The sequence below is a fragment of the Pseudomonas sp. GW822-FHT07A10 genome (genome assembly GCF_058798795.1).
In genome coordinates this window covers 57672-287408 of sequence record NZ_JBXAKV010000008.1, presented here as the reverse complement: position 1 = coordinate 287408, position 229737 = coordinate 57672, and the positions used below count along the sequence as shown (strand labels likewise).

General features: G+C 58.7%; 213 protein-coding genes, 3 tRNA genes and 7 pseudogenes (2 of these 223 running past the window's edge). 90 read left to right on the top strand and 133 right to left on the bottom strand.

The annotated features are described in order from the left end of the window. From mdoH to hutC, 17 genes are all read right to left on the bottom strand, one after another. Positions 1-40: the beginning of a glucans biosynthesis glucosyltransferase MdoH gene (mdoH, locus tag AC1RL4_RS16120; RefSeq protein ID WP_019581833.1), read on the bottom strand. The gene continues 2531 nt to the left of window position 1, outside the view; 40 of the gene's 2571 nt are visible here — the first part of the coding sequence; the start codon lies at positions 38-40; the stop codon falls past the left edge of the window. Next, the gene (locus AC1RL4_RS16115) at positions 33-1838 is read right to left on the bottom strand and encodes a glucan biosynthesis protein G (protein WP_019581832.1); all 1806 of its coding nucleotides are present in this window, start codon (positions 1836-1838) and stop codon (positions 33-35) included. The genes mdoH and AC1RL4_RS16115 overlap by 8 nt, the downstream gene beginning before the upstream one ends. 321 nt (positions 1839-2159) lie before the next feature. After that, positions 2160-2597 (bottom strand): D-aminoacyl-tRNA deacylase, encoded by a 438-nt coding sequence (dtd, locus tag AC1RL4_RS16110; protein ID WP_018929172.1) that lies wholly within the window; start codon positions 2595-2597, stop codon positions 2160-2162. Continuing rightward, on the bottom strand, positions 2594-3565 hold the full coding sequence (gene pip, locus AC1RL4_RS16105; RefSeq protein ID WP_018929173.1) for a prolyl aminopeptidase: 972 nt from the start codon (positions 3563-3565) through the stop codon (positions 2594-2596). Before pip ends, dtd begins: the two co-directional genes overlap by 4 nt. Positions 3566-3693: 128 nt before the next feature. Continuing rightward, positions 3694-4614: an alpha/beta hydrolase gene (locus tag AC1RL4_RS16100; RefSeq protein WP_230173951.1), complete on the bottom strand. Its 921-nt coding sequence runs from the start codon at positions 4612-4614 to the stop codon at positions 3694-3696. Continuing rightward, positions 4614-5561, bottom strand: coding sequence for a choline ABC transporter substrate-binding protein (locus tag AC1RL4_RS16095; protein WP_019581830.1), 948 nt, complete (start codon positions 5559-5561; stop codon positions 4614-4616). The genes AC1RL4_RS16100 and AC1RL4_RS16095 overlap by 1 nt, the downstream gene beginning before the upstream one ends. Before the next feature lie 327 nt (positions 5562-5888). Continuing rightward, the gene (gene hutG, locus AC1RL4_RS16090; RefSeq protein WP_230173953.1) at positions 5889-6692 is read right to left on the bottom strand and encodes an N-formylglutamate deformylase; all 804 of its coding nucleotides are present in this window, start codon (positions 6690-6692) and stop codon (positions 5889-5891) included. 10 nt (positions 6693-6702) lie between these two features. Further along, positions 6703-7908 carry an imidazolonepropionase gene (hutI, locus tag AC1RL4_RS16085; RefSeq protein WP_230173955.1) on the bottom strand — a complete coding sequence of 402 codons (1206 nt, stop codon included), beginning with the start codon at positions 7906-7908 and terminating at the stop codon, positions 6703-6705. Between the two features lie 17 nt (positions 7909-7925). Continuing rightward, the gene (locus tag AC1RL4_RS16080; protein ID WP_019581828.1) at positions 7926-9335 is read right to left on the bottom strand and encodes an amino acid permease; all 1410 of its coding nucleotides are present in this window, start codon (positions 9333-9335) and stop codon (positions 7926-7928) included. 82 nt (positions 9336-9417) lie between these two features. Next, positions 9418-10956 carry a histidine ammonia-lyase gene (gene hutH / locus AC1RL4_RS16075; protein ID WP_019581827.1) on the bottom strand — a complete coding sequence of 513 codons (1539 nt, stop codon included), beginning with the start codon at positions 10954-10956 and terminating at the stop codon, positions 9418-9420. 113 nt (positions 10957-11069) lie between these two features. Continuing rightward, the gene (hutH, locus tag AC1RL4_RS16070; RefSeq protein ID WP_028939606.1) at positions 11070-12593 is read right to left on the bottom strand and encodes a histidine ammonia-lyase; all 1524 of its coding nucleotides are present in this window, start codon (positions 12591-12593) and stop codon (positions 11070-11072) included. Between the two features lie 163 nt (positions 12594-12756). Beyond that, on the bottom strand, positions 12757-13587 hold the full coding sequence (locus AC1RL4_RS16065) for a quaternary amine ABC transporter ATP-binding protein (RefSeq protein ID WP_018929181.1): 831 nt from the start codon (positions 13585-13587) through the stop codon (positions 12757-12759). Continuing rightward, a complete protein-coding gene (locus AC1RL4_RS16060; protein WP_018929182.1) occupies positions 13584-14435 on the bottom strand; it encodes an ABC transporter permease in 852 nt (283 codons plus the stop codon). The genes AC1RL4_RS16065 and AC1RL4_RS16060 overlap by 4 nt, the downstream gene beginning before the upstream one ends. A gap of 70 nt (positions 14436-14505) precedes the next feature. Further along, a complete protein-coding gene (locus AC1RL4_RS16055; RefSeq protein WP_018929183.1) occupies positions 14506-15474 on the bottom strand; it encodes an ABC transporter substrate-binding protein in 969 nt (322 codons plus the stop codon). Positions 15475-15644: 170 nt separating this feature from the next. Beyond that, positions 15645-17342 carry a urocanate hydratase gene (gene hutU, locus AC1RL4_RS16050; RefSeq protein ID WP_028939605.1) on the bottom strand — a complete coding sequence of 566 codons (1698 nt, stop codon included), beginning with the start codon at positions 17340-17342 and terminating at the stop codon, positions 15645-15647. A gap of 450 nt (positions 17343-17792) precedes the next feature. After that, positions 17793-18362 (bottom strand): HutD/Ves family protein, encoded by a 570-nt coding sequence (locus tag AC1RL4_RS16045; RefSeq protein ID WP_230173957.1) that lies wholly within the window; start codon positions 18360-18362, stop codon positions 17793-17795. A gap of 23 nt (positions 18363-18385) precedes the next feature. Next, positions 18386-19096: a histidine utilization transcriptional repressor HutC gene (gene hutC, locus AC1RL4_RS16040; protein ID WP_161793960.1), complete on the bottom strand. Its 711-nt coding sequence runs from the start codon at positions 19094-19096 to the stop codon at positions 18386-18388. A 146-nt stretch (positions 19097-19242) separates the two neighbouring features. Between hutC and AC1RL4_RS16035 the strand changes: the two genes are divergently transcribed. After that, a complete protein-coding gene (locus tag AC1RL4_RS16035) occupies positions 19243-20607 on the top strand; it encodes a formimidoylglutamate deiminase (protein WP_204123945.1) in 1365 nt (454 codons plus the stop codon). Between the two features lie 60 nt (positions 20608-20667). Here the strand turns inward: AC1RL4_RS16035 and AC1RL4_RS16030 are convergent, their stop codons facing one another. Both AC1RL4_RS16030 and bamE read right to left on the bottom strand, forming a co-directional pair. Then, positions 20668-21237 (bottom strand): lipocalin family protein, encoded by a 570-nt coding sequence (locus AC1RL4_RS16030; RefSeq protein WP_018929188.1) that lies wholly within the window; start codon positions 21235-21237, stop codon positions 20668-20670. Positions 21238-21270: 33 nt separating this feature from the next. Continuing rightward, on the bottom strand, positions 21271-21525 hold the full coding sequence (gene bamE, locus AC1RL4_RS16025) for an outer membrane protein assembly factor BamE domain-containing protein (protein ID WP_018929189.1): 255 nt from the start codon (positions 21523-21525) through the stop codon (positions 21271-21273). Between the two features lie 284 nt (positions 21526-21809). Between bamE and AC1RL4_RS16020 the strand changes: the two are divergent. From AC1RL4_RS16020 to AC1RL4_RS16005, 4 genes and pseudogenes are all read left to right on the top strand, one after another. Further along, positions 21810-22844: pseudogene (locus AC1RL4_RS16020) on the top strand (HAMP domain-containing protein); the annotation flags it as partial. Positions 22845-22937: 93 nt separating this feature from the next. Beyond that, positions 22938-23702, top strand: a complete 765-nt coding sequence (locus AC1RL4_RS16015; protein WP_370695245.1) for a methyl-accepting chemotaxis protein — start codon at positions 22938-22940, stop codon at positions 23700-23702. 148 nt (positions 23703-23850) lie between these two features. Further along, on the top strand, positions 23851-24123 hold the full coding sequence (locus AC1RL4_RS16010) for a type II toxin-antitoxin system Phd/YefM family antitoxin (protein ID WP_019581817.1): 273 nt from the start codon (positions 23851-23853) through the stop codon (positions 24121-24123). Further along, complete coding sequence (locus AC1RL4_RS16005; RefSeq protein ID WP_230173961.1) at positions 24120-24452, top strand: type II toxin-antitoxin system RelE/ParE family toxin; 333 nt, start codon at positions 24120-24122, stop codon at positions 24450-24452. The genes AC1RL4_RS16010 and AC1RL4_RS16005 overlap by 4 nt, the downstream gene beginning before the upstream one ends. Position 24453: 1 nt before the next feature. Here the strand turns inward: AC1RL4_RS16005 and AC1RL4_RS16000 are convergent, their stop codons facing one another. The 5 genes from AC1RL4_RS16000 to AC1RL4_RS15980 all read right to left on the bottom strand — a co-directional run bounded on the left by AC1RL4_RS16000 (position 24454) and on the right by AC1RL4_RS15980 (position 33910). After that, a complete protein-coding gene (locus AC1RL4_RS16000) occupies positions 24454-25056 on the bottom strand; it encodes a DUF924 family protein (protein ID WP_018929191.1) in 603 nt (200 codons plus the stop codon). 3 nt (positions 25057-25059) lie between these two features. After that, positions 25060-26070: a class 1 fructose-bisphosphatase gene (locus AC1RL4_RS15995; RefSeq protein ID WP_007933966.1), complete on the bottom strand. Its 1011-nt coding sequence runs from the start codon at positions 26068-26070 to the stop codon at positions 25060-25062. A gap of 244 nt (positions 26071-26314) precedes the next feature. Further along, positions 26315-27682 carry a DUF3999 domain-containing protein gene (locus AC1RL4_RS15990; protein WP_230173963.1) on the bottom strand — a complete coding sequence of 456 codons (1368 nt, stop codon included), beginning with the start codon at positions 27680-27682 and terminating at the stop codon, positions 26315-26317. Continuing rightward, the gene (locus AC1RL4_RS15985; RefSeq protein ID WP_230173965.1) at positions 27679-31266 is read right to left on the bottom strand and encodes a DUF2339 domain-containing protein; all 3588 of its coding nucleotides are present in this window, start codon (positions 31264-31266) and stop codon (positions 27679-27681) included. Before AC1RL4_RS15985 ends, AC1RL4_RS15990 begins: the two co-directional genes overlap by 4 nt. Before the next feature lie 193 nt (positions 31267-31459). Beyond that, positions 31460-33910, bottom strand: coding sequence for a glycogen/starch/alpha-glucan phosphorylase (locus AC1RL4_RS15980; RefSeq protein ID WP_019581812.1), 2451 nt, complete (start codon positions 33908-33910; stop codon positions 31460-31462). A 258-nt stretch (positions 33911-34168) separates the two neighbouring features. Between AC1RL4_RS15980 and AC1RL4_RS15975 the strand changes: the two genes are divergently transcribed. After that, on the top strand, positions 34169-34609 hold the full coding sequence (locus tag AC1RL4_RS15975; RefSeq protein ID WP_026286653.1) for a YkgJ family cysteine cluster protein: 441 nt from the start codon (positions 34169-34171) through the stop codon (positions 34607-34609). 227 nt (positions 34610-34836) lie between these two features. On the opposite strand, the gene typA is transcribed toward AC1RL4_RS15975, so the two are convergent. Further along, positions 34837-36657 carry a translational GTPase TypA gene (gene typA, locus AC1RL4_RS15970; RefSeq protein WP_008028025.1) on the bottom strand — a complete coding sequence of 607 codons (1821 nt, stop codon included), beginning with the start codon at positions 36655-36657 and terminating at the stop codon, positions 34837-34839. A gap of 139 nt (positions 36658-36796) precedes the next feature. Further along, complete coding sequence (thiI, locus tag AC1RL4_RS15965; protein WP_026286654.1) at positions 36797-38251, bottom strand: tRNA uracil 4-sulfurtransferase ThiI; 1455 nt, start codon at positions 38249-38251, stop codon at positions 36797-36799. Positions 38252-38579: 328 nt separating this feature from the next. On the opposite strand from thiI, the gene glnA reads away from it, so the two are divergent. From glnA to ntrC, 6 genes are all read left to right on the top strand, one after another. Then, positions 38580-39986 (top strand): glutamate--ammonia ligase, encoded by a 1407-nt coding sequence (glnA, locus tag AC1RL4_RS15960; protein WP_019581810.1) that lies wholly within the window; start codon positions 38580-38582, stop codon positions 39984-39986. A gap of 134 nt (positions 39987-40120) precedes the next feature. Next, positions 40121-40669 (top strand): chorismate mutase, encoded by a 549-nt coding sequence (locus AC1RL4_RS15955; RefSeq protein WP_230173976.1) that lies wholly within the window; start codon positions 40121-40123, stop codon positions 40667-40669. 101 nt (positions 40670-40770) lie between these two features. Next, positions 40771-41286 carry a DUF4124 domain-containing protein gene (locus AC1RL4_RS15950; protein ID WP_096481390.1) on the top strand — a complete coding sequence of 172 codons (516 nt, stop codon included), beginning with the start codon at positions 40771-40773 and terminating at the stop codon, positions 41284-41286. Further along, complete coding sequence (locus AC1RL4_RS15945; protein ID WP_032830985.1) at positions 41283-41903, top strand: DUF4124 domain-containing protein; 621 nt, start codon at positions 41283-41285, stop codon at positions 41901-41903. Before AC1RL4_RS15950 ends, AC1RL4_RS15945 begins: the two co-directional genes overlap by 4 nt. A gap of 495 nt (positions 41904-42398) precedes the next feature. Continuing rightward, the gene (gene glnL / locus AC1RL4_RS15940; RefSeq protein ID WP_018929201.1) at positions 42399-43484 is read left to right on the top strand and encodes a nitrogen regulation protein NR(II); all 1086 of its coding nucleotides are present in this window, start codon (positions 42399-42401) and stop codon (positions 43482-43484) included. Further along, positions 43481-44917, top strand: a complete 1437-nt coding sequence (gene ntrC / locus AC1RL4_RS15935; protein ID WP_018929202.1) for a nitrogen regulation protein NR(I) — start codon at positions 43481-43483, stop codon at positions 44915-44917. The genes glnL and ntrC overlap by 4 nt, the downstream gene beginning before the upstream one ends. Positions 44918-45466: 549 nt before the next feature. On the opposite strand, the gene AC1RL4_RS15930 is transcribed toward ntrC, so the two are convergent. Beyond that, positions 45467-45907, bottom strand: coding sequence for a hypothetical protein (locus tag AC1RL4_RS15930; RefSeq protein WP_018929203.1), 441 nt, complete (start codon positions 45905-45907; stop codon positions 45467-45469). Here AC1RL4_RS15930 and trmL point away from each other — a divergent pair. Continuing rightward, on the top strand, positions 45906-46361 hold the full coding sequence (trmL, locus tag AC1RL4_RS15925; RefSeq protein WP_007939438.1) for a tRNA (uridine(34)/cytosine(34)/5-carboxymethylaminomethyluridine(34)-2'-O)-methyltransferase TrmL: 456 nt from the start codon (positions 45906-45908) through the stop codon (positions 46359-46361). The two genes, AC1RL4_RS15930 and trmL, sit on opposite strands and share 2 nt — an antisense overlap. A gap of 86 nt (positions 46362-46447) precedes the next feature. Here trmL and secB read toward each other — a convergent pair whose 3' ends face one another. From secB to AC1RL4_RS15910, 3 genes are read right to left on the bottom strand one after another with little or no spacing between them, the layout of a single operon-like run. Then, complete coding sequence (gene secB, locus AC1RL4_RS15920; RefSeq protein ID WP_007939439.1) at positions 46448-46933, bottom strand: protein-export chaperone SecB; 486 nt, start codon at positions 46931-46933, stop codon at positions 46448-46450. Between the two features lie 56 nt (positions 46934-46989). Beyond that, a complete protein-coding gene (gene grxC / locus AC1RL4_RS15915; RefSeq protein WP_018929204.1) occupies positions 46990-47244 on the bottom strand; it encodes a glutaredoxin 3 in 255 nt (84 codons plus the stop codon). A 1-nt stretch (position 47245) separates the two neighbouring features. Then, a complete protein-coding gene (locus AC1RL4_RS15910; RefSeq protein WP_018929205.1) occupies positions 47246-47659 on the bottom strand; it encodes a rhodanese-like domain-containing protein in 414 nt (137 codons plus the stop codon). Positions 47660-47812: 153 nt separating this feature from the next. Here AC1RL4_RS15910 and gpmI point away from each other — a divergent pair, with 153 nt between their 5' ends. The 4 genes from gpmI (at position 47813) to AC1RL4_RS15890 (ending at position 52942) form a co-directional block, all read left to right on the top strand. Continuing rightward, positions 47813-49342 carry a 2,3-bisphosphoglycerate-independent phosphoglycerate mutase gene (gene gpmI, locus AC1RL4_RS15905; protein ID WP_019581806.1) on the top strand — a complete coding sequence of 510 codons (1530 nt, stop codon included), beginning with the start codon at positions 47813-47815 and terminating at the stop codon, positions 49340-49342. Between the two features lie 169 nt (positions 49343-49511). Continuing rightward, positions 49512-50804 (top strand): murein hydrolase activator EnvC family protein, encoded by a 1293-nt coding sequence (locus AC1RL4_RS15900; RefSeq protein ID WP_019581805.1) that lies wholly within the window; start codon positions 49512-49514, stop codon positions 50802-50804. Between the two features lie 34 nt (positions 50805-50838). Further along, a complete protein-coding gene (locus AC1RL4_RS15895; protein WP_028939599.1) occupies positions 50839-52158 on the top strand; it encodes a S41 family peptidase in 1320 nt (439 codons plus the stop codon). A gap of 1 nt (position 52159) precedes the next feature. Then, on the top strand, positions 52160-52942 hold the full coding sequence (locus tag AC1RL4_RS15890; RefSeq protein WP_019581803.1) for a divergent polysaccharide deacetylase family protein: 783 nt from the start codon (positions 52160-52162) through the stop codon (positions 52940-52942). A gap of 54 nt (positions 52943-52996) precedes the next feature. On the opposite strand, the gene AC1RL4_RS15885 is transcribed toward AC1RL4_RS15890, so the two are convergent. Further along, positions 52997-53752, bottom strand: coding sequence for a substrate-binding periplasmic protein (locus AC1RL4_RS15885; protein ID WP_019581802.1), 756 nt, complete (start codon positions 53750-53752; stop codon positions 52997-52999). A gap of 213 nt (positions 53753-53965) precedes the next feature. On the opposite strand from AC1RL4_RS15885, the gene AC1RL4_RS15880 reads away from it, so the two are divergent. Continuing rightward, on the top strand, positions 53966-55495 hold the full coding sequence (locus AC1RL4_RS15880; protein ID WP_230173978.1) for a trypsin-like serine peptidase: 1530 nt from the start codon (positions 53966-53968) through the stop codon (positions 55493-55495). A gap of 36 nt (positions 55496-55531) precedes the next feature. Here the strand turns inward: AC1RL4_RS15880 and hisF are convergent, their stop codons facing one another. The 6 genes from hisF to AC1RL4_RS15850 form a co-directional block, all read right to left on the bottom strand. After that, positions 55532-56302: an imidazole glycerol phosphate synthase subunit HisF gene (gene hisF / locus AC1RL4_RS15875; RefSeq protein ID WP_018929212.1), complete on the bottom strand. Its 771-nt coding sequence runs from the start codon at positions 56300-56302 to the stop codon at positions 55532-55534. A 9-nt stretch (positions 56303-56311) separates the two neighbouring features. Continuing rightward, positions 56312-57049, bottom strand: a complete 738-nt coding sequence (gene hisA / locus AC1RL4_RS15870; RefSeq protein WP_019581800.1) for a 1-(5-phosphoribosyl)-5-[(5-phosphoribosylamino)methylideneamino]imidazole-4-carboxamide isomerase — start codon at positions 57047-57049, stop codon at positions 56312-56314. 42 nt (positions 57050-57091) lie between these two features. Then, entirely contained in the window at positions 57092-57349 is a 258-nt protein-coding gene (locus AC1RL4_RS15865; RefSeq protein WP_018929213.1) for a DUF2164 domain-containing protein, read from the bottom strand. Next, on the bottom strand, positions 57350-57988 hold the full coding sequence (hisH, locus tag AC1RL4_RS15860; RefSeq protein WP_018929214.1) for an imidazole glycerol phosphate synthase subunit HisH: 639 nt from the start codon (positions 57986-57988) through the stop codon (positions 57350-57352). It lies immediately after the preceding gene. Then, positions 57988-58581 carry an imidazoleglycerol-phosphate dehydratase HisB gene (gene hisB, locus AC1RL4_RS15855; RefSeq protein ID WP_007939452.1) on the bottom strand — a complete coding sequence of 198 codons (594 nt, stop codon included), beginning with the start codon at positions 58579-58581 and terminating at the stop codon, positions 57988-57990. Before hisB ends, hisH begins: the two co-directional genes overlap by 1 nt. A 204-nt stretch (positions 58582-58785) precedes the next feature. Continuing rightward, positions 58786-60447, bottom strand: a complete 1662-nt coding sequence (locus AC1RL4_RS15850) for an OFA family MFS transporter (RefSeq protein WP_018929215.1) — start codon at positions 60445-60447, stop codon at positions 58786-58788. Positions 60448-60711: 264 nt separating this feature from the next. On the opposite strand from AC1RL4_RS15850, the gene AC1RL4_RS15845 reads away from it, so the two are divergent. The 5 genes from AC1RL4_RS15845 to AC1RL4_RS15825 all read left to right on the top strand — a co-directional run bounded on the left by AC1RL4_RS15845 (position 60712) and on the right by AC1RL4_RS15825 (position 64940). After that, positions 60712-61116, top strand: a complete 405-nt coding sequence (locus AC1RL4_RS15845) for an acetyl-CoA sensor PanZ family protein (RefSeq protein WP_019581799.1) — start codon at positions 60712-60714, stop codon at positions 61114-61116. 77 nt (positions 61117-61193) lie between these two features. Beyond that, on the top strand, positions 61194-63428 hold the full coding sequence (locus tag AC1RL4_RS15840) for an AsmA family protein (protein WP_019581798.1): 2235 nt from the start codon (positions 61194-61196) through the stop codon (positions 63426-63428). Beyond that, positions 63425-64492: an A/G-specific adenine glycosylase gene (gene mutY, locus AC1RL4_RS15835; protein WP_019581797.1), complete on the top strand. Its 1068-nt coding sequence runs from the start codon at positions 63425-63427 to the stop codon at positions 64490-64492. The genes AC1RL4_RS15840 and mutY overlap by 4 nt, the downstream gene beginning before the upstream one ends. Continuing rightward, entirely contained in the window at positions 64489-64761 is a 273-nt protein-coding gene (locus AC1RL4_RS15830) for an oxidative damage protection protein (RefSeq protein ID WP_019581796.1), read from the top strand. The genes mutY and AC1RL4_RS15830 overlap by 4 nt, the downstream gene beginning before the upstream one ends. A gap of 103 nt (positions 64762-64864) precedes the next feature. Further along, positions 64865-64940 (top strand) — tRNA-Phe (locus AC1RL4_RS15825). 84 nt (positions 64941-65024) lie between these two features. Here the strand turns inward: AC1RL4_RS15825 and AC1RL4_RS15820 are convergent. After that, on the bottom strand, positions 65025-65474 hold the full coding sequence (locus AC1RL4_RS15820) for a hypothetical protein (RefSeq protein WP_019581795.1): 450 nt from the start codon (positions 65472-65474) through the stop codon (positions 65025-65027). A 263-nt stretch (positions 65475-65737) separates the two neighbouring features. On the opposite strand from AC1RL4_RS15820, the gene AC1RL4_RS15815 reads away from it, so the two are divergent. The 4 genes from AC1RL4_RS15815 to AC1RL4_RS15800 all read left to right on the top strand — a co-directional run bounded on the left by AC1RL4_RS15815 (position 65738) and on the right by AC1RL4_RS15800 (position 68751). After that, a complete protein-coding gene (locus AC1RL4_RS15815; RefSeq protein ID WP_019581794.1) occupies positions 65738-66793 on the top strand; it encodes a PDDEXK nuclease domain-containing protein in 1056 nt (351 codons plus the stop codon). Between the two features lie 69 nt (positions 66794-66862). Then, on the top strand, positions 66863-67837 hold the full coding sequence (locus AC1RL4_RS15810; protein WP_096481422.1) for an alpha/beta hydrolase family protein: 975 nt from the start codon (positions 66863-66865) through the stop codon (positions 67835-67837). Positions 67838-67875: 38 nt separating this feature from the next. Next, the gene (locus tag AC1RL4_RS15805) at positions 67876-68292 is read left to right on the top strand and encodes a hypothetical protein (protein WP_019581792.1); all 417 of its coding nucleotides are present in this window, start codon (positions 67876-67878) and stop codon (positions 68290-68292) included. A 6-nt stretch (positions 68293-68298) separates the two neighbouring features. Beyond that, positions 68299-68751 carry a hypothetical protein gene (locus AC1RL4_RS15800; protein WP_019581791.1) on the top strand — a complete coding sequence of 151 codons (453 nt, stop codon included), beginning with the start codon at positions 68299-68301 and terminating at the stop codon, positions 68749-68751. 76 nt (positions 68752-68827) lie between these two features. On the opposite strand, the gene gabP is transcribed toward AC1RL4_RS15800, so the two are convergent. Together gabP and AC1RL4_RS15790 are read right to left on the bottom strand one after the other, a co-directional pair. Continuing rightward, positions 68828-70219 (bottom strand): GABA permease, encoded by a 1392-nt coding sequence (gene gabP, locus AC1RL4_RS15795; RefSeq protein ID WP_019581790.1) that lies wholly within the window; start codon positions 70217-70219, stop codon positions 68828-68830. 215 nt (positions 70220-70434) lie between these two features. After that, positions 70435-70656 (bottom strand): hypothetical protein, encoded by a 222-nt coding sequence (locus tag AC1RL4_RS15790; RefSeq protein WP_155954631.1) that lies wholly within the window; start codon positions 70654-70656, stop codon positions 70435-70437. Between the two features lie 116 nt (positions 70657-70772). On the opposite strand from AC1RL4_RS15790, the gene AC1RL4_RS15785 reads away from it, so the two are divergent. From AC1RL4_RS15785 to AC1RL4_RS15740, 10 genes and pseudogenes are all read left to right on the top strand, one after another. Then, a complete protein-coding gene (locus AC1RL4_RS15785) occupies positions 70773-71546 on the top strand; it encodes an ABC transporter ATP-binding protein (RefSeq protein WP_019581789.1) in 774 nt (257 codons plus the stop codon). A gap of 13 nt (positions 71547-71559) precedes the next feature. Then, entirely contained in the window at positions 71560-72306 is a 747-nt protein-coding gene (locus tag AC1RL4_RS15780) for an ABC transporter substrate-binding protein (protein WP_019581788.1), read from the top strand. A gap of 78 nt (positions 72307-72384) precedes the next feature. Further along, positions 72385-73080 carry an ABC transporter permease gene (locus tag AC1RL4_RS15775; RefSeq protein WP_019651467.1) on the top strand — a complete coding sequence of 232 codons (696 nt, stop codon included), beginning with the start codon at positions 72385-72387 and terminating at the stop codon, positions 73078-73080. Beyond that, positions 73077-73766 (top strand): ABC transporter permease, encoded by a 690-nt coding sequence (locus AC1RL4_RS15770; RefSeq protein ID WP_007897471.1) that lies wholly within the window; start codon positions 73077-73079, stop codon positions 73764-73766. Before AC1RL4_RS15775 ends, AC1RL4_RS15770 begins: the two co-directional genes overlap by 4 nt. Beyond that, a pseudogene (locus tag AC1RL4_RS15765) lies at positions 73747-74977 on the top strand (methyltransferase). Before AC1RL4_RS15770 ends, AC1RL4_RS15765 begins: the two are co-directional and overlap by 20 nt. A gap of 337 nt (positions 74978-75314) precedes the next feature. Continuing rightward, positions 75315-75479, top strand: a pseudogene (locus tag AC1RL4_RS15760) (FkbM family methyltransferase); the annotation flags it as partial. A 78-nt stretch (positions 75480-75557) separates the two neighbouring features. Next, positions 75558-75633, top strand: a tRNA-Thr gene (locus AC1RL4_RS15755). 164 nt (positions 75634-75797) lie between these two features. Further along, complete coding sequence (locus AC1RL4_RS15750; protein ID WP_493119683.1) at positions 75798-77126, top strand: tyrosine-type recombinase/integrase; 1329 nt, start codon at positions 75798-75800, stop codon at positions 77124-77126. Between the two features lie 904 nt (positions 77127-78030). Then, on the top strand, positions 78031-79008 hold the full coding sequence (locus AC1RL4_RS15745; RefSeq protein WP_493119681.1) for an integrase domain-containing protein: 978 nt from the start codon (positions 78031-78033) through the stop codon (positions 79006-79008). After that, a pseudogene (locus AC1RL4_RS15740) lies at positions 79005-79331 on the top strand (hypothetical protein). Before AC1RL4_RS15745 ends, AC1RL4_RS15740 begins: the two are co-directional and overlap by 4 nt. A gap of 6 nt (positions 79332-79337) precedes the next feature. Here AC1RL4_RS15740 and AC1RL4_RS15735 read toward each other — a convergent pair. From AC1RL4_RS15735 to AC1RL4_RS15720, 4 genes are read right to left on the bottom strand one after another with little or no spacing between them, the layout of a single operon-like run. After that, a complete protein-coding gene (locus AC1RL4_RS15735; protein ID WP_493119679.1) occupies positions 79338-81125 on the bottom strand; it encodes a DUF2326 domain-containing protein in 1788 nt (595 codons plus the stop codon). Beyond that, a complete protein-coding gene (locus tag AC1RL4_RS15730) occupies positions 81122-81352 on the bottom strand; it encodes an ABC-three component system middle component 8 (RefSeq protein WP_200866307.1) in 231 nt (76 codons plus the stop codon). The genes AC1RL4_RS15735 and AC1RL4_RS15730 overlap by 4 nt, the downstream gene beginning before the upstream one ends. Continuing rightward, positions 81345-82292, bottom strand: a complete 948-nt coding sequence (locus tag AC1RL4_RS15725) for an ABC-three component system protein (protein ID WP_493119677.1) — start codon at positions 82290-82292, stop codon at positions 81345-81347. The genes AC1RL4_RS15730 and AC1RL4_RS15725 overlap by 8 nt, the downstream gene beginning before the upstream one ends. A 28-nt stretch (positions 82293-82320) precedes the next feature. After that, positions 82321-84117, bottom strand: coding sequence for a hypothetical protein (locus AC1RL4_RS15720; RefSeq protein ID WP_493119675.1), 1797 nt, complete (start codon positions 84115-84117; stop codon positions 82321-82323). Between the two features lie 640 nt (positions 84118-84757). Here AC1RL4_RS15720 and AC1RL4_RS15715 point away from each other — a divergent pair. Continuing rightward, positions 84758-85771 carry an SIR2 family protein gene (locus tag AC1RL4_RS15715; RefSeq protein WP_493119673.1) on the top strand — a complete coding sequence of 338 codons (1014 nt, stop codon included), beginning with the start codon at positions 84758-84760 and terminating at the stop codon, positions 85769-85771. Between the two features lie 9 nt (positions 85772-85780). Beyond that, entirely contained in the window at positions 85781-87508 is a 1728-nt protein-coding gene (locus AC1RL4_RS15710; protein ID WP_493119671.1) for an ATP-binding protein, read from the top strand. A gap of 253 nt (positions 87509-87761) precedes the next feature. On the opposite strand, the gene AC1RL4_RS15705 is transcribed toward AC1RL4_RS15710, so the two are convergent. From AC1RL4_RS15705 to AC1RL4_RS15670, 8 genes are all read right to left on the bottom strand, one after another. Further along, on the bottom strand, positions 87762-88979 hold the full coding sequence (locus tag AC1RL4_RS15705; RefSeq protein WP_493119669.1) for an ankyrin repeat domain-containing protein: 1218 nt from the start codon (positions 88977-88979) through the stop codon (positions 87762-87764). A gap of 251 nt (positions 88980-89230) precedes the next feature. Next, positions 89231-89983 carry a hypothetical protein gene (locus tag AC1RL4_RS15700; protein ID WP_493119668.1) on the bottom strand — a complete coding sequence of 251 codons (753 nt, stop codon included), beginning with the start codon at positions 89981-89983 and terminating at the stop codon, positions 89231-89233. Positions 89984-90601: 618 nt separating this feature from the next. Then, positions 90602-91351: a hydroxypyruvate isomerase family protein gene (locus tag AC1RL4_RS15695; protein WP_096481706.1), complete on the bottom strand. Its 750-nt coding sequence runs from the start codon at positions 91349-91351 to the stop codon at positions 90602-90604. A 175-nt stretch (positions 91352-91526) separates the two neighbouring features. Continuing rightward, positions 91527-91883 (bottom strand): hypothetical protein, encoded by a 357-nt coding sequence (locus tag AC1RL4_RS15690; protein WP_225602989.1) that lies wholly within the window; start codon positions 91881-91883, stop codon positions 91527-91529. Continuing rightward, positions 91849-92247: a carboxymuconolactone decarboxylase family protein gene (locus AC1RL4_RS15685; protein ID WP_007939479.1), complete on the bottom strand. Its 399-nt coding sequence runs from the start codon at positions 92245-92247 to the stop codon at positions 91849-91851. Before AC1RL4_RS15685 ends, AC1RL4_RS15690 begins: the two co-directional genes overlap by 35 nt. Positions 92248-92561: 314 nt before the next feature. Further along, positions 92562-93272 carry an SDR family NAD(P)-dependent oxidoreductase gene (locus AC1RL4_RS15680; protein ID WP_018929278.1) on the bottom strand — a complete coding sequence of 237 codons (711 nt, stop codon included), beginning with the start codon at positions 93270-93272 and terminating at the stop codon, positions 92562-92564. Between the two features lie 43 nt (positions 93273-93315). Then, positions 93316-93972, bottom strand: a complete 657-nt coding sequence (locus AC1RL4_RS15675) for a DsbA family oxidoreductase (protein WP_028939590.1) — start codon at positions 93970-93972, stop codon at positions 93316-93318. Further along, a complete protein-coding gene (locus AC1RL4_RS15670; RefSeq protein ID WP_230173982.1) occupies positions 93969-94190 on the bottom strand; it encodes a tautomerase family protein in 222 nt (73 codons plus the stop codon). Before AC1RL4_RS15670 ends, AC1RL4_RS15675 begins: the two co-directional genes overlap by 4 nt. A 327-nt stretch (positions 94191-94517) precedes the next feature. Between AC1RL4_RS15670 and AC1RL4_RS15665 the strand changes: the two genes are divergently transcribed. The 3 genes from AC1RL4_RS15665 (at position 94518) to AC1RL4_RS15655 (ending at position 98592) form a co-directional block, all read left to right on the top strand. After that, positions 94518-95675, top strand: a complete 1158-nt coding sequence (locus AC1RL4_RS15665; protein ID WP_007939484.1) for an AAA family ATPase — start codon at positions 94518-94520, stop codon at positions 95673-95675. Positions 95676-96117: 442 nt separating this feature from the next. Further along, positions 96118-97866 carry an anti-phage dCTP deaminase gene (locus AC1RL4_RS15660; RefSeq protein ID WP_493119663.1) on the top strand — a complete coding sequence of 583 codons (1749 nt, stop codon included), beginning with the start codon at positions 96118-96120 and terminating at the stop codon, positions 97864-97866. Positions 97867-98310: 444 nt separating this feature from the next. Continuing rightward, positions 98311-98592, top strand: coding sequence for a DUF3077 domain-containing protein (locus AC1RL4_RS15655; protein ID WP_230173986.1), 282 nt, complete (start codon positions 98311-98313; stop codon positions 98590-98592). 75 nt (positions 98593-98667) lie between these two features. Here AC1RL4_RS15655 and AC1RL4_RS15650 read toward each other — a convergent pair whose 3' ends face one another. Both AC1RL4_RS15650 and AC1RL4_RS15645 read right to left on the bottom strand, forming a co-directional pair. Next, complete coding sequence (locus AC1RL4_RS15650) at positions 98668-99345, bottom strand: RES family NAD+ phosphorylase (RefSeq protein ID WP_230173988.1); 678 nt, start codon at positions 99343-99345, stop codon at positions 98668-98670. Next, the gene (locus AC1RL4_RS15645; RefSeq protein ID WP_007939490.1) at positions 99345-99755 is read right to left on the bottom strand and encodes an MbcA/ParS/Xre antitoxin family protein; all 411 of its coding nucleotides are present in this window, start codon (positions 99753-99755) and stop codon (positions 99345-99347) included. The genes AC1RL4_RS15650 and AC1RL4_RS15645 overlap by 1 nt, the downstream gene beginning before the upstream one ends. 632 nt (positions 99756-100387) lie before the next feature. Between AC1RL4_RS15645 and AC1RL4_RS15640 the strand changes: the two genes are divergently transcribed. Next, positions 100388-101314, top strand: a complete 927-nt coding sequence (locus AC1RL4_RS15640) for a LysR family transcriptional regulator (protein WP_026331893.1) — start codon at positions 100388-100390, stop codon at positions 101312-101314. Here the strand turns inward: AC1RL4_RS15640 and AC1RL4_RS15635 are convergent. The 11 genes from AC1RL4_RS15635 to AC1RL4_RS15585 all read right to left on the bottom strand — a co-directional run bounded on the left by AC1RL4_RS15635 (position 101231) and on the right by AC1RL4_RS15585 (position 112086). Beyond that, positions 101231-101548, bottom strand: coding sequence for an AzlD domain-containing protein (locus AC1RL4_RS15635; RefSeq protein ID WP_007939492.1), 318 nt, complete (start codon positions 101546-101548; stop codon positions 101231-101233). The genes AC1RL4_RS15640 and AC1RL4_RS15635 overlap by 84 nt on opposite strands. Beyond that, complete coding sequence (locus AC1RL4_RS15630) at positions 101527-102243, bottom strand: AzlC family ABC transporter permease (RefSeq protein ID WP_018929283.1); 717 nt, start codon at positions 102241-102243, stop codon at positions 101527-101529. The genes AC1RL4_RS15635 and AC1RL4_RS15630 overlap by 22 nt, the downstream gene beginning before the upstream one ends. Continuing rightward, positions 102240-102653: a GNAT family N-acetyltransferase gene (locus AC1RL4_RS15625; RefSeq protein ID WP_173861173.1), complete on the bottom strand. Its 414-nt coding sequence runs from the start codon at positions 102651-102653 to the stop codon at positions 102240-102242. The genes AC1RL4_RS15630 and AC1RL4_RS15625 overlap by 4 nt, the downstream gene beginning before the upstream one ends. Before the next feature lie 46 nt (positions 102654-102699). Further along, the gene (locus AC1RL4_RS15620; RefSeq protein ID WP_019581770.1) at positions 102700-103446 is read right to left on the bottom strand and encodes a 2OG-Fe dioxygenase family protein; all 747 of its coding nucleotides are present in this window, start codon (positions 103444-103446) and stop codon (positions 102700-102702) included. A gap of 242 nt (positions 103447-103688) precedes the next feature. Continuing rightward, a complete protein-coding gene (locus AC1RL4_RS15615; RefSeq protein WP_096481438.1) occupies positions 103689-104993 on the bottom strand; it encodes an OprD family porin in 1305 nt (434 codons plus the stop codon). Between the two features lie 237 nt (positions 104994-105230). Further along, positions 105231-105626, bottom strand: coding sequence for a nuclear transport factor 2 family protein (locus tag AC1RL4_RS15610; protein ID WP_019581768.1), 396 nt, complete (start codon positions 105624-105626; stop codon positions 105231-105233). Positions 105627-105643: 17 nt separating this feature from the next. Continuing rightward, the gene (locus AC1RL4_RS15605) at positions 105644-106315 is read right to left on the bottom strand and encodes a DsbA family protein (protein WP_028939586.1); all 672 of its coding nucleotides are present in this window, start codon (positions 106313-106315) and stop codon (positions 105644-105646) included. Between the two features lie 202 nt (positions 106316-106517). Continuing rightward, positions 106518-106730 carry a hypothetical protein gene (locus AC1RL4_RS15600; protein ID WP_018929289.1) on the bottom strand — a complete coding sequence of 71 codons (213 nt, stop codon included), beginning with the start codon at positions 106728-106730 and terminating at the stop codon, positions 106518-106520. A gap of 245 nt (positions 106731-106975) precedes the next feature. Then, positions 106976-108082 (bottom strand): agmatine deiminase, encoded by a 1107-nt coding sequence (gene aguA, locus AC1RL4_RS15595; protein WP_028939585.1) that lies wholly within the window; start codon positions 108080-108082, stop codon positions 106976-106978. 4 nt (positions 108083-108086) lie between these two features. Continuing rightward, a complete protein-coding gene (gene aguB, locus AC1RL4_RS15590; protein WP_019581765.1) occupies positions 108087-108965 on the bottom strand; it encodes an N-carbamoylputrescine amidase in 879 nt (292 codons plus the stop codon). Positions 108966-109173: 208 nt separating this feature from the next. Continuing rightward, positions 109174-112086, bottom strand: a complete 2913-nt coding sequence (locus AC1RL4_RS15585) for an aminotransferase (protein WP_230173990.1) — start codon at positions 112084-112086, stop codon at positions 109174-109176. Between the two features lie 181 nt (positions 112087-112267). Here AC1RL4_RS15585 and rfbC point away from each other — a divergent pair, with 181 nt between their 5' ends. From rfbC to AC1RL4_RS15565, 4 genes are all read left to right on the top strand, one after another. Further along, positions 112268-112813 carry a dTDP-4-dehydrorhamnose 3,5-epimerase gene (rfbC, locus tag AC1RL4_RS15580; protein ID WP_018929293.1) on the top strand — a complete coding sequence of 182 codons (546 nt, stop codon included), beginning with the start codon at positions 112268-112270 and terminating at the stop codon, positions 112811-112813. A gap of 106 nt (positions 112814-112919) precedes the next feature. Further along, positions 112920-114728, top strand: a complete 1809-nt coding sequence (locus AC1RL4_RS15575) for a sensor histidine kinase (RefSeq protein WP_096481444.1) — start codon at positions 112920-112922, stop codon at positions 114726-114728. Then, positions 114725-116119 (top strand): sigma-54-dependent transcriptional regulator, encoded by a 1395-nt coding sequence (locus tag AC1RL4_RS15570; RefSeq protein ID WP_018929295.1) that lies wholly within the window; start codon positions 114725-114727, stop codon positions 116117-116119. The genes AC1RL4_RS15575 and AC1RL4_RS15570 overlap by 4 nt, the downstream gene beginning before the upstream one ends. Positions 116120-116159: 40 nt before the next feature. Beyond that, positions 116160-116615: a thioesterase domain-containing protein gene (locus AC1RL4_RS15565; protein ID WP_096481446.1), complete on the top strand. Its 456-nt coding sequence runs from the start codon at positions 116160-116162 to the stop codon at positions 116613-116615. Positions 116616-116724: 109 nt separating this feature from the next. Here AC1RL4_RS15565 and cysQ read toward each other — a convergent pair whose 3' ends face one another. Both cysQ and nudE read right to left on the bottom strand, forming a co-directional pair. Continuing rightward, positions 116725-117552 carry a 3'(2'),5'-bisphosphate nucleotidase CysQ gene (cysQ, locus tag AC1RL4_RS15560; RefSeq protein WP_111453960.1) on the bottom strand — a complete coding sequence of 276 codons (828 nt, stop codon included), beginning with the start codon at positions 117550-117552 and terminating at the stop codon, positions 116725-116727. An 11-nt stretch (positions 117553-117563) separates the two neighbouring features. Beyond that, positions 117564-118130 carry an ADP compounds hydrolase NudE gene (gene nudE, locus AC1RL4_RS15555; RefSeq protein ID WP_111453961.1) on the bottom strand — a complete coding sequence of 189 codons (567 nt, stop codon included), beginning with the start codon at positions 118128-118130 and terminating at the stop codon, positions 117564-117566. 90 nt (positions 118131-118220) lie between these two features. On the opposite strand from nudE, the gene yrfG reads away from it, so the two are divergent. After that, a complete protein-coding gene (yrfG, locus tag AC1RL4_RS15550) occupies positions 118221-118883 on the top strand; it encodes a GMP/IMP nucleotidase (RefSeq protein WP_230173992.1) in 663 nt (220 codons plus the stop codon). Positions 118884-119050: 167 nt separating this feature from the next. Here yrfG and lysM read toward each other — a convergent pair whose 3' ends face one another. Next, a complete protein-coding gene (gene lysM, locus AC1RL4_RS15545; RefSeq protein WP_018929300.1) occupies positions 119051-119491 on the bottom strand; it encodes a peptidoglycan-binding protein LysM in 441 nt (146 codons plus the stop codon). Positions 119492-119628: 137 nt separating this feature from the next. On the opposite strand from lysM, the gene AC1RL4_RS15540 reads away from it, so the two are divergent. The 4 genes from AC1RL4_RS15540 to AC1RL4_RS15525 all read left to right on the top strand — a co-directional run bounded on the left by AC1RL4_RS15540 (position 119629) and on the right by AC1RL4_RS15525 (position 124522). Beyond that, positions 119629-120516, top strand: a complete 888-nt coding sequence (locus tag AC1RL4_RS15540) for a LysR family transcriptional regulator (RefSeq protein ID WP_019581758.1) — start codon at positions 119629-119631, stop codon at positions 120514-120516. Positions 120517-120610: 94 nt separating this feature from the next. Beyond that, complete coding sequence (gene fdhD / locus AC1RL4_RS15535; RefSeq protein WP_007939519.1) at positions 120611-121450, top strand: formate dehydrogenase accessory sulfurtransferase FdhD; 840 nt, start codon at positions 120611-120613, stop codon at positions 121448-121450. Then, a complete protein-coding gene (locus AC1RL4_RS15530) occupies positions 121447-123795 on the top strand; it encodes an FdhF/YdeP family oxidoreductase (protein WP_230173994.1) in 2349 nt (782 codons plus the stop codon). Before fdhD ends, AC1RL4_RS15530 begins: the two co-directional genes overlap by 4 nt. Positions 123796-124030: 235 nt before the next feature. Next, positions 124031-124522, top strand: a complete 492-nt coding sequence (locus AC1RL4_RS15525; RefSeq protein WP_019581756.1) for a glycine zipper domain-containing protein — start codon at positions 124031-124033, stop codon at positions 124520-124522. 67 nt (positions 124523-124589) lie between these two features. Here AC1RL4_RS15525 and AC1RL4_RS15520 read toward each other — a convergent pair whose 3' ends face one another. The 4 genes from AC1RL4_RS15520 to AC1RL4_RS15505 form a co-directional block, all read right to left on the bottom strand. Further along, positions 124590-125021: an acyl-CoA thioesterase gene (locus AC1RL4_RS15520; RefSeq protein WP_019581755.1), complete on the bottom strand. Its 432-nt coding sequence runs from the start codon at positions 125019-125021 to the stop codon at positions 124590-124592. A 103-nt stretch (positions 125022-125124) separates the two neighbouring features. Then, positions 125125-126351 (bottom strand): 3-hydroxyacyl-CoA dehydrogenase, encoded by a 1227-nt coding sequence (locus AC1RL4_RS15515; protein WP_230173995.1) that lies wholly within the window; start codon positions 126349-126351, stop codon positions 125125-125127. A 123-nt stretch (positions 126352-126474) separates the two neighbouring features. After that, positions 126475-128403: a RecQ family ATP-dependent DNA helicase gene (locus tag AC1RL4_RS15510; protein WP_489078776.1), complete on the bottom strand. Its 1929-nt coding sequence runs from the start codon at positions 128401-128403 to the stop codon at positions 126475-126477. 423 nt (positions 128404-128826) lie between these two features. Next, complete coding sequence (locus tag AC1RL4_RS15505) at positions 128827-129330, bottom strand: polysaccharide deacetylase (protein WP_096481452.1); 504 nt, start codon at positions 129328-129330, stop codon at positions 128827-128829. Positions 129331-129635: 305 nt separating this feature from the next. On the opposite strand from AC1RL4_RS15505, the gene AC1RL4_RS15500 reads away from it, so the two are divergent. From AC1RL4_RS15500 to AC1RL4_RS15480, 5 genes are all read left to right on the top strand, one after another. Continuing rightward, positions 129636-129920: a hypothetical protein gene (locus AC1RL4_RS15500; protein ID WP_019581750.1), complete on the top strand. Its 285-nt coding sequence runs from the start codon at positions 129636-129638 to the stop codon at positions 129918-129920. Positions 129921-130016: 96 nt separating this feature from the next. Beyond that, entirely contained in the window at positions 130017-131144 is a 1128-nt protein-coding gene (locus tag AC1RL4_RS15495) for a hypothetical protein (RefSeq protein WP_028939576.1), read from the top strand. Between the two features lie 346 nt (positions 131145-131490). Next, a complete protein-coding gene (locus AC1RL4_RS15490; RefSeq protein WP_019581748.1) occupies positions 131491-131787 on the top strand; it encodes a hypothetical protein in 297 nt (98 codons plus the stop codon). Positions 131788-131900: 113 nt separating this feature from the next. Further along, positions 131901-132134: a hypothetical protein gene (locus AC1RL4_RS15485; protein WP_019581747.1), complete on the top strand. Its 234-nt coding sequence runs from the start codon at positions 131901-131903 to the stop codon at positions 132132-132134. After that, on the top strand, positions 132131-132484 hold the full coding sequence (locus AC1RL4_RS15480; protein WP_493119649.1) for a DUF1493 family protein: 354 nt from the start codon (positions 132131-132133) through the stop codon (positions 132482-132484). The genes AC1RL4_RS15485 and AC1RL4_RS15480 overlap by 4 nt, the downstream gene beginning before the upstream one ends. A 147-nt stretch (positions 132485-132631) precedes the next feature. Here AC1RL4_RS15480 and AC1RL4_RS15475 read toward each other — a convergent pair whose 3' ends face one another. From AC1RL4_RS15475 to AC1RL4_RS15465, 3 genes are all read right to left on the bottom strand, one after another. Then, complete coding sequence (locus AC1RL4_RS15475; RefSeq protein ID WP_019581745.1) at positions 132632-134173, bottom strand: phosphoenolpyruvate carboxykinase; 1542 nt, start codon at positions 134171-134173, stop codon at positions 132632-132634. 179 nt (positions 134174-134352) lie between these two features. After that, a complete protein-coding gene (hslO, locus tag AC1RL4_RS15470; protein WP_018929315.1) occupies positions 134353-135255 on the bottom strand; it encodes an Hsp33 family molecular chaperone HslO in 903 nt (300 codons plus the stop codon). A gap of 238 nt (positions 135256-135493) precedes the next feature. After that, on the bottom strand, positions 135494-135904 hold the full coding sequence (locus tag AC1RL4_RS15465; protein ID WP_230173998.1) for an RNA-binding S4 domain-containing protein: 411 nt from the start codon (positions 135902-135904) through the stop codon (positions 135494-135496). A 213-nt stretch (positions 135905-136117) separates the two neighbouring features. On the opposite strand from AC1RL4_RS15465, the gene rimB reads away from it, so the two are divergent. Together rimB and rimK are read left to right on the top strand one after the other, a co-directional pair. After that, a complete protein-coding gene (rimB, locus tag AC1RL4_RS15460) occupies positions 136118-136597 on the top strand; it encodes a retropepsin-like aspartic endopeptidase RimB (protein ID WP_018929317.1) in 480 nt (159 codons plus the stop codon). Further along, the gene (rimK, locus tag AC1RL4_RS15455) at positions 136594-137499 is read left to right on the top strand and encodes a 30S ribosomal protein S6--L-glutamate ligase (RefSeq protein ID WP_018929318.1); all 906 of its coding nucleotides are present in this window, start codon (positions 136594-136596) and stop codon (positions 137497-137499) included. The genes rimB and rimK overlap by 4 nt, the downstream gene beginning before the upstream one ends. Before the next feature lie 180 nt (positions 137500-137679). On the opposite strand, the gene AC1RL4_RS15450 is transcribed toward rimK, so the two are convergent. Together AC1RL4_RS15450 and ompR are read right to left on the bottom strand one after the other, a co-directional pair. Continuing rightward, on the bottom strand, positions 137680-138993 hold the full coding sequence (locus tag AC1RL4_RS15450; protein WP_019581743.1) for an ATP-binding protein: 1314 nt from the start codon (positions 138991-138993) through the stop codon (positions 137680-137682). Positions 138994-139108: 115 nt separating this feature from the next. Beyond that, positions 139109-139849, bottom strand: a complete 741-nt coding sequence (gene ompR, locus AC1RL4_RS15445) for an osmolarity response regulator transcription factor OmpR (RefSeq protein ID WP_007939544.1) — start codon at positions 139847-139849, stop codon at positions 139109-139111. Positions 139850-140210: 361 nt separating this feature from the next. Between ompR and AC1RL4_RS15440 the strand changes: the two genes are divergently transcribed. The 7 genes from AC1RL4_RS15440 (at position 140211) to tauD (ending at position 148522) form a co-directional block, all read left to right on the top strand. After that, positions 140211-142535, top strand: a complete 2325-nt coding sequence (locus AC1RL4_RS15440; RefSeq protein ID WP_019581742.1) for a Tex family protein — start codon at positions 140211-140213, stop codon at positions 142533-142535. Further along, entirely contained in the window at positions 142535-142918 is a 384-nt protein-coding gene (locus AC1RL4_RS15435; protein ID WP_018929320.1) for a PaaI family thioesterase, read from the top strand. Before AC1RL4_RS15440 ends, AC1RL4_RS15435 begins: the two co-directional genes overlap by 1 nt. Before the next feature lie 214 nt (positions 142919-143132). Next, positions 143133-144716: a glutamate--cysteine ligase gene (gene gshA, locus AC1RL4_RS15430; protein ID WP_493119643.1), complete on the top strand. Its 1584-nt coding sequence runs from the start codon at positions 143133-143135 to the stop codon at positions 144714-144716. A gap of 290 nt (positions 144717-145006) precedes the next feature. After that, positions 145007-145984 (top strand): taurine ABC transporter substrate-binding protein, encoded by a 978-nt coding sequence (gene tauA, locus AC1RL4_RS15425; RefSeq protein ID WP_019581740.1) that lies wholly within the window; start codon positions 145007-145009, stop codon positions 145982-145984. A 16-nt stretch (positions 145985-146000) separates the two neighbouring features. Continuing rightward, a complete protein-coding gene (tauB, locus tag AC1RL4_RS15420; protein WP_019581739.1) occupies positions 146001-146795 on the top strand; it encodes a taurine ABC transporter ATP-binding subunit in 795 nt (264 codons plus the stop codon). Next, positions 146792-147640 (top strand): taurine ABC transporter permease TauC, encoded by an 849-nt coding sequence (gene tauC, locus AC1RL4_RS15415; RefSeq protein WP_019581738.1) that lies wholly within the window; start codon positions 146792-146794, stop codon positions 147638-147640. The genes tauB and tauC overlap by 4 nt, the downstream gene beginning before the upstream one ends. 39 nt (positions 147641-147679) lie before the next feature. Next, the gene (gene tauD, locus AC1RL4_RS15410; protein WP_019581737.1) at positions 147680-148522 is read left to right on the top strand and encodes a taurine dioxygenase; all 843 of its coding nucleotides are present in this window, start codon (positions 147680-147682) and stop codon (positions 148520-148522) included. A 51-nt stretch (positions 148523-148573) separates the two neighbouring features. Here tauD and mgrA read toward each other — a convergent pair whose 3' ends face one another. From mgrA to AC1RL4_RS15395, 3 genes are all read right to left on the bottom strand, one after another. Next, the gene (gene mgrA / locus AC1RL4_RS15405) at positions 148574-149611 is read right to left on the bottom strand and encodes an L-glyceraldehyde 3-phosphate reductase (RefSeq protein WP_019581736.1); all 1038 of its coding nucleotides are present in this window, start codon (positions 149609-149611) and stop codon (positions 148574-148576) included. Between the two features lie 167 nt (positions 149612-149778). Further along, complete coding sequence (locus AC1RL4_RS15400; protein ID WP_007903104.1) at positions 149779-150180, bottom strand: type II toxin-antitoxin system HicB family antitoxin; 402 nt, start codon at positions 150178-150180, stop codon at positions 149779-149781. An 87-nt stretch (positions 150181-150267) separates the two neighbouring features. Continuing rightward, positions 150268-151158: a LysR family transcriptional regulator gene (locus tag AC1RL4_RS15395; protein WP_028939568.1), complete on the bottom strand. Its 891-nt coding sequence runs from the start codon at positions 151156-151158 to the stop codon at positions 150268-150270. A 125-nt stretch (positions 151159-151283) separates the two neighbouring features. Between AC1RL4_RS15395 and AC1RL4_RS15390 the strand changes: the two genes are divergently transcribed. Both AC1RL4_RS15390 and AC1RL4_RS15385 read left to right on the top strand, forming a co-directional pair. Continuing rightward, entirely contained in the window at positions 151284-152024 is a 741-nt protein-coding gene (locus AC1RL4_RS15390) for an SDR family oxidoreductase (protein ID WP_028939567.1), read from the top strand. Positions 152025-152086: 62 nt separating this feature from the next. Continuing rightward, entirely contained in the window at positions 152087-152347 is a 261-nt protein-coding gene (locus AC1RL4_RS15385; RefSeq protein WP_028939566.1) for a hypothetical protein, read from the top strand. 14 nt (positions 152348-152361) lie between these two features. Here AC1RL4_RS15385 and betT read toward each other — a convergent pair whose 3' ends face one another. Then, on the bottom strand, positions 152362-154317 hold the full coding sequence (betT, locus tag AC1RL4_RS15380) for a choline transporter BetT (protein ID WP_018929331.1): 1956 nt from the start codon (positions 154315-154317) through the stop codon (positions 152362-152364). 424 nt (positions 154318-154741) lie between these two features. Beyond that, positions 154742-155668 carry a serine O-acetyltransferase EpsC gene (gene epsC, locus AC1RL4_RS15375; RefSeq protein WP_007939563.1) on the bottom strand — a complete coding sequence of 309 codons (927 nt, stop codon included), beginning with the start codon at positions 155666-155668 and terminating at the stop codon, positions 154742-154744. A gap of 190 nt (positions 155669-155858) precedes the next feature. On the opposite strand from epsC, the gene AC1RL4_RS15370 reads away from it, so the two are divergent. The 12 genes from AC1RL4_RS15370 to AC1RL4_RS15315 all read left to right on the top strand — a co-directional run bounded on the left by AC1RL4_RS15370 (position 155859) and on the right by AC1RL4_RS15315 (position 168176). Next, positions 155859-156851, top strand: coding sequence for a D-cysteine desulfhydrase (locus tag AC1RL4_RS15370; protein ID WP_019581731.1), 993 nt, complete (start codon positions 155859-155861; stop codon positions 156849-156851). Between the two features lie 339 nt (positions 156852-157190). Next, on the top strand, positions 157191-157985 hold the full coding sequence (tcyJ, locus tag AC1RL4_RS15365) for a cystine ABC transporter substrate-binding protein (RefSeq protein WP_019581730.1): 795 nt from the start codon (positions 157191-157193) through the stop codon (positions 157983-157985). Then, positions 157985-158650, top strand: a complete 666-nt coding sequence (tcyL, locus tag AC1RL4_RS15360) for a cystine ABC transporter permease (RefSeq protein ID WP_007939566.1) — start codon at positions 157985-157987, stop codon at positions 158648-158650. Before tcyJ ends, tcyL begins: the two co-directional genes overlap by 1 nt. Before the next feature lie 4 nt (positions 158651-158654). Beyond that, the gene (gene tcyN, locus AC1RL4_RS15355) at positions 158655-159404 is read left to right on the top strand and encodes an L-cystine ABC transporter ATP-binding protein TcyN (RefSeq protein WP_007939567.1); all 750 of its coding nucleotides are present in this window, start codon (positions 158655-158657) and stop codon (positions 159402-159404) included. A gap of 506 nt (positions 159405-159910) precedes the next feature. After that, entirely contained in the window at positions 159911-160675 is a 765-nt protein-coding gene (locus tag AC1RL4_RS15350) for a hypothetical protein (RefSeq protein WP_019581728.1), read from the top strand. Positions 160676-160929: 254 nt separating this feature from the next. Beyond that, positions 160930-162171 carry an SfnB family sulfur acquisition oxidoreductase gene (locus tag AC1RL4_RS15345; protein ID WP_019581727.1) on the top strand — a complete coding sequence of 414 codons (1242 nt, stop codon included), beginning with the start codon at positions 160930-160932 and terminating at the stop codon, positions 162169-162171. A gap of 23 nt (positions 162172-162194) precedes the next feature. Further along, entirely contained in the window at positions 162195-163388 is a 1194-nt protein-coding gene (locus AC1RL4_RS15340; RefSeq protein WP_096481464.1) for an SfnB family sulfur acquisition oxidoreductase, read from the top strand. Beyond that, complete coding sequence (locus tag AC1RL4_RS15335; RefSeq protein ID WP_230174002.1) at positions 163388-164740, top strand: LLM class flavin-dependent oxidoreductase; 1353 nt, start codon at positions 163388-163390, stop codon at positions 164738-164740. The genes AC1RL4_RS15340 and AC1RL4_RS15335 overlap by 1 nt, the downstream gene beginning before the upstream one ends. Positions 164741-164914: 174 nt before the next feature. Further along, positions 164915-165724 carry a MetQ/NlpA family ABC transporter substrate-binding protein gene (locus tag AC1RL4_RS15330; RefSeq protein WP_028939561.1) on the top strand — a complete coding sequence of 270 codons (810 nt, stop codon included), beginning with the start codon at positions 164915-164917 and terminating at the stop codon, positions 165722-165724. Positions 165725-165726: 2 nt separating this feature from the next. Continuing rightward, positions 165727-166848 (top strand): methionine ABC transporter ATP-binding protein, encoded by a 1122-nt coding sequence (locus tag AC1RL4_RS15325; RefSeq protein ID WP_230174004.1) that lies wholly within the window; start codon positions 165727-165729, stop codon positions 166846-166848. Continuing rightward, positions 166838-167482: a methionine ABC transporter permease gene (locus AC1RL4_RS15320; RefSeq protein WP_019581723.1), complete on the top strand. Its 645-nt coding sequence runs from the start codon at positions 166838-166840 to the stop codon at positions 167480-167482. Before AC1RL4_RS15325 ends, AC1RL4_RS15320 begins: the two co-directional genes overlap by 11 nt. Before the next feature lie 64 nt (positions 167483-167546). Continuing rightward, a complete protein-coding gene (locus tag AC1RL4_RS15315) occupies positions 167547-168176 on the top strand; it encodes a class I SAM-dependent methyltransferase (RefSeq protein WP_019581722.1) in 630 nt (209 codons plus the stop codon). Between the two features lie 3 nt (positions 168177-168179). Here AC1RL4_RS15315 and AC1RL4_RS15310 read toward each other — a convergent pair whose 3' ends face one another. Genes AC1RL4_RS15310 through AC1RL4_RS15300 form a run of 3 tightly spaced genes read right to left on the bottom strand, consistent with a single transcriptional unit; the run spans position 168180 to position 173397 of the window. Next, on the bottom strand, positions 168180-171233 hold the full coding sequence (locus AC1RL4_RS15310) for an efflux RND transporter permease subunit (protein ID WP_230174006.1): 3054 nt from the start codon (positions 171231-171233) through the stop codon (positions 168180-168182). Then, on the bottom strand, positions 171230-172297 hold the full coding sequence (locus tag AC1RL4_RS15305) for an efflux RND transporter periplasmic adaptor subunit (protein WP_230174008.1): 1068 nt from the start codon (positions 172295-172297) through the stop codon (positions 171230-171232). Before AC1RL4_RS15305 ends, AC1RL4_RS15310 begins: the two co-directional genes overlap by 4 nt. Further along, positions 172294-173397 carry an efflux RND transporter periplasmic adaptor subunit gene (locus AC1RL4_RS15300; protein WP_230174009.1) on the bottom strand — a complete coding sequence of 368 codons (1104 nt, stop codon included), beginning with the start codon at positions 173395-173397 and terminating at the stop codon, positions 172294-172296. The genes AC1RL4_RS15305 and AC1RL4_RS15300 overlap by 4 nt, the downstream gene beginning before the upstream one ends. A gap of 304 nt (positions 173398-173701) precedes the next feature. On the opposite strand from AC1RL4_RS15300, the gene AC1RL4_RS15295 reads away from it, so the two are divergent. Continuing rightward, positions 173702-174862: an AAA family ATPase gene (locus tag AC1RL4_RS15295; protein ID WP_230174011.1), complete on the top strand. Its 1161-nt coding sequence runs from the start codon at positions 173702-173704 to the stop codon at positions 174860-174862. Positions 174863-174937: 75 nt separating this feature from the next. Here AC1RL4_RS15295 and AC1RL4_RS15290 read toward each other — a convergent pair whose 3' ends face one another. The 8 genes from AC1RL4_RS15290 to AC1RL4_RS15255 all read right to left on the bottom strand — a co-directional run bounded on the left by AC1RL4_RS15290 (position 174938) and on the right by AC1RL4_RS15255 (position 182441). Then, entirely contained in the window at positions 174938-175819 is an 882-nt protein-coding gene (locus tag AC1RL4_RS15290; protein ID WP_086944175.1) for a transporter substrate-binding domain-containing protein, read from the bottom strand. Continuing rightward, positions 175816-176598 carry an amino acid ABC transporter ATP-binding protein gene (locus AC1RL4_RS15285; RefSeq protein ID WP_230174013.1) on the bottom strand — a complete coding sequence of 261 codons (783 nt, stop codon included), beginning with the start codon at positions 176596-176598 and terminating at the stop codon, positions 175816-175818. Before AC1RL4_RS15285 ends, AC1RL4_RS15290 begins: the two co-directional genes overlap by 4 nt. Then, complete coding sequence (locus AC1RL4_RS15280; protein ID WP_019581715.1) at positions 176595-177254, bottom strand: amino acid ABC transporter permease; 660 nt, start codon at positions 177252-177254, stop codon at positions 176595-176597. Before AC1RL4_RS15280 ends, AC1RL4_RS15285 begins: the two co-directional genes overlap by 4 nt. Next, the gene (locus tag AC1RL4_RS15275) at positions 177235-177900 is read right to left on the bottom strand and encodes an amino acid ABC transporter permease (RefSeq protein ID WP_230174014.1); all 666 of its coding nucleotides are present in this window, start codon (positions 177898-177900) and stop codon (positions 177235-177237) included. Before AC1RL4_RS15275 ends, AC1RL4_RS15280 begins: the two co-directional genes overlap by 20 nt. A 466-nt stretch (positions 177901-178366) precedes the next feature. Next, entirely contained in the window at positions 178367-179149 is a 783-nt protein-coding gene (locus AC1RL4_RS15270; protein ID WP_007941045.1) for a MetQ/NlpA family ABC transporter substrate-binding protein, read from the bottom strand. A 263-nt stretch (positions 179150-179412) separates the two neighbouring features. Beyond that, complete coding sequence (locus AC1RL4_RS15265; protein WP_230174016.1) at positions 179413-180345, bottom strand: sigma 54-interacting transcriptional regulator; 933 nt, start codon at positions 180343-180345, stop codon at positions 179413-179415. 62 nt (positions 180346-180407) lie between these two features. Further along, positions 180408-180989, bottom strand: coding sequence for an alpha/beta hydrolase (locus AC1RL4_RS15260; protein WP_064615794.1), 582 nt, complete (start codon positions 180987-180989; stop codon positions 180408-180410). Positions 180990-181367: 378 nt separating this feature from the next. Then, positions 181368-182441, bottom strand: coding sequence for a fatty acid desaturase (locus tag AC1RL4_RS15255; protein WP_230174018.1), 1074 nt, complete (start codon positions 182439-182441; stop codon positions 181368-181370). Between the two features lie 100 nt (positions 182442-182541). On the opposite strand from AC1RL4_RS15255, the gene AC1RL4_RS15250 reads away from it, so the two are divergent. Further along, on the top strand, positions 182542-183546 hold the full coding sequence (locus AC1RL4_RS15250; protein ID WP_019581709.1) for an AraC family transcriptional regulator: 1005 nt from the start codon (positions 182542-182544) through the stop codon (positions 183544-183546). Between the two features lie 70 nt (positions 183547-183616). Here the strand turns inward: AC1RL4_RS15250 and AC1RL4_RS15245 are convergent, their stop codons facing one another. Further along, on the bottom strand, positions 183617-183982 hold the full coding sequence (locus AC1RL4_RS15245; RefSeq protein ID WP_019581708.1) for a response regulator: 366 nt from the start codon (positions 183980-183982) through the stop codon (positions 183617-183619). 97 nt (positions 183983-184079) lie between these two features. Then, a complete protein-coding gene (locus tag AC1RL4_RS15240; protein ID WP_019581707.1) occupies positions 184080-184766 on the bottom strand; it encodes a Crp/Fnr family transcriptional regulator in 687 nt (228 codons plus the stop codon). Positions 184767-184850: 84 nt separating this feature from the next. On the opposite strand from AC1RL4_RS15240, the gene AC1RL4_RS15235 reads away from it, so the two are divergent. Then, positions 184851-185369 carry an Mpo1 family 2-hydroxy fatty acid dioxygenase gene (locus AC1RL4_RS15235; RefSeq protein ID WP_349747459.1) on the top strand — a complete coding sequence of 173 codons (519 nt, stop codon included), beginning with the start codon at positions 184851-184853 and terminating at the stop codon, positions 185367-185369. 43 nt (positions 185370-185412) lie between these two features. Here AC1RL4_RS15235 and AC1RL4_RS15230 read toward each other — a convergent pair whose 3' ends face one another. The 9 genes from AC1RL4_RS15230 to dibA form a co-directional block, all read right to left on the bottom strand. Beyond that, positions 185413-187623: a GMC family oxidoreductase gene (locus AC1RL4_RS15230; protein WP_230174028.1), complete on the bottom strand. Its 2211-nt coding sequence runs from the start codon at positions 187621-187623 to the stop codon at positions 185413-185415. After that, a complete protein-coding gene (locus AC1RL4_RS15225) occupies positions 187620-188132 on the bottom strand; it encodes a sorbitol dehydrogenase (RefSeq protein ID WP_493119630.1) in 513 nt (170 codons plus the stop codon). Before AC1RL4_RS15225 ends, AC1RL4_RS15230 begins: the two co-directional genes overlap by 4 nt. After that, the gene (locus tag AC1RL4_RS15220; RefSeq protein WP_230174036.1) at positions 188122-189492 is read right to left on the bottom strand and encodes a cytochrome C; all 1371 of its coding nucleotides are present in this window, start codon (positions 189490-189492) and stop codon (positions 188122-188124) included. The genes AC1RL4_RS15225 and AC1RL4_RS15220 overlap by 11 nt, the downstream gene beginning before the upstream one ends. Before the next feature lie 270 nt (positions 189493-189762). Further along, a complete protein-coding gene (locus tag AC1RL4_RS15215) occupies positions 189763-190752 on the bottom strand; it encodes a sulfate/molybdate ABC transporter ATP-binding protein (protein WP_028939547.1) in 990 nt (329 codons plus the stop codon). A gap of 3 nt (positions 190753-190755) precedes the next feature. Beyond that, positions 190756-191625 carry a sulfate ABC transporter permease subunit CysW gene (gene cysW, locus AC1RL4_RS15210; RefSeq protein WP_007941037.1) on the bottom strand — a complete coding sequence of 290 codons (870 nt, stop codon included), beginning with the start codon at positions 191623-191625 and terminating at the stop codon, positions 190756-190758. Positions 191626-191638: 13 nt separating this feature from the next. Next, positions 191639-192457 (bottom strand): sulfate ABC transporter permease subunit CysT, encoded by an 819-nt coding sequence (gene cysT / locus AC1RL4_RS15205; protein WP_018929362.1) that lies wholly within the window; start codon positions 192455-192457, stop codon positions 191639-191641. A 71-nt stretch (positions 192458-192528) separates the two neighbouring features. Then, positions 192529-193542, bottom strand: a complete 1014-nt coding sequence (locus AC1RL4_RS15200; protein ID WP_018929363.1) for a sulfate ABC transporter substrate-binding protein — start codon at positions 193540-193542, stop codon at positions 192529-192531. Between the two features lie 131 nt (positions 193543-193673). Continuing rightward, positions 193674-193856, bottom strand: a complete 183-nt coding sequence (oscA, locus tag AC1RL4_RS15195; protein ID WP_018929364.1) for a sulfur starvation response protein OscA — start codon at positions 193854-193856, stop codon at positions 193674-193676. 313 nt (positions 193857-194169) lie between these two features. After that, positions 194170-196089, bottom strand: a complete 1920-nt coding sequence (dibA, locus tag AC1RL4_RS15190; RefSeq protein WP_230174038.1) for a phosphodiesterase DibA — start codon at positions 196087-196089, stop codon at positions 194170-194172. Positions 196090-196237: 148 nt separating this feature from the next. Between dibA and desA the strand changes: the two genes are divergently transcribed. Beyond that, positions 196238-197422, top strand: coding sequence for a delta-9 fatty acid desaturase DesA (gene desA, locus AC1RL4_RS15185; protein ID WP_019581700.1), 1185 nt, complete (start codon positions 196238-196240; stop codon positions 197420-197422). Between the two features lie 144 nt (positions 197423-197566). Continuing rightward, entirely contained in the window at positions 197567-198556 is a 990-nt protein-coding gene (locus AC1RL4_RS15180; RefSeq protein WP_019581699.1) for a GGDEF domain-containing protein, read from the top strand. A gap of 55 nt (positions 198557-198611) precedes the next feature. On the opposite strand, the gene AC1RL4_RS15175 is transcribed toward AC1RL4_RS15180, so the two are convergent. The 3 genes from AC1RL4_RS15175 to gabD form a co-directional block, all read right to left on the bottom strand. Further along, positions 198612-199826, bottom strand: a complete 1215-nt coding sequence (locus AC1RL4_RS15175) for a response regulator (protein ID WP_028939544.1) — start codon at positions 199824-199826, stop codon at positions 198612-198614. Between the two features lie 136 nt (positions 199827-199962). Further along, the gene (gene gabT / locus AC1RL4_RS15170; RefSeq protein WP_019581697.1) at positions 199963-201240 is read right to left on the bottom strand and encodes a 4-aminobutyrate--2-oxoglutarate transaminase; all 1278 of its coding nucleotides are present in this window, start codon (positions 201238-201240) and stop codon (positions 199963-199965) included. A gap of 197 nt (positions 201241-201437) precedes the next feature. Further along, a complete protein-coding gene (gabD, locus tag AC1RL4_RS15165; RefSeq protein WP_008068633.1) occupies positions 201438-202880 on the bottom strand; it encodes an NADP-dependent succinate-semialdehyde dehydrogenase in 1443 nt (480 codons plus the stop codon). A gap of 349 nt (positions 202881-203229) precedes the next feature. Here gabD and AC1RL4_RS15160 point away from each other — a divergent pair. Next, positions 203230-203306: transfer RNA gene (locus AC1RL4_RS15160), tRNA-Arg, on the top strand. Between the two features lie 76 nt (positions 203307-203382). On the opposite strand, the gene AC1RL4_RS15155 is transcribed toward AC1RL4_RS15160, so the two are convergent. Further along, on the bottom strand, positions 203383-203691 hold the full coding sequence (locus tag AC1RL4_RS15155; RefSeq protein WP_081625773.1) for a type II toxin-antitoxin system RelE/ParE family toxin: 309 nt from the start codon (positions 203689-203691) through the stop codon (positions 203383-203385). After that, positions 203688-203987, bottom strand: a complete 300-nt coding sequence (locus tag AC1RL4_RS15150; protein WP_019581695.1) for a type II toxin-antitoxin system prevent-host-death family antitoxin — start codon at positions 203985-203987, stop codon at positions 203688-203690. Before AC1RL4_RS15150 ends, AC1RL4_RS15155 begins: the two co-directional genes overlap by 4 nt. A gap of 206 nt (positions 203988-204193) precedes the next feature. Here AC1RL4_RS15150 and AC1RL4_RS15145 point away from each other — a divergent pair. Beyond that, positions 204194-204385, top strand: a pseudogene (locus AC1RL4_RS15145) (DUF3077 domain-containing protein); the annotation flags it as partial. A gap of 141 nt (positions 204386-204526) precedes the next feature. Here the strand turns inward: AC1RL4_RS15145 and AC1RL4_RS15140 are convergent. The 7 genes and pseudogenes from AC1RL4_RS15140 to AC1RL4_RS15110 all read right to left on the bottom strand — a co-directional run. Then, positions 204527-204709, bottom strand: a pseudogene (locus tag AC1RL4_RS15140) (type II toxin-antitoxin system HicB family antitoxin); the annotation flags it as partial. Beyond that, positions 204706-204837 (bottom strand): annotated as a pseudogene (locus AC1RL4_RS15135) (type II toxin-antitoxin system HicA family toxin); the annotation flags it as partial. The pseudogenes AC1RL4_RS15135 and AC1RL4_RS15140, both read right to left, overlap by 4 nt. 129 nt (positions 204838-204966) lie before the next feature. Next, positions 204967-205236, bottom strand: a complete 270-nt coding sequence (locus AC1RL4_RS15130) for a hypothetical protein (protein ID WP_219731001.1) — start codon at positions 205234-205236, stop codon at positions 204967-204969. 20 nt (positions 205237-205256) lie between these two features. Next, a complete protein-coding gene (locus AC1RL4_RS15125) occupies positions 205257-205877 on the bottom strand; it encodes a hypothetical protein (protein ID WP_230174040.1) in 621 nt (206 codons plus the stop codon). Next, positions 205874-206455 carry an RNA polymerase sigma factor gene (locus AC1RL4_RS15120; RefSeq protein ID WP_230174042.1) on the bottom strand — a complete coding sequence of 194 codons (582 nt, stop codon included), beginning with the start codon at positions 206453-206455 and terminating at the stop codon, positions 205874-205876. The genes AC1RL4_RS15125 and AC1RL4_RS15120 overlap by 4 nt, the downstream gene beginning before the upstream one ends. A gap of 8 nt (positions 206456-206463) precedes the next feature. Continuing rightward, complete coding sequence (locus AC1RL4_RS15115; protein WP_230174044.1) at positions 206464-208197, bottom strand: vWA domain-containing protein; 1734 nt, start codon at positions 208195-208197, stop codon at positions 206464-206466. A gap of 87 nt (positions 208198-208284) precedes the next feature. Next, positions 208285-208845: a YbhB/YbcL family Raf kinase inhibitor-like protein gene (locus AC1RL4_RS15110; protein WP_019581688.1), complete on the bottom strand. Its 561-nt coding sequence runs from the start codon at positions 208843-208845 to the stop codon at positions 208285-208287. Between the two features lie 140 nt (positions 208846-208985). Between AC1RL4_RS15110 and AC1RL4_RS15105 the strand changes: the two genes are divergently transcribed. Next, positions 208986-210515 carry an FAD-dependent oxidoreductase gene (locus AC1RL4_RS15105; RefSeq protein WP_096481490.1) on the top strand — a complete coding sequence of 510 codons (1530 nt, stop codon included), beginning with the start codon at positions 208986-208988 and terminating at the stop codon, positions 210513-210515. A gap of 23 nt (positions 210516-210538) precedes the next feature. Here the strand turns inward: AC1RL4_RS15105 and pgaD are convergent, their stop codons facing one another. The 13 genes from pgaD to AC1RL4_RS15040 form a co-directional block, all read right to left on the bottom strand. Continuing rightward, on the bottom strand, positions 210539-211066 hold the full coding sequence (gene pgaD, locus AC1RL4_RS15100; RefSeq protein WP_019581686.1) for a poly-beta-1,6-N-acetyl-D-glucosamine biosynthesis protein PgaD: 528 nt from the start codon (positions 211064-211066) through the stop codon (positions 210539-210541). Further along, the gene (gene pgaC / locus AC1RL4_RS15095) at positions 211063-212418 is read right to left on the bottom strand and encodes a poly-beta-1,6-N-acetyl-D-glucosamine synthase (RefSeq protein ID WP_019581685.1); all 1356 of its coding nucleotides are present in this window, start codon (positions 212416-212418) and stop codon (positions 211063-211065) included. The genes pgaD and pgaC overlap by 4 nt, the downstream gene beginning before the upstream one ends. A gap of 1 nt (position 212419) precedes the next feature. Beyond that, positions 212420-214417 carry a poly-beta-1,6-N-acetyl-D-glucosamine N-deacetylase PgaB gene (gene pgaB, locus AC1RL4_RS15090; protein WP_230174046.1) on the bottom strand — a complete coding sequence of 666 codons (1998 nt, stop codon included), beginning with the start codon at positions 214415-214417 and terminating at the stop codon, positions 212420-212422. Between the two features lie 12 nt (positions 214418-214429). Beyond that, on the bottom strand, positions 214430-216910 hold the full coding sequence (gene pgaA, locus AC1RL4_RS15085; protein WP_230174054.1) for a poly-beta-1,6 N-acetyl-D-glucosamine export porin PgaA: 2481 nt from the start codon (positions 216908-216910) through the stop codon (positions 214430-214432). 250 nt (positions 216911-217160) lie between these two features. Then, positions 217161-218672, bottom strand: coding sequence for a YdgA family protein (locus AC1RL4_RS15080; protein WP_026331889.1), 1512 nt, complete (start codon positions 218670-218672; stop codon positions 217161-217163). 233 nt (positions 218673-218905) lie between these two features. Next, entirely contained in the window at positions 218906-219541 is a 636-nt protein-coding gene (locus AC1RL4_RS15075) for a hypothetical protein (RefSeq protein ID WP_019651562.1), read from the bottom strand. An 81-nt stretch (positions 219542-219622) separates the two neighbouring features. After that, positions 219623-221071: an efflux transporter outer membrane subunit gene (locus AC1RL4_RS15070; protein ID WP_230174056.1), complete on the bottom strand. Its 1449-nt coding sequence runs from the start codon at positions 221069-221071 to the stop codon at positions 219623-219625. Next, complete coding sequence (locus AC1RL4_RS15065) at positions 221068-221955, bottom strand: efflux RND transporter periplasmic adaptor subunit (RefSeq protein ID WP_018929384.1); 888 nt, start codon at positions 221953-221955, stop codon at positions 221068-221070. Before AC1RL4_RS15065 ends, AC1RL4_RS15070 begins: the two co-directional genes overlap by 4 nt. Next, a complete protein-coding gene (locus AC1RL4_RS15060) occupies positions 221952-222161 on the bottom strand; it encodes a DUF1656 domain-containing protein (protein ID WP_018929385.1) in 210 nt (69 codons plus the stop codon). Before AC1RL4_RS15060 ends, AC1RL4_RS15065 begins: the two co-directional genes overlap by 4 nt. Beyond that, positions 222158-224230, bottom strand: a complete 2073-nt coding sequence (locus tag AC1RL4_RS15055) for an FUSC family protein (protein WP_493119629.1) — start codon at positions 224228-224230, stop codon at positions 222158-222160. The genes AC1RL4_RS15060 and AC1RL4_RS15055 overlap by 4 nt, the downstream gene beginning before the upstream one ends. Beyond that, complete coding sequence (locus AC1RL4_RS15050) at positions 224227-224655, bottom strand: MarR family winged helix-turn-helix transcriptional regulator (protein WP_019581677.1); 429 nt, start codon at positions 224653-224655, stop codon at positions 224227-224229. Before AC1RL4_RS15050 ends, AC1RL4_RS15055 begins: the two co-directional genes overlap by 4 nt. A gap of 214 nt (positions 224656-224869) precedes the next feature. After that, on the bottom strand, positions 224870-225115 hold the full coding sequence (locus AC1RL4_RS15045) for a DUF2789 domain-containing protein (protein ID WP_007940999.1): 246 nt from the start codon (positions 225113-225115) through the stop codon (positions 224870-224872). A 135-nt stretch (positions 225116-225250) separates the two neighbouring features. Further along, the gene (locus tag AC1RL4_RS15040) at positions 225251-225718 is read right to left on the bottom strand and encodes an aminoacyl-tRNA deacylase (RefSeq protein ID WP_018929388.1); all 468 of its coding nucleotides are present in this window, start codon (positions 225716-225718) and stop codon (positions 225251-225253) included. A gap of 214 nt (positions 225719-225932) precedes the next feature. Here AC1RL4_RS15040 and AC1RL4_RS15035 point away from each other — a divergent pair, with 214 nt between their 5' ends. Then, complete coding sequence (locus AC1RL4_RS15035) at positions 225933-226466, top strand: NfeD family protein (RefSeq protein ID WP_230174067.1); 534 nt, start codon at positions 225933-225935, stop codon at positions 226464-226466. Positions 226467-226468: 2 nt separating this feature from the next. Beyond that, positions 226469-227227: a slipin family protein gene (locus AC1RL4_RS15030; protein ID WP_204123999.1), complete on the top strand. Its 759-nt coding sequence runs from the start codon at positions 226469-226471 to the stop codon at positions 227225-227227. On the opposite strand, the gene AC1RL4_RS15025 is transcribed toward AC1RL4_RS15030, so the two are convergent. The 4 genes in view from AC1RL4_RS15025 to AC1RL4_RS15010 are tightly spaced (each overlapping or abutting the next) and all read right to left on the bottom strand, a layout consistent with a single transcriptional unit that may run on beyond the window. Further along, positions 227216-228181: a sulfotransferase family protein gene (locus tag AC1RL4_RS15025; RefSeq protein ID WP_230174069.1), complete on the bottom strand. Its 966-nt coding sequence runs from the start codon at positions 228179-228181 to the stop codon at positions 227216-227218. The two genes, AC1RL4_RS15030 and AC1RL4_RS15025, sit on opposite strands and share 12 nt — an antisense overlap. Next, on the bottom strand, positions 228169-228954 hold the full coding sequence (locus AC1RL4_RS15020; protein WP_230174071.1) for an aspartyl/asparaginyl beta-hydroxylase domain-containing protein: 786 nt from the start codon (positions 228952-228954) through the stop codon (positions 228169-228171). The genes AC1RL4_RS15025 and AC1RL4_RS15020 overlap by 13 nt, the downstream gene beginning before the upstream one ends. Then, the gene (cysC, locus tag AC1RL4_RS15015) at positions 228951-229556 is read right to left on the bottom strand and encodes an adenylyl-sulfate kinase (protein WP_028939528.1); all 606 of its coding nucleotides are present in this window, start codon (positions 229554-229556) and stop codon (positions 228951-228953) included. Before cysC ends, AC1RL4_RS15020 begins: the two co-directional genes overlap by 4 nt. After that, positions 229540-229737: the 3' portion of a TolC family protein gene (locus tag AC1RL4_RS15010; RefSeq protein WP_028939527.1), read on the bottom strand. 1320 nt of this gene lie beyond the right edge of the window; only the last 198 of its 1518 coding nucleotides appear in the window; its start codon lies beyond the right edge, outside the window; it ends in the stop codon at positions 229540-229542. The genes cysC and AC1RL4_RS15010 overlap by 17 nt, the downstream gene beginning before the upstream one ends.

Sequence of the window (229737 nt, the reverse complement as noted above, 5' to 3'; positions counted from 1 at the left end):
ACTCGGCAAGCGTTTGTGGCTGTACTTGTGAATTACTCATCGGCGGGCAACTGATAGCTCCAGGTCTCGGTCAGGACTTGTTCAGTCGGTGCCGATTCCGGTGTGGCAGGGGCCGCTTCGGCAGCGACAGGCTGCTTGGCGTCTTTGTTGTCCTTGTCCTTGGTGTCCTTGACTTGCTGGGCTTGCGCTTCAGCTTGCTTGGCCTCCTTGTCCTTCTTCTCCTGCTGCTTGGCGGCGATCTTGTCGGCCTTGGCAACGGAAGAGCTGGACGCTGGCGCCGTGGTCTTGATCGTCTCGGCAGGCGTGATGGTCTTGACCAGTGCTGCACGCATTTCGGTGGACTTGTTCGGATCCTTGATCTTCATCCGCAGGGTCAGGCGCCAGCCCTTGGTTTCAGGGTTGTAACGGACGCTGTTCTCGACCAGTTCCGCGTTGTCGCCAACGCTCACCTGACTGCGCACTTCGGCATCTTCCGGCAAGTCTTGCAGGGACGGACCCTGGAAATCCACCAGGTAGGCCACGCTGCCGTCCGGCTGACGAATCAGGTTCGACTGCTTCACATCACCCGTGGAACGCAGGGTCTGTTGGACCCAGGCGCTGTCCGCCGAATGCAGGGCGGCTTCGTCGATGGTCCAGTGCATGCGATAGGCGACGTCCAGGGGCTGGCCAGGCTCTGGCAGTTTTTCCGGGCTCCAGAAAGCAACGATATTGTCGTTGGTTTCGTCAGCGGTAGGAATCTCCACCAGATCGACGGAGCCCTTGCCCCAATCGCCTTTCGGCTCGATCCAGGCGCTTGGGCGCTTGTCGTAGCGGTCATCGAGGTCTTCGTAGTGGCTGAAGTCACGACCACGCTGCAGCAAGCCGAAACCGCGCGGGTTCTCGATCGAGAAGTTGCTCACGGCCAGGTGTTTCGGGTTGTTCAATGGGCGCCAGATCCATTCGCCGTTGCCGGCATGGATCGACAGACCGCTGGAGTCGTGCAGTTCGCGACGGTAGTTCAGCACTTTCGACGGCTGGTTGGCGCCGAACAGGAACATGCTGGTCAGCGGCGCAACGCCAAGTTTGGTGACCTTGTCACGCAGGAACATCTTGGCCTTGACGTCGACGACCGTGTCGCTGCCCGGACGCAGGGTCAGGCGATAGGCACCGGTGGCGCGCGGCGAGTCCAGCAGGGCGAAGATCACCAGGTGCTTGTCGCCCGGCTTCGGCTGCTGAATCCAGAACTCGGTGAAACGCGGGAACTCTTCGCCGGACGGCAAGGCGGTATCGATGGCCATGCCGCGAGCGGACAGGCCATAGGTGTGGCCCTTGCCGACGACGCGGAAATAACTCGCGCCGAGCATGGTCATGATTTCGTCTTGCTTGTCGGCCTTGTTGATCGGGTAGAGCACACGGAAACCGGCATAACCCAGCTTCTCAGTGGCTTTAGGATCGAACTTCATATCGCCGAAATCGAAACGACTTGGGTCGTATTTGATCTCTTCGACGGCGTTGGCCGTGATTTCGTTGATTTTCACCGGCGTATCGAAGTGCATGCCCTGGTGATAGAACGACAGCTTGAATGGGGTTTTCTGGTTAGCCCACTCGGCTTTTTCGGTGAGGAAGCGAATTTTTTGATAATCCGCGAATTTCATCTCACGAAATTCATTCGGCAGGTTACTGCGCGGGGCTTCGTATTTTTGCCCGGCCAGCTCTTTTGCCTTGACCGATACGTCATCCAGATTGAATGCCCAAAGCTGGCCGGCGCTGAACAGGCAGAGCAGTGCAGAGCCCGCTACCAGAGCATTTCGAAACCGTTTGGCAGACAATTTTGGTGCATTACAGGGACTAACAATCACGAGCAACCCTCGCCGAAAACAGATCAAAAAACCAACGGCCAGTTAAAGTGCCAGCACGGTGTACGGTGGAAAAAAACCGACCCTGCGGACCACTCTTGCCAAGTTGGCGAGCATTGTTCCGACTCCCATGGGGCAAAATGATTCCCCAACAGGCCGCGGACAAGTCTCTACCTAAGTCAAAATGGACCAACGAACGCTGATCCCCGTAGCGCGCGATTATCTAGTAGGCCGCGTTACAACGCATCAGGGGGAAGCAAGTATTTATCGGGAAAAGCCTCTGTTTTCAGCCGAAATGCCCTTAAAAACATGTTTCAAGCGCTTTCACGTCTGTAACAGGAAGGTTACCGGGCCATCATTGACCAGGTGCACCTGCATATCCGCGCCGAATCTACCTGATGCCACAGTGCCATGCACCTGTTTCGCTTTGCCCAATAGATAGTCGAACAGCGCCTCGCCCAAGGCCGGAGGGGCTGCAGTCGAAAAACTCGGACGCAACCCGTTTTTGGTATCGGCGGCCAGGGTGAACTGCGAGACCAGCAACAACCCGCCGTCCACGTCAGCCAAGGACAGATTCATCTTGCCCTCGGCATCACTGAATACTCGATAGTTAAGCAGTTTATGCAGAAGTTTGTCGGCGCTGGCCTGCGTGTCGTCGGGTTCGACCGCCACCAGCACCAGCAACCCCTGATCTATCGCACCAACCACCTCTCCCGCGACCTCGACTCGCGCGCCGCGCACGCGTTGCAGCAGGGCCTTCATGCTTCGTCAGGCGACAGGTCGAGCAAGCGACGGGCCATCTGATCGGCGGCGCGTACCAATGCATCGGTGATCCCCGGTTCGGACGCCGCATGGCCGGCGTCGCGGATCACCTGCAATTCGCTGTTCGGCCAGGCTTGATGCAGTTCCCAGGCGTTGTCCAGCGGGCAGATCACGTCATAGCGACCATGGACGATGACGCCGGGCAAATGGGCGATCTTGCCCATGTCGCGGATCAGCTGGTTCGGCTCAAGGAAAGCGTTGTTGGTGAAGTAGTGGCATTCGATGCGGGCGATGGACAACGCACGCTGGGGTTCGGAGAATCGATCGACCACCAGCGGGTTCGGACGCAAGGTCGCGGTGCGGCCTTCCCAGATGGACCAGGCCTTGGCCGCGTGCATCTGGGCGATCTGGTCGTTGCCGACCAGGCGTTTGTGGAATGCCGTGAGCAAGTCGTCGCGTTCGTCCAGCGGGATCGGCGCGATGTAGTCCTGCCAGTAATCGGGGAACAGGCGACTGGCGCCACACTGGTAGAACCACTCGATTTCCTGGGGACGGCAGAGAAAAATCCCGCGCAGAATCAGACCGTGCACACGTTCCGGATGGGTTTGTGCGTAAGCCAGGGCCAGGGTCGACCCCCAGGAACCGCCGAACAGCACCCATTTGTCGATGCCCAAGTGCTTGCGAATCCGCTCGAGGTCGGCGACCAGATCCCAGGTGGTGTTGTTCTCAAGGCTGGCGTGGGGCGTGGAGCGACCGCAACCGCGCTGGTCGAAGGTGACGATGCGATACAGGTTCGGATCGAAATACCGGCGGCTCTGCGCATCACACCCGGCGCCAGGGCCGCCGTGAATGAACACTACCGGCAAACCTTCCGGTGAACCGCTTTCGTCGACATACAGCGTATGGGTTTTATCGACGGCCAGATCGTGCCGGGCGTGGGGTTTGATCTGCGGGTACAAAGTCTGCATTGCGCGCTCCGTAAGGGGTCGAGGTCATCCCTGTAGGGACTTCTATTATTCTGCCGTCCGGCATCATAAACCCGAATTACTTCAATGAGCATGCCCCTCGCAGCGTCAGCGTTTGTCAGCCCGTCTTCTCAGCCCGTCTTGTCTGCCAAATAGCCGAGCAGGGTTTCATAGAGTCGGTCGACCTCGGCAACCTGCCCCCGCGCCCGCAAACAACCGTGAACCAGCCCCTGACCGTAATAAAGCATTGCGCTCACGCCGGCGGCGTTGAGTCGCCCGGCGTAGAGCACGCCGTCATCGCGCAACGGGTCGAACTGCGCCACAGCGATCAGCGCCGGCGGCAGGCCGCTGAAGTCGTCGGCGAGCAAGGGCATCGCATAGGCCGTTGGCTGACGGATCCCCCCCAAGTACAGCGCGTGATAACAATCCAGATCGCTGCTACCCAGCAATGGCGCGTCGGCGCATTCACTGCGCGACGGCAATGGGTGATCACCGCCCAGCCCCGGATAAATCAGAACCTGTGCGCAAGGCCCCGGTTCGCCGGCATCGCGCAAGGCCAGACACAACGCAGCGGCAAGGTTGCCGCCAGCGCTGTCGCCGGCCACCAGCGTCCGCGCCGGGTCGAGTTGAAACGGCCCCGTGCGCAACGCACGCCAGACACTCAGGCAGTCATCGAACGCCGCTGGAAACGGATGCTCCGGCGCCAGCCGATAATCGACGGCGATCACCAACACACCGAGCACCGATGCCAGTTCGGCGCAGATGAAGTCGTGGGAATCCAGATCCCCTACCACCCAACCGCCTCCATGCAGATACACAATGCAGGGCCAACCGTTGGTCGGCGGCGGAACCGGTGGTTGCCAGGCGCGCACCGCGACTCCCGCCAACTCGAAATCGACCACCTCAAGCCCCGCGGGATGTGGCGGGGTAAACGCCCGGCACATCTCGCTGTAGGCCTGACGCATACCGGCGAGGCTGCTGTCAGTGCTGTTGAAGCTGAGGGTTTTCTCGACGAATGCCGACATCTGCGCAGAGATCGGATACGCGGCCATCAGGGTTTCAAACTGGCCTGAACGGTCGCCACGCCATCCTTGCCATCGAAACTGCTGACACCCGCCAGCCAGCGCTGAAGGTCTTCGGGATGATCACGCAGCCACTGTTTGGCGACATCCTGCGGCGTCTTGCGCTCCATGATCGGCACCATCAACTGGCTTTCCTGGGCAGCGGTGAAGGTCAGGTTTTCCAATAGACGGTTCACGTTCGGGCAACGCTCCGCATAGTCCGGCGCGGTCACGGTGGAAACGGTCGCCGCGCCTTCGTTCGGGCCATAGACGTCTTCGCTGCCGGTCAGGTAGGCGATGTTCATGTTGATGTTCATCGGATGCGGGGTCCAGCCGACGAACACCACGAACTCCTTGCGATTGACCGCCCGCTGCACGGCGGCGAGCATCCCGGCCTCACCGGACTCGATCAGCTTGAAGTCCTTCAAACCGAAGCGGTTGGTCTCGATCATGGTTTTGATGGTGGTGTTGGCACCGCTGCCCGGCTCGATGCCGTAGATTTTGCCGCCCAACTGATCCTTGAACCTGGCGATGTCAGCAAAGGTTTTCAGGCCGGCGGCAGCGACGTAATCAGGTACCGCGAGCGTTGCCTGGGCGTCGGCCAGGCTCGGTTTATCCATGACCTTCACTTGATTGGCAGCGACGAACGGGGCGATGTTCTTGTCCATCGCCGGTTTCCAGTAACCGAGGAAGATATCGAGGCGTTTGTCGCGGATGCCGGCGAAGATGATTTGCTGTACGGCGCTGGTTTGCTTGCTTTCATAGCCAAGGCCATTAAGCAGCACATCGGCCATGCCGCTGGTGGCAATGACGTCGGTCCAGTTGACCACGCCCATGCGCACGGTCTTGCAGGAAGCGGGGTCGTTGGCGAAAACGCTGGTGCTCAGAAGAGCAGTGCCGGTGAGGATTAACAGACAGCGGTTGAACAGTCGTTTCATCGGGAAGGCTCGCTCGGCAGCAGATTATTGTGGGCCCGGTGTCTTTGTGCACCGTGCCCACAACGTTACGCAGCGCCGAGTCGGCAAAAGTGACCTGTGGCGACCGTGTTTTGCACGGTGGCGACTGTCCTGATGCGTTACCAAGGCGAACACTAATCTGTGGCGAGGGAGCTTGCTCCCGCTGGGTTGCGAAGCAGCCCCCAAACCATTCAACCGAGCTTCATCAGATACGCCCGACCAACCGGGTTTACGACGGCTTCGCCGCCGAGCGGGACGGTGCGGCGATCCGACAAGCTCCCTCGCCACAAAGGCCCGTTCGCCACAGGGTTACGCGCTGTAATGCTTTTCGCCCCACGCCAACAACCCTTGCAGCAACTCCCTGAGCACCACCTGAGTCGGTTCCGCCAGATCCGGGCGATAACGGAACGGCTGGAACTCTTCCATATACGTGCACTGGCCCAACTCCAGTTGCACGGCATGAATGTTCTCGGCCGGATTGCCATAATGCCGGGTGACGTGACCGCCCTTGAAGCGACCGTTCAGCACATGGCTGTAATCGGTGTGCTTCGCGCAGATCGCTTCCAGCTGTGTGGCCAACTGTGGATCGCAGCTGGCGCCGTTGAAGGTGCCGAGGTTGAAGTCCGGCAGCTTGCCGTCGAACAGGTGCGGGATCACCGAGCGGATCGAGTGCGCGTCGAACAGCAGCGCGTAGCCGAACTCGGCTTTCAGCCGCGCCAGCTCTTCCTGCAAGGTGCGGTGGTACGGCGTCCAGATCTGCTCCAGATACGTCGCCCGCTCTGCAGCCGACGGCTCCAGCCCTTCGCGGAACAACGGCACGCCATCGAACAGCGTCGCTGGATACAGACCGGTAGTGGCGCCGACATATAAAGGCTTGTCGTCGGACGGCCGGTTCAGGTCGATGACAAACCGCGAGTACTCGGCCGCCAGGGTGCTGGCGCCCAGTTCGGCGGCGAATTCATAAAGCCTGGGGATATGCCAATCGGTGTCCGGCAGGCTTTTCGCGTCGGGGATCAACCCCGCTTCCACCGTCGGGGTCAGGCGCAGGCCGGCGTGGGGCATGCTGATCAGCAGCGGCACGCGGCCTTGTTTGAAGTTCAGAACCTTATCCACAACCGCTCTCCTACAGATTTGATTCAACGCCGTGACGCACGACGCGTTTTTCCAGGTCGCCGCCCAGCCAGTACGACAGGTCGGCCGGACGATCGATTTGCCAGGCGACGAAGTCTGCGACCTTGCCGGCTTCCAGCGAACCGTGGGTTTGGCCCATGCCCAACGCGGTGGCGGCATGAATAGTCGCGCCCGCCAGCGCCTCTTCCGGGGTCATGCGGAAGCAGGTGCAGGCCATGTTCAGCATCAAGCGCAACGACAACGCCGGCGAAGTGCCCGGGTTAAGGTCGCTGGCGATGGCGATTTTCACCCCGTGTTTGCGCAGGGCTTCCATCGGTGGCAATTGGGTTTCCCGCAGGAAGTAAAACGCGCCGGGCAGTAATACCGCGACGGTGCCGGACTTGGCCATGGCGATGGCGTCGTCTTCGGTCATGAATTCCAGATGATCGGCGGACAGTGCGTGGTAACGCGCCGCCAGGCTCGAACCGTGCAGCGATGACAATTGCTCGGCGTGCAGCTTCACCGGTAAGCCGAGGTTCTGCGCGGCGACGAACACCCGCTCGACCTGCTCTGGCGAAAACGCCAGGTATTCACAGAACGCGTCTACCGCATCCACCAGCCCTTCGGCTGCCAGGGCCGGGAGCATTTCGCTGCAGATGTGATCGATGTACGCGTCGGCGCGGTCGGTGTATTCCGGCGGCAAGGCGTGAGCCGCCAGGCATGTGCTGCGCACGCTGACGGGTAGCTCGGCGCCGAGACGGCGGATCACCCGCAGGATCTTGCGTTCGCTGGCCAGGTCCAGGCCGTAGCCGGATTTCATTTCGACGGTGGTCACGCCATCACGCATCAGGCTTTTCAGACGCTTGGCGGCGCTGGCGAACAGCTCATCTTCGCTGGCGGCGCGGGTGGCGCGCACGGTGCTGGCAATGCCGCCGCCGGCAGCGGCGATTTCCGCGTAGCTGACGCCTTGCAGGCGCTGCTCGAATTCGCCGCTGCGGTTGCCGCCGAACACTGTGTGGGTGTGGCAGTCGATCAGGCCCGGAGTGACCCAGGCCCCGCTCAAGTCATTGACGGCCGGGTACTCGCCGGCCAGCAGTTCGGCGCGTGGGCCGACCCACTCAATGTGCGCACCGGACGTCACGATGGCCGCATCCTCGATGATCGAGTAGACGCCTTGCGCCATGGTTGCGACGTGGCAGTGTTGCCAGAGCGTTTTCATCCTTGGCCTCCGTTAGGTTATCGATGAGAAAAAGAAGGTTCCTGTTCCACCGGCACCGCCTTGCCTGCCGCCGGTTTGACCCACGTCAGGTAGGCCAGCACCAGCAATGCAATCCAGACCACGCCAACGATCAACGCCGCCTGGGTGTCCGGGAAATAACCCAGCACGCCGAAGATGAACAGCATGAAGGCAATCGCCGCCATCGGCGCATAGGGCCAGAACGGCACCGGGAATTTCAATTGCGCGACCTGCTCGGCACTCATGGAGCGACGCATGGCCACCTGGGTGAACAGAATCATCAGCCAGACCCACACCGTGGCAAACGTCGCGATGGAGGCGATCAACAGAAACACGTTTTCCGGGATCAGGTAGTTCAGCAACACACCCAGCAGCAGAGCGCAACTCATCACCATCACCGTCAACCACGGCACGCCATTGCGCGACAAGCGAGCGAAGCCTTTCGGTGCGTGCCCTTGCTGAGCCAGGCCATACATCATGCGGCCCGCGCCGAAGATGTCACTGTTGATGGCCGACACCGCCGCCGAGATCACCACGATGTTGAGGATGGTCGCCGCCGAGCTGATCCCCAGGTTGTCGAAAATCTGCACGAACGGGCTGCCTTGGCTGCCGATCTGCTGCCACGGGAAGATCGACATCAGCACCAGCATCGTCAGCACGTAGAACAGCAGGATTCGCAACGGTACGGCATTGATCGCGCGAGGCAGCACATGCTGCGGGTCTTTGGCTTCACCGGCGGTAACGCCGATGATTTCAATACCGCCAAAGGCAAACATCACCACCGCAAACGAGGCGATCAAGCCGCCCACGCCATTGGGCATGAAGCCGCCCTGGGTCCAGAGATTGCTGATATCGGTCGCCTGGGCACCGGGCGCATTGCTGATGCCGAACAGCATGATGCCGAAACCGCCGAGGATCATCGCGACGATGGCCGCGACCTTGAGCAGCGACAACCAGAACTCCATTTCGCCGAAGACTTTGACGTTGCACAGGTTCAAGCCGCCGACCACCGAAACGATGCCCAGCACCCAGATCCAGCGGGAGACTTCCGGAAACCAGAAACCCATGTAAATGCCGAATGCGGTCACGTCGGCCATACCGACAATGACCATTTCAAATGCGTAGGTCCAACCGAGGATAAAGCCCGCCATTGGCCCCAGATAGGTGCTGGCGTACTGGCCGAAAGAACCGGCCACCGGGTTATGCACCGCCATCTCGCCAAGGGCGCGCATGACCATGAACACCGCCGCGCCACCGATCAGGTAAGCGAGCAGGACCGCGGGGCCGGCCATTTGAATGGCCGAGGCAGAACCGTAAAACAGCCCGGTGCCGATCGCCGACCCCAGTGCCATGAAGCGAATATGTCGGGCAGAGAGCCCGCGTTTCAAACCTTTTGCTGGCTGTTGCATTTCTCGTCCTTAATTATTCTTATTCGACGCTAAATGATCATTCCCACGCTCCGCGTGGGAATGATCATCAGAGAAGGAGCTATTACAGGCTAGGCAGCAACTTCGCCGTCACCAGGCCATTCAGGCAACGCGTCGCCAACAACTCACTGGCCGCATTGATGTCCGGCGCAAAGAAGCGGTCCTTCTCGTAGAACGGCACTTCAGCACGCAGAATGGCGCGGGCTTTTTCCAGTTTTGGCGAGGTTTTCAGACCGTCGCGCAGATCCAGACCCTGGGCCGCCGCCAACCATTCCACCGCAAGAATCCCGCGAGTGTTCTCGGCCATTTCCCACAGACGCTTGCCGGCAGCCGGCGCCATGGACACGTGGTCTTCCTGGTTGGCGGAAGTCGGCAGGCTGTCCACCGAATGCGGATGGGACAGCGCCTTGTTCTCGCTGGCCAGTGCCGCTGCCGTTACTTGAGCGATCATGAAGCCCGAGTTCACGCCGCCATTGGCCACCAGGAACGGCGGCAGTTGCGACATGTGCTTGTCCATCATCAGCGAGATGCGGCGTTCGCTCAGGGAACCGATTTCGGCAATGGCCAGAGCCATGTTGTCGGCAGCCATGGCTACCGGCTCGGCGTGGAAGTTACCGCCGGAGATCACGTCGCCTTCAGCGGCGAACACCAATGGGTTGTCCGATACGGCGTTGGCTTCGATGGCGAGCACTTCGGCGGCCTGACGGAACTGGGTCAGGCAGGCGCCCATGACTTGCGGCTGGCAGCGCAGGGAGTATGGGTCCTGGACCTTTTCGCAGTTCTCGTGCGAGTCGGACACTTCACTGCGCTCGCCCAGCAAATCGCGGTAAGCAGCAGCGGCGTCGATCTGGCCTTTCTGGCCGCGAGCGGCATGAATACGCGCGTCGAATGGCGAGCGCGAACCCAGTACCGCTTCGACCGTCAGGCCGCCAAGGGCCAGGGCGCCGGCGAACAGATCTTCGCCTTCGAACAGGCCACGCAGGGCGTAGGCGGTGGACACCTGAGTGCCGTTGAGCAGCGCCAGACCTTCTTTCGCTGCCAGGGTCAGCGGTGTCAGACCGGCGACTTTCAGCGCTTCGGTGGCGGGCAGCCATTCGCCTTTGTAGCGCGCCTTGCCTTCACCCAGCAGTACCAGCGACATGTGCGCCAACGGCGCCAAATCGCCGGAGGCACCAACCGAACCTTTCAGAGGAATATGCGGGTAAACCTCGGCATTGATCAGCGCGATCAGTGCGTCGATCACCTGACGACGAATGCCGGAGAAACCACGGCTCAGGCTGTTGACCTTGAGCACCATGACCAGTCGCACCAGGGCGTCGCTGATCGGCTCGCCGACACCGGCGGCATGGGACAGCACCAGCGAGCGCTGGAGGTTTTCCAGGTCTTCGCTGGCGATGCGGGTCGAGGCCAGCAGGCCGAAACCGGTGTTAATGCCATACGCGGTGCGGTTCTCGGCGAGGATCTGTTCCACGCAGGCAACGCTGGCTTCGATTTGCGCCGAAGCGCTTTCGTCGAGGGTGATTTTGACCGGTTGCTGATACACATCACGCAGTTGGGCAAGGCTCAGTTGGCCGGGAATCAAATTAAGCGCAGTCACATTCATTCTCCTTTTGAGAGCATTTTTATTAACTAACCAGACGCTCCGGAGATATCCGTTGTCCGTCGCTTCCCGCCTTTTGGAGGGGCCGCGCCTTGGCACGCTGGTGGTTGTGGAAATCAGTTGAGGTTCGGTACAGCCTTGTGCAGCAAAATCGGGTCTTTCAAAACAGCAGCGGCGCTGGCGATGTCCGGCGCCAGCCAGCGGTCCTGGTCGTAGGCCGGAATACGTTCGCGCAGCAGGCGCCACGCGGCATCGGTGCCGGCGCCGAAGCGTTGTTCTTTCAGGAATTCAAAAGCCTGAGCCGCCAACAGGTACTCGATGGCGAGGATCTGCGTGCAGTTTTCCAACGCGCGATGCAGCTTCAGCGCGGCGTTGGTGCCCATGCTCAGGTGGTCTTCCTGCAAGCCCGAAGTGACGTAGTTATCGAGCACCGCCGGTTGCGCCAACTGGCGGTTTTCCGCACACAGCGACGCGGCGACGTATTGCACGATCATCATCCCGGAATTCACGCCCGGATTGGCCACCAGAAAGGCCGGCAAACCGCTGACGTGCGGGTTGACCAAGCGGTCCAGGCGACGCTCGGCGATAGAGCCGATTTCGGCCATGGCAATGGCGAGCAAGTCAGCCGCCAAAGCAACTGATTGGCCGTGCGGATTGGCCTGGGACATGACGCGGAAATTGTCCGGCGTGCCCAGCAGCAACGGGTTGTCGGTCGCGGAGTTGAGCTCGGTTTCGATCTGTTTTCTGGCGTGCTCCAGCTGATCGCGGGCAGCGCCATGCACTTGCGGAATCGAGCGGATGCTTAATGCATCCTGAGTGCGAATGCCTTTGCTGTTGGCGATCACTTCACTGCCGTCGAGCAACGCTCGCAGATTGATACCCACCTGTTGCATGCCCGGATGCGGTTTGAGCGCAATGATCTCGGCATCGAACGCGGCAATCTGGCCGCGCTGGGCTTCGAAGCTCATGGCGCCGATCACATCGGCCCACTGCACCAGGTTCGTTGCATCGGCCAGGGCCAGGCAGCTGAGGCCGGTCATGCACGGTGTACCGTTGACCAGGCACAAACCATCTTTGGCACCCAGTTGAACCGGTTGCAGCCCTTCTTCGGCCAAGGCTTGTTGTGCAGAAACGATCTGCCCGCGATAGCTGACATTACCGACGCCCAGCAGCGCGATGCCGATGTGGGCCATGTGGGTCAGGTAACCGACCGACCCCTGGGACGGCACTTGCGGAGTGATGCCGCGATTGAGCAGCGCCAGCAACGCTTCGACCACCCGGCGGTGAATGCCGGATTTGCCATGGCTGTAGTTGTGGATCGCGGCGCAGAGAATCGCGCGAGTCTGCTCGTCGGACAGTGGAGCACCGACGCCGCAGGCATGGCTGAGCAAGGTGTTGCGCGACAGCTGGCTGAGTTGTTCGTCCTTGAGCGAGACGTTGCACAAGGCGCCCAGGCCGGTGTTGACGCCATAGGCGCGCTCGCCGCTGGCGACGATGCGCTGGACGATCGCCTGGGCATTCTCGATCCGCGTCCAGGTTTGGGCCGACAGCTCAAGCTGCGCGCCGTGGCGGGCGACCGCGACCACATCCTGCCAACGCAACGGGGCATCGGCGATAACGATTTTTTCAGCCTGGGACATCTAGAGCCTCATACACATTCTATTGATCAATGAAACCCTGTGGCGAGGGGGCTTGCCCCCGTTCGAGCGCGAAGCGGTCGCAGATTTTTTGGGGCTGCTCCGCAGCCCAACGGGGGCAAGCCCCCTCGCCACAATGGATCTCACCACTCGCCAATCATCAACCTCAAACCACCGCAGCCCGCCGCTGTACGAACCGGTCTACATACTCATCCGCCGGCGAATGCAGGATCTCTCGTGGCGTGCCGACCTGAATCAGCCGGCCATCCTTGAGGATCGCGATGCGGTTGCCGATGCGCACGGCCTCATCGAGGTCGTGGGTGATGAAGACGATGGTCTTGTGCAGGGTCTTTTGCAGTTCCAGCAACTGGTCCTGCATTTCGGCGCGGATCAGCGGGTCGAGGGCGCTGAAAGCTTCGTCCATCAGGATGATGTCAGTGTCCGCCGCCAGGGCGCGAGCCAGGCCCACACGCTGGCGCATACCGCCGGAAAGCTGATGCGGGTATTTGTTTTCGTAGCCCTTCAGGCCCACGGTGTTGATCCAGTGCAGCGCGCGCTCGGCGCACATCTGCTTGCTCTCGCCACGCACTTTCAGGCCGTAGGCGACGTTATCCAGCACGCTTTTGTGCGGCAGCAGGCCAAAGCTCTGGAACACCATGCTGATCTTGTGCCGGCGAAATTCGCGCAAGGCTTCCATGTCGTATTGCAGGATGTCCACGCCGTCCACCAGGATCGCGCCGCTGGTCGGGTCAATCAGGCGGTTGAAGTGACGCACCAGGGTCGACTTGCCGGAACCCGACAGGCCCATGATCACGAAGATCTCGCCGGTGCCGATGCTCAGCGACAGGTCATTCACGCCGACCACGCAACCGGTTTCGGCCAATACCTGGTCTTTGGTTTTGCCCTGGCTAATCATGGCCAGCGCATCCTTGGAACGGTTGCCGAAAATCTTGAAGACGTTTTTGACTTCGATCTTGCTGATGGCTGCGTTGCTCATTTGCTCACCTCATGCCGTGCACGACCGTACGCCTGTGTAATGCGGTCGATCACCACTGCCAGAATCACGATCGCCAGACCGGCCTCAAGACCACGTCCGACGTTGAGGGTCTGAATCCCCACCAATACGTCTTCACCCAAGCCACGGGCACCGATCATCGAGGCGATCACCACCATCGACAGGGCCATCATGGTGGTCTGATTGATCCCGGCCATGATGCTTGGCAGGGCCAGCGGCAGTTGCACGCCGAACAGTTGCTGCCAGCGGTTGGCACCGAAGGCGTTGATCGCTTCCATCACTTCACCGTCAACCTGGCGAATACCCAGATCGGTCAGGCGGATCAGCGGCGGCGCAGCGTAAATAACGGTAGCGAAAATCGCCGGGACCTTGCCCAGGCCGAACAGCATCAGCACCGGGATCAGGTACACGAAGCTCGGCATGGTTTGCATGATGTCCAGCAACGGCATCAACACCGAACGCAGGCGATTGCTGCGCGCAGAAAGAATGCCCAACGGAATGCCGATCAGCACCGAGATGACCGTCGCCACCATCATCAGCGCCAGGGTCTGCATCAGCTTGTCCCAGAGACCGACCGCGCCCACCAGGAACAGCAGGCCGACGATGACCGCCGTGGTCACGACTTTGCGGGTCGCGTGCCAGGCCACGCCCGCCACGATCGCCAGCATCAGCCACCAGGGCGCCGCACGCAGCAGCCCTTCAAGATTGACGATGGCCCACAGCAGGGTGTCAGAGATGCTGCGGAACACGTCGCCGTAGTTGGTGACCAGCGTATCGACCCAACCGTTGACCCAGTCGGCGATGGAAAAGGTAAAGCTTTCGGGAAACATAAGAGACTCTCAATCAAGGGGTTGCGATCAAGCATCCGACTGCCGTTGCCGACAGTCGGAGAGGCTCAACCTACAAGGCCGCGTCGATTTTCTTGGCTGCGTCTTCGCTCACCCACGCGTGCCAGACTTCAGGATGTTCCTTCAAGAAGATCTTGGCCAGTTTTGGCGACTCGATCCGCTCTTTGGCCATACGCCCCAGGTTCTGATTCAACAGGTCGATCGGCAGGTTGACCTTTTCCAGCACGGTCACCAGTTCCGGGGCCTGCTCGTGGAAAGTCTTGGAGAGGCCGACCTTGATGGTCACGCGCTTGTCGACACCCGGTTTTTCTTCCAGTTTGACCACGTCGATCTGGCCCATCAGCGGGGTTGGCGACCAGTAGTAGAACAGGATCGGCTCGCCACGCTTGTAGCTCGACAGTACCGCCGCATCCAGCGCCGGGCCGGTGCCTGGACGGAAGTTGGTGTAGCTGTTTTCCAGGCCGTAGCTTTTCAGCATTTCGCTGTTATCCAGCTCGCAGGTCCAGCCGGCCGGGCAGTTGTAGAAACGCCCTTTGGATGGCTCTTCGGCGTCCTTGAATACCGCGGAATATTTAGCCAGATCGGCAATGTTTTTCAGGTCCGGCGCCTTGGCTTCCAGTTTGCGCTTGGCGTCGCCTTCGATCACGTAGCGCGGCACGTACCAGCCTTCGACGGCACCCACCACCGGAGCGCCGACACCGACGACCTTGCCGGCCTTCTCGGCCTTGTTCCAGACTTCGCTGCGGCCGACCCACTCTTCGGCGAACACTTGGATGTCGTTGCTGCTCAGGGCGTTTTCCATGGTGATGGAGTTGCCCGGCAGGCTGTCGGTCTTGCAGTCGTAGCCTTTCTCCAACACGACTTGCAGCACGTCGGTCAGCAGCATGGCGCTTTCCCAGTTCAGGCCGGCGAATTTCACCGGTTTACCCGATTCGCACCAGCCAGCCGCCTGGGTAGCACCGGCACTGGCCAGCAGGCCCATGGAAAGCAAAGTGGTCAGCAGGGTCTTGTTCGATTTCATTGTGTGACGCTCCTAATCATGAGTTGGCTTACGGCAGTCAAGAGGCATCCAGCCCTGTCCACGTCCAATCAGGCCTGCGCTACGCGCGACCCGCCCCGCTTATTGTTGGGTCTGCAACATCGTGATCTCTGCAGGAGCTGCCGCGACAGCTCCTGCAGTGGTCTTTTCTCTTATTTGCCGGTGATCATCGGCAGGTTCAGCCCTTGTTCCTTGGCGCAGTCGATCGCGATCTGGTAACCCGCGTCGGCGTGACGCATGACACCGGTGGCCGGGTCGTTGTGCAGCACGCGAGCGATACGCTCGGCCGCTTCGTCAGTACCGTCGCAGACAATCACCATGCCGGAGTGCTGGGAAAAGCCCATGCCGACGCCGCCGCCGTGGTGCAGGGAAACCCAGGTCGCGCCGCTCGCGGTGTTCAGCAGAGCGTTGAGCAGTGGCCAGTCGGACACGGCGTCGGAACCGTCCTGCATCGATTCGGTTTCGCGGTTCGGGCTGGATACGGAACCGGAGTCCAGGTGGTCGCGACCGATCACGATTGGCGCGGACAATTCACCGCTACGGACCATTTCGTTGAACGCCAGACCGAGCTTGGCGCGCAGACCCAGGCCAACCCAGCAGATACGTGCCGGCAGACCCTGGAAGCTGATGCGCTCGCGAGCCATGTCCAGCCAGTTGTGCAGGTGGGCGTCGTCCGGGATCAGTTCTTTGACTTTAGCGTCGGTCTTGTAGATGTCCTGCGGATCACCCGACAGCGCAGCCCAACGGAACGGGCCGATGCCACGGCAGAACAGTGGACGGATGTAAGCCGGTACGAAACCCGGGAAGTCGAATGCGTTCTCCACGCCTTCTTCTTGCGCCATCTGACGGATGTTGTTGCCGTAGTCGAAGGTCGGAACCCCCATTTTCTGGAAGTCCAGCATCGCTTTAACGTGCACGGCCATCGATTGCTTGGCGGCTTTGACCACGGCAGCAGGTTCGGTCTTGGCGCGGGCGCGGTATTCGTCCCAGGTCCAGCCGGCCGGCAGGTAGCCGTTGAGCGGGTCGTGGGCGCTGGTCTGGTCGGTGACCATGTCCGGGCGCACGCCACGACGGACCAGTTCCGGGAGGATTTCCGCGGCGTTGCCCAGCAGGGCGATGGAGATCGCCTTGCCTTCGGCAGTGTATTTGGCGATACGGGCCAGGGCGTCGTCGAGGTCTTTGGCTTGCTCGTCGACGTAACGGCTTTTCAGACGGAAATCGATGCTGACCTGCTGGCATTCGATGTTCAGCGAGCAAGCGCCGGCCAGGGTTGCAGCCAGAGGCTGAGCGCCGCCCATGCCGCCGAGGCCTGCGGTCAGGACCCAACGACCTTTCAGATCATCGTTGTAATGCTGGCGACCGGCTTCGACGAAGGTTTCGTAGGTGCCTTGAACGATGCCCTGGCTGCCGATGTAGATCCAGCTGCCGGCGGTCATCTGGCCGTACATGGCCAGGCCTTTGGCGTCGAGTTCGTTGAAGTGCTCCCAGTTCGCCCAGTGGGGTACCAGGTTGGAGTTGGCGATCAGAACGCGTGGTGCGTTGCTGTGGGTCTTGAACACGCCGACCGGCTTGCCGGATTGCACCAGCAGGGTCTCGTCGTCGTTCAGGTTGGTCAGGCTTTCGACGATCTTGTCGTAGCATTCCCAGTTACGTGCCGCACGACCGATACCACCGTAAACCACCAGTTCTTTAGGGTTCTCGGCGACTTCCGGGTCGAGGTTGTTCATCAGCATGCGCAGCGGCGCTTCAGTCAGCCAGCTCTTGGCGGTCAGCTTGTTACCACGCGATGCGCGGATTTCAACGTCACGGTGCTTAGTAAAAGAAGCGGTCGTAGGTTTATTCTCAGTCACGAAAAGAACTCCTCAGCAATCAATCCAAACCAACCCAGGCAGTGGGCGAGCAAGCCGATGGGCATCAGTGCACATCAGCGAATCAGTGGACGATGGTTGAGTCTTCGTGACTCATACACATACGTCTTTACTTGTACATACAAGCATATGCAATCAAGCGGCCAACTTGTTGAATGAGCATCCAAGAAAATTTCTTACAGGGCTGGAAAGCGCCTGGATCAAGGGTTCTGGCGTAAGTGAAATTTTTCGCGGGGATTTATTCGGGGACGTGCTGGTTGTTACTTGAGCATGGTTTTGCGCCACGCTGGGGCGTTCGGTAACAAATTGGTGCGCGATGGGGAACGGATTTGCGAGGACGAAAAGCATCGCGGGCAAGCATCGCTCCCACAAGATTGTCATCGACCTTGTGGGAGCGAGGCTTGCCCGCGATAGAGGCGACTCGATATTGGATCAGCGTGCAGTCAGCTCAATGACGCAGCACGAACCATTGATGGCGACGTCCTGCAGACCGACGTTACCGTCCAGCTGCAGGCAATCATGGCGACTGAGTTGCGATGCTTTGTTACCGACCTTCACTTCAAGTGTTTCACTGACACTGAACACCAGCAGAGTCCCGGCTTCACTAAAAAACCGCTGCTTGCCTTCCAGCCACTGCAACCGCGCACTGTAACGATCCGGCGCATAAATCAGGTTGAAGTCGCGAATCGGTCCACCGAGCAACGCGCAGGACACATGACTTTCGCCACTGAAGGCAAACGGGTCCAGCGGTAACAACGCCCGCGTGTCCTGGCCATCGACGCGCAAGGTCATGCCCTCGCCTTGCAGTACGGTGATCACCCGCTCATAACCGGCAAAGGTGGAAAAACCGCCCGACTCGCCAATGTCGGCAATCGACAGGCGCCAGCCAAAACCATCAAGACCTACCCCCGTATCACGGGTGATTTCTTCAGTGCTGCCGCCGCCGTTCTTCCACGGCATGCGCGGGTAATCGGTTGCGCGTAAGACCTTCAACTGCCCCATTTATGTCTCTCTACTTATGGCTCTTATTTATGGAACCGCCCTTCCAGACGATGACGGGAACCGGGGTGGATCAAGCGGGCAGCGGTCACTGGCTGACGGCCGGACCAGGTGCGGCGACGAATCAGCAGGCACGGTTCGCCCTTTTCAATCTGTAGCAACTTGCACTCGGACGGCTCGGCGAGAATCGCTTCGACCACATGCTCGCCTTCGGTCAACGGCGCGACCTGATTCAGATAGGCGTAAGGCGTTTGCAGGGTGAAGTCTTGCTTGAGGTAGTCCGGCGCCACCAGCGCGTTGACGAAACGGTCTTCGATTTGCACCGGGATATCGTTCTCGAAATGCACGATCAGCGAGTGGAACACCTTCTGGCCTTCGCGCATGTCCAGGGCCAGGGCCCGCTCGGAACCGGCGGCCTCTTCTTCGAGGGTGATCACCTTGCACGTGTGACGATGGCCACGGGAGGCGATCTCGTCGGCGATGTTGTGCACTTCAAACAGCGCAGACTGACTTTTCGGCTCGGCGACGAACGTTCCGACGCCTTGCATACGCACCAACAGGCCGTCGGCAGTCATCTCGCGCAGGGCGCGGTTGATGGTCATGCGGCTGAAACCCAGCTGGTTGACCAGTTCGCTTTCCGACGGAACGCGGTAGTGCGGCGGCCAGTTTCCACTGTCGATTTGCTGGGTGATCATCTGTTTTACGCGGGCGTACAAGGGCGCCGGACTGTCGCCCATGTTCGCGGCCAACGGGGAGACTGCAGGCGGAGTCGGCACGGTTAATCCTTGTTCATTTGTTAGAGGTTGCTAGCTTGCCGGAGTTTACCGAGCAGGCAAACGTCTGTATATGTATATACAAATAACACACGATGGGGTGCTGAACCATGTCCGCCTTCTTTGCCGAACGCGCGCTGCTGCCTAGTGGATGGGCCAACAATGTACGTCTTGAAGTCAACGCCGATGGCGTGCTGACCCATATCCAGGCCGATTCCCACGCAGATGGCGCCGAACGGTTGAGCGGTCCGCTGCTGCCGGGAATGCCGAATTTACACTCCCACGCCTTCCAGCGGGCCATGGCAGGACTTGCGGAAGTGGCGGGTAATCCGAATGACAGTTTCTGGACCTGGCGCGATCTGATGTATCGGCTCGTCGGAAAAATCAGCCCGGACCAACTCGGCGTTATCGCCCGTCAGCTGTACATCGAAATGCTCAAGGCCGGTTACACATCGGTCGCTGAATTTCATTACGTCCATCACGACAATAATGGCCAGCCGTATGCGGACCCAGCCGAACTGGCACTGCGCATCAGCCAGGCGGCCAGCTCCGCCGGTATCGGTTTGACCTTGCTGCCGGTGCTCTACAGCCATTCCGGTTTTGGCGGCCAGACCCCGAACGAAGGCCAGCGCCGCTTTATCAACAGCACCGAAAACTACCTGAAGCTTCAGTCGCGTTTGCAGCCGATTCTGGCGCAGCAACCGGCGCAGTCGCTCGGTTTGTGTTTCCACTCGTTACGCGCGGTAACCCCACAGCAGATCAGCGAAGTGTTGGCGGCCAGCGACAAGCAGTGCCCGGTGCACATTCACATCGCCGAGCAGCAGAAGGAAGTCGACGACTGCCTGAGCTGGAGCGGTCGCCGTCCGCTGCAATGGCTGTACGAAAACACCGAGGTCGATCAACGCTGGTGCCTGGTCCACGCCACCCACGCCAACCCGGAAGAAGTCACGCTCATGGCCAAGAGCCGCGCCATCGCCGGCCTGTGCCTGACCACTGAAGCCAACCTCGGCGACGGGATTTTCCCGGCGGTGGACTTCCTGGCGCAGGGCGGGCGCATGGGTATCGGTTCCGACAGCCATGTGTCGTTGAGCGTGGTTGAAGAATTGCGCTGGCTGGAATACGGCCAGCGTCTGCGCGATCAGCGGCGTAATCGGTTGTATGGCGCGAATCAGCCGATGGTCGGCCGCACGCTGTACGACGCAGCGCTGGATGGCGGCGCCCAGGCGCTGGGGCAGCCGATCGGCGCCCTGGAAGTCGGCAAGCGCGCAGATTGGTTGGTGCTGGATGGCAACGATCCATACCTGGCGACAGCCAGTGGCGACGGGATTCTCAATCGTTGGCTGTTTGCCGGTGGCGATCGCCAGGTCCGGGATGTGCTGGTCAATGGCCAGTGGGTCGTGCGCGATGGGCGGCATGCCGACGAGGAAGAGAGTAACCGGGCATTCACCCAAGTCCTGCGCGATCTCTTGGGCTGACGCAAAAAAACTGTGGGAGCGAGCCTGCTCGCTCCCACAGTTTTTGCTCTTCGGTGACCGTTAGTTTGAGGTCTTGGCCATCTTGGCATCCGACGTACGCCAGATCAGTCGCGTCGTGTCATAGCCCTGCTGACGCGCCCTGCTCAGCAGTTCTTCACGCACTACGCCATTGACCGTCGGGGTCCGTGACAGCAGCCAGAGATGATGGCGGCTCGGGTCGCCGACAATCGCGGTCTTGTAGTCATCGCTGACGTACAACACCCAGTATTCTCCCTTCGACACACCGGGTATCAATCGCGAGAACCAGGTATCGAACTCGACCCACAGTTTGTCGGCCTTGCCGGGTACCTGTGGATAAGCCCTGCCCTTGGCCTCTTCCCATTGCCATTGCGAGGTCAGGCAGCGGTTCAGCACCGCCATCTCACCGTCAGGCTTGAGGCTGTAATGGGCTTCGGATTGCGCACAGTTACGCTGGAAATACACCGGCAGACGCGCCAATTCGTACCAGGTTCCCTGGTAACGCTTGAGGTTGACACTATTGACGGTCTTGGGCGCCAACGGATCTACGCCAGAAGAGGCGCAGCCGGCCAATACCAGGCCGGCAAAAAGAACGATCAGGAACCGCTTCATTATTTTTTTCTCCCGTGGGCGAAAAGCCCCGGTTTACTTCAGGCCTTGGCCCGAAAACATCAGCACTTTGTCACCGGCATACTGCACGCTGATAAAGCTGTTTTTGTCGCCCCAGGTGCAGCTGGACATGCCGAGTGCGCCCGAGCAGTCGGTGGGTTTGCCCAGCAAGGTTTCAACCTGGGCCTTGGGCATGCCGGTCGACAGCTTCGAATAATTTTCCTGATTGATCTTGCTGCACGCGGCCAACAGCACGCAGAACGAGAGCAAGGCGATAGAACGCAGCGACATGGTGTAACTCCTGGAGCGGAAGAGAGGTGGCATGTTGCCAACCAGAAGCTTAGAAGAGAAAACCCTAATCTGGTTCCCCGACCGTCCGCCTATTTATTAGGCCACTCGTCAGCCTTTTACCGATAAATCAGCCCCTTTCTCAGGTCATTGGGTATTTCGTCGGTTTTCGTCAATACCCGCCTAATCTTTGGCGCTGGCCAGTCGACATAAAAGCAGCGCCAAGCCCTCGACTGTGGCAAATTGACGCCCCTTTGCTGACCAGCCACTGCGCGGTAGATCATTTAATGACCAGAAACATGAAATTCAGCCACAAGATCTTGTTGGCAGCCGCTCTCGTGGTGGCCGTTGCATTCGCCTGTTTCATCCTGTTCAACGATTACCGCCAGCGTCAAACCCTGCGCAGCAGTACCGAGTCCTCGATGCAGGAACTCGGCAGCCTGACCACCAGTAACATCCAGACCTGGCTGGAAAGCCGCATCCAATTGCTGCAATCGCTGTCCCAGCAGATCGCCGTGGACGGCGGCGCCCCGGCCAATCTCAAACGCGCTATCGACCTGCCGGCCTATACCAGCAACTTCCAGCTGAGCTACTTCGGCGGCACCGATGGCGTGATGTTCTCGATCCCGGCCGGCAACCGCGCTGCGGACTACGACCCTCGCGCCCGTGGCTGGTACAAGGCAGCCAACAACGCGCAACAGACCATCGTCACTGAACCCTACATCGCGGCGTCGTCGGGCAAACTGGTGATCACCGTGGCCACGCCGGTGAAGTACCAGAGCCAGATGATTGGCGTCGCCGGCGCGGATATCGACCTGTCCAGCGTCAGCGCGATCATCAACTCGCTGAACTTCGGCGGTCATGGCCATGCGTTCATTGTCAGCGCCGACGGCAAGATCCTGATCCACCCGGACAGCAAACTGGTGCTCAAGAACCTGGCCGACGCCTACCCCAACGGCGCGCCGAAAGTCAGCCCGGGCCTGAAAGAAGTCGAACTGGACGGCAAAACCCAGTTCATCTCCTTCACCCACGTTAACGGTGTGCCGTCGGCGGACTGGTACGTGGCGTTGGTGCTGGATCAGGAAACCGCGTTCTCGATGCTCAGCGAATTCCGCACCTCGGCGATCATCGCCATGGTCATCGCCGTGGTGATCATCATCGCGCTACTGAGCATGTTGATCCGCGTACTGATGCAGCCTCTGCTGATCATGGGCCGCGCCATGCATGACATCGCCGAGGGCGAAGGCGACCTGACCAAACGCCTGACCATTCACGGCCAGGACGAATTCGGTGCTCTGGGCACCTCGTTCAACCGTTTCGTCGAGCGTATCCACACCTCGATCCGCGAAGTATCTTCGGCCACCGGCCAGGTCAACGAAGTTGCCCTGCGCGTAGTGGCGGCCTCGAACTCATCGATGTTCAACTCCGATCAACAGGCCTCACGCACCAGCAGCGTCGCGGCAGCGATCAACCAACTCGGTGCCGCCGCCCAGGAAATCGCCCAGAACGCCGCCCTCGCCTCGCAACATTCGAGCGACGCGCGCAGCCTGGCCGAAGAGGGTCAGCAGGTAGTGGATAAAACCATCGCCGCGATGCACCAGCTTTCGGCAAAAATCAGCGATTCGTGCGGCAACATCGAAACCCTGAACAGCAACACGGTGAACATCGGACAGATTCTGGAAGTGATCACCAGCATCTCGCAGCAAACCAACCTGCTGGCCCTCAACGCGGCCATCGAAGCGGCGCGCGCCGGTGAAGCCGGCCGTGGCTTCGCCGTGGTGGCCGACGAAGTACGCAACCTCGCCCACCGCACTCAGGATTCGGCGCAGCAAGTGCAGAAGATGATCGAGGAGCTGCAAGTTGGCGCCCGGGAAGCGGTCAGCACCATGACCGACAGCCAGCGCCAGAGCGAAAGCAGCGTCGGCATCGCCAACCAGGCCGGCGAACGCCTGGGCAGCGTGACGCAGCGCATCGGCGAGATCGACGGGATGAACCAGTCGGTGGCTACCGCGACCGAAGAACAGACCGCCGTGGTGGAATCGATCAATGTCGACATCACCGAGATCAACACGCTGAACCAGGAAGGCGTGGAGAACTTGCAGTCGACTTTGCGTGCCTGTGCTGATCTTGAGCAGCAAGCGGCGCGGTTGAAGCAATTGGTGGGGAGTTTCCGGATCTAGTGCTTTTGCCCGCGAAGGCGGTATCAGGCGCAATGATTGTCTGAAGCCTTGGGCTCATGCTCTACAAAAGAACGCCGGTCGGCAGAACCTGACGCAGGACTGAATTAAGACTAAACTCAGTCCTATTCAATCTGGCGAGGCTCACTCCATGAAGCTTTCATCTCAAATAAAACCGATCAGTTACCTGAAAAGCCACACTGCGGAAATCGTCAAAACAATCACAGAGAACCGTGAACCCTTGGTGATCACCCAAAATGGTGAAGCGAAGCTCGTGGTCATGGATGTGAAAAGCTTTGAAGAGCAAGAAGACACAATGGCTCTTTTGAAGCTCTTGGCGATGGGTAATCGGGAGATTGAAGAGGGCAAGTTTCGGGATGCTGAAGACGTCTTCGCGGATTTGGACAAGGCCGACCATCAATGAGTTTAAAGGTCGTCATTCTTCAATCCGCCGAAACAGACCTCAAAGAAATTCGTACTTATCTCACCAAACAGTTTTCTGCACAGACATGGCAAAACACCTACGCCAATCTAAAGGCAGCCATCCGCCATTTGGGAAGTCAGCCCTATGCAGGGCCAGTCCCGGAAGAGATCGAGAAGCTCAATCTCAGCCAATATCGACAAATTCTCTCAGCAATGAACCGGATCATTTATGAAGTGCGGGAGCAAACGGTTTACGTCCACATCATTGCCGATATGCGAAAAAACCTGCCGACACTGCTGATGAAACGACTGCTGCAAGGGAATCCGTGAGTCAGAACCGTGACCCCGGCCCACTCAAAAACTCCAGCTCCTCAGCCGTAGACTCACGCCCCAACACCGCATTGCGATGGGGAAACCGCCCAAATCGCGCAATGATCTTCTGATGCCGTTCGGCGTAATCCAGGTTGCTGGCAAACACCGCCCGATCCGCCTCGGGTTGCTGTTCAACCAGATCGAGAAACCGCGAAACCGCTTCGTTCTGCACCGCCAGGTTTTCGCAGTGCTCGAACACCAGATAGATAAAAACCCGCTGGATCGGTCGCAGTTGCCGATCGAAATCCGCGGCAATGCCTTGCGCCACCAGTGCCTGGGCCCTGACGTCGCCGGAAAAGGATTTGGGGGTGTCGCGAAAGATCATTCGCGGCAATTGATCGAGTAACAGCACCAGGGCCAGCCAACCTTCGGGGCGTTGCGCCCATTCGGTCAATCCGCCGGCCAGTGCCTGCTCGACCAGATCCCCGAAACGCATCCGCGCTTCGAGGTCCTGACTGTCACGCTTGCCGAACCATAACTTGCCCTTGTCAGCCGCTATTTCGTTGGGTGATTCGAAAGATCCAAACCACCATTCGAGTAACGGCTGCCAGGGCGCGGTCATGTTTTATTCCTTGTGGTAAGCCGTGACGCGGGCAACTTCTTCTTTCGAACCGAGGAACACCGCAACACGCTGGTGCAGGCCTTCCGGCTGGATGTCGAGGATGCGCTGGTGGCCGTCAGTGGATGCGCCACCCGCTTGCTCCACCAAGAACGACATCGGGTTGGCTTCGTACATCAGGCGCAGTTTGCCCGGCTTCGACGGCTCGCGGCTGTCGCGTGGGTACATGAACAGACCGCCGCGGGTCAGGATGCGGTGCACGTCAGCCACCATCGCGGCGACCCAACGCATGTTGTAGTTCTTCTTCAGCGGGCCTTCATCGCCAGCCAGCAATTCGTCGACGTAACGTTGTACCGGCGCTTCCCAGTGACGCTTGTTGGACGCGTTGATCGCGAATTCCTGCGTGGACTCCGGAATCGTGATGTCTTCATGGGTCAGTACGAAGCTGCCCATTTCACGATCCAGGGTGAAGCCTTTGACGCCATTGCCCAGGGTCAGCACCAGCATGGTCTGTGGACCGTAAATCGCGTAACCGGCGGCAACCTGCTGAGTGCCTGGCTGCAGGAAGGCCTTTTCGTTCAAAGGCTCGTTCTGGGTCAGGTATTCGTTCGGGCAACGCAGCACCGAGAAGATCGTACCGACCGGCGCGTTGATGTCGATGTTCGACGAACCGTCCAGCGGGTCGAACACCAGCAGGTACGCGCCTTTCGGGTATTTGCCCGGGATCTGGTAGGCATTGTCCATTTCTTCGGATGCCATACCGGCCAGGTGACCGCCCCATTCGTTGGCTTCGAGCAGGATGTCGTTGGACATCACATCAAGCTTCTTCTGCACTTCACCTTGGACGTTTTCAGTGCCCATGCTGCCCAAGACACCACCCAGGGCGCCTTTGGAGACGGCGTGGCTGATTTCCTTACAGGCACGCGCCACCACTTCGATCAGGAAACGCAGATCGGCAGGAGTGTTGTTGCTGCGGGTCTGCTCAATCAAATAGCGACTCAGGGTAACGCGGGACATGGACGGCTCCGGAGGAATGGGGGGCTAAAAACCCGCGCAGTTTAACGCGAGTCGGGGCGCATTTCCTCCTATCAGACGTGATACACCCAATAGAGTTCATGCGCGGGGTTGAGCGTAGTTGGAAATGGGCCGGGATTGGGCGCCAGTTTCGATATTTTTGGTGGCAGGAAGGACGTCTTCGCGGGCAAGCCTCGCCCCTGCAGGAGCGGCTTGCCCGCGATCTGGCGCGCAGCGCCAGCCATCCTCAGGATTTAGCAGCAGGCTTGCGCAGCAAACTGAATGCCATCCCCCCCAGAAACAGCACACTGAGCAGCAAAACCGCCCACAGCCCGATCTTTTTCCAGTTCGTGCCCAGCACCGTGGGCGCTGTCGCCACCGGGGTCACCACGGCCCCGCCGTCCACCGTCGCCTTGCCCAGCGTCGCCAGCTTCGCCGCGCTGTAATCGGGAATCAGCGTCGACAGCGGCAAGCTTGCAGCCTTCACCGTCGCACTTCCCAGCGCCAGCGTATAAGGCCCGGCACCGCGTGCCAGGAACACCAGTTGCGTGGAGCGCACGGCATACCGCACGGTGGGTGCTTCGGCGCCCAGGCCGCCGCCGCGCTCATCTACCGTCAGCTTCAATTGCTGCACGGTCTGTCCCGACAACTGCAATTCGTTCTGCACCACGTCTTGGCCATTCTGGGTCAGGCGATAGAGCAAACCGTTGGTCAGCGGTTGCCACGGCAGGCTGGTCTCCCGGCGCCCCGACAACGTTACCGGTGCCAGGCTGTTGGGCTGATTCAGCTCGATCTGCAAACGCTGGACGTTCAACCCCATCGGCAATTGCCAGATGTACTCACCGGCCTTCACGCTGCTGCCGGCCAGGGGTTGCGACCAGACCAACGGCAGCGGCAAGGTGCGAGGATTGGTGCTTTCCAGTTGCGCCGAGGTCAGCACTGGCGCCGACTGAGGCGAATTCCAAAGCAAACGCAGATAGCGCGCCGATTGCCCCGGCAGGCCGACTTCATGTTGCTCGACCCGTTCGTCAGCAAACGTCAGACGCGCCACCTGCCCTTCACCCCACGACTGCCAATGCTGCAAATCGTTGCTGGCCTCGATGCTGAAACGCTGGAAGCCGTCGCGTTCACTGGTCCAGTCGAGGATTAATTGCTGCAACGGCGCCTTGATGCCGCTGGCATCGAGTAACCAGCCGCGCAGTTCTTCTTCGCCCGCCTCCAACTGGCTGGACGGCTGCACTTCGATCAACGTGCCGTTGGTGTTCGATTGCACCCGTACGCTTGGCGTGCGTTCGCTGGCATCCGCCGAGTTGTACAACGGGAACCACTTTACGTCGGTCAGCGTGCGGTTTTCGCGGGTCTGCGCAGGCTCTCGGGCCAGAGCGTACGCCTGAGGCTCACCGGCGGCGTTGAACACACGCACATCGCTGAGATCGGTTTGCCGCGCGTTCAGTTGCACGCCCAAGGGCAATTCCAGGCGATACCACGGGCCCTCGCCGCTCACAGACAATGGCACCTGCGTGGCGAAATCCGCAGGTTTTTCCTGCGCGCCAGCCGACAGTGTCACACCCAGCACAACAGCAGCCCACCAGCCCAGGTTCAGCTTCTGACTCAAGATGACGCTCCTTCGGTTTCAGGGGCCGGTTTTTCAGCATCCGGCACGGCTTCGGCACGCTTGGGTGGCAACGGGGCGAAATAGCCCACCACCAACAGCAACACGCCAACGCCGATAAACGACACGATCCGCGCCAACCCGCCACGGTTACTCAATTCAACGAAGAACAGCTTGGCGACCACCAGCGCGATCAGCCCTGCGCCGATCAGCCAGACTTCACGGCGGTGACGCAGATGCCCACCGATCATCAGGCTCAGGGCCATCAGGGTCCAAACGATGGACAGGCCGGCCTGCACCAGCATCGATTCAAGCAGCAGATCCAGCGCGAACGGCACGCCACCCCAGTGGTGAGCCGCGCGCATCACCAGCGCGGTAAAGAAGGCGAACAGTGCAACACCGGCAATCACCTGCGTGGCGTTATCGGTGTAATCCTTGCGGATCGCCAGTTGCGTGACTGCGTTGCGGGACCAGACATAAACGCCGAACAGGGCGAACAACAGGCCCAGCTCCAGCGGGTTGATCAGCGGCACATAGGGCAATGGCTCGGCGGTGCCGTCGCTGGCGATGTTCGCCAGCCAGAACCAGCCGAGCATCAACACCGCCAACGGCGCAGCGGCATAGACCCGGTACTCGCGGGAATAAGCCGACACTGGCCATGGCCACGCACGCGGTGCGGCCATCAGCACCAGATACAGGCTCGGCAGAATCGCCCAACCCAGCCAACGCCAGGCGTTGTACTGCTCCGACAACAGCAGCAAGCCATAACGCAGCTCCAGGGCCAACACGCCGATCAATAGCCAGCAACCGAGCACATGGGCGGTGCTCAGGGCTTTTTCGGGCAACATTGGCGCTAGCCGCCGCAGCGAGGTGAAATGCACGACGAACACCGCGGCCCAAACCAGCCAGCCGAAGTTGGCGGCCGGGTGATAACGCGAATGCCAGGCCGCGAGCAACACCAGACCGGCGGCGGGAATCAGCAAGGTGCAGAGCAAGCCCAGCGACGACCACTTCAGGCGCAGCGCCAGCACCGCCCACAGCGCCACACTCACCGCCGCGACCGCCAGCAACAACGTCGCTTGCAGGTTCACAGGCGCAAAACGCAGCACTTCGCTGATCCACGCCAGTGCCCACCAACCCGTGCCCCACACCAGCAACACTTCGGACAAGCGCTGCAGGCTCAACACATCGAAAGCCGAAGCATGGTTGCCTAGCTGCAGACGCCAGGCCCCGACAAATGCCGCCAGCCCCAGCACCAGCGGCGTCCAGAACCCGCTATGCGCCAACGGTCGCAAGCCTTCGCTGAGCAGCGGCCCGAGCAGGTCCGGCCCGGCGAACAGGAACGCTACGCCGCCGATCACCTGCAACAGCAGACCAAAGACAAAACTCACCCGCTGCTTCAGGTACAGACTCAGCCAGATGATGAACAAACCACTGGCCGCCCACACCGCACTCGCGGTTTGCCACGGCAACACGAACAGCACAGCCAGGTTGATCAGCACCAGACCGGCCAATAGCACCACTGACAAGCCACGCAGCAAACGTACGTCACTGCGCACCATTTCGTCCCGGGCCGCCAACAACATGCCGGCGATCAGTGCCAGCCCGATCAAAGATGCGCTGAGCAAACCGCTCCAGCCGGCGCTGAACACCGCAGCCGAGTCTCCGCTCGCCCCTCGCAGCCGCACCAGGAACAACGCACCGCCAAGCAGTTGCACAGCAAACGCGCTGAACAGGAACGCCCGCGATTGCAGGCGCAGGCCGACGAACAGCGTCGCCAACCCGGCCAGCGCCCAACTGATCGCCGTGCCGTGAGTGAAGAAAAACAGCGGCGCCAGCAGATAGAGGAACGTCAGGCCCAGGCAGGCCAGCACCGGCAACCCCTGGCGTTCCCACGGCAACGCTTGTTCAGGCAACGCTTTGCGTAATTGGTAGAAGCTGAACAGCAGCGCCACGCCGAGCATCAACGCCCCCAGCGGCGCACCGTCGAGCAGGCTGCTCTCGCCGCTGCGCAATTCGCTGATAAAGGCCAACGCCGAGCCCAATTGCAACAGCAAGGCAAAGGCCCGCGCCAGCGGCCGTCGTTGACGCAGGCCGAGCCAGAAAATCCCCGCGCCTTCCACCGCCCAGGCTGCGGCAGTCCAACGCGCATCAAGCCCCAGAGGGATCGCCAGGCTGGCGAAGATCACCCCCAGCGCCAGACAGGTTTCGGCCAACAACAGTGCTCGACCACCCATCAGCAACCGGGCCAGGCTCATGTAAATAATGCCCAGGGCCAAGGCGCTGAAGGCCGCGGCAAATTCAAAGTGCTCCACCAGTGCGAACTGCAGACCGAAGCCCACCAACGGTGGCGCGAACAGCATCATGCCGTCGACGTAATCGCCCTTGTGCGCCGACCAGCGCAGCAGCGCTTCACGGCTGTCGTCCTCGGGCGCGTCGCTCATCTCCAGCAACTTGCGCCGGGTGAACAACAAACCGATGGCCAGGTACATCAGGAAGAACAGAATCAGGAACGGCTCGGTACTCCACAGCAACTCCGGTCTATAGGAGCGCAGACCCCAGGCAAAGCCGATGCCGAAGGTGCCGACAAACCCGATCAGGTTGAGCAGCCGCCAGGCCTTGAACCACGCGATGGCGAGGATGCCAGCGTTGAGCAGGGCGAAATAGCTGAACAACGCGACGTGATTGCCGGCGCCAGTGGAGGTCAGGATCGGCGCGGCGAAACCGCCCAACGCGGCAGCGGCGGCCAGGCCCAACGCATTTTGGGTAATGGCGAGAATCGCCGAGAACACCGTCACCACCACCAACAGACCCAATGCTGCCTTTGGATCAAGCAACGGATGCAGACGCATCGCGGCAAATACCGTCAGGTACAACACCGCGATCCCGGTGCCTTGCAGCATCAGCGCGTAGTTGCTGTTGCGCAGTCGCAGCCACCAGCCCAGCGCGAGCAGGCCCAAGGCCGCCGCCGCAACGCCGGCGTAACGCAACTCGATCGGCACTACCATGCCTTCTGTGGCATAGCGCAACAGGAAGGCCAGGCCGAGGAACAACAGCACCACACCGACCCGCAACACGGTATTGCCGCCGAACAGCCAGTTGCGTGCGCCGCTGATGGCGCGCTCGATGAAGTTCGGGCCGCGCGGCTCCACCGGTTGCTGCGGTTCGCGGGCGACCGGCTCGGGCTGCCAGACATCGGCGGGCAACGGACGACTGGTTTCGGCAGCGGCCACAGTGATGGGTTCGAATTCGGGGGGTAGCTCCCAGACCAGCTCCGGGGGTGCGACAGGGGCTTGCTCAAGAATGATTTCAGGCGACTCAGCAGGTTCGCTGACAACCGGTTCGCCTGGTTCAGGTGCCTTGGCACCCGACACCTCCAGCAACGCCAGTCGCTGCTCGACCGCATTCAGCGCAACCTGAGCCTGATCAAGCAAGCGTCGCTGCTCGGTCGATTGAGTACTCAAGCGGCCAATGCGAATGGCCTGGCCGAGACCCAGCCCGAGCAAAGCGCCCAACAGCGCCTCGCTGAACGACTCGTCAAGCATCCAGCCCAGCAGCAGCCCAATCAGCATGAACATCCATTGCATGGTCGATATCCCTAAGCGGCCCCGTGGCGGGGCTGATCCGTGCGATACAGCCTCTGGCTCAGTCTAGTGAGCAGGCACCCGGAATCCAGTGTGGGAGCGGCAGTGCGCCGCTCCCACACTGGGTCAGGTTGGTGCTTAGTATATCGATCAGGCCCAACGGACGTTGGGCCTTGCGCACATTTGTTGCTAAAAATTACTCCAAAGCCTTCCAGATATCCGTTGCGTACTCGCGAATGGTCCGGTCGGACGAGAACCAGCCCATCCGCGCAGTGTTCAATACCGCCGAGCGCCACCACTCTTTCGAGTCGTGCCAGTGAGCTTCGACCCGCATCTGCGCGTTCCAGTAAGAGTCGAAATCGGCGCAGACCAGGAAGCGGTCGTAGTCCACCAGCGAATCAATCAGCGCGGTATAACGGGACGGATCGTCCGGTGAGAACACCCCGCTGCGAATCGCTTGCAGCACGTCGTTGAGCCGATGGGAGGCGGCAATGTCCGGCGCTGCGTTGAATTCATGGTTACGCTTGCGCGCTTCCACTTGCTGGGCGCTGAGACCAAAAATAAACATGTGCTCGGCACCGATGCGCTCGCACATTTCCACGTTGGCCCCGTCCAGGGTACCGATGGTCAGCGCGCCGTTGAGGCCGAATTTCATGTTGCTGGTGCCCGAGGCTTCGAAGCCGGCAGTGGAAATCTGCTCCGACAAGTCCGCCGCCGGAATGATGCTCTCGGCCAGGCTGACGTTGTAGTTGGGCAGGAACACCACTTTGAGCAAACCGCGCACCGTCGGGTCGTTGTTGACCACCCGCGCGATGTCGTTGGTCAGCTTGATGATCAGCTTGGCCTGGTGATAACTGGCCGCCGCCTTGCCGGCGAAGATTTTCACCCGCGGCACCCAATCGATTTCCGGCTCGGCACGAATCGCCTGATACAGCGCAACGGTATGCATCAGGTTAAGCAACTGACGCTTGTATTCGTGGATCCGCTTGACCTGCACATCGAACATCGCCGCCGGATTGACCGCGATCCCCAGCCGCTCATGAATCAGATACGCCAGGGCTTTCTTGCTGTGCAGCCGCTGTTCGGCGAACTGCTTGCGAAATGCAGTCTTCTCGGCAAACGGCTCCAGCGCGAGCAAGTGCTCCTCGGGGTTGTCCAGCAGGCTCGGGCCGAGGGCGTCGACCAGCATGGAGGTGAGTTCGGGGTTGGCCTGATAGAGCCAGCGGCGGAAGGTAATGCCATTGGTCTTGTTGTTGATCCGGTCCGGGTAAAGCTTGTGCAGCTCGGAGAACACCGTGCTGCGCATCAGCTGCGTGTGCAGGCCGGACACGCCATTGACGCTGTGGGAACCCAGGAATGCCAGGTTACCCATGCGCACGCGGCGACCGTTGTCTTCTTCGATCAGCGAAATCGCACGCAGCACGTCGAAATCGTGAACACCTTTGGCTCGCAACGAGTCGATGTGCTGGGCGTTGATCAAGTAAATGATCTGCATGTGCCGGGGCAGCATCCGTTCCATCAGACTGACCGGCCAGGTTTCCAGCGCTTCCGGCAACAGCGTGTGGTTGGTGTACGACAGCGTGTCGACCGTGATCTGCCACGCCGCATCCCACGCCACGTCATAGACGTCGACCAACTGACGCATCAGTTCGGCCACGGCGATCGAGGGGTGAGTGTCGTTGAGTTGAATGGCCGCGTGATCGCCCAGGGTCAGCACCGAGGTGTGCATGTTGCGATGGCGACGCAACAAGTCCTGCAAGGACGCGGAGACGAAGAAATATTCCTGGCGCAGGCGCAACTCCTGGCCGGCCTCGTTGCTGTCCGCCGGGTAAAGCACGCGGGAGATACTTTCTGCCCAGGCCACTTCCGCGACCGCGCCCAAGTGGTCGCCCGCGTTGAAGCGCTCCAGATGCAATTCTTCCATAGCCCGGGCGCGCCACAGCCGCAGGGTGTTGACGCTTGCACCACGCCAACCGACCACCGGGGTGTCGTAGGCGATGGCCCGCACGGTTTCCGACGGGGACCAGACTTGCCTGGACTTGCCGGCTTCATCGGTCACGGTTTCGACACTGCCGCCGAAACCGATCGGGTAGGCCACCTCTGGCCGTTCGAACTCCCACGGGTTGCCGAAGTCCAGCCAGTGCTCGGTCTGCTCCTGCTGCCAGCCGTCGACGATGGCCTGGCGGAACAAACCGTGTTCATAACGAATACCATAACCATGGCCGGCGATGCCGAGGGTCGACATGCTTTCCATAAAGCATGCCGCCAGACGCCCGAGGCCACCGTTGCCCAGTGCCGCATCGGGCTCCAGCAGACGGATGCGTTCGATGTCGACGCCCAGTTCGGTCATGGCCTCGCGGGCCACATCGAGCAAGCCGAGGTTGCTCAGGCTGTCGTAGAGCAAGCGACCGATAAGAAATTCAAGGGAAAGGTAATAAACGCGCTTCTGGCCTTTGCGGTAGATCTGCCGGGTGTGGTCCATCCAGTGCTCGACCATGTGATCACGCGCCGCCAGGGCAATGGCTTCGAACCAGTCATGGTCGAAGGCGTGATCCGGGTCTTTACCCACCGCGTAAGTGAGCTTGGTCAAGACGGCGTCGCGGAATGCGGCCACCTCTGCTTCGCGAACAAGTGGTTCTTGAGTCATCGATAAGACCTCGAGCGAGCGTGAAGTTGTCTGAGCCTAGTCGGTCTGACAGACCATAGAGACTCTGGTTCGGCAGTTTTTCCTGTTAGTACGAGATAGATCGACATTACGTTGTCGTGTGCCAGAAACAATGCAGGGGCCGTGCCGGACACAGGACTATTTTGCGACAAGCAAAAAAATCTGGCGAAAGGTTGTTCAAAAATCCACCAGTCCCGGTATGATCGCGCGCCCTGATGCACACGCTGGTAACAACCGATGATGAAGCCCAACCTGATCGCCGCCGCGGAAATCGATCGCCTCGATACCTGGGCCAAGTACTCTGCCCCAATGTGCGGCTCGTGCATGTCCAGCTGCTGCACGCTGCCGGTCGAAGTCAAGATCAAGGATCTGATCCGTATCGGCATCGTCGACGAATTCGAACTGGGCGATCCACCCAAGAACATCGCCAAGCGCTTGCAGAAGGAAGGGATTGTCGAGCGCTACAACCAGAAGTCCGAGATCTTCACCCTCCAGCGCATGAGCAACAACGATTGCCTGTACCTGGATCGTAAAAGCCGTTTGTGCACTATTTATGATAAGCGCCCGGACACCTGCCGCAACCACCCGAAGATCGGACCGCGGCCAGGGTATTGCGCGTACAAGCCTAAAGAAGTGGTGCGCGAGACCAGCAGCTCCAGCCGCACCCTCGAAAAGTTTTAAAGCCGCCTCGATCCCCGTAGCAGCTGTCGAGCCCCAGCGAGGCTGCGTTCGGCAGCGCAGCAGTCGCAGGCCTGAAAACACGATTTATATGATGCACCGCAGCGTTTGATTTCACGACTGCTGCGCTGTCGAACACAGCCTCGCAAGCTCGGCAGCTGCTACAGCCAGACAAACAAAAACGCCCCCGGCCTTTCGACCGGGGGCGTTTTCATTCAGCCTGAGTTAACTCAGTTCTTGGCTTTCTTGGCAGCGCGGGTACGCTCGCCTTCGTCCAGGATCTTCTTACGCAGGCGGATCGACTTAGGTGTCACTTCGCACAGCTCGTCATCCTGGATGAATTCCAGGGCCTGTTCCAGAGTGAAGCGAACAGGTGGAACCAGAGCGATGGTTTCGTCTTTACCCGAAGCACGCATGTTGTCGAGCTTCTTGCCTTTGGTTGGGTTGACGCCCATGTCGTTGTCACGGCTGTTCAGACCAACGATCTGACCGTTGTAGATCTCTTGACCGTGTTCAACGAACAGCTTGCCACGCGCCTGCAGGGTTTCCAGGGAGTAGGTCAGCGCCTTGCCGGTTTCTACCGATACCAGAACACCGTTCTGACGACCGGACATGTCGCCGGACTTCATGGTGTCGTAGCGATCGAAGATCGAGGTCAGGATGCCAGCACCGTTGGTCAGGGTCAGGAACTGGTTACGGAAACCGATCAGACCGCGAGCAGGGATGTTGTACTCCAGACGAACACGGCCTTTGCCATCCGGCACCATGTTGGTCAGGTCGCCTTTACGCAGGCCCATCTCTTCCATGACCTTGCCCTGGGATTCTTCAGGGGTGTCGATGGTTACGTTTTCGAACGGTTCCTGCTTCACGCCGTCAACTTGACGGATGATCACTTCCGGACGACCAACGCCCATTTCGAAGCCTTCGCGACGCATGGTTTCGATCAGTACCGAGAGGTGCAGCTCACCACGGCCGGAAACCTTGAACTTGTCAGCCGAGTCGCCTTCTTCAACGCGCAGTGCAACGTTGTACAGCAGCTCTTTATCCAGACGTTCCTTGATGTTACGGGAAGTCACGAACTTGCCTTCTTTACCGCAGAAAGGCGAGTCGTTTACCTGGAAGGTCATGGAAACGGTTGGCTCGTCAACGGTCAGAGGCTTCATCGCCTCGACGTTGTCCGGCTGGCACAGGGTGTCGGAGATGAACAGCGAGTCCATACCGCTAACGCACACGATGTCACCGGCAAACGCTTCTTCAACGTCGATACGGTGCAGGCCGTGGTGACCCATCAGCTTCAGGATACGACCGTTACGCTTCTTGCCGTCGGCGCCAATGGCCACGACTGGAGTGTTCGGCTTGACGCTACCACGAGCGATACGGCCAACACCGATAACACCCAGGAAGCTGTTGTAGTCCAGTGCCGAGATTTGCATCTGGAACGGGCCTTCACGGTCAACTTTAGGAGCCGGTACGTTGTCGACGATCGACTGGTACAACGGGGTCATGTCTTCAGCCATGTCGGTGTGGTCCAGACCGGCGATGCCGTTCAGGGCCGAGGCGTAGACGACTTTGAAGTCCAGCTGTTCTTCGGTAGCACCCAGGTTGTCGAACAGGTCGAAGATCTGGTCCAGAACCCAGTCCGGACGCGCGCCTGGACGGTCAACCTTGTTGATGCACACGATTGGACGCAGGCCGGCTTCGAACGCCTTCTTGGTCACGAAACGGGTTTGCGGCATAGGGCCGTCTTGAGCGTCAACCAGCAGCAGAACGGAGTCGACCATCGACATTACGCGTTCAACTTCACCGCCGAAGTCGGCGTGGCCCGGGGTGTCCACGATGTTGATGTGGTAGCCGTTCCAGTTGATGGCGGTGTTTTTCGCCAGAATGGTAATACCGCGCTCTTTCTCCTGGTCGTTGGAGTCCATCACGCGCTCGTCGTTGAGCTCGTTGCGTTCCAGGGTGCCGGATTGACGCAAGAGTTTGTCTACCAGGGTGGTTTTACCATGGTCAACGTGGGCAATGATGGCGATGTTGCGTAGATTTTCGATCACTTGTGTATCTCGATCAGAGGATTCGGTGTGCTGACAAGTCTTGGCAGCGATTAACAGTAGCGTCCGGACAAGCCGTTACAGCTTGACGGTGGCATCGGGGGGCCGGTGACGCAGGCCACAGGCAAACAGCCCCGGGCACTTAGCTCGGTCGATAAACGCGCACATTGGCATGCCCCTCACTGAGCAAATGGTGGGCATGCAGGCGACTCATCACGCCTTTGTCGCAATACAGCAGGTACTGGCGAGTAGGGTCCAGTTCCTTGAAACGAGCGTTCAGTGCATAAAACGGCATCGTCTGTACCTCGATACCAGGAAGCTCCAGCGGGTCGTCTTCGGCGGCATCCGGGTGACGGATATCGATGATGATCTGGCCCGCCAGCGCTTCGCTGACTTCTTCAATCTGCAAATCCTGGCCCAATTCGTCGATCACGCGATCGATCGGCACCAGTTTGGCATTCTCGAGCGCGCGCTCAAGGACTGCCATGTCGAATTCTTTCTCTTCGTGCTCCACGCGGTAGCGCTTGGCCGCCGTCTTCGGATTGACCGAGATGACCCCGCAGTACTCCGGCATGTGCCGGGCGAAATCGGCGGTGCCGATCTCGTTGGCCGTGTCGATGATGTCCTGCTTGTGACTGGCGATCAGTGGACGCAAGACCAGCTTGTCGGTCACGCAGTCGATCACGGACAGGTTCGGCAACGTCTGGCTCGACACCTGGGAGATCGCCTCGCCAGTGACCAGCGCTTCGATGTGCAGTCGATCAGCAATTCGGGAAGCAGCGCGCAACATCATACGCTTCAAAACTACACCCATATGACTGTTATCGACTTTCCCGAGAATTTCTCCCAGAACTTCCTCGAACGGCACACTGACAAATAACACGCGTTGGGAGCTGCCGTACTTCTTCCAGATGAAGTGCGCGACTTCCATCACGCCCAGCTCATGGGCTCGTCCGCCCAGATTGAAGAAGCAGAAATGGCTCATCAGCCCGCGGCGCATGATCTGGTAGGCCGCAACGGTGGAATCGAAGCCGCCGGACATCAGTACAAGCGTCTGTTCCAGGGCCCCGAGCGGATAACCGCCGATGCCGTTGTGCTGGCTATGGATCACGAACAACCGTTGGTCGCGAACTTCGATACGGACTTCGATTTCGGGCTTTTTCAGGTCGATCCCGGCGGCACCACACTGACGGCGCAACTGGCTGCCGACATATTTCTCGATGTCTATCGAACTGAATGGGTGCTTGCCGGCTCGCTTGCAGCGCACCGAGAAAATCTTTCCGGCCAGCGCATCGCCGTAGTGCTGCTTGCACTTCTCGACGATGTCGTCGAAATCGCCCAGCGGGTACTCGTCGATCTGCAGAAAGTGCGCGATGCCCGGCGTGCAAGTCAGGCGCTCGCCCATCTCTTTCAGGACCTTGGGGTCGCTGACGCGGGTTTCCAGCTCGAGATTGTCCCACACACCGTTCACCACCACGGCCGGGTCCAGATCGCGGAGCACGGTACGGATGTTTTTGGCCAACTGGCGGATGAAACGCATCCGTACCGGGCGGCTCTTGATGGTGATCTCGGGGAAGACTTTTACGATTAGTTTCATGAAAACAGCGCGCGCAGGGCCAGCCGAAAAAGGGGGGCGCGGATTATAGCGGAAATTGCTCAAGGTTTAACCAGTTAATGTGCAGAAGGTTTTGCATGCACCAAAACGGGTCATTTATGGAATTCGACGCTACATTACAGGGCGATATTTTGCGCTTTATGGTGCGCCGCCCCCTTGCAAGCGTGATATTGGGGCAAAAAACCCATGATGAGGCACTGGCATGCAATTTGCTCCCTTGTGAGGCAGGTTGCCATGGCAGAGTATTCGCGCCGGCATCACCCACATTTAAGGGCATCCATTACAAGCCCTAAGCCACCCGGAGGACACTATGTCGAAGTCGGTTCAACTCATCAAAGATCATGACGTCAAGTGGATTGATCTGCGCTTCACGGACACCAAAGGCACTCAGCACCACGTGACCATGCCGGCTCGCGATGCGCTGGATGAAGCTTTCTTCGAAGAAGGCAAAATGTTCGACGGTTCCTCCATCGCTGGCTGGAAAGGCATCGAAGCTTCCGACATGATCCTGATGCCGGACGACACCACTGCCGTTCTCGACCCGTTCACCGAAGAGCCGACCCTGATCCTGGTTTGCGACGTGATCGAGCCTTCGACCATGCAAGGCTACGACCGTGACCCACGGGCGATCGCCAAGCGTGCCGAGGAATACCTGAAGTCGACCGGTATCGGCGACACCGTATTTGTGGGTCCAGAGCCTGAGTTCTTCATCTTCGACGAAGTGAAGTTCAAGTCCGACATCTCCGGCTCGATGTTCAAAATCTTCTCCGAACAAGGTTCGTGGATGTCCGACCAGGACGTGGAAGGCGGCAACAAAGGCCACCGTCCAGGCGTCAAAGGCGGCTACTTCCCGGTTCCGCCGTTCGACCACGACCACGAAATCCGTACCTCCATGTGCAACGCCATGGAAGAAATGGGCCTGGTCATCGAAGTTCACCACCACGAAGTGGCGACTGCCGGTCAGAACGAAATCGGCGTGAAGTTCAACACCCTGGTTGCCAAGGCTGACGAAGTTCAGACCCTGAAATACTGCGTACACAACGTAGCTGACGCATACGGCCGCACCGCGACCTTCATGCCTAAGCCGCTGTACGGCGACAACGGTTCGGGTATGCACGTTCACCTGTCCATCGCCAAAGATGGCAAGAACACCTTCGCTGGCGAAGGCTATGCCGGCCTGTCCGACACCGCTCTGTACTTCATCGGCGGCATCATCAAGCACGGTAAGGCTCTGAACGGCTTCACCAACCCGTCGACCAACTCCTACAAGCGTCTGGTCCCAGGTTTCGAAGCTCCAGTGATGCTGGCCTACTCGGCTCGCAACCGTTCCGCTTCGATCCGTATTCCTTACGTGTCCAGCCCTCGCGCTCGCCGTATCGAAGCCCGCTTCCCGGATCCAGCAGCCAACCCATACCTGGGCTTCGCTGCACTGTTGATGGCTGGCCTGGACGGCATCCAGAACAAGATCCACCCTGGCGATGCAGCTGACAAAAACCTGTACGACCTGCCGCCTGAAGAGGCGAAAGAGATCCCACAAGTTTGCGGCAGCCTGAAAGAAGCCCTGGAAGAGCTGGACAAAGGTCGTGCGTTCCTGACCAAAGGCGGCGTTTTCAGCGACGACTTCATCGACGCTTACATCGCTCTGAAAAGCGAAGAAGAAATCAAGGTTCGTACCTTCGTACACCCACTGGAATATGAGCTGTACTACAGCTGCTGATCCGGTAGCGCTGCACTACGCAGCGTGACAAAAGAGAGGCCTCCTTCGGGAGGCCTTTTTTGTGGGCGAACGTCTGTCATCGGATGCCCGGTTGCGTGCATCATGGCCTTCACCCGATAAAGTCGAGATCCTCCATGCGCCTACGCTCATCCCTTGCCTTGCTCACTGCCCTGCTGGCCAACAGCGCTTTTGCCAGCCCGGCACCTGCCGCCCTCGCCCCGCTACTAGGCACCATCGAGGAGCGCCTGGCGATTGCCGATCAAGTCGCGTTGAGCAAATGGGACAGCGGTAAACCCGTCGAGGACCGTCAGCGCGAGCGTGAGGTAATTGCTGGTGCCGTGGCCCTGGCACCTGCTTATAAATTGAGTAACGAAGCCGTCGAACAGTTCTTCTCGGCGCAGATCGAGGCCAACAAACTGGTGCAATACGCGCATTTGTCTGACTGGCATGCGCAAGGCAAGGCACCCGACGATCCTCGCCCCGACCTCGTCGGGCAGATCCGCCCGCAACTTGATCAGTTACAAAAACGCCTGCTGCAACAACTGGCCGATTTCAGCCCTTATCGCAACGACCCGCAGTGCCCATCCTGGCTGGCCAAAGCCAATAAAACCGGCACCCAAGTGTCTCTGCGCGAGCTCGCCAAGGTACGCGCCAGCGCTGAGTTGTGCAGCACCAGCCGCTGAGCCGGCCTGCCGACATGCGCTGATGTGCTCTATGCTCAGCGCTTAGTCGCCACGAACGGAACAGGGCCGGACACTTGCCCAACGGCCAATGGAAGCCTGCAATGCGCTCATTGTTGTTATGCCTGCTCGTACTGATCGCCCTGCCCGTCGCCGCGCAGATCTATAAGTACACCGACGCCAATGGCAACACCGCCTACAGCAATCAGCCGCCCGACGGCGTCAAAGCCCGGCCGGTCGAATTGCCACCGCTCAACAGCGTCGAGCGTCAGTCGCCCAGCGAACCCGTAGCACCTGCGCAAGCCAGTAGCCGTGACCAAGCGCACAGCGCCTATCAGGTGCTGGAGCTGAGCGGCCTGCCCACCGAAGAAGCCTTGCGCGCCAACAACGGCACGTTCACCGTCAGCGTATTGATCAATCCACGCCTGCAAGGCACTCATCGATTGAGGCTGTTACTGGACGGTCAACCCTACGGCCAGCCGAGCAACGTGCCGACCCTGCAACTGGTGAACATCGACCGTGGCGAACATAACCTTGCGGTTCAGGTGATCGACGGGCAAAACGTCGTGCAACAGAGCCCCACCGTGACGCTCACCGTGCAACGGGTGCATAAACCTTGAGGGCCTGGCTGTTGATCGCGTGCCTGGTCAGCCTGCCGGCGATGGCCGAGGTCTTCACCTATATCGACGCTCAGGGTAATCGGGTCTTCACCGATCAGCCGGGCGCCCGCAACGCCAAACGTGTGCCGTTGGCGACAAGCAATCGAATGTCAGCCAACCCGAGTGGCGCAGCGCCCATGACCGCTGCGAAAACAAACCCGACCAAGCCACTGTTTCATTACGACATGCTTCGGGTGCTGGTGCCGGAACCGGATGCCACGATCCGTAGCAGTGCCGGTGAATTGATCGTCAGCATTACCAGCGAACCCGGCCTGCAACGGGGCCATCGTTACCGTTTGCTGCTGGACGGCCAGCCCACTGCCGAGCCCGGCCCCAGCCCGGTGTTCGCCCTGAGCAATATCGACCGCGGCAGTCACAACCTGTCGGTGGAAATCCTCGACGAACAGGGCCACACCGTCGAACGCACCGCCAATCAACCGTTCCATATGCTGCGCATTTCCCTGGCGCAGAAACGCCAGGTCAAACCCTGCACCCTCACCGACTACGGCCAACGGCCGGAATGCCCCCTTAAAGACAAGCCTGAAGAAGAAAAAAGCGCCTTCTTGCCCTTCTTCTAACCTCGTTCAGGTTTGCGCACTATATTGGTGCAAACATCTGCACCATACCCACATCTCAACCCATTTTGGTTCGAAAGTACCCGAAAAAACTGGCAGAACGCCATGCAAACGAGCGTAAAACGCCCGTTTCAGGCTCTAAACGCTTCTTTTCGGAGCCTTGGTTTGGTTTTTGCATTTTCCTTATACCGGCGCGTTATTCATGCGCATGCCCTGCTCCAAAAGAGGGAGTAGGGCGTGCTCACCGTAAATGGCGATCGCGCAAAGCCCCACGAGACGCAAGACTAGGCATGAGGAGAGAAGTTTGGTTGCTCCAAATGAACGACGAATAACGACGGATTGCGTCTCGTGGGGCTTTGCCCTTCGGGTTGGCGCTGTGATCGCGCCATGCTGCGTTGTAGGACTTGAAAAGGGAACGCCATTCTCTGCGTCCTACGCCTTGCCTGGCGCGATCACAGCGCCAACGCGATTCGCCATTTACGGTGAGCACGCCCTACTATGACCATTAGCGACGCACTACACCGCTTGCTACTCGACAACCTCACCACCGCCACCATCCTGCTCGACGCCGAACTGCGCCTCGAGTACATGAACCCGGCGGCGGAAATGCTCCTGGCCATCAGCGGCCAGCGTAGCCATGGGCAGTTCATCAGTGAGTTGTTCACCGAATCCACCGAAGCGCTGAACTCCCTGCGCCAGGCAGTCGAGCAGGCACACCCGTTCACCAAGCGCGAAGCGATGCTCACCGCCCTCACCGGCCAGACCTTGACCGTCGACTACGCCGTGACGCCAATCTTGAGCAATGGCGACACGATGCTGCTGCTGGAGGTTCATCCTCGCGACCGCCTCCTGCGGATCACCAAGGAAGAGGCACAACTGTCGAAGCAGGAAACCAGCAAAATGCTGGTGCGTGGCCTCGCCCACGAGATCAAGAACCCTCTCGGTGGCATTCGTGGCGCGGCTCAGTTACTCGCCCGTGAGTTGCCGGAAGAAAGCCTGCGCGATTACACCAACGTCATCATTGAAGAGGCCGATCGCCTGCGCAATCTGGTGGATCGCATGCTCGGCTCTAACAAGCTGCCGTCGCTGGCCATGTGCAACGTCCACGAAGTGCTGGAGCGTGTGTGTCAGTTGGTGGAAGCCGAAAGTCAGGGCTGCATCACTTTGGTGCGCGACTACGACCCAAGCATTCCGGATGTCTTGATTGATCGCGAACAGATGATTCAAGCCGTGCTGAACATCGTGCGCAACGCGATGCAGGCCATCAGCAGCCAGAACGAGCTACGCCTTGGCCGCATCAGCTTGCGTACCCGCGCCATGCGCCAGTTCACCATCGGCCACGTGCGCCATCGCCTGGTGACCAAGATCGAAATCATCGACAACGGCCCGGGGATCCCCGCCGAGTTGCAGGAAACCATCTTCTTCCCCATGGTCAGCGGCCGCCCGGACGGTACCGGGCTGGGCCTGGCCATTACCCAGAACATTATCAGCCAGCACCAGGGCTTGATCGAATGTGACAGCCATCCAGGCCACACCACGTTCTCGATCTTTCTGCCACTGGAACAAGGAGCCACATCGACATGAGCCGTAGTGAAACCGTGTGGATCGTCGATGACGACCGTTCTATCCGTTGGGTCCTGGAAAAAGCCTTGCAACAGGAAGGCATGACCACCCAAAGCTTCGACAGCGCCGATGGCGTGATGAGCCGCCTGGCGCGCCAGCAGCCGGACGTGATCATCTCCGACATTCGCATGCCGGGTGCCAGCGGCCTGGACCTTCTGGCGCGGATTCGCGAACAACACCCACGGCTGCCAGTCATCATCATGACTGCCCACTCCGACCTGGACAGCGCTGTCGCGTCCTATCAGGGTGGCGCGTTCGAATACCTGCCCAAGCCGTTCGACGTCGACGAAGCCGTTTCCCTGGTCAAGCGCGCCAATCAACACGCTCAGGAACAACAAGGGCTGGAAGTCGTCCCGACGCTGACCCGCACCCCGGAAATCATCGGCGAAGCGCCGGCGATGCAAGAAGTGTTTCGCGCCATCGGGCGCTTGAGCCACTCCAACATCACCGTGCTGATCAACGGCGAATCCGGCACCGGTAAAGAGCTGGTGGCCCACGCCCTGCACCGTCACAGCCCACGGGCAGCCTCGCCGTTCATTGCGCTGAACATGGCGGCGATCCCCAAAGACCTGATGGAGTCCGAGCTGTTCGGCCACGAAAAAGGCGCGTTCACCGGCGCGGCCAACCTGCGTCGCGGACGTTTTGAACAGGCCGACGGCGGCACGCTGTTCCTCGATGAAATCGGCGACATGCCGGCGGACACCCAGACTCGTTTGCTGCGGGTACTGGCGGACGGCGAGTTTTACCGCGTCGGCGGTCATGTGCCGGTGAAGGTCGATGTACGCATCATCGCCGCGACTCACCAGAATCTGGAAACCCTGGTGCACGCCGGAAAATTCCGTGAGGACTTGTTCCACCGCCTCAACGTGATCCGCATCCACATTCCACGGCTGTCGGACCGTCGCGAAGACATCCCGACCCTGGCCAAGCACTTCCTCAGCCGCGCCGCGCAAGAACTGGCGGTGGAACCGAAACTGCTGAAAAGCGAAACCGAGGAATACCTGAAAAACCTGCCATGGCCAGGCAACGTGCGTCAGCTGGAGAACACCTGCCGCTGGATCACCGTGATGGCTTCAGGTCGCGAAGTGCACATCAGCGACCTGCCGCCGGAGCTGCTGAGCCTGCCGCAGGATTCAGCACCGGTGACCAATTGGGAGCAGGCGCTGCGCCAGTGGGCCGACCAGGCTTTGGCACGCGGCCAATCGAGCCTGCTCGACAGCGCCGTACCGGCCTTCGAGCGGATCATGATCGAAACCGCCCTCAAACACACCGCCGGCCGCCGCCGCGACGCCGCCGTGCTGCTGGGCTGGGGACGTAATACCTTGACGCGCAAGATCAAGGAATTGGGGATGAAGGTAGATGGTGGGGATGATGATGAAGGGGATGAGGGTTAACTAGCCGCCAGCTCCTCACTGAGTACCGGATCCAATCGCGGGCAAGTCCGCTCCCACAGGAATTTCGATGGTTTCACCGGCGCGTGAACACCATTGAACCTTGTGGGAGCGGGCTTGCCCGCGATGCTTTTGGGGCCACCGTGCACCGCAGCAATGCACCGTGAACCGCAATCGCGCACAACAACCCGTCCCAAATCCCGTGCTCACCTGCAGAAAAAACCATACCGAAAAAACACAAAAGCCCCGGAATACGGGGCTTTCAGCACTACTCAGCGACTTTTCGTTTCAACATATTAAAAACTGGCACGCCCCCTGCAATAGTCCAATCAGTGATTCGATTCACTACCCAGTTTCGGGGACCTTGGTACAGGCAGGCCGGGGATTCCCCTCTTTATACCGGGCTCATACCGCAACAGCGACGAGCCCACCCGTTTTGGGGTCCTTGGTACAGGCAGGCCGGGGATTCCCTCTTTACACCGGGCTCACGACGCATGCGCGAGCCCTCCCGTTTTGGGAACCTTGGTACAGGCAGGCCGGGGATTCCCTCTTTTATTGCTCTCGGAGATGGATCTCCAGCCGCCAGCGGTCATCGACCTTGCTACCGGCCCAGTCGCCTTGCAGGGGCCGGGCCGCCACCACCGTCAGCAACAATCCCCCATCACTCAATCGCGTTCGCCAGTTCACGTCTTTACCGTTGAGCTTGAGCTGACCTTTCTGTGCACGGCCTTCAGCCTCGAACAATAGCGCGACACTGCCGTCGACCAATTCGCCGTGGGTTTTGGGTTCGTTGTTGAACCACACCACCAGCCCATCATTGGTCACCTCGACCTGCTGCAAAACGCTGGGGTCAGGCGCAGTCAGACGACCGATCATCAGGCCCACCATCACTCCGACAATCGCCAGTGAACCCATCACCCGCAGGAATAGTTTCGAACGGGGATCGGCTTGCGGCGTAGAATGCTGCTCATCTTTACCTTCGGAGCCGTGCATGTTTCACGTCATCCTTTTCCAACCAGAAATTCCGCCGAATACCGGCAACGTTATCAGGCTGTGCGCCAACAGTGGCTGCCACCTGCATTTGATCGAACCGCTGGGCTTCGAGATGGACGACAAGCGCCTGCGCCGGGCGGGCCTCGATTACCATGAGTATGCCACCCTGCAACGCCACGCAGACCTCGCCAGCTGTCTGGAAAGCCTCGGCCACCCTCGGCTGTTCGCCTTTACCACCAAAGGTTCGCGACCGTTCCATGATGCCAGCTTCGCCGAGGGCGATGCCTTCCTGTTCGGTCCGGAAAGCCGTGGCTTGCCAGCCGAAGTGCTCGACGCCCTGCCCGGCGAACAACGCCTGCGCCTGCCCATGCGCGAAGGCTGTCGCAGCCTGAACCTGTCCAACACCGTGGCCATCGCGGTGTACGAAGCCTGGCGTCAGCTCGGGTTCAAGTAACCGCACGATCCGACGACAGGTTTCGTTTGCTCCATGAAAAAAGCGCCTTTGAAGGCGCTTTTTTCATGGAGCAAACGAAGCTTCTTTTACTGGACGGTCGGAGTTTCGCCAGCCGCCTGCATGCGTTGCAGCTCTTGTGCGTACAGCGCATCGAAGTTCACCGGGGCCAGCATCAGGGCCGGGAACGAACCGCGGGTCACCAGGCTATCCAGGGTTTCGCGAGCGTACGGGAACAGGATGTTCGGGCAGAACGCGCCCAGGGTGTGGCTCATCGAAGCCGCGTCCAGGTTCTTGATCAGGAAGATCCCGGCCTGTTGCACTTCAGCGATGAACGCCACTTCTTCACCGTTTTTCACGGTGACCGACAGGGTCAGTACGACTTCGTGGAAGTCGCCTTCCAGCGCCTTCTGACGGGTGTTCAGATCCAGACCGACGCTCGGTTCCCACTGCTGGCGGAAGATTGCCGGGCTTTTCGGGGCTTCGAAGGACAAGTCACGTACGTAGATGCGCTGCAAGGAGAATTGCGGTGCGTTTTCTTCTTCGCTAGCTGCAGTGTTCTGTTGGTCAGTCATCTCAGATCCTTTCTGATCTCGGGTCTTATAGGGTTAGCTATTTCTAAGTAACGCAGTCAGGCCTTGAGCATGGCGTCGAGCTTGCCGGCGCGCTCCAGGGCAAACAAATCATCACAGCCGCCAACGTGGGTGTTGCCGATCCAGATCTGCGGCACGGACGTACGCCCGGCCTTCTGAGCCATCGCGGCACGCACCTGCGGCTTGCCATCGACCTTGATCTCTTCGAAGGCCACGCCTTTGTTCTCGAGCAGGTACTTGGCTCGCGAGCAATAAGGGCAGTAATCGCTGGAATAGACGACGACGTTGTTCATATCACTTCACCAGTGGCAGATTGTCGGCTTTCCAGCTGGAAATACCGCCAGACAGCTTGGCAGCGGTGAAACCGGCTTTCACCAGTTCACGGGCATGAGTACCGGCGGTCTGGCCCATGGCGTCGACCAGGATAATGGTCTTGGCCTTGTGCTTTTCCAGTTCGCCGACGCGAGCGGTCAGTTTGTCCTGAGGAATGTTCAACGCGCCAACGATGTGACCGGCGGCGAAATCCTTGGTCGGACGAATGTCGACCACTACGCCTGCGTCCTTGTTGACCAGCCCGGTCAGTTCACCGGTGCTCAGGCTGCGGCCGCCGCCTTGCATCTGATAGGCCAATAGCAGGGCCGCCAGTACAACGAAGATACCCACGAGAATGTAGTGGTTGGTGGCGAATTGAATCAGGTGATCAACCATCGAAGGAGGTTCCAGGGCGTTAAAATGTCGGCCAGTATACACAGCCACTATGGTGGGCCAAACCCCGTCCGGCGGTGACGGCGCCGGAACTTAGCTTTAAACTCCTACTCCCTTTTCCATCGCCCTCTTTTAATTCAGCCACGAGTGGAATCCATGACTACCACGCCTAAACCTTTGGTCCTGATTATTCTCGACGGCTTCGGTCACAGTGAGAGCCCTGAATCCAACGCCATCTATGCGGCGAAGAAGCCCGTACTGGACCGTCTGTGGGCCACCGTGCCGAATGGCCTGATCTCGGGCAGCGGCATGGACGTCGGCTTGCCGGACGGCCAGATGGGCAACTCTGAAGTTGGCCACATGAACCTCGGCGCCGGCCGGGTGGTGTATCAGGACTTCACTCGCGTGACCAAAGCGATCCGCGATGGCGAGTTCTTCGAGAACCCGACCATCTGCGCCGCGGTGGATAAAGCCGTCGCTGCCGGCAAAGCCGTGCACTTCATGGGGCTGCTGTCCGATGGCGGCGTTCACAGCCACCAGGACCACCTGGTCGCCATGGCTGAGCTGGCCTTCAAGCGCGGCGCCGAAAAAATCTACCTGCACGCCTTCCTCGACGGCCGCGACACGCCGCCGAAAAGCGCCCAGTCGTCGATCGAGTTGCTGGACGCAACCTTCCAGGCCCTCGGCAAAGGCCGGATCGCCAGCATCATTGGCCGTTATTACGCCATGGACCGCGACAACCGTTGGGATCGCGTGTCCCAGGCCTACAACCTGATTGTCGATGGCGCGAGCGAATTCAACGCCGCCACCGCTCAGGAAGGCCTGCAAGCTGCGTACGAACGTGGCGAGAGCGACGAATTCGTCAAAGCCACCAGCATCGGTGAGCCGGTGAAGGTCGAAGACGGCGACGCCGTGGTCTTCATGAACTTCCGTGCCGACCGTGCCCGCGAACTGACCCGCGTGTTCGTCGAAGACGATTTCAAGGAATTCGAACGTGCTCGCCAGCCAAAACTGGCCGGTTTCGTCATGCTGACCCAATACGCCGCCAGCATCCCCGCGCCGTCGGCTTTCGCTGCGGGCAGCCTGGAAAACGTACTGGGCGATTACCTGGCGAAAAACGGCAAGACACAGCTGCGCATTGCCGAAACCGAGAAGTATGCCCACGTGACCTTCTTCTTCTCCGGCGGTCGCGAAGAACCGTTCCCGGGCGAAGAACGCATCCTGATCCCGTCGCCGAAAGTCGCCACCTATGACTTGCAGCCCGAGATGAGTGCCCCGGAAGTCACCGACCGCATCGTCGATGCCATTGAAAACCAGCGTTACGACGTGATCGTGGTCAACTACGCCAACGGCGACATGGTCGGTCACAGTGGTGTATTCGAGGCGGCGGTGAAAGCTGTGGAATGCCTGGACACCTGCGTCGGCCGTATCGTCACGGCGCTGGAAAAAGTCGGCGGCGAAGCCCTGATTACCGCCGACCATGGCAATGTCGAGCAAATGTCCGACGCCTCCACCGGCCAGGCCCACACCGCCCACACCACCGAGCCGGTGCCGTTCATCTATGTCGGCAAGCGTGACTTGAAGGTTCGCGAAGGTGGCGTGCTGGCCGACGTGGCACCGACCATGCTGAAGTTGCTGGGGCTTGAAAAGCCTGTGGAAATGACCGGGACTTCGATTCTGGTGTAATCGCGCCGCTCAAACGCCGCCAAACCCTGTGGGAGCAGGCTTACTCGCTCCCACATTGGTTTTGCGGTGTTTTTCTGTCCAGTTATCACACAGCCCCAATTGGGCATTTTTTTTGCTGCGCTTGGCGGGCATACTAGGCCCGTCCCTTTCCCTGGTGTCGCCCGCCTCTATGCTTCGCGTCCTGATAGCCCTCGCTCTGACATGCCTGCTCCAACCGGCCTTTGCCGACGAGCGCACGCAAACCCAACAACAGTTGGACGCCACGCGTCAGGACATTGCCGAGCTGAAAAAACTGCTGGGCAAGCTCCAGGAAGAAAAGTCCGGGGTGCAGAAAGACCTCAAAGGCACCGAAACCGAGATGGGCAAGCTCGAGAAGCAGGTCGAGGCGCTGCAAAAAGAGCTGAAGAAAAGCGAATCCGAGCTGCAGCGACTCGATGCCGAGAAAAAAAAACTCCAGAGCGCGCGCGTTGAACAGCAACGACTGATCGCCATCCAGGCCCGGGCGGCCTATCAGAATGGCCGCCAGGAGTACCTGAAACTGCTGCTCAACCAGCAGAACCCGGAAAAATTCGCCCGCACCCTCACCTATTACGACTACCTGAGCCAGGCCCGCCTGGAGCAGCTGAAGAATTTCAACGAAACCCTGCGCCAACTGGCCAATGTCGAAAAAGACATCTCCATGCAGCAAGCGCAATTGCTGGTGCAGAAAAGCAGCCTCGACAGCCAGCGCGACGAACTCGACAAAGTCCGCAAAGAGCGCCAGCAAGTTCTGGCCAAGCTCAATGACGACGTGAAGGCTCGAGACCAGAAACTGGCCGCCCGCGAGCAGGATCAGGCAGACCTGTCTAAAGTCCTTAAAACCATTGAAGAAACCCTGGCTCGTCAGGCCCGAGAGGCAGAAGAAGCGCGGCAAAAAGCGCTGATCGCCCAGCAGGAAGCCGAAAAAAAGCGGTTACGTGAGGCTCAGGCTGAAGCAGACGCCAGCGACGCCCCACGCAAACCCGCCAAATCGACGCCCGGTGCCCTGGTTTCAAGTTCAGGCGAGACCTTCGGCGGTCCTTTTGCTTCGACTCGCGGCAAACTTCCATGGCCGGTTGATGGTCGACTGCTGGCACGCTTCGGTGAAACCCGTGGCGACGACGCCCGCACCAAGTGGGACGGTGTGATGATCAGCGCCTCCGCCGGCAGCCAGGTGCATGCCGTGCACGGCGGTCGCGTGGTGTTTGCCGACTGGCTGCGTGGGGCCGGGCTGCTGGTGATTCTCGACCACGGCAACGGCTTTTTGAGTCTTTACGGTCACAACCAGACGCTGCTCAAGTCTGCGGGTGACGTGGTAAAAGCCGGTGAGTCCATCTCCACTGTCGGTAACAGTGGCGGGCAGGACACACCAGCGCTGTATTTCGCTATTCGTCAGCAGGGTCACCCGAGTGACCCGGCGCAATGGTGCCGCGCGCAAGGATAGGCGTTGAGTCACCTACATTAGGAGTTCGTTCGACATGCTGCATTTGTCCCGCCTTACCTCGCTGGCTCTGACGATCGCCCTGGTGATCGGCGCGCCTCTGGCGTTTGCCGCTCAACCGGCCCCGGCGGTCGCGCCTGCCGGCACTGCTGCGACCACCAAGGCGCCATTGCCGCTGGACGAGTTGCGCACCTTTGCCGAAGTCATGGACCGGATCAAGGCAGCCTATGTAGAACCGGTTGACGACAAGACCCTGCTGGAAAACGCCATCAAAGGCATGCTCAGCAACCTCGACCCGCACTCCGCCTACCTGGGCCCGGAAGACTTCACTGAATTGCAGGAAAGCACCAGCGGCGAATTTGGCGGCCTGGGCATCGAAGTCGGCGCGGAAGACGGTTTCATCAAAGTGGTTTCGCCTATCGATGACACCCCGGCCTCCAAGGCTGGCATCCAGGCCGGCGACTTCATCGTCAAGATCAACGGCCAGCCGACTCGCGGCCAGAGCATGACCGAAGCCGTGGACAAGATGCGCGGCAAGATCGGCCAGAAGATCACCCTGACCCTGGTCCGCGACGGCGGCACTCCGTTCGACGTGACCCTGGTCCGCGCCACCATCCAGGTGAAAAGCGTCAAGAGCCAGCTGCTGGAATCCGGCTACGGCTACATCCGCATCACCCAGTTCCAGGTCAAGACCGGCGAAGAGGTCTCCAAGGCCTTGGCCAAGCTGCGCAAGGACAACGGCAAGAAGCTCAGCGGCATCGTCCTCGACCTGCGTAACAACCCGGGCGGCGTGCTGCAATCGGCGGTGGAAGTGGTCGACCACTTCATCACCAAGGGCCTGATCGTCTACACCAAGGGCCGCATCGCCAACTCTGAACTGCGCTTCTCCGCTACCGGCAAGGACGAAAGCGAAGCTGTGCCAATGGTCGTGCTGATCAACGGCGGCAGCGCCTCGGCCTCGGAAATTGTCGCCGGCGCCCTGCAGGATCAGAAACGTGCGGTGGTCATGGGCACCACCAGTTTCGGCAAAGGCTCGGTACAAACCGTGTTGCCGCTGAACAACGACCGCGCACTGAAAATCACCACGGCGCTGTACTACACGCCGAACGGCCGCTCGATTCAGGCTCAGGGCATCGTCCCGGACATCGAAGTGCGCAAGGCCAAGATCACCAACGAGCAGGACGGCGATTACTTCAAGGAAGCCGATCTGCAAGGTCACTTGGGCAATGGCAACGGCGGCGCCGACAAACCGACAGGTTCCGGCGGCAAAGCCAAGGCCATGCCGCAGGATGACGATTACCAGCTGGCCCAGGCCCTGAGCCTGCTCAAAGGACTGAGCATCACCCGCGGCCACTGAGATGCGCCTGCGGTTACTACTCGGTCTGCTGTGCAGTCTGGCGGGAGTTGCTCACGCAGCACCTGCCACGACAGCGACCACACCTCACAAGGCTTATCTGAGCCTGATCATCGATGACCTGGGGCAGAACCTGCCCCGGGATCGTCGCGTGCTGGCCCTGCCCGGCCCGGTCACCACGGCGATCATGCCCGATACACCCCACGCCACCGAGTTCGCCCGCGAAGCCCATCGCGCCGGCAAGACCGTCATTCTGCACATGCCCATGGACCCGGCCACCGGACCATTCGCCTGGCATCCCGAGTTGCCCATCGAAGAACTTGAAAAGCGCCTGAACGCCGCGTTCAACATGGTGCCCTATACCGCCGGCATCAATAACCACATGGGTAGCCGCATGACCGCTCAGCAACCGGCCATGGCCTGGCTGATGGCGGACTTGCAGCGTCGGCACAAATTCTTCGTCGACAGCCGCACCAGTGCGCAAACAGTGGCCGCCGCCGAGGCGCAGAAGATTGGCTTGGCAAGTGTTTCGCGGGATGTGTTTCTGGATGACGAGCCCACCGAAGCGGCGATCTTCACGCAGCTACAGACAGCGATCAGCCTGGCGCGCAAGCAGGGTTCGGCGGTGATGATCGGGCATCCGTATCCGCAGACTCTGGCGGTGCTGGAGCGTGAGTTGCCCAAGCTCAAGGCACTGGGAATTGAGTGGATCGACATCAAATTGATGATCAGCGTGCGCGGCAATCGTGCGACGGCTGCTCATGGCAAGGATGGCGTCTACCGCTAACTTGCCGCACCTCCCACAGTGATTTGCGTAAGGTACAAGGTTCGGTGTTGGGATTTAGAGATACCGCGCCATGATGTCGTCCACCACGCCTTCCTTGCGCAACTGATCCAGCGCAGCCTGCAGCTTGGCCACGGTCTCATCCGGTACGTCCTTGTTCAGCGCCAGGTACAGCTCGGCGCTGTTGAAGCGCAGTACGGTCTTGAGCCCGGTTACCCCGTCCAGCCGCGCCAGGTAACGTCCCGCCGGATCACCCGTAGCCCACAGATCGATCTGACCGTTAGCCAGCTTCTTCGCATTGTCCTGGTCGCGCAGCACCACAATCGGCTTCAGACCTTGCTTGGCCAATGTCTCGGCAATCGCATCGCCCTTGTAGGCACCAATCTTGTATTTACGCGCCTGATCCAGCGATTCCAGGGTGATCTTGCTATCAGCCTTGGCCAGCATGATCCAGTCGTCCGGGCCGATAGGGCCGACCCACTTGAAGAGTTTCTCGCGGTCCGGCAGCCGCGCCATTACGAACACGCCATAACCGGGCTTTTCCAGGGCGAGCTTGTAGATTCGCTCCCAAGGGAAACGCAGCGTCAGGCTGTAGGGGATGTCGGCACGCTTGAACATCTCGCGGACGATGTCCACGGCGATGCCATTGATATTCTCGTCCTGGGCGAAGTTCTTGCCGTTCTTCGCCATGTTGTACGGGGGAAAGTTTTCCGTCAGCAATACCAGGCCGGTGCCGGGACCTTCTTCGGCGCGAGCCCCGTTGATGAGCAACAGAGAAGCGCTGGCGAGGACAAGAAGAAGACGTTTAAGCATGTCGGGCTACCGGAATCCATGGCGTGCCCAAGAGTGCCTTGAGCCCGCCACGCTGTCTACTGGCCTTTTGATAACGGCCTTATATGCAACATTAAAATAATGGGTATCTCAGTCACTGTGGTAGATAGTTACCACCCTCCACCCAGCCTCACCTGATTAATTGCAAATACCCGGCCACAGGCCGTTTCTTCAATTAATCAGAGGCACCCTTCAATGAATTCGATCCCCATACTTCTTGCCAGTGCATTGTGCTCACTGTGCACACCCAGTTTTGCGAACAACAGCGATTATGGCGAAGGCCTGCAGAACCTGACCCCTTCCAAAATCCTTGAAAATACCGACGGTTCCCGCGACCACTGGCAAGGTATCGGGCGTCTGGCGATCAATCGCGGTAGCTGTACCGCGGCCCTTCTCGATACACGCGATGAAATCGAGTTGCCGGAAACCCCCGCTTACGTACTTACTGCGGGACACTGCATTGAATTGACCAATGGCAACATCGTGACCGACAGCCCGGTCAGCGGCACCATCACATTCAATTATTTCACCGACACCTCCAAGCTCAAGGCCTATCCGCTGAAGACGACGATATGGCGGAGCATGCAAGGCATTGATATGGCTATAGTTGAATTGGATGTCAGCCTTCAAAAGCTCATTGCGGATGGCATACAACCGTTAAAACTGGCGAGTGAGACACCAACGAATGGCAGCGATGTCTTGATCGTGGGGGCACCAACAGGTTTCGACCAAATCACATTGCGCATGGCGGCTTGTACTTTGCAGCCCACCCTGGACCTTGTTGAAGGACCATGGGTGTGGCGGAACACCTTTATGACTCGCTGCAAGGACATTCGAGGCGGCAGCTCCGGAAGCCCCGTGCTGGATCGCTATTCAAACGAGATCGTAGGGGTAGTGGGAACAGGAAATTTCGAGGCGGATATTGTCCCATGCCGCGATCATGCGCCCTGCACGCGCGTTGGAAATGACTATGTGGCGGTACACGAAAATGTGTATGGCAACCCCACGGCGCTTCTCAACGGGTGTTTCTCACAAGGCCGTATCGCTCCAAATCCGCCATCGTCCTGCCAACTCTACCCGGCTTTTACCGTTGACGGTGGCGCAGCCGAGCTGGACAGATACAAGAGAGTTAAACAGCTCAATAATGGTTCCATAGTCATCCCGACCTGGAACTATCGATTTTCGATCAGCACTCCCTTCTACCGTCATAAAACCGTTTCCTCCGCAATGAAATGCGAGGAAGCCGAAAATTACAGCGATCCAACAAGTTCAACAGATGCACAAATCAATTCTGAGATAGGTACGAAACCTGGATTCTATTTTCTATGCATTTTAGGTCTGGAATCAGCTGAACAGCACGCCTCAAGAGGCCTCTTGAAAAACGCGTTGTCTTTACCCGTAGAGATATTGGATAACACACCAACCGCGCAGGCCAACTTGTCCATTGAAAGCGACGTGTTTGTAACACTGGCGAAAGCAGAAGAGCCGTATCGGACCTACTCCATCAAGTTTGGTCCTGTAGAAACAACGGACTGTCATCAACCCGAAAAATACATTGAAAACATGACAATGGACTTCTTTATTCCGAGCGAGAAACTTCCGGGAAAGCTTTGCGTCATTGCCTACGACAAATCGGGACAGGCGTCCGAACCGAGGATCGACTTACTGAGCCCGGTGACTGGAACTCATAAGGCTGCGTCATCCAACGCTCAAGCTGCCCCATAACATCGGCCCGGAGCGTTTTCTCCGGGCCGCGGGCCTTCATCGCATCACGATTCCGCGATGGGCCATATAGGCCTTGGCTTCCTGAACGGTGTATTCGCCGAAGTGGAAAATACTCGCCGCCAATACCGCACTGGCGTGGCCTTCAAGAATACCGTCGGCCAAATGCTGCAAGTTGCCGACACCACCGGAGGCGATCACCGGAATCCCCAGCGCATCACTGATAGCGCGGGTGACACCCAGATCGAAGCCGTTTTTCATGCCGTCCTGGTCCATGCTGGTCAGCAGGATTTCGCCGGCACCGAGACCTTCCATTTTCTTCGCCCACTCAACGGCGTCGAGGCCGGTTGGCTTGCGACCACCGTGGGTGAAGATTTCCCAGCGCGGGGGTTCACCCGGACCGGAAACTTTCTTGGCGTCGATCGCGACGACAATGCACTGCGAACCGAAATGCTGCGCCGCTTCGCCGACGAATTCCGGGTTGAACACTGCAGCGGTGTTGATCGAGACCTTGTCCGCACCGGCGTTCAGCAGATTGCGAATGTCCTGCACGGTACGCACGCCACCGCCCACAGTCAGCGGGATAAACACCTGGCTGGCCATGCGCTCGACGGTGTGCAGCGTGGTGTCGCGGCCGTCGACGCTGGCAGTGATGTCGAGAAAGGTAATCTCGTCGGCACCCTGCTCGTCGTAGCGACGGGCGATTTCCACCGGGTCGCCGGCATCGCGAATGTTCTCGAACTTGACGCCCTTGACCACCCGGCCGTTATCCACGTCCAGGCAAGGGATGATGCGTTTGGCCAGCGCCATGGTGAGTCCTCAGCCTTTGTACGAATCGCAGAAAGCTTGCGCTTCAGCGACATCGAGGGTGCCTTCGTAGATCGCCCGGCCGGTGATGGCGCCGATGATGCCTGGTGCCTTGGCGTCGAGCAGCGACTTGATGTCACCCAGATTGTGGATACCGCCGGATGCAATGACCGGGATCTTCGTCGCAGCAGCCAGAGCAGCGGTGTAAGAGACGTTGCAGCCCTGCATCATGCCGTCTTTGGCGATGTCGGTATAAACGATCGCGGACACGCCGTCGGCCTCGAATTGCTTGGCCAGGTCGATGACCTGCACGGTGCTGATTTCAGCCCAGCCGTCGGTGGCGACAAAACCGTCTTTGGCATCCAGGCCGACAATCACTTTGCCCGGGAACGCGCGGCACGCTTCGGCGACGAAGGCCGGATCTTTCACGGCCTTGGTGCCGATGATCACGTAGCTCACACCCGCTTTCACGTAGTGTTCGATGGTTTCCAGGGAACGGATACCGCCGCCGATCTGAATCGGCAGGTTCGGGTAGCGCTTGGCGATGGCGGTGACCACTTCGCCGTTGACCGGCTGGCCTTCGAAGGCACCGTTCAGGTCGACCAGATGCAGACGACGGCAACCGCCCTCCACCCACTTGGCAGCCATGCTCACCGGGTCATCGGAGAACACTGTGGAATCTTCCATGCGGCCCTGGCGCAGACGAACACAGGCACCGTCTTTGAGATCGATAGCGGGAATAATCAGCATCTGGCAAACCTTCAAATTCGAGTGTTCAGCTTCGCTCGGAAATCAGTTTTTCTCGAGCGCCCACAGGTCGCTTTCGATGCTTTCGAACCTCTCTTTGAGGTGCGTCTGCACATCGAAAATCGCCCTGTTGTAATAGTGCGGAGCAATTTCGCGGGTAAACAGCTCAAGGATTTCAGCCGCTTCGAACGAACCCAGGTCCAGTTCGAAGCGGTCCTCCATGAAGCGCTTGATCTTGTGATTGGCCTCGCTCTCCTGCTCGGGAGTGAGGGTCAGGATCGGCGGCTTCTTCTTGGCAGCCATTTACCAGCGGCCATCCCACGCGGCGAAATTCTGCAGCAATTGCAGGCCATGGGTGTGGCTCTTCTCCGGGTGGAACTGCACGGCGAAACGCGAGCCATCGGCCAGCGCGGCGGCGAAATCGACCCCGTAATGACCGCTACCGACCACCTGCCGCGCATTGCCGGCAGCGATGTAGTAGCTGTGCACGAAGTAGAAGCGCGCCAGGTCCGGAATGTTGTGCCACAGCGGGTGAATCACCGTCTGCTTCACTTCGTTCCAGCCCATGTGCGGCACTTTCAAATGTTCGCCGTCTTCGTGCAGATCCTTGCCGAAGAACTTCACCTGGCCTGGAAACAGGCCGATGCAGTCGACGCCATCGTTCTCTTCGCTGCTGTCGAGCAAGGCTTGCATGCCCACGCAAATGCCAAGGAACGGACGGTCCTGGCTGACTTCACGTACCAGCGAATCGAAGCCCAGGCGACGGATCTCCGCCATGCAATCACGAATCGCACCAACGCCGGGGAATACCACCCGGTCGGCTTCGCGAATCACGTCGGCATCGCTGGTGATCAAGACCTTGCCGGCACCGACGTGCTCGAGGGCCTTGGCCACCGAGTGCAGGTTGCCCATGCCGTAATCGATAACCGCGACCGTCTGCATTACAGAACGCCTTTGGTCGAAGGCATTTGCCCGGCCATGCGGTCATCCAGCTCCACGGCCATGCGCAGCGCGCGGCCGAAAGCCTTGAACACGGTCTCGATCTGGTGGTGGGTGTTGTGCCCACGCAGATTGTCGATGTGCAGGGTGACGTTGGCGTGGTTGACGAAGCCCTGGAAAAACTCCTGGAACAGGTCAACGTCGAAGCCGCCGACGGTAGCGCGGGTATACGGAACATGCATCTGCAGGCCAGGACGGCCGGAGAAATCGATCACCACACGCGACAGCGCTTCATCGAGCGGCACGTAGGCGTGGCCGTAGCGACGGATGCCTTTCTTGTCGCCGATGGCTTTGGTGAAGGCCTGACCCAGGGTGATACCGACGTCTTCCACCGTATGGTGGTCGTCGATATGCAGGTCGCCCTTGCTGACAATATCCAGGTCGATCAGCCCGTGACGGGCGATCTGGTCCAGCATGTGCTCAAGAAAAGGCACACCGATATCAAATCGGGCCTTTCCGGTGCCATCCAGGTTGATCGAGGCTTTGATCTGGGTTTCCAGAGTGTCGCGCTCGACAGACGCCATACGTTCGGCCATCACCAGCTCCGCAAAAAATCATTGGGGCGAAAAAGGCAGCCATTATAGGGTCGCGGGCGCTAAACAGAAACACGGGAGGTGATATCACTGACGGAGTGAACCCCGTGTTGTCGGGGATAGACATGTCCGTACAAGCATCTCAGGACCACTGATCGCTCACACGCAGAGCGTGTGAGCGATCAGTTACAGGGGCGATGTGTTTACTTAGTGGAAGAGGACAGCCGTTTTCTGCAGGGTCACCCAAACACCCCACGCCAACGGAATCCCTACCACCAGCCACGCAGCCACCGCCAATGGTTTGGTGCCCGCATCCGCTTTCCACTCCAGCACGGTGCTGGCGTCAGCACCCTTGTCGTGGCCCAGCGCCTGTTCGGCGGCCAGTTCGGCGTCGGTCATGAAGTACTTGTCCGCCACCGGGCGCACCAGCAGGTTGCAGATGAAACCCAGCACCAGCAGGCCCGCAAGGATGTACAAGGTGATGTCGTACGCTGCGGCACGTTCAACACCGATGCTCAGCTGATATTCACGCAGGTAGTTCACCAACACCGGCCCCAACACACCCGCCGCCGCCCAGGCTGTCAGCAGACGACCGTGGATCGCGCCGACCATTTGCGTACCGAACAAGTCCGCGAGATAGGCAGGAACAGTCGCAAAACCACCGCCGTACATCGACAGGATGATGCAGAACGCCGCCACGAACAGCGCAACGCTGCCCAAGTGACCGAGGTTCGGGATCAGCGCGTACAGGGCGAAACCCAGGGCGAAGAACACAAAATAGGTGTTTTTGCGACCCAGGTAGTCCGAGAACGAAGCCCAGAAAAACCGGCCACCGATGTTGAACAGGCTCAGCAGACCGGTGAAACCGGCAGCAATGGCGGCGATCGAGGCCAGTTGCGAAGCGTCCAGTTGACCGAACGTCAGGTCGTTGCCAAGCAATTTGCCGGCGAACACTTCCTGCAACAGCGGCGAAGCCATGCCGAGGATGCCGATACCCGCCGAAACGTTCAGGCACAGCACCAGCCATACCAGACGGAATTGCGGGGTTTTCCACGCCACATTCACGTGGACGTGCCGGTGAGTGATCATCGCGTTCGAAGCTTTTTTCGCCGGAGCCGTCCAGCCCTCAGGCTTCCAGCCGGTTGGCGGAACGCGGTAGGACAGTGCGCCACCGATCATGAACACGAAGTAGATAGCGGCCATCACCAGGAAGCTCTGCCATACGCCCACACTGGTTGGCGAAGCAAAGTGGCCCATCAGGGCCGCAGCCAGTGGAGCACCGACCATCGCGCCACCACCGAAACCCATGATCGCCATGCCGGTCGCCATGCCGCGCTTGTCCGGGAACCACTTGATCAGGGTCGAGACCGGCGAGATGTAGCCCAGCCCCAGGCCGATACCGCCAATGACCCCGGAGCCGATCCACATCAGCCAGATCTGGTGGGTATAGACCCCCAGCGCCGAAATCAGCAGACCGCCACACCAGCACAGTGCCGATACAACACCTGCCTTGCGTGGGCCTGCGTGTTCGAGCCAACCGCCCCAGATCGCTGCCGAGCAACCCAGGAAGATGAAGAACAGGGTGTAGATCCAGCCGAGCATCGAGATCGGCCAGTCGCATTGCGACGAAAAGACCTGAGCGATGAAGCTCATGTCCGGCGCGCAAGCCACGGCTTTGGTGACGCCCAGGGCTTTGGACAGCGGCAGCCAGAACACCGAAAAGCCATAGGCCATGCCGATGCAGAGGTGGATGGCCAGAGCGGCCGGTGGTACAAGCCAACGGTTAAAACCGGGCTTGGCGATGATGCGTTCCTTGGACAGGAACGCGGGCCGGTCGGCAAAGCCGTCCGCCGTAATGCTCGTAGTCATGGTGTTTCCCCCAATTATTAGTAGGGTTCGCCAGCCGCTCCTCACCCCCAGCCTTTATGCACGCAGACATGACTGTTTTTAGGTGAAGCTTCATTTTAGTGCGACATCACGTCGCAGAAGGACGGACGAACGGGCAGAGGTTACCATTTGCACGTGACAGAAAAACCAAACTGATATCACGTTTTGTATGTCATCCGATCTCGTACCACTGGATGAACATTGTTTTCACGGGGAATGGCTCCGTTTAACTTCACAGGAATTTCCATGCCGATCATTGTCGAGCTGCTGAACCAGGTCACTTATCAGGATCAGCAAGATCTGCAGAAGATCTACCGCGATGCCCCGAGCTGGCTGTTTGCGCCGTTTACAGGGGATGCTGAGCTGATCGAAAGCTGCTTGCGGGACGGCTCGCTGGTCGCCGGACGCTTCAACGATCGGTTGCTGGGCGCAGCACGTCTGCAACGGCACCATGACACCTGGCATTTGTCCCATTTATGTGTACGAAAAATCACCCGCCGCCGTGGTGTTGCCGAGCGCCTGGTAAGCGAAGCGCAGAAAATGGCGGTGCAATCGGGCGCGACATTGCGCCTGCTCGCGCCCGCCGGGCACCTAGAAGCCCAGGCGCTGGCGGCTAAGCTGAAAGTGCCGCTGGATGCGCTCCCGACATGATCGCTGACCGGGCGGCCACTTCGGGGCGCTATACTCCCCGGCTAAATTTCGAATTCGACTAATACAAGGACTCGCCCATGAAAGCGTTCGGCAAAATCCTGGGTCTGGTACTTCTCGGGCTGTTGCTGATCATTGTGGCGCTGGGCTTTGCCCTGACCCACTTCTTCGATCCCAACGACTACAAAGACGAGATTCGCCAGATAGCCCGCGACAAGGCCCACATCGAGCTGACGCTCAATGGCGATATCGGCTGGAGCCTGTTCCCCTGGCTGGGCCTGGAATTGCACGAAGCCAGTGTGGCGACCCTGGCCAAGCCCACCGAGCCGTTTGCTGACCTGCAGATGCTCGGTCTGTCGGTCCGTGTGATTCCGCTGCTGCGCCGCGAAGTGCAGATGAGCGATGTGCGCGTCGAAGGCCTGAACCTGCGCCTGAACCGTGACAAGGACGGCCACGGCAACTGGGAAGACATCGGCAAGGTGCCGGCGCCTGCGGCTGCGACGACCTCGACCACAACGCCCGCCACTACCGGCGAACCCGCGCCAACGACCACCGCCCAGGCCGAAAAACCGGCTCAACCGGTCCGTCTGGACATCGACAGCCTGACCGTCAACAACGCCCGCGTTGAGTACAGCGATGAGAAAACCGGCAAGCAGTTCAGCGCCGAAAGCATCCAGCTGAGTACCGGCCCGGTTCATGACTCGACCAACATCCCGGTCAAACTCACGGCGTTCCTGGGTACCAACCAACCGGTTCTGCGGGTGCGGACCGAGCTGGCCGGCGAGCTGCGCTTCGAGCGAGCGCTGCAACGCTACAAGTTCGAAGACATGAAACTCTCCGGCGAAGTCTCTGGCGATCCGCTGCAAGGCAAGACCATGACCTTCGCCGCTCAAGGTCAATTGCTGCTGGACAAGGCCGCCAACGTCGCCGAATGGACTGGCATCAAGATCTCCGCCAACCAGTTGCGCGCCTTGGGTGAACTGAAAGCCAACGACCTCGACAAGACCCCGCAAATCAGCGGTGGCCTGTCGATTGCCCAATTCGATCTGGCGAAATTCGTCGACAGCATCGGCCAGAAACTCCCGGCGATGGCCGAAGGTAGCCTGAGCAAAGTTGAACTGGTCAGCCAGGTTGCCGGCACGCCGACCAGCCTGTCGCTCGATAACATCAACCTGAAACTCGACGACAGCAACTTCAGCGGCCGCATCGCCATTGAAGACTTCGCCAAGCAATCGCTGCGGGCAACCCTCAAGGCTGACACCTTCAACGTCGACCGTTACCTGCCGCCGAAATCCGCCGAAGCCAACAGCGCAACTCAGGTGCGCAAGGCCGAAGTGGCCAGCACCGAGGCCGATGCCCTGGCCGGCCCTGGCAGCACACCGCTGCCGCCATCACCAACCAAAGGCCCGTGGAGCAGCGACCGCCTGTTCCCGGTGGAGCGCCTGAGCAAACTCGACGTGGACGCCGACCTGACCTTCGGCCAACTGACCCTCGACAAACTGCCGATTCAGAACGCGGCGCTCAAGGCCAACGGCCAGGGCGGCTTGCTGACCCTGGAGAACCTGCGCGGCGATCTGTACGACGGTAACTTCGAAGCCAAGGGCACCCTGGATGTGCGCCAGCAAGTGCCGACACTGAACATGCAGACGCGCATCAACAACGTGCCGGTGGAGAAAATCCTCGAGGGCCAGGGGAAAAATCCACCGGTCAAAGGCCAGGTCACGCTCAACAGCACCCTGACTGGCAGTGGCAATAGCGAGAGCGCGCTGATCGACAGCCTCAACGGCAACGCCAGCTTCGTCATCAACAACGGCATGCTGCTCAATGCCAACCTTGAGCAACAACTGTGCAAAGGCATCGCCACCCTGAATCGCAAAACCCTCAGTGGCGAACCACGGGGCAAGGACACTCCCTTCGAGGAGCTCAAGGGCAACCTGACTTTGCGCAATGGCGTGGCCAATAACCCGGACCTGAAAGTGCGCGTCCCAGGCATGACCGTGAACGGTAACGGCGACATCGACCTGCGGGTGCTGGGCATGGATTACCGCCTGGGCATCATCGTCGAAGGCGACAAGAGCGACATGCCAGACCCGGCTTGTCAGGTCGGCGAGAAATTCGTCGGCATTGAATGGCCGCTGCGCTGCCGTGGCCCGCTGGAGTTGGGCGCCAAGGCTTGCCGCCTCGACAGCGAACGCATGAGCCAGGTCGCCAGCAAGCTGGCCGGCGAGCGCATCAGCGAAAAAATCGACGAGAAGCTTGGCGATAAAGTCAGCCCGGAACTGAAAAACGCGCTCAAGGGGCTGTTCAAGCGATGAGAGCCGAGCAGTTTTCAACGGCCGTGCTGGATTGGTACGACCGCCATGGCCGCCACGATTTGCCTTGGCAACAGGGCATCACCCCTTATCGGGTGTGGGTCTCGGAAATCATGTTGCAGCAGACCCAGGTCAGCACGGTGCTGAACTACTTCGACCGGTTCATGGCCTCGCTGCCAACCGTCGAAGCCCTGGCCGCAGCACCGGAAGACGAAGTACTGCACCTGTGGACCGGCCTCGGTTACTACACTCGCGCGCGCAACCTGCAAAAGACCGCGAAGATTGTGGTCGCCGAATATGGCGGCGAGTTTCCCCGTGATGTGGAAAAACTCACCGAGCTGCCGGGTATCGGCCTGTCCACCGCCGGGGCGATTGCCAGCCTGAGCATGGGTATCCGCGCGCCGATCCTCGACGGCAACGTCAAACGGGTGCTGGCGCGTTTTACTGCGCAAGAGGGTTATCCGGGCGAGCCGAAGGTCGCCAAACAGCTGTGGGCGAACGCTGAGCGCTTCACGCCACATGATCGGGTCAACGCCTACACCCAGGCGATGATGGATCTGGGCGCCACGCTCTGCACCCGCAGCAAACCGAGCTGCCTGCTCTGCCCGCTGGAAAAGGGCTGCGAAGCACACATGCTCGGCCTGGAAACCCGCTACCCGATCCCCAAGCCACGCAAAGCCGTGCCACAGAAGCGCACGCTGATGCCGATGCTCGCCAACGGCGATGGCGCGATTCTGCTTTACCGACGCCCTTCCACGGGCCTGTGGGGCGGTCTCTGGAGCCTGCCGGAACTCGATGACCTCGACGACCTGCAACATCTGGCTTCGCAGCACTCGCTGGAACTGGGCAGCCAGCAGGCACTGCCGAGCCTGGTGCACACCTTCAGCCACTTTCAGTTATCCATCGAACCCTGGCTGGTGCAGGTCCAGGAGGCCGGTCATCACGTGGCCGAGGCCGACTGGCTCTGGTATAACCTCGCCACCCCGCCGCGCCTGGGCCTTGCCGCCCCGGTCAAAACCTTGCTCGAGCGCGCGGCCGCCGTATTGAACGCAGGAGAGTTGCAATGACCCGCACCGTAATGTGCCGCATGTACAAAGAAGAACTGCCAGGCCTTGAGCGCCCACCGTACCCGGGCGCCAAGGGTCAGGATATTTTTGAGCACATATCGCAAAAGGCCTGGGCCGACTGGCAGGACCACCAGACCAAGCTGATCAACGAAAAACGCCTGAACATGATGAACGCCGAAGACCGTAAATTTCTTCAGGGCGAGATGGACAAGTTCTTTTCCGGTGAGGAATACGCCAAGGTCGAAGGCTACGTTCCGCCTGCTCAATAATTGATCAAAATCCGGGGTCGGCACGTAAGCGACGGTAATAATTAAATATTTTTTGAAAACTTGCTTGACGACCCCCTGAAAAACCCGTTTAATGCGCCCCGTTGCCCAGATAGCTCAGTCGGTAGAGCAGGGGATTGAAAATCCCCGTGTCGGCGGTTCGATTCCGTCTCTGGGCACCAAATACCGAAAACCCTGAATCGCAAGATTCAGGGTTTTTTTATGCCTGCGATTTAATCGGACATCACGCAAGCCAGCTCTCCTGACTAGTTTTGACCGCCCCAGTGGAAAACCAGATTGCGAGCGGCACCACTGCCCACATCCGCTGTATCACGCCGCACCTCACCTTTATGCGTGGCGATAACGGTGTACTTGCCGGCAGGCAGCTGAACGTAAACCAACGGTCCAGCCTCACTCAGTGTCAGCACGGTCTGCCCTGCGGCTTTCTGAATAACCAGATCCACATCGGGAACGTATTCGTCCTGAGGCCCGGTGGAGAATGTCATGTGCAGGTTGTAGCCCTTGGTTTGCTGAATGGCTTTAGCCTCGTCCTCTCCAATCCCCCCGGACAGGTAGGTAATCCCGTTTTGTTGTTGCTGCTGGACTTGCACGGCCGAGCTGTCAATTGGCTCAAGGCTGGCGGCGTTAAGCGCGACTGGCAACAGCAGTAGGCCGACAGCGGCGATGGGCAGCATGAATGAATGGACGTACTTCATGATGGCGACTCCCGGGTTACGTAGAACCCACTCGTTACTCCTTTTAGATTTATCGCCGAATACTCAAGTTTTAGAACGATTCGGAATTGAGCTCACTGCGAATCGGACTACACGATTTACTCCTCAAGTACGAGCTGTAGTCGGTGGTGTCCTGCAAGACGAATCCGGTATTTCCTTCCGATTTACCAGCAGCGCCCGGCATCCCCGACTATCACTCTCTTGCCATCCTCTTGCGCCTGTTCCCTCCAGCTGCGGAAGATGTCATGAGCCACCTCAAACCCGATAACACTCAAGATCCACAAATGGCTTCACTGCTCGGCAGTCTTGGCGAACTGATCCGTGAAGCGCGTCAAAAGGTGCTGAGAGCGGTCGATACCGTTCAGGTGCAAACCTGTTGGCAGATCGGCCGGCATATTGTGGAATTCGAACAGGAAGGCGCTCGGCGGGCGGCTTATGGCAAGCAGCTGCTATCGACGCTGGCCAAAGTCCTGACTTCCGAGTTTGGAAAAGGTTTTGACGAACGCAATCTGCGATACATGCGGGACTTTTATCAGACCTTTCCAATTTGGAACGCAGTGCGTTCCGAATTGAGCTGGACCCACTACCGCAGGCTGCTGCGAGTCGACAACGACAACGCTCGCCACTGGTACATGAACGAATCAGCGCTCCAGAACTGGTCAAGTCGCGCCCTCGAGCGTCAGATCAACACCCTCTACTACGAGCGCCTGCTGGCGAGTCGCGACCGGTCTGCCGTCAAACAGGAAGCCGCCATCAACATCCAGCAAATGAACGCCAGCCCTCGGGATTTCATCCGGGACCCCGTGCTACTGGAGTTTCTCGGCCTGCCCAATGCGGGCCTGGTTCAGGAAAGCGAACTTGAACAAGCACTGATCGATCAACTTCAGGGTTTTCTGCTCGAACTGGGCAAAGGCTTCGCCTTCATCGCTCGCCAGCAACGCATCAGTACCGAGAGCAAAGACTTCTACATCGATCTGGTGTTCTACAACTACCTGCTCAAGTGCTTCGTCATCTTCGACCTCAAGCGTGGCGTACTGACCCACCAGGATGTCGGCCAGATGGACATGTACGTGCGCATGTACGACGACCTCAAACGCGGAGAGGAGGATGGCCCCACCGTCGGCATCATTCTCTGCGCACAGAAAGATGAATCGGTGGCGCGCTATTCAGTACTGCAAGGCAATGAACAGCTGTTCGCAAGTACCTACAGACTGGTGCTGCCGAGTGAGGAGGAACTTCGCACAGAACTGGATCGGGAATGGGCGGTGCTTGAGGAACGGTTACTCAAACGCCCCCGATAAGCGCGGGCAGATTGTTCATAAACGGCATGACGACTATGGTGAGTAGCTCGCCGCCAAGGTTCAAATCCGATGAACTTACAGGACATGCCCTCACTGGCCCCGACTCAATTCGAGTTGCCGTTGCCCACCCGCACACCCGGCGAATCCTTCAAGGAGCCCGCCGCCGACGGCTTCCTCCTTGGCGGCTTCACCTGGCGGCACGCCCTTCAAGACCCGTCCCGCCCGGTGGTGATCATCAACGCCGCCACCTCTGTCCGTTGCCGGCACTATTCGCGCTTCGCCGATTACCTGTTCGCCAACGGCTTTGATGTGATCACTTATGACTACCGTGGCATCGGCGAGTCGCGTCCCGCATCGCTGAAAGGGCTTGAGGCCACATGGTCCGACTGGGGCGCGCTGGATTTCGAGGCGATGCTGCAAAAAGCGCAACGCGAATTTGCGGGACAACCCATCAATGTCGTCGGCCACAGCTTCGGCGGCTGTGCTGCGGGACTGGGGGCCTCCGGGCATTTGATCCGACGCCTGGTGACAGTGGGCGCGCAGTTCGCTTACTGGCGCGACTACGCCCCCGCTCATCGCTGGCGGATGTTCGCCAAGTGGCACGTGGTGATGCCGTTGATGACGACGCTTTGCGGCTACTTCCCCGGCAAACGCCTGGGTTGGCTCGAAGACACCCCCGCCGGCGTGGTTCGCGACTGGAGCACACCCAGCGACCGATATGAGAAGCGCCCCAGCGGTCGTCTCATCCACGCCAGAACCGGTCGGCTCCCCTTCGCCAACGTCAGCGCACAAACCCTGGCCATCAGCCTCAGTGACGATCCCTACGGCACGACACCCGCTATCGAGCGCCTGCTCGGCTACTTCACCAATAGTACAAATACCCACCTGAGAATCGCGCCTGAGGACATCGGCGAAGAAGAAGTCGGACATTTCGCCTTTTTTCGCAGCGCATACCAAGCCACACTATGGCCCATTGCATTGTCCTGGCTGCAGACCGGCGAGCTGGCCCCCGATACACCCGGGCGGCGAATGCCACGCAACTGATTTGATGCGCCCTCTCAACGAATTACGGAACGACGCCCATGGCCTCCGCCAACAAGCAGAACAAACGCGCCTCCCGCGCCAAAGCCAAGGCCAAGCAGAACCGCACCCAGCGGGCCGCCGCGCCGGTCGAGCTGGACCCGAACGACGATCGCATCGACTTCGAATCGGTGGACCTGACCGAACTGTTCAAAAAAATGATCGACGCCGAAAAGTCCAGCCAGCAGGCCATGTGCACAGCCTTCCTTGAAGACCCACTGCTGGAGCTGGTGTACGAACAGGAAGGCGAAGAAGGCGCGATGGACTTCATCCTCGCAGCGCTGATCGAATACCGCCAATGGTCCACCGAGACCGACGAGGCCGGTGCGCTGGCGTGGATCGAATCACCGGCCTTCCAGGCTGATTACGTGGCGGCGTCCGACGCCATCGCGGCCCAAACCCAACAGAAAACCCACTGAGTTCCCATGGCATCCCTGAATAAGCAACAGAAACGCGCCAAACGTGCAAAGGCCAAAGCCAAACAGATCCGCATGGTCGGCAGAAAGCCTGCCGATCTGAACGATGACCTGGGTGAGATCGGGGAGCCGATCCCGGAATACACCCTGGCGATGTTCAGCAAAATGCGTGACGCCGAAGCCACCAGCCGCAACGACATGCTGCTGACCCTGCTGTCGAACCTCGCCGGGATCATCAGCGACCATCCAGAACTGCTGGACATGGAAAACGCCGACAACGAAGCCATGGCCGCCACGCACCTGGCCGCCGACATGCTGATCGACTACCGCATGTGGGCCGACGGCATGGACCGCGATACCGCTCAGGCCTGGCTGACCGATCCACAATTCATCACTGACTTTGGCGATGCGCTGGACAGCTATCGTCAGTCGCTGGATGCGCAGGAAGAAAAGAGCGAGTAAACACGCCTTCTCTTCAGAACTAAAAACGGCCGCGTGTCATCACTGACAGCGGCCGTTTTGCGTTACGCGGTACGGATCAGCTCAGCACCACCGCGCCCAGTTTCTGCAGCTTGCGACGACGCGCCACAATCAAACCGGCAGCCACCACCAACACACTCAACAGACCCGTCGCGAGGATCTCCACGCGATGCGCTTCCTGGAACAGCATGATGGTCAGGGCGGCGATGATGAATACGATCACCGCGTAGGTCAGACCCGGGAACAACCACATGCTGAAGGCTATTTTTTCACCGCGAGCCATGCGCTGTTTGCGCATACGCAGTTGCGAAAACGCGATCACCAGGTACACCAGCAACGCGATGGCGCCAGAGCTGGCCAGCAGGAATTCGAACACGGCAGCCGGGGCCACGTAGTTGGCGAAGACTGCGAGAAATGCCGCAGCGGTCGACAACATCACGGCCCAATAAGGCGTGCCGCTGTTGTTGGTGCGCTGGGAAATGGCCGGCGCGTCGCCGCGTTTACCCAACGAGAACATCATCCGCGAAGCGGTGTAGAGCGCGGAGTTCAGGCAGCTGGTGACCGCAACCAGAACCACGATATCAACGATCAGCTTGGCATTCGGGATCCCCATGCGCTCAAGCACGGTCTGGTAAGAACCAACACTGGCCAGAATCGGGTCGTTCCATGGCACCAAGGCCACAACGATGAAGATGGAGACGAGGTAGAACAAGCCAATCCGCCAGATGACCGAGTTGGTCGCCTTGGAAATCTGCTGGCCAGGGTTCTTCGATTCCGCGGCCGCGATGGTCACGATCTCAGTACCCATGAAGGAAAACATGGTGGTCAGAATCGCGCCGAGCACCGCGCCCATGCCGTTTGGCAGGAAGCCTTGAGTGTCAAACAGGTGCGACACGCCGCTGACCTGGCTGGTGGGCAGGAGGCCGAAGATCGCCAGAATGCCCAGACCGATAAAGCCAATGATCGCCACGACTTTGACCAGGGCGAACCAGAACTCGAACTCGCCGTAGTTCTTCACGCTGAACAGGTTAGTCACCGTCAGCAGTAACGTGATGACCAAGGTGAAGGCCCAGATCGCCACGTTCGGGAACCAGGCATGCAGAATGGTCGCCGCAGCGTTAGCTTCCAGCGGGATGACCAAAACCCAGAACCACCAGTAGAGCCAGCCGATGGTGAAACCGGCCCAGTGACCGATCGCACGATCGGCATACGTCGAGAAGGAGCCTGTATCTGGCGATGCAACGGCCATCTCGCCGAGCATGCGCATGACCAGAACCACCAGCGCACCGGCGGCAGCGTAGGCCAACAGCACGGCCGGGCCTGCAGCGGCGATGGCGTGGCCGGAGCCGACGAACAGCCCGGCGCCGATAACACCGGCGATCGACAGCATGGTCACATGACGCGGTTTAAGCCCCTGTTCGAGGCCATTGGAGCTTTGCGTACTGCTCATTGAAACTACCTTTGCCTGGAAATCGATTCAGTCCACCCTGCCTGAAAATCCCTTGTCGTAAAAAGAATCCAACAGAGTGTTCCTTATTCTGCACGCAATAATTGCGCCAAAATGTTTCACGCCCCCGGTATACGCGGCCTGTGCGCCGATGGAGTGCTTATCGCAAGTCATTGAGATTAATGGCATTTAGCCAGAGCGTTACCTTGCCACCCACTTCAGGAACGAATCCATGCACCGGAAACACACCCAAAAAGGCAGGCGCGCACAATAAAAGTGCAGATCAGGAACGTTTGGCCGGTTAGCGCTTCCAACACCCCGCCAAAGCTGGCAACATCGCGCCTTTTTTTACGGGACAGCCGCACCCCATCGGGTTCAAACGGCTGTTCGGTTGATAGCAGCGCGACAGTCTGCTGTACCGATGCGACAACCTGCCACATGCCATCCGTTTACCGTCCCGAGCGCTGTTGGCTGCCATTCGAACGCTATGCTAGCTTGGCCGCCTCGCCAGGAAGGCGACCAACAGCAGGAGCGCAACACACTATGAGGAACGCACATGGCTGAGGCCACGCCCGCGCTTGAAATCCGCAACTTGCACAAACGCTACGGACAGCTTGAGGTGCTCAAAGGCATCTCGCTGACCGCCCGCGACGGCGACGTGATCTCGATCCTGGGCTCCTCCGGTTCCGGCAAGTCCACGTTCCTGCGTTGCATCAACCTGCTGGAAAACCCGCACCAGGGCCAGATCCTGGTGGCCGGCGAAGAACTCAAGCTCAAGTCCGCCAAGAACGGCGAACTGGTCGCTGCAGACGGCAAACAGATCAATCGCCTGCGCAGCGAGATCGGTTTTGTATTTCAAAACTTTAATCTCTGGCCGCACATGACCGTGCTCGACAACATCATCGAGGCCCCGCGCCGCGTACTCGGTCAGAGCAAGGCCGAGGCCATCGAAGTCGCCGAAGCCCTGCTGGCCAAGGTCGGCATCGCTGACAAGCGCCACGCCTACCCCGCACAACTCTCCGGCGGCCAGCAGCAACGCGCAGCCATCGCCCGCACTTTGGCGATGCAACCCAAGGTGATCCTATTCGACGAACCCACCTCCGCCCTTGACCCGGAAATGGTCCAGGAAGTACTTAATGTCATCCGCGCGCTGGCCGAAGAAGGCCGCACCATGCTGCTCGTGACCCATGAAATGGGCTTCGCCCGTCAGGTTTCCAGCGAAGTGGTGTTCCTCCACCAGGGCTTGGTAGAAGAACAAGGATCGCCGCAGCAGGTGTTCGATAACCCGCTTTCGGCGCGCTGCAAACAATTCATGTCCAGCAACCGCTAACGGAGCTACCCGCATGCAGAACTACAAAAAAATCTTCCTGGCTGCGGCCGTCACCCTGGCCTTCAGCGCCGGTGCCGCCGCCGAGACCTTGAAGATGGGCATCGAAGCGGCCTACCCGCCGTTCAACAATAAAGATGCCAGTGGCAATGTCGTCGGCTTCGACAAAGACATCGGCGACGCCTTGTGCGCCAAGATGAAAGTCGAGTGCACCGTGGTCACCTCCGATTGGGACGGCATCATCCCGGCCCTGAACGCGAAGAAGTTCGACTTCCTGATCTCCTCTATGTCGATCACCGATGAGCGCAAGCAAGCGGTGGACTTCACCGCACCGTACTACTCCAACAAACTGCAGTTCATTGCCAAAAAAGACGTCGACTTCAAGACCGACAAGGCTTCGCTGCAAGGCAAGGTGATCGGCGCCCAACGCGCGACCCTGGCCGGCACCTGGCTGGAAGACAACATGGAAGGCGTCGAAGTCAAACTCTACGACACCCAGGAAAACGCTTACCTGGACCTGACTTCCGGTCGTCTGGACGGCATCCTGGCCGACAAGTACGTCAACTATGAATGGCTGAAAAGCGACGCAGGCCGCGCTTACGAATTCAAGGGCGACCCGGTAGAAGAAAGCGACAAGATCGGTATCGCCGTTCGCAAGAACGACCCGATCCGCGAAAAGCTGAACGCTGCGCTGAAAGAAATCGTCGCTGACGGCACCTACAAAAAGATCAACGACAAGTACTTCCCGTTCAGCATCTATTGATTCTGACCTGCCTGACCGGCGCCGTTCGCTGACGGCGCCAGTCCTTGGCATTGCCTGCCGCGATTTGAAAAGAAATCCATGATTATCGACCTCTACGGATTCGGCCCGGCGCTCGCCGCTGGCGCGCTGATGACTGTGAAACTGGCACTCTCGGCCTTGTGCCTGGGGCTGGTGCTCGGTCTGCTCGGCGCCTTGGCCAAGACTTCCCCGTACAAGCCGCTGCAATGGCTTGGCGGCACTTATTCAACGCTGGTTCGCGGCATCCCGGAATTGCTCTGGGTGCTGTTGATCTACTTTGGCACAGTCAACCTGATGCGTGCGCTGGGTGAGTTCTTCGGCAACCCCGAGCTCGAACTCAACGCCTTTGCCGCCGGTGTGATTGCGCTGGGGCTGTGTTTCGGCGCCTATGCCACGGAAGTGTTTCGCGGGGCGATTCTGGCGATTCCCAAAGGTCACCGTGAAGCCGGTGTGGCCCTGGGCCTGTCGAAATTCCGCATCTTCACCAAGTTGATCATGCCGCAGATGTGGCGCATCGCCCTGCCGGGCCTGGGCAATCTGTTCATGATTCTGATGAAAGACACTGCGCTGGTATCGGTCATCGGCCTGGAAGAAATCATGCGTCACGCGCAAATCGGCGTGACCGTATCCAAGCAACCGTTCACCTTCTATATGGTGGCTGCCTTCATGTACCTGAGCCTGACCATTCTGGCCATGACCGGCATGCACTTTATGGAACGACGTGCCGCTCGCGGCTTCGCGAGGAGCACCCAATGAATTGGGAAGTCATCATCAAGTGGCTGCCAAAACTGGCTCAGGGCGCGACGCTGACCCTGGAACTGGTGGCCATCGCCGTGATTGCCGGGTTGCTGCTGGCAATTCCGCTGGGCATCGCTCGCTCATCGCGACTCTGGTATGTGCGGGCATTCCCCTACGGCTACATCTTCTTTTTCCGTGGCACGCCGTTGCTGGTTCAGCTGTTCCTGGTCTACTACGGCCTGGCGCAATTCGATGCGGTGCGTAACAGCTCGATGTGGCCGTACCTGCGCGATCCGTTCTGGTGCGCCACCGCGACCATGACCTTGCACACCGCGGCCTACATCGCCGAGATCCTGCGTGGCGCGATCCAGGCGATTCCACCGGGCGAGATCGAAGCGGCGCGGGCGCTGGGCATGTCCCGGGCCAAGGCGTTGTTCTACATCATGCTGCCACGTGCTGCGCGTATCGGCCTGCCGGCGTACAGCAACGAAGTGATCCTGATGCTCAAGGCCAGTGCCCTGGCCAGTACAGTGACCCTGCTGGAGCTGACCGGCATGGCCCGCACCATCATTGCTCGCACCTACCTGCCGGTTGAGATCTTCTTCGCCGCGGGCATGTTCTATCTGCTGATGGCTTACGTGCTGGTGCGCGGCTTCAAGCTGCTGGAGCGCTGGTTGCGCGTCGATGCCTGCCAAGGGCGTTGATGCCTGCGTGCTGACGGGCGAGCCCCTACTCGCCCGCTTCGCTGCGCTGGATGCTTTTCTGATCGAGCATCAGGCGCTGTGGAAGCCCCGACCGTTTACCCATCTGCAACTACCCTGGGAAGCGTCCTACCCGGAACTGGCGTTGTGGCTACGCGGGCGGTCGCTGGAAGATGCGGAAAACAGTCATAACCAGCCTGGCTGGCTCGATGCACCGGAGCCGTTTACTTCATTGGCAGCGATGTCTCTTGAGCTGAGTGCGGTAGGTGAATTGCCGGCTCGTGCACTCGAAGCGGCGGGCCATCGGCTGAATGTCGATGTACCGGGGCGCAAGTGGCAGCAGATTGAAGCGTTCGCCGGCTGCTTGCAGTTTGCCCGTGCACCGACGCATTGGCTGGACTGGTGTTCGGGCAAGGGCCATTTGGGGCGACGCCTGCTGCAAACTGGTCAACAACTGACCTGCCTGGAATACGACCCGGCACTGGTCGCCAGCGGCGAGGCACTCAGCCAGCGCCATCAAATGCATGCGCTGCATGTCGAACAGGATGTACTCGCGCCTGGCGCAGCCTCTTTATGTGAATGCCGATCACACACCCGTAGCACTACACGCCTGCGGGGATCTGCATGTGCGACTGATCCAGCTCGCCAGCGCCGCCGGTTGCAAACAACTGGCCATCGCACCGTGCTGCTACAACCGGATCAGTCTGAACACCTATCGGCCACTTTCCTGCGTGGCTGAGCGCTCCGACCTACACCTTTCCCTCGATGATCTTGCGCTGCCGATGAGCGAAACCGTCACCGCCGGCGCACGCGTCCGACGCCAGCGCGACACCTCCATGGCCCGGCGCCTGGGGTTCGACCTGTTGCAACGGCAATTGCGCGGCGTCGACGAATACCTGCCCACCCCTTCCCTGCCCAGCGCCTGGCTGGACAAACCTTTCGCCGATTACTGCCGCGATCTGGCCGCACTCAAAGACTTATCCACAGTCCGCACGCCAGATTGGGCCGCACTGGAAGCCGCCGGTTGGCAGCGACTGGCCGAAGTGCGCAACCTGGAGCTGCTGCGAGGCCTTTTCCGACGGCCGCTGGAGCTGTGGCTGGTACTCGATCGGGCACTCTTTCTCATTGAGCAGGGTTATGTCGTTCGTCTCGGCACCTTCTGCGAATCCCCGCTCACACCACGCAATTTCCTGCTCCTGGCAGAGCGCCCTTAAACAGCTGCAACCTGTGGATAACTCTGTTGATGGAATTATCGTGGATCCAATATCCACGCTGTTTTACGCCTAAAACACTACTGGTCATTTTTTGTTCACAAAAATAAAAAACCCGTAAAACAGGCATTTGCGGACAAATGAGAACGAGTCCACAAAAGCGCAATGATCAAGCAGATTCCGCCAGCCCGTTGTGCATAAGCATTCAATCAAAACGACATAACCGCCGAATTCCGGACATCACGGGCGGGAAATTGCGCCTTGTAATCCCTCTTGCTATACACGCATACGAGGGCGCCGACAGTGCGGCCATGAACAAGAAAAATCTTCGACCGTGACGTTCTGCAGAGGCCATCAATTCAGCCACCCCGTCACCAACACCAAAAACCACCTCCCCGCCGCCCTGCAACGCGCTGAACACGCCGAAGCGCAACTGCGGGCGATGCAAAACAGCCGAGCCTGGCGCACCCTGCAGAAACTCAAGAAAGTACTGCATCGCGCCTGACCGAAAGCCTGCGCAAAAATAGTCTGAATTCAGGGGTTTACAGAACCAACCCAATCGCTATAATCGTCGCCCTGACACGCCGGTATAGCTCAGATGGTAGAGCAACTGACTTGTAATCAGTAGGTCCCGGGTTCGATTCCTGGTGCCGGCACCACATTAGGCTCCATTGCATTCCACCGAATGCTCTGGAAGCCCCGAAAACCCGCCCTTTGGCGGGTTTTTTCGTTCCAGGACCCTCTGTCGGGATCCAACAAAATCCCCCTTCCCCGAGGGTATGTTAGGGGTACTGCGATTTCCCGGTCAGGAGCGCGTACCCCTATGCCACGTCTAGCGATCCCCCTCAGCGACCTGCAATGCCGCACGGCCAAAACCCGCGAACGCGCCTACAAACTGTTCGACGGCGGAGGCATGTACCTTTTCGTCAAACCCAATGGCGTGAAGACCTGGCGCTTAAAGTACACCAAGCCCAGCGGCAAGGAAGGCACGCTCATCATCGGCAATTACCCCATCGTTACCCTTTCCGTCGCACGACGTAAGCGAGACGAAGCCAAAGCGTTGCTGCTCGACAACCTCGACCCAATGGAAGAAAAGAAAAAGGCCAAGATCGTAGCCCAGCGGGCGGCACTGCTTTTCGAAACCGTTGCTCTGGAGTGGCACGCCGACATGTCCCGTCGCTGGACCGAAGGACACGCAAAAACCGTGATGAGCCGACTGCGTACCCACGTCTTCCCGCTGATCGGCCAACGGCCCATCGCCGAACTCGATACCCACGACCTGCTAGAGATCATCCAGCGCATCAAGGAACGCGGCACTATGGATGTGGCGTTAAGGGTACAGAACTACTTATCCACCATCATGCGCGGGGCCAAAAGGGCTCGGCAGATCACCATGAATCCCGCGCTGGATCTGGCAGGCTCGATCCACGCGCCGCGCACAGTCCATCGCCCGGCCCTTTCCCTCAACCGCCTACCCGAACTGCTACACCGCATCGACAACTACAACGGCCGCGAGCTGACGCGCCTTGCCGTCCTGTTGACGCTGCACGTATTCGTCCGCTCCAGCGAACTGCGCTTCGCACGATGGAGTGAGTTCGATTTCCAACGTGCCATGTGGGAAATCCCCGACACGCGCGCAACGATTGAAGGGGTACGCAACTCCACACGTGGGACCAAGATGAACGGCGACATTCAAATGGTTCCGCTATCGCCGCAGGTCATCGAAATACTGGAGCGCCTGCGCAGCCTCAGTCGTTTTTCAGAGTTAGTGCTACCGGGCGACCACAAGTACTGGAAGCCCATGTCCGAGAACACGGTGAACACCATGCTCCGCAACGTCGGCTATGACACCAGCAAGGATGTGTGCGGCCACGGCTTCAGGACCATGGCCTGTAGCGCCCTACTGGAGTCCGGGTTATGGACCGACGCAGCCATCGAAAGACAAATGAGCCATAAGGAACGCAACCGCGTGCGCGCCGCGTATATCCACAAAGCTGAATTTCTGGAGCAGCGCCGGCTGATCATGGCGTGGTGGAGCAACTACATCGACGCCAACCGCCATGGGCATGTGACGCCTCACGAATTCGCTCACCCGGTCGGTGACAACATCACCGCCCTGCAAAAAAGCCGTGGCGCATTCAAACGTGGGTAAGCCTGTGAGATCACCGCAGTCCGCCCTTCCACGCGGGTCCATCCAAACAGGGCTGCAAAGCCGCCCTGCTTGGATGGACCTCACTTAAAAAATTAAAGCTCACGCAACTGTCTGTGGAAAACCACGGATTTCCACCGGTGGATAATTTCATCCACAGCCGCAGAGTTCCCGAAAATTCGAGCCTTGACCCGAATTATCCACAAGCGTAGAAAAGATCGGGCAAAGCGCTGTCGTTGACAGCAACCCAGGTAGCCAGAACCTTTAAGGCTACGCCACACAGTGGCGGTTCTCCCAAAGTGCGATTAGCGTCCGGCGGCTCGCACGGTCACTCACTGAGTGATGGATGCCTACTTCAGATCGTTGCCATTGCGGCAAATACATCCCCCTACCCAGCTGCCCTGCAGCAACCTTTCCGCTTGGCCATTTCACTGCGCCAACCTGCGCCCGTCTCTTTCTCCCGGAAAGAGACGGGCGCTCCTACCGCTGCTGCAGCCCATCTCGTACAAGGCTTTGCGGCATTCCCCCTCGTGACAATCGGCGTGACAAACACCGAAGTCACCAGCAACAGCGATGCAGATGATGGTGCCGCAGCCCACGGAATGGACTGCACCTGACTGACAGTCAGGCATGCCCCGATCATCGCATCACTGCTTTCACCCGACTCAGGATCTCGCAGCACCGGTCTCGTCAGCCAGTGCTGCCTCCACCCGCCCACTTCCTCGGAAGTGCTCAGGAGGCCAGATCATGAGATGCCCAAGCTCCCGGTCGTAAAGAGCCGCCAGTCCCGCGTTAGTGGACAACCCTCACAGGTCGCAGGGGCCTTGATCCCTGATAACACTCAACATTCTTGGCGGGATGACGTGGGGAAGGTTTTAAAAGTTTTGGCTTCGAGAGGAGTTCGATCATGGCATTGGTCGGTAGACGGGATGGGCGCAATTTTGGCTATGGACGGCAACTGAGTTATGCGGGGCCGCAAGCGCTGAAAGATCTGTTTGGCGGTGGGCATTACGGGACGGTCAAAGCGCACAGTGATCGCTGGCAGGCGTTTGTTCGGTGGTGTCGGTCGGAGGATGGACCAGGATTTAACGATGCGCAGCAGATTGATCGGCAGACCTTACTGGATTACGCAGGACACTTACGCCAGCAGGTTGCACAAAGAGCTATCTGCATCGCGACCGCGCAAAACCGATTGTCCAGCGTGAACCGAACCATGGCCGCGCTTCGCGGTGATCAGTCCGTGAAAGTACCGAGCCCAAGCAAGGCGTTGGGAATGCAGCGGGCCAGTGTTCGTCGCTCAGTGCCGCAAGGCCAAGACCGCGAACAGGTGAAGCGGATCATCGACGCGCTCTGCGAACAGAATCCCCGTGCCGCAGCCGTTATGCAGTTGGCACGCGCCACTGGCATGCGATTGCGCGAGGCGATTCTGGCCGACCTACCACGCCTCAAGCGCGAAGCCAAACATTACGGCAAGATCAATATCCAGGATGGTACCAAGGGTGGACGCTCGGGGGCATCTGCGCCTCGCTGGATTCAGGTAAATGTTCAAATCCACGAAGCACTCAGCTATGCCGAGCAGGTCTCTCCCAACGGTAGTTGCAACCTGCTGGCACCGAACGAAAGCTACTTCGACTTCCAACGGAGAGTCGTGCGACCCGTCCGAGACTTCCTATATACGAACAACCTCAAAGGCTTCCACGAACTGCGCGCGGCTTACGCATGCGAACGCTATGAGCAGATCACCTGTCACCTAGCGCCTATCAACGGCGGCAGATGCAGCCACCTAGATCTGCAACTCGATCGAGAGGCACGCTCACAAATCAGTTATGAACTGGGGCATGGTCGAATCGACGTGGTATCGGCCTACATTGGTGGTCGACAATGATCAGACTATTCGATATGGAGCTGTTCCTGGTGGGGGTCCTGACAGGGTCGCATGCCACACGCCAGCGCCATCTACGCCAAGCAAAGACCATTCAAGCCGCGATCTCTGATCGCTGGTACCGAGATAATCCATGGACGTAGCAGCACAAGCATCTCACCTGGTTTCTAAATCAACAAACAGCCGGCTCCCATTACTATTACCTTCTAACCTCGAGGCTGATAGTTCGTCGACTAGGAAAAAAATGGGTCTTAAACACTAACCCCCCTGACAGAAAAAATTATCGCATCAATGACCTTAATGGCCATAATACAAAAAAACTCTAACTCAAACTACCAAGTAGGTATATTAAACAATCTGCCAGAACTACCTTCGTCATGTAGCACGCGGGCTAGTTCATACTCCGAGAATACAACGCCATCTGGCACGTCGGAGTCGATTGTAGTCAAAATATACTGAATCCCAGAGAGACTCGATGCTGTTCGGACGTACTCAATAAACTCAATTTTCTTTCTATCGTCAAGTGTCTCCAACCCACCATCATGATATAAGAACCGCACAAATTCCATTTTTGAATACGCCATTGCGACAGCGATATCAAAGCCTATACACAGCATTTTTCTGTAGCTATGCCCATCACTCTCTCCAGTTATTCGTCCTAGACCATTTAAAAGACCAGCCGAATATTCCAAATTTCCTTCAGCATTTTGCTCAGTTATTAATACTCCGTCCTTATTTAATACTTCCGTTACAAAGTTCGCAAAATGCTCTTTGATCCCTTTATAGATTCCATCATTCGACCGGATGACCGAATCGCGATTCATCCTAATCTTCTCTACAACCTCATCTTTTTCTCGAATCAGCTTTCTACAATCAGCCTCCATACTTTTCACAGAAGAGTTCACTTCCAACCTTCGATTCAGCTCGTAAATGTAGGACTTCTGTTCAGAAAGAAGATCTGACACTTCTTGATACTTTAAAAAAACATCTTGCGAGCGTAGATACCCCAATTTCTTTGAGCGTTCTTCACTAAGCTCAGAAATAGAGCTAGCTATTTCAACAAGTTCGCTTTCCAGCTCCCCTATTTGCTGAAAAATAAACCCTTGACGCTCAATAGTTATTTTACGATTAAACTCTACCAGCTCCCCAAATGTTCGCTTAAGCTGACCATCAAATATAACACCCGACTCCTCGAAAAGCTGAGACAAACTGTCCAACTCGATTTTAACATCGCTCGATGCCAAGGACTTATTGAGTTTCTTTAACCGTGCAGAAAGATAGTATCTTAAATTATTAAGATCACTTATCTGTGAATTTATACCCTCCGCGAGTTCTTCAATATAAAGCACATCAGTGCTATCAAAATTAAAATTCTCCAACTGCCATTCCAAATCAGAAACTTGATTCTTTTTCACGTCAAGCAGGTTCAATATCGTTTCTTCTTGATCGCCTGCAGTCAAGCCTATAGCGGATTTTAGCTTAGCGATTTCCTCCCGCAGAGCCTCAACCTCGCTCTTTAGCAAGTAATTTCTCTTCAACGAATGCGAGTCAAATCCCAGAAGGTGTCCAACATATGGTTTCCAATAGACATGTTGCCCTCTATGCTTATCCAATTGAAAAACATCCGTGTAATCATCCTGACCTCTTAGACAGTAAGCGATAGCATCACGATAACTCCATGGATCAATAACCAAGAGATTAAGGTAAGAGTCAAGAACAAGGCGTGCTTTGTCGATTGCAAGATCACTATAATCCCAGAGCGCATCTTCTAAACCTCGAAAGCATTGTTTAGCTTTTGAGTGTTTCCTTAAAAAAATTCGAGTGTTTTTTGATACTCCGCGCTTTACAGTTAAAAACTCACCGGAGTTCAGCTTAAGCTCAATGTAAAATTCATATTTTTCAAACACAGGAAAAAATTCAAACAAGAAGAAAGTCTTGTGCCGCCCTTTCAACAAACAAAAATCAATAAGTTCTGCCAGTTTGCTTTTACCTAAATTATGGGCATCTGTCGATTTCAAGGTCTTATTAAAAACCCTACCAAGTATGACATTAAAACCATCATGGAAATCAACAGTAGAAAATTCGCTTTCGAAATTTGAATATATTCTAGAAATTTTCATGGTCCGACATACTCGATAAGATCATTCTTACGGTGATAATCAACCAACCCCAAAAGAAAAAGCAACTGCAAGCTCGGTTTAAATAAAATATTTGCCCTAGCATCGTAAGAATTAAGCTTTTCTAGCAAATCAGAATAGCTCTCAAATTTAGACTTCTTAATGGAGCCCAATAAAAAACCAGACACTGCCAGAACAGTGAGATCGGGATGAGAGTTCTTATTAGGCATTAGCAACATCATCATCTCCAATGTCGCAATGATAATACATATAATACATCATAGATCTGGTTAACTGTTTGTTCCCTTTTAGTTCAACATCCCGTTCCAACAGCAGTTCGATCAACTTCTCTAGCACAACATCAAAACTCTGACCAGGGATTCGAAGAGCGATAATTTTCGCAGCCAGTTCTTCAGATACGCCTAAGTATAGCCTCTGCAAATCATCGTTTTCAGGCATCGCGAGGAAGTCCTGGATGAGATACATGTCTTCAATTTTTCTTTTTATGAGCTTAGAATATTGATCAGAAAGACTATTTATCTCATTCTTTCTTTCAAAATCAGTTCTAAATATTCGGGTAGATATGTCGCGTTTAGTTATACCTCCTAAGCCATTACTAAGCCCTACTATAATACTAGCTAGGTCATCTGGCTCTATGTTCAAAGGCATCTCGAATGGGTTTAAACCGACAGCAGCTGGAATGTCGGGGTAGAATTTCAAATAATTTTCAAAACTCTCGATACCAACCAATCCAATATTCTGTTTGTCGAGGCCAGTCTCAAAAGAGATAAAGTTCTTGATGGCCTCATTCGCATTGCCTGGAAGCTTTCTATTTGAAAAAAGCAAATAGTTACTTAAACCATCGTTATCGATCAGTCCCTTAATCTTTAAAATCTCACCATTGACAGCCGACGAGGCGACTCCAAAGAAGTCAGGGTCTGAAAATTTCTTATTGTATGCCAGCGTATGTTTTGCTTGAATCACAGTTAAACCTTTCCACGGCTTTGATCTGCTTGGAAACAATTCTGCTTCTCCGTGAAAACGGGAATCGCGCCCACCATCTGGCCCATCAGAAAATGTTTCAGTGCCCAAACCTAACAGCCGATAACAAACGTGAATTACCAGAGTCTCAAATTGCGTCGGGGATAATTCACTATACTGATATTTCATACCTGCATCCTTCTCAGATATTTTTATTTCATGGATTACATAGAATATGAGGTTGAACACCATATTCCTTACAAGCACCAATGAAAGTATTGATCAGCCAGATCAACTGAATATAATGCGGCCGACACGTCCCTGTTTGCGCCAACTCATTAAATTGAGTTTCCAATACACTCTTTTTTAAAAATGGTGTTGCCAACACTATTTTTCTCACTGAGTTTTGATTGGATGTAATCGCGTTTAATGCGTTTTCAATATCTGTCCAATTTTTTCCGCCTCTGACTCTAGTGATTTGAGTGTTTTCGTAGAAACCTATCCAATCACGATCATGTTTTTCTCTAAATTCAATGGTATCAGCGAATGTGCGTCCAATATTTTTTAGGCCTTGAGCAACCACTTCATGAAAGCTACTTGCACCGTAACTTTCACCTTTAACAAATTTTGAATGTATGAACGATATCGCCGGAGGATTAGCATTGGGTTCAAAGAAAATATGGTCAGCCCATTCGTCATTCATATCGTCACATACAGTGACCCCATCAGGCAGGCATACTAAATCTTCAACCTTCCGAAACAACGATAACTCAGGAAATTTATCGATACCTGGTGGATACCTTCTATCCTCATTCTTTTCCTTTTCACTACGAACTCCAGAAAAATCGTAGTTAGGATTAAATATAGATAAGACCGCCGGCAAATTATTTAATAATTTCTTGTCTTCGAAACAGTCTCTTCCGAAGTAGGCATACTTCGGAGTATTAAACATGATCGAAAACGGCTTGTGGGTATTGATATATTTCGTCAATGACATGCTCTGTTCATTTTCAATATACAGCAAAATATTATCTGTGATTTTTGATTTGAATGAAGCCACCCGCTTTTGCAAAGTTACAGCGCCTGAAACTTCTTTCCCTTTAAAAACCATCGTCCCTCCCGCCACAACCTTAGCCGGCGTTTTGAAACAATCGAATAGACGCTTCATTTGAAGCGGGGACATCGCCTCCTCACCTCCACCGCGTAAAACCTTTATTTCCGATGCGGAGTTTCCGGACCTGATTAGCTCATCTAATTCGTCAAGATTAATAAACAATGCGATAGGCTCGAAACCTTTTTGGACAATTTCCTCAAGCGTAATAGGTGAGGCAAAGCCATTAATGAACTCGCTTTTGTTTGCAAGATTTTTAATTTCCTGCACCGTGGCCATTACCCACCTTACGACTTCATTTAAATTAGATCGTTTATCTCTCAGGGTTACTCTAGACGCGTTAGGTGTCAAAGTAATCGTATCCCCTTGCACCTTTATTCTAAAACTTTGTGGTATAGAACGGCTTGATGAGTTCGACGAAAGTATTCCATTTAGCCGTCGGGCTTCATACGCTCGGCTTCTAATGACAGCATCCGAAATCGCCATGTTACTCATTGTAACTTTTTCATACTCCGGGTCGTTTCGCCCTTGGAAATTTGTAAATTTCTCATACTCGAACTCATCTAAGAACTCGGAAAACTTCTTCTCCAGCGAGGAAACATGCTTCTTTATTATAGCTACAGCTGAATCGTACTCTACGATTAAGGCAAACGCGTACTTCTCCTCACGAATATCGGTCTGATCCAAAAATGAGGGTTCACTAACAATTTTGTAGGCGACCGCAGAACATAAAACAACTTCTTGATTAACAACCACCTCTTCCTTGATAATTCTTATTAAGAACCCACCTATTTTCTCAGAAGATATATCTTTAAATACTTCAGATATTTTCTTTTTTGTTATTTTTTTCTTAATTTTATAGAACTGTGCGCTTTTCCCAAGATAAACATTCGTGAAATCCATCTGCATACTTCCTTGTTAGTCGCAAGGCCACAATCATACCAAATGGCCTTGTGCCAGCCTAGAAATCTCGAACAGAAATAAGACAACGCTTCCAGCGCAAATCTGGAAGGCTGAAATTACATGACTTCAGGAAGCGTTATCTGAGCATTAAAGATATTAATTATCGGATAGGAGCAATTCTTATTCGACTCCAATAAAAACCATAACCAGCTGATTTATTTATAGTTACCGGTTGAGGAAGCCAAATTTTCCACCAACATCTAGACCCGCGAGAAACCTAGTCTCGCCGAAAACTACCGTTCGTCTGGTGCCGCACCATACAAAACGAAGGCGCGCAGAAATGCAGGCCCTTGTTGTTTCTAGCATTCAGAAAATCCAACGGCTACAGCCCCTGCAAGAGAGCTGACGCCAGCCTGCGATAAGGCCTGAAAGATCTTCAAAATTGTCGATTTTCGGGGGCATACCACGATTCCTAGCTTAAATGAATATGCATAGGCCAAATTAATCGTGGTATTTCCCGGATTTTCACAAATTGACAGAGGATTGTGTAAGGTGATTATCTCAAGGGTATTGAGCCTTGTAGGCTGATAGGCTGCAGGCGTAGTTTTTTCGGATCGACACAAACGGCAAGGATAGAATTTTGTCAGACCTGAATTTTGAAAAACAAGCGCAAGACTATTACAACAAGGCTCCCCTTATCATCCTAGGCAGCGGTGCATCGGCTGCCCATGGCATGTCTGGCATGTGGGCGCTTGCGAAGCACCTGGTCGCAAATACCGACATTTCAGGATTATCCGCTGGCGAGATAGAAGCCTGGGAGAAATTCTGCCAGGTCTTAGATGCTGGGGTTGATCTGGAGTCGGCGCTGCACCGGGTGGCTGTTACGGACGAGCTAACTTCCAGAATTATCAAAGCAACCTGGTCGCTTATCAACGCTGAAGACATTCACATTTTCAACGAAAGCCTTCAGGACCAGGCGATGTTCCCGCTGAGCCGACTGCTGCGCCACATGTTCAAAAGCAGCCTCACCAAATTAAACATCGTTACTACGAATTACGACAGGCTCGCCGAATATGCCTGCGATCAGGAGCGGATTCACCATTACACGGGCTTCACGCACGGGTTTTTCCGGCAACTGGCCGCGCCGAATGAGATTAATTCTGCCCGCAGAGTCAATATCTGGAAGGTTCACGGCTCGCTGGATTGGTTTAAATCGCCGCTCGAAGACATTGTGGCCCTTTCAAATATTCAAGGGATACCTGTCAATTACAAGCCGGAAATCGTGACTCCGGGCACTCAGAAATATCAAACGACGCATTTAGAGCCGTACCGCTCAATCATCAACAATGCTGACCAAGCCATTACTGCGGCGAACTCTTACCTGTGCATTGGCTACGGCTTTAATGACGAGCATATTCAGCCGAAACTCATGGCGAGATGTCAGCGTCAGAATACCCCGATCACGATTATTACCTATGCGCTTTCAGACGCGGCCAGGAAGCTAATTACTGACGGCAAGGCGCAGAATTACCTGGCAATAGAGCGGGGAGCAACAGACGACCAGTCCATCGTCTACTCCTCTTTGGATAAGACTCCAGTGACCGTTGAAAAAAACATATGGAGTCTTGAGGGTTACCTGTCACTCATCATGTAGGAAGAAGAGATGCCGATATTTAATTTTAGGGATGAAGACGCGCTTGGAAAGGTGGCCTCCGTCGATACGACAAACGTTATCGTGGACGTGGAAAATGTCGACCAACTCAAAAGGTTGCAAGTCAACCATCTGGCCGTGCTCCAAAGCAGCAGGCCTGGACAGCATCTCATCGGCCTCATCACCCAGGTGACCCGCAAGCGTGGCATCGAGGACATTGCCAATGATGGCATCAGCGAGCAGACCTCAGAACTGAACCTGTGCAAAATCGCCCTGATTGGCACGATGCTGGATCGTGATGGAGAAAGAGAAAACGTCTTTCGCCGCACTCTGGAAAGCGTTCCAGAAATTGACGCGAATTGCTTTTCGCTAGAGGGCGAAAACCTTACCGGCTTTATGCGTACGCTCTCTAGCGTCTCAGCAGATGGCAATGCCCTGACACTGGGCAAATACACACTGGACGAACACGCTGTTGCCTATCTCAACGGTAACAAGTTTTTCCAGCGCCACGCCTTCATCGGCGGCAGCACCGGGTCAGGTAAATCCTGGACGACAGCCAAGATCATTGAGCAGATGGCAGGGCTCTCTACGGCTAACGCCATTGTTTTTGATCTTCATGGTGAATACTCGCCATTGGTGGGCCAAGGCATTCAGCACTTCAAGGTGGCCGGCCCCGCAGATGTTGAGGCTCAGCGTACCATTGATGACGGTGTGCTTTACCTGCCTTACTGGTTACTTTCGTATGAAGCACTCGTATCAATGTTTGTTGACCGGAGTGACCAGAATGCTCCCAACCAAGCCATGATTATGGCGCGTGAGATCAACCAGGCGAAGCAAAAGTACCTGGAAGATAATGACCAGACAGATATATTGAAACACTTCACTGTCGACAGCCCAGTTCCGTTCGATCTCGATTTCCTCATGGGTAGGTTGAATGAGATCAACGTTGAGATGGTTCCCGGCGCTCGCGGTGAAAAGCAAGGCGATTTCAACGGAAAGCTTTCCCGCATGATTTCCCGCCTTGAGAACAAAATTTCTGATCGGCGCCTTGGCTTTATGTTCAATGGCGGTGGAGACGTTCTGGATTTTTCCTGGCTTGACAAGTTCACCACTGCCGTGCTCGGCAGCTCTGGAGAAAATGGCAAAGCTGGTATCAAGATCATCAACTTTTCCGAGGTTCCATCAGACGTTCTCCCGCTGATCGTTTCCCTTGTCGCGCGGGTTACATTCTCCGTCCAACAGTGGACGCCATCTGAGCTGCGTCATCCTATTGCGCTTCTATGTGACGAAGCGCATCTCTACATGCCCCAACGAAGCATGGCGGAATCAGCTGACGATATTTCCCTGGACATTTTCGAGCGCATCGCCAAAGAAGGCCGTAAGTACGGTGTCAGTCTTGTCGTGATAAGCCAGCGTCCGTCCGAAGTGAATAAGACGATGCTCAGCCAGTGCAGCAACTTCGTATCCATGCGGCTGACCAACGCCGAGGATCAGGGCGTTATCAAGAGACTTCTTCCCGATAGCCTTGGTGGGTTCAGCGATATCCTGCCGACCCTCGATACAGGCGAGGCCTTGGTTGTTGGCGATGCGAGCTTGCTGCCAAGCAGAATCAGAATCGATGAACCGAAAAACAAACCGAATAGCGGCACGGTCAATTTCTGGGATGAATGGCAAAAGCCGGTCAAAGACAAGCGACTGTCGGTTGCGGTAGATAACTGGCGTAAGCAAAACATCCAGTAATTGCTTCACGGACTGCAAGCCTGATTGGCAATACGGAGCGTCTTCATGGCCGCTCCGTACTCAAGGGCTCAACGCCCTTGCGTTCATCACTCGGCTGATGTTCGCCAGCGAGGCCAAGACATTGCGGTGTTCATGGTTTGCCCGGTCAGCGCGGGCGGCAGCATTGAAGGCCTCGAGCGTAATTTGGTCGTAATTTTGGGACAGACCACGCTAAATTAGTCGTGAACTGTCCCCGATTTTCGTTTCACATCCCTTAACCACGATTTAAGTTATTTCTTATCATGCTAGCTATTTGACCTAGCTCATTTTCTTCAGCGCAACGCAAAGCGGTTTTATCTCGTGGACCCACAAGACCTACATCTGCGCCGTTCTCAATCAAGAACATGGCAACATCTTCATGCCTGTTTTCTATAGCAGCCATAAGGGGTGAGCCATTATATCCACCGACGGATCCATTGATATCTGCACCTGCAAACACCAACCTCTCTACCAAATCGAGAAACCCGTATCGACTAGCAAAATTTAATGCAGATCGCCCCAAATTATTAACAACATTAACATCCGCACCGTACCGCAAAAACAAGTCAACTATTTCACGATCGCCATTTGCAACGCTTAACATAAAGGGAGTCCACCCATGCTGCTCCTTACGGTTAGGATCAGCCCCATGCTCAACAAGCTCGCGAACCTTATCAAACGACCGCTCTTCAGTGGCCTGGTACAAATCCGTACAACTTGCTTTTGCACGACGATCATAACCATAGACCTGATACGCGGCATCATGCTGATCGAATACTAACTGCAGCTTTTTCCTCTTCATCTTATCAGGAAATAAGAAGAATTTAGCCAAAAAAACAGCATGCACTAAAATCGGCGTAGCTATTATCCACAACCAAACATCACGAAGAGCATCGTTACCGAAAAATTTCGTTAAAAAATACGCCACGAAAAAAAGCAAAAAACCCAACGGGATATAAATTAATAGCGTCCCACGAGTGGCGATAGGTATTCTAGGCAAACCAGCGGCATAGGCTTTACTTCGCGTTCTGATATAAGCCAAAGACTCAAGCGCCACCGATATCGTCGCAGAAATCACCTCACCAATTATCAGTATCGCCATACTTGGGAAAAATGGTAAATCCCACACAGCCAAATGCCCAAAAACAACTTTGGCAGCTACAATAATCGCCCCAACACCAAAAACCAGAGACGAATAAAAATCCGCCTTATTAGAGAATTCGCTTCTAGCAATGCCATCCGACTTGAGCCACTCCAAGATAGTTCTAAAAGAAAAATAAAAACTTAACACCAACAAACACAACAACCAATTATCCTTAGATACCAACTTCGCACTAACAAACGGCAATTGGAAATCGAAATCCATTTTCAAAACAACGGTAAAAAATATCAATATGCTGCTAATCGCAAGAAGACTACGCTCCTTACCGAAATCATCAGCTAGTTTTGTCACACATTGCCCCTTTGCAAAGTTACCAATTAAATTAAAATCATGATATCACACGCCAAGCCTTTGCGAGTCGTCATCCGTCCCAAACCGCAGAGACCAACAACTAGTAGAACCATATAAAAAGCTTAGACCATCGACAAAACAGAAATAAATTAATAAGCGGTACGTAGCGCGAGTGCCGTCATCCCGGAGCGATTAAACTGCGATTTATACTGCATCCGGGAGAAATATTAAAGCAATAAAAGCCGCCCCACTCACAACGGCCCATCATCGAAATCATTACTACTAGAAAGTCGGATTTTGTTGGTCGGCTTAGCTTTTGATTTTCTTCCTTGTTGACTAAGGGAAGGCGTTTTATACAGTTTTGTTAGCGCCCACTTATGCAAATCAAGAACATCATCGAAGCGAATCGATATACAGCGATTCTGGTCGTTAACATCTGAAGCGACAAGGCATACCTCAATTCCTTTCCGACCTCCCGTCGTCGCATCCACAAGCACTTTCAAATATTTTCCAAATTCGGTCACGCTCAATGCATACGCTGGCGTCGATGAGAAAATATCACTAGCATACTCATCAAGATATATTCTGCCGCTTTCATTAATGTTTGAGCTGAGGTAGGGTAAATGCGCTTCAGCAGGTTCAGCGAATACTTCGCGATTGCAAACCGCATGGCGATATATAAACAGAACTTGTTCAGAAGTCTTTAAATCATCGCCTGCAATGAAATGACATTGATCGTGCAGTTGGCACATGATCTTGTTAGAAAATACCGCCTCACACACAGCCAATACTCTATCCTTTTTGTGCACCTCGGACGAGGCCTTATGTATTGTATCCTTGAACTCGACTAGGCTGTACGTGGTTGAGTTGGTAAATATTGTGTCCCCCAGCAGTTTCCTATCCTGCCCGCCGGTGGGATAATGCCAAAAGTTTACCCCTTTGGCCTTAGCTATATTTTCGACGTTACGCACAAAGGCTGCCATTACCCCACTTTCGTTATCCACGATTTATTCCTTGAACTAGATTTGGCCCTAAATGCAGCATTTTTCTTTTGAAATCGCGCTGCGCCATACGATGCTCGCTGAGAAAACTTCTTTGGTCAATTGCTATGATTTGGTGGAGCAGGCAAGGATAACTAACATTGGCTTGATAGGCTTGCACTCCGCTCGTGTATCGCCGGTTGTGGTGATGAAGTTTAAATTTAAAATCCAAAAATTGGGTACCAAACAGGGGTAAGATCCAAAAACCACATCCCGTCGGCAATATTCGAACCCACGATGCTTACCATGCTTACTCTGGATGATCTACCTGTCAGCCTATAGCGTTCTGATACCTTATAAATCCCGAATTCGATTCCACTAAAGGCCATAACCAGCTGATTTATTTATAGTTACCGTTTGGGGTACGCCAAATTTTCCACCGAATTCCAGACCCGCAGAAAACCTAGCCCCGCCGATAGCTACCGTTCGTCTGGTGCCGCACCATACAAAACGAAGCCCTCGCAGAAATGCGAGGGCTTTGTTGTTTCTGGCATCTATAAAAACTGCCCTTGTAGATACCGTCTTAACCTCCCCTGCGCCAAATCTACTTGCACACCGCCCCATCACAATTTCACTTCAGCGCTAAGCACTTAACTGCCTAATCCAGTCAAGACTCGCCACGGTAGAACCGGAAGGCCGGTATTCACACCCGATCCATCCTGTGTAGCCACGCTGCTGCAGCGCTGCGAACAAGGCTGCAAAGTCGATGCTCCCCGTTCCCGGCTCGTGACGCCCCGGGCAGTCGGCAATTTGCACATGAACCGTTCTGTCGTAAAACCGAGCCAGAACATCTGCTGCGTCTCCAGTCAGAAGCTGGGCATGGTAAAGATCGAGGATCAGCCCGACACTCGGGAAGGTTTCCAGCACTTGTTGCGCCTTGCTGAAGTCAGACATGTAATAGCCCGGCATCTCCTGCGCACAAATTACTTCGATAAGCGGCCGCAACCCCTGATCCTCGAAGTACTTGACGGCATACTCCAGGTTGCTCCCGAAGACACGTCCTGCATCATCCTGCGTCGTAACACCAGACATAATGTGGACATCCGAACATGCCAGCGCCTTTGCATAGCTGGCGGCCCGGAGCAAACCGTTGCGAAACTCTTCCTCCTTGCCCTGCAAGGCAGCGATGCCTTTGGTAACACCAGCCGGTGCGGCGAACTGAATCAACGGCAGACTGTATTGAGCCAGATGGTCGGCCAGGAGACTGGCATCGAATTCATAGGGTGATGGGAACTCTACCGCCCGAAAACCAGCTGCAGCGGCTGCTTCGATGCGTTGCAGAAAAGGCAATTCATTGAATTGGAAGCCGAGATGAGCATTGAACTTGAGCATTGGGTAAATATCCATCCTGGGAAGAAAATCATCAGCCTGGAGCATCCTTTGCAACTCCAGCACAGCACTATAGGTTGACGTTGTCAGCAAGCTCAAATCGTGCGGGACTTTTTTGCTCAAACCAGGGATACGACGATTTCCATTTGGGAAAATAACGTTGCCCCTTTTCCACTTCTCAGAGGCCATCGTTCCCGGATGCCGCTCCTGGCTGGGGCTCTTTGCCAATAAAAGGGGCGGTTTCCACTTCCAGCATCAGCAACACCATTTCCGTTAACTCGGCGTCGGACTTCTGTCCCGCATAGAGGTCGTGGAGTGCTTTGGCAAAGGGGATGCGCAGGTCCTGGTTTTCTTCGCGGGCGGTATCGCTGGATTGCATGAGTTCGCTGATGGCTCGCAGCACAGCCGCTTGCCACCGAGCGGTGGTCCTGGGACCACCGCTGGTGATTGCAATCAACTTATCCTTCGTCAGCTGGCGAAGGGCAGGTTCTCGCAACGGCTTATGCGGCTTTGGGTTGCGAGTGATCTTTGACATACCGGACGATACTCAGCGTTTCCTGCCGGAACTGCTCGTAGTCGATCTGCTGGGCGTTAATAAAGGTGCTGCCCATCATGGTCAGCGAGCCCATAAAGCTGGCTTCGGAAATTTCCTCGTCGCTCGCGCCAAACAAGCGCGCGGCTTCGGTATGGAACAGGGCGCAATACTTGCAACGAGTCGCCCCGGACACCGCCAGACCTATCAACTCCTTGTACTTATTAGGAATCTTGGTATCTGCCAGCCAAAAATCCCGGGCCACGCCCCAGAATCCGATCGCTCCGCCTTCCGGCATCTGCTTGATCCACTCCGGTACCAGACCCAGGGTCTGTTCAATTTCCTGATAGGTATCACGAATGGCCATTTGACACCTCCTTACCTCTGTAGAGACATCTTCTATAGAGATATAACTAGTTTAGTTCGCTGGCGGCCATGCCAGAGCCGGCTGCAGCACGACTTCAGCAAATGAACTCTTAACCATCGTAGAAACAACAGGATGGATTTAGACTTTTCGGGCGCAATGACGCACCGCTCAGTACCTGGAGTTATCAGACTTGGCGGGTTGGCTAAGAGACGATCTTCGGATGATGCACGTGCTGGTAAAGCGTGCACCATACAAAACAAAGCCCTCGCAAAAACGCGAGGGCTTTGTTGTTTCTGATGTTTAAAAAACAGGTCTTAGTGACCCGCACTCTGCCCGCCATCAACGTGCAGAATTTCCCCGGTGACAAAGTTGGCGCTGTCCAGATACACAACAGCCTGAGCAATATCGCTGATCTCGCCCATGTGCCCAACCGGATGCAAACTCCCCAGCGCTTCATGGGTTTCCTCTCCGTGCATCGGCGTTTTGATGATGCCGGGGCTAACCGCGTTCACTCGAATCCCGCGCTTGGCGTACTCGATGGCCAGGGATTTGGTCGCCGCGTTCAAGCCACCTTTGGTCAACGAAGCCAGTACCGATGGCACACCGTCAATGGCGTGGTCCACCAGGCTGGTGGTGATGTTGACGACGTGGCCTTTGCCCTGCTTTTCCATCTCGGTGATCGCGAGTTGGGTGATGTAGAAGAAACCATTCAGGTTCACCGACAGCACCGCGGCATAGTCTTCAGGGGTGTAAGCAGTGAACGGTTTGGCGACGAAGATCCCGGCGTTGTTGACCAGGGTGTCGATGCGGCCAAAACGTGCGATCGCCTCACGAATGACTTGCCGAGCGACTGCCGGGTCGCCGATGTCGCCGGCCACAGTGAGGATGTCCGGGTCGGTGGACGGTTTGATCGAACGCGAAGTGGCGACAACCTTGTAGTCGAGATCACGGAAAGCCTTGACCATGCCTGCACCGAGACCTTGGGATGCGCCAGTAATAACGATGACTTTTTTCGAATTGCTCATGATGAACCTCTACTCATAAATGATGGTTTGAAAAAGTGATTAATCAGGCTTCAACAGGCGCCTGCGCCATTTGTCTCAACATCTGTTCGTAGTACTCGACCGATTGCGAACCGGACACCAGGTGACGACCGTTCAGCACCATGGCCGGAACCGAATTAATCCCGCGCTCGCGGTAAAACACTTCAAGCTCACGCACTTCCTGGGCAAACGCTCCGGATACCAACACCTCACGCGCGCTCGCCGCATCCAGCCCCACTTGCGCTGCCAGTCGAACCAGCGTTTCGCGATCGTTCGGGTTCTGGCCGTCGGTGAAATAAGCACGTAGCAAGGCTTTCTTGAGTGCGACCTGACGCCCTTCCTGCAACGCCCACAACAGCAACCGGTGAGCATCAAAGGTGTTGTAGAAGTGGCTGCGTTTATCCAGATCGAACTTGAAACCGATGGCCTCGCCTCGAGCGATTTGCATCACTTTGCCGGCGGCAACATCCTCGGCGCTGCGCCCGTATTTGCGCATCAAGTGCGCAACTGCGTTCTCGCCCTCCGCCGGCATGTCCGGGTTCAACTCGAAAGGCTTGAAGGTCAGCTCGACCGTGACTTCACCCGCCACGTTCTCGATCGCTTGCTCCAGCGCCGTCGCACCTAGGGCGCACCACGGGCACACCACATCGGAAACGAAATCGATGGTGACGGAGGCGGTCATGACTGCCCCTCCGCATCAGCCAGTTGCTTGCGGTACTGGGTGGTGGTGATACCGGCATAGCCCCAGTTATCGGTGTCGACTTCCTCGATCACGATGTGGGTCAGGTCCGGGCGTTTGTTGAGGACGCGTTCCAGGGTTTCAGTGATTTCGGCGATCACCTGAGCTTTCTGCTCTGAGGTAACGCCATCGCGGGTAATGCGTACGCTGACAAAAGGCATGATGAGTCTCCAGTGACCTGCCCTTCGGGATGATGGGTAGGTGGGTGGAGCTCAATGTAAGAGGTTGGTTTGGGGGGATAAAGGTGGGGGTAGGAACATCATTAGTTACGCGGTGTAATGAGTTCAGTTGTAACGTGTCGCTATTTTTCGGTTTTAGCGACACGTCTTGATTACATGTCGCTGCCGACGACATGTCAGTGAGCCTTCCCATCCGCCCTGAACGCTCAAAATAATGTGGATCTGAGCCCCCTCAGATCAGAGCCCAACCTTTATGCTAAATTATGTATGGCTAATAATTATGGCGTATCCATAAAAAGAGGTAATTGCATGAGCAGCATTTTTCAGCGCCCTGAACTGGCTGAACAGATGGCAAATCAGCTTCTCAATCCGGGTGTTCTCGATGAAGGTCTGCGCTCAGGTCTGTTTCTGTCCGGCCTGCGCAGGACCGGTAAAACGACATTCCTGAGAAATGACCTCATCCCTGCCCTGGAGAAAGCGGGTGCTCTGGTCATTTACGTCGACTTATGGAGCGACACACTGGCCAATCCTGCGACGCTCGTGCATGACGCGATCCGTCAACGCCTGGAAGAACTCCAAACGCCCGGCTCCAGCCTGCTCGAAATGCTCAAACGGGTTAGCGGCGCAGATATTGGCGCAGGCGGATTCAAGTTTGGTTTCAAGCTCGACAGCATTGGCAATACAGGTGGGCCAACGTTGGCACAGGCGCTGACTGAGGTGGTCGACCAAGCGAAAACAGATTTGGTGCTGATCATCGACGAAGTGCAACATGCCATTTCCTCCGACGATGGCAATCAACTGCTCCTGGCACTCAAGGCTGCACGTGATGCAATCAATCCGCGCCCGAATACACCGGGCTACTTTCTGTTCATCGGAACGGGATCGCACCGGGCGCAAGTCAGCGAGTTGACTGCAAAGCGAAACCAGGCGTTTTCCGGCGCAACGTCGGCGGCGTATCCGGTGTTGAAAGGGGATTACGTTGAGTACCTGCTCAACCGCCTTGCAATGACGGTGAAGAAGGAAAAGTTACCGTCTCTCGAGGTCGCCATTGAAGCGTTCAACACCTTGGGGAATCGGCCAGAGGAAATGCTCAAGGCGCTGCGGCAGTTAATGCAGCAAGAAGGTGATCCCGATCTATTTCTCCCGGTAATTGCCAGTACTTTGCGCTCGGCAGCGGCCAGTATTGAGCTTGAGAAAGTGGAGCAGTTAGGCAGCCTGGCTCAGGCTATTTTCAACAAAATCGCATCCACGGAAGGCGATGCTCGGGGGATTTTCTCCACCGATGCGGCGGCTGAGTATTCGAAGACTGTAGGTCGTGAGGTACGCGTGGAAGAGATTCAACCGGTGGTGATTGCGCTGGTTGCCGAGAACATCATCATGCGGCGTGGGCATGGGATTTATGCGATTACGGATCAGTTTGTTCAGGAGATTTGGTTGGAAGAACGAGCGTTGATTGATGCTAGCTAGAAGATCAAATAAGAAAGTTACAACAGGCGATCGTTGACTACCAACACTGCAGTAATTCCATTCTGCCGCCCAATAAATACCTAACGCACCGTTACAGCTTAGTTGGTAGAACAACTGACTTGGAGCCAAAAGCCAGCATCAGCACATTTCAAAATTGCAACGACTCATATTGTAGACACTTACATTTTGACCTCGTCGCCGCGACCAACAATCTTGCGGCAATGGAAAATGGAATAGGCAAACTTCTTCATAATCATTCGCAGCGCCACTACAGCAAATTGAAATAACAAACCCACACAAAACAGTATAAAAGACATTACAAAACAAGGATGGCCGACTGCTAGCATTAATTTTCTCATGCAGGTATCATGAACGAATTTTTCGATTTGCAGGTTGCTAGGAAGTTTTTACCCAGGAATACACAACTTAGAAAGGAGTATCTATGACAGAAGTTAATAGGAACATGATATCTAATTTATTCCTGGAACGGAGCAAATTTGTTGTTATCGGCCTTACAGGTAGAACTGGCTCTGGATGCACAACAGCAGCCAACATATTAGAAACATTAAAACCGCAATTCCCTAGGCTTGACTCTATAAACTATAAAGGAAAACCTTTTTACGATAGACTTAATGGAAAAAGATATGAAATTGTAAGGAAATTTTCTGAGCAACACATGACTGCTTTTTACTCTATAAAAGTCAGCGATCTAATTTCCGCTTATCTTTTATCTCTTCCAAGCGAAGACGTGTTCAAGTTTATTGTAAAATCAGCAGGAACTCAGGCCAATCCAACTACAATATTGGAAATGCTCGAAACAGGATCATACAGTAAAAATAAAATAACCTCTCGATTCAGCACCTTAATAAATAAATTATTAGACCATGAAACCAAATTCTTTCTTACAGAAAAAGAGAAAGAGAAATTTATCTCATTTTTAAAGCTCATCAGAAAATTCACAAACGACTTCAAAAACGAGATGAAAAAAATTGACAGCACATTATACGTTTCCACCTATCAAGCAGCAGGGAACTCGATCAGAAAAATTGGATGCATAGATCAAGACTACAATGAATATAGCTTTATTCCCTCTAGCGTATTCCATTTGCCTGAAACTATAAATCGCGTAATTAAAGCGATCAGAAGTCTCAAAGATAGAGCGTTGATTGTTCTTGATGCCATAAGAAACCCCTACGAGGCTCGCTTCTTCAAGGATAGATATTCGGCGTTTTACCTAGTATCAATAAACGCTCCAGATGAGGATAGAAACTCTTATCTTCAGAATGTGCATAAATTCACAGCTGACAAACTGTATGAAATCGAGCAAAACGAATCGGGAAAAACCAACATAAGCCATGCTGATTTCATAAGTCAGAATGTAAAGCAATGCATTGAAATTTCAGACATCCATATTTTTAACCCAAGAAACGAACTCGACAACAACAACATCTTGAAAGCACAGCTAGCTTGGTATGTGGCTTTGATGTTACACCCTGGCCTGATATCACCTACGTCAATGGAGCGGGTAATGCAGATTGCATATACCGCTAAAAGTAACTCAGGTTGTATATCGAGACAGGTCGGTGCAGTGGTTACTGACGCAGACTGCTCAGTTAAGGCGGTAGGCTGGAATGATGTTGCCAAAGGGCAAGTACCTTGCGCACTACGCTCACTTGATGGATTAATACAAGATTTCGATACTATTGCCTACAGCAAATACGAACGTCAAAATTCTGAGTTCAGATTTAGCGCAAATAAAAAGCTAATCAAACTAAATAACATTAGCGAACTAAATGGCAGAAATCTATCACACTGCTTTAAAGACATTAGAAACAATTTAGAAAGCAGTGACAAATCACGCGGAAACCAGGTGCACACCAGATCGCTTCACGCGGAGGAAAATGCATTCCTGCAACTTGCGAAATATGGGGGGGGGGCGGGAATATTCGGTGGAAAACTCTATACAACTGCCAGCCCTTGCGAACTATGTGCAAAAAAAGCATATCAGCTAGGCATAAAGGAAATAGTATTCATCGACCCGTACCCTGGAATTTCGAAGGATCATATATTAGAAATAGGAGAAAACCCGCCAATACTTATGCAATTTTTTGGAGCTGTCGGAAAAGGATACCACCAGCTATATGAACCTGTATTACCTTACAAAGATGAACTCGAGTACATGATCACATAGCGCACTACTCGGCACTACTACACGGCATCAGGAAAAAGTAGTAGTTGGATTTCATAAACCTCCTCCAACAAACCGTAACTTTTTCCTGAACACCACTAGTGCTATTTTAATATTGCATCGACTGCCATTATTCTATTTCAGACGGACGCGATCAGGCACGGTCACCACTTCGCTACGCTTGCGGGCGCTTTTTTGTGTCTGCGATATCGTGCAATGGTGGCTGTGCGCGGGACACCTTTGGGTGTGCCGGGTGCCTTGATTCCCGGTTTTCCTACCCCGCGTACGGCCGCCACCCAACCCTGTAGGAAAGGACGGTAGCGGCTCCCGACAGTCAAGGAGCTAGACAATGCATATCAGTAATCCGTCCAAAATCTGCATCTGCAATCCCCCCGCTAAAAGCTCGCATACCTCAATCGGTCACCGCCCAAAAAAAGGAGGAGCCCAATGACCAACCCCCAAGACCTGAAAACAATCGGCCTCACACACTTCTCCCTCCACGCCAACGAACCGCTGTTCCGCATCAACGCCGGTGTCCCGGTCATCGAAGCCCTCTCCCACGCTTCCGACTTGCTCCACGTATCCAAACTGCTCGCATCAGACGCCGCCATGCTTCGCGATACCGACCGACATGCCTGGGCATCGCATTATTTGCAGGATATGAGCAAGGCAATCATCGATGACGTGGTGAAGGTGCTCGACGCACCGGGTAACAATCACAGCCAGTAACATCGTCACGTAAGCCTGAACATCGCGCATGAAAAAGCCCCGAATCAATCGGGGCTTTTTGCGTTTCGCCGGGCTTCACATCTCGCTGACTTCAAACACAAACGAGATCCTGCGACTGCTCGCACTCCACACATACCGAATGTGCTTCCCCTGCTTCGGAATGGACACGGCCGGCGGCCGAAACGCGGCAACACATTCATGCCCAGGCAATCGAACGCTGTTGTAGAGCAATCCCCAAGACAACGTTTCGCGCAGTTGCCGGGCAAAGGTCTGGGCTGGACCGTAGGCGTTGGGATCCGGGTCGTGCAGGTGTGGGTAGTCGGCGCGGATGTCGTGCAGAGGTTTGACCACCCGGTTGACGTAGGTACGCATGGTCAACTCAAGATCCGGTTCGTTGGTCGCGGCGAGGAAGCGTTCCTGGTGATAACTCGTCTCGGCGATGGCCGCTGCCTGGCTGCTGGCGGCGTAGTAGACGCCGAAGGTGCCGTCGGTGAAGCGGCTGGTTTTGCCGATGTGGGTGAACGCGGCCATCACCGGTGTGGAGCCGGGGCCGGAGATGCGGTCTTCGGGGCGCACGCGGGTGAGCACGCCGGCTTCTTCCATCAGCCGATCGTTGGTCAAGGCTTCCAACGCGTAGGCAGTGGGCAGATCTTCAGGGTCGAGAACGTCTTCGAACAACGAGATCGGCGGGAAGCAACTGTTGACGATCCGATAGGCCCGCGGCCACTGCGGGTCGGCGAGTTCCGGCACCATCAACCGCGTACCCCGTCGAGGTAGCGGCGCACATCAGCGATGTCGACCACGCGACCGGCCAGCATGTAGCTCAATGCCGATTGGCCATTGAACGGTGCGGCGGTGTTGGGGCTGCTGACCCATGTGTAGGCACGTTCGCGACTGTTGCTGAAGATGATGCTCAGCGCTTTGTGGATGCCCATCAAATACGAGATGCGCTCCAGGGTGTCGTGGGGCAGGCGCACGTTGGGTGGCAGGTGTTTGTATTTGTAGAAAGTCGTATTACCGACTTTGCCCAGGAGTGTGCGTTGTTGCTCGGCGGTACAGCCCCAGCGTTCCATGAGGTTGAAGAAAAACTTCAGCGCGACTCGACCGGCTTCGGGGGAGTCGAGTTGTTGCTGTGGGCTGAGGACAGTGGATGAGGCAGGCATGGTAATAGCCTCCTTGGGTATGATGTCTTGATTTCAGACTAGTACAGATGCGAACAAAAATGAATTTTTAATTCACAAGCGTATTAATCTGTTCCCCCTTCGAAAAGAGCATTCACACCCGCTTTTCCGCAGCCTGAAAAGACGCCGACATACGGTCAGACACACACGTTGACACCCCCACTATAGGGGCAGAGAATTAAATCGAGAGCGCGAAACCGACTGCCTCCAAGTGGCAATAGTCGGCGGAGGGACCTCGTTGATGACTTGGAAATCAACGCCTGGTGAGACCTCTTCTCCCCTGCTTGAGGGAGCACAATATCAAGCACCTTTTCATGAAAGCAGCCTGATCAGGCTGCTTTTTTTTGCCTTGGGAAAAGGTTTCGTTAATAAAACAAGCAGCCAAAAAACGCCCGCACCTCCCCATCCGGGCCACTTTCTTGACCCCGATCACCTCCCCTCCAACAAAAATCTCGATCCTGTGCAAGCCTCCAGCCATCGGACGCAGAATCATTTCGCTACTAAACTCGGGACAAGCATGCTCTGGTGCAGGATCATAGCCAGCACGCGACCCACGCCCACCGGGCGGCAAGGTACACAACAATAGCCAGCCCACTTTAGAGGGCATTACCCAAATGGATAGCAGAACCTTACGCAACCTCATGCGCATCGTGCAGACCGGCTCGTTGTCGGCGGCGGCAGAGCATTCCTTTTTGACCGTGCAGGCATTGGCCGCGCAGTTGAACAAGGTCGAAGAGCAGTTCGGTTTTCGGTTGTTTCGTCGCTCCAACAAGGGGCTGACCCTGACCACACAGGGCACGGAGCTCACGCCCTACATGGACAAAGTGTTGGTCGCCACGCGGCAGCTGGAAGAGAAAGTCGCCGCGCTCAAGGTGCCCGGGCAGCGCACGCTCAAGGTTGCGCTTAACACCACGCTCTCGGCCGACTTCAACCGGCGAATGATCGGACGCCTCATCGAGGTGTTTCCTGATTATCAGTTGGAATTCAGCTACGCCGAGTCGATGGAAAACCTCAGCAAGTTGAAGAATGAGGACTTCGACCTGGCCGTGCTGATCGGGCCGCAACAGCCGGGGTTGCCCAGCATGGCCCTGCCCGATGTGCAGGTGCAGGTGGTCGGTGCTCATTGCGGTCAGGAAAACGACCCGCTGGTGCTGCTTGGCAATAAATTTCAGGTTCGGCCGGCCGACGACTGTCCGTATTCCCACAGCTTCTTGCGCTTTCTCGACGCCGGTCTCGGCAACTACGAGTCAGGCAAGCGGATGATCTATTCCTGCAGTGAAACCCTGACCCTATCGTTGATCACACAAATGGACGGCCTGGGCATGGTTTCCCGTGAGGCGGCCCTGCGTAACGGCCTGACCATTTTCCCGGGGTTCGAGGATTCCCTCGAAGTGCGGCTGGCGATCAATAATCCCGAGTTGTCGGGTCAGGCTTTAAATGACGTGGTCCATCTGCCGTTACATGAACGAGCCGAGCGCAATGTACGCAGCCGTTCCCACCGCAACGGAGAGAAAGAGGTTTTTGCTGAAATACGCACATAACAACGTCGGAATGGCTGCATAAAATTCCGGGCGATCGAGCTGCACATGCTGATCCTTGATCAACAGGGGCGTGAGGCTGATGGCAGCCACGATCGCCACCGGCAGGTATTCCAGCGCCCGGGCGACCAGAGGGGGCCAATGATCGGTGTTCACCTGCAGCGGCAACGCGCGTGGCAGGAATGTCACGGCCATCATCAGCGCGACCACCAGGATCAGGAACGTTTGGTCAGGCATACACCCACTCCGCAGCCCACGAATGTGGCGATGAATACGTTGAAGGGTGAGTTGCCAATCAGGCTCAGTGCACCCATGCAAGCGACCGCGGCCAGTGCGGCGATCAGTTTGTTGCGGGTGTTGCAGAGCGATACCAGCACGTAGAGCATCATCGCGGTCAGTGCATAGTCGAGCTGATATTTGATCAGGTGCGCCGCGTACTGCGCGCAGATCGCCCCCAGCAAACCGCCGAGTACCCACGAGGTGTGGCAATACAGATTGAAGCCGATCAGGTAACGCACATTGACCGGCGAGCCCTTGCCCAGTTTGACGCTGTGGAAGGCGAACGATTCATCGGTCAGCCCACCGGCATAACACCAGCGTTCCAGACGACTGAGCCCCAGCGCTTGCAGGGCCTTGGCCATATAGACCGACATCAGCATGTGCCGCGCATTGATCAGAAACGTGGTGAGGATAATGGTGGTCAGCGACGCACCGCTGGAGATCAACGCCAGGGCGGCGAACTGTGAGGCACCGGCGTAGACGAACAGGCACATCGCGACCGGCAGCCACACGGGCATCCCGGCATTGACGGCCATCAGACCGAACACAAACGACACCGTGAAGTAGCCCGCAACCACCGGGCTGGCTTCAGCAAACGTGCGCGAGGGCTGGGGCTCGACCATCAGCGGCTGGCTGCTGGACGTCTCATTCATAGGTCCCTCTCAAAGGTAGTTTCGCCGCGCGGCTCACAAAAGCCCTGGGCACTCCAAAAGCGTTTGCCGGCAAGGTTAGCATCGTCGACGAACAGGAACATCCGCAGCACACCCACCCGTTTCATGTCCGCCGAGGCCGCTTCCACCAGACGCTGACCGACGCCCTGGCTGCGATACAACGTGCTCACCGCCAGGTGATTGATGGTGCCACGGCTACCAAGCATGCCGCCCAACACCGCGCCGACCACTTCGCCACCGACATCGAGTGCGAGGAACGCGGTGGTGGTTTTCTGCTCCAGCACGCCGCGCAGGCATTTGGCGTCCTGCCATTCACAGAACGACACTTCTTCGAATTGCCGAAAGAAGCGCTCCAGGCGTTGGGCATCCTTGGCCGTCGCGCGTCGCAGCATCACCGGTGCAGAGCACTCGGTGATGTTCATCATGGGGTCGAACTGTTCAGCGAACAATGTCGAAAGCGGTCCCGGGCCGCGAGAAGGAAATGGCCAGAATCTGCCGATAGGCCATTTCGTGAGCATGGGTGTTGCGTGCCGGTGTCACGTAGTGACGCATCTCGCGATCGAGAAAGTAGGTGGTGTCGAGGATTTCCATATAAGTCGTCGTCGCCAGCTGTTCCTCTTGGGCCGAATACAAACGGCTCTCCGCCCCGTCCACATTGTTGCGACCCCAGAAATGCACACCACTGAACGGATAACCGTCGCAGTGAATACCTTCCGGGGTGATTTCCAGTTGCTTGCCCGGCTTGATCTCGATGCGGATCTGATGAATCTGGCATTGCCAGATTGCGTCGTGCAGTTCCGGCGGCAATACGTGTTTGTACACCTCGAAATCCGTATCGATGAGGCTGCGCATCACCGGCGAATTAATGACCTCATTAGAGAAGTCCTGGAAGTGCCGCTCCAGTCCACCGACGTAGCTGTTGTTGGCCTTCGATTGCACGTAGGCGCGGTGTTCCAATTGCTTCAAGTCACGGGTGACAGGGTTGTATTCAAAATCGCTGTAGCGACGAAAACGCATGCCTGCATCGGCTTGGCCGTAATAACTGTCCGGCTCCATGTTTTCCCAACTTTTGGTCAATCTGACGAAGTCGGAAAAATGACCGAAGAGATTGAAGTCGGCTCCCTGGACGTTGACATACTTGTCGCGCCGTAGCGATTCGCCAACTTCTCTGTTCAACACGATCATTACTAGGTCTCCGCTGCATTAAGCGGCCTAATCTAGTAGCTGCCGGATTGACGGCCCATGAGAAAGAATTTCAGGCATATCAAGCGTTGCTTGAAACGCAGGATGAAGTTGCTTCAATTCGACTTTTTACGATCGAAAACAGCCATTTTCGGTGTTTTTATACGGTCATGAGGCAAAAAAAACCCCGAACCAGTCACGAACCAGTCGGGGTTTTCATCGAGTCTGAATAACTCAACCGATCATCAGAAGATGTTGATCGGGTAATCCACGAATACGCGCAGCTCGTTGCCACTGACGTTGTACTCGCTGGATTTCTGCGACACACGCAGGATCGAGCTGCGTACCTTCACGCTCAGGTCTTTGGCCGGGCCACTTTGCACGACGTACTTGAACTGGTTGAAGATCTCGCGCTCGGTGCCGCCTTCGCTGGTGGAAGTGGTGATGTTGTCGCCGCGCACGTAGGCCACGTTGTAGCTCAGGCCCGGAACGCCGAAGGCACCGAAGTCCAGACCGTAACCCAACTGCCAGCTGCGTTCGTCTTCGGCGTTGAAGTCGGACCAGTAGGAGTTCGCCAGGTAGATGGTATTGCCGCCGTCGCCGACGCGGTTCTGGCCGCGCTGATAGCCACCGTAGGCATAACCCAGGTTGCTGTCGCCGGTGCTGCGCTGGTGGGCGAGGGTGAACGAGTGCGGGCCGGTGGCGAAGGTCGCTGCCAGGCTCCAGATTTTGTTGTCGTCGCCGGTTACGATGCTTTTTCCGGGTACGGTGTTTTCGCGGATGTAGGAGTTGTCCAGCTTGGTGCGATAGCCGTTGAAGTCCAGGGTCAGGGACTGATCCTTGGCAATCGGGAACACGTAATTGGCGTTCACGTATTGCTTCTTCAGTACGTCTTCGACGTCGGAAGCGTACAGCGCTGCCTTGAACTGTTCAGTGAATTGGTAGCTACCGCCCAATACATTGATCGACTTCAAGCCACCGCTGTCACGGCCTTCAGCGCTTTTGCGCGATTCGGCGGTGAAGCGACCGGCGTTCAGCTCCAGGCCTTTGATCTCTTTGGAGGTGATCAAGGTGCCGGTATAGCTTTCCGGCAGCAGGCGGGAGTTGTCGTAGTTAAGCACCGGCAGGGCCGGCATCTGGTCACCGTAGGTCAGGACAGTGCTGGAGATACGGAATTTGACCGCGCCACCGAACTTGGACAGGTCATCCGCCGCGTTGCCGCTGTCGCCCTGCTTGAAGAAGTCGATACCACCGGCGCCGCTGCGGCCTTTGCCGCCGTCCAGACGCAGTGCGTACAGACCGAAGGCATCCACACCCACACCGACGGTGCCTTGGGTGAAACCGGACGAGTAAGTACCGATGGCCGCTTGGCCCCATTCGGCTTTGTCCGGGTTGCCGTCTTTATAGTCACGATTGATGTAGGCGTTACGCAGCAGCACTTTGAGGCTGCTGTCTTCAACAAAACCCTTGGATTCGGCCTGGTCGTTAGCCATGGCCTGTGTGGCGCTCAACATCCCCAGTGCGATCAGGCTGATTCGCTTGTTCAACATGTTATTTTCCTTATTACGGGTTGATACGCTCTGTGCCGAACAGCTGAAACGGCGCTATCGCGCTCTTTTTTCACCGCAAAAACAAAAAGGCCCGCCCACGAAAATTCGCGGCGGGCCTTTTATTGTTTTGTCAGTCGTGGCGGTTAGCCACAGGCGTTGGGGCGCATCCTATCTGCGCCCTTAATGATGTGTCAATTTCGTGAATCTTCTGTAAATAGGCGAAAATCGTCTAAGAAATCACTTGTCAGCGATAGCCAATTGCACGACATGGCTGTCGACGAATTGTTCGAAATGGGTGACTTTTCCGTCGGCCAGAGTCCACAAGTGCGCGACTCGGGCATTCATCGCACGACCGGTAGCTTTATAGACGCCGCTGTAATTGCCGTAGGCAAATACCTTGTCGCCCTGAGCGACGTAGTTCTCGACCTTGAACTGAAAATCTTCCCATTCTGCGGCCAGGCGCTTGAAGACATTTTCGACGATCGCGTCGAAACCGACGTAGGTCCCGGCATACGGAAAACCTGCGGCTTCGGTCCAGCGGGCGTCATCGGCCAGCGCCGCGGCGGTGTTGCGCGCATTCTCCTGGGAGTTGACGCCTTCGTAGGTGCTTTTGATCAGGCTCAGGTTATCCATGGTGACTCCAGGTGAGTTCAATGGGCGCAGCCGTCGAGGCCACAGGTTTGAAACGCGGATGAAGACTCTGTTGCCGCAAACGACTGGCTCAACCATTGGGCGAAGGCTTGCGGCTTGCCGAGCCAGGGGCCGATATCGACCAGGGTGAACTGGCCATCCTGTTCCAGCGCGAAGGTCGGGAAGCCCTGACCGCCGACACGGGCCAAGAGTGCGCGGCTGTCCTTGATATGGCGATCGGTATCGGCTGCACTAAATGCCTGCTGGAAAGCCTCGGGCTCAAGACCTGTTTGTGCGGCAAGTTCAAGCAAAACAGCCTCGTCAGCGATGCGTCGACCTTCCGCGTAATGAGCCGTCTGCAAACGCCCCAGCAACTCCAGTCCGCGCCCGGCGATCTGCTCGGCTGCCAGCACGGCGGCAATCGGCGGCGTGGAGTCGAACACCGCCGTCTCATCACGCAGCAATCCCTCAAAATACGCCTCGCCAAACGGCTGGCCGGTGTACTCGGCGATGCGCCGGTCGTGGGGCATGACGTAATTGCGCAGTTGTGGCGAAACGGTTTGGCGATTGGCACCGCTCATCATGCCGCCCCCGTGGCCGATCACCGGCAACACGGTTTGGGCAGCTTGCACCAAGGGTTTGGCACCGTAGCACCAACCGCACAATGGGTCGTAAATATAGTGAAGGATCATGGGAAGACTCCGGCAACAAAGTAGGAAAACTCAATGCCGACAGACTAATACTCAGATCGTTTTGGAAAAACGCCGGAATCGATTTCAGTCTGTTTCAAGAATCGGTCGAATGACCCTCATCTTGCAGGCGCCCACTTTTGCGACGGGCATAAAAAAGCGCCGCCTTCCCGGCAGCGCTTTTATCAATCCGTTGTTTTTCTTCTTATCCTTCCATCACATCCCACAATGCTTCCAGTTCCGCCTCGCTGAATAAACCAGCGGGATAGCGCTCGATCATCATCCGGCGCGGATCAGGTTCTCTGATCTGACGCGTTCCATTGGACTTCAACCACTGTGCCAGGACTTGAAGCGATTCGCTGTTAACTGCCAGGGGATGCAGTGCCCGCTCGCCCACTACGTTCATTTCGGCGTTCATCTCAGCGCTCTCTCCTGGTTTGTGAGCGGCTAACTTATCCAAGGTTTATGACAGAACATCGAAGTTCTCTCCCTCCCCGTGTTGCGCCATCGAAGATACAAGAGCTATGCCAATGTTTTCGAAGTGTCGATAAGTGGATACAAAAAAGCCCGCAGTCCTGATGGGCTGCGGGCTTTCTGCGAAACGAAGAGGCTAAACCGTTGCTCAATCGATTTTTCAATCAACTCAAGCTGTTACGTCCTCACTCACTCCTTGTGCGGAGCGGGCTGTTGTTGGGTAAGGCAATGGATGTTACCGCCCCCAAGTAACAGTTCGCGACCCGGCACCATGACGACTTCGTGCTGCGGGAACAGGCTCTGCAAAATCTCTTTGGCCGGCCCGTCCAGCGGGTCGTCGAAGCTCGGCGCGATAATGCCGCCGTTGACGATCAGGAAGTTCACGTAGGAGCCAGCCAGACGCACGGTCGGATTACGTTCCTGAGTGCCGTCCACCGGGTCCACACCCGCGCACTCTTCTTCGGTCGCATACAGCGGCCCCGGAATCGGCATTTTGTGCACCGTGAACGGGCGCCCCTTGGCATCGGTGCTGTTTTGCAGCACGTTCATGGCCGCCTGGCAGCGCGGGTAGTTCGGGTCCTGCGGGTCGTCGGTCCAGGCCAGTAGCACTTCACCCGGACGCACATAGCAGCAGAAGTTATCCACATGGCCGTCGGTTTCGTCGTTGAACAAGCCGTCCGGCAGCCAGATAATCTTATCCACAGCCAGGTTTGCGCTGAGCACCGCTTCGATTTGCTCACGGCTCATGTGCGGATTGCGATTGCGGTTGAGCAGGCATTCTTCGGTGGTGATCAGGGTGCCTTCGCCATCGACATGAATCGAGCCGCCTTCGAGCACAAAACCCTCGGTGCGGTAGCGCGGGCTGCGCTCGATTTCGAGGATCTTGCCCGCCACCTGCGAATCACGGTTCCACGGCGAATACAAACCGCCGTCGAAACCGCCCCAGGCATTGAAGTCCCAGTCCACGCCACGGACTTCGCCGCTGTTATTGATGACGAACGTCGGGCCGGTATCCCGGACCCAGGCGTCATCGCTGGACATCTCCACCACACGAATATTCGGCACGTCGAGACGAGCGCGCGCGTTTTCGTACTGGCCCGCGGAGACCGCCACGGTCACCGGTTCGAAACGCGCGATGGCCTTGGCCACTGCAACATGCGCGGCTTGTGCAGGTTTGCCACCCAGGCGCCAGTTGTCCGGGCGCTCGGGCCAGACCATCCAGGTCTGGGTTTGGGGTGCCCATTCGGCGGGCATGTAAAAGCCGTCGGCGCGAGGGGTGCTGTTCAAAGTGGTCATGGCTTCAGGACTCCAGGGAACCGTCGAGGGTTTTGATCGCGCCGTACAGGTTCGGACGACGGTCGCGGAACGAACCCCAGGCGCTACGAATGTGCTCCAGCTCATCGAGGTCGAAGCTGTGAACCAGAATGCCTTCTTCGGTTTTGTTCAGCTCTTGGACTTTCTCGCCAAACTGGTTGGCGATGAACGACGAGCCGTAGAAGGTAATGTCGTAACCGTCCTGCTCTTCATTGCCGATGCGGTTGCTGGCGATCAGCGGCATCAGGTTGGCACCGGCATGGCCCTGTTGCACGCGCTGCCAGTGGTCGCGGGACGAAATGGTCTTGTCGTGCGGCTCGCTGCCGATGGCAGTCGGGTAGAACAGAATTTCTGCGCCTTGCAGCGCCATGCTGCGGGCGCACTCAGGGAACCACTGATCCCAGCAGATGCCCACGCCGATTTTCGCGTAACGGGTGTTCCACACTTTGAAACCGGTATCTCCCGGGTTGAAGTAGTACTTTTCGTGATAGCCAGGGCCATCCGGGATGTGGCTTTTACGATAAATCCCGAGGTTGCTGCCGTCGGCATCGATGATCGCGATGCTGTTGAAACGCGCGCGACCGGCCAATTCGTAGAAGCTGATCGGTAGCACCACTTGCAGTTCCTTGGCGACTTTCTGGAAGTGCTTGATGGCAACGTTGTCTTCTACCGTCGTGGCCAGTTGCAGGTAGTCCGGGTTTGGCTTCTGGCAGAAGTACGGAGCCTCGAACAGTTCCTGGATCAGGATGATTTGCGCACCTTTGGCCGCGGCCTCACGGACCAGCTTCTCAGCGGTCTCGATGTTGGCTTCAAGGTCCCAGGAACAAGCCATCTGGGTGGCGGCGACGGTAACGATACGACTCATGAATCATCTCCTGGGCAAGTGCTTGAGGGTCAGTGTGGCATCGACCGATGACAGAACGGGAATCACCGGGCGTGGTTCGTCCACACTGTGGGCAGTGGTGACTTTATAGCCGATAAAAATCGGCTTTAAAAGCGATAAATATCCACTACCTCTAAATATCCTCAAAAATTCCCGATAACAATCGATGTTTTCAACCTCTAGGAGCTGCCTACAAACCTTCGCCCAGCACCTTCGACAGCATGTCCACAAAGAAGTCCACACTCTGCCGCGACGTGACCATCGGTGGTTTGATCTTGAGGATGTTCAGGTAATCACCCGTCGGCTGCATGAAAATCCCCAACTCACGAAGGCGATCGCACAACGCCGTGGTTTCTTCGGTCGCCGGTTCAAGGGTTTCGCGATTGCGGACCAACTCCACGCCCAGATAGAAACCGGAACCATGCACCGCCCCCACCAACGGATGCAGGTCGATCAAGGCTTCAAGACGCTCCTTGAAGTACCCGCCCACGACCTGGGCGTTTTCCCAGAGTTTTTCTTCTTCCATCACATCCAGCACCGCCATGCCGATCCGGCAACTGACCGGGCTGCCACCCGCCGACGAGAAGAAATAACCCTCGGCCTCCAGCGCTTCGGCAATCTCCCGACGGGTAATGACGGCGCCCAACGGCTGGCCGTTACCCATGCCTTTGGCCATGGTGATGATATCGGGCACCACGCCCTGCTCTTCGAAGCCCCAGAAGAATTTGCCCATGCGGCCGTAACCGACCTGCACCTCATCGGCGATGCACACCCCGCCCTGAGCACGGACCAGCGCATAGACCTGCTTCAAATAGCCCGGTGGTAGAGAGATGCCGCCGGCATTGCCATACACCGGCTCGCAGATGAAACCGGCAAGTTGGCGTTTCTGCCCGGCGATTTTCGCCAGGTTGTGTTCGACGCTGCGCACGTAGTCCGGTGCGCTGTCCGGGCCACGGAATTCACCGCGATAGGTGTTCGGCGCGGTCACCGGGTGCACCCAATCGGGACGGCTGCTCAAGGCCTTGGGGTTGTCGGCAATCGAGGTCGAGACCGCATCCGCCGCCACCGACCAGCCGTGATACGCCTCCAGCACACTGAGCATGTCGCGGCCGCCGCTGTAGGCCCAGGCCAGACGAATCGCCAGGTCATTGGCCTCGGTGCCGCTGTTGACCAGGAATACCCGGTCCATGTTGTCCGGTGCCAACTTCAACAAGCGCTCGGAAAACTCGGCAATCGCTGCGTAGTGAAAACGCGAGTTGGTGTTGAGCAACGACCATTGACGGCCGGCGACGGCGGCCATGCGCGGATGACCATGACCCAACACCGCAACGTTATTAAGCATGTCGAGGTAGGAGCGGCCCTGCATGTCGATCAGATGATTGCGCCAGCCCCGCTCGATGCGCGGCGGGTCGACGTAATAATGCTTCTGGGATCGGGCGAAACTGGCGTCGCGACGGGCCAGCAAGGTTTGCGGGTCGAGTTCTTCTTCGGCATCGCAGGCCAGACCCAGCAACGCGGCCGGTGACGGACACAACGCCTGCCAGGCGGCGGCGCGCGAAGGTGTGCAAAACAACGGCGCGTCGAGCTGAGCGCCTCGACACAATTGCACGATCAACGGCCCGCTGACCGAACCCAGCACCTGACCTTTGACCAATGCTGCGCCCGCGTGCAACGACGGTGTCACACCCCACAGCCGTAAACTCAGTTGCGGACCATCCAGTTGCAGCACACCCACTGCCGGCTGGTGAACCGTTCCGGCAAACGGCGATTCGACCGCCGTGCCATGGGGCACTCGCAACTCGACGTGCAGAGGGCAAGTGGCCGGTTCAGTGGCGCTGTCCGGTTGGGTGCGAGACAGACGATATTGCCCATAACGACTGGCCGCCAGACCGTGGGCCGCGGCGGCCTCGGTCAGCAGGCGCTGGTCGATCCCCTCCTGTTCCCAGTTACCCGCTTCGAAGTGCGGGCTGAGGACACCCAGATCGATCAAGGCAAACTCACGCCCCACCAGACTCGGCAACAAGGGCGCAAAGCCTTCGCTGCCGATGCTCGGCAGGCCTTGACCAACCGCGGCCAGAATCGCCGCCTCCATCAACGCCAGCGGCACCGATGTGGCCACGCGGAAAATTTCCCACTCATGGGTCAGGTTGTCGCGACTGTACTCGTTGCCCGGATCAATGCTGACCTGCTGTTCGCCACTCAGCACCAACACCGCCGAGCGCGCAACGATCAGCGGCCAGAGCGCCAGCAGTTCTTCATGTTGCAGCGGATTGATCGCGTGATAGGCCCGAACCGCCGGCAAGATGTAGAACGGATCGCCATCGGCATGGTGCAGCAGCGCGGCACAGGTCACCGACAGATCGGTGATCCGCCAGGTTCGGACCAGGTCGCCGAAATCGATGACACCCTGCAACTGCCATTGGCGCTGCGCATCTCGCTGCCAGACCACGTTGTCGTCGGTGATGTCCATGTGAATCGCCTGCACCGGCAACTTATCCACCAAGGGCTGCAAATGGCGCTCGGCCTGCTCGGCCGCTTCAGCAATCAGCTTGCGTTGCTGATCATCCTTGATCACCGGCAGCAAATGCGCGATCAACGCGTTAGCGTGGCGGGCGTCCCATTGAAGGGTGCGCTCAAGGCCAGGATGGTCGAAGCTGGCCAGTGCCAGGTCCATCTCGCCGCAGAGCCGACCGAAACCGGCGACCACTGCCTGGCTCAGATGGTCGAGGTGCGTCAGGGACTGGCCGTCGATGTAATCGAGCAGACGTACATGCACCGCTTGACCGCCGGCCTCCAGGGAGAGCAGGTCAGTACCATTTTTGGCCGGGATCACTCGCGGCACCTGCACGCCGGGATGTTCGGCCAAGTGCTTGAGCCCTGCGTGCTGGGCTTGCAGTTCCAGCACCGAGTAATCGCCACGGCAGATCTTCAGGACGAAACGCCCCTGCTCGCTGTCGACGCGGTAGTTGAGATCCTGCTGGCTTCCAAGAGCCTGCAACCGTCCGCTCAGCCCGTAATGTTCTTCCAGCAACTCAAGCGCTTGCGCCGCGGACACTTGCGGGCTGGGCAGACTGGCGCGGTGAATCAACGTGGCGAGCGGCATACAACGACCCCTGAAATTTTATTAGGCGCTTATATCGCCACTGCCGGGGGCGATAAGCAACCCCCCTTCCCTGGTTGGCCTGAATCAAATGCGTGAGCAACTCTCTTCACAGCCCCACTCGCGCCTGCCGGCACTTTGCGTAAGAATGTCGGCCATCAACGCCTATTGCTGGAGAAACACCATGAACGTAGTCATCACCGACCTGCCCGGTGTTCTGATCATCGAGCCCAAGGTATTTGGTGATGAGCGCGGCTTCTTCTATGAAAGCTTCAACGCCAAGGCTTTCGAAGAAGCAACCGGCCTGAACACCCGATTCGTGCAGGACAACCATTCCCGCTCGCAAAAAGGCGTACTGCGCGGCTTGCACTACCAGCTGGAAAACACTCAGGGCAAACTGGTCCGCGTCACCGCCGGTGAAGTGCTGGACGTGGCCGTGGACATTCGCCGCAGCTCGCCGCATTTCGGCAAATGGGTCGCGGTGCGCCTGTCCGCCGACAACCATCGCCAGCTCTGGGTACCGGAAGGTTTTGCCCATGGTTTCGTGGTGCTGAGCGATTTCGCCGAGTTCCTCTACAAAACCACCGACTACTACACCCCGTCGGCTGAACGCAGCATTCGCTGGGACGACCCGGACTTGGGCATCGACTGGCAGCTGGACGAAGCACCGCAGCTGTCCGCCAAGGATCAGGCCGCCGCGTTCTTCAAGGACGCTGAAGTCTTTTCCTGAATTGCTGTCTGAATTTTCACCGCCAGCACGCACTTGATCCTGGGTGCGCAGACTGCGCCCGCAAGCCTAGGCATAATGCGTCTATACCCACAGGCGCTTGATGCTCATGACACCGACCCTCCCCCGCAGACCCCGCTGGCGCAGCCTGGCACTGCTTGCGTTGTGCCTGGCACCCTTGCTGTGGCCACTGGAGCATCTGGCCGAGCGTTATTACCGCAGCGAGCTGGCCGGGCAGAACCGTCAGACCCTCGACCTCTACGTCGCCAACCTGCTGGGTACCCTGCACCGCTATGAAGTGCTGCCGCAGATTCTCGGCGACCTGCCCGCCCTGCGTGCGACGTTGGGCGCACCCGACGAGGGCGTGATTCAAGGCAATGCCAATCGCCTGTTGAAACACATCAGTGCCCAGACCGGCGCCGAAGTCATGTACCTGATGGACACCACCGGCAAGACGCTGGCGGCCTCCAACTGGGATAAAAACGACAGCTTCGTCGGTCGCAATTTCTCTTTCCGTCCTTATTTCAGTGAAGCCATGGCCGGGCGCCTGGGGCGCTTCTTTGGCCTGGGCACTACCTCGGCCAAGCGCGGTTACTTCTTCGCTGCGGCGGTACACGATCGTGAAAAAATCATCGGCGTGTTGGTGGTCAAGGTTGACCTCGATCACACCGAAAGCCTCTGGGGCAAAACCCCGGAACAACTGCTGGTCACCGACCACAACGGTGTGGTCATCCTCACGTCGCGGCCAGAATGGCGTTTCCGTTCGACTCGTCCATTGAGTGATGAGGAGAACAAGGCCGTCGCCGCGATTCAACCCTACCCGACCCGCGATCCAAAGCCGTTGAGTCTCGACCCCAATGCCTGGCTGACCCAAACCCGGCAGATCGAAGAAACCGGCTGGAGTGTCAGTATCCTTGCTCCACGCACCCTGATCGACCGCCCCGTGCGCACAGTCGTGGCCATCGGCGGCGCAACGCTGCTGGTATTAATGCTGCTGCTCGGCCTGATGATGCAACGCCGACGCCATTACCTGGAGCGGATCGCCTTCGAAGCCAAGGCCCGCCAGGAACTGGAAGGCCGGGTCGCCGAACGGACCAGCGACCTCGAGGGCCTCAACCGTCGACTGAAACAGGAAGTGCTGGAGCGCGAACATGCCCAGCAAGAACTGGTACGCGCTCAGGATGATCTGGTACAGGCCGGCAAGCTCTCGGCGTTGGGGACAATGTCGGCGAGTATCAGCCATGAACTCAACCAACCGCTGGCGGCAATCCGCAGCTACGCGGAAAACGCCGAAGTGCTGCTCGATCATCAGCGCACCGAGGATGCTCGCGGCAACCTCAAGCTGATCAGCGAACTGACCGGGCGCATGGCGTCGATCATCGCCCACCTGCGCGCCTTCGCCCGACGTGATCGCCACGCCCCGGAGAGCGTGGCCCTGCAACCGGCGCTGGACGACGCCCTGGCGTTACTGGCCAAGCGTCGGCGCAGCATGGAAGTCGAGCTGATCCGCGACCTGCCGGCCGCCACCCTGTGGGTCGAGGCTGGAGAAACCCGTCTGCGCCAGGTACTCGGCAATCTGCTGGCCAATGCGCTCGATGCCCTGACGGAAAAAGGCCCGCCGCGTAAACTCTGGTTGAGTGCCCAATCCACCGCCGACGGCGTCACTCTGTACATTCGCGATAACGGCCCCGGGTTCTGCCTGGAAGCGCTGGGTCGTGCGGGCGAGCCCTTCTACACCACCAAGACCCGCACTCAGGGACTTGGGCTGGGGCTGGCGATCTGCGACACCCTGATGCGCGCCTTCGGTGGTGAACTGTCGTTCTCCAACCATAAGGAAGGCGGCGCCCTGATTACCCTGAAGCTGCGCGCAGGCGCGCCGGGTGTGAGCCTGCAACCGTCCGAGGACCGAAGTGCATGACCATCGACAACCGCATCCAGGTCGTGTTGATCGACGACGATCCCCACCTGCGCCAGGCCCTGAGCCAGACCCTGGACCTGGCCGGCCTGAAGATCCTGCCGCTTGCTGAAGCCAAGGGCCTGGCCGGGCAACTGGAACGCGACTGGCCAGGCGTTGTGGTCAGTGACATCCGCATGCCGGGCATGGACGGCCTCGAACTGCTGACCGAACTCCACGCCCAGGATCCGGAGCTGCCCGTGCTGCTGATCACCGGCCACGGCGATGTCCCCCTGGCGGTGCAGGCCATGCGCGCCGGGGCTTATGACTTTCTGGAAAAACCTTTCGCCAGTGACGCCCTGCTCGACAGCGTACGTCGCGCCCTGGCCCTGCGCCGTCTGGTACTGGACAACCGCAGCCTGCGGCTGGCCCTGAGCGATCGCAACGAACTGAGCGCCCGACTGGTCGGGCAATCGGCGCCGATGCTGCGCCTGCGCGAGCAGATCGGGGCACTGGCGGCGACCAAGGCTGACGTGCTGATTCTCGGTGAAACCGGTGCAGGCAAAGAAGTGGTGGCCCGCGCGCTGCACGACTTGTCGAGTCGGCGTAACGGCCCGTTCGTGGCAATCAACGCCGGGGCCCTGGCCGAGTCGGTGGTGGAAAGCGAGTTGTTCGGTCACGAACCCGGCGCGTTTACCGGCGCGCAAAAGCGCCGCATCGGCAAGTTCGAATTCGCCAACGGCGGCACGTTGTTCCTCGATGAAATCGAAAGCATGAGCCTGGACGTGCAGGTGAAATTGCTGCGCTTGCTGCAAGAGCGGGTCGTCGAACGCCTGGGCGGCAATCAGTTGATCCCGCTGGACATCCGCATCATCGCCGCGACCAAGGAAGACCTGCGGCAATCCGCCGATCAGGGGCGCTTCCGTGCCGACTTGTATTACCGCCTGAACGTTGCGCCGTTGCGCATTCCGCCGCTGCGCGAACGGGGCGAAGATGCGCTGGTGCTGTTCCAGCATTTCGCTGACGAAGCCAGCGCCCGCCACGGCTTGCCGCCCCACGAACTGCAACCGGGGCAACGGGCGCTGCTGCTGCGTCACAGCTGGCCAGGTAACGTGCGGGAACTGCAGAACGCCGCCGAGCGCTTTGCCCTGGGCCTGGAGCTGGCACTGGACAACAGCGCACCGGATGGCGGTGTCGGCACCACGGTTGAAGTGGTCAGCGGCGGCTTGAGCGAGCAAGTCGAGAACTTCGAGAAGAGCCTGATTGCCGCCGAACTGGCGCGCTCGCACAGCTCCGTGCGCAGCCTCGCCGAAGCGCTCGGCATTCCGCGCAAAACCCTGCACGACAAGCTGCGCAAGCATGGCCTGAACTTCGCCGATGGCGGCACCAGCAGCCATACCGACGACCTCGATTGAGCTACCGTAAAATCATCCTCATCAAACAAAAGGCCCGCGAATGAACCGCGACAGTCGTCACCTGGAATCGATCCTCTATCGCGACATCCCCCTCACGCGGGACATGGGCCTCAAAGTGCTCGACTGGCATGACCAACAACTGCGCCTGCATCTGCCGCTGGAGCCCAACGTCAATCACAAGAGCACCATGTTCGGTGGCAGCCTGTATTGCGGCGCGGTGCTGGCCGGCTGGGGCTGGCTGCATTTGCGTTTACGTGAAGAAGGTATCGAAGACGGGCACATCGTGATTCAGGAAGGGCAGATCAACTACCCGCTGCCGGTCACCATGGCCGCGACGGCGATCTGTCAGGCACCGAACCCGGCAGTGTGGAGGAAGTTCCTGGCGATGTATCGACGCTATGGGCGGGCGCGGTTGACGCTGCATTCGCGGATCGTGAATGCCGGGAGTGATGAGGATGCGGTGAGGTTTACCGGGCAATACGTCCTTCACCGGTAAAGCAAACGATCTTAAAAGATCGCAGCCTCGTTGCACTCGACAGCTCCTACAGAGAAGCGCGCCCCCTGTAGGAGCTGTCGAGTGAAACGAGGCTGCGATCTCTTGATCTTTACGCCCGAGCGAGCGCCAATAGTTTCTCCCGCCAAGCCGCTTTAGCCGGCAGCGCCAGGAAGAACTCATTCAGCAACGATTCCCGCGCCGGATAACAGAACGGCGCGCCGCTCAAATCCAGCACCTCACCGCCGGCGCCTTCCAGCACACCTTGAGCCGCGGCCGTGTCCCACTGCGAAGTCGGCGCCAATCGCGGATAACAATCCGCCGCCCCTTCCGCCAGCAGGCAAAACTTCAGTGAGCTGCCGATATTCGCCAGTTGCAGCTCGCCCAGACTGTCACTCAACCCCGCCAGTAAGCGCTCCTGTTCAGGGCTTGAATGCCGACGACTGGCGACCACCGTGAAGGCTTCACCCGCCGCCGGCACCTCGCGAACCTGAATTGGCAACGGCTCGGCGCCTTTATCGCCACGCCAGGCACCCAGCCCGGCACCGCCTACATAAAAACGCCCGCTGGTCGGCATCGACACCACGCCGAACACCACACGCCCCTGCTCGATCAGCGCAATGTTCACGGTGAACTCTTCGCTGCCGGAGATGAACTCCTTAGTGCCGTCCAGGGGGTCGACCAACCACCAACGCTGCCAGCCGGCACGCACGCTCTGGGGGATGTTGGCATCCTCTTCGGACAGCACCGGAATAGTCGGGTCCAGCGCCGTCAACCCGGCCAGGATCACATGGTGAGCGGCCATGTCGGCAGCTGTGACCGGGGAATCATCGGATTTTGCAGTCACGGCAACGTTGACGCGCCAGAATGGCAGGATCGCCTCGCCAGCCTTCAATGCCAGCTCGACCACCGGCGCCATCAACGGATGGGGGAAACTCATGAACGTCTCACTCATAATTGAAAAATACCGCGCTGGATCAACAAGTCCCGGGCCAGATACAGCGCCGCCAAGGCACGGCCCTCGGTGAATCGCGGGTTCTGCGCCAACGCCGACAATTCCCGCAGGTTGATCTTGTCCATCCCCATCGGCTCGGGCTCGTCACCCTCCAGGCGTTCTTCGTACAAATCAGTAGCCAGCACCACTTGGATCTTCTGGCTCATGTAGCCGGGTGACAACGACAACTCGGTCAGATGCTCCAGTTGCCGCGCGCCATACCCGGCCTCTTCCTTGAGCTCCCGCTCGGCCGCCGCCAGCACATCTTCGCCCGGCTCGATCAAGCCTTTGGGCAGGGACAATTCGTAGGCATCGGTGCCACCGCAGTATTCCTCCACCAACACGGCGTGGTCCGCGTCGAGCATCGCCACGATCATCACCGCACCATAACCAGCGCCTTTGCCGACCAATCGCTCGTAAGTGCGTTCCACGCCATTGGAAAAGCGCAGTTTCAGCTCTTCGACACAGAATAATCGGCTGGTGGCGACGATCTCGCGGGCGAGTATGGTGGGTTTCTGGCGCATGAGAAGCTCCTTGGCGTGAACGCGTTACTATACCCGGCCTATCCTGATTGTTTACCTCGGATATCTTTTTTACCGCTGGAGAAGTTTTTTATGTCCCTGCTGCCCTGGCGCGACATCGATACCGTTCTGCTGGATATGGACGGCACGCTGCTGGACCTGCACTACGACAACCATTTCTGGCTGGAACACCTGCCAAAGCGTTATGCCGAGTTGCACGGGGTGAGCCTGGCCATGGCGGAGCTGGAATTGCAGCCACTGTTCGAGCGCCATGCCGGTCAGTTGCAGTGGTATTGCCTGGACTTCTGGAGCGCCGAACTGAAGTTGTCGGTGCGCGAACTGAAACTGGAAACCGCGCACCTGATCGCCTTGCGTCCGGATGCGGACACTTTTCTGACCGCGATCAAACAGGCCGGCAAGCGCGTGGTACTGATCACCAACGCCCACCGCGACTCGTTGTCATTGAAACTGGAAAGAATTGAACTGGCGCCGTATTTCGAGCGCTTGATCAGCTCTCACGATTACGGTTTCGCCAAAGAAGACCCGCAGTTCTGGGATGCCTTGCAGGCCGATATCGGCTTCGACCCGGCACGCTGCCTGTTCATCGACGACACCCTGCCGATCCTGCGCAGCGCACGCAATTTCGGGGTGGCGCACCTGCTGGCCGTGAGCGAGCCTGACAGCCGCAAAGGGCCGAAGGACACCGCAGAGTTTGCGGCGGTGGGGGATTATCGGGAGCTCATCGCAGGGCTTTAGAGTCTGACGCGGTCGTTGTGGCGAGGGAGCTTGCTCCCGCTGGAGTGCGAAGCGCTCCCAATCTGGCTGAGTTCCTTCAGAAAGGTGCATTGGCCAGATTGCGACTGCTGCGCAGCCGAGCGGGACGGTGCGGCGATCCGACAAGCTCCCTCGCCACAGGTTCTGTGTTATTCAGGAATCCGCAACACCTGCCCCGGATAGATCTTGTCCGGGTGCGAAAGCATTGGTTTGTTGGCTTCAAAGATTTTGTTGTACTTGTTCGCGTCGCCGTATGCCGCCTTGGAAATCGCGCTGAGGGTGTCGCCCTTTTTAACGGTGACGAACTGCGCTGCCTTGGCAACCGGCCCCGTTACGGTGATCTGGTCATCGACACTACCGACACCGGCAATATTGCCCACGGCCAACAGAATTTTCTCCTTCTCTTCCTGGCTTGCCACTTCACCGGTGACGGTGACTTTGTCGCCATCGATGGTCGCCTGAACATTCGGGTTACCCAAGCCGACCTTGCTGATGTGTGCCTTCAGCTGCTCGCTGGCGTTGGCATTGCCGGGTGTCAGCAGATCAATAAGTTTTTCACCTGCTTCTTTCACAAAGCTAAAAATACTCATGGTGCACGCTCCTTGGGGTTTGGGTTCCAGACGCCCAAGACTAGACCAGTCGTTTGAAGACCGGTTCCCAGCCGACCAATGACCCAACCCCGCGCAGGCGGTAGAATCGCAAACCTTGCCGGCGCCCTGGAGCGAAGATGGACATCAAGCAGCTGAAATTCCTCATCGCTCTCGACGAAACCCGACACTTCGGCCAGGCCGCCGCGCGTTGCCACATCACCCAGCCGACGTTGTCCATGCGTCTGCGCAGCCTTGAGGAAGAACTCGAACTGCCGCTGGTCAATCGCGGCCAACGCTTCGAAGGTTTCACTGCGCCGGGTGAGCGCGTGCTGGCATGGGCGCGTACGGTGCTGGCGGCCTACGACGGTTTGCAGGCCGAAGCGGCGGCCTGTCGCGGCAACCTCGTGGGTACGTTGCGTCTGGGGGTGGTGCCGCTGTCGAGTTTCGACCCGGTGCCGCTGATGCAACGCCTGCACGCCGCACACCCGAACCTGCGGTTCGAACTATCGGCCCTGAGTTCCGAACAGATCCTTGAACAACTGGCGAATAACCGTCTCGACCTCGGCGTATCGTACCTGGAGCATCTGGACGGCGAGCGCTTCGACTCCCTGGCGTTCAGCGAAACCCACATGGGCCTGCTCTACGATCAACGCTTCTTCAGTTTCGGCGAGACGCCACTGAGCTGGGAGTCGCTGATCGAACTGCCCATGGGCATGCTCACCAGCGGCATGCATTTTCGCCAGTCCATCGACCATAACTTCCACAGCCGTGGCCTGACCCCACAGCCGTTGCTGCAAACCGATGCAGTCCACCAATTGTTACAAGCGGTACACGGTGGCCTGTGCTGCGCGGTGATGCCGCTGAACAGCGGCCTCGAAAACCTCACTGATCACTTGCGCCTGCAACCCATCGAAAGCGCCCAGACCCTCGCCCGGCTGGGGCTGATCATGCGTCGCAGTGCTCCGCGTTCGGCCTTGGCAGAAGCCTGTTTTGCGATCTATCAGAAATCACTGACAGACTCTTGATCGACGCCATCTATCGGTAGATCAGTAATAGCGATTAGACGTGACATGTTGACACGCCTAGGCTTAAAGCTGACCAAACCGTCGGTGATGCCTAATGAACGCCAAGCGCCCCGGCTGCGCGGCGCCCGCTCTCGAAACGCCCGCGCCCGCCGCAAGCCAGACATACAGTTACTGCAACCTTGAATACTCCGAATCGTCCAGCACCGCGCTGGCCGAAGAAGTCGCGTTGGCGATCGCCTACAACGGTATCAGCCAGGCCGTCATGTTGGTGACGCCGACGGACCTTGAAGACTTCATCGTCGGCTTCAGCCTCGGCAGCGGCATCATCGAAGACGCTTCAGACATCTATGACCTGCAACTCAGCGGCACCGGTTCGGCGCAATACGCGCAGGTGACCATCGCCAACCGCGCCTTCTGGAACCTCAAGCAGCAGCGCCGGCAACTGGCCGGCACCAGCGGTTGCGGGCTCTGTGGCGTTGAAGCGGTGGAGCAAGCGCTGCCCGATCTCAAGGTGCTGCCCGGCGCCCCGCTGCCCCCGGCCGAATGGCTGGACGGCCTGCGCCATCGCATCGGCGAATTCCAGCCTTTGGGCCAGCATTGCGGCGCGGTGCATGCGGCGGTGTTCATGAACGGCAAAGGCGAATTGCTGCTGGGCCGTGAAGACATCGGTCGGCACAACGCCCTCGATAAGCTGATCGGTGGGTTGATCCGCCAGAAGATTCCGACCACCGATGGTCTGGCGATTGTCACCAGCCGTTGCAGCCTCGAATTGATCCAGAAAGTTTTACGCGCCGGCATCCAGACCCTGGTCAGCCTGTCGTCGCCCACGGGCCTGGCCGTGCAATGGGCCCGTCGACACAACCTCAATCTCATCCACCTGCCGCAAAAAAGTGCGCCGCGGGTCTACAGCCCCGCGACGGAGAAACAAGCGTGAGCCAACACCAACAAGCCGACCAGAAACCCGTTCCACGTTACAAGCCTTATAAAGGACCGGCCGGTGGCTGGGGCGCGCTGGCCAGCGTTGCCCGTGCCTGGTTGACCAGCGACAACGCGTTGAAAAATCTGCGCATGATGCTCAAGACCAACAAGAACGGCGGGTTCGACTGCCCCGGTTGCGCCTGGGGCGATTCTAAGGAAGCCGGCATGGTGGCGTTCTGCGAGAACGGCGCCAAAGCAGTGAACTGGGAAGCGACCAAACGGCGTGTCGATGGCGCGTTTTTCGCCAAGCACAGCGTTAGCTCGTTGCTGGAACAAAGTGATTATTGGCTCGAGTACCAGGGCCGTCTGACCGAGCCGCTGAGCTACGACGCCGAAACCGATCGTTACAAACCGATCAGCTGGGAAGCCGCCTTCGCCCTGATCAGCAAACACCTGCAAGGGCTGTCGAGTCCGAATCAGGCCGAGTTCTACACTTCGGGCCGTGCCAGCAACGAAGCGGCGTTCCTCTATCAATTGTTCGTGCGCGCCTATGGCACCAACAATTTCCCCGACTGCTCGAACATGTGCCACGAAGCCAGCGGTGTGGCATTGGCCCAAAGCGTCGGAGTCGGCAAAGGCACCGTGACCTTCGACGATTTCGAACATGCAGATGCAATTTTTGTCTGGGGCCAAAACCCTGGTACCAACCACCCGCGGATGCTCGAGCCACTGCGCGAAGCGGTGAAACGCGGTGCGCAGGTGGTGTGCATCAACCCACTGAAAGAGCGCGGCCTGGAACGCTTCCAGCACCCACAACACCCGATCGAAATGCTCACCAACGGCGACAAGCCGACCAACACCGCGTACTTCCGTCCGGCATTGGGCGGCGACATGGCGATCATGCGCGGCATGGCCAAGTTCCTGCTGCAATGGGAGCGCGATGCGCAGAAGGCGGGTGAGCCTGCGGTGTTCGACCACGACTTCCTCAATGAACACAGCGTCAATGTTCTGGAATACCTCGGCATCGTCGACGACACCCCGTGGGAGCAGATCGTCGAGCAATCCGGCCTGCCCCTGGTGGAAATCGAGCAAGCGGCGCGCATGTACGCCAAAGGCAAGAACGTGATCATGTGCTGGGCGATGGGCATCACCCAGCATCGCCATTCGGTGGCGACCATCCAGGAAATCGCCAACCTGATGCTGCTGCGCGGCAACATCGGCCGGCCGGGGGCCGGTCTGTGCCCGGTGCGCGGCCACAGTAACGTGCAGGGCGACCGGACAATGGGCATCAACGAACGCCCGCCTGCGGCGTTCCTCGACTCCCTGGAGCGGCGCTTCCAGTTCAAGGTGCCGCGCGAAAACGGCCACAACGTGATCGAGGCGATTCACGCCATGGCCGAAGGCCGTTCGAAAGTCTTCATCGGCCTGGGCGGCAACTTCGCCCAAGCCACCCCGGACAGCTCACGGACCTTCCAGGCCCTGAGCAACTGCGACCTGACCGTGCAGATCAGCACCAAGCTCAACCGCAGCCATTTGATCCATGGTAAAGACGCGCTGATCCTGCCGTGCCTGGGCCGTACCGATATCGATATCCAGACCGAAGGCGCCCAAGCGGTGACCGTGGAAGACTCCTTCAGCATGGTCCACGCCTCCAACGGTCAGTTGCAGCCGTTGTCGAACCTGATGCGCTCGGAGCCTGCAATCATCGCTGGTATCGCCGCCGCGACCCTGGGCAGCAAACCGGTGGACTGGAACTGGCTGGTGGCTGATTACAGCCGCATCCGCGACCTGATCGCCGACACCATCCCGGGCTTTCGGGACTTCAACGAGAAAGTCCAGAACCCCGGCGGTTTCTACCTGGGCAGCAGTGCCGGCGCACGTCGCTGGAATACCCCATCGGGTCGGGCCAATTTCCGTCCGAACACCCTGCCCAAAGACCTGGTACACGAACGCACCCGCGCCACCGGCGTACTGCCGGACCTGATCATGCAGTCGATGCGCTCCCATGATCAGTACAACACCACCATTTATGGTCTTGATGATCGTTATCGCGGGGTGAAAGGTCAGCGGGATGTGTTGTTCGTCAATGAAGCCGACATCATTCGCCTGGGCTTCAAACCGGGGCAGAAGGCTGACATCGTATCGATCTGGGATGATGGCCGTGAGCGGCGGGTCAAGGGCTTCACCCTGCTGGCGTTTGATATTCCTGCCGGGCAAGCGGCTGCGTACTATCCGGAAGTGAACCCGCTGGTGCCGTTGGAAAGCACTGGGGATGGCAGCCATACGCCGACGTCGAAGTTTGTGGCGATCCGGCTGGAGGCGGCGAGTGAAACCGGGTTGATCATGGCCAAGTCAGCTTGACGGCCCACTCAACAAATTTTTCCGATCCGTACTTTCCAATCGCCCACAAAAAAGGCCGTTTTCATATGAAAACGGCCTTTGAGAAGTAGCTAAAGACCGGCGAAAAACACTTAAGTTCCGCCCAAAAAACAGCAACTTATAGAAATGTGCTCAAGTCGTGTTACTCGTCGGATTTATGTTGTCACAACCACGACACAGCCTCAGGATCGCGCCGTCATCCCCTTGAGGTTCCTCTATGAAGTTCTCCTCGATTCTCTTGTTGTCCCTTGGCCTGGTCAGTGGCTTCGCGTCTGCTGGCGGCACCACCGAAGCAGGTGTGGGCGGCGCATTGGGCGGGGTTCTTGGCTCGGTCGTCGGTCAATCGCTAGGCGGCAGTACAGGTTCAACCATTGGCGCGGCCCTGGGCGGCGCGGGTGGTAGCGCAGTTGGCGCAGACAGACACAGCCGTGGCGAAGCCGCCATTGGCGGTGCGTTGGGCGCAGCTGGCGGTAACGTGGTTGGCCGCAGCATGGGCGGCACCACCGGTAGCCTGATCGGCTCCGCAGCAGGCGGCGGCCTCGGTGGCGCGCTGGGTAATCACATGGGCAACAGTAGCAATGACGACGATGATCGTCGTTCCTATCGTCGTGGTTATGACGATGATGATCGTCGCTACTACCGTGACGGCCATCCGGGTCGTGGCCATGCCTACGGGCATCGCAAGCATCACCATCGCTATCGCGACTGAGGCTTGAATCGCCTCGTCGACCGGTAGATCCAAAAATCGCAGCCTCGGGCTGCGATTTTTTTTGCCCTCAGATCGCCAGTCGCTCCAACGCCCCACGCAATCCGGCAGGAATCGCCACCGGCTGGTTCGACAGCCGATCGACGAATACATGCACGAAGCGCCCTGCCGCGCAGGCCTCATCTTCTCCAGCCTTGAACACCGCCAGCTCGTACTGCACCGAACTGTTGCCCAACTTGCCGACCCGCAGGCCAATCTCGATCCGATCCGGGAAAGCGATAGACGCGAAGTAATCGCAGGCCGAACTCACCACAAAACCCACCACCTCACCGTCATGGATATCCAGACCGCCGACTTCGATCAGGTAGGTGTTCACCGCCGTATCGAAAAAACTGTAGTAGGTGACGTTGTTGACGTGACCGTAGGCGTCATTGTCGTGCCAGCGGGTAGTGATGGGCTGGAAATGGGGGTAGTCGGTGCGTTGGGGCATCGGGTTGGACATCAGCGTTTGTTCCTGGAGTTGGATCGTCAGTCTAAGGCGAAAATCGCGTCGTGCTCATTCGCGGGCTTGCTTGCGAAGGAGCCCTCACAGATGCCACATAAAATCACATCTCGGCAAACCCTCTGCCTTGCGCCGCCAACTCTCCAATCAACCGCGCCGGCGCCCAGTGATCACCCTGCTTGGTCTCAAGTTGCAACAACCGCAGATGAATATCCGCCAGCCCTTGCTGATCCGCCCAGGCCATCGGCCCGCCCTTGTCCGCCGGGAAACCATAACCGTTGAGGTACACCAGATCGATGTCATGCGCCGACGCCGCAATGCCTTCCTGAAGGATCTTCGCCCCTTCATTGACCAGTGCCAGCAAGCTGCGCTCAAGAATCTCCTCTGGCCCTATCTCACGCCGCTGAAACCCCAGCCCTTCACTGACTTCCAGTACCAGCGCATCGACTTCCACATCGTGCTCAGCCTGACGACTGCCCGGTTCGTAATGGTAATACCCATCGCCGCTCTTTTGACCGAAACGCCCGAGCTCGCACAAACGATTGTCCACTTGAACTTCCGGCGCATCCTGGCCCTTGCCAGCCAGCTCCCGCGCGCGCCACTCCAGGTCAATGCCGACCACGTCATACATGCGGAACGGCCCCATGGCGAAACCAAAACCTTGCAGCGCCGCATCCACCTGATAAGGCAACGCACCCTCCAGCAGCATCTTGCGCGCTTCGAGCACGTACGGATGCAGCATGCGGTTGCCGATGAAACCGTGACAGTTGCCCGAGACCACGCTGACCTTGCCCATGCGCTGGCCCAGTGCCAGGGCTGCATCAAGCACCGCCGGAGCGGTCTGGGCGCCGCGTACGATCTCCAGCAATTTCATGATGTGCGCCGGGCTGAAGAAGTGCAGACCCAGGACCTGCTGCGGGCGGCGAGTGGCGGCGGCGATGGCGTCGATATCCAGCGCCGAGGTATTGCTGGCCAGAATCGCTTCAGGTTTGAGCAGGCCGTCGAGTTCGCGGAAGATTTTCTGCTTCAGCTCGAGGTTTTCGTAGACCGCTTCGATCACCAGATCAACATCGCGGATCGCCGCGTAATCGGCAGCCGCCGTTACCCGTGCAATGCGCGCATCCGCCTCGGTCTGATCGATCCGCCCCTGACGCACGCTGTGGGCGTAAGTGTCAGCCACGCTGGTCAGCGCCTGCTCAAGCATCTGCGGATTGTTATCGACCCACTGCACCGGCACCCCGGCATTGGCCAGGCACATGACGATGCCACGGCCCATGGTGCCCGCGCCAATCACGGCGGCGCGCTGAATATCGAACGATGTCTGGCTCATGGTTGTTGTTCTCTTATTGGCGATCCAAAGACAGTCCTCACCATAGTCAGCCTATGGGTGTTTTTGAAGTTTATTCCCGTGATGGGTGACATTCAGCGGATGGATGCGTCCCGATCCCGCAGGTCAGAGGTTCGCCTCAGCCCACGTCCGGACCTCGGCGTACGGATAATCTTCCAGCGCCGCAAACCCAGAAATCGACCGAGCCTTGAGCTTGGTAAACAACGGAACGCTGATCCCGCACAAAAACCGCGTCACGCGCTCCGCCGATGGAGCACTTCCCGTGTGCTGCTGGTGCCTGTGGATAAAATCACCGCACAGCACCTCGAAATTTTTATCCACAAGCGCCGGCAATTCCGGTGGTTCGGGTAACCGCGCTACGTGGCCGTGACACACCGAACAATGCCCGCATCGCCGTGGCGCGTTTTCGTCGCCGAAGTACTCGGCCAGGCGATATCCCAGGCAGTGGTCGGTGGCGAACAGATCCAGCATGGCGTGAATCCGCGAAATCTCGGTGCGTTCGTGCTGGGTGAAGTAGGTGTGCAATTCGGCGCTCAAGGCCTGGGAATCGAAGTCGGCTTGCAGCAGGCTATAGACCTCCGTCATCTGCTTGCTTTCAAGCTCCACCCAGCCCTTTTCCTGGAAGTAATCCAGCGCCTTGACCACTCGACTGCGCTCGGCGGAATGCTGCTGATACAGTGCGTCGAAATTCACCGTGGCCCAGGTCCGTGCGCGACTGGAAGTCTGGATGATCGCCGAGACGAAGTCCCTGCGCTCACCCTCGAAACGGGCCAGCAACGCTTCCGGCTCCTGCAAATACTTGAAGCGGTATTCCGCGTAATAGGCATAGCGCGGAGCGATCAGCCCACGCAACTCCAGCTGTACCAGCAAGGTCTTGAGCGGTAACTGGCGAATGTTGCTCTGATCGGCCAAAGGCCCCAGCAGAAACTCCCACTGCCCCTCGGGCGCTGCGGCTTGCAACTCGTCGAGCACACAACGAATGCCGTCCCGCTCCGGTGTGTCGCCGTAGACGAAATTCTCCAGCACGTTGAGGCTGTCGCGGTTGGCCAGCACCAGGCAATCGGACGGCTGCCCGTCACGCCCGGCGCGGCCGATTTCCTGGCTGTAGTTTTCGATGGATTTGGGCAGGTCGAAATGCACCACGTTGCGGATATCGCTTTTGTCGATGCCCATGCCGAAGGCAATGGTGGCGACGATGCAATTGGACTGCCCACCCATGAACCGGCGCTGAATCGCTTCCCGTTGCTCGTGGGGTAAACCGGCGTGATAGGCCTCTGCCTGTATACCGTTGCGCCCCAGGTGTTCGGCGATGTGCTCAGCGGTTTTCTGCAGAGTGACGTAGACAATGCTGGGCTGGCCGGGACGCTGGCTCATCCACTCGACCAGGCGGCGGCGTTTGTCCTGGCCACGCACCGGTTCCACCAACAGATTGAGATTGGGCCGGTAGAAACCGGTGGTCACCACATCCTCAGGCGCAATGGCGAACCGGGCCTCCATGTCGGCGATCACCTTGGGTGTCGCGGTGGCCGTCAGCAGCAGCGCCTGAGGGATGTTGAACTGGCGCTGATAGTCCGGCAGCTTGAGGTAGTCGGGGCGGAAGTTGTGACCCCACTCGGAGATGCAGTGGGCCTCGTCCACCACCAACAGCGAGATCGGTACCTGCTGCAAAAAATGGCGAAAGCGCTCGTTCTTCAGGCGCTCCACGGAAATCATCAGAATCTTCAATTCACCAGACTTGGCCCGGGCCATCACATCGCTGGCGTCATCGCGACTCTGGGCCGAATCAATACTGCCCGCCGCAATCCCATGGCGCTGCAAGAACGCTAACTGATCCTGCATCAACGCCAGCAGAGGCGAGACCACCAGCGTCAGGTGCGGCAGCAGGATGGCCGGTAACTGATAGCACAGGGATTTGCCCGATCCGGTAGGGAAAATCGCCGCCGCCGAACGCCCGGCCAGTACCGCGCTGACCGCCGCCTCCTGGCCGGGCCGAAACTGTGGATAACCGAAAACCTGTTCCAGGGTGTTGTGCATAAGCTGTCACTCCGTTGACCGCTGCGAAGCCCAAAGCCTAGCCGGCGAACGCAGCAAGTCGAGAAAAGGTCGGGGGCAAAAACGATACGGGATGATACAGCGTCAACCCATCGATTCCTTCGCCACAGATTGAAACAAACGAGGCACTTTGCCCCCTGACATCAGCCCCCTGTCAGCCGATAAGGTTCGCCCCGAGAAAAACCATTATCCGCGAAGTTTTCAACAAGGCAGGACGCCTGCACGCGGATCCTCACAAAGGAACAATCATGCCTGACACTCTGTTTTTTCCAATCGCCCTTGTCTTTGCATCCTTGCTGCTGAGCGGGTGCATGAAGCTCCCTGACGCCCCCCCTCTCCTCGCTACGCCTACGACTCTGGGCGGCGCCTCACAGACTTAGTCATCAATTGACTGACGCCGGGTGGCTATGGCACCAACACCGCCACCCGCAACTGCTCATCCAGCGCCTGTTCATGAAACACCCGGCTCTTGCTCGCCCAAACCGTATAAGCCGGGCTGATTTCGCCCGTAAACGCCGCCGCCAGCTGACGCAGATCGTCGACGCTACGTACACGAGGACAGAAGAGTTGGTCCTCGCAGTCCTGACTGACACTGCGATAGGTGATCAGCAACCGATCCCACAACCCGTCACGCACTTGCCTGACCGACTTGAGCTTCACAGCCCGCACGCCCAGTCGCTGTTTCAGCCCCTGCTCATCCAGCGCTTCGCTGGCCAGCAACGCCTTGCCCACCATCAACACCTCGGCGCGAGATGCGGTGTCGATGTCCGCTTGGGTGGTCAGCGCATCCGGCCAACCGGTTCGCTCCATGTTGGCGCGGACCAGCGAATGACCGACGTCGGCAGCACCCGCTATCCGACAAACACCGGCCCACAACAATAAAATCGAGGCCACACGTAGCCATTGCATGCCTAATTCCCTTTAAGAGTCGACCCAGACGCTTCGAAACGTCCTACACATTCTGGCGCGCACCCTCCAGAGACTGGATGCGTTAAGCCTGACAATCCCGTAGGAATATCGACCTCCAGGGCAAAAGCTTAAAAAATTGTCGAGGGGCGCGTAGGCAAAGGGCGATAACACCGGTAAACCCCCTACAAAACCTGTCCACTTGCACCACCTTGCGACGCCTCGTCGCGGCCCTCTATAGTTTTCGACACGGCTGGAAACACTGTATCGGCCCGTCGGAGCGACTTCGTACAGGACACGCCTCAACCATGAAAACGTTCAACCCGTTGACCAACCGCTATCGCCCACTCAAGACCAGTTGCAGCGACACCTCGGTGCTGGTCATCGACACCGATGCCAGCCATGGCGACCTGCTCGATGCCGCCCAACAACGCCTGCGTGCGGCCAGCGATCTACTGGAAACACTTTACTGTTTATGTTTCAAACAGGCCGATGTGAAAGACATCCCCAACATCGTTAATGCGCTTTATTTATTAACACAAGACGGCTGCGAATTACTTGAAGTCGCAAAACAACAAATACATCCAATCTGAAAAAATAAAACTACAAACCCCGCAACAACCAATCGCTTTATTATTATAAGAATCAACACTAGCCTGCTTGCTCTTACATCAACTAAGGGCAACACAATGACAGCATTAACCATTTTCTTTTGCGGTACCGGCTCGACAAAGTTCGACAGTCAGAACCCAACTTACTGGAACGGTGAATTGGTCTCGACACTGGCATCCCATCACGGTGGTCGCGAATTTGCCGAATGGGTCGTGATCGATGGTCCCGGCACCAGCAACCTGCAAGCTGACGAACTGTTCACCCAATCCAAGGATTATGGACTGAGCGGTACGCTGTTCGGCAAAGGCTGGGGAGAGAACGTCCAGCACGCCATCAACATCATCAAAGGCAAGTGCGACTGGGAGCGTGAGAAGCTGACTGAGACTGAATACAACCGACTCAAGGCTGCTGGCATTCCCATTGAAGACGTCATCGTCGAAGGTTCCTGGATGTGGCGCAAGTACAACTACGGCGACCGCAGCGTGACCCAACAGAAGTTACAGGAACAAATCATCAAGACCTTTCGTAAAGATGGAATTATCCCCACCAAAGTTAACTTGGTAGGTTGGAGTCGTGGCGGTATCAGTTGCCACATGCTGGCCAACGCCATGTTCAAGGACAGCGCCCTGAAGAACATCCCGGTGAATATTTTTGCGATTGATCCGGTGCCGGGCATCGGCAACTTTCAGGAAGACAAAGTAAAACTCAATACCAACGTAAAGGAATACGTCGGTTTCTACGCCCGAGACGAGCGCTCCAAAGGCTTCAGCTGCGTTATCCCACAAACGGCAACCGGCACCCGGACCCACATTTACCCCATGCCCGGCCGCCATGGCACGCTGGTCGGTAACGCCGCAGCAGACGGTGTCAGCGGCCCCAAAGCATTGGCCGAACCAGGGCGCATCGTCCGCCACTTCGCCGAAGTCTGCCTCCAGCGCTGGGGTGTGCGACTCAACAAGCCGCTGAACCTGACCCAGGCCGATCTGGATAACCTGCGCAAGACCATGGTCAACGACGAAGCCAAGTACCGGCTGATGCACAAGTATTCCTACACCTACTTCACCGAACTGGATCAAGGCGAACGCTACGTTTCGCTGGGCAGTAAAGGGGTCAACTTCTCAGCGGTTAAAGGCACGATCTACACGCCGACGACCGGGCTGACTACCAGCGTGCTGGATGGTGCAGCGTATCGGTCTATTTGTTGAAAACGATGGCGGATCGGTAGGAACGGCCTATGAAATCTTCATACCGTTCCTACAACAGAAGGCACCTTGTCGCCTATCGCCGCACTGTAGCTCAAATCTATAGTCGTAACCGTCGCTGCCAAATCAGCGGCTCGGGCTTGGTCACCCGAATGGTTCATATATGCGCGTCCGTTGTATGCTGCCGGCACTTCAAGTGCCTGCACGCTATATGGTGGCTGTGTTTGGGACGCTCTCGGGCGTGCCAGGAATGTGAGCCTCACTGGTTGACCAACCCGAACACAGTCCGCCTCCCATCGCTTGGTCACGATGGCGGCGGTTACTCCTGATGCATTTGAGGCTACAAACAATGAATTCATGGAAACCGTTCACCGATCGTTACCGCCCACTCCAATCCAATCTCACCGATACCCCGCCCCTGATCATCGACACAGAGGCCAATCCCCAAGACATCCTCGAAGCCGCCCTCCAGCGCATCCGAGCCTCCAGTGATCTACTCCAAACCCTGCACTGCCATTGCTTCAAGCAAGGCGATGTCGAAGACATTCCCCACATCACCCACGCGCTCTACTTGCTGACCCAAGACGGCTGCGACCTGCTGAAAGTCGCCCAGCAACGCATGATGGGTTGGAAAGCACCGGCCTAACGCCGAGTGAAGATCGTTCCCATGCTCCGCGTGGGAATGCCTCTACGGACGCTCCGCGCTCGACCCTTGGGACGCAGAGCATCGAAAGCCGTCATCGAACACTGGAGATAACCATGAGCATGTTTTTTGATGAGCTAATGGAAAGCGTGCAACAGATGAACGAAATCATCCGCGGCGGGCGTGAGCCTCCCCGCGAACTTCATGTTGATGCGTTGCAAGTCCAAGAAATTCGTATGGCTACCGATCTGACTCAGACCAAGTTCGCAGCGTTTATTGACGACCGACTCGCTGCAAAGTCAGGCTTAATCAGCCTCATCGATATACACCCAACGGACGATGCACCATGAATCTCGCCCCCAACTTCCCCGACGATCACGCCATGCACCTGCTCATGCAGCTACTGCACGAAGAACTCGGCCTGCCCGAACGCAAAACTATCAGCCTCACCACCTCGATCAACTTTGACCTGAACTGCGACGGCGCGGATGCGCGGCATCTGATGGAAGCGCTGGAAGAACAGTTCGCCATCGACTTCGTCGACTACGACGCGTATCGGTACTTTCAGCCTGAAGGGTTTGATGTGTTTCTCAAGCGCCGGGCGAAGGGTCGTGGCGACAAAGTGCCGCTGACCATTGGCATGCTCTATAAAGCAGTCAAGAAACAACGGTGGGGCACGCAGGAAGTGGAAGGGGTCTAGGGGATCTGATCAACAGAAGTGGAATTATTCTGGCTGCTTAGCGTGTTTACTGCGGGAATATTGCCAGTTATGCCTCAAGGGAACTGAATCAGCGCCCATAAAAAAGCCGCCCCAAAGGGCGGCTTTCTCATTACATCAAACCAACTCTTACAACTTCGGCCCAGCAGCCTTGATCGCGTCGCTCACGTCGAACTTCTTGAAGTTCTCAACAAACAACCCGGCCAGTGCTTTAGCAGCTTCATCGTAAGCAGCCTTGTCAGCCCAGGTGTTACGTGGGTTCAGCAGGCCAGTCTCAACGCCCGGCACAGCCAATGGCACGTCAAGGTTGATGGTGTCCAGGTGTTCAGTCTCGGCACCGATCAACGCGCCGCTCTGGATCGCTGCGATCACGCCGCGAGTAGTCGGGATGTTGAAGCGTTTGCCGACGCCGTAGCCGCCGCCGGTCCAGCCGGTGTTGACCAGGTAGACCTTGGAGCCGAAGCCGCGGATGCGTTTGATCAGCAGTTCTGCATATTCGCCAGCCGGACGCGGGAAGAACGGTGCGCCGAAGCAGGTGGAGAAGGTCGACTTGATGCCGCTGCCGGAACCCATTTCGGTCGAGCCTACCAGAGCGGTGTAGCCGGACAGGAAGTGGTAAGCCGCTTGTTCTTCATTGAGGATCGACACTGGCGGCAGCACGCCGGTCAGGTCGCAGGTCAGGAAGATCACTGCGTTTGGCTCGCCGCCCAGGTTCTTCTCGGAACGCTTGGCTACGTGCTCCAGCGGGTAGGCGGCGCGGCTGTTCTGGGTCAGGCTGACATCGGTGTAATCGGCGTGCTTGGCGTCGTCGATAACAACGTTTTCCAGGACTGCGCCGTGTTTGATGGCTTTCCAGATGACCGGCTCGTTCTTCTCGGACAGGTCGATGCACTTGGCATAGCAACCGCCTTCGATGTTGAACACCACGCCCTCGCCCCAGCCGTGTTCGTCGTCACCGATCAGGTAACGGCTTTCGTCGGCGGACAGGGTGGTCTTGCCGGTGCCGGACAGACCGAAGAACAGGGTCACGTCGCCCGCTTCGCCGATGTTGGCGGCGCAGTGCATTGGCAGCACGTCGGCGGCCGGCAGCAGGAAGTTCTGCACCGAGAACATGGCTTTCTTCATTTCACCGGCGTAGCGCATGCCAGCGAGCAGCACTTTTTTCTGCGCGAAGTTGATGATCACGCAACCGTCGGAGTTGGTGCCGTCACGCTCTGGCACGCACTCGAAGTTGGCGACGTTCAGAACTTGCCACTCTTCACGACCGGCCGGGTTGTACTGGGCCGGGTTGATGAACAGGCAACGACCGAACAGGTTCTGCCAGGCAGTCTGGGTAGTCATTTTCACGGCCAGGTAGTGCTCTTCAGCCGAACCTACGTGCACGTGGGAAACGAAATGCTCTTGCGCGTTGTTGAACGCCTCGACGCGAGCCCACAGGGCATCGAACTTGTCGGCCGGGAACTTGCGGTTGATCGGACCCCAGGCAATAGCGTCCTGGGTGGTCGGCTCTTCAACGATGAAACGATCGACTGGCGAACGGCCGGTACGGTGACCGGTGCGAACAACCAGCGCGCCGGTATCGGCAAGCTCGCCTTCACCGCGACTCAGGGCTTGTTTAACCAGATCATCAACACTCAGATCGGTGTACACGGCGTTATTGGCTTGCGTCATGAGGTTCCCCGTCGGCCAGTGGCCGAGTGCTCCAAACGTTTTGTAGTAGAAAGTCGTGCACTACTACCGCGAAAAAAGTGGGCCGGATTATGCCAGAAAAGCCCAAAAAGTGTAGGGCCCTCCCGTCAGAACGGCGTTATTCCGGCGCTAAGCAGTGAATTTACCTGCGCTGAAGCGTTTTAGTGACGGGTATCTGACGGCGTATCAACCCCTGCTCCGGCGAATAATTGGGTGATATCGGCCGCGTCGAACAGGTAGCGCTCGTTGCAAAATTGGCAATCGACCTCGATGCTGCCGCCATGTTCGACGACCAGCTGCTGCGCATCTTCCAGACCCAGACTGACCAACGCATTGCCCGAGCGTTCCCGGGAGCAACTGCAATGGAAGCGCAGTTTCTGCACATCGAACAGACGCACTTGTTCTTCGTGGTACAGGCGATGGAGCACGGTTTCGTTGTCCAGGCTCAGCAATTCGTCGGCGGTCAGGGTGCTGGCCAGGGCGGTGATGTGCTGCCAACTGGCGGCGCGATCTTCTTCATCTTTCAGACGGTCGGCAGGCAATTGCTGCAATAGCAGGCCACGGGCACGACGGCCGTCGGCGTACAGCTTGAAGCGGGTGCCAACCTGCTGCGACATGACGAAATAGTTGGTGAAGCAATCGGACAGGGTTTCACCGTCGAGATCGACAATGCCCTGATAACGCTGGCCTTGAGTCGGGTCGACCGTCAGCGCCAACACGCCATTGGGCATCAGGTCGGCGAGCGTCGCATCGGGCGCGATCTGCTCGGCGTCGTAGCGGGCCAGGCCGCGAATTTCGCGCTCGCTGGAGCACTCGATCATCAGCATCGGTACCGGGCCTTCGGAACGGGCCTGAAGAATCAGCAAGCCATCGAACTTCAAGGTGCCTACCAGCAACGCTGCAGCCGCCATCAGCTCGCCCAGCAGTTGCGCGACCGGCTCCGGATAGGTGTGTTTGGCGAGGACTTCGGCATAGCTACGCTCCAATGCCACCAGTTCGCCGCGGGTGTCGCTGTCATCGAAGATGAAGCGTTGGGTGTAGTCGGTATCCGGTAGATCGGTCATAGGTCTGGGTATCTGAAGTGGTGACAAAAAAGGTTACAAAAAATGAAACACGCTGTAGCAGCACTTTTGGGGGTGAGCTTAGCCATAGCGGCATTTTATGAACAATTCGGGGTTGTTCCAAGCAAGGTCAAACCTCGGTTTTCGACGAGCGGTGCTTTCACCTGCGAAATGCGCCGTGGGCGAATATCCCCCATATGGCTGCACAGGCAGGCGATTACAAGTCTGCGCCCGACGGCCGTCACGACTCGTCGTTGCTGCTGCCGCGAAACTTGAACAAATCCCGGCGCTGTTTCTTGCTCGGTTTGCCGTCGGTGCTCACGCCCAACGCCCCGGCCTTGCGCATGGCCGCCGCCGCTTCGCGCTTGGCAACGCTGGCTTCGGTTTCGGCATACAGAGCCTGGGCTTCCGGCGCGCCACGACGCACGATCGACAACGCCTGGACCACCACCGTGCGTTCCTCGAAGCCGGTGCGAATCTGAAACTCGTCGCCGATCCTCGGCTCCTTGCCTGGCTTGCAACGCTCGCCCCGGCAATGCACCTTGCCGCTTTCAATCGCGGCCTTGGCCAAGGCACGTGTTTTATAAAAACGCGCGGCCCACAACCATTTATCGAGACGGACCTTGTCGTCCTCTTCGCTTTTTTGTGCCATTGGATGACCTCATTCTGAAATATCGATGAACTGTACTACCGTTTCTGTCGTGCCATGAATCACAACGCTGTGGATTAGAATGCAGGCATTCCCCCCTGTTTGAGGGATGAAAACCCGGGCCGTAGATATCTGTCGCCTTTTACCCATTATTCTGCGTGAATACCGCGAATTCGGCCGCACACGGCCTGAGCGGTTTTTGCCGGTTGAGCACTTTTGAAGACATTTGACCATTTGACCGTTGTCGGTCTGCGCGAGTGGGTGGCGCTCCCGGATTTGGGAGTCGCGGGCCTTCGGGCAAAAATCGACACTGGCGCGAGTACCTCCAGCCTGCATGCCACCGACATCGAGCCGTTCGAGCGCGACGGCGAACAGTGGGTGCGCTTCACCGCGCACCTGGGCACGGTGGTGCAATTGCGTCACCGGCGCTGCGAAGCACCGCTGGTGACGATGAAAACCATTAAAAGCTCCAACGGCCACGCGCAGATGCGCTATGTGGTCAGTACCACCCTGGCCCTCGGTGATCGGGTCTGGCGGGTCGAGTTCACCCTCGCCTGCCGCAAGTCCATGCGTTATCGCCTGTTACTCGGTTCCAAAGCCCTGATCGACGGCCAGTTGGTGGTCAATCCGGGCATCAAATATGTACAAGACAAGCCGGTGTTCCCGGTATCTACCCTCTCCACAGGTGTTGCATGAAGATCGCTGTGCTGTCGCGGAATCCGCGTCTGTATTCCACCCGTCGCCTGGTCGAAGCCGGTGTAGAGCGTGGCCATGAAATGGTGGTGATCGACACCCTGCGCGCCTACATGAACATTGCCAGCCACAAGCCGCAAATCCACTACCGTGGCAAACCGCTGGAGGGTTTCGATGCGGTGATCCCGCGGATCGGCGCGTCGGTCACGTTTTATGGCTGTGCTGTGCTGCGCCAGTTCGAAATGATGGGGGTGTTTCCGCTCAACGAATCGGTGGCCATCGCCCGTTCCCGAGACAAACTGCGTTCCCTGCAATTGCTGTCGCGCCGGGGGATCGGTTTGCCGGTCACCGGTTTTGCGCACTCCCCGGATGACATTCCCGACTTGATCGAGATGGTCAACGGCGCACCGCTGGTGATCAAAGTGCTGGAAGGCACCCAGGGCATCGGCGTGGTGCTGTGTGAAACGGCGACGGCGGCGGAGTCGGTGATCGAGGCCTTCATGGGCCTGAAGCAGAACATCATGGTCCAGGAGTACATCAAGGAAGCCGGCGGCGCGGACATTCGCTGTTTCGTGGTCGGTGACAAGGTGATCGCGGCGATGAAGCGCCAGGCCAAGCCGGGGGAGTTTCGCTCCAACCTGCATCGCGGCGGTAGCGCGAGCCTGATCAAGATCACCCCGGAAGAACGCATGACCGCGTTGCGTGCGGCGAAGGTCATGGGGTTGGCGGTGGCGGGGGTAGATATCCTGCGCTCCAATCATGGGCCGCTGGTGATGGAAGTGAACTCGTCGCCAGGGCTTGAAGGGATTGAAACCACCACCGGGAAAAACGTGGCGGGGATCATCATCGAGCATCTGGAAAAGAATGGCGGGCCGAATATGACGCGGACCAAAGGTAAAGGGTGAAGCTTACTCAGTCCCTGTGGCGAGGGAGCTTGCTCCCGCTGGACCGGGCTGGCGCTCCAGGCCGAAGGACTCCCGAATCCGGCAACCGTGTTTTGCATTGAAATACGGTTGCCGGATCTCACGGTCGCTGCGCAACCGAGCGGGAGCAAGCTCCCTCGCCACAGAGGTTGTGTACGACGCTTAAACCGCATCCCGCGGCAACATCAACCCAAGCGGCAACCGAACCCGTGCTTCCAGCCCACCACCGGAGCGGTTGCGCAGCTCGACATTGCCGCCATGCATCGAGGCGATCCGTTTCACGATCGCCAGCCCCAACCCCGTCCCCTTTCCGCCCCGGGCCCGATCGCCACGGGTGAACGGGTTGAAAATCGCTTCCAGCTCCGATGGATCAATCCCCGCGCCGCGGTCCATGACACTCAGCACCACATATGGCGCACTGGTATCCCCGGACACATAAGCCGCCACTTCCACTCCGCTGCCAGCGTGATGCAGGGCATTACCGATCAGGTTGTTCAGCAACCGCTTCATCGATACCCGACGCAACGGGAACGGCTGGATCGGTTCCAGGCGCAAGTGCACTTTTTCTTCGTTCTGGTTGTACGGCGCGGCGACTTCGCGAACCAGATCGCTCAGGTCCACTTCTTCCACCAACTCGTCACGACCGTCGCGAATGAAGGCCAGGAACTGGTCAAGAATCGCGTCCATGTCTTCGATGTCGCGGATCATGTCGTCCGTCAGGTCGCTGTGATCACCCATCAGTTCCAGGGACAGCCGCAAACGGGTCAGCGGCGTGCGCAAGTCGTGGGACACCCCGGCCAGCATCAGCTCGCGCTCACGCCCTGCCTGTTCGACGTCTTCGGCCATCTGGTTGAAGGCGCGATAGACCTCGGCCATCTCGCTTGGCGTGTCGCTGATTGGCAGGCGCACACTGCGGCCCTGACCGAGTTGCCGCGCGGCATAGACCAGACGTTTCAATGGCTGATTGAGCTGGCTGACGAAAATCCACGCCGAGGCGGTGGACAGCAGGCCGATGGCGAGGAACCAGCCGAGTACGTTCCAGATTTTCTGCCCGCGCAATGGATGCGGGTACAGCGGCACTTTCAGCCAGCCATCGCCCAGGCTGGGCGCCCGGACCCATAAGGCAGGTGGCGAGTGCATGCGTAAACGCACCTCCGTATCTGCACCCAATTCGTCGCGCATCTGCCGCTGATAAATCGCGCTGTACGGCCAGTGCTGCTCACCTTCCGGCACGCCGGCGCCTACCACCCGGATCAGGGTCGCAGCATCGGCAATCTTCGCGCGGTTCTCTTCATCGGCGGCCCAATAGGCGCGCAGCGTCAGGGCGACGCCGTGGCTGTATTGACGATCCACCAGCACGTCTTCGTTCATCAACAGATAAACCAGGGTCAGCGCCTTGGAGAACAGGACGACGATCAGCACCAGCCACAGGGTGCGGGAGAAGAAGCTCTGGGGGAACCAAACAGGGGTTTTCATGGGTAACCGCTACACACTTGCAGGAGCGAGCGATGCTCGCATATTGCGGATCGCGAGTCTGCGGGAAAGGTCATCCGACCCGTTGCCCGCAGGACCCGCTCCTACAAATCACCGATCACTTCGTGGCGGCGCCATCCGGAACGAACACGTAGCCCACGCCCCAGACGGTCTGGATGTAGCGCGGCTTGGACGGATCGGGCTCGATCATCCGGCGCAGACGGGAGATCTGCACGTCGATGGAACGCTCCAGGGCATCCCACTCGCGGCCACGGGCCAGGTTCATCAGTTTGTCGCGGGTCAGCGGTTGACGGGCGTTCATGACCAGGGCCTTGAGCACCGCGAACTCACCGGTGGTGAGCATGTGCACTTTGTCGCCACGCTTGAGTTCGCGGGTGGCCAGGGACAGCTCGTAATCACCGAAGGTCACGCTTTCGTCTTCGCTGCCCGGCGCACCCGGCACCGGTGCGGCCTGGCGCCGCAGCACCGCTTTGACCCTGGCCATCAGCTCGTCCGGGTTGAACGGCTTGGCCAGGTAGTCGTCGGCGCCCAGTTCCAGGCCCTTGATGCGGCTCAGCTCGTCGCCCTTGGCGGTGAGCATGATGATTGGAATCTGATTGTTCGCCGTGCGCAGGCGGCGGCAGGCGGTCAGGCCGTCTTCGCCGGGCAGCATCAGGTCGAGGACGACCAGGTTGAACACTTCACGCGCCAGCAGGCGGTCCATTTGTTCAGTGTTCGGGACGGCGCGGGCACGGTAGCCCTTGCTGACGAAAAAGCGTTCCAGCAGGCTGCTCAGCCCTGGATCGTCGTCAACGATAAGAATTTTTTCGCCTTCAGCAGTTTGTGCAGTGCTGCTCATTGGATGCTCCTTTGATCTCGGCGCGCATTATGGCGTAGCTGCCGTTATACGCACCGTGTGCATTGTTAGCAGATTTTTCCTTCACCGCCAGAAAACCAGTCTTTTCGCCTACAGCCTGCAATGCCCCCGAATGACAGAACGCTGGTTATAATGCGCGGCCTTTTGTGTCAGGCAACGTCTGATCGTTATTGCCGGTAACCACTTTTTATTTTCATGGTGCTGGCAGTAATTGTTCGATTTCACGGGTCAACGGCAAGCCTGTTGATCCAGGTAGCGGCGCTCGCCAGGCCGCTCAACCAGACTCGCGAAGGCCCTATTTCCGCGCCTGCGAGCCTGCTTTCACAATTTGTCAGGTGGTTTTATGGACAGCATCAACAGCCGCATCGCCGAGGAACTCGGCGTCCGCCCACAACAGGTCGAAGCGGCCGTCGCGCTACTCGATGAAGGCTCCACGGTGCCCTTCATCGCCCGCTACCGGAAAGAAGTGACCGGCAGCCTCGATGACACGCAACTGCGTCATCTGGAAGAGCGTCTGCGCTACCTGCGAGAACTCGACGAACGGCGTATCAGCATCCTCGCCAGCATCGAGGAGCAAGGCAAGCTGACCCCTGCACTTGAGCGCGACATCAAGCTCGCCGACACCAAGACCCGCCTCGAAGACTTGTACCTGCCGTACAAGCAGAAGCGCCGCACCAAGGGCCAGATCGCCCTGGAAGCCGGCCTCGGCGAACTGGCCGACGGCCTGTTCAACGATCCAACCCTGAACCCGGAAACCGAAGCGGCGCGCTTCATCGACGCCGAAAAAGGCGTGGCCGATGTGAAGGCCGCCCTCGAAGGCGCCAAGTACATCCTCATGGAGCGCTTCGCCGAAGACGCCGGTCTGCTGGACAAGCTGCGCAATTACCTCAAGCAAGAAGCCACCCTCAGCGCCCGCGTGATCGCCGGCAAGGAAGAGGAAGGCGCCAAGTTCCGCGACTATTTCGAACACGACGAACCGCTGAAAAGCATGCCGTCCCACCGCGCACTGGCGATTTTCCGTGGCCGCAACGAAGGCATTCTCAGCTCCGCGCTGAAAGTCGGTGACGAGCTGCCGGGCACCATGCACCCGTGCGAAGGCATGATCGGCCAGCAATTCGGCATCCAGAACCAGAACCGCGCCGCCGACAAATGGCTGGGCGAAGTGGTGCGCTGGACCTGGAAGGTCAAGCTCTACACCCACCTGGAAACCGACCTGCTGGGCGAGCTGCGCGACGGCGCGGAAACCGAAGCGATCAACGTGTTCGCCCACAACCTGCACGACCTGCTGCTGGCCGCGCCGGCCGGCCCGCGTGCCACCCTGGGCCTCGACCCGGGCCTGCGCACCGGCTGCAAGGTGGCCGTGGTCGACGCCACCGGCAAGCTGCTGGACCACGCTACGGTTTACCCGCACGTGCCGCACAACAAGTGGGACCAGACCCTCGCCGTGCTCGCCGCCCTGTGCGCCAAGCATTCGGTGGACCTGATCGCCATCGGCAACGGTACCGCCAGCCGCGAAACCGACAAACTGGCCGCTGAACTGATCAAAAAATACCCAGCCATGAAGATGACCAAAGTCATGGTCTCCGAGGCTGGTGCATCGGTTTACTCGGCCTCGGAACTGGCTTCCAAGGAATTCCCGGATCTGGACGTGTCGATCCGTGGCGCGGTGTCCATCGCTCGTCGCTTGCAGGACCCGCTGGCCGAGCTGGTGAAAATCGATCCGAAATCCATCGGCGTTGGCCAATACCAGCACGACGTGTCGCAGCTGAAACTGGCGCGCGGCCTGGACGCAGTGGTCGAAGACTGCGTGAACGCCGTGGGCGTGGACGTGAATACTGCATCCGTGGCGCTGCTGGCGCGCATCTCCGGCCTCAACGCGACCCTGGCGCAGAACATCGTTGCCCACCGCGACGAGCACGGTGCGTTCAAAACCCGTGCGGCATTGAAAAAAGTCGCCCGCCTGGGTGAAAAAACCTTCGAACAGGCCGCCGGCTTCCTGCGCGTAATGAATGGCGACAACCCGCTGGATTCGTCGGCGGTTCACCCGGAAGCCTATCCGCTGGTGCAGCGCATTGCTGCTGAGACCGACCGCGACATTCGCTCGCTGATCGGCGACGCCGCGTTCCTCAAGCGCCTGGATCCGAAGAAGTACACCGACGAAACGTTCGGCCTGCCGACGGTCACCGACATTCTGCAAGAGCTGGAAAAACCTGGCCGCGACCCGCGTCCCGAGTTCAAGACCGCCGAGTTCCAGGACGGCGTCGAAGACCTCAAGGACCTGCAACTGGGCATGATCCTCGAAGGCGTGGTTACCAACGTGACCAACTTCGGTGCCTTCGTCGACATCGGCGTGCATCAGGACGGTCTGGTGCACATTTCCGCGCTGTCGGAGAAGTTCATCAAGGATCCACGCGAAGCGGTGAAGGCCGGTGATGTGGTCAAGGTGAAGGTCATGGAAGTCGATATCCCACGCAAACGCGTCGGCCTGTCGATGCGCATGAGCGATACACCGGGCGAGAAGATCGACGGTGCCCGTGGTGCACGTCCGGGGTCGGCTCCGCGCCAGTCCCAGAACACCGCGCCGCGCAAGGAAACCCCGACAGCGGCTCCGACCAACAACGCCATGGCGTCGCTGTTTGCCAACGCCAAGCAGTTGAAGAAACGTTGATGGAGATCCCGGCCGGCTTGACCGAAAGCGCATTTTTCAAGCTGCTGGGGTGTCGCTTGCACAGCCTGGACACCGGGGTGGCGCAAGTCGCCCTGGCGCTGGAGCCACAGTTGCGCAATCGCGGCGGCAAGCTGCACGGCGGGGCCTTGTTCAGTCTGGTGGACATTGCCATGGGGCTGGCCTGCTCCAGCACCCACGGTTTTGACCAGCAAAGCGCGACCATCGAGTGCAAGATCAACTACATCCGCGCCGTCGCCGACGGTGAAGTGATGTGCACGGCCAGGGTGATCCACCCGGGCCGTCGCACGCTTGTCGTCGAGGCCGACGTGATGCAAGGCGACAAACTGGTCGCAAAAGCACAAGGCACGTTCGCTGTCCTGTAGCCCCCAATCATCAATTTGAGTTAATTTCGGCGCTGTGACTGCAGCGTCGGAGTTTTCTCTGCGCGCGATAGCCAGATTCAGGGAATGAAGTTGGCCTTTCAGTACGAGCCTGTATGGCCCAAGAACCAGGCGAAAACGCCAGTTTCAACTTCACCCTTGTAGACCGTCTTGCCCACCCCCATATTGGGGCGACTGACGCGTGAAGGAATCCAACTTGAGCGAACTTCTCAACCGCCGCCTGGCTCTGCTCGGCGAGCGCGCTAACCTCTCTCTGCTCGAACAGTGCCTTCACGGCATCGAACGTGAATGCCTGCGCGTGACAGGCGAAGGGCGCCTGGCGCAAACGCCGCACCCCGAAGCATTGGGTTCCGCGCTGACCAACGAACAAATCACCACTGACTACTCCGAGTCGCTGCTGGAGTTCATCACGCCGGCCATGCCAGACCCGGCGGATACGCTGGCGAGCCTGGACAAGATTCACCGGTTTGCCTATAGCAAACTCGGCGACGAGTACCTGTGGAGTCCGTCGATGCCGTGCCCGTTGCCGGCGGAGGAAGACATCCCGATCGCCTATTACGGCACCTCCAACATCGGTCAGCTCAAGTATGTCTATCGCAAGGGCCTGGCCCTGCGTTACGGCAAGACGATGCAGTGCATCGCCGGGATTCACTACAATTTTTCCCTGCCGGAAAAGCTCTGGCCGCTGCTTAAAGAGGCTGAAGGCTTTGTCGGCACCGATCGCGATTATCAGTCGTCGGCCTACATCGCACTGATCCGCAACTTCCGTCGCTACAGCTGGCTGCTGATGTACCTGTTCGGCGCCTCGCCGGCGCTGGACGCCGGCTTCCTGCGCGGTCGCTCGCACCAACTGGAACAGCTGGACCCGGACACTTTGTACCTGCCGTACGCCACCAGCCTGCGCATGAGCGATCTGGGTTACCAGAGCAACGCCCAGGCCGGTCTGACGCCGTGCTACAACGACCTGACCAGCTACACCGACAGCCTGCGCAAAGCGGTGGCTACGCCGTATCCAGCGTACGTCGAGGTGGGGACGCACAAGGACGGTGAGTGGGTTCAGCTCAACACCAACATCCTGCAGATCGAAAACGAGTACTACTCCAACATCCGCCCCAAGCGCGTGACCTACACCGGCGAACGGCCGATTCAGGCGCTGGTGGCCCGCGGTATTCAATACGTCGAAGTCCGCTGCCTGGACATCAACCCATTCCTGCCGATGGGCATCGACCTCACCGAATCACGGTTCCTCGACGCATTCCTGCTGTACTGCGCGCTGAACGACAGCCCACTGCTGACCAGTACCAGCTGCGGTAACGCAACGTCGAACTTCCTCAGCGTGGTCAAGGAAGGTCGTCGTCCTGGCCTGCAATTGCAACGCGACGGGCAAGCGGTGGACATGAAGGAATGGGCCGGCGAATTGCTGGAGAAAATTGCACCATTGGCGGCGCTGCTGGATCAGAGCCATGGCGGCGATGCCCACAGCAAGGCGCTGGACGCCCAAATGGCCAAGGTCCAGGACTCGTCCCTGACGCCATCGGCCCAGGTGCTGGCGGCGATGGCCGAACACAAGGAAAGCTTCGCCCAGTTCTCCTTGCGCCAAAGCCAGGTGCATGCGGAGTTTTTCCGCAGCGAGCCGCTTTCAGGTGTAGAACAAGCCAGGTTTGAAGAGTTGGCGCGTTCGTCGTTGGCTCAACAGGCTGAACTTGAACAGAACGAAGTCGGCGATTTCGATGTGTTTGTCGGGTCGTATCAGGCGAGCATTCTGGCGATCAGCAACTAAACTGCCAGAGCAGGTCCCCCTGTGGCGAGGGGGCTTGCCCCCGTTGGACTGCACAGCAGTCCCAAAAACGACACGCGCAATATTTCGGATAAATCGAGTCGCCTGCATCACGACTGTGCGCAGCCGAACGGGGCAGTGGCGGCGTTCCGACAAGCCCCCTCGCCACAACCGCCTTCCCTTAGAATTTTCCGCTCATATGCTAATTCTAAAAAGTTATTTATTTTAAGTTTCTTATATCATTTAGTCTCTTTTTCACGCCGACTTCCGGTCGTCTGAAAAGGAGCTTCCCCATGAAACTGACTTCCCCCCTTCGCCTCCTGGTGGCCGCGTCGCTGGCTGCGGCAAGTTTCCTGGCTCAGGCGGCAGATGTGACCGTCGCCTACCAGACCACCGTTGACCCGGCCAAAGTCGCCCAAGCCGACGGCGCCTACGAAAAAGCCACCAAAGCCAGTATCGACTGGCGAAAATTCGATAGCGGCGCCGACATCATCGCCGCCATCGCTTCCGGCGATGTGCAGATCGGCTATCTCGGTTCCAGCCCCCTGACGGCAGCAATCACCCGTAAAGTCCCGGTGGAAACCTTCCTCATCGCCACCCAGATCGGCGCCGCCGAAGCCTTGGTCGCGCGCGACGGGTCCGGGATCAAGACCCCACAAGACCTGATCGGCAAAAAAGTCGCCGTACCGTTCGTCTCCACCGGCCACTACAGCCTGCTGGCCGCGCTGAAGCACTGGAACATCGACCCGTCGAAAGTCACCGTGCTCAACCTCGCGCCGCCGGCCATCATCGCGGCATGGAAGCGCGGTGACATCGACGCCACCTACGTGTGGGACCCAGCGCTGGGTGTGGCCAAGGAAAACGGCAAAGTGCTGATCACTTCCGGCGAGTTGGCCAAGTTCGGCGCGCCGACCTTCGATGCCTGGATCGTGCGTAAGGACTTCGCCGAGAAGCATCCGGAAATCGTCACTGCGTTCGCCAAAGTGACCCTTGATGCCTACGCCGACTACCGCAAGGATCCGCAAGCCTGGCTGGCCAACCAAAGCAACGTCGACAAACTGGTGAAACTCTCCGGTGCCAAGGCCAGCGATATTCCGCTGCTGCTGCAAGGCAACGTGTATCCACTGGCGGCTGATCAGGTGATCACCCTCGGCGCGCCGACCACCAAGGCCATTACCGACACCGCAGCGTTCCTCAAGGAACAGGGCAAGGTCGAGGCCGTGCTGCCGGACTACGCGCCGTACGTCAGCGCCAAGTACATCACCAACTGATCGGGAGTTAACCGCGATGGCTTTGCTACAGCTGGAGCGCATCAGTGCACAGTACCCCGGTGCAGCAGAACCTGTGCTGGCGGATATTTCCCTGAGCCTTGGGCCCCGGCAGTTGCTGGTCGCCCTCGGCCCTTCCGGCAGTGGCAAGACTTCGCTGTTGAACCTGATTGCCGGTTTCGTCGAGCCCAGCGCCGGGCGCATCACCCTTGACGGCGTGCCGGTCAAAGGCCCGAGCGCCGAGCGCGGCGTGGTGTTTCAGGACGATGCCCTACTGCCTTGGCAGGACGTGCTGGCCAACGTCGGCTTCGGCCTGGAACTGGCCGGCGCCGCGCGGGAAAAACGCGAACAGCGCGCCCGGGAAATGCTCGCGCTGGTAGACCTTTCCGGTTTCGAAAACCGCCGCATCTGGCAACTCTCGGGCGGGCAGAAACAACGTGTCGGCCTCGCCCGCGCCCTCGCCGCCGACCCTCGGGTGTTGCTGATGGACGAACCCTTCGGCGCCCTGGATGCCTTCACCCGCGAACAGATGCAGGAGCTGCTGTTGCAAATCTGGCAACGCACCGCCAAACCGGTGTTCCTGATTACCCACGATATTGAAGAAGCGGTGTTCCTCGCCACCGACCTGATTCTGCTGGCGCCGAATCCCGGGCAAGTCGTCGAGCGCCTGAGCCTGGATTTTGGCCAACGTTACGCCGCAGGGGAATCGGCGCGCTCGATCAAGTCCGACCCACGCTTTATCGAAACCCGCGAACACGTACTCGCCAAAGTGTTCTCCCAACGCAGTGCCGTCCAGCGGCAGGAGCGCGCATGAGCAGCTATGGAATTCCCGCCGCAACGGTGAAACCCGATTCAAAGGTGAAGGGCTCGGCGGTGATTGCGCTGCGCCGCCGTATCAGCACCCGCGGGGTCAGCGTGTTGACCCTGATCGCACTGTTGGCGATCTGGTGGGCCGTCACCGCCACCGGTTTGATCGAACCGCTGTTCCTGCCGCCACCCTCCGCCGTGCTGCAAAAAGGCTGGTTGCTGGTGACCAGCGGCTACATGGATTCGACCTTGTGGCAGCACTTGGGCGCGAGCCTCAGCCGCATCGGTTTGGGCCTGGGCTTCGCGGTGCTGACCGCCGTGCCAGTCGGCATTGCCATTGGCCACAACCGCATTGCTCGCGGCATTCTCGATCCGCTGATCGAGTTTTACCGCCCGATTCCGCCCTTGGCCTATTTGCCGCTGATCGTGATCTGGTGCGGCATCGGTGAGCTGTCGAAAGTCTTGCTGATCTACCTGGCGATCTTCGCCCCGATTGCCATCGCCACCGCCACCGGCGTACGCACCGTCGACCCGGCGAAATTGCGCGCCGCGCAGTCGTTGGGCGCAACTCGGGCGCAGTTGATTCGCCATGTGATTCTGCCCAGTGCCTTGCCGGACATTTTGACCGGTGTGCGCATTGGTTTGGGAGTGGGCTGGTCGACACTGGTCGCCGCCGAGTTGATCGCCGCCACCAGCGGTTTGGGGTTCATGGTGCAGTCGGCGGCGCAGTTCCTGGTCACCGATGTGGTGGTGCTGGGGATTCTGGTGATCGCGCTGATCGCCTTCGCCATGGAGATGGGTCTGCGCGCCCTGCAACGCAAACTGGTGCCGTGGCATGGCCAGGCTCACTGAATATTCATGTGTCGACACCCTGGATTGAAGAGAACCGCCATGAGTAACTTGACCATCGTCCCCCTCAGCTGCGCCCTCGGCGCGCAAATCAGCGGCGTCGACATCAGCCAGCCGCTGAACGTGGAACAACGCGACGCCATCGAACAGGCGCTGCTCAAGTATCAGGTGCTGTTCTTCCGTAACCAGCCGATCGAACCACAGCAACAGGCGCGATTCGCCGCTTATTTCGGCGACCTGCATATCCATCCGATCTACCCGAACGTGCCGGAACAACCGGAAGTGCTGATCCTCGACACCGCCATCACCGACGTGCGGGACAACGCGATCTGGCACACCGATGTGACGTTCCTGCCGACCCCGGCGATGGGCGCGGTGCTCAGCGCCAAGTTGCTGCCGGAGTTTGGCGGCGACACCCTGTGGGCCAGCGGCATTGCGGCGTATGAAGCGTTGTCCGCGCCGATGAAAACCTTGCTCGAAGGGCTGACCGCCACTCACGATTTCACCCGTTCGTTTCCACTGGAGCGCTATGGCAACACGCCGGAGGCGCTGGCCCAGTGGGAAGAAGCCAGGCGCAAGAACCCGCCGCTGTCACACCCGGTAATTCGCACGCACCCGGTGAGCGGGCGCCGGTCGTTATTCGTCAATGAGGGCTTCACATCGAAGATCAACGAACTGTCGGAAACCGAGAGCGAAGCGCTCCTGAAGTTTTTGTTCGCCCACGCCACACGGCCGGATTTCACCATCCGCTGGCGCTGGCAGAAAGACGACATCGCGTTCTGGGACAACCGCGTGACCCAGCATTACGCGGTGGATGATTACCGCCCGGCACGGCGGGTGATGCAGCGAGCGACGGTGTTGGGGGATGTGCCGTTTTTTCGCTGATCCGCCAGTTCCTGCTCGTTCCCACGCTGCGTGGGAACGAGCAGTACTCAGTTACTCAGCCATCGAAGGCTTCTCCCACAAATTGATCCCGCCCTCCTGGGCAAATCGATCAATCTCCGCCAGTTCTTCCACGCTAAAACTCAGGTTCTTCAGCGCACCGACGTTCTCGATGATCTGCTCCGGCCGGCTCGCGCCGATCAGCGCCGAGGTCACCCGTGGATCGCGCAGGGTCCAGGCCAACGCCAGTTGCGCCAGGCTCTGACCACGACGCTTGGCGATTTCATTGAGCGCCCGCACTTGGGCGATGTTGGCTTCGGACAGGTGAGAGGACTGCAATGAATCACCGCCCGGGCGATTGACCCGCGCATCCTTCGGAATGCCATTGAGGTATTTGTCGGTCAACAGGCCCTGCGCCAACGGCGTGAAGGCGATCACGCCGGTACCGAGTTCGTCGGTGACATCCAGCAGGTCCTTTTCCACCCAGCGATTGAGCAGGTTGTAGGCCGGCTGGTGGATCAACAGCGGGACTTTCCACTCCTTGAGCAACGCGGCCATTTCCCGGGTTTTCACCCCGGAGTAAGACGAGATGCCAATGTACAACGCCTTGCCCTGTTGCACGGCCGTGGCCAGTGCGCTGGCAGTTTCTTCCAGCGGGGTGTCCGGGTCAAAACGGTGGGAATAGAAGATGTCCACGTAATCGAGGCCCAGGCGTTGCAGGCTCTGGTCGAGGCTGGCCAGCACATATTTGCGCGACCCGCCGCCCTGGCCGTAAGGGCCGGGCCACATGTCCCAACCGGCCTTGCTGGAGATGATCAGCTCATCGCGGTACTGCTTGAAGTCTTCGCGCAGCAAACGACCGAAGTTGATCTCGGCGCTGCCGTACGGCGGGCCATAGTTGTTGGCCAGGTCGAAGTGGTTGATGCCCAGATCGAACGCCGTGCGCAGCAACGAGCGCTGTATGTCGATCGGCGTGCTGTCGCCGAAGTTGTGCCACAGGCCCAGGGACAGTGCCGGCAGCACCAGTCCGCTGCGACCTACGCGGCGGTAAGGGATAGAGTCGTAGCGGTTTTCGGCAGCGGTGTAGGTCATCGAATCCTCTCTTGTGGGTCTTGAATGGGGTATCGACTGCTTTGCAAGCTGCCCAGCATACGCCCAGACAAACGCCAGGAAACCCCGGATTCGACTAATTGCTGAAACGTTTCAAAGATAATTAAAAACTGAGCTCCCCCCATAGAGTCGATATCCACACCCAACGCTTACGCCGACAACTCACGTAGCGCGGCAGCCGCCAAAAAGCCAGACCTTGAGCTATATCGCTGATCTCGTCTGACCGTCTGATCGATACGCTCAAGCAACTGCTCAGGAAGCGTGGCATTGAAGCGCACCGACTTGCCGAAATAGGGTGTGATATCGAATTCGACCACACCCCACACACCGCCAGCGTAATCAGGGTTATCAAGATGAGCGTCAATTTCACGCACCTGCGGAAGTGGATCACCATCGGCGACCAGACCTTCGTAGTGCAAAGCCAACGCTTCTTTCACGTTTTCAAATGCCTGCGCCACTGTAGCGCCTGCGGAGAAGCATCCCGGCACGTCCGGGATAATCACTCCGTATTCTGAGTCGGCATCCTTGTGCAGAACGACCGGGAATTTCATTTCGATGACTTCTCTGTTGACAGAGATTGGACTGTAAAACAGAAACCAACACGCATACACACCATACACATCTTGCAAAGATCGCCATCAAACGGCACCCGCAAACACCTCCCCCAACCAATCCACAAACACTCGAACCCGTGGCGACATGTGTCGGTTATGCGGATACAACACCGAAACCGGCATCGATGGCGGCGGTGTGTCGGTGAGGATTTCCTGCACCAACCCTTGGGCAATCTGCGCTTCCATTCGGTAATGCGGGCACTGAATCAGCCCCAATCCGGCAATTGCCGAGGCCGCATAAATCTCCGCGCCGAACACCGACAACGCTCCCTCGATGGCCACTTCTTTCAGCTCGCCATCCACCATGAACTCGAATGGAAACAGCTTGGCCGTGGTGCGCGAAACGTAGTTCACCGCGCGGTGGTTTTTCAGGTCTTCGAGGTTTTTCGGTTCGCCGTATTTGCGCAGGTAAGCCGGGCTGGCGCAGGTGATCTGGCGCAGGTTGGCGACACGTTTACCGATTAGCGCCGAATCGCCCAAGGTGCCGGCGCGCAACACGCAATCAACGCCTTCGGCGATCAGGTCGACGAAGCGGTCGGCTTCGCTGATGGACAATTCGATGTCCGGGTAGCGCGACATGAATTGCGGCAACGCCGGGATTACAAAGTGCTTGGCCAACGTGCCATGCAGATCCACCCGTAATCGGCCTTTCGGCGCAACGCCGCGAAATGCCAGTTCGGCTTCTTCCAGTTCTGCCAACAACTGCACGCAACGCAAGTAGTACGCCTCGCCATCCAGCGTAGGACGGACCTTGCGCGTGCTGCGCTCCAGTAAACGGGTGCCGAGCCAGGCTTCGAACTGATTCAGCGTATGGGTCAGGGTGGCACGCGGCAGGTTCAGGTCATCGGCCGCCAGCGTGAAGCTGCTGCGCTCGTAGATCCGCACGAAAACCTTCATCGCCTTGACTTGATCCATACGGCGCTCCTGACGATCGATTGTTGGCGATTATTGAACAGTCAAGGCAACTCTTGTGCATTTATCGCCCTGAGTAAACATGTGAATCTGGCTCCACACCCCAGCCACTCCAAGGAATCAACGCCATGACTACTCAAACTTCGAAAGTTGCCATCGTGACCGGCGCCTCCCGCGGCATTGGTGCCGTGATCGCCCAGCAACTGGCCGCCCAAGGTTTCGCCGTCGCCATCAACTACGCTAACAGCGCCACCGAGGCGTCGGCACTGGTGGTAAAACTGCGTCAGGCCGGTCACCGGGCCATAGCGATCAAGGCTGATGTGGCCAACGCCGACGATGTACGCCGGCTGTTCGACGAAACCGAAACCCAACTGGGCAAGGTCGACGTGCTGGTCAATAACGCCGGCATCCTCAAAGTGCTGCCGCTGGCGCAACACAGCGACGAACTGTTCGACCAGAACTTCAACATCCACGCTCGCGGCACTTTCAACACTCTGCGTGAAGCGGCAACGCGCCTGAACAGCGGTGGCCGGATCATCAACTTCTCCAGCAGCACCGTCGGCATGAACCTGCCGGGTTATGCGGTGTACATTGCCAGCAAGGCGGCAGTGGAATCCCTGACCCAGGTGTTCGCCAAGGAAATGCGCGGTCGCAACATCACCGTCAACGCCGTGGCCCCGGGCCCGGTCGCCACCGACCTGTTCCTGCACGGCAAGAGCGAAGAACAGATCCAGACCTTCGCCAAGATGCCACCGCTGGAACGCCTGGCTCAGCCAGAAGACATCTCCCGCGTCGTGTCCTTCCTGGTCGGCCCGGATTCGGCCTGGGTCAACGGGCAAATCCTGCGCATTAACGGCGGGTTGGTTTAACTATGCTCGATGTATTGGGCTGAATCCGTAAGGCAGCACACATCTGAAGGGCGGAACGCATCATGCACACCACGATCATCATCTTCTTCGGCCTGGTCCTGCTGGCACTGATGCTGTTCATCGGCGAGAAAATCGGTTTCTCCCGTCAGACCCTGGCCTACAGTTTTGTCGTGCTGTGGCTGGCGTTGACCTTGATCAACGGCGCAGTCGGCATGGTCATCGCCGGCCAACCGTTGAGTGCGGAACTGGTGGTGGGCAGCGCGGTGTTCGGCGTACCGGTGGCGGCACTGGTGCTGTTCATGGTGTTGAGCAGCGAGACCTGAGCGCCACCGGTCGATCAACGCACCAAATGCAAAAACTGCATGTGCCGTTCGTACTGGTCGAGGATGTCGTTGATCACCTGATCCTTGGTGTAACCCACCAGATCGTAGTCCTGGCTGCCCTCGCGCAAATGCACTTCGGCACGGTGGTAGCGACGGTTGTTGAGTTGCTTGGAACCCATGCCACCCCGGGCGAAAGACGGCGTGAAGTAACCGCGCATCTGCACCTGATAAATGAACGGATGCAACTCGCCGTGACCGATTTCCAGGCTGACGTTGTCGTTGGCTGGGTCGGGCTGAGTGACCACGTGCAACCCCTTCTCGACAAACACCGCCGTCACTTCCTCGATCGCCGGGCGCACCGTGGTATCAAGGAAGCGATAGACCTCATCCCGAGACGGGAAATGCACCGCCTGACTCAAGCGCTGACGCCATCCACCGCGTCGCGAACCGGCCACCGGCGCGAGGGAATGCAGTTGCGCAATTTGCTTCTGCGACTCCAGATAAAACGCCTTGTGCAGGCCCCACATCATCAGCAGCAAAATCATCGAGAACGGTAACGACGTCAGCACCACCGCCGACTTCAAGGCGTCGATGCTGCCGGAGAACAGCAGTGCGCTGGTCACCAGTGCCGTCATCGCGCCCCAGAACACTCGCAGCCATTTCGGCCCGTCCTCATCGGGATTGCCACCCTTGGCGGACAAGGTCGACAACACCACGGTGCCGGAGTCGGCAGAGGTGACGAAGAACACGAAGCTGATGAACACCGTGACCGCGATCACGGTTTTGCTCCACGGGTAGGTCTCCAGCAGCAGGTAAAGCGTCATCGACGGGTTGTCGATGGCCGACATGCCGAGCGCGCTCATGCCGTGGTTGAGCACCTGATCGATGGCGCTGTTGCCGAAGATCGACATCCACGCCAGGGTGAAACCGAGCGGGATCAGCAGCACGCCGAAGACGAATTCGCGGATGGTCCGGCCACGGGAAATCCGCGCAATGAACAGGCCCACGAACGGCGACCATGCAATCCACCAGGCCCAGTAGAACACCGTCCAGCCGCCCAGCCAGTCGCTGGGTTTGTCATAGGCGTAGAGGTCGAAGCTCTTCATCGGCAAGGCGCCGAGGTAATCGCCGAGGTTCTGGATCAGGGTATTGAGCAAGTGCTGGGTGGGGCCGGCGAACAACACGAACAGCAGCAGCGCACAGGCCAACAGCATGTTGATGTCGGACATCACCCGCACGCCTTTATCGACGCCAGACACCGCGACGATGATCGCCGCGCCCATCATCAGCGTGATCAGGCCCACCTGAATCCACTGGGTGTGGGCGATGCCGAACAGGTAGTCCAGGCCGGAGTTGAGGTGCAATACGCCAAAGCCCATGTCGGCACCGAGGCCGAACACCGTGGCGATGATGCCGAAGCCGTCCACTGCGTAACCGATGGGCCCGTTGATGCGCTTGCCGATCAGCGGGTACAGCGCCGAACGCAGGGCCAGCGGCAGGTTATGTCGATAGGCGAAATAGGCCAGCGCCATGCCGACGAAGGCGAACACGCCCCAGCCGTGCAGGCCCCAGTGCAGAAACAGAATCTGCATCGCCTGACGCGCCGCCTCCGCCGTACCGGCCTCGCCTTGCGGTGGTTGCACCAAATGCGTAAGTGGTTCGGACACGCAAAAGAAAAACAGCGTGATGCTGATCCCGGCGGCGAACAGCATGCCGGCCCAGGACAAGTAACTGAATTCGGGCTCGTCGTGGTCGGCACCGAGCTTGATCTTGCCGTAGCCGGACAAGGCGGTGACCACCACGAAGACCAGATACAGCGTCATCGCGAGCATGTAGTACCAGCCGACCGTATTGGCCGCCCAGTTTTGCGCTTGCAACAGCCAGGCACCGGCCTGTTCGGGGATCGCCATGACCACGACGGCGAACAACAAAATGAAGGTCGCCGCGAAATAAAACACCGGCGGATTCATGCGGACCTGGCCGCTTGCGGGGATGGACGATGCACTCACGAAAGGTGCACCTCGAGGGGGGAAAACGTGGCTGTAAAAATCGGACTCAGCAAAGGCAAGCCTCCTGTTGTGAGCGGGCGGCGAACCACCGGTTTAACTTGAATGAACGTTCAAGTTAAACATGAATAGGGTGCTAAGGACTAATCGCAGGGCTCGGCGGTCGCTTTTCTGCGCGAGTGCAAGGAAGGGTATGACGCGGGGTTTACGGGATTTGTTCTGTGGAAAATTAGCTGGATGCCATTATCTCGGTTTGGCTTGAAACCATTCGCGGGCAAGCCTCGCTCCTACAGATTTTGTGTCGGTCGCCAAGTCCCCGATCGACACTGATGTAGGAGCGAGGCTTGCCCGCGAAGACTGCATGTCAGTCAGCAAATATCAGGGAGCCTTACTTCTGCGTCCCGTCATCATGCTGCAGATTCGCCTGGGTCAGGTTGCACCCCGCTGGCACGCTGCGGGTCAGCCAGACGTTGCCACCGATGGTCGAGCCCTTGCCGATGGTGATCCGTCCCAGAATCGTCGCGCCGGCATAGATCACCACGTCGTCCTCGACGATCGGATGCCGCGGATGGCCCTTCTGCAACTGGCCGTCTTCGTCCGCCGGGAAGCGTTTGGCGCCCAAGGTCACGGCCTGATAAATCCGCACCCGCTCGCCAATGATCGCGGTTTCGCCGATCACCACACCCGTGCCGTGGTCGATGAAGAAACTGCGACCGATCTGCGCGCCAGGGTGGATGTCGATACCGGTGGCCGAGTGGGCGATTTCCGCGCTGATCCGCGCCAGCAACGGCAACCCGGCGCGGTACAAATGGTGGGCCAGGCGATGGTGAATCACCGCCAGGATTCCCGGGTAGCACAGCAACACTTCATCGACACTGCGAGCCGCCGGATCGCCGTGATAGGCCGCCAGCACATCGGTGTCCAACAGGCTTCGCAATTCCGGCAGAGCGAGGGCGAAGTCCTGAATGATCCGGATGGCCTTGGCTTCGACTTCAGAATCGCCCCCGGCACTGTGACGAGCGACGTAGCGCAATTCGAGCCGCGCCTGAGCCAGCAATGCATTCAACGCCACGTCGAGTGTGTGGCCGACGTAGAAGTCCTCACTCTCCTCGCGCAAATCCACCGGCCCCAGACGCATCGGAAACAACGCACCGCACAAGGCTTCGAGAATGTCCGCCATGGCCGCTCGGGACGGCAACTCGCGACCGCCCTGCTCGGTGCTGGCGCGGCCGTTTTGTGCGCGCCACTGGTCGCGCGCCGTACGCAGTTGGCTGACGATGGTCTGCAATTGCCAATGGCTGGAACGCTCGCTCACGGTAAAAACTCCTCACGGGCGGCCGGACTGTCTGGCCGCACTGACGGCGATTACTTTACGGCAACGACTTGCAGCCGAATTAAGAACCAATAGTGCTGTTAACAATACTTTTGGCTATAAGCGATTGGCAGTTGCCCCACTAAATACCCGTGCCTATAGTCCTGACATCTTCCTCCGCCAGTACGGACCCATGATCAAACAACAGCTTGCCCGTTTTAACCGCCTGGACCTGCTCGGTCACCCTACCCCGTTGGAAAAACTCGAACGTCTGTCGACCTGGCTGGGCCGCGATGTGTACGTCAAACGCGATGACCTGACGCCATTGGCACTGGGCGGCAACAAGCTGCGCAAACTCGAATACCTCGCCGCCGATGCCCTGGCCCAGGGCGCCGATACACTGATCACCGCTGGCGCGATCCAGTCCAACCACGTGCGCCAAACCGCCGCCATTGCGGCCAAGCTTGGCCTGGGCTGCGTGGCGCTGCTGGAGAACCCGCTCGGGACTGACGATAGCAACTACCTCGGCAATGGCAATCGGCTGTTGCTGGACCTGTTCGATGCCAAGGTCGAACTGGTGGAAAACCTCGACAACGCTGACGAGCAATTGCAAGCGCTGGCCGCACGTCTGCGCAGCAATGGCAAGAAACCCTATCTGGTGCCGATTGGTGGCTCCAATGCGGTGGGCGCGTTGGGTTATGTCCGTGCGGGTCTGGAACTGGCCGAGCAGATCAAGGACACCGGGCTGCAATTCGCCGCCGTAGTCCTGGCTTCCGGCAGTGCCGGCACCCATAGCGGGCTGGCGCTGGCATTGAGCGAAGTACTGCCGGATTTGCCAGTCATCGGCGTGACCGTTTCCCGTAGCGATGAAGCTCAACGACCGAAAGTCCAGGGCCTCGCCGAACGCACTGCCGAGCTGTTGGGCGTGGGTCTGCCGGCGAGTTTCAAAGTCGAACTGTGGGACGAATATTTCGGCCCGCGTTATGGCGAGCCGAATGCCGGGACGCTGGCGGCGGTGAAGCTGTTGGCGAGCCAGGAAGGGTTGTTGCTGGACCCGGTGTATACCGGCAAGGCCATGGCCGGTTTGCTCGACGGCATCGGGCGCCAGCGCTTCGATGACGGCCCGATCATCTTCCTGCACACCGGCGGGGCGCCGGCGTTGTTTGCCTACAAAGACTTTTTATAGCCGATAGTCCTGTGGCGAGGGGGCTTGCCCCCGTTGGGTCGCGCAGCGGCCCCTTGTGTCCGGCAGTCATATCGAGTCAGCAGACATTACGACTGCTTCGCAGCCGAACGGGGGCAAGCCCCCTCGCCACAGGAATGCAATCCTCAAATATTCATTTAAAGAATAACAAACTTAATATTTATTATTTTCCTATCTAAAGACGACATCATATAGTCGCGCCGCAGGCGAATTTGCAGCGAGACGCATAAGCTGCTTTAGGGCAGGATATCGCAGTCGTTCAAATCCCGAATTTGCCAACTTTCCTTAAGCGTCTTCCATAAGAAAACACAGGGGCTTGTCATGAATTTTTCCGCACTACGTAGAAATCTGCTGGTGGGCTCGTTGGGCCTGGCGCTGAGCGCCGGCCTGCTCGGGCAAGCGGTTGCCGGAGAGCAACTGCAAAAGATCAAGGACGCGGGCGTGATCAACGTCGGCCTGGAAGGCACTTATCCACCGTTCAGCTTCGTCGACGAGGCCGGCAAACTGAGCGGCTTCGAAGTCGAGTTCTCCGAAGCCTTGGCCAAAGAGCTGGGCGTGAAGGTCAAACTGCAGCCGACCAAATGGGAAGGCATCCTCGCGGCCCTGGAATCCAAACGTCTGGACGCGGTGATCAACCAGGTGACCATCACCGAAGAGCGCAAGAAGAAGTACGACTTCTCCGAGCCGTACACTGTTTCCGGGATTCAGGCCCTGACCCTGACCAAAAACAAAGACACCATCAAGACCGCCGCCGATCTGGCCGGCAAGAAAGTCGGCGTAGGCCTGGGCACCAACTACGAGCAGTGGGTGAAAGAGAATGTGCCTAAGGCTGACGTCCGCACCTACGAAGATGACCCGAGCAAGTTCCAGGATCTGCGCGTCGGCCGCATCGACGCCATTCTGATCGACCGCCTGGCCGCGCTGGAATACGCCAGGAAGGCCAAGGACACTGCCGCCGCCGGCGAAGCGTTCTCCCGCCAAGAGGCCGGTATTGCCCTGCGCAAAGGCGAGCCTGAACTGCTGGCCGCGGTGAACAAAGCCATCGACAAGCTGCGTGCCGACGGTACGCTGAAAAAGCTTTCGGAAAAATACTTCAGCGCTGACGTCACTCAATAATGGGAGAAGCTTTCCAACTCGCGCTGGACTCCGCGCCCTTCCTGCTCAAGGGCGCGTACTACACGGTCATCCTGAGCCTGGGCGGGATGTTTTTCGGCCTGCTGATGGGCTTCGGCCTGGCATTGATGCGCCTGTCGCGCTTCAAACTGGTGAGCTGGATTTCCCGCATCTACGTGTCGTTCTTTCGCGGCACGCCGTTGCTGGTGCAACTGTTCGTGATCTATTACGGCTTGCCGCAATTGGGCATCGAACTTGATCCGCTGCCGGCCGCCCTGATCGGCTTCTCGCTGAACATGGCGGCCTACGCCTGCGAAATCCTGCGTGCCGCGATCAGCTCCATCGAGCGCGGCCAATGGGAAGCTGCGGCCAGTATCGGCATGACCCGCGCGCAAACCCTGCGCCGGGCCATTCTGCCGCAAGCGATGCGCACGGCCCTGCCACCGTTGGGCAACAGCTTCATCTCGCTGGTCAAGGACACCGCGCTGGCGGCCACCATTCAGGTGCCGGAGCTGTTCCGCCAGGCGCAGCTGATCACCGCCCGTACCTTCGAAATTTTCACCATGTATCTTGCCGCCGCGCTGATCTACTGGGTTCTGGCCACGGTGCTTTCGCACCTGCAGAACAAGTTGGAAGAGCGGGTCAATCGGCACGACCAGGAGTCCTGACCCAATGATTGTCGTGGAAAAACTGACAAAGCAGTTCAAGGGTCAGGTGGTGCTCAACGGCATCGATCTGCAGGTGAAGGAAGGCGAGGTGGTGGCAATCATCGGCCCCAGCGGCTCGGGCAAGACCACGTTCCTGCGTTGCCTGAATTTTCTGGAAGAACCCACCAGCGGCCGGATCAAGGTCGGCGACATCGAGATCGATGGCAGCCGCCCCCTGAACCAGCAGCAGAGCCTGGTACGACGCCTTCGCCAGCACGTGGGTTTTGTGTTCCAGAACTTCAATCTGTTCCCCCATCGCACAGCCTTGGAAAACGTTATCGAAGGCCCGATCGTGGTGAAAAAGATCCCACGAGCCGACGCCGTTGCCTTGGGTAAAAAGCTGTTGGCCAAGGTCGGCCTGGCGGGCAAGGAAGACGCTTACCCGCGACGCCTCTCCGGCGGTCAGCAACAGCGTGTGGCGATTGCCCGGGCGCTGGCGATGGAACCGGAAGTGATCCTGTTCGATGAACCAACCTCGGCGCTGGACCCGGAATTGGTGGGCGAAGTATTGGCGACCATCCGCGGCCTGGCTGAAGAGAAACGCACCATGGTGATCGTCACCCACGAGATGGGGTTTGCTCGGGACGTGGCCAACCGTGTGGTGTTTTTCGACAAGGGTGTGATTGTCGAACAGGGCGAAGCCAAGGCGCTCTTTGCCAACCCGAAAGAAGAACGGACGAAGCAGTTTCTCAGCAAGTTCCTTAACAACGCTTAATTCAATCTCCACTCAAAACTGTCAACTTCCATGGATGGAAGTGACACTTTCTCCGACTTATAAAATCCTGCATTCGCCTTCAACAACCGCCTTGATTAATTCCAAATCGTAGATAACTTCCCACCCTCCCATGCGGTACATATATATGTCCTGCAACAGATTCATCTCGCTTAAAATCCATAAAAACCCTCGCCACCCACAGTCAATGGGTTGCTACTTCCAAGGCGTGCAGCCCATCAAATATTGGACTAAATTCGACAGAGCATTGGGGTTTATTAACTGCACTGCGTAGGAGATTTCTGAATAACCCAAGAACCAACCTTTAACCAATAAACACTATTGACACCTATTCGAACCCACTCTTATCTAGTCTCCAACAAGCGACTTTCATCAAACTCGATCACTCTTCAAACACACAAAAAGTGAATCGTTTTGTTGCCTGGTAATTCACGCCTTTCGATCTTTCAGAAACGGACTTCGCGGTAAGGCTTCAAGGAGAGAACCCCATGACAAGCACTTCGAACAAACCCGACCTTGCAGCCCCGACCCTGGCGCAAACTCACAAGGCCGGCATCAGCATCACCTCGGCCGCTCATCTAATGATCGACGTGCCGCCTTATCCAGGCATGGACGAAGGCGACCTGATCGAGCTGTTCTGGAACAACTGCTACGTGGCCTCCAGCCTTGTGGGGACTGACCATGGTGGCAAAGCGGTGAGCCTGCGGGTGCCGGAAAGCTTCATTGCCAACGGTTCTGCTCGCGTCCATTACAAGGTCATGCAGATCGGGCAAGGGCCAGCGATATCACCGGCGGCGCGCGTCCAGATCAAACTCGATTGCCCCGGCGGCCTACCCTCGCCCCTTTGCGATGAGGAAAACCAGAGCCTGGCGCCGGTGTTCATTCCCGAGACCATTCGCCGTCAGGGGGTCAATCCGAACCAGGTCAAGCGCGGTGTGCCATTGACCATCGAACCCTACCTGAACATGGCCGCCGACGACGAAATCACCCTGCGCTGGGGCGATGTGCGCATGGACCTGCCCAAACTCAAGGCCGACGATGTGGGTCAGCCGATCCACGTCTGGGTGCCACCGGCAATCATTCTCGAAGCCGGCGAAGACCTTCGACTGGAAGTGACCTACTGCATCCTCGACCGGGTGGGTAACAACTCGCGCTGGGCACCGGCACGCACACTGAAAATCGGCTGTGCCAATCCTTACCTGAAAGTGCCGCCCAAAGAAGTGCTCAAAGCCGCAGAACCCAGAAAGCGGTGAAGCCCTGTAGCAGCTGGCGAAGCCAGCTGCTACAGGGAAGAGACTGATACCTCTTCTATCTATATTCCTAAAAGTTAGTTCATTAATTATTTATACGCGTTTAGGGTATATACACCGGACCACCGGACATTCGTGTTTTTCGTTCGCCGCAACACCTGCGGCGTTTTCATGAGATGTGAGGTAGGTATGGTCCGGAACACAATCACCCCAGTGCAAATCGCCAGGGCATTGCGTGCAGCCAAGGAGCGGCACTGATGTCCAGTCTGGCAGATGCAATCGTTCAGAGTGATCTGGACATAGCCCCATTGTTGTTGCCCGCGCAGGTCTTGCGCAACGACGCACAAGCCATCAAGGCTGCCCAAGAGCTGGCGCAAGTCGCGCGCCTGCAAGCCGCTAAACGTGACCAGCAGCGCAAGTTGCCCTGGTCGGAAATCGAACAGTTCACCCGCAGCGGCTTGGGCAGCATTGCCATCCCGCGTGAATACGGCGGCCCACAGGTTTCATTCGTCACCGTTGCCGAAGTCTTCGCGATCATTTCCGCAGCCGACCCGGCCTTGGGGCAGATCCCGCAGAACCAGTTCGGGATTCTCAACCTGATACTGGGCAGTGCCACCGAGTCGCAGAAAAAACAGCTGTTCAAAAGCGTGCTCGAAGGCTGGCGGATCGGTAACGCAGGCCCTGAGCGCGGTACCAAAAATACCCTGGAGCTCAAGGCGCGAATCACCGCCGACGGCGATGGCTTCGTCATCAACGGGCAGAAGTTCTACTCCACCGGCGCATTGTTCGCCCACTGGGTGGCCGTCAAAGTGCTGAACGACGACGGCAAGCAAGTGCTGGCCTTCGTTCGTCGTGGCACCCCGGGCCTGCGCATCGTCGATGACTGGTCGGGTTTCGGCCAGCGCACCACCGCCAGCGGCACCATTTTGCTCAACAACGTGCGGGTCGACGCCGAGCTGGTGGTGGATAACTGGAGGATCAACGACAGCCCGAACACTCAGGGCGCCGTGTCGCAACTGATTCAAGCGGCCATCGACGCCGGCATCGCCCGGGGCGCTATCGATGACGCCATCGAATTCGTGAAAACCCGTGCCCGGCCCTGGATCGACGCCAAGGTCGAACGGGCCAGCGACGACCTCTACGTGATCGCCGATATCGGCAAGCTGAAAATCGAACTGCACGCCGCCGAAGCGCTGCTGCGCAAGGCCGGGCAAGTGCTCGATCAGGTCAACGCCGCGCCGCTCACCGCCGAGTCTGCGGCACGCGCCTCGATTGCCGTTGCCGAGGCCAAAGTGCTGACCACCGAGATCTCGCTGCTGGCCAGCGAAAAACTCTTCGAGCTGGCCGGCAGCCGCGCCACCCTCGCCGAGTTCAACCTCGACCGCCACTGGCGCAATGCCCGGGTGCACACGCTGCACGACCCGGTGCGCTGGAAGTATCACGCGGTTGGCGCTTATCACTTGAACGGCACGTTGCCGGCTCGCCACTCCTGGATTTAACGACCAGATCGCTGGAGAAACACATGTCTCTTTCTCGAAACGTCGCGGTCATTACCAGCGATGAGCAAGCCCTGATCGTCGCCGGTGACCTGGCCGACGACTTCAAACGCGACAGCGCCCTGCGCGACCGCGAACGTCGATTGCCGCACCCGGAACTGGAAGTGTTTTCCCGTTCGGGTCTTTGGGGCATCAGCGTGCCAAAGGAATACGGCGGCGCCGGTGTTTCCAACGTCACCCTGGCCAAAGTGATCGCGTTGATCGCCCAGGCCGACGGCTCCCTGGGGCAGATCCCGCAGAACCATTTCTACGCCCTCGAAGTGCTCCGTGTGAACGGCAGCCATGAGCAGAAAAAACGCCTGTACGCCGAAGTGCTGGCAGGCCAGCGTTTCGGCAACGCACTGGCGGAACTGGGCACCAAAACCGCCCATGACCGCGTCACCCGCCTGACCCGCGACGGTGACGGCTATCGCATCAACGGCCGCAAGTTCTACGCCACCGGCGCCATTTACGCCCAGCGCATCCCCACCTCAGTAGTGGATGAAAACGGCGTGCAACAGCTGGCCTTCGTCCCGCACAACAGCAAAGGCCTGACGGTCATCGACGACTGGAGCGGCTTCGGCCAGCGCACCACCGGCAGCGGTTCGGTGGTGTTCGAGGATGTCTACGTTGCCGCCGAGGACGTGATTCCATTTCAAAGCGCATTCGAACGCCCGACCACTGTCGGCCCATTGGCGCAGATTCTCCACGCCGCGATCGACACCGGCATTGCCCGCGCAGCCTATGAAGATGCATTGCATTTCGTGCGCACCAAAACCCGGCCGTGGATCGACGCCACGCATGAAACAGCCACCGAAGACCCACTGACCCTCAAGAGCTTCGGCCACTTGAGCATTCGTCTGCACGCCACCGAAGCCTTGCTGGAACGCTCCGGCGAATTCCTCGACCGGGCCCAGGCCGACACCAATGCCGAGACCGTCGCCGCCGCGTCGATTGCGGTTGCCGAAGCCCGGGCCATCAGCACAGAAATCTCGCTCGCCGCCGGCAGCACGCTGTTCGAATTAGCCGGTAGCCAAGCAACTCTGATTGAGCACGGCCTGGATCGCCACTGGCGCAACGCCCGGGTGCATACCCTGCACGACCCGGTGCGCTGGAAGTATCACGCGGTAGGCAATTACTACCTCAACGATGAAAACCCGCCGTTGCGGGGGACCATTTGATGAGCAAAAAGAAGATCCTGCTCAACGCGTTCAACATGAACTGCATCGGGCACATCAACCATGGTCTGTGGACCCATCCACGGGACACGTCCACCCAGTACAAGACGATCGAATACTGGACTGAATTGGCGAAGCTGCTGGAGCGCGGGCTGTTCGACGGTCTGTTCATCGCCGACATCGTCGGTGTGTACGACGTCTATCAGAACTCGGTGGACGTGCCGCTCAAAGAGTCGATCCAGTTGCCGGTCAACGACCCGCTGCTGCTGGTCTCGGCCATGGCCGCGGTCACCAAGAACCTCGGCTTCGGCCTGACCGCCAACCTGACCTACGAGCCGCCTTATCTGTTCGCCCGACGCCTGTCGACGCTTGATCATCTGAGTCGCGGCCGCGTCGGCTGGAACATCGTCACCGGCTATCTGGACAGCGCCGCCAAGGCCATGGGCCTCAGCGAACAGGTGGAACACGACCGACGTTACGACCAGGCCGACGAATATCTGCAAGTGCTCTACAAACTCTGGGAGGGCAGCTGGGAAAACGGCGCGGTGCTCAACGACCGCGAGCAACGGATCTACGCCCAGCCAGACAAAGTGCACAAGGTCGAGCACAAGGGCGAGTTCTATCAGGTCGAGGGTTATCACCTCTGCGAGCCGTCGCCGCAACGCACGCCGGTGCTGTTCCAGGCCGGCAGCTCCGATCGCGGTTTGCTGTTCGCCGGTCGGCATGCCGAGTGCGTGTTCATCAGCGGCCAGAACAAACCGGCGACTCGGGCTCAAGTGGACAAGGTTCGCGCCAGCGCCGTCGAGGCCGGGCGCAATCCTTGGGACATCAAGGTGTTCATGGGTTTAAACGTGATCGTCGGCGCCACCGAAGCGCTGGCCTGGGCCAAGCATGCCGAGTACCTGAGCTACGCCAGCGCCGAGGCCGGCGTGGCGCACTTTTCGGCATCCACCGGGATCGATTTTTCCGAGTACGAACTCGACGAACCGATTCAGTACGTGAAGAGCAACGCCATCCAGTCCGCCACCAAGAACCTGCAAAACAACGACTGGACCCGCCGCAAACTGCTGGAACAACACGCCCTCGGTGGCCGCTACATCACCGTGGTCGGCTCGCCTGAGCAAGTGGCCGATGAGCTGGAATCATGGATCGCCGAAACCGGCCTCGACGGCTTCAACCTGACACGGATCGTCACCCCGGAAAGCTATGTGGATTTCATTGAGCTGGTGATTCCCGAGTTGCAACGCAGGGGCTCGTACAAGACCGCTTACGACAACGGCAGTCTGCGGGAAAAGCTGTTTCAGCGTGACGCGCATTTGCCTGAGCAACACACAGGCTCTGCGTTCCGCCGCTAATCCTGTGGCGAGGGGGCTTGCCCCCGTTCGGCTGCGCAGCAGTCGCAAACCTGCGGACCGGTTTTACCTGACACACCTCATTGCATGGTTTTGGGGCCGCTTCGCGGCCCAACGGGGGCAAGCCCCCTCGCCACAAATTTGTGCACCGATTAAACAATTGACTGGAAAATCATCATGACCAAAAAACTCTTATCCCACCCAGTCAAAGCACTGGCCCTGGCCCTCGGCCTCTTCAGCTCCATCACCTTCGCCGCCGACGCGCCGCTGAAAGTCGGCACCACCGCCGCCTTCGCCATTCCGCTGGAAGCCGCCGTAGAGGAAGCCAGCAAACAAGGCCTGAAAGTCGAACTCGTGGAGTTCAGCGACTGGATCGCTCCCAACGTCAGCCTCGCCTCGGGCGACATCGACGTGAACTATTTCCAGCACATTCCGTTCCTGGAAAACGCCAAGGCCGCGGCCGGCTTTGATCTGGTGCCGTTCGCCCCGGGCATCATCAACAACGTCGGCCTCTATTCGAAGAAATACAAAAGCTTCGCCGAGTTGCCAGAAGGCGCCAGCGTGGCCATCGCCAACGACCCGATCAACAGCGGTCGCGGCCTGCAACTGTTGGCCAAGGCCGGGTTAATCACGCTCAAACCGGGCGTCGGCTACAAGGCCACCGAAGAGGACATCATCGCCAACCCGAAGAAAATCAAAATCCTTCAGGTCGAAGCCGTGCAACTGGTACGCGCCTACGACGACGCCGATCTGGTCCAGGGTTATCCGGCCTACATTCGCCTGTCGAAAACCTTCGATGCCAGCTCCGCGCTGCTGTTCGACGGTCTCGATCACAAGGAATACGTAATCCAGTTCGTGATCCAGCCGAAAAGCAAAACCGACCCACGGCTGATCAAATTCGTCGACATCTATCAGCACTCGCCAGCGGTTCGCGCAGCGCTGGATAAGACCCATGGCAAGCTCTATCAAGCTGGCTGGGAAAGCTGAGCATGACGGCCGCCATCCAACGGCGACTGGAGACTCCAGAGCCACACACTGCTGAACGCACCGAGCTGCACCCCGAGCTGAACCGCGCCCACGTGCGCTTCATCGGCCTGGGTAAAACCTACAATGGCCAGCAAGGTCAGGTGGCGGCCCTGCACGGTATCGACCTGGCAATCCAGCGCGGCGAAGTGTTCGGCATCATCGGGCGCAGCGGTGCCGGCAAGTCGTCTCTGATCCGTACCATCAACCGCCTCGAACAACCGAGCAGCGGGCGAGTACTGATCGATCAGGTGGACATCGGCGAGTTCGATGAAGACCGACTGGTGGCGCTGCGCCGGCGCATCGGCATGATCTTCCAGCACTTCAATTTGATGTCAGCCAAGACGGTTTGGCAGAACGTCGAATTACCATTGAAAGTCGCCGGTGTGCCCAAGGAAAAACGCGAGCAGAAGGTCCGTGAATTGCTCGAACTGGTGGGTCTGCAAGGTAAACACAAGGCTTATCCGGCGCAGCTTTCCGGCGGGCAGAAACAACGTGTCGGCATCGCCCGTGCGTTGGTGCATGACCCGGAAATTCTGCTGTGCGACGAGGCCACTTCGGCCCTCGACCCAGAGACCACCCAATCGATCCTCGGCCTGTTGCGCGAGATTAATCAGCGCCTGGGCCTGACCATCGTGCTGATCACCCACGAGATGGCGGTAATCCGCGATATCTGTGATCGGGTCGTGGTGTTGGAACACGGGCGAATCGTCGAGCAAGGGCCGGTCTGGGAAGTCTTCGGCAACCCGCAACATGAGGTCAGCAAGACCTTGCTCGCGCCGCTGCAACACGGCCTGCCGGAAGAACTGCAAAGCCGCTTGCGGGCACAGTCGCAGTCTTCGGACGCCGCCGTGGTGCTGCGCTTGCAATTCACCGGCAATACCCGCGACGAGCCAGACCTGGCGGCGCTGTTCAGCGCCCTCGGTGGTCGTGTGCGTTTGCTGCAAGGGGGCGTGGAGCGGATTCAGGGCCATGCGCTGGGGCAATTGCTGCTGGCGGTGACCGGTTCGTCCCTCGGTGCCGAGGAATTGCGTCAGCGCGCCGGTCATTGGGCGCAGCAGGTAGAGGTGCTGGGTTATGTGGTTTGATCGATTGCTGCAAGGTTTCATCGACACCTTTTTGATGGTCGGCGTGTCATCGCTGATCGCGCTGTTGGCGGGCATTCCGTTGGCGGTGATTCTGGTCACCAGCACCAAGGGCGGAATCTACGAAGCACCGGCACTGAACCGCGCACTGGGCGCGTTCGTGAACCTGTTTCGCTCGATTCCGTTTTTGATTTTGATGGTGGCGCTGATTCCGTTTACCCGGTTGATCGTCGGCACCACCTATGGCGTATGGGCCGCCGTGGTGCCACTGACCATTGCCGCTACGCCGTTCTTCGCACGCATTGCCGAAGTCAGCCTACGGGAAGTCGACCACGGGTTGATCGAAGCGGCGCAAGCGATGGGGTGCCGGCGCTGGCATATCGTCTGGCATGTGTTGCTGCCGGAAGCGCTGCCGGGGATTGTCGGGGGGTTCACCATTACGCTGGTGACGATGATCAATTCGTCGGCCATGGCCGGGGCGATTGGCGCTGGCGGGTTGGGGGACATTGCTTATCGGTATGGGTATCAGCGCTTTGACAGCCAGATCATGTTGACGGTGATTGTGCTGCTGGTGGTGTTGGTGGCGGTGATTCAGTTGGGTGGGGATCGGTTGGCTCGGGGGTTGAACAAGCGCTGAATCAAGATCAAAAGTGCGAAAGCGCTTATAGTCAGTGCTTCTCTCTTTTTCTGTGCAGCCAACCATGAAACAGACTCCCACCGACCTGGAGCAGATCACCTCCACCACTCTGGGCCATTACAACGCGGTGGCTGAAGACTTCCGTGAAGGCACTCGCGATCACGATGTCAGCCAGAACATCGATGCCCTGCTGCGGCATATTCAGGGTAAGGCGCCCTTCAGCATTCTCGACTTTGGCTGCGGTCCTGGCCGCGACCTGAAAACCTTCACCCGCCTGGGCCACATCGCCATCGGGCTCGACGGTTCGGAAAAGCTTGCGCAGATGGCCCGGGACGACAGCGGGTGTGAGGTCTGGCAGCAGGACTTCCTGAAACTCGATCTGCCGGCCGAGCGCTTCGACGGGATTTTTGCCAATGCGGTGCTGTTTCATGTCCCGAGTCAGGAGTTGCCCAGGGTGTTGAAGCAACTGCGCGCGGCGTTGAAGCCGGGCGGTGTGTTGTTCAGTTCCAATCCCCGTGGCGAGAATCAGGAAGGCTGGAACGGATCACGGTATGGGGCGTATTACGACCTGGCGGCGTGGCAACAAATGCTGACCGAGGCGGGGTTTGTGGAGCTTGAGCATTACTACCGGCCGGCGGGGCTGCCGCGGGAGCAGCAGCCTTGGTTGGCCAGCGTTTGGCGTCGAGCCGACTGATCGTTACGGCGCTTGTTTCTTCGGCTCGCGTACCTTGTACCAGGCCACATACAGCGCCGGCAAAAACAGCAGCGTCAGCAACGTCGCAATGATGATCCCGCCAATCATCGCGTAGGCCATCGGCCCCCAGAACACTTCCCGGGCAATCGGGATCATCCCCATGCTCGCCGCCGCGGCCGTCAACAGAATCGGTCGGCGACGGTGTTCCGTGGCGTGCAGCACCGCGTCCCACGGCGTATAGCCGTCCTTCTCGAGGGCGTCGATCTGGGTCACCAGGATCACCGAGTTGCGGATGATGATGCCGATCAGCGCCAGAATCCCGAGGATCGCCACGAAGCCCATCGGCGTGCCCGTCGGGATCAGCGCCAGCACCACGCCGATCAGCCCGAGCGGCGCGACGCTGGCCACCAGGAACAGCTTCTGCACGCTGTGCAACTGGATCATCAGGAAGGTCGCCATTAAAAACAGCATCAACGGCACCACCTTGGCAATCGGCCCCTGGGCCTTGCCGCTTTCCTCCACCGTACCGCCGGTGGCGACTTTGTAGCCCACCGGCAAACCGGCGGCGAACTTGTCGATGTCCGGTTGCAACTGCTTCACCAGGTCGGTCGGCTGAATCTCGTCGCGCACCGCAGCCTTGATGGTGATGGTCGGTTTGCGGTCACGACGCCATACCAGCGGTTGCTCCAGTTCGTAGCGCACCGTGGCAAACGCCAGCAGCGGTATCGAAGTGCCGCCGGGAGTGACGATCTGCAAATTCTGCAAGGTTTCCGGACTGCCGCGCTCGGCATCTTCAGCGCGGCCGACCACGTCGATCAGGTAGATGTCATCATCGACCTGCGTCACCGGCGAGCCGACGACGATGCTGTTCATCAGGTTCGCCACGTCTTCCGACGACAGCCCCAGTTGCCGCGCCTTGTCTTGCGCGATGTCGATGCGCAGCACTTTGCCCGGCTCGTTCCAGTCGTAAATGATCTCGCCGATGTGCGGATTTTTATCCAGCTCAGTGGCCAGGGCGATCGCGTGTTTGCGCACCTGATCGATGTCCTTGCCGCTGACCCGGTACTGAATCGGCCGCCCCACCGGCGGGCCCATTTCCAGGGCCTGGACGTAACTGCCGATACCGACGAACTCCTCGCGCAGGCGCTTTTGCAAACGCGCAGTCAGCGCCGTGCGTGACTCCAGGCCTTTGCTGACGATCACCAGTTGCGCGTAGTACGGGTTCTGCAATTGCTGGTCGAGGGGCAGGTAGAAACGGATCGCGCCCTCGCCGATGTAGGTGCTCCAGCGCACGATGTCCGGGTCGCCCTTGAGCGTTGCTTCGAGCTTGTCCACGGCTTTGCGGGTTTCGGCGATCGAGGCGTTTTGCGGCAGGTTCAGGTCGACGAGAATTTCCGGGCGGTCCGAGGACGGGAAGAACTGGTTCTGCACAAACTGCATGGAAAACACCGAGAGCACGAACAGCACTACGGTAATGCCGATAGCCCACCAGCGATTGCGCATGGCCCAGAGCAGGCCACCATTGAATGCCCGACCGATGCGCCCAGGCTCGGTGTCGTGAGGTTTCACCTTGGCGCTCAGGATATGCACCCCAAGCACCGGGGCGAACAGCACGGCGACGACCCATGACACCAACATGGCCACCGCGATCACCGCGAACAGGGTGAAGGTGTACTCACCGGCGGAGCTGGCGTTCAAGCCGATCGGCACGAAACCGGCGACAGTGACCAGCGTGCCGGTGAGCATCGGGAACGCGGTCGAGGTGTAGGCGAAGGTGGCCGCTTGCTCTTTGGTTTCACCCATTTCCAGGCGCGTGACCATCATCTCCACCGTGATCATCGCGTCGTCCACCAGCAGGCCGAGGGCGATGATCAATGCACCGAGGGAAATCCGCTGCATGGTGATGCCGCTGTATTCCATGAAGAGGAAGACCATCGCCAGCACCAACGGAATCGAACATGCCACCACCAGCCCGGCGCGCACGCCAAGGCTGACGAAGCTGACGATCAGCACGATCACCACGGCCTCGAACAACGCACTGGTGAAACCGCCGACAGCTTCTTCCACCACTTCGGCCTGATCGGAAACGTTGTGCACGCCAACGCCCACCGGCAGGTCGGCCGTCAGCTCGTTCATGCGCAGATGCAGCGCCTTGCCAAATGCCTGGATGTTGCCGCCCTTCTTCATGGCGATTGCCAGGCCGATGGCCGGCTGGCCGTTGAAACGAAACTCCGGGGTGGCAGGATCGACATAGCCACGACTGATATCGGCGATGTCGGCCAGGCGGTAGAAGCGGTCGTTGAGCTTCAGATTGACGTTGGCCAGGTCTTTCTCAGAGGCAAACTGCCCCGAGGTCCGCACCGAAATCCGCTCCGGGCCGGCCTCGATCACTCCCGCCGGGGTCACGGCATTCTGTGATTGCAGGCTCTGCACCACCTGGCGCTGATCGATGCCGAGGGCGGCGAGTTTGCGGGTGGAGAAGTTCAGGTACAGCACTTCATCCTGCTGGCCGATCATTTCGACCTTGCCCAATCCTGGCACTTCACGGATTTCGGCACGCACCTGTTCCACGTAATCGCGTAGCTGGCGCATCGACAGGCCGTCAGAGGTAAAGGCATACACCGAACCGAACACATCACCGAACTCATCGTTGAAGCCCGGCCCTTGCAGGCCTTGCGGGAAGTCGCCGCGGATGTCGTTGATCTTCTTGCGCACCTGGTACCAGATTTGCGGAATGTCCTTGGCGCTGGTGGTGTCGAGCAGGTTAACGAAGACCGTTGATTCGCCGGGGCGGGTGTAGCTTTTCACGTAATCAAGCGAGTCGAGTTCTTCGAGTTTTTTCTCGATCCGGTCAGTGATCTGCTTGAGGGTTTCTTCCTGGGTCGCGCCGGGCCAACGGGTCTGGATCACCATGGTTTTGATGGTGAACGACGGGTCTTCTTCGCGACCCAGGTTCAGGTAGGAGAACACGCCCATCAACAGCGCGACGAACATCAAATACCAGACAAACGACTGATGCTTGAGGGCCCATTCGGATAAGTTGAAACTCCCTTTCATTGCGGGCTGCCCTCGTCAACTCTCACTTTCTGCCCCGGCTTGAGGCTGTTCACACCGGCACTGACCACCCGCTCGCCGGATTTCACACCGTTGGCCACGACCACTGTGTCGTCGGTCCGGCTGATCAGGCTGACCTCCCGTGGGGCAACGGTTTGCGTCTGTGGATCGACGATCCAGATCCGTGTTTTCCCATCGACCTCCTGCAATGCGCTCGCCGGCAGTTCGAGGCGTGGTTTGATTTCAGAGCTGAGGGTCACGCTGATCGCCGTGCCGAGGTGAAAACCCGGCGGCGTATCGGTCAGGCTCAGGCGAGCGCGACGGGTACGGGTCGCGCTTTGGGCCTGGGGTTCGATTTCACGCACGATGGCGGTGCTGGTGATGCTCGGGTCCAGCTGCGAGGCGACCTGGAACACCACGTCGGCCGGCAAATCATCGACCAGGGTGTCGGGCAAGTCGATCACCGCTTCCTTGATGTCCGGCTGCGCCAGGGTCACCACTTGCTGGCCGGCGGTCACCACTTGCCCGGCTTCGGCATTCCACGCGGTGACAATGGCTTTGTGATCGGTGCGCAGCTCGACGTAGTTGAGTTGGTCCTGCGCCTGGTTGACGGCGGCCCTGGCTTGATCGAGGGACGCCTGGGTGGTTTTCAGTTCGGTCTGGGCGATGTCCAGTTGTGCCTGAGCGCCAACCCCGCGATTGAACAACTCCTGCTGACGCCGGGCGTTGGCCTGGGCGTTGATAAGCTGTGCCTGGACACGCGCCAGATCACCCTGAGCCGAGCGCAACTGGTTCTGTTGATCGGAGGGATCGAGGGTGGCGAGCAAGGCGCCCTTCTCCACTTCGGCACCGACATCGACGTTACGGCTGGCGATACGCCCCGGCACCCGGAACCCGACGTTGCTTTCGTAACGGGCCTGAATGCTGCCGGCGAACCGGCCGAGGTTTTCTTGATTGAGCGCTTTCACCTCCACGGACAACACCGGCCGAACCGGTTCTGGCGGTGCTTCTTCCTTGGAACAGGCGCCCAGCAGCACAACGGCAGACAACAGCAACAGGCGCTTCATGGTTGGGCTCCTGTCGTTGGGGGCTGATCGGTATTTTCGACGACCTCCACCCGTACGCCCGGGTGCAGCAACTGGCCGCCCGCAGTGACGACTTTTTCGCCACCGGTGAGGCCGGCGCTGACAATGACTTTGCCGGTCAGGTAACGGCCAACGGTGACGGTGTGCAACTGCGCCTTGCCCTCGGCGTCCACCAGCCACACGGCCGGGTCGCTGAGGTTTTTGGTCAGGGCCGCCCAGGGCAGTTCCACTGCGGTTTTACCCACTGGCTTGGCCGTGGCGCTCACCACCGAGCCGAGCTGCATGCCTTCAGGGAGACCGTCGAGGCTGACTTTGACTTGCACCGTGCCGGTCTGCGCGGACACCGCTGGCGTGACTTCGCGAACGGTGCCCGTGGTCTTGATTTTCGGATTGTCGAGCAGGCTGACCACAATTGATCTGTCCGATGGCGGCTCGGCCAGCAGCGATTCGTAAACGTTGAACACCGCGTCACGCTCGCCATCCCGGGCCAGACTGAAAATCGGCACCGTGGCCTGCACCACCTGACCGACTTCGGCCTGGCGCGCGGTAATCACGCCTGGCGCATCGGCAATCAACGCGGTGTAGCTCAGTTGATCGCGGGCGTTGGCCAATTGCGCTTGAGCGGCGCTCAGAGCGCTCTGGCTGCTGCGCAAGGCCGCTTGGGCGGAGTCGTATTCGCTCTGGCTGGTGTAGCCCTTGGGCAGGAGTTTTTGCTGACGAACGAAGGCTGCCGCTGTCTGTTTGACCCGCGCCTGCTCGGCAACGACCTGGGCCTGGGCCGAATCGACATTGGTTTGCAGGTCTTTGGGGTCGAGCCTGGCCAGCACTTGTTTGGCTGAAACCCGATCACCGACGTCGACCATGCGCTGGATGATCTTGCCGCCCACGCGGAACGACAACTCGGTCTGGACTCGGGCCTGGACATCGCCGGTGAGTGTCACCGCGGCGGCGTAATCGGTTGGCTTGACCTCTTGCACGAAGACTCGCGGACGGTCCTTCTCGACGGGCTTTTTCTCGCCACAAGCGGTCAGCAGGGCGAAGAGGCTCAGGCCAACCATTAATTTCAATCCGGGACCCGCCATGCAGACTCCTTTGCGTTGTACGTACGTGCCAGTGACGATACGACTGTGAGCTTAGAACAGGGTTCAACAGGTGCACGGGTTTGCTGCATTCCCTGTGGCGAGGGGCTTGACTGTGGCGAGGGGGCTTGCCCCCGTTCGACTGCGCAGCAGTCGTAAGCCGGCTAACACAGTGATCCTGAAAGAAACGCGGTGACTGGTTTAAGGGCTGCTTCGCAACCCAACGGGGGCAAGCCCCCTCGCCACAGGGATCACCGTGTTGCTGACAATAAGGCAGAATGGCTGACCCTGCAGCAGGAAGCTCCCCATGCTCAAAGCCCTCGCGGTGGCCAACTACCGCTCGATCAATAAATTGGTGATTCCGCTCGAACGGCTGAACCTGATCACCGGCCCCAACGGCAGCGGTAAATCCAATCTCTACCGCGCCTTGCGCCTGCTGGCGGAAACCGCTCAGGGTGGCGTGGTCAATGGCTTGGCACGCGAGGGTGGGCTGGATTCGACCTTCTGGGCCGGGCCGGAAACCATCACCCAGCGCATGCGCAAGGGTGAAATCCCGGTCCAGGCAACCATGCGACACGGCGTCAAGCGCCTGCGCCTGGGGTTTGCCGGTGAAGACTTCAGCTACTCGATCGCGCTGGGCCTTGCGGAACCGAGTCTCTCCGCGTTTTCTCTGGACCCGGAAATCAAAAAGGAATGCATCTGGTCCGGGCCGTTCTATCGCCCGGCCAGCCTGCTGGTGGATCGCAACGGCCCAATGATCCGCGCCCGGGTCGGGCGCGGCTGGGAAGTGTTGACCCAGCACACGCCGAACTTCGACAGCCTGTTCGATCAGGTTGGTAGCTTGCGCACCTCGCCGGAAGTCTTGCAGCTGCGTGAATTCATCCGCCGCTGGCGCTTCTACGATCACTTTCGCAGCGATGCCGAAGCTCCGGCGCGACAACCACAACTGGGCACTCGCACGCCGGTGTTGCACCACGACGGTCGCGACCTCGCGGCGGCATTACAGACCATCCGCGAAATCGGCGATCCCGAAGCCTTGCAGGCGGCGATCAGCGATGCGTTCCCCGGCGCGACGCTGAACATCGCACTGCTGCAAGGTGGCCGATTTGCAATCGAGTTTTATCAGGAAGGGTTGTTGCGGCCACTGTCCGCCGCCGAGTTGTCGGACGGGACGTTGCGCTATCTGCTGCTGGTCGCGGCATTGCTGACACCCCGGCCGCCGACGCTGATGGTACTGAATGAGCCGGAAACCAGTCTGCATCCGGACTTGTTGCCGGCATTGGCGCGGTTGATTATTCGAGCGTCCGAACAGTGCCAGGTGTGGGTGGTGTCCCATGCGCGGCGCTTGATCTCGGCATTGCAGAAAGACCCGGAGTGCAATTGCATTGTGCTGGAGAAAGATTTCGGCCAGACCGGGATGGTCGGGCAGCGGATGCTGGATGAGCCTGTGTGGTATTGGCCTGACTGAGACACACTGATCGTTCCCACCTGTGGCGAGGGAGCTGCTCCCTCGCCACAGGTGGGAACGATCATCTGAAGCAAATCACCCCTGCCACTTCCCACCCTCGACTATCACGCTTTCAGGCCTGGTGTCGTCGCTCAGCTCTTTGCGCACATACTGGTCGTACAGCTTGAGCAAAAATTTATCCTCACCCAGCTTCGCCAACTCCGCATTCACCCAATCACGCAGTTCGATGTTGCCCTTCTTTACCGCCGGGGCGATCGGTGCTTCGGCGCCCAACTTCTGCTCCAGTACACGGTAGCCCGGGTTTTGTTTGGCCCAGCTGAACAGCACCAGATTGTCCTGCGCATAAGCGTCGCCGCGACCATTGGCCAGGGCTTGCAGGGACTCGGAGTTTTTCTCGAACTTCAGGAGTTTCCAGTCCGGGTGATTTTTGGTCAGCCAGACATCGGCTGTGGTACCCGTGGTCACGATAGTCGTGCGGGTCGCCAGGTCATCAAGGTTCTTCACTGAACTGGCCTGCGGCACCAGCGCCTGCACCGCCACCTTGAGGTTCGGGTTGGTGAAGTCCACCGCTTCCTTGCGCTCCGGGGTGACGGTCATGTTGGCCAGGATCAGGTCGACCTTGTCGCTTTGCAGGAATGGAATCCGGCTCGCCGGCTCCACCGCCACGAACTCGACTTTGTTTTCATCGCCCAATAGATCCTTGGCGAATTGGCGACCAATGTCGGTATCGAACCCCACGTAGCGCCCGGCTTCATCGACAAAACCGAACGGCGGTTTGTCGGTGAACACCCCGACAATCAGCTTGTCCCGGGCTTTGATCTTTTCCAGGTAACCGGCCGGTGCGCTGCTGACGCTGGCGACTTTCGGCTTGGCCGGCTCTTCGGTTTTGTTGCAACCGGCCAGCAGCGCCAGGCCGAACAGCGGGAGTAGCAGCAGAGAAGACTTGGCAGTTTTCATGGCAGTTCCAATTCCTTTATTTGAGTCGTTTTAGGTAGTGCGGCGACGAAGGAGAACTTCTCCAGGAACTGCTGCGCTCGTGCGGTTTGCGGGTTCGTAAAGAAAATCTCGGGGGGTTGTTGCTCAAGGATGCGCCCGGCATCCATGAACACGATGCGGTCGGCCACGGCGCGGGCGAAGGCCATTTCGTGGGTGACAATCAGCAGGGTCATGCCCTCGCGGGCCAGGCCCTGAATCACTTCGAGTACCTCCTTGACCATCTCCGGGTCGAGGGCGGCGGTGACTTCGTCAAAGAGCATGACCTGGGGATTCATGCACAGCGAACGGACGATGGCGATGCGTTGCTGCTGACCACCGGAGAGCTGACGCGGGAACGCGTCGCGCTTGTCCAACAGGCCTACGCGCTCCAGCAAGGCTTCGGCCTGGGTACGGGCTTCGCGGCGGTCGCGCTTCTGCACTTTCACCGGGCCAAGCAGCACGTTATCGAGCACACTCATGTGCGGGAACAGGTGATAACTCTGGAATACCATGCCGATCTGCTGACGCACTTCGCGCCAGTCGGTGCCCTTGCCCAGCAACTCACGCCCGGCAAAATTCAAGCTGCCGCTGTGAGCGACTTCCAGGCCGTTGAGGCAGCGCAGCAAGGTGCTTTTGCCACAGCCGCTGGGGCCGAGGATGACGATCACTTCGCCCGGTTTCACCTTCAGGTCGATGCCGTTGAGCACCTGCTGCTCACCGAAAAACTTGTTGAAACCCTTGAACTCGATCAATGCGCTCATGCTTGCGTCCAGCGCCGCTCCAGCACGCGGGAAGCGGCCGACAGCGGGTAGCAGATGAAAAAGAAAAACAGAAACAGCGCGCCATAGATCAATACCGATTCGTAGGTGCGCTCGATGATCTGCTGGCCGACCTTGATCACGTCCACCACGCCGATCAGCACCGCCAGAGAGCTGGTCTTGATGATCCGCGTGTAGACGTTGATGGTTGGCGGCGTCATGCGCTTCAGCGCCTGGGGCAGCAGCACGTAGCCGTAGAGTTGCGGGCCGTTCAAGCCAATCGACAACCCTGCTTCTCGCTGGCCGCGCGGTAACGAATGCAAGGCGCCGCGCACCACTTCCCCGACTTCGCTGGCGCCCCACAGCGACAGCACCAGCACCGCGCACCAGAAGCTCGGAATGCTCAGGCCGAAAAAAATCGGCAGGCCGAAGAACAGCAAATACAACCAGACCAGCACCGGGATCGCCCGGAACAATTCCAGATAGACCCGCAAAATGACGTTCAGCCACTTCGAATTCAGCGTGCGCAACACGCCGTAGAGCACGCCGCCGACGGTGCTGAAGGCGATGCTCAGAAAAGAAATCGACAAGGTTTGCGCAGCGCCCTTGCCCAATTGCGGCAACGACACCATGAGCAACTCAAGACCCGAACTGGCCATGCTGGAGCCTCCTTTCCAGACGGCTGAGCAGCAGCGACAACGGCAAAAACAACAGCACGCAGATCAACGTCAGCACGGCGAGCATTTCGTAGGTTTTGTAATAGAGCGCGATGTAGCTCTTGGTGGTGTAGAGAATCTCCGGCACCGCCACCGCCGAGACCACCGTGGTTTCCTTGAGCAGGAATATGAAATTGGCGAATAGCGACGGCAGGCTGAGGATGCCGGCCTGCGGCAAGATCACGTAGCGCAGCAATTGCCCGTGGGACAAGCCAATTGAACGACCGGACTCAAGTTGCGCCTGGGGCACGGCATCCACGCCGGCACGCAGGACTTCGGTGAGGTAGGCTCCGCCGAGAAAGGTCATGGTGATGATCGCTGCGGCGAAGCCCGAGACTTTGATGCCCAGGGCCGGCAAGGCGAAGTAGACGAAGAACAACTGGATCAGCAATGGCGTGTTACGCGCCAACTCCACATACAGCCCGACCAGACGCCGCAGGTAAGGCGCGCGAAACACCAGAATCGTCGCGTTGACCAGCGCCACCAGCAATGAAGTGCCGATGGCGATGAAGCCGACCTGCAGCGTCACGCCAACGGCTTTGAGAAACGCCGGCAGGGTGCCGAGGATAAATGCGTAGTCGAAGGTCATTGAACATCCTGTAAGCCACTCGGTAAGCGACGATGGCGCAGTCCATGGGCAGTGGATAACCACCCGGCAGGAACCGACTTTAAAGGTATAAAAAGAGTAATTTAAATACCGATAAAGCATATTGATATCACACAAAAAACTATCCTGTGGATTTGCGACGGCAGCGGGAGACGGCTATTTTCCTTTGCGCTGTAGGAAGGATCTTTTTTTCAAAATGCCCCTCCAAGGACGTGCAGCTTTTGGCCAGACTCCCCCGGCCGAACCATCACAAGGAAGAGAACATGGCTGACGTAAAAGTGCCGCCGCGGCTGGATCCGCAGGACATCGTGAAATTGCTGGTGGCGCTGCGCAGGGCGTTGAAGGCGCGGGTGGCCTGAAATCTTTTGATCTTGGCGCAATAAAAAACGCCGACGCTGTAGTAGCCGTCGGCGTTTGAAACCTTGAAGGGGTTCGAGACGGCGGTGAATCAGAACGCCGGCAGTACCGCGCCACTGTATTTCTTGTCGATGAACGCCTTCACTTCCGGGCTGGTCAGGGCCTTGGCCAGTTTCTGGATGGCAACGCTGTCCTTGTTGTCCGGACGTGCCACCAGGAAGTTCACGTAAGGCGAATCGGCACCTTCGATCACCAGCGCGTCTTTAGCCGGGTTGAGGCCCGCGTCCAGCGCGTAGTTGGTGTTGATCATGTCCAGATCGACCTGGTCCAGAACACGCGGCAGCATGGCCGATTCCAGTTCCTTGAACTTGAAATTGTGCGGGTTCTTGGCGATGTCTTTCGGGGTGGCCAAAGCGTTTTTCGGGTCTTTCAACTCGATCAGGCCAGCCTTCTGCAGCAGGATCAGGGCACGGCCGCTGTTGCTGCCTTCGTTCGGGATGGCGATGGTTGCGCCGTCCTTCAGCTCAGCCAGGGTTTTGACTTTCTTCGAGTAGCCGCCGAACGGTTCGACGTGCACGCCGATCACAGTCACCAGGTTCGTGCCTTTGCCTTCGTTGAAGCTTTTCAGGTACGGCAGGGTCTGGAAGTAGTTGGCGTCCAGACGCTTCTGGTCGACCTGCACGTTCGGCTGAACGTAGTCGGTGAAGACTTTGATCTCCAGGTCCACGCCTTCTTTGGCGAGGGTTGGCTTGATCAGTTCAAGAATCTCGGCATGTGGAATCGGCGTCGCCGCAACCACCAGTTTCTCGCCAGCCTGGGCCAGGCCCGCGGTCAGGGCAGCCGCCAATGCGGTGAACAACAGAACCTTTTTCATGCAGTGTCCTTATCGAAAATCACGGTCGTCATCGACGACGGCTAAATGTTCAGGTGCCAGTGAAGTGCTATCGCTGGCGTGACGCGGACAATACCGGGATTTTTTATTCCCGAACAATATCTTTTATTCACTTTCATATTCCATTTTTCTCATACAGTCCAATCCACGAACGACCCTGTAGGAGCGAGGCTTGCCCGCGAAGAGGGAGTGTCAGCCGACATCAATATTGCCTGGCACACCGCTGTCGCGAGCAAGCCTCGCTCCTACAGAAGCCCCGTGGTTTTGAGCAGGTCTTTCAAGGCCTCTTTTTCGGCGGCGGAGCCGCTGCCGAGGATTTTTTTCAGTTGCTGCTCGATCTGTAGCAACGATGCAGACGCCTCGGGCAGATTCAAATGCTCCGGCAAAATCTCATCGCCAGTACTCACCAGCAGCGCAAAGTGAATGACGTTTTCCAGCTCTCGGGTGTTGCCCGGCCAACTGTGTTGCTCCAGCAGATGCTGCGCGGCTTCGCTGATCAGTGGCACCGGCAGGTCGAGGCGCTGGCTGTAGATGCCGAGGAAGTATTCGGCCAGCGACAAAATATCGCCCACCCGCTCACGCAATGCCGGCAGTTCGAGCTGGCCCTCGCTGAGGTAGTGATAAAGCCGCTCATGGAATTTTCCGGCCGCCACTGCCTGGGCCAGATCGATGCTGGTGGCCGCCACCAGACGCACGTCCACCGGGCTCGGCTGGTGCGCACCGACGCGGGTGACTTCGTGGTTTTCCAGGGCTGCGAGCAACTTGATCTGGATCGGCAGCGGCAGGTCGCCGATCTCGTCCAGATACAAGGTGCCGCCGTTGGCCGAGCCGAACCAGCCGGCACGACTGCTGGCCGAACCGCTGTAACTGCCGGCGGCATAGCCGAACAGTTCAGCATCGGCGTAAGTCGGGCTGATCGCGCCGCAATTGACGGACACGAACAACCCGCCACGATCACTGGCGCGATGGATGTGCCGCGCCAGCAGTTCTTTACCGCTGCCGGTTTCACCGCGAATCAACACTGAGATCGAACGTGGCGCCAGCTGTTCCAGCTCCTGGCGCAACTGCCGGGAACGCGGATCGACAAACACCAGCGCCTTGGCACGGATGCTCAGCGGGCTTTTTTCCGCATCGGGAAAGGTCAGCAATGGCTGACCGAAGGTTTCATGCAAACTCATGGCAGACTCCCGCCCAAAGCCGCCGGGAGACGGGGGCGATTTTTAAAGAAAAAGAATGAGGTTCAAGCGCGGCGCAGGGCGTGCTGCTCCATGCGGTTCTGCAGCCGATAAAGGTAGGCAAAACCCTGCTCCCAGCGCCGGTGACCGGACTTCACGTTGATGTGCCCCGCCCCCGATAAAATCCCCGCCTCGGCGCCCCACTGACGCGCCAGTTCAAGCGCGCGTGGCGCGCTCACGGCGGCGTCGTTGTCAGAGCTGACGACCTGGCTCGGGAACGGCAATAAATGGGTCGGGATCGGCGCAAAGTTGCGTAGGGCCGGCGCGCAGGCCGGGCGCTCGACGTCCGCCGGCGCGACCAGCAAGGCGCCGCGCACTTGACGCAAAAATTGCAGCGGCGCGGTGGCTGCCCAATGGGCAACGGTGATGCAACCCAGGCTATGGGCGATCAGGATCACAGGCGTGCTGTCGGCGGCAATCGCCTCGGCCAACGCTGCGACCCAGTCTTCACGACGAGGCGTCAGCCAATCGGCCTGCTCCACCCGCGCGCTGTTTGGCAGACTGTTCTGCCAGTGGGTTTGCCAATGATCTTCTGGCGATCCTTGCCAGCCCGGCACAATCAGGTAGCGAATTGATTCGTTGCGCATGGGGGAGCTCTCCTGCTGTGTGTCTGTTCCTGATCGAGTATAGGGAGGAGAGTTATATTCGCTAAGGAATAAGAAGCTATTTATTAAGACCAATATCGAATATGCGTTTGCCCGAAATAAAAAAGGGGCCGCACCCTGCCAAGGAGACGGCCCCGGAAACTCAAAATCTGTTTGCGCTGATCAACAATCCTGAAGCCGATGATTGGCGAAATCGGTTATCCAATAAAGGAATATTTAATTACTTTATTAGGCCTAAATCGCATATACGAATCATCTTCGGCAATCGCCGCCCCCTCGCTGCTTGCGTCACAACGTAGCGTCCCTTTGGGTCAAATTGATGACGAGCGCTTTTCGCCTTTGAGTTTCCGGGTGCCTTGCTCAAACCTGGGCGGCATGCACCTGACGGGGTTCTGTGGTCGCCTTGTGCGCAAATCGGTTCGCCCGTGCAAACGTCCCGAAATCATTGAACCGAACCCCCATCTCACGCATCACCTCATGCGCCACCGGCACCGTCATCTGGCGGATGTAAAACGGTTCCTTCACCACAAAATGATGGATCCCGTGGCTGCTGCCGAAGTTGAAGCAGAACGCCTGCAATGGCCACAGCCACCAAGGGTTCAAGACCTGAGTCTGCTGAATCACATTCCCCGGCTCGACGTCACCGTAGTAGTGCATGTTCGAGCTGACAAAGTGCAGGCAGAACGTGCGCAACACGTTCGGACCGATGATCACCACGACAGCGATGTCGATCACTTGCATCACCGCCAATGTCGTCGCCGACCATTCGATGGGCGCCCCCGATAGATGCGCGATGCCGTTGGCGGCGTGAAAACCGAGGAACACATACCACGCCCCCCAATGCATCAGCGCCAGCGGTGCGTAAACTTTCAGGGAGCGCTTGAGGATGCTGAACTTGTGCGCCCAGGTCTTGGCCCGCAGCATGCGGATAAACGCCGACATCACGTTGTCGCCAACCATCAACAGCCGCGCAAAACCCCAGCGCTCACCGTTGGTGATCGCCCGCTCTTCCATGTCGGCTTCGGTGCCGGATACCTTGTGGTGGTTGAGGTGCAAATGGCGGCGGATCCACGGATTGATGGTGCTCGGCCGCGCCAGCCACACCAGGCCCATCATCAGGTTATGCGGCACCCGCTGTTTGCGAAAATACATGCTGTGGATCAGGTCATGCTCAAGTTCATGGGTCAACGAGGCGAAGAACGCGTTGACCAACAGGCATGCCCACCAGGCCATGTATCCGTTGATATAGAGCACTGCCGAACCGATCATCCCGGCCAGGGCGAAGGCCAGGATGCCCGCACCCAAGGCGTCCTGATGGTTGAGAATCGGGTAGCGCCGACGCAACTCGACGCCCTTGGCCAATACCACCTGGCGAATATGCGCTGATCGTTGTGCTGCATTCAGTCGCTGGGGACTTGCAGAAGTACCGTCCATGCTTCCATCCTCTGGTTATTGATGTTCGCATCCTGCCCTGTGATGCTTCACACAGCGGTAGCCGTGAACGCCAACCTGTTGACCGGACGCGCCAATCGACATGACTGAACCGACCTCCCTCGCCAGCTGGACCCGCGCCCTGCGCAAGCAGCTCGATGCGCTGGGCCTCGACAGCACCGCCCTGTGCCGACAGGCGGGGCTCGATCCGCAGTTGATGGACGACCCGAACGCCCGTTACCCGTTGTCCGGCACCACACGCCTGTGGGAAATCGCGGTACAGGTCAGTGGCGACCCGGCGATTGGCTTGCGGGTGTCGCGGTTTGTCAGCCCGACCACGTTTCATGCGCTCGGGTATGCGTTGGTGGCCAGCGGCAGCTTGCGGGAAGTGTTCGAGCGCATCGTGCGTTATCACCAGGTGGTCAGCGATGCGCTGGACCTGGAGTTGACCCGCGCCGAGGATCGCTATCGCTTCCGCCTGAAAATCCCCCAAGGCAACCCCGCGCCAGCCTTCGAAGCCATTGACGCCTTCGCGGCGATTTACGTGCGCACCTGTCGTAACCGGCTGGGCCGTGACTACGCGCCGCTGGCGGTTTATCTGCGCCGTCCGGAACCTGCCGACCCGCATCAATGGCACAAAGTGTTCCGTTCGCCGGTGTATTTCGCCGCCGAGGAAGACCGACTGGAATTCGCCCTGGTGGATTTCGACAGCCACCTGGACGACGCCAACCCGGAACTGGCCGAACACAACGAAACCGTGCTCAAACGCACCCTGGCGCAACTCAAGCCCCTGACCTGGGAGCGCAAGGTTCGCGACGCCATTGAAGAGCAACTGCCTGAGGGCGAACCGTCGGCCGATCGCATCGCCGAAGCACTGCACTTGAGCTTGCGCAGCCTGCAACGGCACCTGGCGGACGAAGGTTGTCGATTCGATACGCTGCTCAACGAAAGTCGGGAAAACCTGGCGCTGCTGCACCTGCGCGACCCGCAATGCTCGTTGAGCGAGGTCAGTTATCTATTGGGATTCGCCGACACCAGCAGCTTCAGCCGCGCGTTCAAGCGCTGGACAGGGATGACGCCGGGGCAGTTTCGGGATGGGTTGCGGTAATAGATTCGCAAGGTGCGTTGAGATTTCCGGCCCCATCGCAATTTCTCAAGCACCACTGAAACCGCTACTGCTACCGCCCCCGATCTCGCCGCAACAGCTTGCGCACCCGCTTCACCAGCTCGCTGACGGTAAACGGCTTGAGCAGGTAATCATCCTCATGCAACTCCAACCCGCGCAGCCGGTCCTCGATGCCGTCCGTGGTGGTGAGCAACAGCACCGGTGTATCGCCGAGCTTGCGGATCTGCTGCAGCAACTGCCAGCCGTTGAGCCCCGGCAGCATCACGTCGAGGATAATCAATTCATATTCGCCAGATTCGATAAAGCGTCGGCCGTCCATGCCATTGAGCGCTACATCCACCGCATAACTCGCTTCGCTCAGGCCTTTGGCCAGGAGGCTGGCGGTCTCGGGTTCGTCTTCCACTAACAGCACACGCATGGCACACCTCGATTGTCGTCTTCACAGGCTAGGCGCGTTCGTGGACAAAGCCCATCAATAAAAGATCGCAGCCTTCGACAGCGCCTACAGGTGCACGTCAAACCACCGCCAACGCCCGCAACCGCTGCGCATCCAGAATCTCGATCTCGCCATACCTGAGATTCAGAATCCCCTGCCCCTGCAAGTCCTTGAGGATCTGGTTGGTGGTCTGGCGCGACAGCGACAGCATCGACGCCAATTGCTCCTGCGGCAGTTGCAGAACGCGGCGCGGCAGGTCGATTTCACCATAACCCTCGGCGATCATCAGCAAGCGATGGGCCAGGCGCGCCGGGGCCGGCATCAGGCTCAGCTGTTCGAGGTTGATGAAGGTCAGGCGCAGTTTGTGGCTCATCAGCAATGCCAGTTGCCGCCAGTACACCGGGTGTTCGTCGAGCAACGCCAGCAGCGCTGTTTGCGGGATGTGCAACAGAATGCACTGGCCCACGGCGTAGGCATCATGGGTTCGCGGCTGACTATCGAACAGGCAGATTTCGCCGAACCAGTGCGGCGGCTCCACCAGACTCAGCAGCGCTTCCTTGCCCTGCTCATTCACCGCGCCAATGCGCACCGAACCTTCAAGCACCGCATACAACCCGCACGGGGGATCACCGCGTTTGAACAGCAGTTGCCCCGGCGATAGGCGCCGAATCCGGGCGATTGCCAGCAGACTATCCTGTAAGGAAACAGGTACATGACTGAACCATTGCCCCGTATCCAGGCGCGAACGCCAAACCTGCATGTCCATGAAAACTCCTGGAGATTGTCGCCTGGCTGACAGAGCGAGAGATGAACCCGGGGCATCATCAATCACCCTACAGGAGGAATAACAATGAAAAGCCTCGTTGACCATCTCAGTCAATACGCCGCCTACCACCGTGATCCGCGCAATATCGCCAGCCACTTCGTGGGCATTCCCCTGATCGTCGTGGCGGTCGCGGTGTTGCTGTCGCGTCCGCAATGGGCTGGGGGCTGGCTGTCACCGGCAGTGCTGGTGTCACTGGTGTCGGCATGGTTTTACCTGCGCCTGGAACTGCGGCTGGGGGTGCTGATGACGGTATTGCTGGGCCTGTCGGTCTGGCTGGGGAATGTGCTGGCGCAGCAGAGCACGTTCCTCTGGCTTACCAGCGGCATCGGGATGTTTGTGGTGGGTTGGGCGATTCAGTTTGTCGGTCATCATTACGAGGGGCGCAAACCGGCGTTTGTCGATGATGTGACGGGGTTGATTGTCGGCCCGTTGTTTGTGGTGGTGGAAGCAGGTTTTCTGTTGGGGCTTCGGAGCGAACTGAAACGGGCCATCGAAGAACGCGCCGGGCCAGTGGCCTTGCGCAATCAACGCTCAGCCGCCTGAGAAAAAGAGCGGTAACGGATTGATGCCGTTACCGCTCAAGGTTTCACAGCGTGCCGAACTCGACCCGAACCGTCAGTGCACCGAGGTTGTCCTTCAAACCCGCACCGTAGAGGCCTAGCAGGTCATCATTGATACACAACTGCAGCTCGCCTTGCTGGCCGGCCGGAATCTGCGCCAGATCACCGATCAGGAAGGGAATGCCAAAGTCACCAACACGGCCGATCAAAGCACCTTCGGCGGCCCCCATCAGCGTATAGCCGAACTTGGCGATGTAGTTCGGATTGCCCTTTCCATCCACCCAATTACCCTCCGGGCTGGCACACCATAAGCCAAGGACACAACGAGCCAGACGTGGAACCAGACCGTTGATCTGTACACCGGTGCCCTGCCAGGGCAGATTGGCCAGAACCTCCACCGTCGCAGCCTTCAGGTCGTTGGCCAGCGTATCCCCGGCCTGGAACGACAACGCGGCAATCGTCAGGCTCGGGTTCGAAGTGCCGGTGCTGGGGAAGACGCCATCGCCCACCAGGAACAGGTTCTTGTGGTCCCAACTGCGCTGGTATTTGTCGACGACCGATTTGGTTGGATCATCGCCCATGCGATAGGTCCCCATCAGGTGCCCGGCACCCTGGAAACTGTAAGGCTCATTGTCGTAGGTGAACGTTCCGGGCGTGAGAGGCTTCGTCAGCTCCACCGCGCCGAGCAGTTCGGTGATGATGTGAGTCGCCAACTTCTTCGCCTGCTTGAAGCCCTCCTTGGTGTATTTGGACAGGTCATAGTGAATTTCCGGCCGGGGAATGCCGAGCCGGTCCTTGTACTCGGTCGACGGCACGATGTAACACGTGGGGTGATCGGGATCGTCCTCGACCTGCTCCACCAGAAACGCGATCCGGAACTGACGGATGAACAAGTCGTTGAGCTTTTGAACCAACGCTGTCCCATAGAGCACTTGCTGTGGTTTCAAGGCCGGCGGTAGCGGGTTGGTTTGACTGTGATTCGCCCCGTCGATGAAGTCAGCCACGGTGGTGTAAGGATCGGTGGCCGGCCAGTTCCAGCCCTCGTTACCGATTTCGATGCGCCACGCCGCTCGAGAGCTGCGAAAGTCACCGTCACGCAAACTCTCGATACCCGCCGTGGACAGAGGACCCCGGTACGGAAAAACCGCCTTGCCTTCAGGCATCAGCCCCCATGCCAGGTAGATCGGGTGATCGGCCAGGCTGCGTCCCACCTGCCCACTGCTGTTGGCCACACCTTTGGGCCAGGCCGGACTCGTGGAGTTCAGTAATAGCTTGGGTGTCTCGATGGCATGGGCGGCGATCACATAACGCTGCCCGATAGCGACGCCGGTTCCAGTGACCGGGCCGTCGCCAAGCTGATACTGAATGAATTCGATACCGTTGATATTGCTGTCCGCCCCGACGGTCACTTTGCTCGCCACGGTTCGGTACAACACCTTGACCTTGCCGGTGGCCAGGGCCTTGTTCATTGTCACTGTCGCATCGTACTTGGCCTGGATCGGACAGATCGGTGTGCAGTTGGTGTTGCCGGCACACACCCGGCGCCCCGCGTAAGGTTGGGAATTGCGCCCGGCGGGCGTCGGACTGACCACCAGCGGCAAGCCGTCGAACATCTGCCCCGTCACGGCCGTGACAAAACTGCCATCGACCAGCGACAACGGAATGCTATGCATCGGGAATGAATAACCTTCGGGAAAGGTCATGCCCAGATAGGCCTGGTCGGCGACATTGGCCGCCACGCCGATTTCCGCCTCGGCCCGGCAGTAGGCACTTTGCAGATCGTCATAGCCGATAGGCCAGTCCACCCCGACGCCGTATTTTGATTTCAGGCGAAAATCGTTCGGCACCATGCGCAGACATGTCCCGACCCAATGCCAGGTGGTGCCGCCGCCGACCCGTTCATAGGTGCTGGTGAAGGGCATCGGGCCTTTCTGTACCAGATAGCTGATCGCCGGCTTGTCCCAGCCCAGGATCAAATCGGCGATGGTCGCACGTGGGGCGTTCTCGTTGGTCGGATCACGGGGCGTGTCCAGGCTCGTCACCGGTGGGTAAGGGGCTTCGGGGGTTTTCAGCGTGGCCGTATAGAAGCGCTCCAGGTATTGAGCACGGTTGGCCGGGATTTCCGGGCCTGATTCGAGCACCAGCACATCCACCCCGGCCATGCCCAGTTGATAAGCGATGATGCTGCCGGCCAGCCCCGCGCCAACGATCACTACGTCCGCTTGTTCGGTACTCATGACAAGGCTCCTTGCTGTCCGCTGGCGGGTACCCCGGTGTAATCCTCAAGGCTCGGCGGTGTGGTGTTCCAATAGCCGAAAAACATCTCGCTGTAGCCCATGGGATGGGCCTGGGCAATTTTCCAGGCCCAGCTGTTGATGTAGGCCTGATCGGACACCGCCATCGAATCGGTCGATTTGTAGCTCCCGGTGGCATAGGGCTGATACCAGACACCCAACAACCACAGTTTCATGATCGAACGCGCTGCTCGGGCGGTTTGCGTAGTCGCCGGTTGCGCCCCATCCATCAGTACCGCCTGGGCGATCCGGTCCGGAGGCTCAAGGTCCGCCGCCATCGTGGCGTACTGAGTCAGCAAGGCATTGAGCACATCAGGCGTGATGCGTGGCGTGATGAACTCGAGAAAGATCGGCGGCAAGCCCACCTGGTCGATGGCCGGCGCCAGTCGATCAGCGGGAATGCCGGTGAGGGCCGATGAAAGGCCGATGAAGTTTTGCAGATCACTGCTCATGGCTGACTCCTTGTCCACCCGTGGACTGTGCGCGTTCAAGCAGGTAGGTGAAATCCGCGAAGCTGGTGCGCGGGGATTCGGTGACATGGGTGGCCGCATTGCCGTGGCACGCCATGCAACTGGAAGACGCCTGGGGTACGGTGCCCTGGATATAGGTTTCCAGCGTGGCGTTGGCCAGGAACAAGGGCGCGGGGCTGCCCAGTGGGTTGGTCGCCGATATCTGGCAATTGGGCTGTGGAGGAGCAGACGGCCACTGGGTGCTGATCAATTGATAGTTCGCCCAGACGCTCTGCGGATTGACCGTCCGCAGCAGGGCCTGGTACGTGGTGTTCAGGGTTTTGGTGGCGTCGGTCAGCGGCGCGTCACGCTCGATCTGCGAGGGCGTCGCCTTGACTGCCGGGTTCCACGGCCGTGGCGGAGGCTGGTTGACGTCGCTCTTGCTGTTGACGTTGTAGAACAGGTACGGGCCCACCCGCTGCTCAGGAGGCGTGGATTTCTCCGGTACGTTTTTCACATGTTCAAAGGTTGACCAGACCCACTGCGCCGCATTGGCGGTCTTATGAACGATGTGCAACCCCACCAGCCCGACCGGCTCGGATACACACGACTCCTCGACAATCGGCCCATGACTCGGATCGTTGTTGCCCGGCGTATAGACCAGTGCATCGACGGTGTGGAAATCCTGCCTGCGGTCATTGGGGCCCAGTACTTTCCACGACGCCTTCACCATCACCGCACCGACCTGCTTCGTCTCAGCCGAGCCACAGCTGAAAGCCACGGCGTTGCTCGGGCTCGCGGCGAAAAACTTCTGCTGGCCTTCGATGCTGTACAGCCCGTTGTTGACGATCCCGTCGAACATCGATTGGTTGACCACGATTTCGTTGCGCGTATAGACGCCGTTCTGATCCACCAGCGGGCCGCTCTCGAAAGGCTGGATAAACTCATCCAGCACATCGGGCACCTTGCCCATCTGTTGCAACAGGCGGCCAGGCTTGAGTGACTTGCACACTTCGGGGAGGGTGGCCGGCGCATCCCAGGGCAGCGGTGTCTGTCCCTTGGCCCGGAAGATCTGGTAGCTCTCTTTCCAGCTTTCCCACACCGTGGCCCCATCCTGCTTGCCGATGGGGGTGCCGGTATTTGGATCGCCATTGTCCAGCGCCGGCCAGCTCAGGGCGATGAAGGTCTGCCACGACAAGTCATCGAAATCGGCCTGCAGGCTAGGCAGAGAAACCGGTTGGGTAACCGTGACATCAAAGGGTATCTGCGGCGACAGCGAGGGGGCGGCAATGGCGGACGAGCCCAACAAAGCGCTCAACAAGGCACAGCCAAACGGGCCATGCCGACTGACTTCCATTCTCATGTTTTATCTCCTTGGCATCAGGGCGCCAGGAGATAACACCGGTCCGTCATGGACTCTCACTGCCTCCTGGCAAGTCAGAGTCTAGGTAGGGTTTGAGGCAAAAAAATCACGGTGGTAGAACCGATCGAAGCAAGGTCGGTTGGTGTTATTACAGATTGGGCGAGGTGTGCTTGGAGACGCCATCGCGAGCAAGGACTTTGGGTTGCCGACAGAGTTTGTGGTCAACACCAATCCACTGCTGGAACGAGCCTGCTCGCGATGCTTTGGCCCTTAAATGTTGGCGACTTTCTGCCAGACCTTGGGTTTGAAGAACAACGTCTCACCCTTCGTCAATCCAACCAGGCTGTCGTGATCCTTCACCACTTCAGCTTCAATCAACTCGCTCTGGCCTTCGACCTTCAGCGTCACCCGCGTGGTGGCGCCCAACGGACGAATATCCCGCACTTCAGCGGCGTGGTGGTCTTCCAGTTCATGCCGCGACAGCGACACTTCGTGTGGACGGAACAGTACGTGCCGGTCTTCGCCCAAATGCAGACGGTTCGAATCGCCGAGGAAGTGATAGACGAAATCGCTGGCCGGATTTTCGTAGACGTCGCCCGGTGAACCGATCTGCTCGATCACCCCCTTGTTCATCACCACGATCCGGTCGGCAACTTCCATCGCTTCTTCCTGGTCGTGGGTCACGAATACCGAGGTCAGGTTGATGTCCTCGTGCAGCCGCGCGAGCCAGCGACGCAATTCTTTACGGACCTTGGCATCGAGTGCACCAAAAGGCTCGTCGAGCAGCAGCACTTTCGGCTCCACCGCCAGGGCGCGGGCCAACGCGATGCGCTGACGCTGGCCGCCGGAGAGTTGTTCCGGGTAGCGATCGGCCAACCAGTCCAGTTGCACCATGTTCAGCAGTTCGTGGACTTTCGCCGCGATCTGGCTTTCGTTCGGACGCTGGTTTTTCGGTTTCATACGCAGGCCGAATGCAACGTTGTCGAACACCGTCATGTGGCGGAACAGGGCGTAGTGCTGGAACACGAAACCGACGTTGCGATCACGCACGTCGTGGCCGGAAACGTCTTCGCCGTGGAACACGATGTTGCCCTGATCCGGGGTTTCCAGGCCGGCGATGATTCGCAGCAATGTGGTCTTGCCGCAGCCGGACGGCCCCAGCAGCGCCACGAGTTCGCCGCTTTGAATGTCCAGGCTGATGTTGTCCAGCGCCTTGAACGCGTGGAAGTTCTTGCTGACGTTACGCACTTCGATCGACATGACTTATTCCTCAGCGGCGCTGGCGCGCAGGCGGTTAATACGGTTTTCGCTCCACTGCTTGAGCAGCAGGATGAAGAGCGCCAGGATCAGCAACAGGCTCGCCACGGCGAACGCGGCCACGTGGTTGTATTCGTTGTAGAGAATCTCGACGTGCAGCGGCAAGGTGTTGGTCACCCCGCGAATGTGCCCGGATACCACCGACACCGCGCCGAACTCACCCATGGCCCGCGCGGTACACAGCACCACGCCATAGATCAGGCCCCATTTGATATTCGGTACGGTGACGTGCCAGAACATCTGCCAGCCATTGGCGCCGAGCAGACGCGCGGCCTCTTCTTCCTGGGTACCTTGTTCCTGCATCAGCGGGATCAGCTCACGGGCCACGAACGGCACGGTGACGAAAATCGTCGCCAGCACGATGCCCGGCAAGGCGAAGACGATCTGGATGTCGTGATCCTGCAACCATGGGCCGAACAAGCCCTGGGCGCCGAACATCAGCACGTAGACCAGACCTGCGATCACCGGCGACACCGAGAACGGCAAGTCGATCAGGGTCACCAGCATGCTCTTGCCGCGGAACGAGTATTTGCTCACGCACCACGCCGCGCTGACACCGAACACCAGGTTCAGCGGCACCGAAATCAACACCGCAATCACCGTGAGTTTCAGGGCCGACAACGCGTCCGGCTCAAAGATCGCGGTGAAGAACGCCCCCAGGCCCAGCTTCAGGCCCTGGGACACCACGATGAACAGCGGCAGTAACAGAAACAGCGCAAAAATCAGCCAGCCGAGGCCAATGAGGATTCGCCGCGAAGCAGCACTGCCACGGCGGGCGGCGTTCGAGGAGGCCGCTGCAATAGACGATTGGGACATTTTTCGCGCCTCCTTATGGGGTTTCGATGCGCCGCTGCAACAAGTTGATCAGCAGCAACAGGACAAAGGAAACCACCAGCATCAGTACACCAATGGAGGTGGCGCCGGTGTAATCGTACTGGTCGAGTTTGACCATGATCAGCAACGGCAGAATTTCGGTTTTCATTGGCATGTTGCCAGCGATGAAAATCACCGAACCGTACTCGCCGACCCCACGGGCAAAGGCCAAAGCGAAACCGGTCAGCCAGGCCGGGAGCAGCGCCGGCATCAGAATATGGCGGAAAACCTGCAACGGATTTGCCCCCAGACACGCCGCCGCCTCCTCCACTTCACGGGGGATATCGGCCAGTACAGGCTGTACCGTACGTACTACGAATGGAAGTGTTACAAAAGTCAGCGCCAGGGTGATGCCGAGGGGGGTATACGCGATCTTGAAACCCAGGTCTGCCGCGAACTGACCCACCAGGCCGGTGGGGGTGTACAGCGCGGTCAACGCGATACCGGCCACGGCAGTGGGCAATGCGAAGGGCAGATCGATCATCGCATCGATGACTTTGCGCCCCGGGAAGGTGTAGCGCACCAGCACCCAGGCCAGCAGCGTGCCGATCACGCCGTTGATGATCGCGGCGTACAACGCGGTGCCGAAGCTCAGCTTCAACGCGGCCAGCACCCGAGGTGCCGAGATGATTGCCCAGAACTGGTCCCAGGTCAGTTGAGCGGCATGCACGAACATCGCCGCCAGTGGAATGAGCACAATCAGGCTGAGGTACACCAAGGTGTAGCCCAGCGTCAGCCCGAAGCCGGGTATGACGGGGGAGATACGACGCGACATAAAATTCCTTGGTTGAAAACGCACTAAGCCCCGACGGCAAGATCGGGGCCCGTTGGCAGATCTATTTCAGGCTACTGCGCCTGGTAAATCTGGTCGAACACGCCACCGTCATTGAAGAACTTCGGCTGGGCGGTTTTCCAGCCGCCGAAGTCCTTGTCGATGGTCACCAGTTCCAGGGTCGGGAACTGTTTGGCGTACTTGGCGGCTACGTCCTTGTCACGTGGACGATAGAAGTTTTTCGCCGCAATTTCCTGGCCGGCCGGGCTGTACAGGTGCTTGAGGTACGCTTCGGCGATTTCGGTGTTGCCCTTTTTCTCGGCGTTCTTGTCGACCACGGCCACCGGTGGCTCGGCAAGGATCGACAGCGAAGGCACGACGATGTCGAACTTGTCGGCGCCGCCGTCTTCTTTCAAGGCCAGGAAAGCTTCGTTTTCCCAGGCCAGCAACACGTCGCCCTGGCCGTTGTTGACGAAGGTGATGGTCGAACCGCGAGCACCGGTGTCCAGCACAGGCACGTGCTTGAACAGGGTCTGCACATACTCTTTGGCCTTGGCTTCGTTACCGCCATTGGCTTTCAGGCCATAGGCCCAGGCCGCGAGGAAGTTCCAGCGTGCACCGCCGGAGGTTTTCGGGTTCGGCGTGATGACTTCCACGCCATTCTTGGTCAAGTCGCCCCAGTCCTTGATGCCTTTCGGGTTGCCCTTGCGCACCAGGAACACGATGGTCGAGGTGTAAGGCGTGCTCGCTTCCGGCAGACGCTTCTGCCAGTCAGCCGGCAGGCTCTTGCCGAGCTTGGCGATTTCGTCGATGTCACCGGCCAGGGCCAGGGTCACCACGTCGGCCCGCAGACCGTCGATCACCGCCCGGCCCTGCTTGCCTGAGCCACCGTGGGACTGCTGGATCTTCACGTTGTCGCCAGCGTGGTCTTTCTTCCAGAAGTTGATGAACTCGGCGTTGTAGTCCTGATACAGCTCACGGGTCGGGTCATACGACACGTTGAGCAGTTCGTAATCCTTGGCAACCGCGGAACCAGCAAAAAGGGCACTGGCCAGGGCGGCCAACGCAAAATGGCGAATCGACGACATGGTGAAAGCTCCTGGAATTCTTGGTGTGGTGGCTTTTTCTTATGGTCTGGAACGGGTTGCCTGACTCAAGGATCGAAGCCTTCGACGCTCCCGTAGGAGCCGCCGAAGGCTGCGATCTTTTGATCTTTGCTTCAGCTCGACTTGTTGCCCGGATGCTGCAAACGGAATTTCTCTTTGCGTTCGATCTGTACCACCTGGGCGTTGTGCACGGTGATTTCCACCGCGCCAAAGCGCAGATCGCGCAACGCGCTCTGGATCTCACGCAAAATGGTAGCTTCGTCCTGCCCGTCAACACTGCGTAGGGATGCGCTCATGGTGCTGCTCCTTTAATGAGATATGCCTGGCAGTGGCGGGCACTGCGTACGGCGTGAGAGCAATAGTAGATAGGCGCAGATATTCTTAAAAATACTATTTAAGAATGTTTATATAACCAAAATGAATTATTTGATGGGGCAAGGGATTGCGGGGGATCTACTATTTTCAGGGCCACACAAAACCCTGTGGCGAGGGGGCTTGCCCCCCGCTGGGTCGCCGTAGCGGCCCCAAATTTTTGCGTCTGCTGCGCAGCCGAACGGGGCGGTGCGGCGTTCCGACAAGCCCCCTCGCCACAAGAAGCAGTTCAGGCACTCATCCAATCACCGGCGCCCGAACCCAATCCAAGGACGCCGCCGGTACAGGTCGCCCAAACCAGTACCCCTGCCCCAGATCGCAATCGTGCTCGAGCAGGAAAGCCGCCTGCTCGACCTGCTCGATCCCCTCGGCATGCACCTGCATTCCCATGCTTTGCGCCAACGCAACGATCACCCGCGCGATCGCCGCGTCATCCTCATCACCCGGCAAGCCTGCGACGAATCCCTGATCGATCTTGAGTTTTTGCACCGGTAAACGCTTGAGTCGCAGCAACGACGAATAGCCCGTGCCGAAGTCATCGATGGCCAACCGCACGCCCAACTCACGCAAGCGATGCATCTGCTCCAGCGCCACTTCCGGATCCTCCATCACCGCGCTTTCGGTGACTTCCAGCTCCAGATACGCCGGATCCAGCCCGGTGTCGTGGAGCACCTGAGCCACCTGTTGGTACAACTCACGGCGAGCGAACAGGCGCGAAGAAACGTTCACCGCAACAAACGACAACACCACGCCCCCGGCTTGCCACTGGCACATTTGCTGACAGGCCTGGCGCATGACCCAGGCATCGATCTCGGCAATCAACCCGGTGCGTTCGGCAATGGGGATGAACTCAGCCGGTGACACCAGTCCGCGCTGTGGATGCTCCCAGCGCACCAGGGCCTCAACGCCAATCAGACGACTGGTCTTGAGGTCGTGCACGGGTTGGTAATAAACCCGCAACTCCTGCTGTTCCAGTGCTCGGCGCAACTCGAACGCAATCTCGACACGTTGCTGGGCATGCGCGGTCAGCTCTTCGGTGTAGAGGGCATAGCTGTCGCGACCGGCGCTCTTGGCCTTGAACAGTGCCGAGTCGGCATTGCGCAACAGTTGCTCGGCGCTCAACGCATCGCTGGGGAACAGGCTGATGCCGACACTGGCGTTGATGAACAACGAATGCCCGTCAATCTGAAACCGCTCCTTGAGACCATCGATGACCCGCTGGGCCAGCGCCGCGGCATGCCCCGGTTGCGGGCAATTTTCAGCCAATAGGGCAAATTCGTCGCCACTGAGCCGCGCCAGGGTGATGCCCGGGCCGAACAAGGTATTCAGACGCTCAGCCACGCCCTTGAGCAATTGATCACCAACACTGTGACCGAGGCTGTCGTTGATCAATTTGAAGTGATCGAGGTCGATCATCAGCAACGCACAACCGCGCTTATGGGCCTGCGCCGAGGCCACAGCCTGCCCGGCACGGTCGGTAAACAGCAGGCGATTGGGCAGATCGGTCAGTGGATCGTGGTGGGCCAGGCGCGTCAGTTCATGCTCGGAGTTCTTGATCGCACTGATGTCGGAAAACACCGCAACGTACTGGCTGAGCCGCCCCTGATCGTCATGAACGAGGCGGATCGTCTGCCATTGCGGGTAAATCTCGCCGCTTTTGCGACGATTCCAGATTTCCCCGCTCCACTCACCCAGGCTTTCGAGTGTCGCGAACATCGCCTGGTAGAAACCCGGCGGGTGATGGCCCGACTTGAACATGCTCGGTCGCTGACCCAACACTTCCTCACACTGGTAGCCGGTGATTTCCATGAACGCCCGGTTCACATGGACGATCAGCCCGTTGCTGTTGGTGACCAGTACCCCTTCGCGGGTGCAATCGAACACCGCGGCCGCCTGTCGCAAACGCTCCCGGTCGGCATTACGTTCCAGCAATTTGGCGCCGACGCCCAGGCAGCGAAACAAACGTGCACGCGCGATGAAAATCAGCCCGGCACTGAAGGCCACCCAGGCATAACCGTTGATCAGTTGCCAGCGCAGCAGGTCGGTGGAGTTATCGAAGAAACTGTTCAATAAATAACCACTGAACTGAAGCCAGACTACGGAAAGCACCAGGTAAAGTAGCGCTGCACGCAAGGCATCGCGATATGTGGCTGACATTCGAGCGTCCATGTCCCTACAAAAAAGGCTGGAATTATAGATTAAAGAAACATCCCGCCACTCTTATCTGAAAGGGCGACTGGTTTTATCTGTGGGCTAAGTGATAATGCGACGGCTGTTTTTTTCTTTATCGAGGGTCCTATAGGCTATGTGGTACGAAGGTTTTCTTGGCTTATCGCCCTGGTCACTGGTGGCAGTCACCCTGCTGATGACCCACGTCACGATCGTCGGCGTCACGGTCTATCTGCATCGCTATTCAGCCCATCGCTCACTTGAGCTCAATGCCGGCCTGAAACATTTCTTCCGCTTCTGGCTGTGGTTGACCACGGCGCAGAACACCCGCGAGTGGACAGCTATCCACCGCAAGCATCACGCCAAATGCGAAACCGTCGATGACCCGCACAGCCCGGTCATCAAGGGCTTGTCCACCGTTCTGCGCAAAGGCGCCGAGCTGTACCGCGCCGAAGCGGAAAACCCCGAGACCCTGCGCATCTACGGCAAGAACTGCCCCGAAGACTGGATCGAACGCAACCTCTACAGCCGTTTCCCGCTGCTGGGCGTGGCCATCATGGGCGTCATCGACCTGCTGCTGTTCGGCACCATCGGCATCACCATCTGGGCCATCCAGATGATGTGGATCCCGGTCTGGGCCGCCGGCGTGGTCAATGGCCTGGGCCATGCCATCGGCTACCGCAACTTCGAATGCCGCGATGCGGCGACCAATCTGGTGCCCTGGGGCATCCTGATCGGCGGCGAAGAACTGCATAACAACCATCACACCTACCCTAACTCGGCCAAACTGTCGGTGAAGAAGTGGGAATTCGACCTCGGCTGGGCCTGGATCCAGGTCTTCAGCTTCCTGCGCCTGGCCAAGGTCCAGCGGGTTGCGCCGATCGCCCACCGTGTCGAAGGCAAAGGCAACCTGGACATGGACACCGCCATGGCGATCCTCAACAACCGCTTCCAGATCATGGCCCAGTACCGCAAGCTGGTAATCGCGCCGCTGGTCAAGCAAGAGCTGGAAAAGGTCGATCACTCGGTCCGCCACCAGTTCCACCGGGCCAAACGCCTGCTCTCGCGGGAAACCAGCCTGCTGGACGACAAGCACCACCTGCGCATCCAGACCATGCTCGAGCACAGCCAGGCGCTGAAGGTAATTTACGAGAAACGCCTGGCCTTGCAGCAGATCTGGGTCAAGACCAGCTCAAATGGTCACGACATGCTGGCCGCCATCAAGGATTGGGTACACGAGGCCGAGGCCAGCGGGATTCAATCCCTGCGCGACTTCGCCGACCAACTGAAAACCTACTCCCTGCGCCCTGCCGCTGCCTGACGCCGTTGATCGGTGCGCCCCGTTCGCGGGCGCACCCTTCGGAACTTCGCCCCAAATCTCCTATCTCAAAGACACTTCGCCACCCCGGCGGGCTTTGTGTTGGCCGCTGTCGAATTAGCGGCACACCCTTTGAGACTTGTGCCGATGGTCAATAAAAACCTACAAGACACATCCCTTCCACAGTGGCCCGAGGCCGCGCAAACGCTGATGGCGCTGATGCATGCGCAGGGTGAAGTGGCGCGCCTGAGCGAACGCGAACAGCTGTTCAGCTCGCTGCTGGTCAGCGTCAACGCCGTGCTTTGGGCATTCAACTGGGAAACCCGTCAGGTGCTCTACGTCAGCCCGGCCTATGACCGGATCTTCGGCCGCCCCGCCGGCCTGTTGCTGTCCGACTACAACCACTGGCGTGACAGTGTTTATCCCGACGATCTGGACTACGCCGAGCGCAGCCTGGCGCAAGTGCTGGTCAACGGCGCCGTTGAAGACCGCGAATACCGCATCATCGCCGCCGACGGCCAAGTGCGCTGGCTCAGCGACAAGTGCTTCATCAACCGCCAGGCCGAACCGGGCCAGCCAGTGATCATCGTCGGCATTGCCGAAGACATCACCGAAAAGAAGCAGATGGAAACCGAGCTCCACCGCCTGGCCACCACCGACGTACTGACCCAAAGCAGCAACCGCCGACACTTCTTCGAATGTGCCAATCACGAATTCGAGCAGGCACGCCAGCAAGGCAAGCCGCTGGCCTTCCTGCTGCTGGACATCGATGACTTTAAAGTGATCAACGACACCTACGGCCATCCGGAAGGCGACAAGGTGCTGCAACGCATCGCTGAGAGCGGTCGCGCGGCCCTGCGGCGTGGTGATCTGTTCGGGCGGATCGGCGGTGAGGAATTCGCCGCCGTGTTCCCCGGTTGTGCACCGGACATGGCCATGCAAGTGGCCGAGCGCCTGCACCGGGAGATTCAACGGTTGAGTTTCAGCCATGACGACCAGACGTTCGGCATCACCGTCAGCCAGGGCCTGACCAGCCTCACGCCCGAGGATGAAAACCTCGACAGCCTGTTCGCCCGCGCAGATGCGGCGATGTACCAGGCCAAGCGCCAGGGCAAGAACCGGATAATCTCCAGCTGAGAACTGTCTGGCACTGAAGCCACAGAGCCTCGCTCCTACAAGATTGGCGTCTGGCTTATTTTTTGCGCAAGCGCATCAGCTCCGGCAATCCGATCTTGAGCAACCGCGCCGTGCGGCTCTTGGCCAATGCCTCGATCCCCTCATGCTCGGTCAGGCGCGCCAGTTGCGCGGCCATGTTCATCACCAGCGCTTCGCGGGAGTAAACCCCGCCACCGAGCTGATAAACCGCCGCAATCAGCTCACGCAGCTCCAGCGGCAGCCGCCAGCGGGTGCGCAGCGCCGAACCGTAGGCCGCGCCGAATTCGGCCAGGGCATCGCCGACTTCCTCCCATTCATCCAGCTCACCACCGGCCTGCTTCCACTCCTGCAAACAGCGCAGCAACGCCAGGTCGCCAAGGCGATGCAGCATGCCCGCGCAATAACAGCGCTCCTGATCCAGATCCAGCAAGCGCGCCAGCGTTCGCGCGTATTCAGCGGTGTGCAGGGACAGTTCCCAATAGCGCTCGGCATAGTCCGCCAGTTGCGAATCATTGAGCCGGGCACTGCGTTTGAGGGCAAGCCCCAGAATCAGGTTCATGCTTTGCCCGGTGCCCAAGCGATGCAGCGCCTGGGACAGGGTTTGCACGGCGGCGCCATGATGCTGGGCCGCGCTGTTGGCGGCGGCAATCAGCACGGCGGTGACTTGCGGGTCGGTGCGGATTTCGTCTTCCAGCCGCGTCAGGTCGAGGCCATCGGGATTGAGGCTACGCTTGATCGCCACCTGCACGTCGGTCATCAGCGGTGCACCGTCCGCCAGTTCACGCCGCCGTTCCAGATACACCGACAAGGTCATGCCCGGCGCCAATGACGGCACCTCGCAAGACACCTCTTCACCAGCGTTCAACAGCAAATCCTGCAGACGCTGGGTCAGGTTTTCCATGTCCAGGGGTTTGGTCAGGTACGCCGTGGGCGCCAGAGGCAAAGCTTCACGCACGCTGGCGCTGTCGTTGCGGCTACTCATCAGAATGAACGGCAACGGCGGATTACGTTTGCGCTGACGAACGCTGCGCAAGACACTCAGGCCATCGACGCCGGGCAACTCCCAGTCGACGATCACCAGGTCATAAGGATTTTCCGCCAACAGCTGCAGCGTTTCCTGGCCATCGGCACACAGGTCCAGCCGCGCATCGCAGCGCACATTCAACAACACCTGCTTGAGCAGGTCGCGGGACCAAGGGTCCGCCTCGGCAATCAGCACTCGCGGTACAGCGGGTAATACCACAGCAGTCATCTGCACACTCCAACGGCAATGCTTGCACCTTAGTCAATGCTGGCCATTCGATACAGCCCAATTGCTCCTGATGTGTTTCAAGGGACATAAAAAAACCCGCCGAAGCGGGTTTTTTGTCGATCAGTTCACAAACGGATCAGAGCTCGGCGAAGCACTCTTCGATGATCGCCAGGCCTTTGTCCAGTTGCTCGTCCGGCGCGGTCAGCGGTACCAGCACGCGCAGAACGTTGCCGTAGGTGCCGCACGACAGCAGGATCAGGCCCTTGTCGCGAGCCTTGGCCACAACGGCGGCTACAGCAGCCGGGTTCGGCTTGTGGCTGTCGCCGTTTTCAAACAGCTCGACAGCGATCATCGCACCCAGGGCACGCACGTCGCCGATCACCGGGTATTTGGCCTGAATGGCTTTCAGACCAGTCACCAGACGCTCGCCAACCGCTTTGCAACGGTCCAGCAGGTGCTCTTCTTCGAACACTTCCATCACGGCCAGGGCCGCGGCGCAAGCGATCGGGCTACCGGCGTAAGTGCCGCCCAGGCCGCCTGGAGCGATGGCGTCCATGTATTCGGCTTTGCCACACACACCGGCCAGCGGGAAGCCGCCAGCGATGGATTTGGCGAAGGTGGTCAGGTCGGCGGCAACACCCATCTGTTCCATGGCGAAGAAGGTGCCGGTACGGCCAGCGCCCGTCTGCACTTCGTCAGCGATCAACAGAATGCCGTGCTGGTCGCACAAAGCGCGCAGACGCTTCATGAACTCTTTAGGCGCGACGTAGAAACCGCCTTCGCCCTGCACCGGCTCGATGATGATCGCAGCGATGTCACGCGGCTCAGCGTCGTTCTTGAAGATGCGCTCGATGCTGGCGATCGAATCGTCGATGCTCACACCGTGCAGTTCGTTCGGATACAGCGCGCGGAAGATGCCGCCTGGCATCAGGCCCATGCCGGCCGAGTAAGGCACGACTTTACCGGTCAGGCCCAGGGTCATCATGGTGCGACCGTGGTAAGCGCCGGTGAACGCGATCACGCCGGCACGGCCAGTGGCGGCGCGGGCGATCTTGATGGAGTTTTCCACGGCTTCGGAGCCGGTGGTCACCAGCAGGGTTTTCTTGGCGAAATCACCTGGCACCTTGGCGTTGATTTTTTCGCACACTTCCACGTACGGCTCGTAGGCCAGCACCTGGAAGCAGGTGTGGGTCAGCTTGTTCAGTTGTTCGGTGACGGCGGCGATGATTTTCGGGTGCACGTGACCGGTGTTCAGCACGGCGATACCGCCGGCGAAGTCGATGAACTCACGACCTTCAACGTCGGTAACGGTAGCGTTCTTCGCGGAATCGGCGAAGATCGGGTGAATCTGGCCAACACCACGGGGTACAGCAGCGGTGCGGCGGGCCATCAAATCAGCGTTAGTCTTGCTCATACATTCCTCATTCGCCGCTCATCGGTCGGCGTGGTTCAAGGATTAAGCGGCGGGGAAGCAACTACGGCAGCATGCGATGATCGACTGCCACAGCGTTCCCGGCCACAGAGAAAATTCCGTTTGAAGCGCGCAAAGGGACAGCGCTCTCGTGCCCTTTGCGTTTGAAGCAATGCCTTGCCGGGCTTATCCCTTCGGGCTTAGATGCCCAGGCAGAGGTATTTGATTTCCAGGTAATCTTCGATGCCGTACTTGGAGCCTTCACGGCCCAGGCCCGACGCCTTGATGCCGCCGAACGGCGCGACTTCGTTGGAGATCAACCCGGTGTTGACGCCGACCATGCCGTATTCCAGGGCTTCAGCCACACGGAACACACGGCCCAGGTCACGCGCATAGAAGTACGAGGCCAGACCGAACTCGGTGTCGTTGGACATCGCAATCACGTCGGCTTCGTCTTTGAAGCGGAACAGTGGCGCCAACGGACCGAAGGTTTCTTCCTTGGCCACGGCAGCGTTGTTCGGCACGTTGGTCAGGATGGTCGGCTCGAAGAAGTTGCCTTGCATGCTCTTGCCACCCGCCAGCACGGTAGCGCCTTTGCCGACAGCGTCAGCAATGTGCTCTTGAACCTTGGCCACGGCTTTTTCGTCGATCAGTGGGCCAGTGGTGGTGCCGTCTTCCAGACCGTTGCCGATCTTGAGTTTGGCCACGGCGACTTTCAGCTTCTCGGCGAACGCGTCGTAGACCGAATCCTGAATGTACAGACGGTTGGCGCAGACGCAGGTCTGGCCGTTGTTGCGGTACTTGGAAATGATCGCGCCTTCGACGGCCTTATCCAGGTCCGCGTCGTCGAACACGATGAACGGCGCGTTGCCGCCCAGTTCCAGCGAGACTTTCTTGATGTCCTTGGCGCACTCGGTCATCAGCTGACGACCGATTTCGGTCGAACCGGTGAACGACAGCTTGCGCACGATCGGGTTGCCGGTCAGCTCGCTGCCGATGTCGCCAGCGCTGCCGGTCACCACACTGAACACGCCGTTCGGAATACCGGCACGCTGAGCCAGTTCAGCCAGAGCGAATGCAGAGAACGGAGTTTGCGATGCAGGCTTGAGCACCATGGTGCAACCGGCGGCCAGGGCCGGGCCGGCTTTACGGGTGATCATCGCGGCCGGGAAGTTCCACGGGGTGATCGCAGCGGTCACACCGATCGGCTGCTTGATCACGATCAGGCGCTTGTCTGGCTGGTGGCCCGGAATCACGTCACCGTAGACGCGCTTGGCTTCTTCGGCGAACCACTCGATAAAGGAAGCGGCGTAAACGATCTCGCCCTTGGCTTCAGCCAATGGCTTGCCCTGCTCCAGAGTCATCAGGCGAGCCAGGTCGTCCTGGTTCTCGATGATCAGCTCGAACCAGCGACGCAGCTTGTTCGCGCGCTCCTTGGCGGTCAGTCCACGCCAGGCCGGCAGCGCCTTGTCAGCGGCTTCAATCGCACGGCGGGTTTCGGCAGCGCCCATTTTCGGCACAGTACCCAGAATTTCGCCCGTTGCCGGGTTATTGACCTTGATCGTCTGACCGTTGTCCGCATCGACCCAAGCGCCATCGATAAAGGCTTGCTGGCGGAACAACTGGGTGTCTTTAAGCTGCATGTCGGCTTTCCTTAACAGCACCGCGGCCAGCGCGGAGCGAATTATGATTGTAGAAAGGCGCCTTATAGGCTGCCGTCAGGGAAATCATTCACCGGGCTGAAGCACATAAATAGCGCACTGATCGAACTCGTGCGGTTCAGCACCCAGACAAGAGCGTTTGAAATCTCAAACGAATCCTAGGATCAAAGGGGGTAAAGGACAATAGGCTGTTCGAAAAAAAGAACGAAAACGCCGCATTTGCCTATTTTTTCTGATCAGCGTAGCAATCGTAGGTTACGCATTGGAAAAACGCAGACGATTCAGCAGCATGGACGCCCGCAGCGCATATGAGTATCATGGCGCCCGCATTGCACCAGTAGCTCAGCTGGATAGAGTACTGCCCTCCGAAGGCAGGGGTCGTGGGTTCGAATCCCGCCTGGTGCACCATATGTAGAAACGAGAAAGCCTCAGGTCTTAGGGTCTGGGGCTTTTTTGTGGGTAAGCCATTTTCAATGGTTTGGGTCTAGTGATCAGCGCTGCCTGATTCGAATAGACGTCCAACGTCCCTTGCGGCATGCAGGACACGCTCAATCTGAACATCGCCCTCGAAAAGACTATAAAAGATCAAATATCGGCCGTGGGAAATCATTCGCAGCCCTCTGGCATAGTCATCTCGGGGAATACCTTGATTAGGCTGATCCAGCAGCCGAGCACAGCACACTCGTAGCTCACCAACAAAAGTCCGAGCTCGACCCGGATTGTCACGGGCAATGTAGCGGGCGATTTGCTGCAGATCCTCTCGTGCCAGTGCGGAGAAAAACAGTTGTCTCATGGGCGCTTCTGCTCTGCTTCGACCTCATCAATGAGCGCATCAAGCTCGGCAAACACGGTATCGGCAGCAATAGCCGGACGTGGGTCATTGCGGCTGGTCGCAATAGCTACACATATTTCTGCGGCTCGTAATCTATCCAGGAGCTGCTGATAAGCGGCGTGCGGCAAAAGGTAGGCAGCAGGACGATTGTGGTTGAGAACGGCAACTGGCTCTGAGCCTGCTTGCTCAATCACAGTACTTGGGCTGCGTTTCAGCTCGGTAATACTGACCGACCGACTCGCAAGTAATTGCTCCATGACGGCTCCAAAGGTACAAAAAATAGTACCTTATAGTGCTCGATTTTCCGAACAACGGTCAACGTGCAACTGACCGGGGCCATCTGCCCCACAAAAAACCATCGAAACGGGTTTCCTTTGCTGTCGTTAAATCGAGATTCGCTAGTCAAATGACCGGCAAATGAGCGGCACGAACAAAGGCGGCTGAAACCGCACCTTGGCCAGTTGCTGTGGCGCAGGCGTCCGACCTGTTGTTCCTGGCCAAGTCGTTTGCTGAGGATGCAGCCTACGCAAAAGACACCGATCGCCACGCGTGGGCCGCGCATTATCTGACTGCGATGAGTAAGGCAGTGATTGATGATGTGGTGAAAGTGTTGACGCAACCACCGCAGACGGCGACGCAACAAGCCGCAGAATAGCGGCAACTCACCCTTTAAATGCGCCCCGATTATTCGGGGCCTCCAAAATTGCGTGTAGATGCTGACTTCTGCCGTCCTACCACTCATGCAACTGCATAACCGTGCAATAGCAGTGGTCAGGCATGCGCTCGATCTTCGTCAGAGCTTGGCGCAAGTTTCCAGATAATCAGTGACGGCCTCTTCAAATGCGTTTCGAAGTTCCTGTACCGACTCGCCATGAAACCCAACGACATCTCTAATACCAGCGATATGGCCGACAAACAGGCCGTCTTCCTCGCTGTATTCAATTCGGGCAGCATAGCCTTTGTAATTCGTTACGTTCATGGGGTGACTCCTGCTTGTTCAAGGAAAGCCCGCGCACCACGAACCTGGTAGGACTTTGCTTTTTTGTCCGGGTGTGGTCGATGAAAGGTGCCGACCACACCGTTGAGCTCAAAACGTACCCGGAACCCAACATGATTGGTAAGGCGGAAAAATCCCAGGCAATAAAAAACCCCTGAGCAGTCTCAGCACCGAAGCGCATCAACCGACAGGGGCCATCAACATTTCTTTAATGGCAAAAAACCGCCAAAGCGGTTTTCTCATTCTGTCGTCCAGTCAAACTCGTCGTACTCATCATCGTCTTCTTCGTCCTCGATCAACTCATCATCAAGAACGTCTTCCTCAAGATCATCTTCTGCCTGCTTCGCCAGAAGAAACTCCTTACGACTCTCAGTCACTGCTCGCCTTAATTCCTCACCCTTCACCGGGCAGTTGAGCATTTGGGCGATGCGGTCGATTTTTTGGGCCACGGCATCCTCCAACGCATCGGCTATGGGCTGATAGTGCGCGCTTTCGGGTGTCGATGCCAAATCGGCGACCGCTGTTCAGCTCATTTTTCCTGCAAATCCTTGAGTCTGGCTGCCAGATTTTCATTGGGAAAGCGCTTGTGCAATGTCGTCATTAGCGCCTCGGCGGCTTGGGTTTGTCCGGCGTCTTGCAGGCGTATCACCTCACGTAATTGATCATCCAGTGACTTAACCGGCGCGGCGGCGCGTTTGCTGAATTTTGCTTCGTCGGCCATTTCGCTGTTGATCGACTCTCGTTGCATCGGTGCAGAAAACTCCGCCATCGGCGCAGCCGGTGCGGGAGCGGACAAAGCCTCGGCCGGTGCGGCCTGGGAGCGCGCTGCGGCTTCCGGCTTGGCGAGCGGTGCGGAGGCTTTGGGCGCAGGTGCGAAGTCGTATCTCGGCAGTTGCTCGGGCGTGCGTTGCACCAATGCCAGCATTAGCGCGACACCGACGAGGCTGGCGAATGCCACTTGCCAGCGGGGTTGTTGGCAGGCGCGGAGCCAGCGTTGCCACAGGTTCGGCTTCGGCGCGGGGGCTTCTCGGTGGGCGGCGGCGAGGATGAAGGCGTCGAGGTGCGCCGGTGGTTCGCCGCTGCTGTGATCGCGAAAATGCTTGAGCATTTCATCGTCGGGCGATGACGGTGTTTGTTTGGCGTCAGTCATGTCAGTACCTCCTCGGCCAGCAGCCGACGCAGTTTTTGCTGGGCGTAGCGCAAGCGGCTTTTAACGGTTTCCAGCGGTGTTTCGGTGAGGGTGGCGATCTGCGGCAGGTCGAGGTCGCCGTGGGCGCGCAGCAGGAACACTTCGCGCTGGTCGGCGGGCAGGGTTTGCAGAGCGGTTTCGAGGCGTTGACCGTCGCGGCTCAGGCTCAGCAGTTGTTCAGGGTCGGCTGCGTCGTCGATCAGGGCGTGGGCCTGTTCGTCGTAGCTGTCGTGCAAGGGGTTGTGAATGCCATGTTTGCGCCAGTGATCGATCAGTCGGTTGCGGGCAATCTGGTAGAGCCAGGTACGAAAGTTCGCCCGGCCTTGTGGCTGACTGGTGCTGCGGATCAGGCTCAGCCAGGTTTCCTGGTACACCTCTTCGGCCAGTTCGGGTTTGCCGCTGAGGCCGAGGAGGAATCGATACAGGCCCTGGCGGTGGCGAGCGTACAAAACTTCGAATGCCGGCCCGTCGCCAGAGCGGTAGCGCGCCAGCAGCGATTCATCGCTGCTGGCGGTTGAGCTGATTGCAGGATCGGACATGTCAGCTTTCACTCTATCCGGTTGTCGTTGGGCGGTTGATTGGAGGCGGTGGAGGCTCGCAGGCTCTGCGCCAACTCCACCAATTGCACGAACTCACCGCGCAGGCCAAACGGGTCATCAGCCCGTGCGCCACGGGCCAGGGCTTCGGTGTCTTTCAGGCTGAAATTACCGGTGTAACGCCCATCCTTGAGCTGCTGGGAAAACGCAGCGACGGCGGCGGCAAAGCGCAGGTCATCGCTGGCGGCCGAGATTTTACCGGTCTCACTCTTCAGGATTGGTCGTTCGATCAAGCGACTGTTCCCACCTTCCGGCAACTGATAACGCACCCGCAGCATCGCCAATTCTCCGGTTTTTGCGGAAACTTCTGCCCCGGAATTGCCGTAGCGCAACGGTTCCAGCCAGCCCTTCTCGCCCTTGGGCACAATTTCGTACAGCGCGGTCACCGTGTGCCCTGCGCCGATTTCTCCGGCGTCGACTTTGTCGTTGCTGAAATCCTCACGCTTCAAGGCGCGGTTCTCATAACCCAACAGCCGATATTCGCTGACCTGAGCCGGGTTGAACTCCACCTGCAGCTTCACGTTTTTCGCCACTACTGCGAGGGTTGAGCCGAGTTGATCTACCAGCACTTTGCGCGCTTCGCGCAGGTTGTCGATGTAGGCGTAGTTACCGTCGCCGGCGTCGGCCAGTTGTTCCATCAGGTGTTCATTGTAGTTATCCACACCAAAACCCAGGGTGGTCAGGGACACGCCAGTCTTGCGTTTATCCACAGCCATTTGCTTGAGGCTGTCGAAGTCGCTGATGCCGACGTTGAAGTCACCGTCGGTGGCTAGCAGGATGCGGTTGATGCCTTTGGGGATAAACGCCTGTTGCGCCATTTGGTAAGCCAGTTCGATACCCGACGCGCCGGCCGTCGAACCGCCCGCCGTCAATTGCTCGATGGCGGTACGAATTTTCGCTTTTTCCCGTCCGGAAGTCGGCTCCAGCACCACACGGGATTCTCCGGCGTAGACCACCAGCGAAACCCGGTCCTGCTCGCGCAATTGATCGACCAGCAATTTCAGGGTGCTTTTGACCAGAGGCAGGCCTTCGCGACGGTCCATGGAACCGGACACGTCCACCAGAAATACCAGGTTCGCTGGGGCCAGCGTCGCCACCGCGCGATCGGAGGCCTTGATGCCGATACGCAGCAATCGGGTATGCGGGTTCCAGGGTGACGGCGCCAGTTCGGTGGTCACGCCAAATGGCGAGCCGTCGGTGGGCAAGGCGTAATCGTAGGGGAAGTAATTGACCATCTCTTCCAGCCGCACCGCCCCTTCCGGCGGTAAACGCCCCTGATTGAGCAAGCGCCGGACATTGGCGTACGCGCCGGTATCGACATCGGCGCTGAAGGTCGAGACCGGCGCTTCGGCCACGCTGTGAATCGGGTTATCGGCCAGCGCCTGATATTGCTCGCGCTGTTCATCCCGATAGCCCTGTGGATAAGCCTCACCGGCCGGCACTGGCGCGAAAGCGACCAACGGGCCAGGTCGTGCGCTGCGCTTGGCCATCGCGGTGTCCGCCATGGCCGCTTCGCGCACCAATGCTTCGGTTTTCGGCGCATTTTGAGCTGGGGGCGCAACCGCTGCCGGGTTGCCCGTCTCAGAGGCTGGTGTGGATGAACCGCCGCAGCCGGCAACGGCCAGCAGTAACCCGACGGCGAAACCCTGGGCGGCCGGGCGGAGGACATGCAGAGGAAGTGACATGGGGGCTGACCTCAGGAGGAAATTGACTCATTCATCCTCTGAGACGGACAGCCCGCCAGATTCGGGTTAAGCCGAAGTGAAAAGTCTTCAGCGGTGGTAACGCCGCACCACACTGCTGTTTTTCAGCACATGGCCTTTGATCTGGTCCATCAGCTGCGCGCGAGTCAGGCCGGCAGGCAGGGCTTCTGGCGCCAGGTCCAGGGCGTAGATCTGGATGATGTAGTGATGGATGCTGTCACCGATGGGCGGGCACGGGCCGATGTAGGTAGTGGTGCCTTTGATGTTGGTGCCACCCACGCCTTCGAGGGTGGATTTAGTGCCGACACCGGCCGGGATCTGCCGCGTCGTGGCCTTGATGCCGTAACGAATCCAGTGATCGACGCCCAGGCCTTTCTGGCCGTCCGGGTCGTGCATGACGATGGCGTAGCTGAGGGTGCCCTGGGGGCCGGCGTTCCAGCTCAGGGCCGGGGACTGGTTCTTGCCGCCGCAACCGCTGGCATCGCTGGCCTCCGCCGACGTGAACAGCCGATTGTCCGAAACGCCGGGGATGCTGAGGGTGAAACGCTCCTGGGCCTGCGCCGGCAATTGCACGCAAAGGGCGACTGCAACGGCCGCCAGCCAAGGGTTCAAAGAGGTCAATCGGGTCATACCGGAGCACCTTGTGCGGGGTGGGGCCGTCGTCGGCACGCAAACTATAGCCGGACCGTTCGTGCGGTGGCAGTGGGAATTGGCTGAACCTGGGAATAAGCGCCAAACTCCTAAGTGAAACACCTGCCTGGAGATCGATCATGGCACTGCACCGCGTCGCCCGTTTCGCCGATGTGCCCCTCGACCGTGGCCTTGAAGTCCGGATCGACAAGATGAAAATCGTCTTGCTGCGGGTCGGCGATCAATTGCGCGCCTATCAGGGCAGATGCCCCCACGCCGGGGCTCCCTTGGCCAAAGGTGCGCTGTGTGAGGGCCGGCTGATCTGCCCGTGGCACAAGGCGGCCTACCGGCTCGAAGACGGCGCGCTGTGCGAGCCACCGTCCCTGGACAGTCTGCGGCGCTACCCGCTGGAGTTGCGCGACGATGAGGTCTGGGTCGACGACCAGCCGATGCCCGGCCCCAGCACACCGCCGGAGGATGATAAGCGGACCTTTGCGATCATCGGCGCCGGTGCAGCGGGGACGGCCTGCGCGGCGGCGCTGCGGGAGAAAGGCTTCGGCGGTCGGGTGCTACTGATCGACCGCGAGCCCGAAGCCGGATACGACCGTACGGCATTGAGCAAATTCGTGATTGCCGGGGAAATGCCACCGGACGAAGTTCCGCCGCTGCGCGATGAAGACTTTTATCGTGAACAACGCATTGAACGGATAAACAGCGATGTGATGGGCCTGGATGCACCGAACCGGACTCTGCGCCTGGCCGATGGTCAATCGTTGAGCTATGACGCCGCGGTGATTGCGACCGGTGGCATACCAAAATCCCTGTCGCTGCCAGGCGCCGATCTGCCGCAGGTGTTCGTGTTGCGCTCGAAGGCGCAGGCGCAGCAGATTCTGACCACCGCAAAACCGGGTCAAAGGGCAGTGATTGTCGGCGGCAGCTTCATTGGCCTGGAATCCGCTTCATCCCTGCGTCAATACGGCCTCGATGTTACCGTCCTGACGCGCCATGCCATCCCTTTCGAGGCGCAATTCGGCGAAGCTGTCGGCAAAGCGATTCGTGCCCTGCACGAGGCCAATGGTGTGGTGTTTCATACCGATGGCGAAGTGGCGAAGATCGAAGGCACAGGCAAAGTCGAAGCGGTGCTGCTGGACAACGGCCAGCGCTTGCCGGCGGATCTGGTGCTGGTCGGCATTGGCGTCACCCCGGCGACCACTCCGTTTACCGATCTGCCGAAGGAAAAAGATCAGTCATTGAGGGTCGACGGCGGCATGCGCGTGACCGACGGGCTCTGGGCCGTCGGCGATATCGCGACCTTCCCGCTCAATGGCCAGCCCCAACGGATCGAACACTGGCGCCTGGCCCAGCAACAGGCGCGGATTGCGGCGGCGAATATGCTCGGCGGCGACGAGCGCTACCTCGACGTGCCGTATTTCTGGACCTGGCACTTCGGCAAAAACTACGACTATCTCGGACACGCCGAGACCTGGGACGAGGTTGAGTTCAAAGGCGACCCAGAAAATCCGCCGTTTATTGGCCTGTTCGGTAAAAACGGCGTGGTGGCGGCAGCGGTTGCGTGTGATCAGGAACGGGCGATGGCAATGCTCGCCGAACGGATGAAACAACCGCTGTCGGTGGACGAGGCGTGGCGCCTGATCCGGGATTTTGCCTGACGCACTTTTTCAAGGCGTCAGGTTCAGACGTGGCTCATCGGCTCGCGGTTGTCGTCATCTTCGGCCGGCAGGCGGATCACCAATGGATGCTCCAATGGCGCCAAGGGCGGCGGCAGTTGGGACGGGTCGACCGGGGTGAAGTGCGTAACGACATGGCTGACATCGCCTTCCTGATCGTTGTGAATGGTCATTGAGCCCGGCGTGCGCAGTTTCGCCAGTCGGTCGCCGGTCAACTTGAAGCTTTTGCTCAGCCCCTGATCGTCCACCACCGGCGCCGGCAAACGGCGCTGGGCGAAGCTCTTGCTTTTGCGTTGTTGATAACGCGCCCAACCAATCAGGATCACCGCGTTCACCAGCGCCACCCACAGGTAAATCTGCAACGTACCGAGGGCGTCGAAAAAAGATGCATCGATGCGCGGCCCGTCATGGGTATCGATCAACGGCCACAGACCCCGCGCCAGTAAATACAGCAGCCCGATCCAGGCCAGCACGGTGAAGAAAACATCGAGAACGACCAAAAAGGGCCGCTGCCGGGTTCTGATGATTTTCATTTGATGACCTCCTCTTCATCGTCATCCAGCGGCTTGATGCCCCGGTCCGGACTGACCCAGCGCGCGCGCTTCTGATGTTGGCCAAACAGCACTTTGGGGAAGCTGACCAGGGTGGTGAGCAGGCTGATGAACCAGAACACCAGCGGGTACCAGACCACCCAGAACATGGTCCTGCCGAGTCCCTTTTCGTAACGTCGGTCGATCATGATGCTGACCGCGAATTGCACCAGGCAGACCACCGCCAACAGCAGCCCGGTAAAGGCCGGCGGCATCAGGTGATGGACAGCAATGGCAGGCGGCATTTCGACGAACTTTCCGACGCCCCAGAAGATCACCGACAACAGGAAGGTGAAGGCCCAACCGGTGGACAGGCAGTATTCGAACAGCAACGGCCAGAGGTAACGATGGCGGTATTGCCAGATGCCACGGATGTTCTTGAACAACACCTCGGCGCCGCCCTGGGCCCAGCGCAAGCGCTGCTTCCACAGGCCGCCGAGGGTTTCGGGCATGAGGATCCAGCACAACGCGCGGGGCTCGTAGAAAATGCTCCAGTGATCCAGTTGCAGCTTCCAACTGATGTCGATGTCTTCGGTGATCATGTCCGGGCTCCAGTAGCCGACCCGGTTCAGGGCCGTACGACGGAAGGCGACGATCACCCCGGAGACGGTGAAGATCCGCCCGAACACCCGCTGGGTACGCTTGATCAGGCCGATGATCGAGGAGAACTCGCCGACCTGTACCCGGCCGATCAGGGTCGAACGGGTGCGGATTCGCGGGTTGCCGGTCACAGCGCCCAGTCGTGCGTTGTCGAGCATCGGCGCCACCAGATAGGCCGCGGTGTTCGGCGCCAGCAGCGCGTCACCGTCGATGCACACCAGGTACTCGCTGCGCGCCGCGATGGCGCCCATGCGCAGGGCCACGGCTTTGCCCTGGTTCTCCGCCAGGTGCAGCACCCGCAAACGCGGATCCTGCGCCGCCAGTGCGTCGAGCACCGCGGCGGTGTTGTCCTTGGAGCCGTCGTTGATCGCGATCACTTCGATGTTCGGGTAATGCTGGGCCAGCGCCGCGTGGATGGTATCGGCGGCGTTGTCGCCTTCGTTGTAGCAAGGGATCAGGATCGAGATCAGCGGTTCGCCGGCCAATGGTGGCGGCAAGGTGTCGTCCTGCCACGGCCAGTGCCGCTCCCAGTGCAGCCAGAAATACAGGCCGCCGGCGATCCACAGCCCCGACATGAACAGTGGGTAAAAGAACACGAAGTCCATCAGGAATTGCCCGGTGACCAGAAAGATCAGCCCGAGGGGAACCCCCAGGACGATCGCCAGAACCAACAGGGCCAGAAGTCTGTCCAGCATGTTATGGATTCCACTTGTTGGAGAGCGCGGGCCGCACGGCTTTCAGGTCCGGCTGGTTCTCGAGGAAGTTGTCTGGGTAGTAGCCGAAACTGGTGACGCCCTGACGCTTGAGGCGGCCCATCCAGTCAGCCAACTGCCCGCCGTCGATGTCGGCGTGTTTATTTTTCGTCCAGTCGCGGGCCTGCAATTCGAACACCGTGCGGTCGAGTGCGCCGGGGCGCGATTTGACCGTCGCCACCAGTGCTTCGAGCCACGGTCCGGATTGCTGGCGGCTCTGTTTTTCCATCAGCGGCATGGCCATCGGTGCCGTCCAGTCGTAGGCGCCCAGGAAGTCGTCGAGGTTCTGTGCAAACCAGGCTTCGCTCTCGGGGTTGAGCATCGGCTCGGCGAAAATATTGCGCGCCGTCTTCACTTGCGGGCCGCGAATGGCGCGAACCTTGGCGGTCAGCTCATGGGTGAAATCGATCAGGTAGCGGCTCTTGAACCGCGTCCAGCGTTGCAGGGTGGCCGGATCCTCGCGCAGGGCGGCAATCGAACCGGGCAGGCCGTTGGCGGCATAGACTTTCAGGGCTTCGGGGCCGGCGTCTTCGAAGTCCGACAGCACCGCGTCATCGTGATAGAGGATGCCGTCGACCGAGGTCAGGCGTGCCACGTCTTCGTAGATTTCACCGATGATGCGCCGCACGTTCGGGTCGAACGGCGACAAGCGCTTGTATTGGTCCGGATCGATCGACGTGGTGCCGGTTTTCGGGTCCCAGCGAGTGACTCGCGGCAACTTCGAATCCAGGGCAAAACTCAGCACCGGCATCCAGGCATAGACTTTGACGTGAGCCCGGGTGCGCAACTGCCAAGCCACGCGATCGAAGATATCGGCGCGCATCGGCAGGTGGCGGTTGGGGAAGTACAGCGAATGCACCAGGCCATCGCCCGCGGGATCCGCGAAGGCTTGCAGGAACACCGTGTTGGCACCCATGTCGGCCATGCGCTGGATCAGTTTGCCGAGGTTGATTTCCTGTTGGGCCGGGTCCGGGTCGTAGACGTTGTCCAGATCCACATGCACCACGCGCATCGGCGATTCGGCCTGCACCGCGACGACGCTGTTGGCGAAGTGTTCGCCATCCGGGTCCGAGGCCACCAGAAAGCGCGGGCCGCTCATCAAGTTGTCGAGGGCATCGAGGCCGTCGTCCAGAGTCAGGGCCATCTGATAACCCTGGTCGTTGATCACTTGCAGCGAGGTGCCATCCGCCACGCCGTACGGCCACACCCAGACTCGCGGTTTGTAGCCGGTGACCTTGCGGATTTTCTCCGAGATGGCCGCTACGTCGGCGCGCATCCGGGCCTGGAATTGGGCTTCAGTTTCATAGCGACCGGTGGCGGCGTCATAGCGCCGGGTCGCGGCTGCTGGCTGCAGGTTACCTTGCGGGTTGGCCAACACGCCTTTGTGGCTGGCGTCGGTGTGGGCGGCGATTTCCACCAGGCCGGACCGGGAAATTTCGCGGATCTGCTCCCAGGTCAGGAAATCCGATCGCTTGCGCGGTGTACCGGCGAAATCCACTGGCTGGTTCTGCGGCGTGTCGATCCACACCCCGACCGGCGCCAGCAAGGCGTGCCAGTTATAGGCGCGCAGCACCGGCATTACGCGGGTGTAGAAGCTCGAATAACCATCATCGAAACTCAGCATGATCGCCCGTGGCGGCAGCTCGGGACCGCCGTTGCGAGCGGCCATGACCTGATCGACGGTGACCGGTGTGTAGTTGTTCTCCCGCAGCCACGCCAGTTGCTCGAGCAGGCGCTCGGTGCGCACGGCCACCACCGCCTGATCGGGGTCGCGGTCTTCGACATCGTGGTATGCGATCCCCAGCACATGGTTTTTCGGCCACGGCTTTTCATTGGCCGACACCGGGCGTTCGGACGGCGGTGCGAAGGTTGGGGCTTGCTGGGCACAGGCGCTGATCAACAGCACTCCCAGCAGGAGGATGAAACGCGAAATGAAAGGCATCTTCAAACTCTTCTAGAAGCGGTAAGTAAGGTCGACGAGCAGGCGCAGATCGGTTTCCCGGTCACCGTCAAATGGCCGGTTGATCACGCTCAGCAGGCCGCCCACCTCGAACACGTCGTTCCAGCTGTAGCGCTGGCCGTAACCCAGCAGGGCGATACCGCCGGTGCCGTGATCGCGCTGGCTGTAGGTGCCCGCACCGGCCTGGAACTGCTGGCTCCAGGAGGTTTCGTAGCGGTGGTAGAGCACGTGATTGACGTTCACCGTCGGCAGCACGCTGAAGTCGGATTTGGGGTTGAAGTACGGCACGTCGTCGGACTTGGAGTTATGGCTGCTGCCGACTTCCAGACCGAGGTCGACTTGCAACCCCGGCGCGCGATAAACGCCCTCGCGACCGGTGAGTACGGCTTCGACACGGTTGTTGCCGTCGCTGAAATGCGAGGGGCTGACCGCCAGTCTCCACTCACGGCTTTCATTGGCGCGCCAGCGGATAAAGCCGCTGCCGCCGTTGGCCGTGATGTCGCTGTTCAACGCTCGCAACGGCGTTTGTGCCGACAGATATTCGAGGCTGCCGCCGTACTGCCAGTGATCGTCGATGTCTCGGGCAATCGCCAGGCGCGCGCCCTGTTTATCGCCAAAGCCGTAGGAATGGTTGGAGACTTCCGCTTCCAGGGACATGTCGCGAGTCCGACGTTCGAGCCCGACACGCTGGAAGCGATGGTGACCAGTACCTTCCTGGAAATCGCCAGTGGCGTAGCCGGCACCGGCGAACAGGCGCCAGTCTTCATCGATGGGCGGGCTGTACAGCGTGGTTTCGATGCCGAAATCGCGGCTGCCGTTGACCGCCCCGACATCGCCGTTGCCGCCGCCATAACTCTTGCCGCCGTAGGCCTGAACTCGCAGCTCGGCCATGTCATGGACCGCACGCTGACGCTGCAAACGCTGCACCTGACGGTTGTCCGGAAAACGCGCGACCACATCGTCGGTCAGCGCATCCATCTGCCGCCATTCCTGCAGATCCATGGCAGTGTGGCCCTGAGCGACTTCCAGCCCGATATCCCGCGGGGCCATGCTCTCGGTTTCCTTGAGCTGATTCTCGGCGCGTCGTGGCCAATCCCGGGCCAGGTACAAATCGGCCTGGGCCAGACGCAAGCCGACGTTGCCCGGTGCCTGATCGACCAACGTCTGCAAACGCTGCTCGCCCGACGGCAGATCGGCGCCGTAGGTGCCGGCCTGGGCGGCAAGTTGCTGCGCGTCCATCCATTCATCGTTGGGATTGCCCACCGGCAGGCCCTTGAGCTCGACCCGTGGCTTTTGGGTCTTGGCCAGGTCCTCGGCGACCTTGCGCGCGTCATCGGCCTCGTCGCTTTCGAGTAGGGCGTAATAGAGCGCGGTGCTGTCTTCCAGGCGATCGCCGACATCGGCATCCGGCGCTACCAGCACCTGGCGATACAAATCGGTGGCGATTTCCGGCTGACGCTGATCCAGATAGGACGACGCCACCCAACGCAGGGCATAGGTCGGAATCTTCACGCCTTCGGCGAGCAGTTTCTGGTATTCGGTGATCACATCGGCGGTGCGTGCACGGGCCTTGAGGGCGCCCATGCGGTCGATTCGCCAGCGGATGACGTCATCGTGGGCCGCAGGGTCCGGCGTCCAGGTCGCCAGCAACTGGTCGTAATCGGCCAGGGCCCGATCGGCGATCACATAACGTTCTTTTTCGCTGCGGGTGGCGAGTTCGGCCAGGCGCACGCGTTCGGCGGCCAGGTCACCTTCGAGACGGCGTTGCGTGACCGGATCAATCAACCCCGGCCGCTGACGCGCCAGGCGCAAGGCCGGCTCCGGCAAACGAGCGCGTTGCAGGGCAATCACGTATTCCCGAGCGACTTCGGGTTTGCTGCCGGCGCGGGTGAAGGCCTGGTCGTACTCAAACAACGCATCGTAAGTGGCACCGGCGCGGGTCAAGGCGTAGGCCAAAGCCAGACGGCGGCCAGGATCATCCGGTTTCGCCGCCACCAGAGCCCTGGCGCGGGCAACCGCCTCGTCAGGTTTACCGGCGTCGGCCTGGGTCATCGCCAGGCCCAGCTGCAGGTCGGCATTTTGCGGTTCAAGGGCCAGGGCCTTGTTGTACACCTGGGTCGCCGAGTCCCAACGCTTGAGGTTGCGATAGGCCCGCGCGGTGGCAGTCAGGGCCTGGACCGGCAACGCTCGATCACGTCCCTGGGTTTCATAGACCTGTACCACTTCGGCATCCAGACCGGCCCAACTGGCGATCTGCAAGTGATCGCTGATCTGGCCAGTGGAGGCCTGGCTTACCGGCACCTGGCGCAACACCGTCAGCGCAGGCGTGTAGTTGCCGGCCCGCGCATCGCGAACCATTTGATCGTAAGGGGTATCGGCGAGCGCCAGCACCGGCCACAACAATTGGCCGCACAACGCAACGCGAAACAAGGGGCGCAGCCCACGGTGAATAAAGGGACCAGCAATACGCGGCATTCGTCAGCATCCTTACATGGCCAGCCGGGTCGCAATGCCCCTTGCCCACTCGTAACGGAAAGCCGGATCGAAAGACCCGGCCAAGCTTTATCGAAGCAGTCTTGCATGCAAGCGTAGTCAATAATTCAAGACACAATATTTCTTCAGATTCGTGGCCGGCCTCCCCTCACCCCGTTTCGGAACCCCAGACAGCAAAACGCCCGGCGTCTGCGTGTTGCAGAGGCCGGGCGTTGCGCTGAAGCCTGCGGTTTTACTGGATGGTGACGTCGCCAGTGCCGCCGAGCTTACTCATCACAAAACCGACAAACTCTTCGAGGGTCATTTTCTGGCCGTTGAAGTCCACCTGATTGTTGGCGTAATGCAACTTGGTGACGACGTTATTACCGTCCAGTTTTGCCAGTTGCGTACCGACCGCCATGCTGCTGAACATGTCGGCGGTTGCGCTCGCCTGATCGGCGATGAGCTTGGCATCGGTCTGACCGTCGATTTGCGACTGCACGGTGAGCAAATCAATGAGCATTGGCTTGGACACCAGTACGTTGAGTTCCAGCAACGCGATCAACTGCTTGACCAATTGGTCCGGCGGCAGGTCCATGGATTGCGGTTTGGTCAGGTCCAGCACCAGGTTGGCGCGGCTTTCGCCGTTGCTGGTGTTGAACGACAGGTTTTCCAGGGCCACCTGGGGACCTGCGGCCAGCAGTTTCTCCAGACCGGTCTTGACCTGTGCCTCTTCGGCCGGGGTCAGGTTCAGCTGCGGCGCCGGCAGGCCGGCGGCAGTGGCTTCGGCGGCGGCCCGCTCGTACGGTTGCAGTTTGGTCTGGTAGATCTGCATCAGCGACATCGTCGACGGGATGTCGAGGTTTTTCAGGCTCATGGCCATCTGCGCAGAGCCGATAACCTTGCCGTTCAAGGACACTTCACCGACCTTGTAATCGGCACGCCCCGAAGCGTTGGTGCCTGATTCCCCGGTCTGGTTCTTCATTTCAAAGTTCTTGAAACCGAGTACCGATTGCTTGGGGCCAAAGGTGGTTTTGCTGTTTGTCAGCTCGAGGGTGTTGTCACCGACGTAATAGCCGTAGGTGCTTTTGTTCAGGTTGCTGGCCAGGGTCAAGCCGTTGAGCTCGACCTGCACCGGCGTCTGGTCTTCAGCCACAGTGGTCAGCTTCAGGCTGTCCATGTAACCGTCGGCCTTGACCTTTTGCGCCTGGGCGCTGGCGGCCACGTCGAGTTTCAACCCGGAGAACGTCAGGTTGGACTTGTCATCCAGTGCCGCTTCCAGCGGCAGGAATTCGAGCGAGCCCTTGGTGGAGTTGTCGTAGCCGATGTTGACCACACCCTTGACCGGGGATTTGTCCTTGGCGGCGGCGAACCACTTTTCGGTCAGCGGGGTTTTTTCCAGCTCGTAGTGACTGGTGGCCAGGACCGGCAACCATTTGAACGATACCAGGCGCGAGAACGGCAGCGGGCCGTGTTCGATGCGGTCGACGAACAGCATCTCCATCGGCGCTTCACCAAACATCTCGCCCTCGCCCTTGAGGCGGTAGTGCGCGGTGCTGCTGAACACATGACGCTCCAGCGACACCAGTTCCAGCGACGCCGTGCCATTGGAGCCTGCCAGCGCGGCTTGCAGTTCTTTGTTGGCGTCGGCGATCGAGCTGTTCAGCACCCCATCGAGTTTGCTGCCGGTGTACCAGGCGCCGCCCGCGCTGATTGCACCGATGGCCACGACAATTCCTAGAAGCACGCCTGCTGATTTATTCATGAAGTACCCGATCAATGTCCATTGTTGAAAGTCTGGTCGTCTTCCCTGAACCCATAACGGGTCGCGGTCACGACTGCGCTGAAAGTGGCGAGGAGATTAGCATTTGCGCCGCAGGGCGGCCCAATGATTAAAGGTGAAAGAGTGTCCATGGGATGCGGCTGCCTGTGGAACTGGCAGGGGAGAGTTTCGGCGATCGTTCAATCGCCTTCGCGAGCAGCCCTGCCAATACAACCTTACGAATACTGAACCTCGATCTCATCAAGCTGATGATCAAAACTTTTTAGCCGCGCGGTCCACGTATACACCAGCACTTCAAAATCCCGATTGATCACCGCCCCGCCAGTCACTTCCGCGCGTGGGTCACAGAAATCCAGTTGATAGCGTTCGCGGGCCATGGCGTTGGCGACATCGGACAGTTCTCGGGCATTGTTGAGCCAGTGCCAGCCCTCGTCGGCCACTTGCTTGTCCAGCGCCTGGCATTGCTTCTTCAAGGTTTCGAGGCTTTTTTCCAGCGGCGTGCCGGTAAGTTCGCCCATGACTTCCTGAAACGTGCGCCCCGGTTGCCAGTAACTGCCCCAGAAATACCGGTCGAACACCGTTTCTACCCGGCGCAACGCCACCTTGGTGTCCCAGATCAGTACCAGGGTTTTGCCTTGTTCGAGTTGTCGTTTCTTGATGCGCTGGTTCTGGAGCGAAGCCCAGGCGACCACCACGATGGCCATCACGGCGATCAGTGCCGCCGCGCTGTCGAGGAAGATCAGCGCCTTGTCGATCTGGTGGGCCAGCATGACGCCATAGAAATAGGTGGCCGACAGCAAAACCAATGCCGCAATGGCGCACCAGAAGCCGGGAGCGTAAGGGTTTTTCATTATTAGATCCCCATGACCAACGCAAGCCTTGATCGACGGGTTCGCCGCGCGACCCCATCAAATCAAAGCATAGCAACGGCCTCAGGGTTTGCCGGGTTGTGAGCCTTGCGTTCGTCCGCTTTCCCAGCCACCGCCCAAGGCGAGGAACAAATCGATCTGGCTCATGGCAACCTGGGTGTTGGCCGAGGCCAGTTGCGCCCGTGCATCGGTGTAGGTGCGGGTGGCTTGCAAGTCCGCCAGGAACGACGCGCGACCGGCCTGGAAGAAGCGGTGGGTCTGGTCTGCCGCCAATTGCGCCGACTGTTCGGCGTCCGCCAACGCATCGCGACGCTGAAGTTGCGCGGAATATTGCGCCAGGCCGGTCTGAGTCTCGCGGATGGCGTTGAGCACCACGCCATCGAAATGCGCCAGCGCGCCTTGGGTTGCGAACTCGGCCTCACGGATTCGCGCGCGGGAGCCGTTGGACGGTACGGTCCAGGTCAGCAACGGACCAAAGCCCCAACGATTGGTCGATGGTTTGCCGAGATTTTCCAGGATGCCGACCGTGCCCACGGTCGCGCCGATGCTGATGTCCGGGTACAACTCGCCGGTGGCAATGCCGATGCCGGCGGTGGCCGCCGCCAACTTGCGCTCTGCCTGGCGCACGTCTGGTCGGCGTTTGAGCAGAGTGGCGCCGTCACCCACCGGCAACAATTGGGTAACTTTCGGCAGCTCGGCACAGTCGCTGGTGCCCGCCGGCAGTTGCTCGACCGGTTTGGCCAGTAGCATCGACAAGCGGAACAACCCGGCCTGACGTGCGGCTTCATAACGCGGCAATTCGGCGCGCAAGGATTTGAATTGGGTTTGCGAACGGGTGACCTGGGTTTCATCGCCGCGTCCGGCATCGCGCAAGCGCTGGGTCAGGGAGGTGCTCTGGGCTTGCAGGTCGAGGGAATGCTGCGCGATCTCCCGCTCTTCGTTGGCCGCACAAACCTGGGTGTAAGCCCGCACCACATCGGCCACCAGGGTGATGCGCGCGGTGTCCGCTGCCGCCTGAGTCGCATCGGCATTGGCCTTGGCCGCTTCGATGCCGCGCTGCAAGGTGCCGAACAAGTCGAACTGATACGAGGTCGTGATGCCGATATCGCCGACGTTGGCCACGGGCACTTTTTCCGGTATCAAGAACGCTTCGCCGGACTCCTGCAAACGCTGGGCGCCGACCTTCACGCCGCCGCTCCAACCGCCCGCCGCCTGCGCTTCGTCGACCTGAGCGCGAGCCCGCGAAAGATTCGCCGCCGCCACCCGCAAATCGGTGTTGGAGGCCATGGCCTGCTGCACCAATAGGTCCAGACGCGGATCCTGATACAACCGCCACCAATCGGCGGGCACCGGTGCCGAGACGACATGTTTGCCGTTCACCGCCAGATCGCCCTGAAAGTCTTCACGGTGCACGGCGGCCTCGTCCGGCAAGTGATAATCCGGCCCCACTACCTGACAGGCCGACAGCAACAAGCCCAATCCGGCAACCGCCAAACCCGAGGCCCTGCTCATTTCGCCGGCCCCCCGGTTTGATCGTCGATGATCGACACGGTGGCCGTACGCCCGGCAATCATGCGGAAATCTTCCGGCACCTCATCGAAAGCGATTCGCACCGGAATCCGCTGGGCCAGCCGCACCCAACTGAACGCCGGATTGACGTTGGGCAACAGGTTGCTGCCGCTGCTGCGGTCACGGTCTTCGATGCCGGCGACGATGCTTTCGACATGTCCGCGCAGGCGCGCACGGTCGCCGATCACGCGAATATCGACACTCTGGCCGACATGAATGCCGTCCAGTTTGGTTTCTTCGAAATAGCCGTCGATGTGGAAGGAATTACTGTCGACCACCGACAACACCGGGCGCCCGGCGCTGACGAACTCCTGAGAGCGCGGCGCCCGGTCGTTGACGTAGCCATCCACCGGGCTGCGGATCACTGAGCGGTCGAGGTTGAGCTGGGCGCTGTCCACCGTTACTTGCGCTTCCATCAATGCCACTTCGGCGCGCGCCACCCGGGACTGGCTTTCTTCCAGTTGCTCGGCCGGGACCAGATTGCCCAAGCCACGGTTACGCTTGGCCTCGCGCTGGGCCTGGGCCAAGGTTTCCTGACGGTCGGCGACCGCCGCTTTGGCTTGGCGCAGGGCCAGCTTGAAGCGGTCCTGATCGATGCTGAACAGCACTTGGCCGCGTTTCACCCACTGGTTGTCGCGCACCTCCACTTGCTGGATCAGCCCCGATACATCCGGGGCAATCTGCACGATGTCGGCACGGATGTGCCCGTCCCGGGTCCAGGGCGCGAACATGTAATACATGACCATGCGCCAGACCACGACAATCGCGAAGGTCACGATCAACAACGTCAGGACCACACGGCCGAGGGTCAATAAAGGTTTTTTCATGTCATCAGGTATCGACTGAGTGAGTCCACGGCGCCGAGCAGCACAGCGTAGAGAGCCACGTTGAACAATGCCCGGTGCCAGACCAGACGGTAAAAGTGCAGGCGCGTCAGCACCCCGTGCACCAACAGGAACAACACATAGGTAATGCCCATCAGCACCAGCAGCGTGGGCAGGAACACCCCGCTGATATCCAGATCACCGATCATAAAGGCGCTCCATCGATGCCATGGGGAAGCGGTTCTTCGAGTTCGCCCGTGCCGACAAACTCGACGCCCGGCAACAGCGCCAGACGCAGGCCGCTCAAGGCGTGCAGCAGATGCAGACGGGTTTCGTCATCACCTTGGCCGCCGAGGGCGCGGCGGGTGCGATCGAGGGTTATCAGCAACGGACTCGGCGCCGGCAGGCGTTCGCCAGCCTTGAGGCAGGCCTTGAAGTACTCGCCAACTTCAGCCACCACCTGGCGCAGCAGCGCTTGCGGCGCACCGGGCACTCGCGGCGAATAGGCGAGCAGGTCCAGCAGGTTCAGGGCCACGCGCACTTCGCGCAGGGCGATGCCAGTGTCCTGGCCGGTCATGGCCAGCCGCGGCAAATGCTGCATCAGGCGATCGAGCATCTGCACGCCCATATGCCGGTGTTCGGCCAGCGTGGCCGGCTCGGTCAGGCCGACGATATCGCGCCAGCTGAAACGGGTCAGGCGCTTGGCCGCCAGTTCCGCCCCGAATGGCCGGGCGATCAGGGTCCAGATGAACGCGAACAGTAACCCCATGGGCCCGGCCAGGTTGGAGTTGGTGAAACTGAGAAAATCCGCGTCGTAGGCGCCCTGAATGCTGATGAACGACGAGGTGTTGACGATGGTCAGCAACATCCCCAGATAAAAACGCGGCTGCACTGTCAGGGTGCCGACGCAAATGAACGGGATGGCGAACGCCAGCACCAGCATCGGGAAGTCATGCAGGTTCGGCAGGATCAGAAACAGATAAAGGCCGGCGAACAGCACCGACATCGCGGTCCAGAAAAAGAACCGGTAGATCTGCGGCGCCGGGTCGTCCATCGACGCAAAGAAACTGCACGCCACCGCCGCCAGGATCACCGCGCTGCCGCCGTCGGTCCAGCCGAGCAGAATCCACAGCACCGAGGCGACGATGATCGCGGTGACCGTAGAAGCCGCTGAATAGAGCATCAAGCCACGGTCGAGAAACGGTGACAGTCGCCCCAGGCGCCAGTGCCGATACACCGCGCGCCAGTTGTCCTGACTCTCGCACTGAATGGCGTACTGCAGGCTGCGACAGTCTTGCCACAGGTCGATCCACTCGCCGAGGCGATACAGCGCGTTGGAAAACAGCAACTGCTTGCGATCGTCCAGCGCCTCGGCACTGGGTTGCAGCGCTTCGAGCCGGTTTTTCAGGGTCTGCCAACGGTCAAGATCAGCGCCTTTGTGGTCAAGCCATTCGCTGGTCGCGGTCAGCAGTGGCGCGAACTTATCCACAAGCTCCGGCGTGCGCCGCTCGAGGGCATAAAGCGCATCGTCGAGGGCGTCGATCACCGGCAACAGGTGGATCATTCGCCCGCGCAGCTCCTTGGTGTTGCGCACCGTTTGCGCTCGCGCGCCCTCGTGCGGCAGCTGACCGATCATCAATTCCAGGCTGTTGAAGTTCGCCACCATCGATGAGCGCAAGGCGCTGACTTCCTCCGGCTGCACATTGCGGCGAAGGAAACGCAGGCTGTAGGTCGAGGCATCGACAAACCATTTGTTCACCGAGTCGTTGAACACCGGCGCCAGCCGCCGTGGCCAGAACATGGCGCCGACGACCGCCGCGCAGGCGATGCCGAGAAAGATCTCTTCGGTCCGCGCCTCGGCCACGTCCCACACCGCCAAAGGGTTAGCCACCACCGGCAAGGCGATCAGCGGCAAGGTGTAACCGGCGAGCATCAAGGCGTAGTTGTTGGCGGTGCGCAGGTGCAAGGACAGGAACAGCAAAATCCCGGTCCACAGCGCGATGACCACCACCAGCACATAAGGGCTCTGAACGAACATCGGCACAAAAAACACCGCCGCCGCCGCACCGAGCAAGGTACCCGCCGCGCGATACAACGCCTTGGAGCTGGTAGGGCCGAGGAACGGGCTGGAAACGATGTACACCGTGGCCATCGCCCAATACGGACGAGGCATTTGCATGAGCATGGCGATGTACAGCGCAATCATCGAGGCCGCGAACGTGCGCACACCGTAGAACCAGTCCCGCGCCGGGGGCACGCCGGTGAAAAAACCGCTCAAGGCTGAACCACCGGCAGATGATTGGCCGCTTCGAAGGCTTTGAGTACCCGTAGCGCCGCTTCCAGATCACTCTGGTCGATGCCTTCGAGCACCTCCTGGCGCAAACGCACCAACTCAGCTTCGACCGCCTGCACCAACTCGCGACCGGTCGCGGTCAGGCTCAGGCATTTGGCGCGCCGGTCATGAGCGTCTTCGGTACGGCAGACGTAACCGGCATGACACAGCTGATCCAGCAACCGCACCAGCGACGGACTCTCCATCCCGGCCGCCTGCGCGACCGTCACCTGCCGCACACCCTCGCCCAAGCGCCCGATCATCAATAGCGGGGCGGCGCAGGCTTCGGAGATCCCATAGTTGACCAGCGTGGTCTGGCAGATCTTCCGCCAATGCCTGGCGGCCACCACCATGGAGCTGCTGATGTTCATCTGGAGAGCGGCGAGGTTCTTTGGCACGAGGGAATGCACACACTGTTAGTTTGCTAACTATCAATATGGCATTCGAGGGGAAAGTTGGTCAAGTTTTGAAACAAATTGGCGAGCAACGGCCAGACGCGGAAAAAGCTAACAAACTCAGTTTCTGCCCAGTTTTTTTACCACTCACCAGTCTTTTTTACATTTCGCCATTTCTCTCCAGATTTTTTTACACCCCCCGCCCCTTCCTCAGCATTACGTCCAGCTGATCCACCACCTCCGCCCAATCCGCGTCATCCAGAATTTCCTCACGCAGTAACTCTGCCTGGCTCTCGCTCCAGAAGAACGCGTCCGCGAGGTGCAGTTCGGGTTTTAGCGGTGAATGGGTGGCGATGAATTTATCGATGCTTTCGGCGTCGTCAGGCAGGCCGAGTTGTTTGAACAGGGCCGGGAGGCTGTGGGTGGGGGATTCCATGTCGGGCTCCTTTGTGATCGCGTATTGGATGGGTGACTGTGGCGCGGCCATTCGCGGGCAAGCCTCGCTCCTACAGGGACGCGCGGTCGAATGTAGGAGCGAGGCTTGCCCGCGATGACGGCAGTTATGTCGACACTAGGCCGACAGACTCAACTCGCAGACCTCGGCATGCGGCACCATTTTCAGATATTCAGGCACGCTCATGTGTACCAGGTTGTTGTGGTTGCCGGCTTCGAGGTAGATGTCTTGCTGCCGGGTCAGCAATGGGTCGATGACCATGTCCAGGCCATAGGATTCGCCCAATGCAGGCACGGCGCCGCGTTCGCAATCGTCGAACAGGTGCGGCAGGTTGCTTTCCCGGGTGACTTGCCATTCGCTGCTGCCACGGACTTTGCTCAGGTCCAGGTGACGGCTGGCGGGCAGCACGGCCATTAAGTAATGCCCGTGGCGATCGTCGAGGATCACCGATTTGGCCACCCGTTCAGCAGGAATGCCTGCGAGCCGCGCCGTTTCAAGGCTGCTGGCCGAGTGCGGATGGGAAACGATGTCATATTCGCAGTGCGCCTTGTCCAGGCTGGTCTGCACGGTTTTTGCCATACGCATGATGCACCTCGGTGTCCGCGACAACGAATGGCGGACGATGGTTAGAATTTTTTCTCTCCATTAAAAGTCTAGGCCCGCGGGTGGAATTCGGCGGGAAATCCGCCCGTCGGATGCGGTCAACAACTGGTCAAAATTCATACAGCCACAGGCTCAACTAGACTTGTACACAGAGCCACGAACGGCTCGCGGACGGATGACTCTCCCGGAGGGTCAAGTGAACATTCGTTGCTGTGTAATTGCGCTGCTGCTGGCCCTGAGCGGACCGGTTTTCGCAGCGGACACCGTTGTAGTGCTGGTTCCTGACCCGATCGGGATCTGGCTGATCACCTTCGGCATTGTGTTTATGATCGCCGAGGCGGCCTTGCCCAATTTCGGCGTGGTCGGATTGGGCGGCATTGTGATGTTTGTGATCGGCGCGGTGATTCTGGCCAATGCCGAAGTGCCTGTTCCCTTGATCATCGGCCTGGGGCTGATCAGTGGGCTTCTGTTGATTTTCCTGCTGATCCGCGCCTTGAAAACCCGACCGCGCCGCAACTTCAGTGGCGACGCCGAATTGCTGGGCAGCGTGACGCCGATAACGTCGTTGCAGGCTGGCAATGCTTATGTCGGCTGGGTGCACCTGCAAGGCGAACAATGGCAAGTCATGAGTGCCACACCACTGAAACCGGGACAACAGGTCCGGGTGGTGGCACGCAAGGGTCTACTGCTGCAAGTGGCCGCGACTGACGCGGCACCGGGTGGAGAATAGTCATGGGTCTGCAATTGGGTTTTGCCGCGCTGCTGTTATTGCTGATTGCACTGGCGGGGTCGACTTTCCGCATTCTGCGCGAATACGAACGCGGCGTGGTGTTCCAGCTCGGACGCTTCTGGCAGGTCAAGGGCCCGGGTCTGATCCTGCTGATTCCGGCGGTTCAACAAATGGTTCGTGTCGATCTGCGAACCGTGGTGCTCGACATACCGCCACAAGACGTGATCACCCGTGACAACGTCTCGGTCAAGGTCAATGCAGTGCTGTATTTCCGCGTGCTCGACCCGCAACGGGCGATCATTCAGGTCGAGGACTTTCTCATGGCCACCAGCCAACTGGCCCAGACCACGTTGCGGGCGGTGCTCGGTAAACATGAACTCGATGAATTGCTGGCCGAACGGGAACGGCTGAACGTCGACGTCCAGCAAGTGCTCGATGCCCAGACCGATGCCTGGGGCATCAAGGTGGCCACCGTCGAGATCAAGCACGTGGACCTCAACGAATCGATGATTCGCGCCATCGCCAAACAGGCCGAAGCCGAACGGGAACGCCGGGCCAAGGTGATCCATGCCGAAGGCGAATTGCAGGCCTCGGAAAAACTCATGCAGGCTGCCGAAATGCTCGGGCGTCAGCCGGGGGCCATGCAGTTGCGCTACATGCAGACGCTGAGTTCGATTGCCGGTGACAAGAGTTCGACCATCGTCTTCCCGCTGCCGATCGAATTGCTCAAGGGGATGGCGGATTTGTCGTCAAAACCCTGAGGAAATAATCTGTGGGCTGCGAGCTTTTTCCAACGCCTCATACGGCTCCCGCGCCCAGCGTTCCACCCGTTCACGAAGCAATGTTGAGGCTTCGCGATGCTTGTCATCGCTGTCGCCGACAAACACCTGTGACGGCTGCTTGGCATGTTGCCCCACTGCCGCAAACACTTGCCGGCGCTGCTCGATGTCCAACGTAAAGAACACTGCCAACCGCCCCGCCATCGCCTGCGGCAGTTCGCTGTAATTCACCGCCCAGCCGCCAAATGCCTGGCATTGCGCCAACCCCGTTGCCAGCAACCGCCCCAACCGCCGAGCGATGTAATCCTCACGGCCGCTGAACGGGAATTCGTCATCCAGCACACTGGCGCCGATCATCCCCGGCACCATGTGCACACCCGGGCGACGCAGATGCGAGACGGCAATTTCCAGCGGGTCGCGATAAAGAAACAGCCACGGTGTTTCAGGGAAGCATTCACGCAGCAACGGCAGTTCACCGATGTTCCAGGCGTCGAGCTTGATCACCAGCCGTTGCTCCACGCCGCGCCGACATTGTCCGTAGGCCGACAGTAACCCTTTGATCGCCGCACGGCGCTCGACAGCAGGCAAATCGCTGCGTAGCAACGCGTCCAGTGGCGGAGGTTCGCTGATGACAATGTGGTTGTCGAGTTGCGCCAGCATCTGGCTGACCAGGGTCGAGCCACAGCGGGAGGCGTGAAAGATAAAGGCGCTCGGCGTCAGGCCGGGACTGCAAGCCTGCCAGTCAGCGAGGGTCGACAATGCCGTTTTTCGGCGAAATGCCTGATTGAACTGCAGTCGCAGCGCATCCTCCACGGCGTCACGAAAAAACGGCTGATGCAGCCGCGTGTCACCGAACCAGCACCAATCGACTTGCCATTGCCCAGCCTCTTGCCACACGCGAATCGGCAACCAGCCTTCGAGGTTCAGGCGCTCCATTGTTCAGTCCACTGGCGGCGACCATCGCGCATCGCCGCACGTAATTCTTCGCGGGTGAACACAAGGCCATGCTCGGCGGCCAGCTCCAGAGTGCGGGCGACAAAGGCTTCATTGTCCCGCAATCCCTGCAAGGTCTTGCACAGCTGCGGATCGCTGGCCAGCAGTGCCTTGAATTGCTCTATAGCTTGATCACCCATTAGCGGCGACGGCGTGGTTGCCACCCCATCGATAATCGCCTGCTCCAGCCAGGCACCGGGCCGGCAATCGAGCACCAGATGAATCCGCGTCTGGGTATCGCGATTGTCCACGCGATGAGGTCGCGCCAGGTCGAGGTACCAGCACTCGCCAGCGGCCATCGGCATGCGTTGGCCGTCCAGCATGAAGTCCACTTGAGGGGGGCTGAGCAGCGGGATGTGCAGACGCAAGTCCGCATCCGGCTCGCCCAGGTCATAGTCACGATGCTCATGGATACGCCCGCCCGGGCCAAGTCGCAACAGGCGCGCACAGACAATCTCCAGCGGCAGATCCCGCAGCCCTTGCTGCCATCGACCATCCCGTCGCCAGGGTTCGCGCAATCGAGGCTCACCGATTCCGGGTGCCAGCTCGGTCAAGGCATCGGCCGCGGAAATCAGCGCCACACCGCTCCAGTCGCCGGTGTAGTAAGCGCTGTTGAAATGACCGTGCCAGTCGTCCTCACCGATCGCCGCCAGCGCCTGCAACAGCAACGGCAAATCCACCGTCACCGGCAATCGGGAGAATGCCGGTCGGCTCATCGTTTTGGCAGCACCGCACATTCGCCGAGCCAGGTCAGCAAACGGTCAAGACAGGCCTCGACCGATTGCGCGCCCGTATCGAGCACCAGCGACGCACACGGCGGTGGTTCGTAAGGCGCGGAGACACCAGTGAACCCAGCCAACTCACCCCGTCGAGCCCTGGCGTAATGACCTTTGGGATCACGCTGCTCACACACCGCCAAAGAGGCGCTACACCAGACTTCGCGGTAATCCTCGCCCAGCCGTCGGGCAAACAGTTCACGCAACTCCACCAAGGGCGCGATCATCGCGAGAATGACAATCTGCCCATTCTCGACCAACAGCGCCGCCAGTTCGCTGGCGCGGCGGATGTTTTCCAGGCGATCACTGTCGGTGAACCCCAGATCGCGATTGAGCCCGACCCGCAGTCCATCGCCATCGAGCACCACACTCTGTATGCCATGTTCGAACAGCTCGGCGTGCAGTGCCTGGGCCAATGTCGACTTGCCCGCCGCCGGTAAACCGGTCAGCAGAATCGCCGTGCCGCGATGGCCGTTGCGGGCCTCCCGTTGGGCACGGCTGATGCTCGCCGTCGGCGCCAGCAGGTTAGTGGACCGGGGCATGGGCCACCGGCGGTACTGAGATGTTGCCCGCCGCCCACGCCTCTTCGCGATTGGCCAGTGCGGTAGCGATGGACTGGACTTCGGTAGATTGCACTTCGTCCGGCAGCGGATCGAGACCGGCGCTGGCGAAGATTTGCCCGTAAGCGTTGCGCAGGTCAGCGTAGGACAGGTCGCGACGCAG

Excerpts from the sequence above, each read along its gene's own strand:
- dtd (WP_018929172.1), bottom strand. The coding sequence starts at position 2,597 with ATGAAGGCCCTGCTGCAACGCGTGCGCGGCGCGCGAGTCGAGGTCGCG.
- pip (WP_018929173.1), bottom strand. The coding sequence starts at position 3,565 with ATGCAGACTTTGTACCCGCAGATCAAACCCCACGCCCGGCACGATCTG.
- AC1RL4_RS16100 (WP_230173951.1), bottom strand. The coding sequence starts at position 4,614 with ATGGCCGCGTATCCGATCTCTGCGCAGATGTCGGCATTCGTCGAGAAA.
- AC1RL4_RS16095 (WP_019581830.1), bottom strand. The coding sequence starts at position 5,561 with ATGAAACGACTGTTCAACCGCTGTCTGTTAATCCTCACCGGCACTGCT.
- hutI (WP_230173955.1), bottom strand. The coding sequence starts at position 7,908 with ATGAAAACGCTCTGGCAACACTGCCACGTCGCAACCATGGCGCAAGGC.
- AC1RL4_RS16080 (WP_019581828.1), bottom strand. The coding sequence starts at position 9,335 with ATGCAACAGCCAGCAAAAGGTTTGAAACGCGGGCTCTCTGCCCGACAT.
- hutH (WP_019581827.1), bottom strand. The coding sequence starts at position 10,956 with ATGAATGTGACTGCGCTTAATTTGATTCCCGGCCAACTGAGCCTTGCC.
- hutH (WP_028939606.1), bottom strand. The coding sequence starts at position 12,593 with ATGTCCCAGGCTGAAAAAATCGTTATCGCCGATGCCCCGTTGCGTTGG.
- AC1RL4_RS16065 (WP_018929181.1), bottom strand. The coding sequence starts at position 13,587 with ATGAGCAACGCAGCCATCAGCAAGATCGAAGTCAAAAACGTCTTCAAG.
- AC1RL4_RS16060 (WP_018929182.1), bottom strand. The coding sequence starts at position 14,435 with ATGTTTCCCGAAAGCTTTACCTTTTCCATCGCCGACTGGGTCAACGGT.
- AC1RL4_RS16055 (WP_018929183.1), bottom strand. The coding sequence starts at position 15,474 with ATGAAATCGAACAAGACCCTGCTGACCACTTTGCTTTCCATGGGCCTG.
- AC1RL4_RS16045 (WP_230173957.1), bottom strand. The coding sequence starts at position 18,362 with ATGGGGCAGTTGAAGGTCTTACGCGCAACCGATTACCCGCGCATGCCG.
- hutC (WP_161793960.1), bottom strand. The coding sequence starts at position 19,096 with ATGGGCGACAGTCCGGCGCCCTTGTACGCCCGCGTAAAACAGATGATC.
- AC1RL4_RS16035 (WP_204123945.1), top strand. The coding sequence starts at position 19,243 with ATGTCCGCCTTCTTTGCCGAACGCGCGCTGCTGCCTAGTGGATGGGCC.
- AC1RL4_RS16030 (WP_018929188.1), bottom strand. The coding sequence starts at position 21,237 with ATGAAGCGGTTCCTGATCGTTCTTTTTGCCGGCCTGGTATTGGCCGGC.
- bamE (WP_018929189.1), bottom strand. The coding sequence starts at position 21,525 with ATGTCGCTGCGTTCTATCGCCTTGCTCTCGTTCTGCGTGCTGTTGGCC.
- AC1RL4_RS16015 (WP_370695245.1), top strand. The coding sequence starts at position 22,938 with ATGTTCAACTCCGATCAACAGGCCTCACGCACCAGCAGCGTCGCGGCA.
- AC1RL4_RS16010 (WP_019581817.1), top strand. The coding sequence starts at position 23,851 with ATGAAGCTTTCATCTCAAATAAAACCGATCAGTTACCTGAAAAGCCAC.
- AC1RL4_RS16005 (WP_230173961.1), top strand. The coding sequence starts at position 24,120 with ATGAGTTTAAAGGTCGTCATTCTTCAATCCGCCGAAACAGACCTCAAA.
- AC1RL4_RS16000 (WP_018929191.1), bottom strand. The coding sequence starts at position 25,056 with ATGACCGCGCCCTGGCAGCCGTTACTCGAATGGTGGTTTGGATCTTTC.
- AC1RL4_RS15995 (WP_007933966.1), bottom strand. The coding sequence starts at position 26,070 with ATGTCCCGCGTTACCCTGAGTCGCTATTTGATTGAGCAGACCCGCAGC.
- AC1RL4_RS15985 (WP_230173965.1), bottom strand. The coding sequence starts at position 31,266 with ATGCAATGGATGTTCATGCTGATTGGGCTGCTGCTGGGCTGGATGCTT.
- AC1RL4_RS15980 (WP_019581812.1), bottom strand. The coding sequence starts at position 33,910 with ATGACTCAAGAACCACTTGTTCGCGAAGCAGAGGTGGCCGCATTCCGC.
- AC1RL4_RS15975 (WP_026286653.1), top strand. The coding sequence starts at position 34,169 with ATGAAGCCCAACCTGATCGCCGCCGCGGAAATCGATCGCCTCGATACC.
- thiI (WP_026286654.1), bottom strand. The coding sequence starts at position 38,251 with ATGAAACTAATCGTAAAAGTCTTCCCCGAGATCACCATCAAGAGCCGC.
- glnA (WP_019581810.1), top strand. The coding sequence starts at position 38,580 with ATGTCGAAGTCGGTTCAACTCATCAAAGATCATGACGTCAAGTGGATT.
- AC1RL4_RS15955 (WP_230173976.1), top strand. The coding sequence starts at position 40,121 with ATGCGCCTACGCTCATCCCTTGCCTTGCTCACTGCCCTGCTGGCCAAC.
- AC1RL4_RS15950 (WP_096481390.1), top strand. The coding sequence starts at position 40,771 with ATGCGCTCATTGTTGTTATGCCTGCTCGTACTGATCGCCCTGCCCGTC.
- glnL (WP_018929201.1), top strand. The coding sequence starts at position 42,399 with ATGACCATTAGCGACGCACTACACCGCTTGCTACTCGACAACCTCACC.
- ntrC (WP_018929202.1), top strand. The coding sequence starts at position 43,481 with ATGAGCCGTAGTGAAACCGTGTGGATCGTCGATGACGACCGTTCTATC.
- trmL (WP_007939438.1), top strand. The coding sequence starts at position 45,906 with ATGTTTCACGTCATCCTTTTCCAACCAGAAATTCCGCCGAATACCGGC.
- AC1RL4_RS15930 (WP_018929203.1), bottom strand. The coding sequence starts at position 45,907 with ATGCACGGCTCCGAAGGTAAAGATGAGCAGCATTCTACGCCGCAAGCC.
- secB (WP_007939439.1), bottom strand. The coding sequence starts at position 46,933 with ATGACTGACCAACAGAACACTGCAGCTAGCGAAGAAGAAAACGCACCG.
- grxC (WP_018929204.1), bottom strand. The coding sequence starts at position 47,244 with ATGAACAACGTCGTCGTCTATTCCAGCGATTACTGCCCTTATTGCTCG.
- AC1RL4_RS15910 (WP_018929205.1), bottom strand. The coding sequence starts at position 47,659 with ATGGTTGATCACCTGATTCAATTCGCCACCAACCACTACATTCTCGTG.
- gpmI (WP_019581806.1), top strand. The coding sequence starts at position 47,813 with ATGACTACCACGCCTAAACCTTTGGTCCTGATTATTCTCGACGGCTTC.
- AC1RL4_RS15900 (WP_019581805.1), top strand. The coding sequence starts at position 49,512 with ATGCTTCGCGTCCTGATAGCCCTCGCTCTGACATGCCTGCTCCAACCG.
- AC1RL4_RS15895 (WP_028939599.1), top strand. The coding sequence starts at position 50,839 with ATGCTGCATTTGTCCCGCCTTACCTCGCTGGCTCTGACGATCGCCCTG.
- AC1RL4_RS15890 (WP_019581803.1), top strand. The coding sequence starts at position 52,160 with ATGCGCCTGCGGTTACTACTCGGTCTGCTGTGCAGTCTGGCGGGAGTT.
- AC1RL4_RS15885 (WP_019581802.1), bottom strand. The coding sequence starts at position 53,752 with ATGCTTAAACGTCTTCTTCTTGTCCTCGCCAGCGCTTCTCTGTTGCTC.
- AC1RL4_RS15880 (WP_230173978.1), top strand. The coding sequence starts at position 53,966 with ATGAATTCGATCCCCATACTTCTTGCCAGTGCATTGTGCTCACTGTGC.
- hisF (WP_018929212.1), bottom strand. The coding sequence starts at position 56,302 with ATGGCGCTGGCCAAACGCATCATCCCTTGCCTGGACGTGGATAACGGC.
- hisA (WP_019581800.1), bottom strand. The coding sequence starts at position 57,049 with ATGCTGATTATTCCCGCTATCGATCTCAAAGACGGTGCCTGTGTTCGT.
- AC1RL4_RS15865 (WP_018929213.1), bottom strand. The coding sequence starts at position 57,349 with ATGGCTGCCAAGAAGAAGCCGCCGATCCTGACCCTCACTCCCGAGCAG.
- hisH (WP_018929214.1), bottom strand. The coding sequence starts at position 57,988 with ATGCAGACGGTCGCGGTTATCGATTACGGCATGGGCAACCTGCACTCG.
- hisB (WP_007939452.1), bottom strand. The coding sequence starts at position 58,581 with ATGGCCGAACGTATGGCGTCTGTCGAGCGCGACACTCTGGAAACCCAG.
- AC1RL4_RS15850 (WP_018929215.1), bottom strand. The coding sequence starts at position 60,447 with ATGACTACGAGCATTACGGCGGACGGCTTTGCCGACCGGCCCGCGTTC.
- AC1RL4_RS15845 (WP_019581799.1), top strand. The coding sequence starts at position 60,712 with ATGCCGATCATTGTCGAGCTGCTGAACCAGGTCACTTATCAGGATCAG.
- AC1RL4_RS15840 (WP_019581798.1), top strand. The coding sequence starts at position 61,194 with ATGAAAGCGTTCGGCAAAATCCTGGGTCTGGTACTTCTCGGGCTGTTG.
- mutY (WP_019581797.1), top strand. The coding sequence starts at position 63,425 with ATGAGAGCCGAGCAGTTTTCAACGGCCGTGCTGGATTGGTACGACCGC.
- AC1RL4_RS15830 (WP_019581796.1), top strand. The coding sequence starts at position 64,489 with ATGACCCGCACCGTAATGTGCCGCATGTACAAAGAAGAACTGCCAGGC.
- AC1RL4_RS15820 (WP_019581795.1), bottom strand. The coding sequence starts at position 65,474 with ATGAAGTACGTCCATTCATTCATGCTGCCCATCGCCGCTGTCGGCCTA.
- AC1RL4_RS15815 (WP_019581794.1), top strand. The coding sequence starts at position 65,738 with ATGAGCCACCTCAAACCCGATAACACTCAAGATCCACAAATGGCTTCA.
- AC1RL4_RS15810 (WP_096481422.1), top strand. The coding sequence starts at position 66,863 with ATGAACTTACAGGACATGCCCTCACTGGCCCCGACTCAATTCGAGTTG.
- AC1RL4_RS15805 (WP_019581792.1), top strand. The coding sequence starts at position 67,876 with ATGGCCTCCGCCAACAAGCAGAACAAACGCGCCTCCCGCGCCAAAGCC.
- AC1RL4_RS15800 (WP_019581791.1), top strand. The coding sequence starts at position 68,299 with ATGGCATCCCTGAATAAGCAACAGAAACGCGCCAAACGTGCAAAGGCC.
- gabP (WP_019581790.1), bottom strand. The coding sequence starts at position 70,219 with ATGAGCAGTACGCAAAGCTCCAATGGCCTCGAACAGGGGCTTAAACCG.
- AC1RL4_RS15790 (WP_155954631.1), bottom strand. The coding sequence starts at position 70,656 with ATGTGGCAGGTTGTCGCATCGGTACAGCAGACTGTCGCGCTGCTATCA.
- AC1RL4_RS15785 (WP_019581789.1), top strand. The coding sequence starts at position 70,773 with ATGGCTGAGGCCACGCCCGCGCTTGAAATCCGCAACTTGCACAAACGC.
- AC1RL4_RS15780 (WP_019581788.1), top strand. The coding sequence starts at position 71,560 with ATGCAGAACTACAAAAAAATCTTCCTGGCTGCGGCCGTCACCCTGGCC.
- AC1RL4_RS15775 (WP_019651467.1), top strand. The coding sequence starts at position 72,385 with ATGATTATCGACCTCTACGGATTCGGCCCGGCGCTCGCCGCTGGCGCG.
- AC1RL4_RS15770 (WP_007897471.1), top strand. The coding sequence starts at position 73,077 with ATGAATTGGGAAGTCATCATCAAGTGGCTGCCAAAACTGGCTCAGGGC.
- AC1RL4_RS15750 (WP_493119683.1), top strand. The coding sequence starts at position 75,798 with ATGCCACGTCTAGCGATCCCCCTCAGCGACCTGCAATGCCGCACGGCC.
- AC1RL4_RS15745 (WP_493119681.1), top strand. The coding sequence starts at position 78,031 with ATGGCATTGGTCGGTAGACGGGATGGGCGCAATTTTGGCTATGGACGG.
- AC1RL4_RS15735 (WP_493119679.1), bottom strand. The coding sequence starts at position 81,125 with ATGAAAATTTCTAGAATATATTCAAATTTCGAAAGCGAATTTTCTACT.
- AC1RL4_RS15730 (WP_200866307.1), bottom strand. The coding sequence starts at position 81,352 with ATGCCTAATAAGAACTCTCATCCCGATCTCACTGTTCTGGCAGTGTCT.
- AC1RL4_RS15725 (WP_493119677.1), bottom strand. The coding sequence starts at position 82,292 with ATGAAATATCAGTATAGTGAATTATCCCCGACGCAATTTGAGACTCTG.
- AC1RL4_RS15720 (WP_493119675.1), bottom strand. The coding sequence starts at position 84,117 with ATGGATTTCACGAATGTTTATCTTGGGAAAAGCGCACAGTTCTATAAA.
- AC1RL4_RS15710 (WP_493119671.1), top strand. The coding sequence starts at position 85,781 with ATGCCGATATTTAATTTTAGGGATGAAGACGCGCTTGGAAAGGTGGCC.
- AC1RL4_RS15695 (WP_096481706.1), bottom strand. The coding sequence starts at position 91,351 with ATGCTCAAGTTCAATGCTCATCTCGGCTTCCAATTCAATGAATTGCCT.
- AC1RL4_RS15690 (WP_225602989.1), bottom strand. The coding sequence starts at position 91,883 with ATGTCAAAGATCACTCGCAACCCAAAGCCGCATAAGCCGTTGCGAGAA.
- AC1RL4_RS15685 (WP_007939479.1), bottom strand. The coding sequence starts at position 92,247 with ATGGCCATTCGTGATACCTATCAGGAAATTGAACAGACCCTGGGTCTG.
- AC1RL4_RS15680 (WP_018929278.1), bottom strand. The coding sequence starts at position 93,272 with ATGAGCAATTCGAAAAAAGTCATCGTTATTACTGGCGCATCCCAAGGT.
- AC1RL4_RS15675 (WP_028939590.1), bottom strand. The coding sequence starts at position 93,972 with ATGACCGCCTCCGTCACCATCGATTTCGTTTCCGATGTGGTGTGCCCG.
- AC1RL4_RS15670 (WP_230173982.1), bottom strand. The coding sequence starts at position 94,190 with ATGCCTTTTGTCAGCGTACGCATTACCCGCGATGGCGTTACCTCAGAG.
- AC1RL4_RS15665 (WP_007939484.1), top strand. The coding sequence starts at position 94,518 with ATGAGCAGCATTTTTCAGCGCCCTGAACTGGCTGAACAGATGGCAAAT.
- AC1RL4_RS15660 (WP_493119663.1), top strand. The coding sequence starts at position 96,118 with ATGACAGAAGTTAATAGGAACATGATATCTAATTTATTCCTGGAACGG.
- AC1RL4_RS15655 (WP_230173986.1), top strand. The coding sequence starts at position 98,311 with ATGACCAACCCCCAAGACCTGAAAACAATCGGCCTCACACACTTCTCC.
- AC1RL4_RS15650 (WP_230173988.1), bottom strand. The coding sequence starts at position 99,345 with ATGGTGCCGGAACTCGCCGACCCGCAGTGGCCGCGGGCCTATCGGATC.
- AC1RL4_RS15645 (WP_007939490.1), bottom strand. The coding sequence starts at position 99,755 with ATGCCTGCCTCATCCACTGTCCTCAGCCCACAGCAACAACTCGACTCC.
- AC1RL4_RS15640 (WP_026331893.1), top strand. The coding sequence starts at position 100,388 with ATGGATAGCAGAACCTTACGCAACCTCATGCGCATCGTGCAGACCGGC.
- AC1RL4_RS15635 (WP_007939492.1), bottom strand. The coding sequence starts at position 101,548 with ATGCCTGACCAAACGTTCCTGATCCTGGTGGTCGCGCTGATGATGGCC.
- AC1RL4_RS15630 (WP_018929283.1), bottom strand. The coding sequence starts at position 102,243 with ATGAATGAGACGTCCAGCAGCCAGCCGCTGATGGTCGAGCCCCAGCCC.
- AC1RL4_RS15625 (WP_173861173.1), bottom strand. The coding sequence starts at position 102,653 with ATGCTGCGACGCGCGACGGCCAAGGATGCCCAACGCCTGGAGCGCTTC.
- AC1RL4_RS15620 (WP_019581770.1), bottom strand. The coding sequence starts at position 103,446 with ATGATCGTGTTGAACAGAGAAGTTGGCGAATCGCTACGGCGCGACAAG.
- AC1RL4_RS15615 (WP_096481438.1), bottom strand. The coding sequence starts at position 104,993 with ATGTTGAACAAGCGAATCAGCCTGATCGCACTGGGGATGTTGAGCGCC.
- AC1RL4_RS15610 (WP_019581768.1), bottom strand. The coding sequence starts at position 105,626 with ATGGATAACCTGAGCCTGATCAAAAGCACCTACGAAGGCGTCAACTCC.
- AC1RL4_RS15605 (WP_028939586.1), bottom strand. The coding sequence starts at position 106,315 with ATGATCCTTCACTATATTTACGACCCATTGTGCGGTTGGTGCTACGGT.
- AC1RL4_RS15600 (WP_018929289.1), bottom strand. The coding sequence starts at position 106,730 with ATGAACGCCGAAATGAACGTAGTGGGCGAGCGGGCACTGCATCCCCTG.
- aguA (WP_028939585.1), bottom strand. The coding sequence starts at position 108,082 with ATGACCACTTTGAACAGCACCCCTCGCGCCGACGGCTTTTACATGCCC.
- aguB (WP_019581765.1), bottom strand. The coding sequence starts at position 108,965 with ATGAGTCGTATCGTTACCGTCGCCGCCACCCAGATGGCTTGTTCCTGG.
- AC1RL4_RS15585 (WP_230173990.1), bottom strand. The coding sequence starts at position 112,086 with ATGCCGCTCGCCACGTTGATTCACCGCGCCAGTCTGCCCAGCCCGCAA.
- rfbC (WP_018929293.1), top strand. The coding sequence starts at position 112,268 with ATGAACGTAGTCATCACCGACCTGCCCGGTGTTCTGATCATCGAGCCC.
- AC1RL4_RS15575 (WP_096481444.1), top strand. The coding sequence starts at position 112,920 with ATGACACCGACCCTCCCCCGCAGACCCCGCTGGCGCAGCCTGGCACTG.
- AC1RL4_RS15570 (WP_018929295.1), top strand. The coding sequence starts at position 114,725 with ATGACCATCGACAACCGCATCCAGGTCGTGTTGATCGACGACGATCCC.
- AC1RL4_RS15565 (WP_096481446.1), top strand. The coding sequence starts at position 116,160 with ATGAACCGCGACAGTCGTCACCTGGAATCGATCCTCTATCGCGACATC.
- cysQ (WP_111453960.1), bottom strand. The coding sequence starts at position 117,552 with ATGAGTTTCCCCCATCCGTTGATGGCGCCGGTGGTCGAGCTGGCATTG.
- nudE (WP_111453961.1), bottom strand. The coding sequence starts at position 118,130 with ATGCGCCAGAAACCCACCATACTCGCCCGCGAGATCGTCGCCACCAGC.
- yrfG (WP_230173992.1), top strand. The coding sequence starts at position 118,221 with ATGTCCCTGCTGCCCTGGCGCGACATCGATACCGTTCTGCTGGATATG.
- lysM (WP_018929300.1), bottom strand. The coding sequence starts at position 119,491 with ATGAGTATTTTTAGCTTTGTGAAAGAAGCAGGTGAAAAACTTATTGAT.
- AC1RL4_RS15540 (WP_019581758.1), top strand. The coding sequence starts at position 119,629 with ATGGACATCAAGCAGCTGAAATTCCTCATCGCTCTCGACGAAACCCGA.
- fdhD (WP_007939519.1), top strand. The coding sequence starts at position 120,611 with ATGAACGCCAAGCGCCCCGGCTGCGCGGCGCCCGCTCTCGAAACGCCC.
- AC1RL4_RS15525 (WP_019581756.1), top strand. The coding sequence starts at position 124,031 with ATGAAGTTCTCCTCGATTCTCTTGTTGTCCCTTGGCCTGGTCAGTGGC.
- AC1RL4_RS15520 (WP_019581755.1), bottom strand. The coding sequence starts at position 125,021 with ATGTCCAACCCGATGCCCCAACGCACCGACTACCCCCATTTCCAGCCC.
- AC1RL4_RS15515 (WP_230173995.1), bottom strand. The coding sequence starts at position 126,351 with ATGAGCCAGACATCGTTCGATATTCAGCGCGCCGCCGTGATTGGCGCG.
- AC1RL4_RS15510 (WP_489078776.1), bottom strand. The coding sequence starts at position 128,403 with ATGCACAACACCCTGGAACAGGTTTTCGGTTATCCACAGTTTCGGCCC.
- AC1RL4_RS15505 (WP_096481452.1), bottom strand. The coding sequence starts at position 129,330 with ATGCAATGGCTACGTGTGGCCTCGATTTTATTGTTGTGGGCCGGTGTT.
- AC1RL4_RS15500 (WP_019581750.1), top strand. The coding sequence starts at position 129,636 with ATGAAAACGTTCAACCCGTTGACCAACCGCTATCGCCCACTCAAGACC.
- AC1RL4_RS15495 (WP_028939576.1), top strand. The coding sequence starts at position 130,017 with ATGACAGCATTAACCATTTTCTTTTGCGGTACCGGCTCGACAAAGTTC.
- AC1RL4_RS15490 (WP_019581748.1), top strand. The coding sequence starts at position 131,491 with ATGAATTCATGGAAACCGTTCACCGATCGTTACCGCCCACTCCAATCC.
- AC1RL4_RS15485 (WP_019581747.1), top strand. The coding sequence starts at position 131,901 with ATGAGCATGTTTTTTGATGAGCTAATGGAAAGCGTGCAACAGATGAAC.
- AC1RL4_RS15480 (WP_493119649.1), top strand. The coding sequence starts at position 132,131 with ATGAATCTCGCCCCCAACTTCCCCGACGATCACGCCATGCACCTGCTC.
- AC1RL4_RS15475 (WP_019581745.1), bottom strand. The coding sequence starts at position 134,173 with ATGACGCAAGCCAATAACGCCGTGTACACCGATCTGAGTGTTGATGAT.
- hslO (WP_018929315.1), bottom strand. The coding sequence starts at position 135,255 with ATGACCGATCTACCGGATACCGACTACACCCAACGCTTCATCTTCGAT.
- AC1RL4_RS15465 (WP_230173998.1), bottom strand. The coding sequence starts at position 135,904 with ATGGCACAAAAAAGCGAAGAGGACGACAAGGTCCGTCTCGATAAATGG.
- rimK (WP_018929318.1), top strand. The coding sequence starts at position 136,594 with ATGAAGATCGCTGTGCTGTCGCGGAATCCGCGTCTGTATTCCACCCGT.
- AC1RL4_RS15450 (WP_019581743.1), bottom strand. The coding sequence starts at position 138,993 with ATGAAAACCCCTGTTTGGTTCCCCCAGAGCTTCTTCTCCCGCACCCTG.
- ompR (WP_007939544.1), bottom strand. The coding sequence starts at position 139,849 with ATGAGCAGCACTGCACAAACTGCTGAAGGCGAAAAAATTCTTATCGTT.
- AC1RL4_RS15440 (WP_019581742.1), top strand. The coding sequence starts at position 140,211 with ATGGACAGCATCAACAGCCGCATCGCCGAGGAACTCGGCGTCCGCCCA.
- AC1RL4_RS15435 (WP_018929320.1), top strand. The coding sequence starts at position 142,535 with ATGGAGATCCCGGCCGGCTTGACCGAAAGCGCATTTTTCAAGCTGCTG.
- tauA (WP_019581740.1), top strand. The coding sequence starts at position 145,007 with ATGAAACTGACTTCCCCCCTTCGCCTCCTGGTGGCCGCGTCGCTGGCT.
- tauB (WP_019581739.1), top strand. The coding sequence starts at position 146,001 with ATGGCTTTGCTACAGCTGGAGCGCATCAGTGCACAGTACCCCGGTGCA.
- tauC (WP_019581738.1), top strand. The coding sequence starts at position 146,792 with ATGAGCAGCTATGGAATTCCCGCCGCAACGGTGAAACCCGATTCAAAG.
- tauD (WP_019581737.1), top strand. The coding sequence starts at position 147,680 with ATGAGTAACTTGACCATCGTCCCCCTCAGCTGCGCCCTCGGCGCGCAA.
- mgrA (WP_019581736.1), bottom strand. The coding sequence starts at position 149,611 with ATGACCTACACCGCTGCCGAAAACCGCTACGACTCTATCCCTTACCGC.
- AC1RL4_RS15400 (WP_007903104.1), bottom strand. The coding sequence starts at position 150,180 with ATGAAATTCCCGGTCGTTCTGCACAAGGATGCCGACTCAGAATACGGA.
- AC1RL4_RS15395 (WP_028939568.1), bottom strand. The coding sequence starts at position 151,158 with ATGGATCAAGTCAAGGCGATGAAGGTTTTCGTGCGGATCTACGAGCGC.
- AC1RL4_RS15390 (WP_028939567.1), top strand. The coding sequence starts at position 151,284 with ATGACTACTCAAACTTCGAAAGTTGCCATCGTGACCGGCGCCTCCCGC.
- AC1RL4_RS15385 (WP_028939566.1), top strand. The coding sequence starts at position 152,087 with ATGCACACCACGATCATCATCTTCTTCGGCCTGGTCCTGCTGGCACTG.
- betT (WP_018929331.1), bottom strand. The coding sequence starts at position 154,317 with ATGAATCCGCCGGTGTTTTATTTCGCGGCGACCTTCATTTTGTTGTTC.
- AC1RL4_RS15370 (WP_019581731.1), top strand. The coding sequence starts at position 155,859 with ATGATCAAACAACAGCTTGCCCGTTTTAACCGCCTGGACCTGCTCGGT.
- tcyJ (WP_019581730.1), top strand. The coding sequence starts at position 157,191 with ATGAATTTTTCCGCACTACGTAGAAATCTGCTGGTGGGCTCGTTGGGC.
- tcyL (WP_007939566.1), top strand. The coding sequence starts at position 157,985 with ATGGGAGAAGCTTTCCAACTCGCGCTGGACTCCGCGCCCTTCCTGCTC.
- tcyN (WP_007939567.1), top strand. The coding sequence starts at position 158,655 with ATGATTGTCGTGGAAAAACTGACAAAGCAGTTCAAGGGTCAGGTGGTG.
- AC1RL4_RS15350 (WP_019581728.1), top strand. The coding sequence starts at position 159,911 with ATGACAAGCACTTCGAACAAACCCGACCTTGCAGCCCCGACCCTGGCG.
- AC1RL4_RS15345 (WP_019581727.1), top strand. The coding sequence starts at position 160,930 with ATGTCCAGTCTGGCAGATGCAATCGTTCAGAGTGATCTGGACATAGCC.
- AC1RL4_RS15340 (WP_096481464.1), top strand. The coding sequence starts at position 162,195 with ATGTCTCTTTCTCGAAACGTCGCGGTCATTACCAGCGATGAGCAAGCC.
- AC1RL4_RS15335 (WP_230174002.1), top strand. The coding sequence starts at position 163,388 with ATGAGCAAAAAGAAGATCCTGCTCAACGCGTTCAACATGAACTGCATC.
- AC1RL4_RS15330 (WP_028939561.1), top strand. The coding sequence starts at position 164,915 with ATGACCAAAAAACTCTTATCCCACCCAGTCAAAGCACTGGCCCTGGCC.
- AC1RL4_RS15325 (WP_230174004.1), top strand. The coding sequence starts at position 165,727 with ATGACGGCCGCCATCCAACGGCGACTGGAGACTCCAGAGCCACACACT.
- AC1RL4_RS15320 (WP_019581723.1), top strand. The coding sequence starts at position 166,838 with ATGTGGTTTGATCGATTGCTGCAAGGTTTCATCGACACCTTTTTGATG.
- AC1RL4_RS15315 (WP_019581722.1), top strand. The coding sequence starts at position 167,547 with ATGAAACAGACTCCCACCGACCTGGAGCAGATCACCTCCACCACTCTG.
- AC1RL4_RS15310 (WP_230174006.1), bottom strand. The coding sequence starts at position 171,233 with ATGAAAGGGAGTTTCAACTTATCCGAATGGGCCCTCAAGCATCAGTCG.
- AC1RL4_RS15305 (WP_230174008.1), bottom strand. The coding sequence starts at position 172,297 with ATGAAGCGCCTGTTGCTGTTGTCTGCCGTTGTGCTGCTGGGCGCCTGT.
- AC1RL4_RS15300 (WP_230174009.1), bottom strand. The coding sequence starts at position 173,397 with ATGGCGGGTCCCGGATTGAAATTAATGGTTGGCCTGAGCCTCTTCGCC.
- AC1RL4_RS15295 (WP_230174011.1), top strand. The coding sequence starts at position 173,702 with ATGCTCAAAGCCCTCGCGGTGGCCAACTACCGCTCGATCAATAAATTG.
- AC1RL4_RS15290 (WP_086944175.1), bottom strand. The coding sequence starts at position 175,819 with ATGAAAACTGCCAAGTCTTCTCTGCTGCTACTCCCGCTGTTCGGCCTG.
- AC1RL4_RS15285 (WP_230174013.1), bottom strand. The coding sequence starts at position 176,598 with ATGAGCGCATTGATCGAGTTCAAGGGTTTCAACAAGTTTTTCGGTGAG.
- AC1RL4_RS15280 (WP_019581715.1), bottom strand. The coding sequence starts at position 177,254 with ATGGCCAGTTCGGGTCTTGAGTTGCTCATGGTGTCGTTGCCGCAATTG.
- AC1RL4_RS15275 (WP_230174014.1), bottom strand. The coding sequence starts at position 177,900 with ATGACCTTCGACTACGCATTTATCCTCGGCACCCTGCCGGCGTTTCTC.
- AC1RL4_RS15270 (WP_007941045.1), bottom strand. The coding sequence starts at position 179,149 with ATGAAAAAGGTTCTGTTGTTCACCGCATTGGCGGCTGCCCTGACCGCG.
- AC1RL4_RS15265 (WP_230174016.1), bottom strand. The coding sequence starts at position 180,345 with ATGAGTTTGCATGAAACCTTCGGTCAGCCATTGCTGACCTTTCCCGAT.
- AC1RL4_RS15260 (WP_064615794.1), bottom strand. The coding sequence starts at position 180,989 with ATGCGCAACGAATCAATTCGCTACCTGATTGTGCCGGGCTGGCAAGGA.
- AC1RL4_RS15255 (WP_230174018.1), bottom strand. The coding sequence starts at position 182,441 with ATGGACGGTACTTCTGCAAGTCCCCAGCGACTGAATGCAGCACAACGA.
- AC1RL4_RS15250 (WP_019581709.1), top strand. The coding sequence starts at position 182,542 with ATGACTGAACCGACCTCCCTCGCCAGCTGGACCCGCGCCCTGCGCAAG.
- AC1RL4_RS15245 (WP_019581708.1), bottom strand. The coding sequence starts at position 183,982 with ATGCGTGTGCTGTTAGTGGAAGACGAACCCGAGACCGCCAGCCTCCTG.
- AC1RL4_RS15240 (WP_019581707.1), bottom strand. The coding sequence starts at position 184,766 with ATGGACATGCAGGTTTGGCGTTCGCGCCTGGATACGGGGCAATGGTTC.
- AC1RL4_RS15235 (WP_349747459.1), top strand. The coding sequence starts at position 184,851 with ATGAAAAGCCTCGTTGACCATCTCAGTCAATACGCCGCCTACCACCGT.
- AC1RL4_RS15230 (WP_230174028.1), bottom strand. The coding sequence starts at position 187,623 with ATGAGTACCGAACAAGCGGACGTAGTGATCGTTGGCGCGGGGCTGGCC.
- AC1RL4_RS15225 (WP_493119630.1), bottom strand. The coding sequence starts at position 188,132 with ATGAGCAGTGATCTGCAAAACTTCATCGGCCTTTCATCGGCCCTCACC.
- AC1RL4_RS15220 (WP_230174036.1), bottom strand. The coding sequence starts at position 189,492 with ATGAGAATGGAAGTCAGTCGGCATGGCCCGTTTGGCTGTGCCTTGTTG.
- AC1RL4_RS15215 (WP_028939547.1), bottom strand. The coding sequence starts at position 190,752 with ATGTCGATCGAAGTGCGTAACGTCAGCAAGAACTTCCACGCGTTCAAG.
- cysW (WP_007941037.1), bottom strand. The coding sequence starts at position 191,625 with ATGTCCCAATCGTCTATTGCAGCGGCCTCCTCGAACGCCGCCCGCCGT.
- cysT (WP_018929362.1), bottom strand. The coding sequence starts at position 192,457 with ATGTCGCGTCGTATCTCCCCCGTCATACCCGGCTTCGGGCTGACGCTG.
- AC1RL4_RS15200 (WP_018929363.1), bottom strand. The coding sequence starts at position 193,542 with ATGTCGTCGATTCGCCATTTTGCGTTGGCCGCCCTGGCCAGTGCCCTT.
- oscA (WP_018929364.1), bottom strand. The coding sequence starts at position 193,856 with ATGAGCGCATCCCTACGCAGTGTTGACGGGCAGGACGAAGCTACCATT.
- dibA (WP_230174038.1), bottom strand. The coding sequence starts at position 196,089 with ATGTCAGCCACATATCGCGATGCCTTGCGTGCAGCGCTACTTTACCTG.
- desA (WP_019581700.1), top strand. The coding sequence starts at position 196,238 with ATGTGGTACGAAGGTTTTCTTGGCTTATCGCCCTGGTCACTGGTGGCA.
- AC1RL4_RS15180 (WP_019581699.1), top strand. The coding sequence starts at position 197,567 with ATGGTCAATAAAAACCTACAAGACACATCCCTTCCACAGTGGCCCGAG.
- AC1RL4_RS15175 (WP_028939544.1), bottom strand. The coding sequence starts at position 199,826 with ATGACTGCTGTGGTATTACCCGCTGTACCGCGAGTGCTGATTGCCGAG.
- gabT (WP_019581697.1), bottom strand. The coding sequence starts at position 201,240 with ATGAGCAAGACTAACGCTGATTTGATGGCCCGCCGCACCGCTGCTGTA.
- gabD (WP_008068633.1), bottom strand. The coding sequence starts at position 202,880 with ATGCAGCTTAAAGACACCCAGTTGTTCCGCCAGCAAGCCTTTATCGAT.
- AC1RL4_RS15155 (WP_081625773.1), bottom strand. The coding sequence starts at position 203,691 with ATGAGACAACTGTTTTTCTCCGCACTGGCACGAGAGGATCTGCAGCAA.
- AC1RL4_RS15150 (WP_019581695.1), bottom strand. The coding sequence starts at position 203,987 with ATGGAGCAATTACTTGCGAGTCGGTCGGTCAGTATTACCGAGCTGAAA.
- AC1RL4_RS15125 (WP_230174040.1), bottom strand. The coding sequence starts at position 205,877 with ATGACTGACGCCAAACAAACACCGTCATCGCCCGACGATGAAATGCTC.
- AC1RL4_RS15120 (WP_230174042.1), bottom strand. The coding sequence starts at position 206,455 with ATGTCCGATCCTGCAATCAGCTCAACCGCCAGCAGCGATGAATCGCTG.
- AC1RL4_RS15115 (WP_230174044.1), bottom strand. The coding sequence starts at position 208,197 with ATGTCACTTCCTCTGCATGTCCTCCGCCCGGCCGCCCAGGGTTTCGCC.
- AC1RL4_RS15110 (WP_019581688.1), bottom strand. The coding sequence starts at position 208,845 with ATGACCCGATTGACCTCTTTGAACCCTTGGCTGGCGGCCGTTGCAGTC.
- AC1RL4_RS15105 (WP_096481490.1), top strand. The coding sequence starts at position 208,986 with ATGGCACTGCACCGCGTCGCCCGTTTCGCCGATGTGCCCCTCGACCGT.
- pgaD (WP_019581686.1), bottom strand. The coding sequence starts at position 211,066 with ATGAAAATCATCAGAACCCGGCAGCGGCCCTTTTTGGTCGTTCTCGAT.
- pgaC (WP_019581685.1), bottom strand. The coding sequence starts at position 212,418 with ATGCTGGACAGACTTCTGGCCCTGTTGGTTCTGGCGATCGTCCTGGGG.
- pgaB (WP_230174046.1), bottom strand. The coding sequence starts at position 214,417 with ATGCCTTTCATTTCGCGTTTCATCCTCCTGCTGGGAGTGCTGTTGATC.
- pgaA (WP_230174054.1), bottom strand. The coding sequence starts at position 216,910 with ATGCCGCGTATTGCTGGTCCCTTTATTCACCGTGGGCTGCGCCCCTTG.
- AC1RL4_RS15080 (WP_026331889.1), bottom strand. The coding sequence starts at position 218,672 with ATGAATAAATCAGCAGGCGTGCTTCTAGGAATTGTCGTGGCCATCGGT.
- AC1RL4_RS15075 (WP_019651562.1), bottom strand. The coding sequence starts at position 219,541 with ATGAAAAACCCTTACGCTCCCGGCTTCTGGTGCGCCATTGCGGCATTG.
- AC1RL4_RS15070 (WP_230174056.1), bottom strand. The coding sequence starts at position 221,071 with ATGAGCAGGGCCTCGGGTTTGGCGGTTGCCGGATTGGGCTTGTTGCTG.
- AC1RL4_RS15065 (WP_018929384.1), bottom strand. The coding sequence starts at position 221,955 with ATGAAAAAACCTTTATTGACCCTCGGCCGTGTGGTCCTGACGTTGTTG.
- AC1RL4_RS15060 (WP_018929385.1), bottom strand. The coding sequence starts at position 222,161 with ATGATCGGTGATCTGGATATCAGCGGGGTGTTCCTGCCCACGCTGCTG.
- AC1RL4_RS15050 (WP_019581677.1), bottom strand. The coding sequence starts at position 224,655 with ATGAACATCAGCAGCTCCATGGTGGTGGCCGCCAGGCATTGGCGGAAG.
- AC1RL4_RS15045 (WP_007940999.1), bottom strand. The coding sequence starts at position 225,115 with ATGGAATCCCCCACCCACAGCCTCCCGGCCCTGTTCAAACAACTCGGC.
- AC1RL4_RS15040 (WP_018929388.1), bottom strand. The coding sequence starts at position 225,718 with ATGCGTATGGCAAAAACCGTGCAGACCAGCCTGGACAAGGCGCACTGC.
- AC1RL4_RS15030 (WP_204123999.1), top strand. The coding sequence starts at position 226,469 with ATGGGTCTGCAATTGGGTTTTGCCGCGCTGCTGTTATTGCTGATTGCA.
- AC1RL4_RS15025 (WP_230174069.1), bottom strand. The coding sequence starts at position 228,181 with ATGGAGCGCCTGAACCTCGAAGGCTGGTTGCCGATTCGCGTGTGGCAA.
- AC1RL4_RS15020 (WP_230174071.1), bottom strand. The coding sequence starts at position 228,954 with ATGAGCCGACCGGCATTCTCCCGATTGCCGGTGACGGTGGATTTGCCG.
- cysC (WP_028939528.1), bottom strand. The coding sequence starts at position 229,556 with ATGCCCCGGTCCACTAACCTGCTGGCGCCGACGGCGAGCATCAGCCGT.